The 192165-nt window shown below is 62.9% G+C and carries 165 protein-coding genes; 65 read left to right on the top strand and 100 right to left on the bottom strand.

Features of this window, described 5'->3' with window-relative positions:
• Nucleotides 1-395: hemagglutinin repeat-containing protein (locus ACXJKE_RS21475; RefSeq protein WP_457282617.1), on the bottom strand; the 395-nt coding region annotated here is incomplete at its 3' end.
• Nucleotides 396-501: 106 nt separating this feature from the next.
• On the opposite strand from ACXJKE_RS21475, the gene ACXJKE_RS21470 reads away from it, so the two are divergent.
• Nucleotides 502-1056, top strand: coding sequence for an RNA 2'-phosphotransferase (locus tag ACXJKE_RS21470; protein ID WP_457282616.1), 555 nt, complete (start codon nt 502-504; stop codon nt 1054-1056).
• A 381-nt stretch (nt 1057-1437) separates the two neighbouring features.
• On the opposite strand, the gene ACXJKE_RS21465 is transcribed toward ACXJKE_RS21470, so the two are convergent.
• Both ACXJKE_RS21465 and ACXJKE_RS21460 read right to left on the bottom strand, forming a co-directional pair.
• Nucleotides 1438-8931: a hemagglutinin repeat-containing protein gene (locus tag ACXJKE_RS21465; RefSeq protein ID WP_457282615.1), complete on the bottom strand. Its 7494-nt coding sequence runs from the start codon at nt 8929-8931 to the stop codon at nt 1438-1440.
• Nucleotides 8932-8968: 37 nt separating this feature from the next.
• Complete coding sequence (locus ACXJKE_RS21460; protein ID WP_457282614.1) at nt 8969-10573, bottom strand: ShlB/FhaC/HecB family hemolysin secretion/activation protein; 1605 nt, start codon at nt 10571-10573, stop codon at nt 8969-8971.
• Between the two features lie 572 nt (nt 10574-11145).
• Here ACXJKE_RS21460 and ACXJKE_RS21455 point away from each other — a divergent pair.
• The 3 genes from ACXJKE_RS21455 (at nt 11146) to ACXJKE_RS21445 (ending at nt 14153) form a co-directional block, all read left to right on the top strand.
• Nucleotides 11146-11436 (top strand): co-chaperone GroES, encoded by a 291-nt coding sequence (locus ACXJKE_RS21455; RefSeq protein ID WP_007872916.1) that lies wholly within the window; start codon nt 11146-11148, stop codon nt 11434-11436.
• A gap of 92 nt (nt 11437-11528) precedes the next feature.
• The gene (groL, locus tag ACXJKE_RS21450) at nt 11529-13181 is read left to right on the top strand and encodes a chaperonin GroEL (protein WP_411877453.1); all 1653 of its coding nucleotides are present in this window, start codon (nt 11529-11531) and stop codon (nt 13179-13181) included.
• 291 nt (nt 13182-13472) lie between these two features.
• Nucleotides 13473-14153 (top strand): OmpW/AlkL family protein, encoded by a 681-nt coding sequence (locus ACXJKE_RS21445; RefSeq protein ID WP_457282613.1) that lies wholly within the window; start codon nt 13473-13475, stop codon nt 14151-14153.
• A gap of 18 nt (nt 14154-14171) precedes the next feature.
• Here the strand turns inward: ACXJKE_RS21445 and ACXJKE_RS21440 are convergent, their stop codons facing one another.
• The 12 genes from ACXJKE_RS21440 to tal all read right to left on the bottom strand — a co-directional run bounded on the left by ACXJKE_RS21440 (nt 14172) and on the right by tal (nt 27074).
• Nucleotides 14172-15119 carry an AraC family transcriptional regulator gene (locus ACXJKE_RS21440; RefSeq protein ID WP_457282612.1) on the bottom strand — a complete coding sequence of 316 codons (948 nt, stop codon included), beginning with the start codon at nt 15117-15119 and terminating at the stop codon, nt 14172-14174.
• 11 nt (nt 15120-15130) lie between these two features.
• Nucleotides 15131-16099: a carbohydrate kinase family protein gene (locus ACXJKE_RS21435; protein WP_457282611.1), complete on the bottom strand. Its 969-nt coding sequence runs from the start codon at nt 16097-16099 to the stop codon at nt 15131-15133.
• Between the two features lie 20 nt (nt 16100-16119).
• On the bottom strand, nt 16120-16791 hold the full coding sequence (locus tag ACXJKE_RS21430; RefSeq protein ID WP_457282610.1) for a transaldolase family protein: 672 nt from the start codon (nt 16789-16791) through the stop codon (nt 16120-16122).
• A 16-nt stretch (nt 16792-16807) separates the two neighbouring features.
• Nucleotides 16808-17596 (bottom strand): L-iditol 2-dehydrogenase, encoded by a 789-nt coding sequence (locus ACXJKE_RS21425; RefSeq protein WP_457282609.1) that lies wholly within the window; start codon nt 17594-17596, stop codon nt 16808-16810.
• A complete protein-coding gene (gene dalD, locus ACXJKE_RS21420) occupies nt 17593-18996 on the bottom strand; it encodes a D-arabinitol 4-dehydrogenase (RefSeq protein ID WP_457282623.1) in 1404 nt (467 codons plus the stop codon). Before dalD ends, ACXJKE_RS21425 begins: the two co-directional genes overlap by 4 nt.
• 86 nt (nt 18997-19082) lie before the next feature.
• Nucleotides 19083-20120, bottom strand: coding sequence for an ABC transporter ATP-binding protein (locus tag ACXJKE_RS21415; RefSeq protein ID WP_457282608.1), 1038 nt, complete (start codon nt 20118-20120; stop codon nt 19083-19085).
• 13 nt (nt 20121-20133) lie between these two features.
• Entirely contained in the window at nt 20134-20958 is an 825-nt protein-coding gene (locus ACXJKE_RS21410) for a carbohydrate ABC transporter permease (protein WP_457282607.1), read from the bottom strand.
• A 10-nt stretch (nt 20959-20968) separates the two neighbouring features.
• A complete protein-coding gene (locus tag ACXJKE_RS21405; protein ID WP_457282606.1) occupies nt 20969-21826 on the bottom strand; it encodes a carbohydrate ABC transporter permease in 858 nt (285 codons plus the stop codon).
• An 82-nt stretch (nt 21827-21908) separates the two neighbouring features.
• Nucleotides 21909-23216, bottom strand: a complete 1308-nt coding sequence (locus tag ACXJKE_RS21400) for an ABC transporter substrate-binding protein (protein WP_457282605.1) — start codon at nt 23214-23216, stop codon at nt 21909-21911.
• Nucleotides 23217-23493: 277 nt separating this feature from the next.
• On the bottom strand, nt 23494-24354 hold the full coding sequence (locus ACXJKE_RS21395; RefSeq protein WP_457282604.1) for a DUF3047 domain-containing protein: 861 nt from the start codon (nt 24352-24354) through the stop codon (nt 23494-23496).
• 90 nt (nt 24355-24444) lie between these two features.
• Nucleotides 24445-26106, bottom strand: a complete 1662-nt coding sequence (gene pgi / locus ACXJKE_RS21390; RefSeq protein ID WP_457282603.1) for a glucose-6-phosphate isomerase — start codon at nt 26104-26106, stop codon at nt 24445-24447.
• Between the two features lie 20 nt (nt 26107-26126).
• A complete protein-coding gene (gene tal / locus ACXJKE_RS21385) occupies nt 26127-27074 on the bottom strand; it encodes a transaldolase (protein WP_457282602.1) in 948 nt (315 codons plus the stop codon).
• 141 nt (nt 27075-27215) lie between these two features.
• Here tal and zwf point away from each other — a divergent pair, with 141 nt between their 5' ends.
• Both zwf and ACXJKE_RS21375 read left to right on the top strand, forming a co-directional pair.
• Complete coding sequence (gene zwf, locus ACXJKE_RS21380; protein ID WP_457282601.1) at nt 27216-28688, top strand: glucose-6-phosphate dehydrogenase; 1473 nt, start codon at nt 27216-27218, stop codon at nt 28686-28688.
• A gap of 128 nt (nt 28689-28816) precedes the next feature.
• Complete coding sequence (locus ACXJKE_RS21375; RefSeq protein WP_457282600.1) at nt 28817-29662, top strand: MurR/RpiR family transcriptional regulator; 846 nt, start codon at nt 28817-28819, stop codon at nt 29660-29662.
• A gap of 135 nt (nt 29663-29797) precedes the next feature.
• On the opposite strand, the gene ACXJKE_RS21370 is transcribed toward ACXJKE_RS21375, so the two are convergent.
• The 4 genes from ACXJKE_RS21370 to ACXJKE_RS21355 all read right to left on the bottom strand — a co-directional run bounded on the left by ACXJKE_RS21370 (nt 29798) and on the right by ACXJKE_RS21355 (nt 34765).
• On the bottom strand, nt 29798-31135 hold the full coding sequence (locus ACXJKE_RS21370; RefSeq protein WP_457282599.1) for a M20 aminoacylase family protein: 1338 nt from the start codon (nt 31133-31135) through the stop codon (nt 29798-29800).
• A 33-nt stretch (nt 31136-31168) separates the two neighbouring features.
• Nucleotides 31169-32029, bottom strand: coding sequence for a DUF3047 domain-containing protein (locus tag ACXJKE_RS21365; RefSeq protein ID WP_457282598.1), 861 nt, complete (start codon nt 32027-32029; stop codon nt 31169-31171).
• A gap of 218 nt (nt 32030-32247) precedes the next feature.
• The gene (locus ACXJKE_RS21360) at nt 32248-33348 is read right to left on the bottom strand and encodes a porin (RefSeq protein WP_457282597.1); all 1101 of its coding nucleotides are present in this window, start codon (nt 33346-33348) and stop codon (nt 32248-32250) included.
• A 355-nt stretch (nt 33349-33703) separates the two neighbouring features.
• Nucleotides 33704-34765 (bottom strand): porin, encoded by a 1062-nt coding sequence (locus ACXJKE_RS21355; protein WP_457282596.1) that lies wholly within the window; start codon nt 34763-34765, stop codon nt 33704-33706.
• A gap of 762 nt (nt 34766-35527) precedes the next feature.
• Here ACXJKE_RS21355 and ACXJKE_RS21350 point away from each other — a divergent pair.
• Complete coding sequence (locus ACXJKE_RS21350; RefSeq protein WP_457282595.1) at nt 35528-36817, top strand: porin; 1290 nt, start codon at nt 35528-35530, stop codon at nt 36815-36817.
• Between the two features lie 151 nt (nt 36818-36968).
• Nucleotides 36969-37598, top strand: coding sequence for a 2-polyprenyl-3-methyl-6-methoxy-1,4-benzoquinone monooxygenase (gene coq7 / locus ACXJKE_RS21345; protein ID WP_457282594.1), 630 nt, complete (start codon nt 36969-36971; stop codon nt 37596-37598).
• 96 nt (nt 37599-37694) lie between these two features.
• On the opposite strand, the gene ACXJKE_RS21340 is transcribed toward coq7, so the two are convergent.
• On the bottom strand, nt 37695-38153 hold the full coding sequence (locus tag ACXJKE_RS21340) for an OsmC family protein (RefSeq protein WP_457282593.1): 459 nt from the start codon (nt 38151-38153) through the stop codon (nt 37695-37697).
• A gap of 252 nt (nt 38154-38405) precedes the next feature.
• Between ACXJKE_RS21340 and ilvA the strand changes: the two genes are divergently transcribed.
• Genes ilvA through ACXJKE_RS21320 form a run of 4 tightly spaced genes read left to right on the top strand, consistent with a single transcriptional unit; the run spans nt 38406 to nt 42241 of the window.
• The gene (gene ilvA / locus ACXJKE_RS21335; RefSeq protein WP_457282592.1) at nt 38406-40049 is read left to right on the top strand and encodes a threonine ammonia-lyase, biosynthetic; all 1644 of its coding nucleotides are present in this window, start codon (nt 38406-38408) and stop codon (nt 40047-40049) included.
• A 38-nt stretch (nt 40050-40087) separates the two neighbouring features.
• Nucleotides 40088-40351 carry a cysteine-rich CWC family protein gene (locus ACXJKE_RS21330; RefSeq protein WP_457282591.1) on the top strand — a complete coding sequence of 88 codons (264 nt, stop codon included), beginning with the start codon at nt 40088-40090 and terminating at the stop codon, nt 40349-40351.
• On the top strand, nt 40308-41369 hold the full coding sequence (gene cobT / locus ACXJKE_RS21325; protein ID WP_457282590.1) for a nicotinate-nucleotide--dimethylbenzimidazole phosphoribosyltransferase: 1062 nt from the start codon (nt 40308-40310) through the stop codon (nt 41367-41369). The genes ACXJKE_RS21330 and cobT overlap by 44 nt, the downstream gene beginning before the upstream one ends.
• Nucleotides 41370-41386: 17 nt before the next feature.
• On the top strand, nt 41387-42241 hold the full coding sequence (locus tag ACXJKE_RS21320; RefSeq protein WP_457282589.1) for an adenosylcobinamide-GDP ribazoletransferase: 855 nt from the start codon (nt 41387-41389) through the stop codon (nt 42239-42241).
• On the opposite strand, the gene ACXJKE_RS21315 is transcribed toward ACXJKE_RS21320, so the two are convergent.
• Nucleotides 42236-43129 (bottom strand): LysR family transcriptional regulator, encoded by an 894-nt coding sequence (locus ACXJKE_RS21315; protein ID WP_457282588.1) that lies wholly within the window; start codon nt 43127-43129, stop codon nt 42236-42238. The two genes, ACXJKE_RS21320 and ACXJKE_RS21315, sit on opposite strands and share 6 nt — an antisense overlap.
• 122 nt (nt 43130-43251) lie before the next feature.
• Between ACXJKE_RS21315 and argC the strand changes: the two genes are divergently transcribed.
• From argC to ACXJKE_RS21285, 6 genes are all read left to right on the top strand, one after another.
• Nucleotides 43252-44184, top strand: coding sequence for an N-acetyl-gamma-glutamyl-phosphate reductase (gene argC / locus ACXJKE_RS21310; protein ID WP_457282587.1), 933 nt, complete (start codon nt 43252-43254; stop codon nt 44182-44184).
• Between the two features lie 168 nt (nt 44185-44352).
• Nucleotides 44353-44499 carry a hypothetical protein gene (locus ACXJKE_RS21305; protein ID WP_457282586.1) on the top strand — a complete coding sequence of 49 codons (147 nt, stop codon included), beginning with the start codon at nt 44353-44355 and terminating at the stop codon, nt 44497-44499.
• A gap of 3 nt (nt 44500-44502) precedes the next feature.
• On the top strand, nt 44503-45051 hold the full coding sequence (locus ACXJKE_RS21300; RefSeq protein ID WP_457282585.1) for a histidine phosphatase family protein: 549 nt from the start codon (nt 44503-44505) through the stop codon (nt 45049-45051).
• Between the two features lie 168 nt (nt 45052-45219).
• Nucleotides 45220-46188 (top strand): 5'-nucleotidase, encoded by a 969-nt coding sequence (locus ACXJKE_RS21295; RefSeq protein WP_457282584.1) that lies wholly within the window; start codon nt 45220-45222, stop codon nt 46186-46188.
• 17 nt (nt 46189-46205) lie between these two features.
• Entirely contained in the window at nt 46206-47996 is a 1791-nt protein-coding gene (locus ACXJKE_RS21290; protein ID WP_457282583.1) for an ABC transporter ATP-binding protein/permease, read from the top strand.
• Nucleotides 47997-49604 carry an MFS transporter gene (locus ACXJKE_RS21285; RefSeq protein WP_457282582.1) on the top strand — a complete coding sequence of 536 codons (1608 nt, stop codon included), beginning with the start codon at nt 47997-47999 and terminating at the stop codon, nt 49602-49604. It begins immediately after the preceding gene.
• A 199-nt stretch (nt 49605-49803) separates the two neighbouring features.
• Here ACXJKE_RS21285 and queC read toward each other — a convergent pair whose 3' ends face one another.
• Together queC and ACXJKE_RS21275 are read right to left on the bottom strand one after the other, a co-directional pair.
• Nucleotides 49804-50544, bottom strand: a complete 741-nt coding sequence (gene queC, locus ACXJKE_RS21280) for a 7-cyano-7-deazaguanine synthase QueC (RefSeq protein WP_457282581.1) — start codon at nt 50542-50544, stop codon at nt 49804-49806.
• A 15-nt stretch (nt 50545-50559) separates the two neighbouring features.
• Nucleotides 50560-51738, bottom strand: a complete 1179-nt coding sequence (locus ACXJKE_RS21275; protein ID WP_457282580.1) for a fumarylacetoacetate hydrolase family protein — start codon at nt 51736-51738, stop codon at nt 50560-50562.
• A gap of 233 nt (nt 51739-51971) precedes the next feature.
• On the opposite strand from ACXJKE_RS21275, the gene ACXJKE_RS21270 reads away from it, so the two are divergent.
• The 5 genes from ACXJKE_RS21270 to ACXJKE_RS21250 all read left to right on the top strand — a co-directional run bounded on the left by ACXJKE_RS21270 (nt 51972) and on the right by ACXJKE_RS21250 (nt 56645).
• Nucleotides 51972-52739: a 2-keto-4-pentenoate hydratase gene (locus ACXJKE_RS21270; protein ID WP_457282579.1), complete on the top strand. Its 768-nt coding sequence runs from the start codon at nt 51972-51974 to the stop codon at nt 52737-52739.
• Between the two features lie 109 nt (nt 52740-52848).
• Entirely contained in the window at nt 52849-53655 is an 807-nt protein-coding gene (locus ACXJKE_RS21265) for an isocitrate lyase/PEP mutase family protein (RefSeq protein ID WP_457282578.1), read from the top strand.
• Nucleotides 53656-53826: 171 nt separating this feature from the next.
• A complete protein-coding gene (locus ACXJKE_RS21260; protein ID WP_457282577.1) occupies nt 53827-54279 on the top strand; it encodes a carboxymuconolactone decarboxylase family protein in 453 nt (150 codons plus the stop codon).
• A gap of 12 nt (nt 54280-54291) precedes the next feature.
• On the top strand, nt 54292-55188 hold the full coding sequence (locus ACXJKE_RS21255) for a sigma-70 family RNA polymerase sigma factor (protein WP_457282576.1): 897 nt from the start codon (nt 54292-54294) through the stop codon (nt 55186-55188).
• Nucleotides 55185-56645, top strand: coding sequence for an MFS transporter (locus ACXJKE_RS21250; protein ID WP_457282575.1), 1461 nt, complete (start codon nt 55185-55187; stop codon nt 56643-56645). Before ACXJKE_RS21255 ends, ACXJKE_RS21250 begins: the two co-directional genes overlap by 4 nt.
• A 71-nt stretch (nt 56646-56716) precedes the next feature.
• Here ACXJKE_RS21250 and ACXJKE_RS21245 read toward each other — a convergent pair whose 3' ends face one another.
• Both ACXJKE_RS21245 and ACXJKE_RS21240 read right to left on the bottom strand, forming a co-directional pair.
• Nucleotides 56717-57121, bottom strand: a complete 405-nt coding sequence (locus ACXJKE_RS21245) for a DoxX family protein (protein WP_457282574.1) — start codon at nt 57119-57121, stop codon at nt 56717-56719.
• A 49-nt stretch (nt 57122-57170) separates the two neighbouring features.
• Nucleotides 57171-58121 carry a LysR family transcriptional regulator gene (locus tag ACXJKE_RS21240; protein ID WP_457282573.1) on the bottom strand — a complete coding sequence of 317 codons (951 nt, stop codon included), beginning with the start codon at nt 58119-58121 and terminating at the stop codon, nt 57171-57173.
• Nucleotides 58122-58342: 221 nt separating this feature from the next.
• Here ACXJKE_RS21240 and ACXJKE_RS21235 point away from each other — a divergent pair, with 221 nt between their 5' ends.
• The 11 genes from ACXJKE_RS21235 (at nt 58343) to ACXJKE_RS21185 (ending at nt 71127) form a co-directional block, all read left to right on the top strand.
• Nucleotides 58343-59242 carry an alpha/beta hydrolase gene (locus ACXJKE_RS21235; RefSeq protein ID WP_457282572.1) on the top strand — a complete coding sequence of 300 codons (900 nt, stop codon included), beginning with the start codon at nt 58343-58345 and terminating at the stop codon, nt 59240-59242.
• A gap of 32 nt (nt 59243-59274) precedes the next feature.
• Complete coding sequence (locus tag ACXJKE_RS21230; RefSeq protein WP_457282571.1) at nt 59275-60219, top strand: ABC transporter permease; 945 nt, start codon at nt 59275-59277, stop codon at nt 60217-60219.
• The gene (locus tag ACXJKE_RS21225) at nt 60216-61037 is read left to right on the top strand and encodes an ABC transporter permease (protein ID WP_457282570.1); all 822 of its coding nucleotides are present in this window, start codon (nt 60216-60218) and stop codon (nt 61035-61037) included. Before ACXJKE_RS21230 ends, ACXJKE_RS21225 begins: the two co-directional genes overlap by 4 nt.
• Complete coding sequence (locus tag ACXJKE_RS21220) at nt 61034-62722, top strand: ABC transporter ATP-binding protein (protein WP_457282569.1); 1689 nt, start codon at nt 61034-61036, stop codon at nt 62720-62722. Before ACXJKE_RS21225 ends, ACXJKE_RS21220 begins: the two co-directional genes overlap by 4 nt.
• A gap of 17 nt (nt 62723-62739) precedes the next feature.
• Complete coding sequence (locus ACXJKE_RS21215; protein WP_457282568.1) at nt 62740-64296, top strand: ABC transporter substrate-binding protein; 1557 nt, start codon at nt 62740-62742, stop codon at nt 64294-64296.
• Between the two features lie 115 nt (nt 64297-64411).
• Nucleotides 64412-65542 carry a C45 family autoproteolytic acyltransferase/hydolase gene (locus ACXJKE_RS21210; protein WP_457282567.1) on the top strand — a complete coding sequence of 377 codons (1131 nt, stop codon included), beginning with the start codon at nt 64412-64414 and terminating at the stop codon, nt 65540-65542.
• Nucleotides 65543-65826: 284 nt separating this feature from the next.
• On the top strand, nt 65827-66477 hold the full coding sequence (paoA, locus tag ACXJKE_RS21205) for an aldehyde dehydrogenase iron-sulfur subunit PaoA (RefSeq protein ID WP_457282566.1): 651 nt from the start codon (nt 65827-65829) through the stop codon (nt 66475-66477).
• On the top strand, nt 66474-67430 hold the full coding sequence (locus ACXJKE_RS21200) for an FAD binding domain-containing protein (RefSeq protein WP_457282565.1): 957 nt from the start codon (nt 66474-66476) through the stop codon (nt 67428-67430). The genes paoA and ACXJKE_RS21200 overlap by 4 nt, the downstream gene beginning before the upstream one ends.
• Nucleotides 67427-69637: an aldehyde oxidoreductase molybdenum-binding subunit PaoC gene (gene paoC / locus ACXJKE_RS21195; RefSeq protein WP_457282564.1), complete on the top strand. Its 2211-nt coding sequence runs from the start codon at nt 67427-67429 to the stop codon at nt 69635-69637. The genes ACXJKE_RS21200 and paoC overlap by 4 nt, the downstream gene beginning before the upstream one ends.
• 273 nt (nt 69638-69910) lie before the next feature.
• Nucleotides 69911-70741 carry a hypothetical protein gene (locus ACXJKE_RS21190; RefSeq protein WP_457282563.1) on the top strand — a complete coding sequence of 277 codons (831 nt, stop codon included), beginning with the start codon at nt 69911-69913 and terminating at the stop codon, nt 70739-70741.
• Nucleotides 70741-71127 (top strand): hypothetical protein, encoded by a 387-nt coding sequence (locus tag ACXJKE_RS21185; protein WP_457282562.1) that lies wholly within the window; start codon nt 70741-70743, stop codon nt 71125-71127. Before ACXJKE_RS21190 ends, ACXJKE_RS21185 begins: the two co-directional genes overlap by 1 nt.
• A gap of 33 nt (nt 71128-71160) precedes the next feature.
• Here the strand turns inward: ACXJKE_RS21185 and ACXJKE_RS21180 are convergent, their stop codons facing one another.
• Nucleotides 71161-71625, bottom strand: a complete 465-nt coding sequence (locus ACXJKE_RS21180; protein WP_457282561.1) for an Lrp/AsnC family transcriptional regulator — start codon at nt 71623-71625, stop codon at nt 71161-71163.
• 228 nt (nt 71626-71853) lie between these two features.
• Between ACXJKE_RS21180 and ACXJKE_RS21175 the strand changes: the two genes are divergently transcribed.
• Entirely contained in the window at nt 71854-72894 is a 1041-nt protein-coding gene (locus ACXJKE_RS21175; protein ID WP_457282560.1) for a 1-aminocyclopropane-1-carboxylate deaminase, read from the top strand.
• A 2-nt stretch (nt 72895-72896) separates the two neighbouring features.
• A complete protein-coding gene (locus ACXJKE_RS21170) occupies nt 72897-73142 on the top strand; it encodes a hypothetical protein (protein ID WP_457282559.1) in 246 nt (81 codons plus the stop codon).
• Nucleotides 73143-73381: 239 nt separating this feature from the next.
• On the opposite strand, the gene ACXJKE_RS21165 is transcribed toward ACXJKE_RS21170, so the two are convergent.
• The 3 genes from ACXJKE_RS21165 to ACXJKE_RS21155 form a co-directional block, all read right to left on the bottom strand.
• Nucleotides 73382-74617, bottom strand: a complete 1236-nt coding sequence (locus ACXJKE_RS21165) for an ABC transporter substrate-binding protein (RefSeq protein ID WP_457282558.1) — start codon at nt 74615-74617, stop codon at nt 73382-73384.
• Between the two features lie 59 nt (nt 74618-74676).
• On the bottom strand, nt 74677-76620 hold the full coding sequence (locus tag ACXJKE_RS21160; protein WP_457282557.1) for a hypothetical protein: 1944 nt from the start codon (nt 76618-76620) through the stop codon (nt 74677-74679).
• Between the two features lie 348 nt (nt 76621-76968).
• Nucleotides 76969-77364, bottom strand: a complete 396-nt coding sequence (locus ACXJKE_RS21155) for a YkvA family protein (protein ID WP_457282622.1) — start codon at nt 77362-77364, stop codon at nt 76969-76971.
• Nucleotides 77365-78015: 651 nt separating this feature from the next.
• Here ACXJKE_RS21155 and ACXJKE_RS21150 point away from each other — a divergent pair.
• Together ACXJKE_RS21150 and ACXJKE_RS21145 are read left to right on the top strand one after the other, a co-directional pair.
• Complete coding sequence (locus tag ACXJKE_RS21150; protein WP_457282556.1) at nt 78016-79017, top strand: sigma 54-interacting transcriptional regulator; 1002 nt, start codon at nt 78016-78018, stop codon at nt 79015-79017.
• A gap of 35 nt (nt 79018-79052) precedes the next feature.
• Nucleotides 79053-79592, top strand: coding sequence for an SPOR domain-containing protein (locus tag ACXJKE_RS21145; RefSeq protein WP_457282555.1), 540 nt, complete (start codon nt 79053-79055; stop codon nt 79590-79592).
• Between the two features lie 4 nt (nt 79593-79596).
• On the opposite strand, the gene ACXJKE_RS21140 is transcribed toward ACXJKE_RS21145, so the two are convergent.
• From ACXJKE_RS21140 to tssC, 21 genes are all read right to left on the bottom strand, one after another.
• Nucleotides 79597-79881 (bottom strand): DUF6150 family protein, encoded by a 285-nt coding sequence (locus ACXJKE_RS21140; protein WP_457282554.1) that lies wholly within the window; start codon nt 79879-79881, stop codon nt 79597-79599.
• Between the two features lie 60 nt (nt 79882-79941).
• Entirely contained in the window at nt 79942-80769 is an 828-nt protein-coding gene (locus ACXJKE_RS21135; RefSeq protein WP_457282553.1) for a hypothetical protein, read from the bottom strand.
• A gap of 80 nt (nt 80770-80849) precedes the next feature.
• Complete coding sequence (locus ACXJKE_RS21130; RefSeq protein ID WP_457282552.1) at nt 80850-81983, bottom strand: hypothetical protein; 1134 nt, start codon at nt 81981-81983, stop codon at nt 80850-80852.
• Between the two features lie 65 nt (nt 81984-82048).
• The gene (locus ACXJKE_RS21125; RefSeq protein ID WP_457282551.1) at nt 82049-82432 is read right to left on the bottom strand and encodes a hypothetical protein; all 384 of its coding nucleotides are present in this window, start codon (nt 82430-82432) and stop codon (nt 82049-82051) included.
• A gap of 110 nt (nt 82433-82542) precedes the next feature.
• Nucleotides 82543-83349, bottom strand: a complete 807-nt coding sequence (locus tag ACXJKE_RS21120; RefSeq protein ID WP_457282550.1) for a hypothetical protein — start codon at nt 83347-83349, stop codon at nt 82543-82545.
• 94 nt (nt 83350-83443) lie between these two features.
• The gene (locus ACXJKE_RS21115) at nt 83444-85639 is read right to left on the bottom strand and encodes a GNAT family N-acetyltransferase (protein ID WP_457282549.1); all 2196 of its coding nucleotides are present in this window, start codon (nt 85637-85639) and stop codon (nt 83444-83446) included.
• Nucleotides 85636-86787, bottom strand: coding sequence for a type VI secretion system protein TssA (tssA, locus tag ACXJKE_RS21110; protein WP_457282548.1), 1152 nt, complete (start codon nt 86785-86787; stop codon nt 85636-85638). Before tssA ends, ACXJKE_RS21115 begins: the two co-directional genes overlap by 4 nt.
• Entirely contained in the window at nt 86784-90758 is a 3975-nt protein-coding gene (locus ACXJKE_RS21105) for a type VI secretion system protein (RefSeq protein WP_457282547.1), read from the bottom strand. Before ACXJKE_RS21105 ends, tssA begins: the two co-directional genes overlap by 4 nt.
• Nucleotide 90759: 1 nt before the next feature.
• On the bottom strand, nt 90760-91512 hold the full coding sequence (locus ACXJKE_RS21100; RefSeq protein WP_457282546.1) for a DotU family type IV/VI secretion system protein: 753 nt from the start codon (nt 91510-91512) through the stop codon (nt 90760-90762).
• Nucleotides 91513-91523: 11 nt separating this feature from the next.
• Nucleotides 91524-92996 carry a type VI secretion system baseplate subunit TssK gene (gene tssK / locus ACXJKE_RS21095; protein ID WP_457282545.1) on the bottom strand — a complete coding sequence of 491 codons (1473 nt, stop codon included), beginning with the start codon at nt 92994-92996 and terminating at the stop codon, nt 91524-91526.
• Nucleotides 92997-93007: 11 nt separating this feature from the next.
• On the bottom strand, nt 93008-93478 hold the full coding sequence (locus tag ACXJKE_RS21090) for a hypothetical protein (RefSeq protein ID WP_457282544.1): 471 nt from the start codon (nt 93476-93478) through the stop codon (nt 93008-93010).
• 2 nt (nt 93479-93480) lie between these two features.
• Entirely contained in the window at nt 93481-93879 is a 399-nt protein-coding gene (locus ACXJKE_RS21085; protein WP_457282543.1) for a DUF4150 domain-containing protein, read from the bottom strand.
• Between the two features lie 3 nt (nt 93880-93882).
• Nucleotides 93883-94461 (bottom strand): DUF3540 domain-containing protein, encoded by a 579-nt coding sequence (locus ACXJKE_RS21080; protein ID WP_457282542.1) that lies wholly within the window; start codon nt 94459-94461, stop codon nt 93883-93885.
• Nucleotides 94458-95465: a pentapeptide repeat-containing protein gene (locus ACXJKE_RS21075; protein ID WP_457282541.1), complete on the bottom strand. Its 1008-nt coding sequence runs from the start codon at nt 95463-95465 to the stop codon at nt 94458-94460. The genes ACXJKE_RS21080 and ACXJKE_RS21075 overlap by 4 nt, the downstream gene beginning before the upstream one ends.
• A gap of 83 nt (nt 95466-95548) precedes the next feature.
• Complete coding sequence (locus tag ACXJKE_RS21070) at nt 95549-98170, bottom strand: DUF2169 domain-containing protein (protein WP_457282540.1); 2622 nt, start codon at nt 98168-98170, stop codon at nt 95549-95551.
• Nucleotides 98171-98176: 6 nt separating this feature from the next.
• Entirely contained in the window at nt 98177-100819 is a 2643-nt protein-coding gene (locus ACXJKE_RS21065) for a contractile injection system protein, VgrG/Pvc8 family (RefSeq protein ID WP_457282539.1), read from the bottom strand.
• Nucleotides 100816-102012, bottom strand: a complete 1197-nt coding sequence (tssG, locus tag ACXJKE_RS21060) for a type VI secretion system baseplate subunit TssG (protein ID WP_457282538.1) — start codon at nt 102010-102012, stop codon at nt 100816-100818. The genes ACXJKE_RS21065 and tssG overlap by 4 nt, the downstream gene beginning before the upstream one ends.
• Entirely contained in the window at nt 101976-103787 is a 1812-nt protein-coding gene (gene tssF, locus ACXJKE_RS21055; protein ID WP_457282537.1) for a type VI secretion system baseplate subunit TssF, read from the bottom strand. The genes tssG and tssF overlap by 37 nt, the downstream gene beginning before the upstream one ends.
• A gap of 13 nt (nt 103788-103800) precedes the next feature.
• On the bottom strand, nt 103801-104184 hold the full coding sequence (locus ACXJKE_RS21050; RefSeq protein WP_457282536.1) for a GPW/gp25 family protein: 384 nt from the start codon (nt 104182-104184) through the stop codon (nt 103801-103803).
• Nucleotides 104185-104274: 90 nt separating this feature from the next.
• Nucleotides 104275-104847 carry an Hcp family type VI secretion system effector gene (locus ACXJKE_RS21045; protein WP_348049164.1) on the bottom strand — a complete coding sequence of 191 codons (573 nt, stop codon included), beginning with the start codon at nt 104845-104847 and terminating at the stop codon, nt 104275-104277.
• 43 nt (nt 104848-104890) lie between these two features.
• Entirely contained in the window at nt 104891-107884 is a 2994-nt protein-coding gene (gene tssC / locus ACXJKE_RS21040; RefSeq protein WP_457282535.1) for a type VI secretion system contractile sheath large subunit, read from the bottom strand.
• A 223-nt stretch (nt 107885-108107) separates the two neighbouring features.
• Between tssC and ACXJKE_RS21035 the strand changes: the two genes are divergently transcribed.
• The 3 genes from ACXJKE_RS21035 to nirK all read left to right on the top strand — a co-directional run bounded on the left by ACXJKE_RS21035 (nt 108108) and on the right by nirK (nt 110879).
• Nucleotides 108108-108359, top strand: coding sequence for a hypothetical protein (locus tag ACXJKE_RS21035; RefSeq protein WP_457282534.1), 252 nt, complete (start codon nt 108108-108110; stop codon nt 108357-108359).
• 16 nt (nt 108360-108375) lie between these two features.
• The gene (locus tag ACXJKE_RS21030; protein WP_457282533.1) at nt 108376-109191 is read left to right on the top strand and encodes a sugar phosphate isomerase/epimerase family protein; all 816 of its coding nucleotides are present in this window, start codon (nt 108376-108378) and stop codon (nt 109189-109191) included.
• A gap of 215 nt (nt 109192-109406) precedes the next feature.
• Nucleotides 109407-110879, top strand: coding sequence for a copper-containing nitrite reductase (gene nirK / locus ACXJKE_RS21025; RefSeq protein WP_457282532.1), 1473 nt, complete (start codon nt 109407-109409; stop codon nt 110877-110879).
• Nucleotides 110880-111039: 160 nt separating this feature from the next.
• Here the strand turns inward: nirK and ACXJKE_RS21020 are convergent, their stop codons facing one another.
• From ACXJKE_RS21020 to ACXJKE_RS20975, 10 genes are all read right to left on the bottom strand, one after another.
• A complete protein-coding gene (locus ACXJKE_RS21020) occupies nt 111040-111675 on the bottom strand; it encodes an ANTAR domain-containing response regulator (protein ID WP_457282531.1) in 636 nt (211 codons plus the stop codon).
• 4 nt (nt 111676-111679) lie between these two features.
• Nucleotides 111680-112816 (bottom strand): transporter substrate-binding domain-containing protein, encoded by a 1137-nt coding sequence (locus ACXJKE_RS21015; RefSeq protein ID WP_457282530.1) that lies wholly within the window; start codon nt 112814-112816, stop codon nt 111680-111682.
• Between the two features lie 15 nt (nt 112817-112831).
• A complete protein-coding gene (locus tag ACXJKE_RS21010; RefSeq protein ID WP_457282529.1) occupies nt 112832-113833 on the bottom strand; it encodes an asparaginase in 1002 nt (333 codons plus the stop codon).
• Nucleotides 113834-113835: 2 nt separating this feature from the next.
• A complete protein-coding gene (locus ACXJKE_RS21005) occupies nt 113836-114543 on the bottom strand; it encodes a branched-chain amino acid ABC transporter ATP-binding protein (protein WP_457282528.1) in 708 nt (235 codons plus the stop codon).
• Entirely contained in the window at nt 114540-116267 is a 1728-nt protein-coding gene (locus tag ACXJKE_RS21000) for an ABC transporter permease subunit (RefSeq protein WP_457282621.1), read from the bottom strand. Before ACXJKE_RS21000 ends, ACXJKE_RS21005 begins: the two co-directional genes overlap by 4 nt.
• 79 nt (nt 116268-116346) lie before the next feature.
• On the bottom strand, nt 116347-117180 hold the full coding sequence (locus tag ACXJKE_RS20995; protein WP_457282527.1) for a branched-chain amino acid ABC transporter permease: 834 nt from the start codon (nt 117178-117180) through the stop codon (nt 116347-116349).
• 35 nt (nt 117181-117215) lie between these two features.
• A complete protein-coding gene (locus ACXJKE_RS20990; RefSeq protein WP_457282620.1) occupies nt 117216-118334 on the bottom strand; it encodes a substrate-binding protein in 1119 nt (372 codons plus the stop codon).
• A 94-nt stretch (nt 118335-118428) separates the two neighbouring features.
• Nucleotides 118429-119325, bottom strand: a complete 897-nt coding sequence (locus ACXJKE_RS20985) for a nitrilase family protein (protein WP_457282526.1) — start codon at nt 119323-119325, stop codon at nt 118429-118431.
• Nucleotides 119326-119582: 257 nt separating this feature from the next.
• The gene (locus ACXJKE_RS20980; RefSeq protein ID WP_457282525.1) at nt 119583-120623 is read right to left on the bottom strand and encodes an NADP-dependent oxidoreductase; all 1041 of its coding nucleotides are present in this window, start codon (nt 120621-120623) and stop codon (nt 119583-119585) included.
• Nucleotides 120620-121867 (bottom strand): MFS transporter, encoded by a 1248-nt coding sequence (locus ACXJKE_RS20975; protein WP_457282524.1) that lies wholly within the window; start codon nt 121865-121867, stop codon nt 120620-120622. Before ACXJKE_RS20975 ends, ACXJKE_RS20980 begins: the two co-directional genes overlap by 4 nt.
• Nucleotides 121868-121945: 78 nt before the next feature.
• On the opposite strand from ACXJKE_RS20975, the gene ACXJKE_RS20970 reads away from it, so the two are divergent.
• Nucleotides 121946-122947 (top strand): AraC family transcriptional regulator, encoded by a 1002-nt coding sequence (locus ACXJKE_RS20970; RefSeq protein WP_457282523.1) that lies wholly within the window; start codon nt 121946-121948, stop codon nt 122945-122947.
• Nucleotides 122948-123094: 147 nt separating this feature from the next.
• Here the strand turns inward: ACXJKE_RS20970 and ACXJKE_RS20965 are convergent, their stop codons facing one another.
• Nucleotides 123095-123547, bottom strand: a complete 453-nt coding sequence (locus tag ACXJKE_RS20965) for a cupin domain-containing protein (RefSeq protein WP_457282522.1) — start codon at nt 123545-123547, stop codon at nt 123095-123097.
• 11 nt (nt 123548-123558) lie between these two features.
• A complete protein-coding gene (locus ACXJKE_RS20960) occupies nt 123559-123957 on the bottom strand; it encodes a tautomerase family protein (protein WP_457282521.1) in 399 nt (132 codons plus the stop codon).
• A 106-nt stretch (nt 123958-124063) separates the two neighbouring features.
• Here ACXJKE_RS20960 and ACXJKE_RS20955 point away from each other — a divergent pair, with 106 nt between their 5' ends.
• Nucleotides 124064-124984: a LysR family transcriptional regulator gene (locus ACXJKE_RS20955; RefSeq protein ID WP_457282520.1), complete on the top strand. Its 921-nt coding sequence runs from the start codon at nt 124064-124066 to the stop codon at nt 124982-124984.
• Nucleotides 124985-125034: 50 nt separating this feature from the next.
• On the opposite strand, the gene ACXJKE_RS20950 is transcribed toward ACXJKE_RS20955, so the two are convergent.
• The 5 genes from ACXJKE_RS20950 to ACXJKE_RS20930 are packed head-to-tail and all read right to left on the bottom strand — an operon-like array spanning nt 125035 to nt 130324.
• Nucleotides 125035-126390: a class-II fumarase/aspartase family protein gene (locus ACXJKE_RS20950; protein ID WP_457282519.1), complete on the bottom strand. Its 1356-nt coding sequence runs from the start codon at nt 126388-126390 to the stop codon at nt 125035-125037.
• Nucleotides 126391-126424: 34 nt separating this feature from the next.
• Nucleotides 126425-127258, bottom strand: coding sequence for an HpcH/HpaI aldolase/citrate lyase family protein (locus tag ACXJKE_RS20945; protein WP_457282518.1), 834 nt, complete (start codon nt 127256-127258; stop codon nt 126425-126427).
• Nucleotides 127255-128436, bottom strand: a complete 1182-nt coding sequence (locus tag ACXJKE_RS20940; RefSeq protein WP_457282517.1) for a CaiB/BaiF CoA transferase family protein — start codon at nt 128434-128436, stop codon at nt 127255-127257. The genes ACXJKE_RS20945 and ACXJKE_RS20940 overlap by 4 nt, the downstream gene beginning before the upstream one ends.
• Before the next feature lie 9 nt (nt 128437-128445).
• The gene (locus ACXJKE_RS20935; protein WP_457282516.1) at nt 128446-129294 is read right to left on the bottom strand and encodes an FAS1-like dehydratase domain-containing protein; all 849 of its coding nucleotides are present in this window, start codon (nt 129292-129294) and stop codon (nt 128446-128448) included.
• 34 nt (nt 129295-129328) lie between these two features.
• Nucleotides 129329-130324 (bottom strand): Bug family tripartite tricarboxylate transporter substrate binding protein, encoded by a 996-nt coding sequence (locus tag ACXJKE_RS20930; RefSeq protein WP_457282515.1) that lies wholly within the window; start codon nt 130322-130324, stop codon nt 129329-129331.
• Between the two features lie 86 nt (nt 130325-130410).
• Here ACXJKE_RS20930 and ACXJKE_RS20925 point away from each other — a divergent pair, with 86 nt between their 5' ends.
• Both ACXJKE_RS20925 and ACXJKE_RS20920 read left to right on the top strand, forming a co-directional pair.
• Nucleotides 130411-131313, top strand: a complete 903-nt coding sequence (locus tag ACXJKE_RS20925; RefSeq protein ID WP_457282514.1) for a LysR substrate-binding domain-containing protein — start codon at nt 130411-130413, stop codon at nt 131311-131313.
• 271 nt (nt 131314-131584) lie between these two features.
• Entirely contained in the window at nt 131585-133291 is a 1707-nt protein-coding gene (locus tag ACXJKE_RS20920; protein ID WP_457282513.1) for an acyl-CoA dehydrogenase family protein, read from the top strand.
• A 67-nt stretch (nt 133292-133358) separates the two neighbouring features.
• Here ACXJKE_RS20920 and ACXJKE_RS20915 read toward each other — a convergent pair whose 3' ends face one another.
• The 6 genes from ACXJKE_RS20915 to ACXJKE_RS20890 form a co-directional block, all read right to left on the bottom strand.
• Complete coding sequence (locus ACXJKE_RS20915; RefSeq protein WP_457282512.1) at nt 133359-134069, bottom strand: enoyl-CoA hydratase/isomerase family protein; 711 nt, start codon at nt 134067-134069, stop codon at nt 133359-133361.
• 203 nt (nt 134070-134272) lie between these two features.
• Nucleotides 134273-135724 (bottom strand): NAD-dependent succinate-semialdehyde dehydrogenase, encoded by a 1452-nt coding sequence (locus ACXJKE_RS20910; protein ID WP_457282511.1) that lies wholly within the window; start codon nt 135722-135724, stop codon nt 134273-134275.
• 109 nt (nt 135725-135833) lie between these two features.
• Nucleotides 135834-137672 carry an ABC transporter ATP-binding protein gene (locus tag ACXJKE_RS20905; RefSeq protein WP_457282510.1) on the bottom strand — a complete coding sequence of 613 codons (1839 nt, stop codon included), beginning with the start codon at nt 137670-137672 and terminating at the stop codon, nt 135834-135836.
• Nucleotides 137672-138541 (bottom strand): ABC transporter permease, encoded by an 870-nt coding sequence (locus ACXJKE_RS20900; RefSeq protein WP_457282509.1) that lies wholly within the window; start codon nt 138539-138541, stop codon nt 137672-137674. Before ACXJKE_RS20900 ends, ACXJKE_RS20905 begins: the two co-directional genes overlap by 1 nt.
• A 31-nt stretch (nt 138542-138572) precedes the next feature.
• Nucleotides 138573-139529, bottom strand: a complete 957-nt coding sequence (locus tag ACXJKE_RS20895) for an ABC transporter permease (protein WP_457282508.1) — start codon at nt 139527-139529, stop codon at nt 138573-138575.
• Between the two features lie 100 nt (nt 139530-139629).
• Complete coding sequence (locus ACXJKE_RS20890; RefSeq protein ID WP_457282507.1) at nt 139630-141255, bottom strand: ABC transporter substrate-binding protein; 1626 nt, start codon at nt 141253-141255, stop codon at nt 139630-139632.
• A gap of 566 nt (nt 141256-141821) precedes the next feature.
• Between ACXJKE_RS20890 and ACXJKE_RS20885 the strand changes: the two genes are divergently transcribed.
• From ACXJKE_RS20885 to ACXJKE_RS20860, 6 genes are all read left to right on the top strand, one after another.
• A complete protein-coding gene (locus ACXJKE_RS20885; RefSeq protein ID WP_457282506.1) occupies nt 141822-143294 on the top strand; it encodes an aldehyde dehydrogenase family protein in 1473 nt (490 codons plus the stop codon).
• Between the two features lie 53 nt (nt 143295-143347).
• Nucleotides 143348-144673, top strand: a complete 1326-nt coding sequence (locus ACXJKE_RS20880; protein ID WP_457282619.1) for an NAD(P)/FAD-dependent oxidoreductase — start codon at nt 143348-143350, stop codon at nt 144671-144673.
• 150 nt (nt 144674-144823) lie between these two features.
• Complete coding sequence (locus ACXJKE_RS20875; protein WP_457282505.1) at nt 144824-145489, top strand: haloacid dehalogenase type II; 666 nt, start codon at nt 144824-144826, stop codon at nt 145487-145489.
• Nucleotides 145486-146538 carry a phosphotransferase gene (locus tag ACXJKE_RS20870; protein ID WP_457282504.1) on the top strand — a complete coding sequence of 351 codons (1053 nt, stop codon included), beginning with the start codon at nt 145486-145488 and terminating at the stop codon, nt 146536-146538. The genes ACXJKE_RS20875 and ACXJKE_RS20870 overlap by 4 nt, the downstream gene beginning before the upstream one ends.
• Complete coding sequence (locus ACXJKE_RS20865; RefSeq protein WP_457282503.1) at nt 146535-147887, top strand: aspartate aminotransferase family protein; 1353 nt, start codon at nt 146535-146537, stop codon at nt 147885-147887. Before ACXJKE_RS20870 ends, ACXJKE_RS20865 begins: the two co-directional genes overlap by 4 nt.
• A gap of 44 nt (nt 147888-147931) precedes the next feature.
• Nucleotides 147932-148420 carry an Lrp/AsnC family transcriptional regulator gene (locus tag ACXJKE_RS20860; RefSeq protein WP_457282502.1) on the top strand — a complete coding sequence of 163 codons (489 nt, stop codon included), beginning with the start codon at nt 147932-147934 and terminating at the stop codon, nt 148418-148420.
• 22 nt (nt 148421-148442) lie between these two features.
• On the opposite strand, the gene ACXJKE_RS20855 is transcribed toward ACXJKE_RS20860, so the two are convergent.
• The 5 genes from ACXJKE_RS20855 to ACXJKE_RS20835 form a co-directional block, all read right to left on the bottom strand.
• The gene (locus ACXJKE_RS20855; protein ID WP_457282501.1) at nt 148443-149720 is read right to left on the bottom strand and encodes an NAD(P)/FAD-dependent oxidoreductase; all 1278 of its coding nucleotides are present in this window, start codon (nt 149718-149720) and stop codon (nt 148443-148445) included.
• Nucleotides 149721-149790: 70 nt separating this feature from the next.
• Complete coding sequence (locus ACXJKE_RS20850) at nt 149791-150168, bottom strand: cupin domain-containing protein (protein ID WP_457282500.1); 378 nt, start codon at nt 150166-150168, stop codon at nt 149791-149793.
• The gene (locus ACXJKE_RS20845) at nt 150165-150524 is read right to left on the bottom strand and encodes a cupin domain-containing protein (protein ID WP_457282499.1); all 360 of its coding nucleotides are present in this window, start codon (nt 150522-150524) and stop codon (nt 150165-150167) included. The genes ACXJKE_RS20850 and ACXJKE_RS20845 overlap by 4 nt, the downstream gene beginning before the upstream one ends.
• A 61-nt stretch (nt 150525-150585) precedes the next feature.
• Nucleotides 150586-151254, bottom strand: coding sequence for a haloacid dehalogenase type II (locus ACXJKE_RS20840; protein ID WP_431095011.1), 669 nt, complete (start codon nt 151252-151254; stop codon nt 150586-150588).
• A gap of 68 nt (nt 151255-151322) precedes the next feature.
• The gene (locus ACXJKE_RS20835) at nt 151323-151520 is read right to left on the bottom strand and encodes a hypothetical protein (protein ID WP_457282498.1); all 198 of its coding nucleotides are present in this window, start codon (nt 151518-151520) and stop codon (nt 151323-151325) included.
• On the opposite strand from ACXJKE_RS20835, the gene ACXJKE_RS20830 reads away from it, so the two are divergent.
• The 6 genes from ACXJKE_RS20830 (at nt 151519) to ACXJKE_RS20805 (ending at nt 157267) form a co-directional block, all read left to right on the top strand.
• Entirely contained in the window at nt 151519-152418 is a 900-nt protein-coding gene (locus tag ACXJKE_RS20830; RefSeq protein WP_457282497.1) for a GNAT family N-acetyltransferase, read from the top strand. The two genes, ACXJKE_RS20835 and ACXJKE_RS20830, sit on opposite strands and share 2 nt — an antisense overlap.
• 150 nt (nt 152419-152568) lie before the next feature.
• Entirely contained in the window at nt 152569-153495 is a 927-nt protein-coding gene (locus ACXJKE_RS20825) for a 2-hydroxyacid dehydrogenase (protein ID WP_457282496.1), read from the top strand.
• Between the two features lie 160 nt (nt 153496-153655).
• A complete protein-coding gene (locus tag ACXJKE_RS20820; RefSeq protein ID WP_457282495.1) occupies nt 153656-155053 on the top strand; it encodes an aminotransferase class III-fold pyridoxal phosphate-dependent enzyme in 1398 nt (465 codons plus the stop codon).
• Between the two features lie 43 nt (nt 155054-155096).
• On the top strand, nt 155097-155600 hold the full coding sequence (locus ACXJKE_RS20815) for an Lrp/AsnC family transcriptional regulator (protein ID WP_457282494.1): 504 nt from the start codon (nt 155097-155099) through the stop codon (nt 155598-155600).
• A gap of 123 nt (nt 155601-155723) precedes the next feature.
• Nucleotides 155724-156095 (top strand): helix-turn-helix domain-containing protein, encoded by a 372-nt coding sequence (locus ACXJKE_RS20810; protein ID WP_457282493.1) that lies wholly within the window; start codon nt 155724-155726, stop codon nt 156093-156095.
• Complete coding sequence (locus tag ACXJKE_RS20805) at nt 156089-157267, top strand: M20 aminoacylase family protein (protein ID WP_457282492.1); 1179 nt, start codon at nt 156089-156091, stop codon at nt 157265-157267. Before ACXJKE_RS20810 ends, ACXJKE_RS20805 begins: the two co-directional genes overlap by 7 nt.
• Nucleotides 157268-157335: 68 nt before the next feature.
• Here the strand turns inward: ACXJKE_RS20805 and glmS are convergent, their stop codons facing one another.
• On the bottom strand, nt 157336-159186 hold the full coding sequence (gene glmS, locus ACXJKE_RS20800; RefSeq protein WP_457282491.1) for a glutamine--fructose-6-phosphate transaminase (isomerizing): 1851 nt from the start codon (nt 159184-159186) through the stop codon (nt 157336-157338).
• Nucleotides 159187-159319: 133 nt separating this feature from the next.
• Here glmS and ACXJKE_RS20795 point away from each other — a divergent pair, with 133 nt between their 5' ends.
• On the top strand, nt 159320-159805 hold the full coding sequence (locus tag ACXJKE_RS20795; protein ID WP_457282490.1) for an Lrp/AsnC family transcriptional regulator: 486 nt from the start codon (nt 159320-159322) through the stop codon (nt 159803-159805).
• Between the two features lie 74 nt (nt 159806-159879).
• Here ACXJKE_RS20795 and ACXJKE_RS20790 read toward each other — a convergent pair whose 3' ends face one another.
• The 3 genes from ACXJKE_RS20790 to ACXJKE_RS20780 all read right to left on the bottom strand — a co-directional run bounded on the left by ACXJKE_RS20790 (nt 159880) and on the right by ACXJKE_RS20780 (nt 165412).
• Nucleotides 159880-161331 (bottom strand): DUF3999 domain-containing protein, encoded by a 1452-nt coding sequence (locus tag ACXJKE_RS20790; protein WP_457282489.1) that lies wholly within the window; start codon nt 161329-161331, stop codon nt 159880-159882.
• Nucleotides 161328-164321, bottom strand: a complete 2994-nt coding sequence (locus ACXJKE_RS20785) for a DUF2339 domain-containing protein (protein WP_457282488.1) — start codon at nt 164319-164321, stop codon at nt 161328-161330. The genes ACXJKE_RS20790 and ACXJKE_RS20785 overlap by 4 nt, the downstream gene beginning before the upstream one ends.
• A gap of 218 nt (nt 164322-164539) precedes the next feature.
• Nucleotides 164540-165412, bottom strand: a complete 873-nt coding sequence (locus ACXJKE_RS20780; protein WP_457282487.1) for a LysR family transcriptional regulator — start codon at nt 165410-165412, stop codon at nt 164540-164542.
• A 131-nt stretch (nt 165413-165543) separates the two neighbouring features.
• Here ACXJKE_RS20780 and ACXJKE_RS20775 point away from each other — a divergent pair, with 131 nt between their 5' ends.
• Nucleotides 165544-166506: a DMT family transporter gene (locus ACXJKE_RS20775; RefSeq protein WP_457282486.1), complete on the top strand. Its 963-nt coding sequence runs from the start codon at nt 165544-165546 to the stop codon at nt 166504-166506.
• A 43-nt stretch (nt 166507-166549) separates the two neighbouring features.
• Here the strand turns inward: ACXJKE_RS20775 and ACXJKE_RS20770 are convergent, their stop codons facing one another.
• The 3 genes from ACXJKE_RS20770 to glmU all read right to left on the bottom strand — a co-directional run bounded on the left by ACXJKE_RS20770 (nt 166550) and on the right by glmU (nt 169319).
• On the bottom strand, nt 166550-167143 hold the full coding sequence (locus tag ACXJKE_RS20770; RefSeq protein WP_457282485.1) for a hypothetical protein: 594 nt from the start codon (nt 167141-167143) through the stop codon (nt 166550-166552).
• Between the two features lie 15 nt (nt 167144-167158).
• The gene (locus ACXJKE_RS20765; protein ID WP_457282484.1) at nt 167159-167737 is read right to left on the bottom strand and encodes a hypothetical protein; all 579 of its coding nucleotides are present in this window, start codon (nt 167735-167737) and stop codon (nt 167159-167161) included.
• 118 nt (nt 167738-167855) lie between these two features.
• Nucleotides 167856-169319 (bottom strand): bifunctional UDP-N-acetylglucosamine diphosphorylase/glucosamine-1-phosphate N-acetyltransferase GlmU, encoded by a 1464-nt coding sequence (gene glmU, locus ACXJKE_RS20760; RefSeq protein WP_457282483.1) that lies wholly within the window; start codon nt 169317-169319, stop codon nt 167856-167858.
• Between the two features lie 91 nt (nt 169320-169410).
• Here glmU and ACXJKE_RS20755 point away from each other — a divergent pair, with 91 nt between their 5' ends.
• Entirely contained in the window at nt 169411-170259 is an 849-nt protein-coding gene (locus ACXJKE_RS20755) for a DUF6279 family lipoprotein (protein WP_457282482.1), read from the top strand.
• Nucleotides 170260-170283: 24 nt separating this feature from the next.
• Here the strand turns inward: ACXJKE_RS20755 and ACXJKE_RS20750 are convergent, their stop codons facing one another.
• Both ACXJKE_RS20750 and ACXJKE_RS20745 read right to left on the bottom strand, forming a co-directional pair.
• Complete coding sequence (locus tag ACXJKE_RS20750) at nt 170284-170601, bottom strand: hypothetical protein (RefSeq protein WP_457282481.1); 318 nt, start codon at nt 170599-170601, stop codon at nt 170284-170286.
• A gap of 176 nt (nt 170602-170777) precedes the next feature.
• On the bottom strand, nt 170778-171536 hold the full coding sequence (locus ACXJKE_RS20745) for a Crp/Fnr family transcriptional regulator (protein ID WP_457282480.1): 759 nt from the start codon (nt 171534-171536) through the stop codon (nt 170778-170780).
• 78 nt (nt 171537-171614) lie between these two features.
• Between ACXJKE_RS20745 and ACXJKE_RS20740 the strand changes: the two genes are divergently transcribed.
• On the top strand, nt 171615-172022 hold the full coding sequence (locus ACXJKE_RS20740) for a BLUF domain-containing protein (RefSeq protein ID WP_457282479.1): 408 nt from the start codon (nt 171615-171617) through the stop codon (nt 172020-172022).
• A gap of 12 nt (nt 172023-172034) precedes the next feature.
• Here the strand turns inward: ACXJKE_RS20740 and ACXJKE_RS20735 are convergent, their stop codons facing one another.
• Complete coding sequence (locus tag ACXJKE_RS20735) at nt 172035-173024, bottom strand: MBL fold metallo-hydrolase (RefSeq protein WP_457282478.1); 990 nt, start codon at nt 173022-173024, stop codon at nt 172035-172037.
• A gap of 233 nt (nt 173025-173257) precedes the next feature.
• Nucleotides 173258-173812: a gluconokinase gene (locus ACXJKE_RS20730; protein WP_457282477.1), complete on the bottom strand. Its 555-nt coding sequence runs from the start codon at nt 173810-173812 to the stop codon at nt 173258-173260.
• Between the two features lie 141 nt (nt 173813-173953).
• On the opposite strand from ACXJKE_RS20730, the gene ACXJKE_RS20725 reads away from it, so the two are divergent.
• Nucleotides 173954-174415: a TfoX/Sxy family protein gene (locus ACXJKE_RS20725; RefSeq protein ID WP_457282476.1), complete on the top strand. Its 462-nt coding sequence runs from the start codon at nt 173954-173956 to the stop codon at nt 174413-174415.
• A gap of 68 nt (nt 174416-174483) precedes the next feature.
• Here the strand turns inward: ACXJKE_RS20725 and ACXJKE_RS20720 are convergent, their stop codons facing one another.
• On the bottom strand, nt 174484-175113 hold the full coding sequence (locus ACXJKE_RS20720; protein ID WP_457282475.1) for a DUF2917 domain-containing protein: 630 nt from the start codon (nt 175111-175113) through the stop codon (nt 174484-174486).
• 161 nt (nt 175114-175274) lie between these two features.
• On the opposite strand from ACXJKE_RS20720, the gene ACXJKE_RS20715 reads away from it, so the two are divergent.
• The gene (locus tag ACXJKE_RS20715) at nt 175275-176258 is read left to right on the top strand and encodes a LysR substrate-binding domain-containing protein (protein ID WP_457282474.1); all 984 of its coding nucleotides are present in this window, start codon (nt 175275-175277) and stop codon (nt 176256-176258) included.
• Between the two features lie 238 nt (nt 176259-176496).
• Here ACXJKE_RS20715 and ACXJKE_RS20710 read toward each other — a convergent pair whose 3' ends face one another.
• From ACXJKE_RS20710 to ACXJKE_RS20675, 8 genes are all read right to left on the bottom strand, one after another.
• Nucleotides 176497-177966, bottom strand: coding sequence for an N-acyl-D-amino-acid deacylase family protein (locus ACXJKE_RS20710; RefSeq protein WP_457282473.1), 1470 nt, complete (start codon nt 177964-177966; stop codon nt 176497-176499).
• A complete protein-coding gene (locus tag ACXJKE_RS20705; protein WP_457282472.1) occupies nt 177963-178874 on the bottom strand; it encodes a MurR/RpiR family transcriptional regulator in 912 nt (303 codons plus the stop codon). Before ACXJKE_RS20705 ends, ACXJKE_RS20710 begins: the two co-directional genes overlap by 4 nt.
• The gene (locus ACXJKE_RS20700; RefSeq protein ID WP_457282471.1) at nt 178875-180173 is read right to left on the bottom strand and encodes an amino acid deaminase; all 1299 of its coding nucleotides are present in this window, start codon (nt 180171-180173) and stop codon (nt 178875-178877) included.
• Nucleotides 180170-181147 (bottom strand): ABC transporter ATP-binding protein, encoded by a 978-nt coding sequence (locus tag ACXJKE_RS20695; protein WP_457282618.1) that lies wholly within the window; start codon nt 181145-181147, stop codon nt 180170-180172. Before ACXJKE_RS20695 ends, ACXJKE_RS20700 begins: the two co-directional genes overlap by 4 nt.
• An 8-nt stretch (nt 181148-181155) precedes the next feature.
• Complete coding sequence (locus tag ACXJKE_RS20690; protein ID WP_457282470.1) at nt 181156-182187, bottom strand: ABC transporter ATP-binding protein; 1032 nt, start codon at nt 182185-182187, stop codon at nt 181156-181158.
• Nucleotides 182184-183023, bottom strand: a complete 840-nt coding sequence (locus ACXJKE_RS20685; protein WP_457282469.1) for an ABC transporter permease — start codon at nt 183021-183023, stop codon at nt 182184-182186. The genes ACXJKE_RS20690 and ACXJKE_RS20685 overlap by 4 nt, the downstream gene beginning before the upstream one ends.
• 1 nt (nt 183024) lies before the next feature.
• Nucleotides 183025-183966 carry an ABC transporter permease gene (locus tag ACXJKE_RS20680; protein ID WP_457282468.1) on the bottom strand — a complete coding sequence of 314 codons (942 nt, stop codon included), beginning with the start codon at nt 183964-183966 and terminating at the stop codon, nt 183025-183027.
• 200 nt (nt 183967-184166) lie between these two features.
• Complete coding sequence (locus ACXJKE_RS20675; protein WP_457282467.1) at nt 184167-185723, bottom strand: ABC transporter substrate-binding protein; 1557 nt, start codon at nt 185721-185723, stop codon at nt 184167-184169.
• A gap of 148 nt (nt 185724-185871) precedes the next feature.
• Between ACXJKE_RS20675 and ACXJKE_RS20670 the strand changes: the two genes are divergently transcribed.
• Nucleotides 185872-186261: a RidA family protein gene (locus ACXJKE_RS20670; protein WP_457282466.1), complete on the top strand. Its 390-nt coding sequence runs from the start codon at nt 185872-185874 to the stop codon at nt 186259-186261.
• Nucleotides 186262-186955: 694 nt separating this feature from the next.
• On the opposite strand, the gene ACXJKE_RS20665 is transcribed toward ACXJKE_RS20670, so the two are convergent.
• Together ACXJKE_RS20665 and ACXJKE_RS20660 are read right to left on the bottom strand one after the other, a co-directional pair.
• Nucleotides 186956-188824 (bottom strand): M48 family metallopeptidase, encoded by a 1869-nt coding sequence (locus ACXJKE_RS20665; protein ID WP_457282465.1) that lies wholly within the window; start codon nt 188822-188824, stop codon nt 186956-186958.
• A 102-nt stretch (nt 188825-188926) separates the two neighbouring features.
• Entirely contained in the window at nt 188927-189565 is a 639-nt protein-coding gene (locus tag ACXJKE_RS20660) for a 5-formyltetrahydrofolate cyclo-ligase (protein WP_457282464.1), read from the bottom strand.
• A 9-nt stretch (nt 189566-189574) separates the two neighbouring features.
• On the opposite strand from ACXJKE_RS20660, the gene ACXJKE_RS20655 reads away from it, so the two are divergent.
• Nucleotides 189575-191704: a transglycosylase SLT domain-containing protein gene (locus tag ACXJKE_RS20655; RefSeq protein WP_457282463.1), complete on the top strand. Its 2130-nt coding sequence runs from the start codon at nt 189575-189577 to the stop codon at nt 191702-191704.
• Nucleotides 191705-192165: the final 461 nt, after the last annotated feature.

The raw sequence follows: 192165 nt of genomic DNA, 5'->3' as shown, positions 1-192165 counted from the left end.
GCGCCCTGCAGGGTGGCGTCGCCGCCTGTGGTCAGGCTGACTTTTTCACCGGCCTTGATCTGGCTGTTGGTGTAGCTGGTGTCGTCGCCGTTGGTGCGGCCCTTGCCTTTGCTGGCGCTGACATTGACGAGGAAGCCGTCGGTGCCAAAGCTCACGCCGACGCTGCCCGAGCTGCTGCTGTTGGTGCTGCGTTCGCTGGCCAGGTTTTGCGCGGCCAGAAGCCGGGCTTCGTTTTCGGCGATGAGTTGCACGGCCTTGCCGGCTTCGACGGTGCTGCCCTGTATGGTCAGGTTGCTGGCTTGCCCGCCGCCGGTGGCGGCAATGGTGATGTTGTTGCCGGCCGTGATGTTGTCCTCACCGACAGTCCTGCCTTTGCCAGGGTCGGCAATCTTCAAGCACCAGAGAAGAAATTGCGTTTACTTCCACCTGCCGCATCACTGATAAATCGACTACCTTCGAGCTAAGATTAAAACTAGTTCAATAAACAGCAAGAGTAGTTACATGTCTTCCGCAGCTATCAGTAAATTTCTAAGTTATGTCCTACGGCATAAGCCTGAAGACATTGGATTAGTGCTAGACAGTGAAGGCTGGGCGGAAATAGAGAAGCTACTGGTCTGCTCCAACCAGGCCGGCCAACCTCTCGACTCAATGACTCTGCGAAATATAGTTCGCGAAAGTGACAAGAAGCGATTCACTATTTCTGATGACGGTCTGAAAATTCGCGCGGCACAAGGCCACTCAACCAAAACAGTAACAATTACCCATACAGAAAAAGCGCCGCCGTCGACGTTGTTCCATGGAACTGCGACACGTTTCTTGGAATCGATTCTCAAAGCAGGCTTAGTCCCCGGAGACCGTCATTTTGTACATCTGTCACACGACAACAAAACTGCTGCGTCAGTGGGTATGCGGCACGGTGATATTGTCATATTGAGAATCGCAGCGAGTGAGATGCATGCGCAGGGGCATATATTTTATCAAGCAGACAATGATGTTTGGTTAATTCGGCACGTTCCCGCAGAGTTTCTTTGCCCCATTCCACCACCAACTATCTAATGAAAAAATCTCCTGCAAATATCTCCAGTCGGGAATTTTCGCTTTGAAACCGAATCGAGTAGTGTTTAACTGTTCGCCGTCCTTGAAAGTGCTCTGCCCAGGCTACTGCGGCCTCTGATTCAACGTATTCAACCAACGACCCTATGGGCACGTCACTCGCGCCGTGATGTTCAATGTTTAGGAGATTTACCCCAGGCGATGAGGCTCTGTAAAACGCACAAACACTCTTGAACAAAAGCTCCTTCTGAGCAACGCCGCTTGGGCTGTCATATGAAATCGTAACGGCCAAGTCTCCATCCTTGGCAGACAGCGCAATGTCACTTTCTCCATGCCCCGGCAACCACTCATAAGGGTTGTGGACTTCAACTGGGTGTCCTGCTTTCATTTTTTGCTCCCCGGCATATTGGGTGTTCCTGTACTCGGTAACTGGTTGTTGGCAAGCTGTTGTGCCGCCAACTTGTCAAAGGTAATACCTGCTTGCTCTCCCGGTACCTGCATCCCAGTTTTATTCGAACCATACCATTGCGATTGTGAAATTCCAGCACGATCCAATGCAACGGAGGTTCGAGTATTCAAAATCAACTTAGTTCCATCTGAGGTTGTCACGTAATCCACAGGAACTTGGCTTGGTCGGATCAAGCCTTTACTAAGCGCCGAAGCCAAATCATCTACCGTGTTAATCGGCCCTGCACCTAGAAGGCTGTATTTCTCACGGCCATCCACACTGAATTTCTCATCACTACGAATGGAAGTTTGAGCAAAATTTGCGTCTGTTACCGAGCCCAACTTTGGCCTATCAACCGCGAACCTCCCAGCGCCCACCTTCATCAAATCCACAGCTTTTGACAATCCGGCGATAACACGGCCAACGTTAACGGTTCCCTCATCAGGCGAAGCAAACTGAGGCAGAACAACACGCAATGCTTCGGCCATTTCTTGCGCCATGAGTGATTTCGCCGGTTGCGCGAGCAACATTCGCTGCGCTTGCATGTACTCGTCAGCGGTTACGTTGTTAAATTCCGGGCGGATGTCTCCGTTAGCATCGAAATAGTCACCTAGCACCATTAGGCTAGCCTGATAAAGCTTTTCTTCTGTGGTTCCTAATTTTGCAGCTTCCTCCTTCGCCAGTGCCCTGACTTGGTCTTTGCTAACTAAATGCAACTGCCGATTATTGGCATCCACCGTCGCAGCAGTAACCGCCCCTTGCGCACCACCCACAGCAGCACCCACACCCGCTGCAGTCAGCGTCGCTACGGTTTGCGCCAGCGCCTTGGCGGCGCCATCGCTCAGGCCTGCAGCCACCAGGCCCTGCTGAATGCCGTCTTGCAAGGCGTTCATCAGGTTTGCGGAACTCGCACTGGCTGCTGCTCCTACTGCACCATCAAAGCCGCCGCCCAGAGCCCCCACCGCTGTGTGAAGCGCGATCCGGTAAATGCCGCCCTCATCCCACTTTTTGGCTTCGTCCTCGTTCTTCTGAATCCGCAGTGCTGCCGCCTGGTTGGCCGCAAAGCTCGCAACCGCCTTCGGTGCTTCCCTTGTAAACGCCTGCGTGATCTGCACCTGCGCATTGATCTCGGCCTGCACTTTGGCCGCATCAAAGATGGGTTTAAGGCCGGTCTCCGCATCAGTGCTTCTGACGGCGGTGTTGCCAGCAATGCCGCTTATGCCTGCGCTGCTGGTGCTGCTGGCATCGCCCTTGTCTGAGCCGATGCCTATGCCCAGGCCGTTGATGCCGGCAGTCTTGGCAGTGGCGCCGCCGCCAAAGCTGATGCCGATTGACTCGCCCTTATAGCTGGCGGTGTTCTGGATGTCGCTGATGCTTAGGGTGCCGCCGGTCTTGAAGCTGTTCTTCTGGGCATTGACGGCCTGGGTGTCGCTGGCAATGACGCTGCCCAGCAAGGCAGTGTTACCCGCCACGCTGACCTGGAAGCCTCCGCTGCCGGCCTTGATGCCGCTTTGTTCGGCAACGCTCTGGAAGTTGGAGTTGATGTTGCTGCTGGAAGCGCTGAGGCTGCCGCTGATCTTGCCGACGCCCACGCTCAGTGAGCCGCCCAGGCTTTGCTGGCTGCTGGTGTAGGTGCTGCTGTCCTGCAATGAGGCGATGTTGAGGTTGCCGCCGATGTCGGCCTTGACCTGCTCGGCCCGGATCACGGCGCCCTGCAGGGTGGCGTCGCCGCCTGTGGTCAGGCTGACTTTTTCACCGGCCTTGATCTGGCTGTTGGTGTAGCTGGTGTCGTCGCCGTTGGTGCGGCCCTTGCCTTTGCTGGCGCTGACATTGACGAGGAAGCCGTCGGTGCCAAAGCTCACGCCGACGCTGCCCGAGCTGCTGCTGTTGGTGCTGCGTTCGCTGGCGAGGTTTTGCGCGGCCAGAAGCCGGGCTTCGTTTTCGGCGATGAGTTGCACGGCCTTGCCGGCTTCGACGGTGCTGCCCTGTATGGTCAGGTTGCTGGCTTGCCCGCCGCCGGTGGCGACAATGGTGATGTTGTTGCCAGCGGTGATGTTGCTGCCGCGCGCGGTGTTGCTTTCGCTCAGGGAGTTGCTCTGGCTCTTGCTGCTGCCGATGCTGATGGCCAGGTTGATACCACCCGCCTGCTCGGCCGCGCTGTGTTCTGTTGCTGCACTGGGGTTGTTGCCCGTTGTGTTCTGGCCGGCCTGGATGGCGTTGTAGGCATTGTTGGCAGCAAAGGCCATGTTGGCACCGGCCAGGGCCTGCATGCGGCTGTCCTTGGTCTGGCTGGCCGCTTCGCTCATCTTGTCGATGGTCTGCAGCGCGCTGATGACGGGGGAGGTGATTTCCAGCGTCAGGCCGCTTTGCTTGAATTTCTGCTCGGTCTCGCTGCGGCTGGCTTCGCGGGCTTCCACGATCTCTACCGTTTTGGCGGCAATGGTGATGTCGCCTTTGGGTGCGATGACGTCGCTGCCGACCTGTTTGTAGACGTCATTGGCCACCAGGGTCACATTGCCGCTGACGGCGCCAACGGTGGAGGCGGCTGCGGTGGTGCCGCGGTTTTTCTGGTCGTTGGACTGCTCGCGCACGCCGACGGTGATGCCGAAGCCGTCGCCATCGAGCAAACCCGACTCCTTCTTCTCAAAGAAAGACGTGCTGCTGCTGGTGTTGGTGGCTGCCTCGATGGCGATGTTGCGGCCGGCGGCCAGGGTGGTGCCGGTGTCGCTGATGACGGCGCTGCCTTTGACATTGATGTCTTTGCCTGCCACCACGGTGACCGTTTTGCCGCCCAGGCTGGAGCCGACGGCGTTGTCCTGATCAGTGCTGCGGCGCTCTTTGGTGCTGGAGCTGCTGAATAGGTCGCTCTCGGCGGTGGTCATGCCAAAGCCGAAGCTGTTGGTCTGCCGGCCTGCGCTGAGGTTGACGTTGTTGCCGGCGCTGGCGGTGAGGTCGCCGGTGGCCTGGACGTTGGCGGCGCGGGCGTTGAGGTCGTTGCCGGCGTTCAGGCTCAGGCCGCCTGCGGTCTGGATCTGGCTGCCGACCTCTTTGGTTTGCGCGTCGCGCACAAAGTCGTCGTCGCCGCGGCGCTGGTCGCTGCTGTTGGCGGTGGTGACGGTGGCCAGGTTGATGTTGTTGCCGGCAGCAAGCATGGTGCTGCCGCTGGTGTTGTTGTTGCCGATGACACCGCCGATCAGGCTGAGGTCGCGCCCGGCGCTGGCGACCAACGTACCGGTGGTGAGTTGGCCATTGCCCGTGACATAGAGACCGGCCACCCGATCAATGCCAGTCATGCTGAAGGTGTTGTTGCTGGAGGCGTTGACGGCGGTGGCTGCGCCGTTGGTGCCCAGGCCGCCGGTGCGGTTGCTGGCACTGCTGGTGGTGGTGACGATGTTGATGTCGCGCCCGGCCAGAGCCGTCAGGCTGTTGACGGCATCGATCTGCCCGCCGGTGACATTGATGTCGTTGCGGGCGGCTACGGTGACGGCGTCGCCGGTGATGCGGCCGCTGATGTTCTGCACGTTCTCTGCCGTGAGGCTGACGACGTTGCGACCCGCGATGGTGCCGCTGTTGCTGAGGTCGCCGCTGAGGTTGATGTTGACCTCACGCCCGGCGAGCAGCACGCCCTTGCCGTTCAAATCGCCGGTGCGGGGCACGACGTAGACCACGGGCACCAGGGCCTTGACCTGCACGGTGCCGCCACGGCCGTCGGGCACGGTGACGTCCTGCTCGACCAGCCAGACGATGTCGCTGGTGAGCTGGGCCACCTGCGCGGCCGTCAGCGCGACGCCGGGGCGCAGCTGGAACTGCTGGGCAAAGGTGACGCCGGCGTCCATCAGGGCCTTGTACTGGACTTCTTCGCTGGTGTAGTTGGCCAGGAAGCGCTGGCCGGTGAGCTGGGCTACCTGCTCGTTCACCAGGCGCTGCTCGTAAAAGCCGTCGCCCAGGCGCTTCTGGGTGGTGGCCGGGTCCAGGCCCAGGGCATTGAGCATGTAGTCGCTGCCGAGCCAGTTGCGGTAGTTGGCAAAGCGCGGGTCGGTCTCGACGATGAAGTTGCCCACGGGGTTGGGCGTGACGCGGAACAGGCTGCTGCTGGGCACCGTCAGGCTGTTGCTGCTGGCCGGCAGCGCTGCCGCGCCGCCGGCCACCACGGCCGCCGCCAGCTGGGTGCCGCTGGCCAGGCCCTGGCTGGAAGGCGCCGTCATGCCCTGGCTGCGGTTGACGTCCAGTACAAAGGTCTTGGGCACGTCCTGCACGTAGGCAGAGTCGCGGTAGGCGTCGTAGTTGTAGTCGCAGCCGTCCCAGCCGCCGCAGCCTTCGTTGTAGTTGCTCCACGCAAAGGCGGTGCCGTTGCGCTGGGCGTTGACGGTGATGCTGCGGCCGCGGTTGTCCACGGCCCGGCCGGTGATGTTGAGGGCGCCGCCGGCAACGATCTGCGCCTGGTCGTTCAGGAGCGCATCGCGCGCGTTGAGCGTCATGGCGCCGCCGCTCAGGATGCGGCCGGGCGCGCTGCGGGTGATGGTGGCGCTGGGAACTGACTGGTTGTAGTCACGGAAGGCGTCAAAGGCGACGGCGTTGGCTGTGACTGTCATGCGCATCGCATCAATCTGCGCCTGCAGCGCGATCCATGGGGCAGCGGCGGCGTCCCAGGCGGCGAGGTCTTGCGAGTTGGATTCTGATGATGGGCGGGGACCGGGCGCAGCAGTGCTCGGGCGGGCCATCCCGAAAACCTGCCACACCGGGCTGTTGGCGTCGTAGCCAAAAAACGCCGCAACAGGGGTCGACACCAGCCCGTCGCGGGCGCCCGTCAGCAGGTAGTGGTCAGGAATGTAGGCGCTGGGGCCGAGAAAATACGGCGCGTACTTGGGGTCCGAGTAAGGTGCGCCCTTTAACAGTATGCGGCCCTTGCCGTTGAAGTGGCCGGTGTAAGGCAGTATGCCGTCTTCCGACGCCCAGCGCCCGGGGCCGCCATAGATCCGTTGTACACCCGTTATCCCGTCGCTGTATACGTAGCCGCCATGGGATGCCGCCTGGTAGTCCTCAGCTCCGACCACCCAACCCACATCGTCCTGCGAGTATGTGCCCTGGCCGGTAACGTATTCCTTGCCGTTGGTGCCGGGCGAAAACTGCACCGTGTAGGCAAAGTCAGGGTTGGTGTTGTTGATCTGCGCGGCGGCGATCGTGAGGCCGCCCAGCGATTCGATGGTGCCGCCGGCGTTGTTAACCGCCTGGGCCAGGCCCGTGGCCTGGCGCGATGCGTCCAGGCTGCCGCCGATGTTGAGTGCCGCTGCGCCCGTGCCGCCGCTGAAGATGAGCGCACCGATGCCGTTGTTGATGGTGCCCGCGCCGATGTCGAGCCGGTTGCGCGCGGCGATCACGCCGGCCTTGGTGACGCCGGCAATGGTTTCGGGCGTGTTGTTGAGGGTGGCGGTGGCGATGCTCAGGGTGTCGCCGTAGATGCGGCCGGTGCCGATGTTGGTGATGAGCTGCGCATCGAGCCGGGTGACCTGGCCATCGATGAGGCCGCGGTTGGTCAGGCTGTTGGTGGCCGTGAGCTGCGTGGTGGCGCCGGTGATTTCGCCGGTGGCCGCGTTGTCGATGTCGGTGGCTGACGCGGTCAACGTACTGCCGGCTTGCAGCTTGCCGGCGTTGGTGATGCCGGCCGCGTTGATGGTGAGGTTACCCCCCGCAACCAGCTGGCCACCAGCAGTGTTGTCGAGCACACCGGCGGTGGTGATGGCCAGGTCGGCGCTGCCGGTAGTTTGCACCGTGCCGCCCTGGTTGGCCAGGCTCTGCGCCTGAAGGGTGGTGTTGCCGTTGCTGGCCAGCGTGCCGCCGGTGTTGTTGATCTGGCCCTGCGCGTTGACGCTGCCGGCGGTGGTGCCGGTCTGGGTGATTTGCCCGCCGAGGTTGGACAGGCTGCCTGCCGCCAGGCCCAGCTGGCCGGCCACCACGGTGGCCGCGTCGGTGCGCAGGGTTTGCGCCGTGCTGGTGGCCAAGAGGCCGGTGGCATTGAGGTTGGCGCGGCTGGCGTCGATGTCGCCGGCCGTGGCCGTGAGCGACATGCCCTGGGCGCGCAAGGTGCTGTCGGCCAGGTTGAGCTGGCTGCCTGAGAGAGAGGCGTTGCCGCCGGCCAGGGCCTTGCCTGAGATGGTGACGGCACTGGCCGCGTTGATGGCCAGGTTACCGCTGGCGGCGAGGCTGCCGTCGCTGTTCAGGCCCGCGGCGATCACGGCGCCGGTGGCCGAGGTGACCTGCGCGCCCGCACCGTTGGCCTGCACCGTGGTGTTGCCCTGGGCCCCCAGTGTGGCGCTGCCGATATTGCTCACGCCGGCCTGTGCGGCCACCGCGGCGTTGCCATTGGCATACATCGTGCCGCTATTGGTGGTGACGCCGGTGGTGGCGGACTGCAGGTTGCCACTGGCCAGCAGGCTGCCAGTGTTGGTAAGCCAGCCGTTGGACTGCAGCACCAGGTCGCCGCCTGTTGCGTTTATGGCACCGGCGTTGCGCACACCCAGGCCTGTTTCGGTGCCGATCAGGAAAATCTTGCCGGCATACATGCCGCCGACCTGGGCCACGTCAATCGCATAGGTCGGTGCAGGGCCGGTGCCGGCTATCGGTGTGGCGCTGGTCTGTGTCGCATCAATCTGGTTGGCACCGGTCGTCACGCGGAGTTCTTTGGCCCAGATGCCCGCGTTGAGCTGCACGGCGCGGGCGAGGATACCGGTGTAGTCGGCTGTGCTGGTGTCCAGGCCTGCGCCGTTCACCGTGATGCTGCCGCCCTGCACGCGAAAACCGTCAAGCGCCCCGCTGTTGAGCACCGGGCTGCCGGTGGTGAGGGTGACACGGCTGGCATTGAGAAAGCCGCCGCCATTGACGTTGATACCCGCCGGGTTGGCGATGATGACCTCGGCACGCTGGCCGGCGACTTCGACATAGCCCCGGATCTGGCTGGGGTTCGACGAATTCACTTCATTGAGGATGACGCGTGCTGCGCCTGTGGCCAGCCAGGGGTTGGCCCCGACGAAACCGCCGAGCTGGGTCTGCACATTGCTGCGGCTGTTGTTGAGGATGACGCCGCTTTGCGGCACATCAAACTGGATATACGTGTTGCGGCTGACACCGCCGGCACTGGGTGACTGGATATTGACCTGCGGCAAGCCATTGGCGGTTTGCAGAACGGTGGGGCGCTGGTTGGCCGGGGCTGACGGGTCTGCAACGACCTGTGCCTGCACGGCCGGTTGCAGCCACAGCACAGCACCCAGCACGGCAAGGCGCAGGGGGTGCAGGCAGGCCAGAAGATCCACGGAAGCGGCCACGCCCGACGTTTCACCACCTGCCGCCTTGCCCTGGCTGCTGGCGGTGTCGGCCACCACCATGCGTTGGCCGCGCTTTGAATTGAAGATGATGCGGTGCAGGTTCTTGTTCATGGCGAAAGGTCAGCTGATATGACAGAAAGGGGAAGCGTTAGAACGAAGCGTTGAGGCTCACGCCCACTGTGCTGTTGGCGGTACGAAAGAATTCGGGTTTTTTGACGGGCGCGCCGATAAAGAAGTCGTATTGCAACTTCTTGAAGCTGCCGCGCAAACCGATCACGGCGCCGGTCAGCCGCTTGCCCGCCAGGAATTCACTGCTGGGCCCGGCCACCTCGCCGTGGTCCAGGCCGACGTAAACCTCCTGGCCGCTCTCGCCCAGCGCGGTGCTGAGTTCATTACGCAGCAGCCAGCCACGTTCGGCGCTCAGCGAAGATTCGCCGTCGAAACCGCGCACGGTGTAGCGCCCGCCGATGGCAAAGCGGTCTTGCGGGGTCAGGGGCGTGCGGTCGTGTTGCAGGCGCCATGTGGCGCTGTAACGCATGCCCTGGTCGGCAATCTTGAAGGGAACGGTCAGGTTGGCATCCGCATTGATCACGGCAAAGCGGGATGTCCCTTCACCAAACGCTTCTTCCGGTGCAGGTAGCGAGCCGAAGGCGCCGGTACCGCGCTTGTACGCCACATTGCCTTCGAGCGTAGCCTGGCCTATGAACTCCTTGTGGCCGGCGCCGAGCTCCCAGCCGCCGACGATGCGGCGCTGCACCTCGACTTCGGTGTCGTCAATGAAGTTGTTGGAGCGGCGCTGGAAAGCCTTCAGGCTGATGGAAGTCTTGCGGCTGGCGTCGCGGTAGACGAGGCGCGAGAGCTTGAGTTCGGCGTTGCTGCTGGTGCCGCGGTAAACGTAATCCTGGTTGAGGCCAGCGACGCTCTGAAAGTAGCGGTTATCGCTGACGGTGGCGCCCAGCGTCCAGTAGCCCAGAGGCAGCGAGTAATGCACGGTGCTGCCGCGCGTGCCGCGGCCACCCGGTTCACCGCCGCCCAGGTCGGTATTGAGCGATACATAGAACAGGTCGTTGAGCGTCAGCGCATTGTCGTAAGACAGGGTGATGCCACCCTGGTATTTACCGGTGGCTTTGGATCCGCTGTCATCGGCAAACACCGAGAGGCGAAACGGAAAGGCCTGCTTGTAGCTGATGACCAGGTCGCTCTGGCCCGGCTGGACCTCCGCGCCCTTGGCTTCCTCGATCTGGATGTCGGCTTCGGCCGTGGGCACACGCTTGAAGTTTTCCAAAGCCTGCTCGATGTCGCGCAGGTTCAGGATGTCACCCGGCCTGGCAGGCAGGGCCGTCCAGGCATTGCCACGTGCGTCACTGCCTTCGGAGAACCGGACGGCACGGATACGGCCGGGGATCAGCGTGAGCGCGAGGATGCCTGTTTTGAGGTCTTGCGGCTCGGCGAGCACACGCGTGGTGACGTAGCCGCGGGCAATCACGGCGTTTTGCACGCGCTTGATCACGATGCCGATGCTGCTTGTGCCCAGGCAGCGGCCTGTTGGCGAATCGCTCGCGTCCGGCCCGGCTGCGGCATCAAGCGCCCAGGCGAATTGGGTCGCCAGCGCGGCTGATTCGCCGGCAGCGGTGCGCAGCTTCAGGGTGTGGACCGGAAAGCACGGCGATTCGGCCGTAGGCAGCCTGGCAGCCTCTGCCTCAGGAACCTTGGGCGGCCGCACATCGGGCGTACGTTCCTGCTGCTCTCGCATCAGCCGGTCGCGCTCCTCTGCACGGCGCTGCTCCTGCTCGGCGCTGCTTTGCGGCGCGGGCTGGGCAAAAACGTTACAAACTATGACAGCCGTGGCAAGGCCGACGCACAGTTTGCGCAGGCTGGCTGTTGGTTTTGCAGATTTTGGGGTGCATGCTGGCACCGCCCCGAGTGATACACCCAAGTCATCGTGTGGCTTGGCCAATCACGCTCTCCCTGTTTCCGGTTTGTTGTTCTCGCCAGGTCATACACCTGGGTTAACCCGAAGTTTAAATTTTGCGGAGTGGAAATGTAAGGAATGTTACTTACAAGACCTTGGAAGTGTTGGTTTTTGGGGCGCGATGAGAGGAATCATTGGGGTCCATCTACGCGGACTGCGGTCTTGGCACCCGTTCAGCAAAAAGGCAGTTTTCGGCCCTTCACCTTGAAAACCGTCCGGAATGCCTCTATGATTAGCACTCGATGGTATTGAGTGCTAACAAAGCCCAGTCAATCCACCAAGTTAACAGGCACTCACTTTTACGTGGGTGCTTTTTGATTCCCAAAACCATTGTTCTCAAACAAGGAGCTCTCATGAAACTTCGTCCTTTGCACGACCGCGTGATCGTCAAACGCGTGGAAAACGAAACCAAAACCGCTTCCGGCATCGTCATTCCTGACAGCGCCGCTGAAAAGCCTGATCAGGGCGAAGTGCTGGCCGTTGGCCCAGGCAAGAAGAACGACAAGGGCGAACTGAGCCCCGTGGGCGTGAAAGTTGGCGACCGCGTGCTGTTCGGCAAATACAGCGGCCAGACCGTCAAGGTCGACGGCGACGAACTGCTCGTCATGAAAGAAGAAGACCTGTTTGCAGTGGTCGAGAAGTAATCTCTCTTCTGCTATTTATTTGATAGCTGCTGGCGCACGTCCTACTTGGGCTAGCAGGCGATTTCATCCATAAACTTTAAGGAATCTGCATCATGGCAGCAAAAGACGTAATTTTCGGCGGCGAAGCCCGCGCACGCATGGTCGAGGGTGTGAACATCCTGGCCAACGCCGTCAAGGTAACCCTGGGCCCTAAAGGCCGTAACGTGGTTCTGGAGCGCTCGTTCGGCGCCCCCACGGTGACCAAGGACGGTGTGTCCGTCGCCAAGGAAATCGAACTCAAGGACAAGCTGCAGAACATGGGCGCGCAGATGGTCAAGGAAGTCGCTTCCAAGACTTCTGACAACGCTGGCGACGGCACCACCACCGCCACCGTTCTGGCTCAAGCCATCGTCCGCGAAGGCATGAAATACGTGGCCGCGGGCATGAACCCGATGGACCTGAAGCGCGGTATCGACAAGGCCGTGCTGGCCCTGACCGAAGAGCTGAAGAAGGCTTCCAAGCCCACCACCACCTCCAAGGAAATTGCCCAGGTCGGTTCGATCTCTGCCAACTCCGACGAATCCATCGGCAAGATCATTGCCGACGCGATGGACAAGGTTGGTAAAGAAGGCGTGATCACCGTGGAAGACGGCAAGTCCCTGCAAAACGAGCTCGACGTCGTCGAAGGCATGCAGTTCGACCGCGGCTACCTCTCCCCTTACTTCATCAACAACCCTGAAAAGCAGTCCGCATTGCTGGACAACCCCTTTGTTCTGCTCTACGACAAGAAGATCAGCAACATCCGTGACCTGCTGCCTACCCTGGAGCAAGTCGCCAAGGCCGGCCGTCCACTGCTGATCATTGCTGAAGAAGTCGAGGGCGAAGCCCTGGCAACTCTGGTCGTGAACACCCTGCGCGGCATCCTGAAGGTTGTGGCTGTGAAAGCCCCTGGCTTCGGCGACCGCCGCAAAGCCATGCTGGAAGACATCGCCTGCCTGACCGGCGGCAAGGTCATCGCTGAAGAAGTCGGCATGTCGCTCGAAAAAGTGACGCTGGCTGACCTCGGCCAGGCCAAGCGCATCGAAGTGGGCAAGGAAAACACCATCATCATCGACGGCTCCGGCGCCGCTGCCGACATCGAAGCACGCGTCAAGCAAGTGCGCGTCCAGATCGAAGAAGCGACCAGCGACTACGACCGTGAAAAACTGCAAGAGCGCGTGGCCAAGCTGGCCGGCGGTGTTGCCGTGATCAAGGTTGGCGCTGCCACCGAAGTCGAAATGAAGGAAAAGAAGGCCCGCGTGGAAGACGCACTGCACGCTACCCGCGCTGCCGTGGAAGAAGGCATTGTGGCCGGCGGCGGCGTGGCCCTGCTGCGCGCCAAGCAAGCTGCTGGCAAGATCGCCGGCGACAACCCTGACCAGGACGCCGGTATCAAGCTGGTGCTGCGCGCCATTGAAGCCCCCCTGCGCGAAATCGTTTACAACGCAGGCGGCGAAGCCTCTGTGGTGGTGAACGCGGTTCTGGCCGGCAAGGGCAACTACGGCTTCAATGCAGCCAACGACACCTACGGCGACATGATCGAAATGGGTATCCTGGATCCCACGAAGGTCACCCGCACCGCACTGCAGAACGCAGCCTCCGTCGCATCCCTGATGCTGACGACCGAAGCCATGATTGCCGAAGCTCCGAAGGAAGAATCCGGCGCCGGCGGCGGCATGCCAGGCGGCATGGGTGGAATGGGCGGCATGGGCGACATGGGCATGTAATGCCTGCCTGAGCTTCTCGCTCCAGCAAAAAAAGGGCCGCTTTCGCGGCCCTTTTTTATTGCCCGCTCACTTTGTACGAAAAACGTTTTCACACAGCAAGGCCTTTCGTCTGCGGCGCCACAGTCTCTTCACAAAAACGGCGAGGAAGATGCTGCACGTTGGCGCCTGCCGCTACCATGATTTCTCATGAGCCACCGGATGACTTCCCTCGCCCGTGCGATGGCGCGAAAACCGCCGGCACAAACAATGACGCCATAGCAACCCGAACACATCCTCGCACTGCACTCGCCCATGAATCCCTCCCAGAAACTATTCATAGCGGCCGCCCTGGCGGTTTCTTCCGTATACGGCTTTGCACAACAGGCGGGCACATGGTCCGTGTCGGCCGGCGTCACGCGGATTGCGCCTTCCGTGAACAGCGGCAGCCTTTCGGCGCCGTCCGGAACTGGCGTAATTCAGGACGCGAAAGTCGACGTCAGCAGCAGTTCCAGGTTAACGGCCGCCGTGAACTACATGGTCACCGATCACATCAGCTTGCACCTGCCGGTGGGTTTGGGCTTCAGGCATGACGTCAGCGGCGCAGGTGTGCTCGCTGGCGTTGGCACGGTGGCCGACACCCGGGCCTTGCCCATCACGCTGATCGCGCAATACCGGTTTCTTGATGCCGACGCCCGGTTTCGTCCTTACCTGGGTGCAGGCCTCTCCTACGTGAAGTTCTACAAGGAACGCGGCACAGCCCTGCTGACCGCGTTGACCAACCCAGGCGGCCCCGCCACAAGCGTATCTTTCAAGTCGAAATTTGCCCCCGCGTTGCAACTGGGTGGTATTTTCAACCTCGACAAAAAATGGTTTGTGGAAGCCAGCTATACCAAGACTTTCCTGAAAACCCGCGGCACGCTCAGTACCAACCAGACCATCGATGTGGGCCTTGACCCGGATTGCTTCACCTTGCAACTGGGGTACAAGTTTTAATTTCACGCCACAGGACCATCAGGATAACCGGCCAAAACGGTCGTCTGTCTGCCGCCTGAACTCGGTAGGCGTCATGCCCTTGATCTCCAGGAAACGCCGATTGAAGTTTGCGACATTGTTGAAACCGACCTGATAGCAGATGTCGGTGACGTTGTGGTCGGTCTGCATCAGCAGGTGGCAGGCGCTGTTGATGCGCACACGGTTGACGAAGTCGGTAAAGCTGTTGCCGGTGGAGCGCTGGAAGAAGCGGCTGAAGCGGCTCTCGCTCATGCCGAGCTCGGCTGCCACGACTGACATCGAGATCGGCTCCGCCATGTTGGCGGTAATGCGGTTGACGATGCCGTTGATCTGGTCAACCTGTGCGTCGCCATCGGCGCCCTGCGTGCCTTGCATCTGTACGCTCGACAGCAGCCGGTAGTCCGTCCATTGCGCCAGGTCGGCCATGAACTCAAAAAAGTGGCCGAGGCGGCGCACGCCGCGCGCGGCCTTGATGTTGTCCCAGTGCGTCTGCGCCTGCCGCGACATGCCGAAGAACTCGATACCATGGCGTGCCCGTTCGAGCAGCTGCATCACTTCGCGCAATTCAGGAATCCCGGTTGCCGCGCGCTCGATGGGCTCGTGATGGAACTGGATCACCCGGTCGCGTCCCGCGGCGCCGCCTTCGGGCACGTCAAGCGAAATCCAGTTGTGCGGCAGGCGCGGGCCGCACAACACCAGATGACCGGGCTGAAACGGTCCGATCCAGTCGCCGACAAACGCCTTGCCCGAGGTCTCGGTGATCAGGTGCAGTTCATACTCTTCATGAAAATGCCAGCGTACCAGCGGGCTCGGAAAGCCATGTGCAAGACAGCGCACCAGACCGGTTTCAGGTGACTCGTAACCCAGTGATGGGGAGCGCGCAATATCGCGCTCCAGTTCGGGTTGGCGCTGACGGGGGATCGGGCGTTTGGATGTAGACGTTGTCATGGCAGTCTGGGTCAGGACCGTGAAGCAACGGCCTCATTGTCCTCTCGCACGAGCGCGGCGTGAACGGCCTCCAGCGTGGGCGGATCGGCACCTTCGCGGGTGCAGTTCAGTGCGGCGGCCGTGGCGGCGAAGCGCATCACTGCGCGCCAGGCGTCGCCGCTCAGCTCGCCAAGCTGGGCCGGGTGTTCGACGCCATGCGCAAGCAGCGAGACTGAAAGCCCGGCCGTAAAAGTATCGCCCGCGCCGATGGTGTCGACCACCTCAACACGCGGTGCCGCCACAGTCAACGGCTCGTGCCCCGTGCGCCAAAGCGTGGCACCGCCAGCGCCATGCGTGACGATGACCGCTCGCGCACCGGCGTGCAGGCAATCCGCTGCCAGCGCATCGACAGGCCTGCCGGGCGCCAGCAGTCCGGCATCTTCGTCGCTGAGCTTGACCAGATCGGCCATCGCAAACCAGCTCACGACACGCGCACGGTAGGCTGCCATGTCGGAAATCAGGCTGGGCCGCACGTTGGGATCGAACACAATCACACGGCGCCCGGCATTGGCGGCCATCAGCCCGGTGATGCGCGTGGCAGCAGGTTCCTGCAGGAGCGCGATTGAGCCGAAATGCAGGAAGCGGCATTCCGCCGGCAACTGCGGCAGCGGCTCTGGCGCCCAGGTCGCATCGGCGCTGCCGTGCGTGTAGAAGGCATAGCGGTTGGTCTGTGGTGTGCGCTCAACGAAGGCCAGGGTCGACGGCGCGTGGCTACGCAGGATGAAACGGGTGTCCACGCCGTTGCGTTCGAGAAAACGCATCAAGCGTTCGCCGAACAGGTCGGTCGACAGTTGCGTGAGGAACCCGGTGGGCTGTCCGAGGCGCGCGCAGGCGACAGCCGTGTTGAGCGGCGAGCCGCCCTCGTGGCCCAGGAACGCCAGCGTGCCTGCCTCGCTGGCAGTGAAATCGATCAGGGCTTCGCCCGTGAGTGCAATGCGCATGGTTTCCGGATTGTCCTCTGTCAGGGCAAGGCGCGGGCGTCGGCCAGGAATCCGCGCTCGGCATCCAGCGTGGCGGGATGATCGAGCAATTCTGCAAAGAGACGCGGCGCAATCGTGATGGCGCCCACACCTAATCGAAGCAAGGAAAGATAGGCCTCGCGGGAGCGTATGCTGGCCACCAGAAGTCGGGTGCCGGACGAAGGCCGCTGCGCTACCAGCGCCTGCATCTGCGCGACCAGCGCCAGCCCGTCGACACCAGCATCCTCCAGCCGTCCCAGGTAGGGTGCCGCATAAGCCGCACCCAGTAGGGCGGCAAAGTGCGCCTGCTCGGGTGCGTAGACAGCCGTCCACGTGACCGGCACACCTTGCGCGACAAGCCGGGCGCCGGCATCGAAGCCCTGGCGCGTGGCGGGAATCTTCACGACCAGCTGGCCCTGGTCGAAGTGCCGCAACAGGTCCCGCGCATCTTCGAGCATGCCATCGACTTCGCTCGAATACACCTGCGCCTGCACCTGCCGCGCACCCAGTTCGATACAGCGCGCCAGGAGGCCGGGCACCGCGGCGCGCCAGACGCCCGCTCGCTGCAGCAGCGTGGGGTTGGTGGTTACGCCGTGCACCACCGGATGCGGCAGGCAGGCCTTCAGTTCGGCCAGATCGGCGCTGTCGAGGTACAGGTGGAAATCGTCGTTCATGCTCGCAAACGGAAAATCAGCTCATCACGTTGCCGCCATCGACATTCAGGGTCTGCGCCGTGATGTAACGCGCTTCGTCGCTTGCCAGAAATACCGCCGCTCCCGCGATGTCTGCCGGTACACCCATGCGGCCGAGCGGCACTTCGAGGCCCACGCGCCGCTTCTTTTCTCCCGGTGGCAACCCTTCTGCCCTGGCAAACAGGCTGTCGACATGGTCCCACATCGGCGTATCGACCACACCGGGTGCGATGCCGTTGATGCGAATGCCATGCGGCGCCATGGCCAATGCGGCACTCTGGGTGTAGCTGATGACCGCGGCCTTGGTGGCGCAGTAGTGCGACACCAGCGCTTCGCCGCGCCGCCCGGCCTGCGAGGCCATGTTGATGACCGACGCACCCTGCGTGCCAGCTTCGACCATGTGGCGAAGCACGGCCTGCATGACAAAGAACATGCCTTTCACATTGACGGCAAAGAGCTTGTCGAAAGATGCCTCGTCGCTGTCAAGCAAAGGCGCGAGGTCGAACACGGCCGCGTTGTTGAACAGGGTATGAATGGGGCCAAAAGCGGCCTGTGCCTGCGCCAGCAGGCGCGCAATCGCCTGCGCGTCCGTCACGTCCGCCGCGATGTAGGCCAGGCAGCCGGGATGACGTTTCTGCAGTGCCTGCACGGCTTCAGGCGTCGCCACTGCCCGGTCGACCACGCTGCAGTGCGCGCCCTCGGCGATGCAGGCTTCAGCCACCGCCAGACCGATGCCGCCACCGGCACCCGTCAGAAGCACATGATGGTTCTTCAGACGTTCGTTCATGTTTTTTTTACCCCTGAATTGACAAAACCGGCTACCCGCCCGATCGCTCCGCGCACGGCATCCGTCAGCCGCGTATCGCCTGCGGCACTCCCCCATAGCCCCGCGTCGGAGCACAGCGCGCGCACAGGATCGACAGCGTCGCAGATCGCGCGGGCCACGGCCTCGTCCATACCCTGGTCCTGATAGGCATAGGGCAGCGCTCCCCGGTGCCAGCGCCGCAGGAAAACAAGGAACAGCGCAGGCAGCATTGCGACGCTGTCGATGGGCTGTCCCGCGGCGAGCCGCTCCCGTACCGTGGGCGCGATAAACCCTGGAATCTTCGAGAAACCGTCCGCCGCCACGCGTTGGTTGGTGTCGCGGATCGCAGGGTTGCCAAAGCGCTCGAGCACCACATCGCGGTACGCCGCGAGGTCGATCGGCCCGGGAGTGTCGGGAGAACTCAGGCAGGGAATCACGTCGTCCGTCACATAGTCGTAGGCCATCTTCCGGATTGCCGCGTGGTGTGTTCCTTCGTGGATGAAATCCAGCCCGACCAATGTGCCGGCCCAGGCAATGCAGCTGTGCGTGGCGTTGAGGATGCGGATCTTGGCCTCCTCGTAAGGCTGCACCGATTCGACCAGTTCCACGCCCACACGGCCCCAGTCGGGTCGCCCGGCCGCGAAATTGTCTTCGATCACCCACTGGATGAAACTCTCGCCAGTGATCGCGGCCGCATCATCCCTCCCCGTGGCGGCCTTGACGCGAGCGCGCAGCTCGGGTGGCGGACGCGGCGTGATGCGGTCGACCATCGTGTTGGGACAGCGGGTGTTCCCCGCGACCCACGAAAGCAGCCCGGTATCGCCTGTGAGTTCAATGAATTCGCGCAACCCGGCATAGAAGCGGTCGCCGTTGTGGCGCAGGTTGTCGCAGTTGAGCAGGGTCACCGGGCCGGCCAGCGCCGCCTTGCGCGCGCGCAGGATCGCGCAGACGGCGCCGTAGATGGTCACGCCCTCCCCGCCCGCCTCGCCGCGGCGTGCACGCTCAAGGTCTGCTTCGAGATCATTGAAAGACAAGTCCAGCTTGCCTTTCGTGTCGAGGTAGTAGCCTGCCTCGGTCACGGTGAATGAAACGATGCGGGTGGACGGCGCCGCGCCGCGAGAGATCACCGCAGCCAGCGAGGCTTCCCAGGGAAGCACTTCGCGGATGGCCTCAACCTGTTCATAGCGGTACTCGCCGGCCGGCGATACGGTTTCCAGCGTGTAACGCCCGCCCTGTGCCTGCAAGGCCGCGACGACCTCGGCCATGTCGGGCCGGATGTTGGCGCCCACGATGGACCAACGGGTGTCGCCCGCATCGATAAGCCGCTGAAGATAAACGGCCTGGTGGGCTCGATGAAATGAACCCAGTCCAAGGTGAAGCACCGTGAATTCCGAAGGCGCCGGTGGCGTTTGCACAAGAAGCGCTGTTGCGAGAGTCAAGGGAATGTCCGAAAGGAAGAAGGAAGAAATCAGGCCGGAACCGCACGGCCTTCACGGTTGAACAGATGAAGCACCGAGGAGTCGAGCTCGACCGCCACATCGTCACCCGCATGAAGCGGTGTCCGCTCGTTCTGGCGCGCTATCAACGGTACGCCGCCGACGTCGACGTGAATCAGGGTATCGGCACCGAGTGCCTCGATCAGCTCCACGCGGCCTTGCACACCCAAAGCAGCGGCCTGCTTCGGATGCACGCGCAAGCCTTCCGGCCGGACGCCCAGGAAACCATCGCTCGGCAGGCGCCCGCCGGTGGCCGCCGAGAAGCTCGGAATGGCGCTCGCCGCCACCATGTTCATCGACGGCATACCGATGAACTGCGCGACAAACCGGTTCGCCGGGTGGTCGTAGAGTTCCAGCGGCGTGCCGACCTGCTCGATCAGTCCGTCCCTGAGCACCACTACGCGGTCGGCCAGCGTCATCGCCTCGACCTGGTCGTGCGTGACGTAAATGGTCGTCGCGCCGAGCGCGCGGTGCAGCTTGTGGATTTCGACGCGCGTGTTGCCGCGCAACGCGGCATCCAGGTTGGACAAGGGCTCGTCGAACAGGAACACCTTGGGTGCACGCACGATGGCGCGGCCAATCGCCACCCGCTGCCGCTGTCCGCCCGACAGGTCTTTCGGTGTGCGGCCCAGGTACTGGGTGAGGTTGAGCGTTTTGGCCGCGTACTCGACCTTGGCCTGGATCTCGTCCTTCGGCACGCCCGCAAGCTTGAGCGCAAAGGACATGTTGTCGTACACACTCATGTGCGGGTAGAGCGCGTAGCTCTGGAACACCATCGCCAGGTCACGCTTGCCCGAAGGCGTCCAGGTGATGTCTTTGCCGTCCAGCAGCAAGTTGCCTTTGGTGATGGGCTCAAGCCCCGCGATGAGGCGCAGCAGTGTCGATTTTCCGCAACCCGAAGGGCCGACAAAGACGATGAACTCGCCCTTGTTGATTTCAAGATCAACACCGCGGATGATTTGGGTTTCCCCGAAGCTTTTCTCGATGTTCTTGAGTTCCAGATAAGCCATAAGTCAATTCCTTTCACTTCACCGCACCGAATGTGAGGCCTTGCACCAGCTGTTTCTGGCTGAACCAGCCGAACACGACGATGGGTGCGATCGCCATCAGCGAGGCGGCTGACAATTTGGCCCAGAACAGACCTTCAGGGCTGGAGTACGATGCGATCAATGTCGCCAGCGTGCCGGCCTTGGCCGAACTGAGGTTGAGCGCCCAGAAGGCCTCGTTCCAGCTCAGCACCAGGCACAGCAGGCCGGTCGAAGCGAGACCGCCCACCGACAGCGGCAGCACCACATGGCGGAATTCGGTCCAGAGGCTCGCACCGTCCATGCGTGCGGCTTCCAGGATTTCGTTGGGAATGTCCTTGTAGGCGCTGTAGAGCATCCACACCATGATCGGCAGGTTCGCCAGCGTGAACACGATGGTCAGCGCGGTGAGCGAATCCAGCAGGCCCGCGGTCTGCGCGAGAACATAGATCGGCACCAGCGCACCCACCGCCGGCATCATCTTGGTGGAAAGCATCCACATCAGGATGTCGCGTGTCCTCTTCGTACGGAAGAAGGCCATCGAGTACGCGGCGGGTGCCGCGATCAACAGGCCGATGAGGGTTGAGCCCAGGCTGGTGATGAGCGAGTTGCGCGCATACAGCAAATAGTCACTGCGGCGCTGCACTTCGCTGAAGTTGTCGAGCGTGGGCTCGAAAATAAAGAGCGGCGGCACATGAATCGCCTGCAGCTCGGTCTTGAAGGCCGTGAGAAACAGCCAGCCGAGCGGGAAAAACAGCAGCAGCGCCACGGCCCAGGCACCCACAGTGCGCAGCAGTAGCGGAAGAAAATTACTGGGTTGCATAATCGTTCCTTCAGTCGAGGTTCTTGCCGACGATGCGGATGAGGAACACCGCAACGATGTTGGCCACCACCACCGCAAACAAAGCACCTGCCGATGCCACGCCCACGTCAAAGTTCATCAGCGACTGCTTGAAGATCATGTAGGTTAGATTGGTGCTCTCGTTGCCCGGGCCGCCATTGGTGGTGATGGCGATCTCGGCGAACACGCTGAGCAGAAAGATCATTTCGATCATGATCACCACCGCCATCGGCCGGCCGAGATGCGGAATGATGAGATAGAAGAAGCGCTGAAACGAACTTGCACCGTCCATGCGCGCCGCTTCCATCTGCTCGCGGTCGAGCGACTGCAGCGAGGTAATGAAGATCAGGCAGGCAAAGGGCAGCCACTGCCAGGCCACCATGATGATCACCGACAACAGCGGCACATCGGTGAGCCAGTCGACCGGTTGCGCGCCGAAAAAACGCCAGAGGTCGGCAAGCACGCCGTAAATCGGGTTCATCATCATGTGCTTCCACAGCAGCGCGTTCACTGCGGGCATGACGAAGAACGGCGAGATAAGCAGCACGCGCACAATGCCTCGCCCCGGAAAGGGCTCGTTCACCAGCAGCGCGAGCAGCACACCGAACACCACCGTGATGACGATCACGCTGCCGATGAGCAGCAGCGTGTTCCAGGTCGCAGGCCAGAAGTCCGGATCGGTGATGAAGTACTGGAAATTCTCGATGCCGATGAACGGATGCTCGCCGGGTTGCATGAGGTTGTAGCTCACGAACGAGAAGTACAGGGTCATCACGAGCGGCACGATCATCCAGAGGAAGAGCGTGAGCACTGCGGGCGCCATGAGCGCGCGTGGCAGGAGGCGGTTCATGTTGTGGGTCCCGGGGCATCAGGGCAGAACTGCCGCGGATCCGGCTTTACCGGTCCGCGGGCAGGGCATGCAGCCTGAGGGTTTACTTGTAATACCCGGCCTTCTTCATCTCGCGCTCGGCCGCCGTCTGTGATGTCTTCAGGGCCTGGTCCACCGTGACCTTGCCCGACAGCGCCGCACTCATCTGCTGGCCCACCGCCACGCCGATGGCCTGGAACTCGGGAATCGCCGCGTACTGCACGCCGACGTAGGGCGACTTGGGCAGCGTGCTGTCGCTCAGATTGGCGCTGTCGATGGCTTTCTTCTCGGCGGCAGCGAACTTCGCAACCTTCTGGAACTCGGGGTTTGCGTAGGTCGACTTGCGCGTGCCGGTGGGTACCGTCCCCCAGCCATGTTCTTTGGCGACCAGATTGATGTACTCCCTGGAGGTAGCCCACTTCACGAAGGTCTGGGCAGCGGCGCCCTTGGTCGAGCTGGCCGGAATGGCCAGGTTCCAGGTCCACAGCCAGTTGGCGCCTTTGGGCGTGACGGCAACAGGGGCCTGGGCAAAGGCCACCTTGTCGGCCACCTTCGACTGCTTCGGATCGCTGATGAACGAGGCGGCGATGGTTGCATCCACCCACATGCCGCACTTGCCTTCGTTGAAGAGTGCGAGGTTTTCGTTGAAGCTGTTGGCCGAGGCGCCGGGCGGGCCGTAGGCTTTCATCAGGTCCACGTAGAAGCCGATCGCGTCCTTCCAGGGCTTGGTGTCGATCTGCGGCTTCCACTGCATGTCGAACCACTGGCCGCCGTTGGTGTTGACCAGCGTGGTCAGAAAGGCCATGTTGTCGCCCCAGCCCGGCTTGCCGCGCAGGCACATGCCGTACACCCCGGCTTTCGGATCGTGGATCTTGCCGGCCAGTTCCTTCACCTGTGTCCAGGTGGGCTGCTCAGGCATCTTGAAGCCGACCTTGTCGGCGAGGTCCTTGCGGTACATGAGCATCGAGCTCTCGCCATAGAACGGCGCGGCATAGAGCTTGCCTTCATGCGACAGGCCGGCGCGGATGGCGGGCAACAGGTCGTCGACGTCATAGGCGGCATCGGTGGCAATGGGCTGCAACCAGCCCTTCTTCGACCAGATCGGCGCTTCGTACAGGCCGATGGTCATCACGTCGAACTGCCCGCCCTTGGTGGCGATGTCGGTGGTGACGCGCTGGCGCAGCGTGCCTTCTTCGAGCGTGACCCATTTGAGCTTGATGTCAGGATGGGCCTTCTCGAAAACCGGCGTGAGCTTCTGCATTTCGATCATGTGGCCGTTATTCACCGTCGCCACCACGAGTTCGGTCACGGCATGGGCCATGCCGGCGCCTGAGAGTGCAAGCACCAGGCCTGCCTGGATAAAACGCTTCATAGGGTGTCTCCTTCGTTATGTCAGTCGAAACGGCCGCTTTGCCGTTCACTGCATTTTGAAGAAAGGTCCTTGCGGGTTTGATACCAGATCAGGGAATTTCAATACTTTGTTGCATTGAAGGAGTGGTAATTTCCCTAAATTCCGCATCATTAGATGCAACAAATTGTCAAGACCGACGTGACGCGCTCCTCCAATCCAAGTCGTCAGCCTGGGTCGTTTGCACCAACGGACAGAGAAATCAGATCGGGCGGCATCAACACGCCGACCGGTCGCGGCGCTATTTGCGCGCGACAGCCGATGCCGGCACCAGCTTGAGTGGCCCGTAGAAGGCCTGCAGCTGACCCTCGTTCTTTTCGCCTTCGGTGAAGACGGCGAAGCTCAGCAAGGCACCCGGATCTTCGCCAAAGGCCTTGCGGTAGTCGGCGCGGATGTCACGCTCGTAGCTGCGCCATTCGTTGTAGCCGTGGTCGCCCGAATCGACAATGATCTTGCGGATACGGTCGGTGCGGTCGTTGACGACGACTTCGCCCGGCCGGTTGACGCGCGACCACGAATAAACCAGCGTCGCGAACGGCATTTCTTCGCCGGTCAGCAGCCGGCTCAACTCGGACAGCAGGGAATTTTTCATCGACAGCCGCGAGCGGTCACCTTCGAACGCGAGCACCACCCGCACCGGCACATCCTCGAGTTGCGGCAGCGCGAGGTTGGCACCCGCACCGGCGTACGGCACGTTCCAGGAAAAGCGCACGAGCCCTAGCTGGTCGGGCTCGATGCGGTGGCGATGGCGCAGGATGCTGCCGGACGCCTCGACCTTTGCGAGCACCGCGTCGCGACCTTCATGACGCACATAGCTGTAGCTGGCCGGCTGCTTGCCGGGCACGCGGAAGATTTCCCACTTGAGGTCGTCCGGTTTGAGCTCGCCAGCCTTGGGCGGGGCCGACATCTCGGCCCAGGCGGTACCCGTGACCCCCTCCGCCGGGCCCAGCGTGCCGCCGCGGCTGACCGGCTCATCGACATCAGTGTCCTCGTCAGGAGCTGAGCGTGTCGCGCAGCCGGAGACCAGAGCCAGCGTGAGAAACGCTGCGGCGAACATCGAAAAACGGGGGGAAAGGCGGCGAAGCGGAAGGGAAAAAGACATGATGCGAAGCCATCGAAAAATCGGCGATGTGGCAAGTTGACCACGGAAGCGCGCGCTCCCGCAATGGAAAAACGCACACTTTTGCGGTATTCAGCCGGCAATTTTGCGCAGCAGGCCGGCGGTCGAGCCATCAAGGCCGGATATGTCCCCGCTGCGCAGGCGTGGCTCGATGTCTTTGGCCAGCACCTTGCCGAGCTCGACGCCCCACTGGTCAAAACTGTTGATGCCCCAGATCGCACCGCTGACAAACACACGGTGCTCCTGCAGGGCAATCAGCGCGCCCAGGCTGGCTGGTGTAAGCCGCTCAAGCAACAGGAAAGTACTGGGACGGTTGCCAGGGAAATGCCTGTGGCCGCCCGGAAACATGGGGCCCCCACGCTCACCCACTGCGTGTGGCTCGCTGCCCCCCGAGGGGGCTGCGTCGCCTTGGGGCGGCCCGGCGGCGTCGCTCTTGCCCTGCATGAGGGCCTGCGCCTGGGCCAGGACGTTGGCCAGCAATTTGGCGTGATGCCCCGGCAAGTCATGCGGCGCGTGCGCGGCTGTCTTGACCGCCACAAACTCGACCGGCACCACCGACGTCCCCTGGTGCAGCATCTGGAAGTAAGCGTGCTGGCCGTTGGTGCCCGGTTCGCCCCACAGCACCGGCGACGTTTCAAACGGCAAGGCCTTGCCATCCGCATCCACACGCTTGCCGTTGCTCTCCATCTCGAGCTGCTGCAGGTAGGCCGGCAGGCGGCGCAGGGCGCTGCTGTAGGGCGCGATGCTGCGGCTGGTAAAGCCGTGAAAGTTGCGGTACCAGACATCGAGCAGGCCCAGGCGCACCGGCAGGTTGCGCTCCAGCGGTGCGGTGCGAAAGTGCTCGTCCATGGCGTGCGCGCCGGCCAGCAGCTCGCGAAAGCCGGCTGCGCCAATGGCGATGGCCACCGGCAAGCCGATGGCCGACCACAGCGAATAACGCCCGCCCACCCAGTCCCAGAAACCAAAGGTGGTGCTGATGCCGAATTCGTTGGCTGCCGCGACATTGGTCGTCAGTGCGGCGAAATGCCGGCTGATGTCGCGTCCGCCCTGTGCCTCAAACCAGCGCCGGGCCGAATGCGCATTGGTCATGGTCTCGGTGGTGGTGAAGGTTTTGGACGCGATCAGGAACAGCGTGCTTTGCGGCTTGAGCCCCTTGAGCACGGTAGCCAGCTCGTCCCCATCCACATTGGAGACAAAGTGAACGCGCTTGCCCGTGGCGGCGAATTCGCCGAGCGCCAGCACCGCCATTTGGGGCCCCAGGTCGGAGCCGCCTATGCCGATATTGACAACATCGGTGATGGCGGCATCCGCGCGCACCTGTTCGGCATAAGCGAGCATGGCGTCCAGCGTGGTGTGAACCTGGGTCAACTCGGTTGCTATATTTTTAATAGCTGCCGGCGCAACACCATCCTGGGCTACAGTCGGATTTCGCAGTAAAAAATGCATCACGGCGCGCTTTTCGGTGCCGTTGATCAGTTCCCCGGCGAACATGGCGTTGCGGTGCTGCTCCAGCCCGCACGCGCGCGCAAGGTCAAACAACAAAGCCTGGCTGCCGGTGTCGATCAGGTTTTTGGAAAGGTCCGCAAAAACGTGTGGTGCATCCTGGCTGAAGCTGGTGAAGCGATCCGGATCGGCAGCAAATGCAGCCTTCAGGTCGAAATCTTTGCCGGAAGCGGCATACAGCGCCCGCAGCGCAGGCCATGCGGAAGTCTGGTCGCAACGCAGTCGGTTCATGACGTGTCCTGTGCGGGAGGTTATGCGGCCAGCATCAGCTGCTCAAGTTTCACGGCATCGGCCGCGAAAGCGCGAATGCCTTCGGCCAGCTTCTCGGTGGCCATGGCGTCTTCGTTGAGCGCGTAACGGAATCCGGCTTCGTCAAAGTTCACTGGGGGCAAATCCAGCGCCGCTGCGGCTTTGGCATCGAGTGCGCGCGGCAGCGCGGTATCGCTGGCGGCAAGCTGGGCCAGCAGTTCCGGGCTGATGGTCAGGAGGTCGCAGCCGGCGAGTGCAGTGATCTGGCCCACGTTGCGAAAGCTCGCGCCCATCACCTCGGTGGCAATGCCGAAGTGCTTGTAATGGTTGTAGATCTCGCGCACCGACTTCACGCCGGGATCATTGGCGCCGGCCATGGCGGCTTCGTCCCAGGCGGCGCCGGCAGATTTTTTGTACCAGTCGTAGATACGGCCGACAAACGGCGAGATCAACTGAACCTTGGCCTGGCCGCAGGCGATGGCCTGGCAGAACGAAAACAGCAGCGTGAGGTTGGTGTGGATGCCGCGCTGTTCCAGCTTTTCGGCCGCCTGTATGCCTTCCCAGGTGGCAGCGACCTTGATCAGCACGCGGTCAATGTGAATGCCTTCAGCCTGGTAGAGCTCGATGATGCGCTCGCCGCGCGTATACGTTGCGTTGGCGTCAAAGCTCAGGCGGGCATCAACCTCCGTCGAGACTCGGCCCGGAATGATGGAAAGGATTTCGCAGCCAAAACGCACCAGCAGACGGTCCATGACTTCGTCAAGCGCCCGGCCCTTGAAGCGGCTCACGGTGTCCTTCAACAGCGGCTGGTAATCAGCCTTCTGCACCGCCTTGAGGATCAGCGACGGATTGGTGGTGGCGTCCTGCGGCTTGAACTGCCCCAGTTGCTTGAAGTCACCGGTGTCAGCGACTACGGTGGTGAACTGTTTCAGGGCGTCAAGTTGGGTCATGGCTGGGTGGCTGGTCAAAACGCGGAGTGGTCCGGATGAAACACCGCGCGGTGCCTGGGTGCAGGCATTTCACGGGTTCGATGTCGAGTTACCATTATGCCCATAGAATATGAAACTTTATTACCAAGACAATTTTTTACCATGAGTTTTGACCTCATCCTGTTTGGCGGCACCGGCGACCTGGTGTGGCGCAAGATCATGCCGGCCCTGTTCCAGGCCTTCCGCCACGGCTCGTTGCCGGAGGGCGGGCGCATTGTGGGCGTGGCGCGCGACGATTTGTCGGACGACCAGTACCGCGCGCTGATCAAGTCCCGGTTTGACAATGTCGAGCTGGCCAAGCGGCCGAGCGAAGAGGAGTTCTCGCGCTTCGCGGCGATGTTGGGCTACCTGCGCATGGACTTGTCCAACCCGGCCGACTATGCCGCACTGGCTGCGAAACTGCAGCAGCGGCCCGCCGACGTGGTGGTGATGTACGTGGCCACCGCGCCCAGCCTCTTCACCACGGTCTGCGAGCAGATCGCCGCCGCGGGCCTGAACGGCCCTCAGACGCGCGTGGTGCTCGAAAAGCCGCTGGGCCACGACCTGGCCTCCAACCGCGCCATCAACAAGACGGTACGCAGTGTTTTGAGCGAGCAGCAGATCTTTCGCATCGACCACTACCTGGGCAAGCCCTCGGTGCAAAACCTGTTTGCGCTGCGCTTTGGCAATTCGCTGTTTGAACCGCTGTGGCGCCGCGAAACCATTGCCAACATCCAGATCACCATCGCCGAAGACCTGGGCGTGGAAAAGCGTGGTGCGTTTTACGACAGCACCGGCGCGCTGCGCGACATGGTGCAAAACCATGCGCTGCAGCTGCTGTGTGCCATCGGCATGGAGCCACCCATCAACTCGCACGCCGATGCCATCCGCGACGAGAAACTCAAGGTATTGCGATCGCTGAAAGCCTGGACGCCTGAAACGCTGAGCCAGCATGTGGTGCGCGGCCAGTACGCGGCCGGCAACATCGACGGCGAGGCCGTGCCCGGCTACCGCGACGAAAAAGGCGTACCCCCTGACAGCAGAACCGAAACCTTTGTGGCCCTGCGCACCGAGATCGCCAACTGGCGCTGGGCCGGTGTGCCGTTTTACATCCGCACCGGCAAGCGTCTGGCCGGCCGGGACGCGCACATCGAGGTGAACTTTCGCCCCGCGCCGCACGCGATTTTCAAGTCGGCGCTGGCCGGCTCCAATGTGGCCAACCGGCTGGTGATCAACCTGCAACCCAAGGACGGCCTGGAGCTGCACCTGCTTGCGCAGGGTGCCGACCAGCGCACGGGGGGCCGCGGCACGCCTTCACTGGCGCCGGTGCAGCTGGACCTGGATTTCGACAAACGCTTCGGCTCCGAGCGCGTGGGCGCTTATGAACGGTTGCTGCTGGATGTGATCGACGGGCGCTTGAATCTTTTCGTGCGCAGCGACGAGCAGGAAGAAGCCTGGCGCTGGGTCGAACCCATCATGGACAGCTGGAGCAACCAGGCGAGTGCGCCACGGCCTTATGCCGCCGGCACCTGGGGGCCTAGCGCTGCGAGCGCGATGATTGCCAGAGACGGCTATTGCTGGTCAGAGGAATGTTAGCCCCCACGGTCACTCACTTCGTGTGTTCCCTGCCCCCCGAGGGGGCCGCCCGCCTGCGGCCCGGCAAAGCCGGTTCCGCGGCTCATGCTGGTTGGAGCAAACGCCACGCGCCACTGGAGACATAGCCAATGCTCGACCGAATCAAGGCGTCCCTTCCCTCTCTTGCACCCGCCGAACAGCGCGTGGGCCGGTTGGTGCTGGCCGACCCGCGGGCATTTGCCAATTTGCCGATCACGGAGCTGGCGAGCCGCTCGCATGTGAGCAAGCCGACAGTGGTGCGGTTTTGCCGCAGCATGGGCTATGACGGGCTGTCGGACTTCAAGCTCAAGCTGGCGGGCAGCGTGAGTGAGGGCGTACCTTTCATCCACCGCAGCGTGGACGCGGACGACAAGACCGGCGACGTGATGGTCAAGGTGATCGACAACACGGTAGCGGCGTTTTTGAAATACCGCAACGATGCGAGTTCCGTAGCCGTTGAGCGGGCCGCCGACGCGTTGCTGGCCACGTACAACACCGGCAAGCGGATTGAGTTCTTCGGCGTGGGCAACTCGGGCATCGTGGCGCAGGATGCGCAGCACAAGTTTTTCCGCCTGGGCATCACCAGCATCGCCTACAGCGACGGCCACATGCAGGTGATGAGCGCCTCGCTGCTGGGGCCGGGCGATTGCGTGGTGGTGATTTCCAACTCTGGCCGCACGCGCGATTTGATGGACGCCTGCGACATCGCCCGCAAGAACGGCGCGACCACGATCGTCATCACCGTCACCGGTTCGCCGTTGGCCGCAGCCGGCAACATCCACCTGGCAGCCGATCACCCCGAGGGCTACGACCGCTACAGCCCCATGGTGTCGCGCCTGATGCATCTGATGATCATCGACATCCTGGCAACCTGTGTGGCACTGCGCATCGGCAGCAAGCTGCAACCGTTGCTTAAGGAAATGAAAAACAACCTGCGTAACAAGCGTTATGCCTGAGACGGGCACAGACAGGTGAGGCGCAGACGTGGCCTGCGTCGTTCCGCCTGTGATAGCGGCCCCTTGGAGTATCAAGAAGAATTTGCCCGCAGCCCATAAGGGGTGTGCGCAAGCAGCTATTAAATTAATAGCAAATCAGCGCAGCGGCAGCGAGCGTTCGACAATTCCTGCAAACAGCGCCGAGCCCAGCGGCAGCACGCTGTCATTGAAGTCATAGCAGCTGTTGTGCAAAAAGCGGCTGCCCACGCCGCCCACGGTTCCGCCTTTGCCATCGGGCAACTGCTCGCCCTGGCCCAGGCGCAAGTAGGCACCCGGCTTGACCCTGAGCATGAAGGAAAAGTCTTCGGAGCCCATGCTGGGCTCAAGGTTGCGCACAACGTTCTCTGCACCCACGAGCTGTTCGGCGACGCTGGTGGCCAGCTCGTATTCGACCGGTGAGTTGATGGTGGCCGGGTAGATCCGTTCGTACTTGACGGTGGCCGTGGCGCCAAAGCCCTGTGCCACGGCGGCACACAACTCCTTGAGGCGCCGCTCGACCAGGTCCTGCACTTCCGGTTTGAAGGTGCGTACCGTGCCGACCAGTGTGGCATTGCCAGGCACCACACTCATCGCGCCCAGGTCGCCTGCCTGGACGGCGCAAATGCTGATCACGGCGTTGTCCATGGCCTTGACGTTGCGCGAGACGATGCCTTGCACCGCTGTGATGATGTGAGCGGCCACCAGCACCGGATCGACCGTGAGATAGGCGTGTGCCCCGTGGCCACCCTTGCCGGTAATCTCGATGGTGATGCGGTCGGCCGCGGCCATCATGGGGCCGGGATTGATCCCGATGGTGCCAGGCTGCATCGCGGGCCAGTTGTGCATGGCGTAAATGGCCTGCACGGGAAAACGCTCGAACAAGCCGTCCTTGATCATCGCATCGGCCCCGCCACGGCCTTCTTCCGCGGGCTGGAAAACCAGCACCGCATCGCCGGCAAAATTGCGGGTCTCTGCGAGGTAACGGGCGGCGCCTACCAGCATGGTGGTATGCCCGTCATGCCCGCAACCGTGCATCAACCCGGCCTTGGCGGACTTCCAGCCAAACTCGTTGTGCTCTGTCATGGGAAGCGCGTCCATGTCAGCGCGCAATCCGATCATGGGCTTAAAACCAGGTTGACCGGAAGCCTTGACTGGCTGCTGACCTCTGATGACAGCCACAACACCTGTTTTACCGACACCGGTGTGCACCTCGTCTACGCCACATAACTTGAGCGCATGCACTACCCGGCTGGAGGTGTAAACCTCTTCAAACCCGAGTTCCGGGTGGGCATGCAGGTCGCGCCGGAAGGCGGTCAGTTCGGGGTGGTACTGCGCTATTTGCGCAAAGGCCCGGCCGGAGGCGCGAAGCGGCGAGGGGCGGTCGGGGTTTGCAATATCTCCCGCTGCGGCGGGCTGAATGGATGAAGCACTTGGAAGGTTTGCCGGAGCGCGCATGTCAGTGGAGTCCCGAGTTCAGCAGGTTAAATACTAGTCCTGAAGGGACAGCGGTGCAAATCCAGGGGTTTGTGAAACCTGCAGCAATTCCGGGGCCAGTGCCGGCGTGGCCACGATGCTTGCGGTTTTGTTTTTGAGGCTGACGGGGCCATACCAGGCCTTGGTGATTTGGCGCGTGTTGTCGCTGTCAGTCATGATGGCGACACCGACCAAAGCGCCGGGCGGCTCGCCGAAGGCCTTTTGGTAGTCGGCACGAATGTCGCGCTGGTAGTCGAGCCAGCGATCAAGGCGGCCGGGACCGGATTCGATCACCACTTTGCGGATTCGGTCGGTCCGTGTATTGATGATCACGCTTTCTGGCGCGCTGTGAGAGCCCCAGACATACATGAGCGTCGCGTATGGTAGCGGCTCGCCTGTCAGTGCCAATGCAAGCTCTGAAAGCATGGCGTTCTTGGCCGAAAACTTCGACCTGTCACCTTCAAAGGCCAGGACCACACGCACGGGTGAATCATCGCTGTCGCGTTGCGTCATGTCCGCACCCACAATCATCTTCGGTACCTTCCAGGAAAAGCCCAGGGTTCCAAGTTCTGCAGACTCTACACGCAGGTTCTGCCGCAGCATGCTGGCGGCGCTGTCGGATTCACCAAGAACGGCATTGCGCCCGTCCAGGCGAATGGCACGGTAACGTGTCGACTTCTTGCCCGGGAAAGTGCAGTGCTGCCACTTAACGGTATCTGCATCAGTGCTTGTAGACGATGCAGAAGTCCAGTCGACATTCGTGCTGGCTATAGGGGCGGAAGTCCCGAACCCCGCGCAGCCAGCGGCAAGAAACAGGTAGCCGGCAGCCAGCAAGCGCAACGTGCGAACGAAGAAACGGTGATGTGTCAGTGGCATTGAACGTGGGGGAACAGCAATGAACCTGGTCAGTTGCGTCTTGTCTAAATATCAAGACCTTGGTATCTAACGCGGCAGATGCGAAAAAGTTTCACAAATTCCAACGACTCACAACATCAAGCGGCAGTTCGTACATTTTTTCACGAAAAAAGCCGCCCCGGGTTACCCCGAGACGGCTTTTAGATTCTCATCAAAAACTGGCTTAAGCCAGCTTCAGATTAGAACGTGTGGCGAACACCAGTGGCCAGCAGCGAACGCTTGCTGGTGGTAGCGGCATTCACGCCAGACTCAACCTTGGTGTTGATGTAGCCAGCGTACAGGGTCGTGCGCTTGGACAGATCGTACGTACCGAGCAGGCTGTAGCCCTTACCCTTGTTGGTAGAACCGCCGCCTTCGCTCTTGGCGCGCTCGTAGCCAATGGCCACGGTTGCTGCACCGAAGGGAGCGCTCAGGCCGATTTGGTACTCTTTGTCTTTGAGCGTGTTGTTCTTGGCGGTGTTGTAGCTACCCACCAGCTTGACAACGCCGAAGTCGTAGGTTGCGCCGAGCAGGTTGTACTTGCGCGAGTCAGCAGCAGCGGCGCCAACACCTGCCGCGTTAGCAGCACCGGTTGCACCGGAGAACATGGTGGAACCAACTGATTCTTTTTCACGCTGGTATGCGTAACCGACCAGCAGAGGGCCGTTAGCGTACTTCAGCTGGATGCTGGAGCTGTTGGAAGCAGAAGCGGTAGCCGTCTTGTCTTCGCCAAAACCATAAACCACCGAGCCGCTGAAGCCGCCGAAATCGGGCGAGTCGTAACGCACGGAATTGTTAACACGGTTGCTGTAGTCTTGAATGCCCGTGCCCCACACAGTGCCGGTCTGGGCAAAGGTGTTGGAGTCATAGGTATTGTTGGTAGCGCCGCGGAGCGAGTCATAAGCGCTGTACTGACGGCCCAGGCGAACTTCGCCGAAGGAGCCCTTCAGGCCAACAGTTGCCACGCGACCAAACAGGGTGCTGGCTGCGCCGGCAGCGGAACCACCAGCGTTGTTTGCGGATGCGCCGGTAGAAATGTCAAAACCGCTTTCCAGCGTGAACACTGCAGCCAAACCGCCGCCCAGATCTTCGCTACCACGCAGGCCCCAACGCGAGCTGCTCAAGCCGCTGCCATTGATCTGGCCTTGGCTAACTTTGGTTTCGGTACCAGCGGTAGACACTTTGGTAACGTTTTGGCCGATGTAGGCATCAGCAACGCCGTACAGGGTCACGGAGGATTGGGCATGCGCGACGCCAGCGGTTGCAGCGAGTGCAGCCAGGGCGATAAGAGTCTTTTTCATTGAGAGTTTCTCCAAGGTTAAACATAGGGCTCCGGCACGGGGACCATTTCAGACTTACGCCTTCATGGCACCACCAGAGACCCGGGCCAACCCCCGTTTCGGGAAGTTGGGTCTATTGCACCAGACTGGGCTTCAATTCGCAAAGGAATGCCCGAAAAAACAGTCAAGCCGTTGTGCTCAAGCCACAAATGGACGGTGACCCGTGGAAAAGAAACAACGCCAGCGAAAACCCGGGATTTCTGCTTGCCAGAACCTGGTTTTTTAGCCCGATTTCAGTCGACCCAAAAAAAAAGCCGTTTCACTGAAACGGCTTTTGATAAAACCCAGGCAAGCCCGGGTTTAGATCCAAACTGGATTAGAACGTGTGGCGAACGCCAACACCGTAGGTGCTGGTCTTGCGATCAGTCACACCAGCGCCGGTTTCCTTGCCGCTCTGAACACCAGCGTACAGGTTCGTACGCTTGGAGAGGGCATACAGACCAGCCAGGCTATAGCCGGTACGCTTCAGCTCGGAAGCACCAGCTGGGCGGGTGCTCTTGGAGCGGGCATAACCGCCGGACAGGGTGAACGTGCTGTTGACAGGGAAGTCAAGGCCAATTTGGTACTCGGTCGCTTTGTCCTGTGCCAAACCGGTCACGGGGGTGGTGCCGTTCTTCACAGTACCGTAAGCGCCGAGCAGCTTGACCACGCCGAAGTCATACGAACCATTCAACTGCGTGTACTTGATGGCAGTGCTGGCACCAGTGGCTTTTTCGGTCTGATAGGCCAAAGAAGCACCGATGGGGCCGTTTGCATAAGCAACGTTAAAGCTGGCGATCTTGCCGGCGCTGACAGTCGCGGTTTTGTTTTCGCCGAAGCTGTACATCGCAGCAGCAGAGAAACCAGCCAGGTCTGGGGTCTGGTAATAGATCGAGTTGCCAGGACGGTCCTGGTAGCTGTTGCTGGCCCACACGCTGGTGGAAGGCGCAAACAGGAGCGAGTCGAAGCCAGCGGCGCCGGAACCCTTGACCATGTCGTACGGGGTCCACATTTTGCCGAGCTTCAATTCACCGAAGCCACCAGAAAGGCCAACCCAGGACTGACGACCAAAGATTGCATTGGAGGTCGCGCCGGTATAGGGGTTGGTGTAGTTGTTTGCAGCACCGGTGCTGGGGTCAAAGCCGGCTTCCAGCAGGAAGTTGGCTTTCAGGCCGCCACCGAGGTCCTCAGAACCCTTCAGGCCGAAACGGCTGGTCTGCAGACCACCGCCGCTACCGGAAAAAGGATGGGCAACGTTCACGCCGGACTGGCTGACGCCGTTGTCCTTGACGGTACCAACCCAAGCGTCCACGAGTCCATAAACGGTCACGGTGGACTGGGCAGAAGCCATGCCGGAAACGGCCAGCACGGCCAAAGCAACTAGGCTTTTCTTCATCATTAGAAAATCTCCAAAAGGTGGAAAACAAACACTGCTACGAAACAAACATTTATAAGGGCTCAGTGACTACCCTTAGGCCAATTTAACCAAAGAGTCACAAATCACACAAAGCCTTATCTCTACTATTAGCAACGTTCATACCCGAATTGTTGGCCCCTAACAACGCATTGCATTTGCGCACGCTGGAGGTGCGCGCACGGATGCGCCGGCCGAACGAAGCCGTACGAGGGAAGTTTGCAGGTAGCCGGGGCAGACTGCCCCAAAGCAGGGCACCCGCCCCCAGATGCCCTGCCTTGGTGAAAAACACAGACCCAAGTCGTTTTCTATCTCCAGGAAGCGTTATGGCTAAAAAAAATCGAGCAAGAAGGGGGACAGGCTGGCGTAGTGCGGCATGAACCGTTGTAAACGCGAGTCACTCTGCTGCCGCCAACCCGCCAGTCGCCCCGGATTAGAGGTCAAACCCTAGCCACCGGTTGCGCATGGCTGCGTCGTTCTCCAGCCTCGCTTAAAACGATCTTCAGCATCAGAATTTGAGAGGGGAAACACAATTTCCTGGCAACCTCCCAAGGTTTGCCGCCAGCATCAGCCGGGGCAAGAAAACATCGGGTTTTCCCCTGTCGCAAAAGTGATACCCCCCGTATTGCCTCTCTTTACGGGCCGCCGCATCCCCACTAATCTTTGCTCCATCGAGTCAAGCCGGTGTGTGCATTTACGGCAATGACTGCGAAGGTTTTCCCTCAATTAAAACTCTCTGGAGACTCCATGAAAAAACTGACCCTCGTTGCAACTGCGATCATGGGACTGCTGTCCACTTCCGCCGCCATGGCACAAAGCACCGTAACCGTGTATGGCATTGTTGATGGCGGCGTCAACCATGTCACCGGCCTGCGAAGCGGATCGATCACCCACATTGCCAGCGGCATCATGGAGGGGTCACGCTTCGGCCTGCGCGGCACCGAAGACATCGGCGGCGGCTACAAGGCCATTTTTACGCTTGAGAACCGTTTTGAAGTCGACACGGGAGCCATGTCGAACTCAGCAGCCTCGGGGACTCAAATGCCCGATCGCATGTCTACCGCCGCAGGACTTGGCTTGAGCACGCTCCCTATTCCGGCGGCCTCGACGGCTGCGCTGATCAGTGCCGTGAATGCATCCATCGGAAGCACGATTGGTGTGAACCTGCCGGGTACCGCAGGCAGCCGGCTGTTTGACCGTCAGGCATTCGTGGGCCTGATCACGCCGGTCGGCGCGTTCACATTCGGCCGCCAGTACACCCCTGGCTACCTGGTAGGCGCCACCTTCGACGCGTCCCAGACCCAGTCCAGCCTGGCAGCCGGCCAGATTGCCAGCTTCCCGCCGGCTTTCGACATTCGCCTGAGCAACACGCTGCAATACGGCATTCAGACGGGCGGCATCACCGCCGCGCTGATGTATGGCGCCGGTGAAGCGGCTACCGCAACCGTTGGCAACTCTGCCAGCCGTTTCTTCGGCGGCATGGTCATCTATAAAGGCACCGGATTCTCCGTCGGTTATGGCCACAACCAGCGCAACAACGAGCTCGGCCAAAAGTCGCTGGAAAACAATGTGCTGGGTGCGACGGTTGACGTGGGCCCCGGCACCCTGTACGGCCAGTACGCCACGATCAAGGATGAGAACCCGAGCGGTCTCTCCACCATCGGCGCAACCGTTACCACCGCTAGCGGCAGCGCGCTTGTAGGTGCAGCCTTTCAATCCGCCTACAACAATGCCTTCAGGCAGGACGCCAACCTGGCGCACATCGGTTACCGCATGACCAGCGGCCCACACACATGGGTTGTGGCGTACAACCGCCTTGATGACAAGCGCCCAGCAGATGCCGACACCAGCTCCTACGGCGTGACTTACACCTACGCGCTGTCCAAGCGCACCAACCTGAATGCCGTTCTGACCCGCTTCGACAACAAGGGTTCGGGCCAGGCAGCCCCCGGTGGCAACGGTTTCCTCGGCGGCGTGACGTCTTCTGCAGGCGTTGGCTCCACCAACATCGCCCTGGGTATTCGTCACACGTTCTAAAGATCAAGGTTGCGTCCGGATCCCGATCCGGCCTCCTTTTTCAAAAAAGCCCCCGCATGGGGGCTTTTTTGTGGCCGTTTCCATTCCACCGGACGAGGGATAACATGGAACCATCCCCCTCAAGAAATCGTCCCAAAAGAACCGAAGCACCATGACCACCGCACTCGATACCGCCCTCAATGCCGCCGACGGCGCCCTGCGCACGCTTTTTGCCGCCCCGCGCGCCAGCCGTACCTGTCCCACCGTGCCTGGTGAAAAAACCGAGCTTGCCGCGCAGGACAAGGTGCGTTCAGGCGCGCTGATGCGCGTCAACCATGTGGGTGAGGTCTGTGCGCAGGCCCTGTACGCCGCGCAGGCCCTGGGTACCCGCGACCCGGCCCTGCGAGAGCACTTCCTGCAGGCCAGCCGCGAAGAGGGTGACCATCTCGCCTGGACAAAAACCCGGCTCGACGAACTCGGCGCCCGGCCTTCCCTCCTCAATCCACTCTGGTACGCCGGCGCCTTCGGCCTGGGCCTGGTCGCCAGCCGGCTCGGTGACCGCCTGAGCCTGGGTTTTGTCGTGGAGACGGAGCGCCAGGTTGAGGCCCACCTGGCAAGCCACCTGGAGCGCCTGCCGGCCGGCGACCACGAGTCGCGCGCCATCGTGGCCCAAATGAAAGACGATGAAGCGCTGCATGCACGCGAGGCCGAGCAGGCCGGCGCGCTGCAATTGCCCGAGCCGGTCAAGGCCCTGATGCGCTCTGCGGCACGCGTCATGACGACAACGGCGCACTACATCTGAAAGATTCCGCTGAAGCGCAAGCTGATGCAGGTCCAGCAGCTATAAATTTGATAGCTGCTTGCGCCCGACCACAAAGGGCTTGCGGCCAAAATCATCTCAAGCCTCTATGACCTCAAAGCTGGTCGTGATCTCTGCTGTTTTCGCCAGCATGATGGTGGCCGAGCAGTATTTGTCGTGGCTCATGGCGACCGCACGTTCCACTGCGCTGGTGGCCAGGCCACGCCCTGTGACGACAAAATGCATGTGGATTTTGGTGAATACCTTGGGGTCGACAGGCGCCCTTTCAGCACTCAATTTGACCGAGCAGCCCCGAACATCCTGGCGGCCACGCTTGAGGATCAGCACCACGTCGTAGGCTGTACAGCCACCGGTGCCGGCCAGCAAGGTTTCCATGGGCCGGGGTGCCAGGTTGGCGCCGCCGTTTTCCGGTTTGTCGGCATCGGGCGCGCCGTCCATCACCAGGGTATGGCCGCTGCCGGTCTCAGCCAGAAAGCTCATGCCGGAGCGCGATCCTGTGACCGCCGTCGGGCCCGTCCAACTCACCGTGCATTCCATGAATCTCTCTCCTCATGCATAAAATTTATGATTAAACCGTGAAAAATGTCGAATTTACGCCACAAGATATTGTGCAGCGCAACATCGGCCCGCTATACTGAAATCATCGCATCAAGATCAGTTGTCCGGCAACTCAGGGTCTTTTTGCACCGGTTGTCTCCTCCACCTCCTCTAAGGGTGGATTTACAGGCCCAGACTGCAAAGTCTGGGCCTTTTTTCTTGCCCACTATGATGTCAGGCTGCGAGAAAAACATGCCAACCCACACCAAACAAGCCACACGCCCTGCTCCCAAAGTTGCCAAAGCCACCAAAGCTTCCGGGAAATCTTCCGGCAAAACGTCGAGGCCCGCACTGAAACCAGCCGACTACCTGAAAAAGATCTTGACGGCACGGGTCTATGACGTGGCGGTGGAATCCAATCTGGAGCCCGCGAAAAACCTGAGCCTGCGCCTGAAAAACACCGTGCTGCTCAAACGCGAAGACCAGCAGCCGGTGTTCAGCTTCAAGCTGCGCGGCGCCTACAACAAGATGGCTCACCTGAGCCCCGAGCAGCTCAAAAAAGGCGTGATTTGCGCCTCGGCCGGCAACCATGCCCAAGGCGTCGCACTCAGCGCGCAAAAGCTCGGCACACGCGCCGTGATTGTGATGCCCACCACCACACCGCAGCTCAAGGTCGACGCCGTCAGGGCCTGGGGCGGCAATGTCGTGCTGCATGGAGAAAGCTACTCCGACGCCTACGCCCACGCCGTGGTGCTTGAGAAAAAGCAAGGCCTGACTTTCGTGCATCCGTTTGACGACCCGGACGTCATCGCCGGTCAGGGCACGATCGCCATGGAAATCCTCATGCAGCTGCAAAGCCTCGGCTCCGGCCGGCTCGACGCCGTGTTTGTTGCCATCGGCGGCGGCGGGCTCATCTCCGGCGTGGCCAACTACATCAAGGCGGTGCGGCCCGAGATCAAAGTCATCGGCGTGCAGATGAACGACTCCGACGCGATGCTGCAGTCAGTCAACGCCAGAAAGCGCGTGACCTTGAGCGACGTCGGCCTCTTCGCCGACGGAACGGCCGTCAAGCTGGTGGGCGAAGAAACCTTCCGCATCAGCCGCGAACTGGTCGACGAATTCATCACCGTCGACACCGACGCCGTCTGCGCCGCCATCAAGGATGTGTTCGTCGACACCCGCAGCATCGTCGAGCCATCCGGCGCGATGGCTGTTGCAGCCGTCAAGCAGTACGTTGCCACGCACAAGACCAGAGGCGAAACCTACGCCGCGATTTTGTGCGGCGCCAACATGAACTTCGACCGCCTGCGTTTCGTCGCCGAGCGCGCCGAAGTCGGTGAAGAACGCGAAGCCTTGTTCGCCGTCACGATTCCCGAAGAGCGCGGCAGCTTCCGGCGCTTTTGCGAAGTGATTGGCGAGCTGCCCGGCGGGCCGCGCAGCGTAACGGAATTCAACTACCGCATCAACGACGACGCCAAGGCCCATGTCTTCGTGGGCCTGACCACGTCGGCCAAGGGCGAGAGCAGCAAAATCGCCGCCAATTTCTCGCGCCACGGCTTCAAGACGCTGGACCTCACGCACGACGAGCTCGCCAAAGAGCACATCCGTCACATGGTGGGCGGGCACAGTGCGCTGTCCAAAGACGAGCGCCTGCTGCGCTTCATCTTCCCGGAGCGGCCGGGCGCGCTGATGAAGTTCCTCTCCAGCATGCGGCCGGGCTGGAACATCAGCCTCTTTCACTACCGCAACCAGGGCGCCGACTACGGCCGCATCCTGGTCGGCCTGCAGGTGCCCAAGGCCGACAACAAGGCCTTCAAGGATTTTCTGGACACGCTGGGCTACCCTCACGTCGAGGAAACCGCCAACCCTGTTTACCGGCTGTTCTTGCAGAGCTGACCGCAAAGCTGACCGTAGAGCCGACAAGCCCATCCGCCATGAGCCCACAGGCCGCACCCCCGCCAACACCTGCCCAGGCCGACACCTCGGTGTGCCCCCGCTGCGGCGCCGGCCTGCGCTGCGGCATGGCGGCAGGAGACGCTGAATGCTGGTGCGTGCAACTGCCGCACATCATGCCCGTGCCCTCTGAACGAACTCCCCAACCGGAAGGCAGTGCGCTGTCGTGCTTCTGCCCCGCCTGCCTTAAACAAATCACCGATGAACGCATCCGACTTTCCGCCCCTTCTCCTGCCCGCGATTGAGCCGACTGCCGACCTCACGCTGGAGGCCAGGCTACGGCACAAGATCGACCACAAAACCAAGCCACTGGGCGCGCTCGGCCTGCTCGAAAGTGTGGCGCTGCAGCTGGGCCTGATCCAGCAAAGCGAGAACATCTCGCTGCAAGCTCCCCAAATGGTGGTCTTCGCGGCCGACCACGGCATCGCCGCCGAAGGCGTTTCGGCCTTTCCGCAAGCCGTCACGGTGCAAATGGTCGGCAACATGCTGGCCGGCGGCGCCGCCATCAACGTCTTCGCGCGCCAGCACGGCTTTGCCTTGCACGTGGTGGATGCCGGTGTGGCCGCAGACCTGCCGGTGCACCCGCAGCTGCTGCTGCGAAAGATCGCCCACGGCACCCAAAATAGTTGCAGCGGGCCCGCAATGTCGCAACTGCAAACCCACACCGCGCTCGAGGCGGGCATGGACATCCTGCAATCGCTACCCGGCAATGTGGTGGCGTTTGGCGAAATGGGCATTGCCAACACCTCGCCTGCCGCCCTGCTGCTGGCACGCCTTGCCGGTATCAGCATCGACGACGCCACCGGGCGCGGCACCGGCCTGGACGACCAGCAGCTGCAACGCAAACGCGCCGTGCTGGCGCGCGCGCTGGCCCGTCACGCCGACGCAACGCAGCCCCTGGATGCATTGGCCGCCCTGGGCGGCTTTGAAATCGCCATGATGGCCGGCGCCATGCTCCAGGCCGCCAGCGAGCGCCGCGTGGTACTGGTCGACGGCTTCATCGCAGGGGCGGCAGCACTGGTGGCCCGCTCGCTCGCTCCCGCGGTGCAGGGCTACATGGTGTTTTGCCACCGTTCCGACGAGCACGGCCATCGCCTGCTGTTGGCGCACCTGAAAGCCCAACCGCTGCTGGACCTGGGCCTGCGCCTCGGCGAAGGCACGGGCGCGCTGCTGGCCTGGCCGCTGGTGCAATCGGCGGCCGGCTTTCTCAATGAAATGGCGAGCTTTGACTCTGCCGGTGTGAGCGGGCGGGAAGACGCATAAACCACCATGGGCCTCGCATGACATCCATCACCCTGTTTGTCCGCGAGTTCCTGCTCGCCGTCCAGTTCTTCACGCGCATCCCTATCACAGGGCGGCTGGCCGCCTGGGTGGGCTACAGCCCCGAGTTGTTGCGCGCCAGTGCCGGCCACTTCCCTGGGGTCGGCATTCTGGTGGGCCTGTTTGCCGCCGCCGTGTACGCGCTGTTTCATGCGGTGTTACCCGACACCACGTTCTCGCCGCTGGTGGCCGCGGCGTTTTCCACTGCCGCCACCGCGCTGCTGACGGGCGGCTTCCACGAAGACGGCCTTGCCGATGTAGCCGACGGCCTGGGCGGCAGTCACGACAAAGGCCGTGCGCTCGAAATCATGAAAGACTCGCGCGTGGGTGCCTTTGGCGCCATGGCGCTGGTGCTCGCCCTGCTGAGCAAGGTCGCGCTGCTGGCCATCCTCGGCTCGGTCGAAGGCGCGCCCGCCGGCTGGGGTGACTGGGAGGAAGCCCCCTTTGGCAGCTGGTATGTCTGCGCCGCGCTGTGCACGGGCCACATCATGTCGCGCGGCCTGCCGCTGCTGCTGATTTACCTGCTGCCGCACGTGGGCGACACCGCCCAGTCCAAATCCAAGCCGCTGGCGGACCAGATCTCCCCCGGCAGCCTGCTGGTGGGTTTTTCCTGGTGCCTTGCCGCGCTGGCACTGGCCACCTTCGTGCTCGACGTCATGAACCTCATCGTCGCCTGCAGCTTTTCCGTGCTCGCACTGCTGTGGATGGGCCGCCTCTTCAAACGCCGGCTGCAGGGTTTTACCGGCGACTGCCTGGGCGCCACCCAGCAGGTTTGCGAAATCGCTTTTTACCTGGGCCTGGCCATCAGTCTATGACCATGGCTGCCGCTGTTGCCACAGTACGTCCAGCACATGCTGCGTCGCGCGCTCCACCGGGCCCGCGCGGTGCGCGATGCCCAGCGGCCGCCACAGCGCGGGGCGCAACGGAAGCATGCGGATGCGCGGGTCAAGCGGCGTGGTGGACGATGCCTCGTGCGGCAGCAGCGTGGCGCCGTAACCGGCGGCCACCAAACTCTTGATGGCGTCGTTGTAGTTGAGCTGGATGCGCGCCTTGGGGTGCTCCCCCGCCAGTGCGAACCACTCAGCGGTCAACCGCGACAGGCTGGTGCCCAAATCGTTGAGAATCAGGGGCTGAGCCGCCAACCACTTCGGCGTAACACGCTGGGGTACAGCCCAGGGCGACGGCACGAAGGCCATCACCGGATCCCGCCGCCAGGGCTGCACCTTCACCCCTTGCGCCGTCGCCTGCGGCAGCGCCACCAGGCCCACGTCGAGCGATCCATTCGCCAGGCGCGTCATAGTGTCCTGCGAAGTGAGCACTGCCACCTGCACGTCGATGCCGGGATGATTCCGGCCCAGCACCTCCAGGGCCTGCGGCAGCAAGTGGGCAATCGCGCCCGTGGAGGCTCCCAGCCGCACACGGCCCGCCAACCCCTGCACCTGCCGCTGAACTACATCCATTGCCTCGTCCGCATCGGCCAGTAGGCGCCGCGCCCGTTCAATCAGTGCCTCGCCCACGCCCGAGGGACGCACTTCACCGCGCTTGCGCACCAGCAGAGGGGCGCCACACAGCGCTTCCAGGTCGGCTACGTGCAGGCTCACCGTGGGCGCCGCCAGATGCAGCACGCGCGCGGCTTCGGCGAACGAGCCCAAGTGTGCGATGGTGACCAGCGTGCGCAGCCGGTCCAGGTTGAGTTCGCGCATGACGTTCAGTAAATCTGATGCTGATGGTTATGAAATTCAACTTTTCAAATTCTAAGGTGTCGCTGAAGATTCGTCATTCTTCTTTCTTTGGCTCGAGCCATTCACCCCACCAGGAGCACCGCATGAGCGCACCCCTTGTTTTCATCGATGGCGATCAGGGCACCACCGGCCTGCAGATTCACGAACGCCTGCAAGGCCGCAACGACCTGAGCCTCCTCACGCTGCCCGAGCAGGACCGTAAGGACCCAGCGCGTCGTGCAGAAGCCATTAATGCCTGCAACATCGCGCTGCTGTGCCTGCCCGACGGGCCTGCACGCGAAGCAGCGGCCTCCATCGTGAATCCGGCCGTGCGCGTGATCGATGCCAGCTCCGCGCACCGCACCGATCCGCAGTGGGTCTACGGACTCCCGGAAATGAGCTCGGAGCAGTCCCGGCGCATCGCCAACGCGCGGCGCGTCACCAACCCCGGCTGCTATCCCACGGGCGCCATCGCCCTGCTGCTGCCGCTAGTGAAGGCTGGCCTCGTGCTCGCCGACCATCCGCTGGCGATCCATGCGGTGTCGGGCTACTCCGGCGGCGGCCGCGCGCAGGTGAATGCGCATGAAGGTGCGGATGCATCGCATGCGCCCATGTTCCAGGTGTACGGCCTGGGGCTGGCCCACAAGCACATCCCCGAGATCCAGAAACACGCAGGCCTGATACAGCGGCCCTTCTTCCTGCCGGCTTATGGCTCGTTCCGCCAGGGCATCGTGCTCACGATCCCGTTGCTGTTGCGGCAGTTGCCAGCGGGCGTCACTGCCGATCAGTTGCAAGCCTGCCTGCATCAGCACTACGAAGGCTCCGTACATGTGGAGGTGATGGCGCAAAAGAACGTTCAGGCCACGCAGCACCTGGACCCGCAGGCGCTCAACGGCACCAACCTGCTGCGGCTGGCCGTGTTCGCCAACCCGCAGCACGGGCAAGTGCTTCTGGCCGCCGTGTTCGACAACCTGGGCAAAGGCGCCTCGGGTGCGGCAGTGCAGAACCTTGACCTGATGCTGCAGCACGCCGCTTAGCGGCTTGACGGCACAGCAAGTTCGGCGAGGGGTGTCACAGACAGCCGGTTCTGCAAGCAGTTCCAGAGATCGCCCCACGGTGGCGCAGAGGCTCGCCGCGCCGGCGCCTGTGCCGCTCTAGAATAGACCACGGGGCATGGCGGACCCTTATCGCACGGATCGCACAGCATGCACTCCGCCATTCTCCAGCCACCGCAGCAGCCCCTCTCCATGACCACCGCATCACTTCCGTCCACCGCCACCATGGTCCCCGTGCAGGAGCAGCAGATCATCTGCACCGACCTGCAGGCGCTGCCCGACCAAGGCTGTCAGTAAGCCATGAAGCTCTGGCTGGCCCGCCACGCAACACCGCTGGTTGAAGCCGGCATTTGCTACGGCCGGCAGGACGTAGCGGCCGATGCGGCGGCCACCGTCGAATGCGCGCAAGCGCTAGCCAAGCTGCTTCCCGCCGGCACACGGGTCGCCCACTCCCCTTTGCAGCGATGTGTGCAGCTGGCGCAAGCATTGCGCGAACTGCGCCCCGACCTGGCTTGCACCAGCGACCCGCGGTTGCAGGAGATGGACTTTGGTGCCTGGGAAGGCCGCGCCTGGCAGGACATCACGCCCGCCGAACTGCAAGCCTGGACGGACGGCTTTGCCCAATACGCCGTGGGCGGCAGCGGCGAAAGCACTCACCAGGTCATGGCACGCGTCGCTTCGGCCTTTGACGAGTTGCAAGGCCAGGCCGACACACTGTGGATTACCCACGCGGGCGTCATACGCGCCGTGGAACTGATTGGCCTTGGCGTGCGTCAGATCATGCACGCCAGCGACTGGCCTCTAAAAGCTCCGGCCTACGGCCAATGGTGCACACTGGAGCTGGTATGAACACCCCCGTTGCTTGCTCACTTCGTGTAGCCGCCTCCCCCCTTGCAGGGGGCGATGCCTGCGGCCTGGCAAAGCCAGTTCCGCGGCATCTGCTGGTGTTGCGCCGCGTCTGGGCAATTAGCGCTAAGAAGCCATCTCAACAAACGAACTGAAACGGCAAGGCAAAAAATGGCAGCAACTCTGGATGGTCAGCTCGTGGTGGCGATCTCGTCACGCGCGCTGTTTGACTTTGAAGAAGAAAACCAGGTTTTCGAAACCGGCATGACGGCCGAGCCCGTGCCCGGTGCAAAAAAAGACGCGGCTTACATGAAGCTGCAACTCGAGCGCCTGGATGTTCCGGCCAAGCCCGGCGTAGCATTTTCGCTGGTCAAAAAACTGCTGGCCTTCAACGAGGTACCCGAAAGCGCCGGGGAAGCGGCCAGCCCCACTGCACCCACCCAGCGCGTCGAAGTCGTGATCCTCTCGCGCAACGACCCCGTCTCCGGCATGCGGGTTTTTCGCTCGGCCCAACATTACGGCCTCAAGATAGAACGCGGCACCTTCAACCGCGGCGAGGCGCCCTGGCGCTACCTCAAGCCCCTGCACGCCAATCTTTTCCTGTCCGCCCATCTGAGCGATGTACGTGACGCCCTGCTGGCAGGCGTGCCGGCCGCGCAGGTGTATCCGCATTCGGTGCGCGCCAGCGATGCACACCCCAACGAAGTGCGCATCGCCTTCGACGGTGACGCGGTGCTGTTTTCGGACGAAGCCGAGCGCGTCTTCCAGGCACAGGGCCTGTCAGCCTTCCAGCAGCACGAACGCGACAAGGCCACACAGCCGCTGCTGGCCGGCCCGTTCAAGCCCCTGCTCGAAGCACTGCACCGCCTGCAGCAGGTCGGCACCTCGCACATGCGCATACGCACCGCCCTGGTCACCGCCCGCAGCGCGCCCGCGCATGAACGCGCCATCCGCACGCTGATGGACTGGAACATCGAGGTCGATGAAGCCATGTTCCTGGGGGGTCTCGCCAAAGGCGAATTCCTGCGCGAATTCGAGCCCGACTTTTTCTTCGACGACCAGACCGGTCACGTGCACTCCGCCTCGCAGCATGTGCCCTCGGGCCACGTGGCCAGCGGTGTTTCCAACCAGCTTTCCTGAGCCGCGAAAGGGCTTTCATGAATCCGTCCAGTCTTTTCGCAAAATTTGCCGCATTCAGTCTTTTTGCCAGGCGGATAGCCGCACTGGCCGCCCCTTACTTCCGGTCCGAAGAAAAATGGAAGGCACGCGGCCTTCTCGTGGCCATCGTGCTGCTCAACCTCGGCACGGTTTACATGGCAGTGCAGTTCAACGACTGGTACCGCGTGTTTTATGACGCACTTGAAAAACGCGACCAGATCGTCTTCTGGCAGCAGATGGGCCGATTCAGCTATCTGGCCTTTGGCGCGATCATCATCGCCGTCTACAAGTTCTACCTGACACAGTTGCTGCAAATGCGCTGGCGCGCGTGGATGACACGCGACTACCTGCGCCGCTGGCTGTCGCACCACGCCTTCTACAAGATGGAGCTCGCGCGTTATTCGGCGACAACCGACATCAACGCCAGCCCGGACAACCCGGACCAGCGGATTCAGGAAGACGTGCAGTCTTTCACCACCTCCACGATCACACTGAGCATGGGCCTGCTCAATGCGGTCGTGACGCTGGTCAGTTTTGTCGGCCTTCTCTGGGTTCAGTCGGGTCCGCTGGACTTCACCCTGGGCGGAAGCAGCTATTTCATCCCGGGTTACATGGTCTGGGCCGCGGTGGCCTATTGCCTGGTCGGCAGCGTGCTGGCGCATTACATCGGTCGGCCACTGATCAAACTCAACTTCTTGCAGCAGCGCTACGAAGCCAATTTTCGCCACCACATGGTACGGGCGCGTGAATACAGCGAATCCATTGCGCTGGACCATGGCGAGGCGGTGGAGCGCAGCCAGCTCGATGGTCGTTTCACGACGGTGCTGGCGAACTACCTGAACCTGATACGCGCCAACAAAAAACTCATCTGGTTCCAGAGCTTCTTCGGCCAGGCTGCCTTGATTTTTCCGTTCCTTGTTGCGGCACCTCGCTTCTTCGGCGGAGCAATCCAGCTTGGCCAGCTGATTCAGATTTCCTCGACCTTCGGCAAGGTTCAGGACTCACTCAGCTGGTTTGTGGATAACTACGACAATCTCGCCAGCTGGCGCGCGACAACAGATCGCCTGACAAGCTTCGAAGACAGCATGATTGCGCAGGCAAAAGACAACGTCGGCCTGGTCACCAGTGCGTCCACATCGCTCACGTCGAGCGACCTCAATCTGGCCCTGCCGACCGGAACCGTTCTCCTGACAGGCGTCGAACTGCATGCCGACGCCGGCGATCACATTCTGCTCAGAGGCCCTTCCGGCAGCGGAAAGTCCACCCTTTTTCGCGCTTTGGCAGGCATCTGGCCGTTTGCCACCGGCCGTATCACCCGACCTGAAAACGCCATGTTCATCCCGCAGCGTCCGTATTTCCCGAACGGCTCCTTGCGCGATGCACTGGCTTACCCCGAACTGGCGGCAGGCTACACCGACGACACACTGAAGCAAGCCCTCAATGAAGCCCTGCTGCCCGACCTGGCCGCACGGCTGGACGAAGAAGACGCCTGGAGTCAAAAGCTTTCTGGCGGTGAGCAACAGCGCCTCTCCATCGCTCGGGTATTGCTGAAGAAACCCAAATGGATTTTTGCGGACGAAGCCACCAGCGCGCTCGATGAGGCAGCTGAAAAAACGCTGTATGAACGTTTGCTGGCGCTCGTCAAAACATCGGGAGGCGCGATCATCTCGATCGCCCACCGCCCCAACGTGGCAGCCTTTCACAACAAGACCTGGGCTTTCGAAAAGCTGCCCGAAGGCTCACCCGCGCTGTTCACGCTGAACCAGCGTGCCGCACAGGAAGCGCCCTGAATGCCCGAGGAAGCTTCAAGAACCCCCGAGCCGGTAACGGCTGAATCCCTCTCCGCCTGGGCGCCCATCAAGCGCCCGGTGTTCCGCATGCTGTGGAGCACCTGGCTGGTCGCCAACATCTGCATGTGGATGAACGATGTGGCGGCCGCATGGATGATGACCTCCATGACCACCTCGCCCCTCTGGGTGGCGCTGGTGCAGTCGGCTTCCACACTGCCGGTTTTCTTGCTCGGGCTGCCCAGCGGCGCGCTGGCCGACATCCTGGACAGGCGCCGCTATTTCATCATGACGCAGTTCTGGGTGGCGGTGGTGGCCACGCTGCTGTGCATCGCCGTGATTTCCGATGTCATGACGCCGCCGCTGCTGCTGGCGCTGACCTTTGCCAACGGCGTGGGCCTGGCCATGCGCTGGCCGGTGTTTGCCGCCATCGTGCCCGAGCTGGTTCCCCGCGTGCAGTTGCCCGCCGCGCTGGCGCTCAACGGTGTTTCGATGAACGCGTCGCGCATCGTCGGCCCACTCGTTGCCGGCGCTTTGATTGCCGGCGCCGGCACCGAATACGTGTTCGTACTCAACGCCGTGCTGTCGGTCATTTCGGGCTTTGTCATCATGCGCTGGCGGCGCGACCACGCGCCCAGCCCGCTGGGGCGCGAGCGCCTGGTCAGCGCCATGCGCGTCGGCCTGCAGTTTGTGAGCCAGTCGGCGCGCCTGCGTGCGGTGCTGCTGCGCGTGGCCATTTTCTTTTTTCACTCCACCGCCCTGCTGGCTTTGCTGCCGCTGGTGGCGCGCGGCCTGCACGGCGGTGACGCCGGCACCTTCACGCTGCTGCTGGCCTCCATGGGCACAGGCGCCATCATCGCGGCGCTGAACCTGGCGCGGCTGCGCCAGATGATGCCGCGCGACGTGCTCGTAATGCGATCGACACTCCTGCAGACGGCATCCACCGCCGCCATGGCTTTCGCGCCCAATGTGTATGTGGCCGTTCCGGCCATGCTGCTCAACGGCATGGCCTGGATAACCTGCGCCAATTCGCTCAGCGTGTCGGCCCAGCTGTCATTGCCCGACTGGGTGCGCGCGCGCGGCATGTCGATGTACCAGATGGCCATCATGGGCGCCAGCGCAGCGGGTGCGGCGCTCTGGGGCCACGTGGCAGGCCTCACCAGCGTATCCACCGGCCTGCTGATGGCTGCCGCCAGCGGCTCGATCGTGATGATGGTGGCGCAGTACCTCGTGTCGGACCTCAGCATTGAAGAAGACCTGACGCCGTCGCGCCAGTTCAAGGCGCCAGTGGCCGAAGAGCCACCTGGTGCAGGCCGCGTGGTGGTGAGGATTCACTACCAGATAGACATGGCGCGCGCCGACGATTTTCGCGCGCTGATGCAGGAAAGCCGCCGCAGCCGCCTGCGCCAGGGCGCGCTGGAATGGGAACTGCTGCGCGACGTCAACAAACCCGGCCACTACATCGAGCAGATCATTGACGAGTCATGGACCGAGCACCTGCGCCGCTTTGACCGCGTGACGGCCAGCGACGTGGCGCTGCGCGAACGCAAACTCGGATTTCACCTGGGCGAAGAACCCCCGCTTGTCACCCGCAGCATCGTCGAGAGTTAGGCCCCCACGGTCGCTCACTTCGTGTAGCTCCCTGCCCCCCGAGAGGGCCGCCCGCCTGTGGCCCGGCAAAGCCGGTTCCACGGCTCAAGCTGGCTTGAAGAATTCTCTGGGCACTACCAGTTGGGGGTATTTCACCAGTGGGGGCCGCGGAACCGGCTTTGCCGGGCCGCAGGCGCCGCCCCCTCGAGGGGGGAACAGGCTACATGGAGTGAGCCTGGACGGGGGTGGTTTTATAGCCCGCATAGCCCCGCGCCCGCAATTCGCAGGCCGGGCACGTCCCGCACCCATAGCCCCAGGCATGCCGGTGCACGCGATCGCCGAGGTAGCAGGTGTGGGTGTGTTCCACGATCAGGTTGACCAGCGCTTCGCCGCCGTTGGGCTCGCCGGATTTTTCACCGATGTCATGCGCCAGCCGCCAGGTGTCGGCCTTGTCGATCCACATCAACGGCGCCTCGATCAGGAAGCGTTTGTCCATGCCCAGCGACAACGCCAGCTGCATGGCTTTCATGGTGTCGTCGCGGCAATCGGGGTAGCCCGAAAAGTCGGTTTCGCAAACGCCGGTGACCAGCACCTGCAAATCTCGCCGGTAGGCCAGCGCGGCCGCCAGCGTGAGGAACAGCAGGTTGCGCCCCGGCACAAAAGTGTTGGGCAGGCCCGAGCTTTCCATCTTGAAAGCGACGTCACGTGTCAATGAGGTGTCGCTGACCTGCCCGAGCACCGCGAGATCCAGCAGGTGGTCTTCACCAATCTTGTGGGCCCACTGTGGAAACTGCTGTTTGATTTCGCGCAGCACATTGAGCCGCGCCTCCAGCTCCACCTTGTGGCGCTGACCGTAGTCAAACGCCACCGTCTCGACACGTTCGTATTTCGACAGCGCCTGCGCCAGGCAGGTGGTGGAATCCTGCCCGCCGGAAAACAGCACCAATGCAGAGGTATGCATCCGCCCTCTCCTTCTTTACAGCAGCCTGCGCTTGGCCAGGCTTTTCATCAACGCCGAAATGCCGAAGGTCCACGGCGCGGCCTTGTCGGAGGTGGTGACGCGGTTGACCAGGCTGCCCAGCTGCGGCGTGGCCACCGTCACCACATCACCCACCACGTGGGTAAAGCCCTGGCCGGGGCCATGGCGGTCTTGCGTGGGCGCAAACATGGTGCCCAGGAAGAGCATGAAACCGTCAGGGTACTGGTGGTTGGGGCCAATGGCCTGCGCCACCAGGTCCAGTGGGTCGCGGCTGATTTTCTTCAGCGAGCTACCGCCCTTCATCACAAAGCCCTCAGGTCCCGTCACGGTGATGCTCAGGTCGCTGCTGCGTACATGGTCGATGGTGAAGCGCTCGTCGAGCAGGCGGATGAAGGGGCCAATCGCGCACGAGGCGTTGTTGTCTTTGGCTTTGCCCAGCAGCAATGCGCTGCGGCCTTCGAAGTCGCGCAGGTTCACGTCGTTGCCCAGCGCCGCACCCACCGTCTCGCCACGCGAGTTCACGGCCAGCACAACTTCAGGCTCGGGGTTGTTCCAGTCGCTGCCCGGATGTATGCCCACTTCGGCGCCCGTGCCGACCGCGCTCATCGGCTGGCTCTTGGTAAAGATTTCCGCGTCGGGGCCAATGCCCACTTCCAGGTACTGCGACCACATGCCTTTTGCGATCAATACGTCTTTGAGTTGGGCGGCTTCGGGTGAGCCGGGCTTGATCTTGCCCAGGTTCTCGCCGATCACGGCGATCACCGCCTTGCGCGCCTCGTCAGCCTTGCTGGCGTCGCCGCCCGCCTGTTCTTCAATCACGCGCTCGAGCATCGATTCGACAAACGTCACGCCCGAGGCTTTCAGTGCCTGCAGGTCGCATGGCGCCAGCAGCCAGGGCAGCTTGGTGTCATGTGCATCCTCAGCGGAATTGGCCAGCACTTCGGCCGTGCCCGCCAGTCGCGGCAGCTTCGCCGCAGCGGCCCGCACAACCCTGGCGACACCCGGCAATTCCAGCAGCTGGCTGGCGGTTGGCGCAACGCTGGAAAGGTCGTACACACCGTCGGGTGTGACCAAGGCCAGCACCGGGCCAGTGCCTTCTATCCAGACACGCCCCACCAGCAAGGCATCAGCGGCGTCAACAGGCAGGGTGGAAGCAGGGCTCAGGGAGTTTTTCATGATGTTGGAAGGGAAGAACAGGAAGGGCAGCACACAAAAGCGTATGAAGCTGTCAATAGTACAAGGAAGTACGAGAAGCCCAGGCGCCCCGCTGAGGGTTGAGGAAAAGCGCACGCACACGTCTCGGCCCCAAGCGTGCGCCGCTACACTGAAACGCACCCGCTTGCGGAACACTGCCTTCATGCCACCCGGGAGGCAGCCAAACCTTCACACCCCTGATTTTTAAGCGAAATATGCCTCTACCCCCCGAAAAACTTGCGCAAGCAGCTATCGAATTAATAGCAAGGCGAACCACGGGAAAGGCGGGCCCACGCTTGCCCGACAGCTGCCGTCCTGTCGACCTGGAAGACGGCTGGCAGGTGCAGCAGGAAGTCACCCGCCGGCTGGGCCAGCCGGTGGCCGGCTGGAAGGCTTCACCGCCCAGCCCCGGCAAGCTGGTGGCCGCCCCCATCTACCAGCCCGCCCTCAACCGTGCAGCGATCTGCGCCGTCCCCTTTCCCTTGGGTGCCACCGCCGTAGTGGTTGAACCAGAGCTGGCTTTTGTGCTGGCCAAAGACCTGCCCCCGCGCGCACAGCCCTACACCGAGGCCGAGGTGGATGCAGCCATTGGTTCCGTCCATGCCGCACTGGAAATCTGCGCCAGCCGCTACACCGACCACAGCAGCCTGCCTTTTCCCGAACTGCTGGCCGACGGCATCGTCAACAACGGCCTGTGGCTGGGGCCAGAACTGTGCGGGCCCGATGTGGCGGCATTTGAATTGACCTGGCAAGTCGCCGGGGAGCCCGCGCAAACCGCCGAAGCGACACACCCGAACGGCGACCCACGCACGCCGCTGTACTGGCTGGCCAATTTCCTGCGCGAACGCGGCATCGGCCTGCTGGCGGGCCAGGCGGTGATCACCGGCTCCTATGCCGGTGTACTGACGTTGCCCCTCGGAAAGCGCACGCAGTTTGACTACGCGGGCCTGGCCCGGTTTGAGGTGGAATTTCGCGGCGCGTAACCTGAAGTAAATAGGTCAGAAAAGGGACGGAAATGGCCAGGCGCCTCAGCCCGGCTTGCTAAGCTGTGCGCCTCGATTCTCCAATCCCGCCAACAACGACGGAGCCGCCATGCAAGTCCTTCACCACCAACAATTCGCCCAACTCCACCAGGCGCCCCACGGCGTTTTGCTGCTGCCTAATGCCTGGGACGCTGCCAGTGCCAAAATCTTTGAAGCTTCCGGCGCCAAAGCCGTCGCCACCAGCAGCGCGTCGCTGGCCTGGGCCTGCGGCTATGCCGATGGCGGCGCCTTGCCGCCCGACGAGTTGCTCGATGCCGTCGCCCGCATCACCCGTGTCTTGAGCCTGCCGCTGACCGTCGACATGGAAGACGGCTACAGCGAGAGCCCCGCCGAGGTAGGCCGCCTGGCCGCCGAGCTGGTCGCCGTGGGTGCGGCGGGCATCAACCTCGAAGACGGCAGCGGCGCCCCAGCCCTGCTGGCCGACAAGATCAAGGCCATACGCAGCACACTCAAAGGCGCACCGCTGTTTATCAATGCCCGTACCGATGTTTACCTGCGCAAGCTGAAAGTCGAAGGCACACCGGCGCAGGCCAGCATCGCCCGCCTCAAGCTGTACCAGCAAGCCGGGGCGGACAGCGCCTTTGTACCCGGCCTCACGGCGTTGCCGGAGGTCAAGGAAATCTGCGCGGCTGTCAGCCTGCCGCTGAACCTGATGGCCATGCCCGGGCTGCCGGCGATTTCCGATCTGCAGGCCGCCGGTGTGCGGCGCCTCAGCGTGGGGCCGGCGCCTTTCCAGCTGGCTTACGAACACGCCCGAACCAGTGTCGAAGCCTTGCTGAAACAGGACCTGTCGCCGCTGCTCGGCCCCAAGCTGGACTATTCGGCGATGAACACCTTGTTGAACACGCCACGCTAGAGCGCACAGGCGCTTGCCCGCTATCGCCTGTATTCCTTTGGGGATCAGGCGATTTTTCATTTATTTCATCTTTTTTTGAAGGCAGGCGTCACAACGCGTCACAAACGGCAAAGCTGAATCGTCAATACGGTGTGACACCCAACTTTTCAACTTGTTTTTAAAGGAAACACCATGACTGCCGCTACCGCTACCTCCGCCAACACTGCCCCCGTCCGTATCGATCTCGCGATTCCTGATGTCTACCCCGCCCTGCTCAAGGTCAGTCAAACCATTGGCGCCCAGGGCCTGGACAAAAAACTGCACCACCTGATTCACCTGCGCGCCTCGCAAATCAACGGCTGCGCTTTCTGCGTCAAGATGCACCTGCGGGAAGCCCGTGAAGACGGCGAAACCCAGGACAGGCTGGACCGCCTCGTCGTCTGGGCGCATGTCAACGACTTCAGTGAAGCCGAGAAAGCCGCACTGGCCTGGACGGAAGCCCTGACCACGCTCGACCACAAGACCGACTACGCCAGCCTGCGCGGCCGCCTGCGTCAATCGTTCAGTGACAAAGAGATTGGCGCTCTGACCGCTACCATCGGCATGATCAATCTCTGGAACCGCATCCAGGTCTCGGCACACTAAGGTTTACGCATCATGGCCAGCATCGACCCCACCGCCGTATTTGAAGAAAGGCGCAGGCACCTGTTTGGCCTGGCCTACCGCATCCTCGGTTCGCGGGCCGATGCCGAAGACGCCGTGCAGGACGTCTTCATCAAATGGCTGGCGGCCGACCACGCGAGCATCGCGACACCGGCCGCCTGGCTCACCGCCATCTGCACGCGCCACTGCATCGACATGCTGCGCGACGCGCAGCGCAGCCGGGTCGACTATGTCGGCACCTGGTTGCCTGAACCCATCCATACCCAGACCGAAGACACACCCGAAACACACGCCCTGCTGGCCTCGTCGCTGAGCATGGCTTTCTTGCTGCTGCTCGAACGCCTCACGCCCAAAGAGCGCGCTGCCTACCTGCTGCATGAGATTTTTGAGACCCCCTATGCCGAAGTGGCCGAGATGCTGGACATGGAGGAAGCCGCCTGCCGCAAGCTGGTCTCGCGCGCCAGCACCAGCATCGCCCAGGGCAAGGTACGGCACGTGACGCCGCCCAAGGTGCAGGACGACCTGCTCACCGCTTTCCGCGAAGCCATCACCGCTGGCAGTACAGAATCACTCGCCAGCCTGCTCTCGGACGACATCGCACTGAGCACCGACAGCGGCGGCAAGGTCAGCTCGGTTGAAGGCATCTTCCAGGGCAAGGGCAGCGTGCTCACCCTGCTGACGACGCAGCTGGCCCGCTACTGGGCCCACTACGAATGGGTACCCTGCGAGATCAACGGTGGCCGCGCCATCCAGCTGCGGACGAGCACCGGCGAGATCGCCGCCGCCATCACCTTTGCCTACAACGACGAAGGCAAGGCCAACAACATCTTCATCATGCGCAACCCGGACAAGCTTGACGGGCTGGCCTTCGGACCCGAGGCGCTGGAATGAACAACACCTCAAGCAACACATCAGGCATCGCTCCCACAGGCTGGATCGCCCTGCTGACCGGCGTCAATGCCATCCGCACGCTGGCGCTGGTCGGCGGCGTCGCACTACATGCCATCAACCTCTACATCGGCACCACCATCCTGCCATCCGTCGTACGCGACATTGGCGGGCTGGAGTTCTACGCCTGGAACACCGCCCTCTTCGTGGTGGCTTCCATCATCAGCGCCGCCATGGCGACGCAGGTGCTGGGCAAGCTCGGGCCGCGCTTTGCCTATGTGCTCGGCGCCGCGATCTTTGCCGTGGGCTCGCTCGCCTGTGCGCTGGCGCTTTCCATGCCCGTCATGCTGGCCGGGCGTGTGGTGCAGGGCTTTGGCGGTGGCCTGCTGCTGGCCCTGCCCTACGCCATGATTCGCCTGCTGTATGACGAGGCCTTGTGGTCCCGCGCCATCGGCCTGCTGTCGGGTATGTGGGGCGTGGCCACACTGGTGGGGCCCGCCATAGGGGGCGTGTTTGCCCAGATGGATGCCTGGCGCTGGGCGTTTGGCGCGCTCATTCCGGCGGCGGTTCTGTTCACCGTGCTCGCCGTCTGCGTGATTCCACGGCACAACTCCATCAGCAGCCCGCCGACATCCGTACCGTGGATGCAGTTGCTCCTGCTGGCCGGCGCGGTCTTCGCCGTTTCTGCTGGCAGCGTCAGCACACAAGTCATGTGGAATGCGGCCGGTGTAGGTGCAGCGGTTGCGCTCAGCGCGTTGCTGGTCATCGTCGACAAGCACGCCGCCAACCGCCTGTTGCCGCAGGATGCGTTTCGCCCCGGGGCGCTGGGCGCCCTTTACCTCGCGATGGGGCTGCTGGGCATGACGGTCACCAGCACCGAGATTTTTTCACCCTTGTTCTTTCAGGTCCTGCATGCCCAGACACCGCTGGTATCAGGCTATCTCGCCGCCATCATGTCGGCGGGCTGGACCCTGGGCTCACTCATCAGCTCCAGCGCCACCGGCAGCCGGGCCAGGCTGGCCATCCGCGTTGCACCAGTGCTGGCACTGGCGGGCCTGGTGGGCATGGCTGTGCTGATGCCCGCACCCAGTAATGGCGGCTGGCCCGTGCTGGCGCCAATCTGCGCCGCCATGGTGGCCGTGGGTTTTGCCGTCGGCATCGCCTGGCCGCACCTGAGCACGCGTGTGCTGCAGATTGCGCCGCCCGGCGAAGAAGACCTGGCTGCCTCTTCCATCATGACAGTGGAGCTGTTTGCCACCGCCATGGGTGCGGCCCTGGCCGGCATGGTCGCCAACCTCGGGGGCCTCACCAGCCCCGGTGGTGTACCCGGAACGGCGGGCGCAGCGCAATGGCTGTTCGTCGTGTTCGCCCTGGCACCCGCGCTGTGCCTGCTGACTTCACGGCAAACGGCGAAGCCAGACCCGCCTGCCCTCAGGCAGACAGCCAACAGCGCCGCATAAGGTGTGAGGCGTGAAAAAGCCGGCGCACCCGCAAAGGATGCACCGGCTTTACACCGAGATTGGCGTCTTGCTTACTTCCGCGAACGCAGCGCGTCAACGCTCCATGCACCACCGCCGGCAGCAGCAAAGAACAAAAACACAAAGCAGAACAACACGGCCGACTCGCCACCATTCAGCATGGGCGACAACACAAAGCCCTTGGTCGCATGGCCCATGAAATAGGCAAATGCCAGCAGGCCCGACAGCACAAACGCCACAGGGCGCGTGAACAAGCCCACAAGCAGCAGCGCACCACCAAAGAGCTCAAGAATCCCGGCAAAGCCGATCAGCGACAACACCTGCAGCCCGTCGAAATAAGCCACGTGGGGAAAGCCCAGCAGCTTGGCCGTGCCATGCTGAATAAGCAAATAAGCAGAAACAATGCGCAGGACTGAAAGCGCGCGTGAAGTCAGTTGGTCGTTTTGGGCAAAGGCCATGAGGTTCCCTCCGTTAAAAAGATGTCTGACAGGCCTGTAGCGAAAAAGTTCAGCGCCGCTGCGCAAGTTTCTGCCGGGGCCTGGGGCCACCCGATGCGGAGCTGGCGACGCTCGCCGAACTTTTCTCGGCCAGCAGTTGAACCAGATGCTGCCGGATCACCGCGGTGATGTGCTCGCGCTTGCCCTGCTCCAGCATGCCGATCAGCCGTGTCGGTGGCCGGCCCGGCAGCGGCAGCACACGCAGAAGCGCATCGTTGGCCCAGTCGGCGTTCTTGACATGCGGCACGATGGTGACACCGACGTTCTGTCGCACCAGGTCGATGATGGCCGAGAGCGAGCTGAGCTCCAGAAAGTCCTGCGGCACCAGGCCCAGCTTGCGCAAGGTCTGCTCTATGCGGATGCCGCTTTGCGTGCGCCGGTCAAAGCGCAGGAAGGGTTGCTCACGCAGCAGCTTTTTGAAGTCGCTGCCCGGCGACGCTACCTGGGAACTCGCGACCACCGTCAGCGGCTCGGTGTACAGCGGCGTCCAGCGCATGCCCTTTCGCTCCTGCGGCGAGTCGTCGACGAAGACCGCCGCATCGAGCTCACCGCTCCTGACACTGCGCGCCAGGCCGCTGGACTCCTGCATGACCAGCCGCACATTGAGACGCGGATAGAGCGGCTTCATCCTGACGACGGTGTTTGAGAGCAGCCCCATCGCCGTGACGATGGAGCCCACCGTCACGGTGCCGGCGATCTCTCCCTCGCCGTCCAGGCCTTCGCGCATCTGGTCGTAGTACCCGACAATTTTTTCCGCATGCGCAACCAGCGCGCGGCCTGCGTCCGAAAGCACCACGCCGCGCCCCGAACGCTCGAACAGCACGGTCTTGAGCTCGGTCTCCAGCGCGCGCATCTGCAGCCCGACTGCAGCCTGTGTCAGCGCGACGCGATCGGACGCCGCGGCGAACGAGCCGCCCTGCGCGACAACCAGGAAGGTCTTCAAAAACCGGATCGTGCTCATTCGCGCACCGCCCCAATACAAAAGAATAACTTTAGCATCTCAAAACATAATATAGATATATTTTTCAAACCGGATGGAGAACAATCCGGCTTAACAGGGTTGTGTGACGGACACATGTCTCCCGCCGCAACGGCGCATCTCCCTCGAAACGCGCGGCTTTTTCGGGCTTCTTCCGCAGCAGCCCGGCCGCTTGTCTGGCTTGTTTTTTGGGGCGATGATTTATGTCTGATGCACTCCTGGCGAATACCGGCACGGCTTCACCACTCTCATTTGGTGAGAAACGGGCGGCAGCCATTTACGACCTGGGCCACAGCACGATTTTTGCGTCGCGCACCGACCCGCGCTTTTCCTATTGCACCTATGCCCCTCCGCACCTGGGTGAGTCAAAGCAGCCCATGCAGCTCGTGGTCGTTGTTCACGGCACCGGCCGCGCCTTCACCGAATACCGCGACGCCTTCGCCGCATTCGCCAAGTGGAACGACTGCATCGTGCTGTGCCCGCTGTTTCCGGCCGGCCCGCAGGGCGACGGCAACCGCGACGGCTTCAAGCACCTGCGCGAAGCCGACATCCGCTACGACCAGATCCTGCTCAGCATGGTCGACGAGGTAGCCCTCAAGTTCGGTTGCGACTTTTCAAAGTTCGCGCTCTTTGGCTATTCCGGCGGCGGCCAGTTCGTCAACCGCTTCGGCCTGCTGCACCCCGAGCGCCTCTGGGCGCTTTCCATAGGCGCGCCAGGCTCGGTGACTCTCATCGACAACCAGCAAGACTGGTGGGTCGGCGTGCGCGACTTCGAAAAGCGTTTCGGCAAACCGCTGAACCTTGCGGCCCTCAAAACCCTGCCGGTGCACATGGTGGCCGGCAAGGCTGACATGGAGACCTGGGAGATCACCCACCGCGAAGGCGGCAAGTTCTACATGGCCGGCGCCAACGACGCGGGGCGCACGCGCCCGGAGCGGCTGGAGACCTTGCGCCAGTCCTTTGTGCAGGCCGGCGTCAACGTCACGCTGGACCTGATCGACAACGTTCCCCACGACGGCCTGGCCTGCGTCGACACGGTGCAGGACTTCCTCGCGACCGTGCTGCGCGACGTCCGGAAAAAAGCGGCGGGCCGGGCCCAGTGATGTCACGCCAACCTCAAACCTGAAGACTGACCATGCTGCGTTTTGCGCTGTCCCGTCTTTTCATGGCCATACCGACGCTGCTGATCGTCGCGGTGGCGGTCTTTGTGCTGATCCGGCTCATCCCCGGCGACCCGGCGCAGCTGCTGTTGGGTGACCTCGCCGACCCGGTGCGCCTGGCCGACCTGCGCGCCCAGCTCGGGCTCGACAAGAGTTGGCCGGTGCAGTTCGGCATCTGGGGCCGGCACGTGCTGGGCGGCGACCTGGGCGTTTCCATCAACACCGGCGAACCCGTGTTGCACCTTGTGTTGAGCCGCTTCCTGGTCAGCGCGCAGATTGTGCTGATTGCCGTGCTCTTCGCCACCCTGGTCGCGGTGCCCGCCGGCATGATCGCCGCGTGGAAGCAAAACCGCCTGCCCGACCTGATGCTGGTCGGCACGGCCACCCTGCTGGTATCCATCCCTACCTTCTGGCTGGGCCTGTTGCTTCTGCTCTTCTTCGGCCTGAAGCTCGAATGGCTGCCCGTGGTCGGCTATGTCTCGATCATGAACGACTGGAAGTCGGGCCTGCTGTACCTGCTGATGCCCATCCTCACGCTGTTCCTGCATGAGATCGGCGTGCTGATCCGCATGGCCAGGGCCAGCACGCTGGAAGTGCTGCGGCTGGACTACATCACGCATGCGCGCGCCAAGGGTCTGTCAGAGCGTGCTGTGCTGGTGCACCACGCCTTTCGCAACTCCTTCGGCCCGACCTGGACTTTGATCGGCCTGGTGCTGGGCAACCTGCTGGGCGGCGTGGCGGTTGTTGAAACCGTCTTCACCATCCCCGGGCTGGGTCGCCTGCTGGTGGACGCGATCTTCGCGCGCGACTACCCGGTGATCCAGGGCTGTCTGCTGCTGGTCGCCGTGATCTACGTGGTCACCAACCTGGTCATCGACCTCTGCTATCCGATCTTCGACCCCAGGGTGTTGGCCGAATGAAAAAATTTCTCACCCCTCAGGCCCTGATCGGCCTCTTCATCGTGGGCCTCATCCTCGTGGCGGCCGTACTGGCCTTCTTCTGGACGCCGCACGAGCCGCTCAAGATCAACTTCATGGCACGCCTCAAACCACCCAGCGTCACCTATTGGCTGGGCACCGACGAGTTCGGCCGCGACGAACTCTCGCGCCTCATGGCCGGCGCCTCCAACAGCGTGTGGATCAGCTTCCTCACCGTCCTGTTTTCCATCTCCATCGGCACCGCCATCGGCGTTCTGACGGGTTTTGTGCGCGGCTGGACCGACCGCATCATCATGGCCTTCATCAATGCCCTGCTGGCCTTCCCCGGCCTGCTGCTGGCGCTGGCGCTGCTGGCTGTCTTTGGCGCCAACAAGTACGGCATCATCCTCGCGCTGGGCCTGGCGTACACGCCCTCCGTCACCCGCATCGTGCGCGGCACAGTGATGTCGCTGCGCGAAAAGGAATTCATCGAATCCTCCCGCGTGCTCGGCAATTCAGAGCTGTACACCATGTTCCGCCATGTGCTGCCCAACTGCGTGGCACCGCTCACGGTGCTTGCCACCTCGATGTTCGGCTGGGTCATCCTGGCGGAAAGCTCGCTGTCCTTCCTGGGCCTGGGCGTTCCGCCGCCCGCTCCCACCTGGGGCAATATGCTGGCCGCGGCCCGGCCCTTCATGGCGCAGGCGACTTACCTTTCCATCTTCCCCGGCCTGTGCATCGCGCTCACGCTGCTGGGCATCAACTTCCTGGGCGACGCGGTGCGCGACCTGCTGGATCCGCGCATGAGGGGCATCGAATGAACCACCTTGTGGATGTCTCGAGCCTCAGCCTTTCCATCGGCAAGGGCGGCCGCGAAATCGTGCGCAATGTCTCTTTCACCGTTGCGCCCGGCGAAATCGTCGGCATCGTCGGTGAATCCGGCAGCGGCAAGACCCAGGCGGCGCGCGCCATCATGGGCCTCACGCCGCCGCCACTGGTGCGCAGCGCGGGTCGCATTTTGTTTGAAGGCGAAGACATGGCGGCGGCCGGCGATGCGCGTTTGCGACAGCTGCGCGGCGCGCGCATCGGCATGGTGTTCCAGGAGCCCATGACCTCGCTCAACCCTTCGATGACGATCGGCCGGCAGCTTGACGAAGGCCTGGCGCTGCACCGGCCCGAGCTCTCGCCGGCCGCGCGCCGCGACAAGGCTTTGGCCATGCTCGCGCGCGTCGGCATCACCGACCCGCAGGCCGCGCTCGCCGCATGGCCACATGAATTCTCAGGCGGCATGCGCCAGCGCATGATGCTGGCCTCTGTGATGCTGCTGGAGCCCGCACTGCTGATCGCCGACGAGCCGACCACTGCCCTGGACGCGCTGGTGCAGCGCGATGTGCTCGAGCTGATGGTCGGCCTCACACGCGAACACAATACGGCCGTGCTGCTGATCAGCCACGACCTGCCCATGGTCGCGCGCTATACCCAGCGCATGATCGTCATGCAGCAGGGCGAGGTCGTCGAAGCCGGCGACACCGCCGCCCTGCTGGCTGGCCCCAGGCAGGACTACACACGCAAGCTGCTCGAAGCCATCCCGCGCCGGCAAGCCCCGCGCACGATTGCCGACGACCAACCCGTCATCGAAGTGCGCAACCTCGTGTTCGATTACCCCGGCAAGCGGCGCCTCTTTGCCAAGTCCGCTGCCAAGCGCGTGCTGCACGGCATAGACCTGGTGGTGCGCCCGCGCGAGATCGTCGCGGTGGTGGGCGGCTCCGGTTCGGGAAAAACCACGTTGGGCCGTGCGATTGCGGGCTTGCTCAAGCCGACCGAAGGCGACATCCGTTTTCGCGGGCGTTCGATCGCGCGCAGCGATGCGGGCTGGCTGGACTACCGGCTCAATTGCCAGATGGTTTTCCAGGACCCGTATTCATCACTCAACCCGCGCATGAGCATTGGCCAGCTGGTCGGTGAAGGGCTGCGACTGGTTCCTGGCCTCTCTTCAGCCGAGCGGCAAACGCGCGTAGCGAAGATGCTTGATGAGGTTGGTTTGGAGCCCCGGCATGCGCAACGTTACGCGCACGAACTCTCGGGCGGCCAGCGCCAACGCGTGGCGATTGCCCGCGCGCTGATACGTGAGCCGGCCTTTGTGATTGCCGACGAGCCGGTGTCCGCACTCGACGTGACCGTACGCGCCCAGGTGCTGGCGCTGCTGGCCGAGCTGCAGGAACGCCACGGCTTTGCCTGCCTCTTCATCAGCCACGACCTGGGCGTGGTCGAACAGGTGGCCGACCGTGTGATCGTGATGCAGGCCGGCCAGATCATTGAGCAAGGCAGCCGCGACGAGGTGTTCGACAACCCGCAACATGCCTACACACGCAAGCTGCTCTCCGCGATTCCTGCGCTCACGCCCACCGGCCAGGGCGGCATGCAACTCAAGTGGCGTTTTGACGAACCCGATGCACCGGCGGGCGCCTTGAATCTCATCAACCCGATAACCCCCATTCCAGTCTGATCTTTAAGGAGCTTTTGATGCTTTCCCTTCGATTGAAATTTCTGGCCGCTGCCGTGCTGGCGGCTTGTACCGCCGCCCAGGCCCAGACGGCGCAAATCGTGGTCGCGCAGCCGGCAGACATCCGCTCGACCAATCCCGGTGTCAACCGCGACAACACCACCGACGGCGTGGTGCTCAACATCGTCGAAGGCCTGGTTGCCTATCACGAGAACGGCACCGTCGGCCCGCTGCTGGCGCGCTCCATCGTCACCAGCCCCGACGGCCTGACCTATATCTTCAAGTTGCGCACCAACGTGAAGTTTCACAACGGCGAGTCCATGACTTCGGCCGATGTGCTGTGGAGCTGGAAGCGTTATATGGACCCCAAGACCGACTGGCGCTGCCTCAGCGAATTTGACGGCCGCTCCGGTGTCAAGGTCACCTCGGTCACCGCGCCTGACGCACAAACCGTGGTCATGCAGCTGGACAAACCCTCGGCCGTCTTCCTCGACAACCTGGCCCGCACCGACTGCGGCATGACAGCCATCCTCCACAAAAAATCCGTTAAGGAAGACGGCAGCTGGGACAAACCCATCGGCACCGGCCCCTTCAAGTTTGAAGAGTGGAAGCGCGGCGAGTACGTCACGCTCAGCGCCTTTGCCGACTACCAGTCGCCCCCCGGCACCAAGCCAGACGGTTACCTCGGCCTCAAGAAACCGCTGGTCGAGCAGGTCAAATTTTTAACCGTGCCCGACATGTCGACCTCCAAGGCCGGCCTGCAGTCCGGCGCCATCGATGCCGGCCAGATCACCTCGTCCGACGTGCAGGAGCTCAAGGCGAATAAAAACCTGAGCGTGGTCGCCGCTGTGGATGCGGGCAAAAACACGCTGCTGATGCAGACCAATGACCCGCTTCTTAAAGACGAGCGCATCCGCCAGGCCATCGCGCTGTCGCTCGACATGAACCAGCTCGTCGCGGCCGCGTCCGAAGGCCTGGCCCGCGTCAACAACTCGGCCATCCAGGACAGCTCGGCCTTCTACACCGCAGCGCAGAAAAAAGGCTACCGCCACGACCCGGCCAAGGCCAAACAGCTGCTGAAGGAAGCCGGCTACAAGGGCCAGCCTATCGTGATTCAGGCCAACAAGCGCGCCCATGTGCCGAGCTTCTCGGTGGCGGTGATGAGCCAGGCCATGATGCAGGCCGTCGGCATCAACGCGCAGATCGAAGTGCTCGAATGGGCCACCCAGCTGGACCGCTACAACAGCGGCAACTACCAGATGAGCTCCTTCACCTATTCGTCGCGCCTGGACCCGGCCCTGAGCTATGAGCAGTTCTCGGGCAACAAGGCCAAGCAGCCGCGCAAGGTGTGGGACGACCCGGCCGCGCAAAAGCTGATCGACCAGAGCTTCGCCGAAGCCGACCCGAAGAAACGCCAGGCCTTGTTTGACCAGCTGCACGCGCTGATGATCGCCAAGACGCCGCTGGTCATCCTCTACAACGTGACCGATTCCTGGGCCGTGCGCAAGCGCGTGAATGGCTTCACGGTGTGGGAAGGCAAGCCGCTGCTCTGGAATACGAAGCTGGCCGTCAAGTAAGTCTTTTCAGCTTCCTCTCGGCCGCCTTGCGCACAGGCCCGCGCGCAAGGCATGGACAGGCACGCCTCGCGGCGGTCGTCATCTCTCTTCACGCAACTTCTTACGGCAGCCCAGCATGGCAAACATCGAACAATTCCCCTTTATCTCCGTCTCCGGCAGCCCGCATGAACGCGGCCTGCAGTACGGGCGGCAGGCCGCTGACCGGGTACGCGGCAGCGCGCGCCTGTACGGCCAGACGCTGGTCAACCTGGGCTACAGCGAACAGGCACGCGCGCGCTTGATCGACTTCTTCGCCAAGGAAGTCGGCAACTTCGCACCCCACTACATCGACGAGATGCGCGGCATCGCCGAGGGCGCGGGTGTGGACTTCCAGGACATCGTGATGATCAACGCCCGCACCGAGGTGCTGGCCAAGGCCCGCGCCGACAAGGTCAAGGCCGCCGACCAGGAACCCGGCGACGGCTGCACCGGCGCCCTCATCCTGCCCGAGCGTTCGGCCAACGGCAACCTGCTGCATGGCCAGAACTGGGACTGGCGCGCCGAATGCGTCGAGACCTCCGTCGTGCTGCGCGTGCGCAACGACAACGGCCCCGACTTTTTGACCTTTGTCGAAGCCGGCGGGCTGGCCCGCAGCGGCTTCAACAGCGCGGGCGTGTCCATCACCGCCAACTACCTCGAATCAGACCGCGACTTCAAGCAACTGGGCGTGCCGCTGTCGCTGATACGCCGCAAGGTGCTGGAACAAGAGATTTTCTCGCTGGCCATGAAAGCCGTCGCCGCCACACCCAAGTCCTGCTCCAACAACATCATGCTGGGCATGTCGCAGGGCTTCGGCATCGACTTTGAATGCACCACCAACGAATCGTTTCCGATTTATCCCGGCGCCGACAACCTGATCGTGCACGCCAACCACTGGATGAGTCCGGTAGCGCTCAGCAAGCTGGTGGATCTGGGCATTTCCCAATCACCCGACAGCCACTACCGCGACTGGCGCGTGCGCAAGCTGCTGAACCAGCAAGACAAGCTGGGCCGCCAGGACTTGAAGAACGCCTTCTTCGACGACTTCGGCCTCCCCTACTCCGTCTGCCGCCCGCCCCGCATCGGCAGCCACGACAACCTCTCAGCCACCGTAGCCATGGTCATCATGGAACCCGCAGTGGGTGAAATGGAAGTGGCGCCCTTGCCGGCGTTGAACAAGGTGTTTACCTGCTATAGCTTGACGAAAGAACCCAGGATTTCTGCCTGAGCGCATCGCGCAGCCCCTTTTCCAGGATTGCTGCTGCCAACGGATCGAGGTACTGCGTGGTCGAGTCAAGGCTTTGGCTCGCTTGACAACTTGTCTGAAAAGTAAGGCAAAAGAAATAGGAGGAGGCGCCGGGCCGTGCTTCCTTATCTCGACGCGGCGGCGGCAGTGGCGCCAACTGACTCCCCACCAAGCCTGTTTCCTACAGTGCAATCGGCCCTGCTCCGGGATGCTGGCGGTTTACTTCGCCACTCCCCACTCCATCTTTAAGGACAAAGGCAGAAGCCATGGAAAGCCCCACCGATGCACTCACCATCTCCCGGCGAGGTATCCTGATCGCTAGCGCCGCTTCAGCGGCTGTGACCACTATGCCATCAGACGCCACCGCAGCCCCCTCTTCACCGCTCGCCGCACCCGGCTCCGTCCCTCAGGGGCGCGTGACCATCGAGGTCAACGGCGCGGCCCACACCCTGAACCTGGACACGCGCACCACGCTGCTCGATGCCTTGCGCGAGCACCTGCACCTCACCGGCACAAAAAAGGGCTGCGACCACGGCCAATGCGGCGCCTGCACCGTGCTGCTCGACGGGCAGCGCATCAATTCCTGCCTGACGCTGGCCGTGATGCATGAGGGCAGCAAGGTGACCACCATCGAAGGGCTGGGAACCTTGCAGCGCATGCACCCGTTGCAGACAGCCTTCGTCAAGCATGACGGCTATCAGTGCGGTTACTGCACGCCGGGCCAGATCTGCTCTGCCGTCGGCGCGCTCGATGAACTGCGCCGGGGCGTCCCCAGCCACGTCAGCGCAGACATCACCGCGCGGCCGCTGCTCTCGCCCGACGAGCTTCGGGAGCGCATGAGCGGCAACATCTGCCGCTGTGGTGCCTACTCCAACATCGTTGAAGCCATCACTGAAGTGGCGGGGGGGCAGGCATGAAACCCTTCACGTATGAACGCGCCAGCTCGCCGGCGCAAGCCGCCGCCGCGGTGGCCCGCAACCCGTCAGCCAAGTTCATCGCCGGCGGCACCAACCTGCTTGATTTGATGAAGCTGCAGATCGAAGCGCCGGCGCACCTTGTCGACGTGAACGGCCTGGCGCTGGACAAGATTGAAGCGACGCCCGAGGGCGGCCTGCGTGTGGGCGCGATGATTCGCAATACCGCGCTGGCCTCAGACGAGCGCGTGCGGCGCGACTACGGCGTACTGTCACGGGCCTTGCTCGCCGGCGCCTCGGGCCAGCTGCGCAATAAGGCGACCACCGCCGGCAACCTGCTGCAGCGCACGCGTTGCCCTTACTTCTACGACACCGACCAGCCCTGCAACAAGCGCCAGCCGGGCAGCGGCTGCAGCGCCATCGGGGGCGTGAACCGCCAGCACGGCATCATCGGCACCAGCCAGGCCTGCATCGCCACCCACCCGAGTGATATGGCTGTTGCCATGCGGGTGCTCGACGCATCGGTAGAGACCGTGCGGGCCGACGGGCGTGCGCGCGTCATTCCGATTGCCGACTTTCACCGGCTGCCAGGCGAAACGCCGCACATCGAAACCACGCTGGAGCCCGGTGAGCTGATCACCGCTGTGACGCTGCCGCGCCCGGCCGGCGGCGTGCACATCTACCGCAAGGTGCGTGACCGTGCCTCCTACGCCTTCGCGCTTGTTTCCGTGGCTGCCATCGTGCAGCGTGATGGCTCCGGCAAGGTCGCCCTGGGCGGCGTGGCGCACAAGCCCTGGCGCGTTGAAGCCGCAGAGGCTGCCATGCCGCAAGGTGCGCGGGCTCTTGCGGCCGGCGTGCTGGCCGGTGCAACGCCGACACATGACAACGCCTTCAAATTGCCACTGGTAGAGCGAACCATCGCCGCCGTGCTGGCCCAGGCGAGGAGCGCATCGTGAAATTCGACACCCCTGCCACCACCAACCCCATTGACCAGCTCAAGGTCATCGGCAAGCCCACCGACCGCATAGACGGCCCGCTCAAAACCACCGGCACCGCACCCTACGCCTACGAGCGCCACGACGCCGCACCGGACGCGGCCTCCGGCTACGTCGCAGGCGCCGGCATCGCCAAGGGCCGCATCGCGTCGATGGATTTGCGCGCGGCCCGCACCGCGCCGGGCGTGCTGGCCATCATTACCGCAGAGAACGCCGGCAAGCTCACCAAGGGCAGCTTCAACACCGCCAGGCTGCTGGGCGGGCCGGAGATTGACCACTACCACCAGGCCGTGGCGCTGGTGGTGGCCAACACCTTCGAACAGGCTCGCGCCGCCGCGCAACTGGTACGCATCGTCTATGAGAGCACGCCGGGCAAGTTCAACCTGGCAACAGAAAAAGACGACGCGCCGCTGGCCAAGGCGTCTGATTTTTCGGGAGAACCTGAGACCAAGGTGGGCGATTTCGCGGGCGCCTTTGCCGCGGCGCCTGTGCAGCTGGACGCCACCTACACCACGCCCGACCAGTCCCACGCGATGATGGAGCCGCACGCCACCACCGCCGCGTGGACGGGCGACAAGCTCACGGTATGGACAGCCAACCAGATGATCGACTGGGGCGTGGGCGATCTGGCCAAGACGCTGGGTATCCCCAAAGCCAACGTCAGACTGGTGTCGCCCTTTATCGGCGGGGGTTTCGGCGGCAAGCTTTTCCTGCGTGCCGATGTGTTGCTGGCCGCGCTGGGGGCGCGCGCGGTGCGGCGGCCGGTCAAGGTCGCGCTGCAGCGGCCGCTGATGATGAACAACACCACCCACCGGCCGGCCACCATCCAGCGCATACGCCTGGGGGCGGGGCGCGACGGCAAGCTCACTTCTATCGGTCATGAGGGCTGGTCAGGCGACCTGCCCGGCGGCGGGCCCGAGACCGCGGTGAACCAGACGCGCCTGCTCTACGCCGGCGCCAACCGGATGACCGCCACACGGCTGGCCGTGCTGGACCTGCCCGAGGGCAATGCGATGCGTGCACCGGGCGAGGCGCCCGGCTTGATGGCGCTCGAGATCGCGATGGATGAAATGGCGGAAAAGCTGGGCTTGGACCCGGTGGAGTTCCGCGTCCTCAACGACACGCAGGTAGACCCTGAAAAGCCAGCGCGCGCTTACTCCCAGCGCCAGCTGATTCAATGCCTGAGAACCGGCGCGCAGACCTTCGGCTGGAACCGGCGCGTGGCCAAACCGGGCCAGCTGCGTGAAGGGCGCTGGCTGGTGGGCCTGGGTGTCGCCTCGGCTTTTCGCAACAACCTGACGATGCCGTCTGGTGCGCGCGTGCGGCTGGACAACACCGGCCTCGTCACGGTTGAAACGGACATGACGGATATCGGCACCGGCACCTACACTGTCATTGCGCAGACCGCCGCTGAAGTCATGGGCGTGCCGCTGCAAAAGGTGTTTGTGCGGCTGGGCGACTCCGCCTTTCCCGTGTCGGCCGGCTCCGGCGGGCAATGGGGCGCCAACAGCTCCACGTCGGGCGTGTACGCCGCCTGCATGAAGCTGCGCGAAGCCGTCGCCCAAAAACTGGGAATGACCCAGGGCGACATCACGTTTGCCGACGGCATGGTCAGCGCGGGTGGCCGCTCTGTGCCGCTGGCTGAAGCTGCCGGCGCCCAGGGCCTCGTCGCCGAAGACACCATCGAGTTCGGCGACCTGGGCAAAAAATTCCAGCAGTCGACCTTCGGCGCGCACTTTGTGGAAGTGGGCGTCGACATCTACACCGGCGAAATTCGTGTGCGGCGCATGCTGGCCGTCTGCGCCGCGGGCCGCATCCTCAACCCCAAGAGCGCGCGCAGCCAGGTGATAGGCGCGATGACCATGGGAGTTGGCGCGGCGCTGATGGAAGAACTCGCTGTCGACAAGCGTCACGGGTTTTTCGTGAACCACGACCTGGCGGGCTACGAGGTGCCGGTGCATGCCGACATTCCGCACCAGGATGTGATCTTCCTGGAAGAGACCGACCCAACCTCATCGCCCATGAAAGCCAAGGGCGTGGGTGAACTCGGCATCTGCGGCGTCGGCGCGGCAGTGGCCAATGCGGTCTACAACGCCACCGGCGCGCGGGTGCGCCACTACCCGATCACACTGGACAAAGTGCTGGACAGCCTGCCGGCGCTGGTGTGAGCGCCGGCGCGCCTCATCACGCCGGCGGCGGGTGTGGAAAACACCTTAAAAATGCCTGTTTCAGGCATAAAAAGTGCCTGGAACCTAATCAGGACGGGCGCAAGTAGCTCCTGATTTAATAGCGCCCCTGCTCAACCCTGAACCCCCTTGCGGAGGCCCGCCGGCGAGCGGAACGGCGGCCCGCCGCACCGCTGGAACAAGTCCTACACAGCAGCGTGTTCGCGCGCACTAGGATTGGTTTTACCTGTGAATCCGTTCCGTACTGACGGTGCCATGTCAACCCGCCCTTTTCGCCTCGCCACACGGCTGATCCTGGCGTCAGCCCTGGCTGCTGCCTGCCTGGGAACCGTTGCGCAGGACAAACCCGCAGGCACACTGCCGCAAGTCACCATCGCCGCCAAGGCAAACCGCGACCCCGTCGAAAAGTCCTACCGCAAGATGGTCCGCGGCATGGATCTTTTCGAGAAGCAGCGCGCCGCCATGGCGCCCAATGCGTCGCTTCGCTTCAAACTCTTGCCGCGCAAGCGAGAGACAGAGATGGACCGCATCGAGATGGAGGTCATCGGGACGACGGTGGCGTTTGGTGTGGCGGTGGCGCCGGACCATACCTTTACGCTGGAGCGTGACCCCAAGGCGTTTGACGAAAACGCGCAGGTGATTCCGAACCGGAAGGCGCAGACCATGACGTGGCGCACGGAGATACGCACGCCGGGCCTGCCGCCCAACACGCGTCGGCTGGGTGACTTGCGGCTGGAATGCCAGGTGGGCATGGAGGCGGGGCTGGTGTCGAACACCACCAATGTGATCGGCCGGCTGGCTCGGGTGATTCTGGATACGCCGGCCTATTGCGACAGGAAGGCGCCGCTTTATCTTTTCTTTGCGGACCGGCCTTTGTTCAGCGTGGCCATGATGAACGGCGCGCGGCGGGAGATTCTTTCCATCGACAAGCTGTACGCCGCCGCCAGCGACGACCCCAACCTGAACGGCGACCTGCCGTATTGCGACTGCGAGGTGCTGGTAGACCGCACTTACGTCTTGCCGCTGGGCGACCGAAGCTGGCCGGACGACACGCTGGTGGAGTTTGAGTACATGGACGGGCCGTGATGAAAACCTTGCCCCGTCAAACGCTGCGGCATGCCGGTGCGATGCTGCTTGCCTGCCTGTGGCTGGCCGGTTGCGCGGGCCCGGGGGGATTGTTCGGCTCGCAAGAGGCGCCACCGCCTTTTCGCGACCCGGCCATGACGATGGAAAGCGCGCAGGGCGCCATCGTGGCCGGGCAGTCCACCAAGGCCGACGTGGCGGCAACGCTGGGCGACGCCGCCGCGTCGGTGAAGTTCGACAGCGGATTCGAGGTGTGGGTCTACCGGAAAAAGACTTCGCAACCCACAGCGGCCAACCCGGAGCTGGTGATTCTGTTCACGCCGGCCGGCATCGTCAAAAAGACGCGGATTCGCCCGGCTTACCTGGCGCAGGAAGAGCGCAGGGATTGACGGCTTAAGTTACTCAGGACCAGGTTCGCCACCTCAGACCGGAATGACGGTCGTCTCAAACACTTCCTTGAGGCAYACAAAGGTGCGCACCTGCCGCACGCCGGGCAGGGCCACGAGCTGGGCGGTGTGCATCTCGTTGAACGAGTCGATGCTTTTGATGCGCAGCTTCACAAAATAATCAAACTCACCGGTCACCAGTTGCACCTCGAGGCAGCCCGTCAAACCGGCGGCGGCTTTTTCAAACGCGGCGAATGAGTCGGTGGTGGAGCGGTCGAGCACGACACCGATGATGACCAGGCCGTTGTAGCCCAGCGCACGCGGGTTGACCAGCACCACGGTCTTGCGGATCAGCCCCAGCTCCTTGAGCCTGGCCACCCGCCTGGAGCAGGCCGGTGCGCTGAGGTTGGTTTTTTCGGCCAGCTGCATGTTGGGCAATGAGGCGTCCTGCTGCAGCAGCTTCAGGAGCTTGCGGTCTACCCGGTCGAGTTCTTTTTCCATTGGGGAATTGTACAAATCTTGCATTAAATGGCAATTCAACAAAATAAATTGTGCATTTATCCAATTCAAAGATTTTTAGGTCGCTTTATTCGCTGAAGTATGCAATTCATTCCACAGACCCGGCGATACGATTTGACCCAGGACTGCACCCAACCCTTCACCCACATGCCCTCCTTCTTTGCGGCCATTTCAGTCTACGCACCAGGGCTTCAACCGAGAAAAACTTCCATGCCTACCCCACTTCAATATCCGCTCCAGCTCCAGAAATTTTCAAAACACACGCTGACCTTCGGGCCCAGCCCGATACAGCCGCTCAAGCGCCTGAGCGCCCACCTGGGCGGCAAGGTCGAGCTGTTTGCCAAGCGCGAAGACTGCAACAGCGGCCTGGCGTTCGGCGGCAACAAGACGCGCAAGATGGAATACCTGATCCCCGAGGCGCTAGAGCAGGGCTGCGACACGCTGGTGTCGATCGGCGGCATCCAGTCCAACCAGACGCGCCAGGTCGCGGCGGTGGCGGCGCACCTGGGCATGAAGTGCGTGCTGGTGCAGGAGAACTGGGTCAACTACTCCGACGCGGTGTATGACCGCGTGGGCAATATCGAGATGTCGCGCATCATGGGCGCCGACGTGCGCCTGGACGCGGCCGGTTTTGACATCGGCATCCGCCCGAGCTGGGAGCAGGCGATGGAAGACGTGCGCAAAAAGGGCGGCAAGCCCTTCCCGATTCCGGCGGGCTGTTCAGAGCACCCGTATGGTGGCCTGGGGTTTGTCGGCTTTGCCGAAGAAGTGCGTGCGCAGGAGGCAGAGCTGGGCTTCAAGTTTGACTACATCGTGGTGTGCTCCGTTACCGGCAGCACGCAGGCCGGCATGGTGGTGGGCTTTGCGGCAGACGGCCGTGCCGACCGGGTGATCGGCATCGATGCGTCGGCCAAGCCGGCACAAACCCACGCGCAGATTGTGCGCATCGCACAGAACACCGCCAAGCTGGTGGAGCTGGGCCGCCCCATCACCGAAAAAGACGTTGTGCTCGACACCCGCTACGGCGGCCCCGAATACGGCCTGCCGTCCGAAGGCACGCTGGAGGCGATACGCCTGTGCGCCCGCCAGGAGGGCATGCTGACCGACCCGGTGTACGAAGGCAAGTCGATGCAGGGCATGATCGACATGGTCCGGCGCGGCGAGTTTCCGGCCGGCTCACGCGTGCTGTACGCGCACCTGGGCGGCGTGCCGGCGCTCAATGCCTACAGCTTCCTTTTCCGCAACGGTTGAACATGGAACGGCCTGCAGCACTGACCGTGGCGCTGGCAACCCGGCTGATGGAAGCCTTGTGCGCAGCGCCGCCTGACGCTAAGGCACCCGAGAGCGCCGGCATGCCCCTGCTGCGCGCGGCACTGAATGACCCGGCCATGCACACCGTGGTGCTGGCCATCAGCAAAAACGGACCGGCGGCCAGCCTGGTGCAGGTAATACGGCAGCCGGACACGCTGCATCAATGGGTGGAGCTGGCCTGCATCTGAACGCGACGTCAGCATTTTGCTATCAATTAAATAGCTGCTCGCGCATGACTCTATTGGGTTGCAGGCCTTTTTTACGCATCAAAAGCGGGCTCCAGGGCCTTTTTCCGCGGTCCAGCGCCTGCCTCCACACGCTAAAACCGCTTGAAAAAGGCCATTTTCAAGCATGAAAAGTGGTTGTATCCCAATAGGATCATGCGCAAGCAGCTATGGTTTTAATAGCATTCGTCGGCTAACGACCTCTAGATCCGGTCCTTCCAGCGCTGCATTTCCCATGAAGGCAGGCCCCGGAGGTCGCCGACCTTCGCGCTCTGGAATTCCCCGATGGCGGGTTTGGCACCCATCCGCTCGTAGGCCTGTTTGGCGAGCGGCGCGGTTTGCACGAACACACTTTTCACCTGCGCCCAGCTCAGGGGTTGCGGGATGATTTTTGCGCCTGCAATCATTTTGGACGTGGCGAACAAAGCCAGCGCGTCACCTTCGGTGGACCAGGACCAGCCGCGGCGGAACACGACTTCGTCGCGAACCACCCTGGCGCCATCTGCCGGCGACAGGCCCCAGTAGGACTTGACCAGCTGCGAGACGGCCTCCGGGTCGGCTTCGCTGAGAACGCTCACGGCCTCCTGCTGCGCCAGCAAAAAGGCCAGCACGAGGTTGGGGTGTTTTTCCACGATGTTGTTGTGGACGATGCGAAAGGAACGGTGCAGGTAATAGCCGTCTGGATAGAAAGGCGAATTCTTCACCGAGGGCAGCAGGATGCCGGCGCCCTTGCCGACTGGCCCGTCGTAATGCCCTTCGGTGTAGCCGTAGGAGTTCATCACAGCCACCGTGCCCGTGGCCTGCGCTTTCAGGAAGGCCGGGTACACGGCCAATGTGGCGTCCACGCCGCTGGGCACCTGCGCCGCTTCGGGCAAGGTGGGCAGATGCACCATGCGGATGCCGTGCGCGGCCGGGTCGGGGTTGCCAAGTTCATAGCGCAGGATTTGCGTGAACGCGTTGTACGGGTCAGCGCCCACCAGCGTGCCGACCGTCTTGCCCTTGAGGTCCTGCACGTTGCGGATGGGCGAGTCCTTGCGCGTGCACAGCAAAAAGCGCAGCCGCCCCTCTGCCACCGACACCAGGCTGAAAGGAAGCTTTGCCACGATGGCGCGCAGCGTCGGCGTGTTGCCCCACATGGCCATGTCGAGCTGGCCGGCCGCCAGGGCCTCGACTTGCGGGGCCGCAGCGGGATAGGCACGGTAGTCCACGGTGAGGTCGTAGCCAAATTCCGCCGCGTGTTTTTCGATCAGCTTTTTATTGATCAGGTACTGCGTGACCGGCGAGTTGCCCGCCGCCCACGGAACCCAGCCATAGGACATCGTGAACGGCTTGCCGGCCTGCGCGCGGGCAAGCTGTGCAACGCCCACCGTCGCTGCGCCGGCCAGGCCGGCGCCCTGGCGCAGCCAGTGCCTGCGCGTCAACATTGATCTGCCGGCCATAAAGACCTCTCTTTCACGTGAAGAACAGCCACGCGGACCCGACGGCGCAAACCTGCAGCTCACACGGCCGGCAGGCTCACGCCCTCGTGTTTCGCATGGTGTTCGTGGTCTATTCTTTCCACGAGCTCATACACCTCGCAGGGCTCATCCTTCGGGCCCAGCGGCACTGTGGCCACCAGCCTGAAACGGAAAAACCGCGCGGCCGCAAGCGCCACCGCACGGCTGGCGGCGATGTTCACGCCCAGCGCATTGGCCTGCCGCGCCAGCGCCCGGGCCCGGTCCAGCGGTGCGCCCACTGCGGTGAAGGTCAGGTGATCCCAGGTGCCAAAGTTGCCGACTGTGGCATTGCCGAAATCCAGGCCGAAGCGCGGTGGTTTTACCGGCACGTCCAGGCCTTCGGCCAGCGTCTTCATGGAGTCCACCGCGCGCAGGGCCGCCTCGCAGGCGTAGCCCGCCGGGTTGGACACATTGAGCGGCGTGTTCCACAGTGCGACGGCGGTGCAGCTTTCGTAGCGGTCCATCATGCCCTTGCCCTGCGCCACTTCCACCGCCAGGATCTGCAGGTAGTGGTCGGCATGCGGCGACCAGGTCATGGCCGTGGCGTGCTCCTCGTCCAGCGCGGCGCACAGCACGGCCAGCTCGCGTTGCTCGACGCCGGCCTGCGGCGTCAGGCGGTTGGCAATGAAATGCTGCACCAGTGGCCGCGGCACGTAGCGCGAAAAGCCCTGCAACGCGATGCGTGCCAGCGCCAGCGATTCCTGCAGCCGGCGCACCTCGGCGATGTCGCTGTCCTGGGGAATGTCGCTGTCGAATTCAAATTGCCGGATGTGCCTGGCCGAGCGCACCAGGTTTTTCAGGGGCCTGGCCAGCCGGTTGGCCATCCAGAACAGCATGGGCATCAGCAGCACCAGCCCGGCCACGCCTACCCCCAGCAACATCCAGCGCATACGCCGCACCTGCGCCAGTAGCAGGTTCTGGTCAGACACCAGGGCCACATAGGCCTTGCGGCTGAACACGCCCTCCATGGGCATCACCACTGCGGCAAAACGCTGGCCGTCTGCGCCTTCAACCGAATGAATCGGCGTATCTTTCAGAGAGGCCTGCGTCATCAGCGGCGGCAACGCGGCATACAGGGGGTCATCCAGCGCGGCGAGGCTCACGGGCCGGCCGGACGCCAGCAAACGGCGCAGACGGTCCGCATCGGACCAGCCCCAGACGCGGCCCTGCTCATCAAAGAGGATCAGCTCGGCATGGCTTTCCTGGCTGCGCGCACGCAGAAAATCCGAGAGGCCCGCGACCGTGAACGTTACCGCCGCGACGCCACCCTTCGGCCCGCTGAGCGGCCGTGACAACGCCATGCCGAACTCCGCCGGAAGCTGCAGCATGAAAGGGTCGGTGGCCTGGAAGGTGCCCAGGTTCAACTCGCTCACCCCCTCGTACCAGGGCCGGCTGCGGGGGTCATAGCGGTTGCCCCAGGGACGCCGCTCGCTGGCAATGGCGGTCATCTGCTGGTCGTAAAAAACCCATTCCTCCACCCGCTTTTCGTGTTCGTCGACCCGGATGATCTGCTCCGCATAGCGGGCTTCCGGCAATGATTTGGCCCAGGCCCGGTCGCGCTCGGTGCGCAGCACCATGCTTTGCAGGTAACTGCCGTCCGGGTAACCGAACACCAGCGAGGCGATCTGGGGATAGCGGTTTTGCATCGACATCTGCATGCGCTGCACTGAAATGTCGTTCTCGCCTTCGAGGCCGGCGTGCGGGTCATTGGTGGTGGCTTCCAGCCAGGCGCGGGCCGGCTCCTGAAAGCGCAGCAGCTGCTCCTGCGTGCGGCGGCCCAGTTGCTCCAGCTCGCGCTGCGCGCCGTCCAGCACGATGCGGCTTGCCGCCAGCTCGGCCAGTACCATGAGCGCCACAACAAGCACCGTACCCAGCGCGGCATAGGTCCAGAACAGGTGGGAGCGAATCGACCTGGCGTGAAAAGTCAGCGACTTCAACTTTTTCAAGCGTGTCCCCCTGCTGTGCTTGTTTGATCGCAAGATACGCTGCAGTAATACCTTTGACAAGGCGGTTGCTACTGCCCCGCGAGGGATCTTTTCGTCTTCCACATTTTGTGACGTTTGTCAGGATTTTCAGTGTGACGACTGACAGAGGGAGCGTCATCAGAAATGCAAATTTTTGGGCGCCCGTATGGATACAGATGGTGACATCGGCGCGGCCTGTTTGCGACATGTACCGCTGGAGTACACACCCCGGGCTATAACGGAAGCGCTACATGCGAGCGGCCGCCTTGCCGATTTGCTTTGTATTGCACTGGATCAAGGGACCTGCGATTGAGCGGAACGGTGCGGGAGCTATAACCTCGGCTGGACAAGCCAGATCCACAAAGCCGCGGCGAATCCGATCCAGATCAGCACGATCACGAACGCGGCAATCCGGCTGCCCGGCTTCGCACCCTGCTCCTTCACCCAATCATCAGCCCGGTTGCGGCAATCGGCGAGCACCTCTGGAGGCAGGAGCCTGATGGTCAACCAGATCAGCCCCGGGAGCAGCAAGGCATCGTCCAGATACCCGAGCACCGGGATGAAGTCCGGAATGAGATCAATGGGACTCAGCGCATAGGCCACGACGAAGAGCCCAAGCGCCTTCGCATACCAGGGCGTTGCCGGGTGCTTGCCGGCGAACCAGAGCGTCAATCCATCGCGCTTGATCCGCCTGGCCCAATTGTCGAGTTTGCCGCGCACTGTCATGCGCACAAGCATGCCACAGCGATTGGAATGATCACATCGATTGCAACGATTCCGTCGATTTGCAGACTGTCGTTTACCAGGGCCCGTCGAGGATCCGGGGAAAAGTATTGAGTTTTGCGAGCCGATCCGTGTATGCCCTACCTGTCAGTTCTGACAGGGGGATGAGGGTTGTGATCGGAGCGATTCGAAAGGTCACAGGCTTTGGGAATTTCCAAAAAACCCGATGCTCATTCGCGAGTTTGTAAGGCGTAATAGGTATCGACGATCAGACAAGAGCAGTCATCGCCACACAAGGTTTGTCAGAACTGGTCAGCACTGGAAAACGCCAGCCTTATTGGCGAAAGGCTGTCCGGTTGACCGTGAAAAGAGGCAAAAAATTCCTGGGGGAATCACCGCACCTCGAATGCAATTCACACATTCTGCTTACAGAAGTTTGAAGCTGAAATTCAGTGAATAGTTGCGTCAGCCTTCAGTGCAGTTCAGCAGCCAGGTCAATCACGAATTTTCGGTACTAATTGCTCCTGCAATTGGAGGATGTGAGGGGTTGGCAATTCTCTTATGTTTGCGCTTCCAGGCACTCGGTTTCTTCTTGCTTCCTCGCGAAAGCAGGCAGAAGCCCCTGAAGTAGCCGCAATAAAACGGGGGATGTTGATGAGTGCAAGATTCGGCTTCCAGTTGCTGGGATCTTCGGAATCCCTGGCGAAAGTGCGTACGCAGATCGAGCGTGTCGCCAGAGTTGATGCGGCGGTTCTCGTCGAGGGTGAGACAGGCACCGGAAAGGAAATGGTGGCACGGGCCATTCACTACGGCAGCAAGAGGGCCGACCGCGCTTTTGTTCCGGTCAATTGCGGCGCGCTGGCCGAAACCCTGGTTGAAAGTGAGCTCTTCGGTCACGAGCGTGGGGCTTTCACTGACGCAAAAGTTGCCTCGCTCGGGCTTGTCAGCGAAGCCGGTGGCGGCACACTTTTCCTTGACGAGGTCGACGCGCTCAGCCTCAAGGCCCAAGCCGCACTGCTGCGCTTTCTGCAAGACGGCAGTTACCGCCGCGTCGGCGGGAGTTCGACCAAACAGTCTGACGTTCGTATCGTCGTGGCCAGCAACGCCAACCTCAACGAGCTTGCCGAAGCACGCCGTTTTCGCAAGGACTTGCTGTATCGCATCAACGTGTTATCGGTCTATCTGCCAACGCTTTGCGAGCGTGGCGACGACKGGATCGAACTTGCCAGGATTTTCCTGACGCGGCTCGGCCACCATCACGGAAGGCCCCAGGTTCGCCTGACGCCGGCATCGATCGCATTCATCCAGAGCTACACGTGGCCCGGTAATGTGCGTGAACTCGAAAATGTTGTCCAGCGAGCTTTCTTGCTCAGCGACAGCAACGAAGTCGATATCAGCCAGGCAATGTCACAGCCCCGCGGCGAGCGTTCCGCTGCCGCCGAACCGGAGGTCTTTCGCACAGCCAAGCAGCAGGCCGTCAAGGAGTTCGAGCGGCTGTATGTGAGCCGCTTGCTGATGCAAACCAACGGCAACCTGACTCAGGCGGCACTGATCGCGGGACAGGATCGCAGCGCTTTCGGACGGCTGGTGCGCAAACACAGTCTGAGCCCCAGCCGGGTCCAGGCCACCACCGCAGCCCGCGCCGGTGAAGCCTGAGTCCGAGCGTGCTTGCGAAGTACGGACTTGTCCTGTTGACCCTGGTATTCGGCATGGTGGCCTTCGCCGCCGGGTTGCTCGCGCCTTCCTCATTCAAGGAAGGTGCGGCAAAAATAGTGCAACAAATCGGAGCGAAAATCCCGGGCCGTGCCGATCCCGGCATACCGGCGGCTTCCGCACCCGCCGCGACATCTGGCAGCACACCGGCGGCTGCTGCCGCTTCTGCAGCCGCTGCGGCCCCAGCAAGCGCGCCGGCCGTCGCGGCGTCATCACCCCTGCCTGCGGCCAGCCTGATATTGCCGACAGTGGCCACGGCCTCTCCAAGCTTCGCGCTGCAGGCCGCACAGTTTTCGACGGCGCAGCCCGCCAGCCAGCTGGCTTCGTCAATACAGGCACAAGGTGTCACCAGCACGGTCGTGCTGATGGGCGAGCCCGAGGGCGGTTCATGGTCAGTGGTCACCGTCGGGCGTTTTGGCAGCGCGGACGAGGCACTGTCCCAGCGCAACTACCTCTCGCTCAAGCTCGGGCTGCCACCCAATATGGGCACCATCTCACTGCCGCCCCCACCCAAATAACAACTCAGCGCAGCAAGTGCGCTACCGGGTGCCGCTGCAGTTTGTTGACCCAACCAGCCTGGCCGTAGGTGTCGACATAGCAGACCACGAGCTGTGCCATGCCGAGCGAGCAAAAGTAGACGTACAGGTTCGCATCCTGCTTGGGGGCCATGTACCAAAGCCACGGGCGGGTGGCCAGGCCCCAGCTGCTGACCCGGTGCACGAGCAGGTCGGCCTGGCCGAGGTCACTGACGAGCGCGACACGGATGTTGGCGTCACCCATCGTGGGGGATTCATAGATGCGCGGCATGTATTTCTTTGTGGTCGGGGTTTTCCTGCCGCCGCCGGCGAGCGGTCTGCCGGATCGGGGTCATTTGTTTTTCAGACCGCCGGCGACTTCGGCACGGCACTTCACACAATACTCCATCGCGTGACCCGCACTGACCTCGCTGGTGGCGTGGTGGTGCACATTGGTCAGCGCGCCGTGCTGCTGGACGTCGTTCCAGGCCAGGAACGACGACTCCTTCGCCGCGTACTCGTGCCAGCTGTCCATGCCGGTCATGCTTTTGGCAAGGCCGTCGAGCGTAGCCTGGCGTTGCTGCATGAGCGTGCCGTGTTCCGCAATGCGGGTTGCCTCGGCCGCCTGGTACTTGCTCATGAGCAGGTTCTTGCGCGCATTTTTGGTGTTGGCGCCGAAGGTCGGTGCAGCTGCCGGCACATAAGCCGGTACGGCTGGTACCAGCCCGGCCGTGAACGCGTCGAGGTGTGCCGCCGCATGAGTGTTGCCGCGCTGGTTCAGCTCCTGGTGTGCGGCGATGAGGCTGTGCCCTTCGGCGCAGGAAAGCCCGCGTTTGTCCTCAGCCGGAGTCTGCTGGACATGCCGGTCCATGAGTTTTTGTGCAAGCGGATGGGCCGCGTGGTTGGCCTTCATATAGGCCACGCGGGTCTGGTATTTCGGTACGCCGGCGCCTCCATGCGGGACCGGTGTTTTGGCCCAGGCGGTGTTTTTTCCAGTCACAGACAGCGAAGCATCACCGCCCGTCAGGCGCCCTCCGCCAGGCGCTGTGACCGTCATCGTCGCATGCACGAGGTCTCGCGGCGGAGCAGCGGTGGAAGGCGATGCCGTACGCGTCGTCTTCGGGCCTGACTGCGCTGTGACCGGCTTGGACAGCGCTGGCGTTTGTCGTTTGGATGCCATGGTTTACTCCTTTGAAAGCCTGGGGATGGCCGGTGCCAGAACGCTGAAACAGCATTGACGGCCCGGCGAATGCGCGTATTTCATGACCGATCCACGCGGAACGGCTCTGATACGTATTGAGTGATGTCGCGCGCGCTCCCGCTGGCGGGGGGAGCTTTGGAGGCTTTCCCGCCAATCTGTGAACCGTCATAGCCGCCGCCGGCAACCGCATTTCCGGCTTCCAGCGCGGTACTCCTGCGCGGCGAGCTGGGCTGAGCAGGATCAAGCGTGCGCGTCCCGCCGACGCTGATTGCCAGCGCCTGGAGGTGTCGCCGCACGACGGCTTTTTCTGCCGGTTTGAGCGCACCGTAGACCTGGGCGAGGCGCTCCTTGGCCTGGTTACGATCATCTTCCCAGGTTCCAAGCGCGCGCTTATCCTTGAGTTTTTCTGCTCCCTCTGCCCGGCTGGCCAGCGCGCCGGGAGCCATTGTCAAAACCGTGGCGGCCGCGGCAGTCACCGCCATGGCGGCGGGCGTCATCTCCGTGTCCTGCAACGCGGCCATTGAGGCCGCCCGCAACATATCATGCGCGGCAGCCTGACCGGTGCTGCGGACCCCGGAACCGCTGTGCCCGGCAACGGAACCGCCCGGTCCACTCAAAATAGTACGAGCGGTATCTGTTCTCGCACCGTCACCCGCCTCCATCATTGGTCTTATATTGCTTTCCGGGAAAGTAGCGTGAGAAAAAGCTTTCCAGGAGGCTTCTTCCATGGCCGGCATGGCTGACATGCCCTTGGCATGTTTCACCCTCTTTTGCAACTTGGGAGTCATGTCAGTCACGACGAACGCCTCGTGATAGCCGCTGCTGATCCCGTGGCTCGTCGGGTTGGAAGCGTAACGGAAGGCTCCTTTGGGAAACGCCTTCGATCCGACGACCATATCTACTACCTGGGGCCGAAACCCGTCCTTGGCCTGCATTGGTGTCAGCGTGCGATCTTGCGAGGCCTTATAGGCCATAACATTGCCAAGCCATTGGTCGGTGCCCTGACGCCAGCTCTTTTTAGTGGGCATACCCATGAGCGCCAGGTCGCCAAGCTTGCGGGGTTTTGCCTTGCCGACCCTCTGGATCGCCGCCAGTTTCGCCACCTTTGCAGCCTTTGCCTTTTGGGGGGAAGGCGGGCCCGGCAGATGGGGCAAGGTCTTTCTGGACTTCGTCAGTTTGGTCGGCTTAGGCATCAGGCACTCCCGAGGTCAGGGCAGCGGACCTGACACCGCAGGCCCAGCAGTCGAGCTGCCGGCGATCAAAAAGGCTTGAAGCCCGTGTAATGGCCCTTCTTCCTGAGATCAAACTTCATAAACGACGGGCCCCCAATCTGCTGGCTGCCCGTGATCTTGCCCTGGCTCACTGTCGTGTGATGCACCTGATCGGTGTACTCGTGAAGCACATCGTTCTCGATGAAGGACTTATGAAGCGAATCTTTGGTTGAAACACCCGATGTATTGGCCGGAATTTTGTTGCCTGCTGCCAGCCGCCTCTGCGTCAGCTGCAAGGCATTCATCACCCCGCCGGGCCCTCCCACCGGAGTCATATGCTTGGTCAACGCGTTGACCATTGCCCTGATCTTGTCGCAACCCGTCAGACCCACGAAGCCCAAACCCTCTTTAAGCAATCTTTGTTTTGCCATGTTGCACTCCTTAAAAAATTTAAACCATTCGCTGATGACTGACCGAGACCCAAAGCCCGCTTACACCCATCCTCATGAGGCTCATGACACTTCAGGCGGATACGCTGCCATCAGGATTTTTTTGGCCCCTTACCTTCAGCTTTAGTGCTCATTTTTTTGTACATGTCGGCAAGTGCCGCGCGCCGCTCGGTGACAACGCCCACAAGATGGCTTTCATGCGTCGAATCGATATGACCGGTGTTCTTGAGACGCTTTAGCATGTCGAGCTGTCTGTCCATGCCCCACTCCGCGTCCCGTCTCGGCACCACGCCCTTCTGCGATGGCTTGTCGAAGGGCCGCGGATCATGGAGTGTCGGTTTTCCGAAGAGAGTCGATTCCGTCGTCGTCGCACCGAGCTCGGCTTGGATCGCTGCCGCATAGTGATCCTGCGTTGTTTGCATCCTGCCCGCGAACGGCACCATTCCGTGGTGCGCTTGCAGCAGATATGCGCGAAAGTGCTGGGCAGCTTTGCTACTGCCGGTGGTGAGCTTGCGGCGGTGCTGGGTTTCATTCATCGCCGCTGCAGGCAGCCGCTTGCTCAGTGCCGCCCCACCACCGCTCTTTCTCGAACTGCCCACAGGCTGATGCAGTGAATCTGGAGTCATGTGGTCGACCTCGACCGATGCGCCAGACGGTGTTCTTTTATAGGTTGATTGTTGCGCGTGGGTTCCGAGCACCTGCTTGACACGTTTGACCGGCGGAAACTGGCCGGGCACCGGGCCTAGCTGCTTCTTGGCGGCAAGGTCGGCGGGTTGGCGCCGGGACATCGCAGCCGGTGCTGCGGCGGCCCCGCCGCCAGACGCACTGGCCGCTGCGTTGCGCGCCAACTTCGCGGCGCGGAGCGCCATCGCAGACAGGCTGGACGCTGTTGCAGCCATTTTTCCCGCACCCGCTGCAGCAGGCGGAGCCGCACGCGCGATGGTGAGGCCTGCGCGCCTCGCGGTAGTTGGTGCTGCGCGAGCTAGCAGAAATCTAGACAGCATGAACACTTCCCCCTATGAGAGTTTGACCGGTCACCAGCGGCTCTCCGATGCAATCGCAGATCGCCGCAAGGCGTAATTCGAGTTCGTCATTGGTGCAGGCAAGCGCCCCAGGCAGCGCGAGGTGCATGAACCGGTAACCCACATCGTCGCCACGCGACTCGTGCCCGAGCGTGTCAAACCCGGCTTTCTCAAGCAGCCGGTGCGAGCGCGTGTTGCCCTCGTGTACCGAGGTGAACAGGTGCCGTACCGGTCCGCCGGCGAGGCTTGCCGTCAGCAATCGCACCGCACGCGCACCAAAGCCAGTGCCTTGATGATCGACACCTATCCAGAAATGGATATGCGCCATATCAGCCTCGCGGCGCAAACCGACGGCACCGACAAAACCGAAATTCCGGTGAACCACTGCATATTCGGTCCCCTCGCTGCCGCCTACATGGGCAAGATAGGTTTGCGCCTCCGCTTCACAGGTAATTGGCGGCAATCCGGCCACCACGGCGATGTTCGGGTCCCGGTATTGATGCAGCCATGCCGGGATATGCAGGACATCAAGTGGCTCGAGCGAGAGCTCATCGTCGCGCATCGCGTCGGCTTCATACCAGTTGCTGGCCTGCCAATTGGCCAGCCGGCGCTCCAGCAGCTCATGCATGCCTTGCGCCTCAGGGTGACCGGCATCCAGGCGCAGACATTCCCGTACGACGCGCAATGCGGTGGCGCTGCGCCCGGTTTCCGCCTCCAGTCGCGCACGCAGCAGCAGCTGATCGATGCGAGAAGCCGTCGGCGAATCGCTGTCGGGAGTCGCGGCGAGCACATCACGTGCCAGCGCCCACTGACCCACATGCACCAGCAGGCCTGCAAGGCCAAGCCCCGCATCACAACGCTGACGCGGTGTCATCTGCTGCCATGTGCGTGCCAGGCTGCGATGCAGTGTTTGCAGTGCACCTTCGTCCGCAGCGTCCAGCAGGCGAAGATCAAGGCTGTCGAGGATGGATTGGAGAGCCCAGGGATCATGACCCGAGCAGCGAAGGCGAAAATTGATTTCGTCAACGCTCCCCACAGGGCTGTGGGGAGCCCCGTGCCACCAGCGCTCCGCTGGATGGTCTTCATCTACCGTATCGATCAGACTGCTCCAGCTTGCGGCATCCATGCCGATGGCATCGTCGCGGCAGGCCATATGCTGAATGCATCCCGATGCGCCCCACTCCAGATGCGCAACATGCGCTCCAGCGCTTTCCTGATGCATCCCAAGTGCATGAAAATTGGCGGGGAAGTACAGTTCGCCAGGAGCGAGTTGCTCAGGAAGCGCCATGCAGTTAAGCCTGATCTGCCGCTCATCGGCGACTCCCTGGTCTGCCGCCAGCAGCAAATAGCGCCCGGCAGAAAAATCGGCAAGCGCATCCAGCAAGGACAGTGCGGCGTTTGAAAGTAGAACAGTGGCACTGATCAGGCTGGCGCGGTAATGGCCCAGCAGCGCGGAAGCGGCTGAGGCAAGCTCATCCTCCGCCAAAGCCTGCCATTCAGAAGTCAGCGCGAAACGACCTTCGCCGTCTGGCTGCGCCTGAACCCGCGCCTGCAATAGTTCGCCGTAGTGCACACCGTACAGTTCTGCCGGCAATGCGGAGAACCCGCCTGCCGTCATCGCGACCACCGGGTTGCGTGATCCGAACAAGGCAAAGCGGTTCGCACCGAGCAAAAGCGGGTGGCCGCGCCGAGCCTGCCAGCTTGCCTGGTCAAGCCAGCCGCGCGCGACAAAAGGCTGAAGTGCTGGCTGTTTGAGCAGCGCCAGTGCCGGTTCTTCACCCGCCAGGGGGCACAGCACATACCGGACGGGCCAGCCGAGCATGCCGCAGGCATGCATCTCATCGCGCAAAGTGGTCAACAGCACCGCAGCCAGGGCGCCGTCATCCGGACCCATGTTCAGGATGTAGAGTGGTTGCGACAAGTCCAGGCCACCCAGGCGTTCAAGCCTGCTCCAGTACATAACTACGGCACGCGCCCAGGTGCACCCCAGGCGCGGGCCGGTCAGGGCGGCAGCAATGCCCGAACGCTCCTTAAACAGAAGGGTCGGCAGTTCGCAAAGGTTTTTCCAGACCGAAGCGGCGATATCCATCGCCACTGACGGAGCCGACGGATCAGTCCCCGGGGAAACCGGTACGAGAAGCCCTTGGGGTTCAGATGATGCGATCATGTTTCCTCCCGCGCTGCGGGTGTTTCAAGCCCCACCAATTCGAAGATATTGAGTTGGCCGCCAAGACGGATAAACACCTCCTGGTAGAGCTCGGCCGTGTTGAGCCTTCCCCATTCGATCGCCCGGCGTATCAGGTAGGGCGCCGGGCTGTGCGGATCCATCTTGAGCAGTGTGTCCCCGAGTTGCTCCAGCATGGCGTAGACCTGGCGCCGGTCATCAATGGACCGCGGTACGGCAACGCCGGCCCACGTCTGGTCATCCATGATGGCCGTCTCATCGGATCCCGCGACGGTACCTGGCCCCGGCCCGGATTCGCCGCCTGCGGCCGCCAGCGTTATCCCGCGCCGCTGCAGCTCGGATTCGGCCAATGCGTACAGTTGAGCCAGCAAGCCGGCCAGCGCCGACAGACTCGGTCCGTCCACCGCGAAGTGGCGGTCGATGCTGTCTCTGAGCAGTTGCATCGCACCGAGCGCATCATTCAACTGCTGGTGCAGCGCCTGATACCAGGCCAGGGGCGTCGCGGCCATCGCTGCGGTGATCGTTTCCGTGCTGGCATGCTCCTCCTCATCAGCGCTGTTAGCTGCGGCCGCGGCGGCCGGGGCCAACCGTTCGCGGTGCATGGCAACTTCCCAATCGGCGAGGTTGTAATTGCGATGCATGCCCGTTGAAGTCATGGCGAGCTGCTTGAGCACAAACGGCAAACGGTTGTTGAGCGAACGCAGGATGTTGGCTCGGTGTTCGCCGCCGGAGTCAGCGTCCTGGGGATAGAGATCGTCCCAGTAATCACGCAACAAGCCATCAAGCAGCAAAAGGCTGGGAGCTATCGCGGAAAACCCATGCTGGTTCACTTCGGCCTCAAGCAGCCAGGCAGCGACCTGCAGGTCCTTGGATTTGGAACAAAGGGCCTCGGTGGCGACACGGCTCACTACTGGCCAGTCCGCTCGCTTGAGCTTGTGCTCCCACGGACCCAACGGCAAACTCGCATCGTCCTCGCGTCTGGCGTTCTGGATGGTGTTGTAGACACCATTGCCTTTAACCGAATAACCGGCGGGATTGCCCGCGTCGATCGGGTCGAGCAAGGTCTCGAGCGAACATCCAAGCCGTTCGCCGAAGTAACGCTGTGATCGGGTCATCAATTCAGTGTTCATGGTTTTGCTCGCTTTTGCGTGGAAACATCTTGCCGCTGCGGTGCAGACCTGGGAAAAGGTCCCGGCCAGACCAGGCTGGTACTGGCCTGGGATTTCGGATCGGTGCCAGACAGGGTCAAGCCGAGGTAGAACGTGGCCTGGCCCGTCGTGACTGCCGGGGCTGTTGTGGGTGTCGCCTGGGTCGTGCGCTGTATCGGCACACTGAATTCGAGCAACGCCTTGCCCGGCTTGAGGGGATCAGCCGGTCGTGCCGGCACAGGCTGGTAGCGCTGCAGCATGCGCAGCAACGCCCAGTTCCCGCTTTCAGTGAACGAAGCTGTGCTGCCTTCGACCCGGTAGCCACTTTGCACCGGGTATGCGGCCGGTCGCCAAACAGACAGCTCGGCCCAATTCAGATCAAGCGCGAGCACCTGGCCGTAGCTCCAGTCCACGGTCGGCGGCTTTCCACCCGGATAGCTCGCCACCCGAGAACCTGAGCTCACAACCCAGCTCACGACCTGTTCACTGCCAGGCGACTCCTGGGGTAGCGCACGGAAAGTGATGTCGAGCTTTAGAGGCTGCGGTGCTGCGCCTATACCCAAGCCTGGCCGCAGAAACTGATCGGCTGCATCGAGTTCACTGAGGAACCCGCGTGCCGAAACGACCCAGCCAGGGGTGCTCAGGCCGGACAGCGACTGTTGCAGCGATTCGCGTTGCGCGGCGTAGTCACTGAAAAAGGTCTGCACCTCCGCCAGCGAGGCGTCCGGACTGCTGGTTTCGCCGAACGGGAATCGCCCCTTGAGCCGGCTGTTGAAGCGTTTGGCCAGGGCATCGTAGGCAGTGGTTGCCTGTTCGGTACGACGGTCGACACAGCGCAGGTTCAGTTGCGCAATCAGGTCGCGCCGCCTCTCCGAGAACATGTCGTTCCCGTAGTCGGCTGGCTGGTAGGCCGCCAGCACCTTGCCGCAGTTCGCATAGGTGAGATCGGCAATGGTCTTGAGGAAAAGCGTGTCGAGAGCGCCAACTTGCTTGCCCGGGTCCTTGAACTGCACGTAACTGGTGACCTCATTGATCGTATTACTCCAGTACGGCAAGGTTTGTGCGTTGTCGCGCTGCGCATCATTGACGCCGTCAGTGTTGCGCAACAGATTCACGAAAGGATCAGCGTAGCCAGCGAGTACCTGAGCGCGCGCAACCTGCCGCGCGAGGTAGTCGCGTATCACCGGCGTGGTGCCCAGGTTCACGAGCAGGCCGTCGGCAGGACCGGCCTCGGGGTCATAAAGCCGGCTGCCACTCACAAGGCCTGAAACGCGGCCGAGAGCATCCGACGAAAAGTCCCGCGCGCACTGTGAAACGCGTCCAGCGCTCGCGGTAAAGCCGAACTGGGTATAGAGCCGCAGGTTGCCGATCAGCGGATCCAGTGCGCGCGAAAAATCACCACTCAGCTGCAAAAGCTGCTGGTCTGCCGCCGAGACCGCGTCAAGTCCCTGAGGCACGAACAACTCAGTTGCAGCCGACTGCGCCGAGCGCATCGCGTCATTCATGACCTGCTCAAGCTGCGCCCTCGCAAGCCGGTCGAACAGCGGCTTGCTGGTTGCCGGCGCACCGAGAGGCGGCAGTCCCTGGCCTGCTGCGAATCGCTGGTAATCAGCAGCGTAATTCATGGACCGGCCGAGGTCTGCCAGGCGCCAGCCCGGCGCTGAACTCACGCAGGCGAAGGCCTGCGGGTTCCGGACCTGCATGAAAGTCTGCTGTAGCAGGCTTTCGAGGCCGCGTACCTCTGCCGACAGTGCCGGATTCATGACGAGACTCTGGCCCTGTGCGATGAGCAGAGGCCCGTAGGGCGAAAGCTGCATGCCACGCAGCACCTGCATGGCCGGGTTGTAGCACCTTGCCTCATCAAAACCGCCGTCACCTGCCAACAGGTCTTTCGGATAGCTGTACTGCGTCACGAGGGGCGACAGCAGTTGCCGCAGTTCCTTCGCGTCATCGGCGCAGGGGTTGTTGTTCGGGTCCGATGGTACCCATGATTTGGCGACCCAGATCAGCCATGAGGTGAACCGCCTGGTGTTGTCAACAAGCGGCCCTTTTGCCGGATCAACCCTGGCCAGGAGGCTGGGGCCCATCGAGGCCTCAGCAAGCAAATCGACATGCAGTTGCCGGCTGGAATTCGCCAACTGGCGCGCCCAGTTGCCGCGCGAACGCTCGGGCACATTCACCACGCCGCTGTAAGGCACCTGCTCGAGCGAAGCGGCAACCACGCCGCCGGGCCGCGCCGCAGCAAGGGGCAATCCCGCTCCGTAGACGTAGAGATAAATCAGGTTGAGATCATCCAGCTTGCGGACGGTGGATTCGGCGGGTATAGCAGTCAAGCGTGCGAAACGCTGGAGCTTGTCTTCCAGGTTGTTCACCTCCAGCGCAAGCACCTTCAGGTTGGCGCGGGTTTTGGCATACGCCGAGTTGTTGACTGTGATACCGGCAAGCGTTGGCTCGGACGCTACGACCAGACCAGCGTCGAGCCGCGCGACCCGCGCCTGCAGGCCGCAAGCCAGCGCCGGAAACACCGTGCGTGCCATCACGGTACTGGAGACAGCCTGCACCGCGTTGTTGCTGGCACGCCGATCGACCCAGGACAACGGCATCGTCGCGAACACCAGGTCGATATCGAGGGCCGAGGCCCGGGACAGTGCATCGTCAATCAATGGGCGGCCGGCGCAGCTCTCCTGTGCACCTGCCAGCGCCTGCGACTGGTAGAGCGCGGCGATGCTGCGACCCAGACCATCAACCTGGCGCTGCAGCCGCCAGCCCGATAACACCAGTGCCAACAGCAACAACCCGGCCAGCACGATGCAGGCTTGCTGAAGCCGCAGCAGCCCCGGCTCACGCGACCAGAATGACGCCCGCGTGGCGCGCGCCAGTCCGCATTCCCCCAGCGCCTTTTGCGTCAGGACGTCTTCGGCAAACGAGACATCGGCACGCGGCATGCCTGCTGACGCGCCGGTGTCTTCGGTGCAGCCTGTGAAATAGACACCTCGGCACAGTGCAGGCTGCGTCGTCGCCGTGTCGTGAAAGACCTCGGCCAGGTAATCACGCAAGGGCGCATGCAAACGCTCGAAATGCCTCGGAAACAGAAAAAACGCATCAGCGTCGGCAATCTGCTCCTGCGCCGCAGCGGCCTCTACCTGGATTTCCTTGAGTCGTTCACCGATGTCAACAAATGCCTCGTCAATCCACTGTACCGGGCCGGACTGCAACAGGCCGTCGCGCGCCGACCAGCCGAACATGCTTTCCCTCTGCGAACGCCCCTGCAGACGCCAATACGGAGCAAATCCATCGACCGCGTCGCACTGGCTGACGATCACGTAGACCGGCAAAGCCAGGCTGGTGGCGGCACGCAGGTCGTCGAGCTGTCGCCGGGCATCGAGCGCGAGTTGAAGCACACTCTCACGGCCCATGCCCAGCAAGTTACGGGAGGAAACCACCAATAGCGCCCCGTCAAGTGCACGTTCGGGGCGCAGGTGGACGAGTCCGCGCAGTACGGCTTGCCAATCTGCCGCGTCGGATCCGGTTTGACCGGCAGCGCTGAGCTTGCCTTGCGGGTCTATGAGTTCACCCTGTGCCAGGCTGTGCCAGGCTGTGTGGGGGACGCCGGCGATCGTCGCCGCCTGTGCGTCTGGCCGTTGCCGGACCTGTCGCAACGAAGCGATCAAGCTGCTTTTACCAGCGCCGGCCTGCCCGATCATGATGACCCAGGTTTGCCGGTAGCGCTCCCGTGCGGTTCTGGACAGCACGGTCCGCAGCCCGCGCAACCAGGCCAGGAACGACTGCCAGCGCGTTCGCCAGAAACTTCCCTTCAAAACGGGCTTGATGGCACCGGCCGCAACTATCAATTTGGCCTGGCGCGAGCGCACTATCAACCAAAGCACCAGGATTCCGAGTGCACTGGCGACTGCGGCAAGCACGCCAAACCAGATACTGCTGATGCTGCTCATCTCAGACACCCGCAACCTTGACCAGCGGCTGGATCAGCCATAGCCAGAGCGCCGACGACATCAGCACGAAGCCAAGTGCATAACCCATCGCCAGACGCAACCACGGGCGCAGGGGCGCGACCCGCGCATCGGCAGTCGACTTGACCGTGTGTTCATAGGCTTGCACAAACAGCCTGCCGTCAGACTCTGCCGGTCGGCCGTTGACAAAACGGTACAGTCGCTGGCGCAGTGTGTCCAGGAACAGCTGGCCCTGCGTGCCCCGATGCATTCCCTTGAACCCAAGCTGCAGCGCGAGCAGAAAGCAGGCAGCGAGATCGCGATGCAAATGGGATCGGGACACCACAGCCAGCACCTGCTCCGCCATGTCGAAGAAGCGGCGCCCAGCCTGGCGCGAACCGAACTGCCGGTGCTCAAGCAAAACCTCGAGCCAGGCATCCTGCGCCGGCCACGAGAGTTCAAGGATGAAAATCTCGTCAGCCAGCACCACCATCACATAGCTGGCTGCCGTATAGGCGCGTTGCTGCGCTTCACTCGCGGTAGCCCGCATATCGCGTGCCTGGCCGGCCAGAAGGTCGGCCAGGCGCAGGCTCACACGGCCCGCGAGTTCGGCCGGCTCGGCCGGTGCCGCACCAGAGACCCCCAGGTAGGCTTGCAGCGACCCGCGTTCGCTTTCCTGCCGCACGCGCGCAACCTCCTCATAGAACTGCGCAAAGCAGCTCAGGAGCGGCATTTCGGGCATAGCAGCAGGCTGCATGGCTGCGTCTTTCAGGTCCGCGTGCCTGCAGCGCGCGCACGATAAAGCAGAATCATCGCGGGCGGGGTTCCCGGCGACTTCTTGTCACCGCTAATGACGAGGTTTTGCCCTGGGCCGAACAGCCTGGTATCGCCTTCTTTGAGCTGCAGGACCTGGTTGTCGATCGCGAACAAGGCCGCTCCCGAACGCAGGTTGCGTTTCGCCAACTCCTCAGCGGTCAAGAGGTGCGGCCTCGCGGTCACGCGCAACCGGGCTGCGGCAGGCAGCAACGCCTCGCTCGCGATGCAGGCGTCAAGCAACCAGCGTTCCATTGACGCGCGTCCATCGGCCCCCAGGCCCTGGCCGCCTTGCGGCCTGAGCTCGACAAGCAGTTGTTCACCCGCGTCAGGAGGCAACACATGTGTAAAAGTACCGTCGGCATGGCGTTCAAACGGCTGCAGCTCGAAACTGGTATTGATATAGCTGAGCTTGCGTACCACATAGTCCAGCGCACGCCGGAACTGTGGCGAACAGTCATCGTGCTGATAAGCGTCCAGCACAGGCGGGATGGGATTGGCGCCGAACGATGCCATCGTGCCAAGCAGGAGCGCCAGGCTGTCGTAGACCGCGCGCGGGCTCGACTCGGGGCGCTGCACGATGAGGCTGAACTGCGGCAGCACGGCAGCCAGCCGTCGGGCCATCTCCAGGTGCTTGCGGAAATGGGCGCCCTGCAATTCATCGTCCTCGGGGCCGTCGCTTTCCCGGTTAGCGCCCAATTCGCGCAGCTTGAGCCACAGCGCTTCATTGAGCAGCTGGAGCCGGTGCCGCAAGCCGGTTGCCTTGAGAAAATCGCCGGCCTGCCAGCACAGCATGGGCGGGTGGTAGGGCTTGAATTCGACATGCCTGTTTTCTTCGCGCCGGAACAACTCGAACAAGGGACAGACCTCGTAGCCGGCCGGGGCTGCAACTTCGGCTGACAGCGAGATCGCCGGCCGCAGGCGGTCGACCGGCACCGATCCGGTCAGGGTGTTCTCGTCAAGTGATACCAGGCCGTGCACAACCTCATTGCGCGCCGGTGTCGTATTCCAGTGATTGGAGGCGTTGCCCCGCACAGGCATGATCAGCGACAACCGCACCCCATCCGGCGTGCGCTGCAACTGCGCGGTGACATCAAGTTCGAGCGCTTTTCCGGTGTACGAGCCGGGAAACACAACCGGCGTGCCGTCTGGCATGATGCATTCAAGCCGTTTGATTGCGACGATACCGGCCTTGAGCTTCACCATATCCAGCTGCAGCAGGCTCAACCCCCAGAAATCCGGCGCGACGCACGACAGCCGGTACCTCAACTGCTCCTGCCAGTAAACATCGCTCTGCTGGAAATGCTGGGGTGACAGCAACATCCCTTCGATCCACTGGACACTGTCGGGCAAGGCCGGACCGGCCGCAGCTGAGAACGGCTTCGCTGCGGGCTGGGCGGCTTTAGGCGCTGAAATGGTTTCGGGCATGAGTTCTCCAATCATGAAAGGCAGCTCGTATAGCTGATCTGCGTGCTACGCAGGGTGATCAATGCGCATTTGTAGGCAGTGATGTTGGCGACAGCCTGACCGCCGGCGCTCACATAGCTTGCGTAGCTGTAGACATAGACGGCCTTGCCATAACCAATGGGCAGGGGCTGGTTGGTGACCGTGCTGCCAGGGACAACCTGCACACCAAGCACTGCGATGCCGCTGGCCAGACCGGCTTGCAGCGCGTCGCGATTGGCAAACCAGTCGGGTGAGGTCTTCGGCAAGACGGCCGCCGCGTTCTTGTCGAAGACAAACACCAGGTCGACCTCGGTTCCCATATTCTGATTGGCATCGAGTTCGGCGACGATGTTCAGCGTCTTTAGCGGCGTAGTAGGGCTGTAGCCCAGCGCGTAGCTGATAAAACCGCAGCCGGAAACAGCCAGCAATGCCGCTGTGCCGAGAAAAGCGTTGACGATGCGCATGATCATCCCAGCACCATCACGCATACCTGCGAAGGTGTGATCGACATGCCGATCGCGTTGCCTATCATGCCGTTCTGCCCGACCACACTGGTCAGCCGTGTCGCAAACACACCGCCCATCGCGACCTTGAAGCTACCCATGAGGTATCGGTCCGGCCCAATTTCCATGCCCGAAACCACGCCCAGGTTGACGCCAGGCTCGTCGCCGTTGCTCAACGTGCCCTGCGTCACCAGGTTTTCAGCGAGTCCGCCGCCGACGATCACGCAGGTCTGCGAAGGAATGTGCGAAATCGTGATGACGATATTGGGAAACGGAATGGGCACCGGCCCCACCGGCGTAGGCACCAGACAGACGTCGGGAAACGCGAAATTGATGACGCAGAGGTTCGTGTTGGCGAACATGGTTCATCCCAGGCTGATGCGTTCAGCATCGAGCTTGATGTCTTCTTCGGCCGTGACCAACGCTTGCCGCCCATGGAGCCGCAGCAGCGCCGAGGCCTGCATGATCCCGTGCTCGACACGCGTTACGAGATGGCGTGCCGACTGCACCATGGTCTCACTGACGGACGCCAGGAAATCCCTTGCGTTGACGCTGACGGAGCCGCTGGCCGACGTCAGCTCGACGTCACCAAGACAACGCAGTGCGATTTGACGGGTGCAGGCCAGCTCAAAAGCTGGCTGGGTGATCGCCATAAGCTCCGCACCCGGCACGGAAAGCTCGGCACGGCCTGCGCCCGGCGTGTCCGCGGCCGGCTGCGGACGCAGCAAAATATGGGTCACAAACAAGCCCGAAGCACTTTGCAGCACGGCCACCGTGTCACCTGGCAGGGGTGTGAGCAGGCAGGAAACCGCTTGTAACGCAAGCCGGCCGTCCGCCAGCCGCCACTGCGCTTGTCCGAGTGACCGGCCTATGCTCGCCTCTCCCCAGCCGTGCACGGTTGCGGCGCGCACGGGAAGGTCAAGCTGTTGTGTTGCCTGTTTCATGCTGCTTCCATTTCAAGTGAACGTTTTTCGGCGGCAGCGCGCGCCTCCTGGGTACCCAGGGCGGCGGCTACGTTGGCACCGGTGAAATCGGCACCGGTCCAGACCGCACAGTGAAAACTCGTACGGTCGAGCTTGCAGTACCGGAAATCCAATGCCCGGCCATTCGCATGCGCGAACTGGGCAAACTGCAAGTCCGATCCCGCGAAAACGACACTGTCAAGCCTGCTGTGATCCCAGATCGTTTTCACCAATCCGGCTCCGCGCAGCGAAACTCCGTTGAGTTGGGCTTTTTGCAATACCGCACCCTCGAGTTGGGCGCCGTCAAGATTTACCCGGTCAAACTTCGCTTTTACGAACTGGCAGCGCGTAGCGTCAATGCCGTTCATCAGCGTCGCACTGAAGCGGGCTTCGGCACAATTCGATTCACGGATGCTGGCGCGGCTCAGATCAGCACCTGAAAAATCGGCACCCTGCAAAGTGCAACGCAACAAGCTGGCACCGGCCAGTTTCTGCCCGGCGAAGTTGGCTTTGATAAACAGGCTGGTGCTGGCACGCATGCCAGCGAGCCTGGCTTCCTGCAGTTGTGCTTCGTTCAGGCTTACCTGCTGCAATTCGGCACCCTGCCAGTCGCTGCCGCCCCACTGGCAATCCGCAAATGCGCTGCGCAGCAAGCGCGCCTCAATCCAGAAAGAGCCGCCGATGTCGCACTTCGTCAACATGGATTTCTCAAGGCTCGCACCGTCCCAACGACTTTGGCGGAGGTCACACTGACTGAAGGCCAGCATTGTGCCGGCCGTACCACGCCAATCGCTACCAGCCAGGCGGCTCTGGCAAAATGCGGTGCGGCGCAACCCGGCATCGCAAAAGTCGGCCGCGCCGAGTTCGCAATCAATAAAGGACGCTCCCTCCAGCTGGGCACCGGCCCAATGCGAACCCGCCAGCTGGCAGCCGCTGAAAACCGCACCTGTGAAATCGTGGCCGCTTGCATCAAGTCCGGCCAGCATCTGGCCACGCACCGGACGGCCAAGCCGCACCAAGCGCTGGATCTCGGCCCAATCCTGGGCGGAGGCCTGGCTGTAAATTCTGCTCACGCGAGCCTCCTGCGCGCATCCAGACGTACACCGCGTGTGTCCGCATCAACCAGGCAGACCTCGGTGAGTTCGGCTTCATACAGGCTGGCGTCGCGCAGATCGGCTTTTCCAAAGTCAGCCTTTCGCAACAACGCCTGGTAGAAGTCGGTGCCCACGGCACTCGCACCGGGCAGTTGTGCCTTCATCATGAGCGTGCGCGGCAGGCAGGCACCGTCAAGGCTGGCGGCACTAAGGTCAGCCCGACTCATATCGCACGCCATGATGAAAGCGCCGTCGAGCCGCGCACCCTGCAACTGGCTTTGCGTCCAGCTTCCGCGTTCAGCGCGCAATCCGGACAGGTCGGCGCCACGCCAGTCGCTGTCATTCCCCTGGACCTGGACCAGTCGGGCCTCCCTCCATTTACTGGCCGACAGGTCGGAACCGATCAGTGCACTTCTCTGCCATCTCGAACCCGAAAAATTGGCCCCCTGGGCCTGCAGCTTCCAGGCAACACATTTGTTGAACGAGGCACCGCACCAGCTACTTCCAGCCAGTTTGGCCTGGTTGAAAATTGTTGTATCCAGCGTCGCGCGATCGAAGTTTGCGCCGCAAAGATCTGCATCGTCGAGTTGAGCGGCTGACAGGTCGCAATCGGAGCCGCAAGCTTGTGTCCAGGTCGCCTTGGAAGCACGGGCCGAACAAAGACTCGCCCCGCGAAAACTCGCTTCGCATGCGTGGCTGCTGCAGAGATTGGCCTCATCAAGGTTGGCCTCATCAAGTAGTGCGCCATTGAGCCGCGCCTGCGTCAGTACAGCGCGACTCAGGTTACAGCCGCGCAGGTCGGCACCGCTGAGGTCGGCGTACTCCAGCATGCATCCGCCAAGGTCAAGGCCCGCAAGTATGGCACCGCGCAGATCCGCGCCGGCAAGGTCGCGGCCCGCAAGATTTTCTCCGGCCTTCGCCCAGGCCAGCACCTGCGCCCCCAATAGCGACGCGACAGCGGGCGACAGCGCCTGCGCGGGCGACAGCGGGACGGGAGACGCATGGCGGGCTTTGCTTTTGAGTTGCGCGGCAGCCATAAGGTCGGCATGTTGGGATGGCGTCGCGGCCAGCGCGAGCGGCGCCAGTGCCTCTCGTGTCGCCGTACCATCGGCGCGCTGCAACACCTCCGTCCAGAGCGGCCCGGACTCCGGAGCATTTCCATGCTCCCCAGCGGGAACATCCGTCTGCCCCGTCAGTACCTGTAGCTCTGCTAGCTGGTGAGTAAATGCTGCCTGCTGTGCGGCCGCGTTTTCGCGGGTACTGGCCACCAGCTTTTCGACGCTGTGCATCAGGCTGGTCAAGTCCATGTCGCCGTCGGCCAGGGCCTTCGCCGACGGTGTCTGGAGCAGGGGCGGCCCGGCTTTTGGCGGCTCGTAGCCCGCGGGCGGCTTCATGCCGCTTTGTTGCCAAAATTCACGCGTCACTTCGTCAAGCACGTCCTGGCGTTTTTTCAGTGCCGCTTCGGCTTCGGCGGCAGCCAGCGCGGGATCGACTGGATCGAGCCGCGGCGCGAGTTGCGACTCGTTGAGCGCATGCAACGGTGCAGTCTTGGGGTCCAGGCGCAGCGTGAGCACTTCCGCGTAATGGTTCAAGGTACGCGGCGTTTCGGCCGCGCCTTCGTAAGCCAGCATCAATACCCCAATGTCCAGTGCATCGCTGTCGGTGATCTGCATCTCGCCCCGCCAGGCCGCAACACCGAGTTGCTGTTCGGGCAGGAACCAGACCGTGTCCATGCGCAGCCCGATTTCAGCCAGCGAAGCGGGAGAAGCGTCCTTTTTGAGCGCGAAAGCCTTGACGCGCTGCTCAGGCAGTGCGCCCCGGATGGTCTCAATCTGCGGATGCATCCCCTGTAACAGGTAGGCTTCGCCGCCCGCGAAAGGATTCGCGATGCGCTGGTCGGCGGCAGCCTGGTTATAAAGCCGCCAGTCAAGATCTCGCGGCAAGCCGGGATAATCCTCGCGCAGCCAGCGTTCATCGTAAGTACCGGCATAGCGCTTGCGAGGCACCCAATCGATAGGTATGGGCCCAAGTCCAGCTGGGGGATAGCGACGCCCATGGCAGTCAACGGGCTGAGCGGCGTACTCGACGTTCGGCATAACCCCTTCGTTCGCACCGGCCATTGCGGCGAACCGGTTGCCGTCATGGCCACAGCCAACCGGATTGGCTTCGTAGCCCGGACCACCGAAGGCATGTGCGAAATCAAGCGGCATGTGTACAAATTCCGCAGGCTGCGAGATGCCAAAGAGCGGCAAGACGCCATAGCGCCATTGCCTGTCGCCAAAAACCGCCAGACGCTTGTCGATGGAGCCGACTTGCAGCCGTGCTTCCATATGCTTCACCGGACGATTTCCCGGTGCGCAAGCGCGACCCAGCACCATGGCCTCGGCTCCGGTCTTAGGCATCGCCTCGTCCAGCGCCTGGCCCGCCGGCAATGCGGCCAGTACCCGGGCCCATTGCGGGCCCTCCATGAGAAAGCGCTGCGGCCTGACTTCACCCAGCGGAAAGAATCCCAGCGCCGTCAACACCAGGCGGTTTATGCCGGATTGCCGGTATGTCTTGTAGAGCAGGCCTAGGCTCAAGGGCTTGATGATCTTCATGGCGGCCTAGAGATAGATCTTCAGCTCGGTGATCGTCAGGCTCAGGCCCGTGATCTGCATCGTCGCCTGCAACGCGGTGAGCTGCACCAGGATGCCGGCCCCGGTCATTTCAATCGAGGTTGATGCGCCTTTCATCGAGATCGCCGTGGTGTCGCCCGACAGCGAGATGTCAGTACTCGACCCCAGAACTGAAACACTGTTGCTCTGGCCCGTGAGGCTGACCCGGCTGGACAGGCCGGTCAGGCTGACCTCGTTGTGAGCGCCAACCAGGTTCATCGCAGTACTGGCACCGGTCAGAGAGGTGCTGCTGCTGACGCCAACCAGATTGGTGCCCGTATCGACCAGCGTCATCGAGACATGATCCGAAGCAAGCGTCACCGCAACGTTGCTGCTCGAACCGGTCGCGCTGGTCTGCATGCTCATGCCTACGACCGAGTCACTGTCGCTGAGGCCAACCATGCTGCTGCTGCTGCTCATTCCCTCCATCGAGCCCGACAGCCGCACCCCGGTCGCGCTTGCGCTGACAGCCATGCCGACCGCCGAGGTCGAGATGTGCTGGCCGGTTACGTCGAGATTGACGCTGCTGACCGTGAACGACTCGCTGGTTTGGCTCGCGGTCGTGGTTGTATTGAACACGGCGTTTTGCGAAGTCGTGTTGCTGAGCGTGCCTTCGGTCTTGCTGGTGTTGGTGGCGTCGCCGGTCACCAGCGAGTGGTTGGTGGTCGTGCCGAACTCGGTGCTGCTCCAGCTTTCCGCCCCCTTGTGGGTGCTGTGGGTCGAACCGAAGGAATCCGACTGGCTCAACAGGCCGTTCGCGCCGTCTTCGGAGGTCGAATAGCCATAGCTGGCACCCTGCGAATACGACGATTCGCGGAACTTTCCGCTGTCGTATTGCTGGCTGACGATGGCAACCGCGTTGTCCAGGTCGGCATCGGAGTGCAAGCCGAAACGGATGCTCTTGCCGTCGCCGTAGGCCGTCGAATAGCTGCTGCCAACGTTGGTATTGGCCGTCCAACCTGACGGCATGATGACCTTGGTGCCATTAGCCTGGATGATGCTCTGGATTTCAGGCAGCTCGGATTGATCCTGCGCGCGCGTAATGATGACGGTCGTACCGATCTCCGGCACGGTCTGCATGTGCGCAGCCAATTTGACCCAGACCGGCTCCGCCGGGTCGGCACCGTCCGGTGAAAAGATGTCCTGGCCTGTCGAGAACCGCACATAGACACCCTGCGCCTCAAGCACCGGCGAAATACCCTCGCTGTCGACAATGCGGCTGGTCTCCGGGTCAAAGTTGTCTTTCCGCATATAGCGCCAGCCCACCGGCGCGACACCCTGGCTCCCACCCGAGACGACACTGGCGAGCACACTGCCTTGCTGTGTCTCCTGGATGGAGAACGGCGTGACCAGTCCCTGCGCGTCTGCCGCCTGGAATTTGTTGCTGTAGCTGCCGTCGAGCGTTGCCTCGTGCTGAACCTGCGTTGCGACAAAGCTCCTTCCCTCCAGCTGAGGTCTGACCTGCAACGGCCATTGCCCTGAACGAACTTCCTGCGTCACCGAGAAGCGGTGGCCGCAATGCAGATAGGGGCAATAGCTCGAACCACTGAATTGCCGGCTACCCGTATCCAGGGTGTCCTGCGTTGCATGGGCATAGTGATCGACCTCAACGTCGCTGCAGCCGTACTGGTAGATCTGGTATTGGTTGAATGGCAAGGCGCCAGGCGCCGGCTTGGTCTGTGCATGAAAACTCTGGAACCCGGCCACTGCATCCGACTCCCAGGCCGCCTCCTCACGCGTGAACACCGAGGTCACCGCGCTGCTGGCCAGACTCTGCTGAAAGCGATAGTCGCTGATCATGTCGGGCTGAGCCAAGCCGAGAGTATCTTCCTGGGTGCCGCAGTAGCGTAGCGGCTTGCCACCGGGCAGGGCTTCCGGATAAACAGGCCGGTTGGCGAACACCACTGTGTGGCTGGTGCCGGTGGTCACGTAGAAATAATAAATGTGCGCTTTCGACATGAGCCGCCGCACGAACTCGTAGTCGCTTTCACCGGCCTGCAGCCAGTCCTGCTGCCTCGCGACTGCCAGATTGCCTGAGCCGACCAGCGCCGCGACCGAAAAAACAATGTTGTGCTTGTGCAGGACGCCCGCAATAGCATCACGCACATTCAGCTGGCGATGGATGCAGTAGTTGTTCGTGAGCGTAAGCTTCCAAAGTGCCGGCCGCATGGTCACGCGATAGACGCCTGGCTGTTCCATTGAGAAGGATGCGACGATGCCATTGAACAGGGACAACCGCACGCCTTCGTCCTGGCCGTGTACGGCCTGGTCAAACCACTCGTTGGCTTCTTCGCGCGTCGGCTGCTGCTGGTCATCCAACACCGGGTAGTGAACCCCCACAGTGACCGGTCGCCCGAGCAGGTCATCAAAGGCCAGCTCAAGGCCACTCTCGGGGTCCGAATTTCCGTGCAACTCCAATTCGTACTCAAAATGATCAGAAATGCTTTCCTGCCCTTTAAAGCTGACCAGCCGAAAGCTACCGTCACCCAGGATGACGCCCGTCTCCAGGAACAGCGCGACATGCAGGTAGACGACCGGCGCCGGCGATAGCAGAGCCAGCGCGGTCGTCATGCCAGTGACGCGGTCGTTCATGTCATGGCTCCCGATTCATAAGCAGGGACCAGAAAGCGCGCGACATAAACACCCGAAACGCCAGCGGCGCTATCCGTCGGCCGCGACTTCAACCATGCGTTAAAGCCCAGGCGCATACCGGAGAAGCCGGAGACCTGAGTCGATACCAGCCGCGCCAGCGGCACCTCTTCTGCAAGCACCGAAAGTTCGATCTCGGCATCGTGGCGACGGTCAAGCATCAACCGTAGCAAGCCTTGCAGTTCCTCATACGAGCTGCGCACGGCAGGCGCTTCGCTGCCGATATCGACCTGGCGTTGCAGCCGTTGCCATTGACGCAGCGAACGCTTTGGTTCTATGCCTTTTTTCAGCGGCGGCAACAGCGCCTCCAGTTGGGAATATGAGACAGGGCCTGCGGTCAGCCGGATGCGCGACTGCTGATCCCAAGTGCTGCGACCAAGCAGCATGTCAACACCAAGCCGGTGACCACTGCGGCCCAGGCGGTGCTGATCGTCCGGATCGATTGCGCGCCATGCGCCCACCAGGGGCTGCAACCTGACAGGAAATCCAAGCTGCACCGAGAGCACCTGAACCAGCCCGGCTGCCGACCGCCGGCCGTTCGCCAGCAAGTCCCCGATGCCGAGCCACTGGCGCTGGGGCATCGGGATTTGCCCGGCCTGCTCGGCGTTGTCCACCCCCATCAGCGCGCCAAGGTATTCGGCGAGCTGGCTGCGCTCAGGCCGCTCGTTGTTCAGCCCAGGCTCAAAGCCAGCGCGGGTTTCATAACGCAGCAGATTTAGCCGGTTATTGAAAATGTCGAGAAATGCGCGCGTCGCGGATTTTCCTGCGCGATCCAGCTCGCGCATCCACTCGAGAAAAGGTTCGGGCAAGGGACCGAGTGCACTGCCAACACAGAAGTCCGGGGTGGTGATCGCCAGCATTTGCGGCCGGTCACGCTGATCGCCTTCGGCGTCGATCAGCGCCGGTACCGCAGAGGACCCGGATGCAATGGCCTGCACACGCACTGCGCTCGCCGCGCGCGCGGGAAAGCCCGCATCAAGGTCAGCCTCGAAACGCACGGTCTGGCCTGACCCGCCGGCACGATCATCCGGCTGGCGCAGCCACAGACGGATCATCTGCAGGAAATTGAACTCCCCAAAACGCTGCTCGAGCCGGCGGCTCAAAGAACGATCTGGGCCCCAACCATTGGCGGCCATCTTTTGAGTACTCCTTTCTCGTCAGTGGTTTCCAGGCTTACGCAGACCATGTTGTTGACTGTTGAGTAGAGCGCGAGAAAGTAGCGCAGCACCGATGCGAACAGCAGCATGCTGGTCGACTCAAACTGTTTTCGATTCAGTGTGAGGGTGATATAGAGGCATTGCACATAGCCCCGCACTCCATCGCGTATCGTGTAGCGCATGCCGGGCCGGCATTGAAGCGCCTGAATTCCTTCAATGCTGCGGAAAGCCTGTGTCTGCAGAGGGTCGATGTGGTCGCGCAGCATGCTTTTGAATGCAGCGAGCGCCTGCGGTCCCTCTGCCATCGACAAGTGGCTCATGCCGAGCTGGGACACCAGCGACCAGGGACGTCGCCCTATCAGTGCCGGGGTGATGTGACGCGAAGGCCGGCTTATCACTTCGAGTACCGTGATCGGCCCCGCCCCTTCGAGCTGCAGGGATTGCTTGATCAGCAGCTGTTCTGCCAGCTTGCGATTGGTGCAAAGCGCCCGCCCGCCAACCACTTCTGCCGGCGGCAGTGCCATCTGCTGCCGGACGTCAAGAAAAGATACGTACACCTCGGTACCGGCAATACCGCCAAGCTGGTTTTCCTCGCGCCGCATGACATAAAAATAGTCATCTGTGCCACGCGTCTGCGCATTTCCAAGTTCGAAGTACGGCGCCAGCTTGCGTTGGCTGCCGTCGGCGCTAATGGAAACCAGCTCCTCAATGCTGTAAATCTCGCAGTTTTGGCGGTTCTGCACATCTGCGGTTAGCTGGTATTCGTACTGCGTGTGGTCAAGCGCCAGGGGTTCCATGCGCTGACGATAGAGGTTCACCATCGGCACGCAGTTGAGCTTGAGCGAGCGTGACGAGAGCTGGCGATCCTTATGGGAAGCCACGTCAAACTGGAACAACAAGTCAAAACCATTCTCAAACGGAGCGAGGTCAAACTCGCCGGTTTCGAAAAACATAAATTTTTCCGGAAAGGAAAAATATTCCTGGAGAAGCCGGTGTCCGGGATGCATGTTGCTTCGGACCGGGAGAGCGGCCTCTTCATCACCAAACCCGAGCCAGTGGACGGCGCTCTGGTTTTCGCCTGGCAGTGGCTCACCACCAATCTGTGCGATGTCAACGGCGTGCAGGTGCAGGCCCAGCATCTCCTGCAAATACCAGGCGTCTTTTTGGCTGGTGTCGATATAAAAACGCAACCGGGTTTTCTTGAGCGCCTTCACCGGATCGATACCCAGGCTGCGCACCCGAACACGCAGCACCGACAGGCAACGCTCGTCGCTCAACCCGACCGGAAAATCTCCCGCCTGCAGCATGTCAATCTCGACAATGCCCAGCGGCACCAAAGGCAAGTCGCAGGTTGTCGTAAAGCGGCAGACGCTTTTCCGGCCCCGGCCGTCCTCGGCCGTCACACTGGCCTGCCGCCCGCGCTCCAGAACCGCGCCGGCCGCGTCGTCCGGCTTGACGCGGACCTGAGCAATCAACATGGACGGCACGGGTGCCGCCAGGTGCGGATAAAGGTAACCGAGGAGTACGTTCGGGATCAGCGCCTTGCTGACTTCAGACTCATATTGCACACGGCCGGTCAGGAAAGCAAAGGACTGCAGCAGCATTTCCACGTGAGGATCGTGCGAGCCGGTGCGATCGAGTTTGAGCGCCTGCGCCTCCGTCGGATAGGCCTGCGCAAATGCAGCGGCGTCGTTACGCAGCCCTGCCAGTTCACGCTGGTAGTAGTCCTTGAGTTGAGTTCCGTAGACTTGCATGGCCTGGAAGCGCCTAGCGGCGCGGCAACCCGAAGCTGAAGGTCTCTGTCAGCGGCTGGTCGGCGAGCTTGCCGGTGACGACTACCTGGAAAGGCATGACGGAACTGCGGGTTTCCTCAACAGTTACACGTACGCCCGTCAGCCGGGGTTCGTGACGCATGATCATGTCGCGGATGCTCAGCGAATAACGCTGTATGTCATCTTTTTGGGCGTAACCGGCGCCGGTCAGGGAAGGCAGGCCGACGCGCATGAGTTCCAGACCGGTCGAACCAGCCCAGACGTGCGAGCTAACCAGCCGCTGAATCTGCAGCCGCACGGCATCGCGCAGATTGAAGCTCTGGCCGCTTTGCGCCGGCGCCGCACCTGCAAACTCCAGGCGCTCAAGCAAGAACTGCATGTTTATCCCCTTGGGCCGGCGCGCCGCAACAACGGTACGCCATCTCAAAAACAACGAAAATCCACGGCCCCCGCAGGGCCGCAACGAGGCTCAAGTGAACGCCGTCAAAGGCCTGTTCTGCGCCAGACTCCAGCCGGCAGTGACATTCCCCTTGACCTGCATGTCCGGCGTCTGCACGGCGTAGGTCCAGACGATCTCTGTGAAGTTAAGCTTGAACTGCTCGGTCGGCATGTCGTCAGGATGTGACTGGAATTGAATTTCGCTGATAAGCGCGTCGCGCAGCATGAAGGTAATGATGTTGCCGACCTTGTCGCCCGAGTTGCGCAGGATGTAGATGTACGAGGGCTTGGCCTTGTCGCCCAGCGACTTCGCGCGCAAACAGAAGTCGTAGAGCTTGACCGAAGTCTTGTCAACATATTTGACGCAGGTGAACTCCGTGATCACCGGCCTGCCAGAGGTGCGCGCCGAATTGCTGACGTCCGTCGTCACCTGCTGCTTCATACCCTGGTGCACTGACACCAGTTCGATGCATTGGCCGAGCTTGAGTTCCTCATTGGCGGTCCAGTCGGCGCCGGTCGAAATCAGGCTGCCGCCCGTGGCCCAGTCATTGCTTGTTGTGGGGAACACAGAAGTGTCGCCGGGTTGTAGCAGTATCAGATCCATGGCTTGTCTTTCGTTGGTCTATGTTGGGTGGGAAGTGAATGCATCACTTCGGCAGATTCGCCACAAGGCGGATCGAGGTCGTCAATTCCTCAAGCTGGAAGTGCGGCCTTAGGAAGACCACCGCGTTGTAGGAACCCACAGCGCCCGGCACGTCCTTCACGATCACGTTCGCCTGGCTCAGGGGGAAACTCGCCTTTGCGTCCTGAGAGGCGTTCTCATCGAGCAACACGTAGTTCGATATCCAGGTGTTGAGGTAGGCCTCCACATTGCCGCGCGTCAGGAAGCTGCCTATCTTGGCGCGCATGATGACCTTGATGTAATGGGCGAAGCGCGAGGCTGCGAGCATGTAGGGCAGCAGCGCGGAAATCTGCGCGTTGGCATTGGCGCTGTCGGAAAAATACTTCTTCGGCTGGTTGCTGGTCTGCCCGCCAAAGAATGCAGCTTGCCCCTTGCCCTTGCAATGGCATAGCGAGATGAAGCCCAGATCGTTAAGCTCCTTTTCGCGCCGGTCGGTGATGGACACTTCAGTCGGACAAAACAACTCCTCCGCCCCGGAATCGGTGCGGTAGCTGTAGGTCGGCAGGTCCTCAACCAGTCCACCACCTTCAACCCCGCGTATCGCTGCTGTCCAGTTGTACTTGGAGAACGCGTTGGTCACGCGCTGCGCCAGCATGTAGGCCGCGTTGCCCCACAGGAAGCTGCCGCTGTCGGGTGAACTGCTGGAAGGCCCGACAGTCTCCTCGAAATCCATGCCGTCAACCGGCCAGCTGTTCTTGCCGTAAGGCAGGCGCAGCAGCACATGCGGCATCACCAGTGTCACATAGCGGGAGTCCTCGCTTTCGCGGAATTCCTGCCAGCCGGCCAGCTCAATGCTTTCAAAGATTTTTTCCAGGTCACGGGGCTTGGCGAGGTCGCGAAAGCTGTCGAGTCCGAACAGCGACGCCGAGGCCGCGGTGATGTATGGCGCATGGGCGGAGGCCGCAACTTCCGCGATCTTGCGCAGGAATTCGATATCCTTGGCGCTGCGCCCCACCTCGTAGCCGCCAATCAGAAGACTGTAGGGCAAACCACCGAAGGTGCCGTACTGGTCTTCGTAGATCATTTTGAAGAGTTTGCTTTGGTCCTTGTCGACCGCCTTCTCCATGTCATCCAGCAGCTCGTCCCTGGTGGCGTTGAAGACACTGAGCTTGAGCATCTTGCCGGTTTCGGTGTTTGACACGAAATAGTGCAAGCCGCGCCAGGTCGCTTCGACCTCCTGGAACTTCGGCGCATGCATGATCACGCTCAATTGCCTGCTCAACCAGCTGTCGATGTCGGAGATGTGCGAGTCAATCGCGGTTATCGCGGCGACCGGCGCATAGGTGGAACCCGGAGCATCGAGCCGCGCCAGTACATCGGTCGCAAAGAAACCAATCGGACCGAGGAATTTCTGCCTGTCTTCGTCGGTTTTCAGGCCGGCTGCATCCATGAGAGCGAAGACCGTATCAATGTTCTGCCTGGCTTGCTTTTTTGTCGGAGGCACCGGCTTTGCTTTCGGGTCAGGCGTGTCGGTAGCGCCGCTAAGAACAAGCAGCATATTGTTGGCCACCCTGCGATTGACCGCGTCATGCTTTTGCTCGGCCACTGTGCGCACCTGTGCTGCGTCAGCCGGCATCGCAATCGAATCGCTGTCGTCGGTCTGCTGCATGCCGAGCACAGCCAGAGCAGCCCTTTTCGCGTCGGCATYGATCTGGCCGTCCTTGGGTACGAGAGCTGCCAGTAGCGCTGTGGCGTCCGCAGCGAGCTTGGTCTGCGTCGCGGTCACAGTGGGGTCGGCGCCGAGATTGCTGGCAATCGCATTGCGTTCCAGCTGGATTTTGGAGGACAGGCCGGCATCCCACTGCGTAAGTTGCTGCAGCTGGGCTGACACTGTCTGCAGGTTCTCCGGTGTGTCCGGGGTCGAAAACACCCCCAGCAGCCTGCGCAGCGGCGCCAGGGTTGCATCGGCGTCAACCACCGGCTTGCCGTCCGCGCCCACGCTGTTGACGGTCTCATATCCCCAATCGGTGGCAGCCTTGAGCTTGGGCGTCTGATCGGCCTTGCCCATCACCATGGCCAGGTCGTACAAAGAAGATGTGGCCTTTTTGAGTTCGCCAGGCGCCTTGTCCATGTCTGCTTTGACGACGCTGTTGCGGTAGTCCGGCCCGGCCAGCACCTGAAGTTGTGCGCGCTTGGCCTGGCCGTCCGGTGTTTTGGCGATCAACAGATTCAGTTGGTCGTTGAGCCGGTCGCTCGACTCCGCCCGCGACTGCAGCATGCGGATGTTGCTGCGTACCCGATAGAGCTTGTTGAGGTCAGGAATGGCGCGCACGACGGCGATCGGGTCGAACGCATCCAGCGAACTGAAAGTAATGTCGCCGGACAGATTGGCCGATTCGACGGCTCCGATCTGCATTGCACCGGGTGGTGACGGGATACGCGGAACGCGGCCCAGAGCCACACGCGGCAACTGCGTCTTCATGACGTCGTTGAAGAGGTCCCGGTCAATAGGCACCATCTGCCGTTGCTTATAGGGCGGAAATTCCACGTCGGGATCGCGATCGCCGGCCAGGTCGGCGAACACTCCAACAATGAAGGGGAGCTCCTGCTTTTCGATGGCGCCGCCAGTCTCCACCTCGTAGGTGATCTTCACCCGGGGCGGACGATTACGCTCCAGCCATTTTTGAACACTTTCAGCCATTTTTAGCCTCTCATAGTCAATACCGCACGCACTTGCAGAAACGCTCGCCAAGCCACGAGGGCCGCGGGCGGAATTTCTCCCGCACTGTTTTTGCAAGCGGCATGCCAACCTTAAAAATCTCTTAACGCATTGATTTGCATGACTATTTTTTTCACCTCCGAAGGTGAGGGGGACTAATTTGCACCGCTCTTTTTTTAGTTGAGCGAAGGCATCGCATACCGGAAAAGCGTGCCGGTCGAAGGCCCTCGACATCTGTCCGTGCTTGTGCAACCAGCAGGACAAAAATATCCATGCCTTGGTGCAGATATGTCCCGTCACTTTGAAAACCGTGGAAACTTTCCAAAGAATGGAATGCCACTATTGCGAATAGTTAGTTTCCAAAGAAAATGACTGGTTTTGAGCTGACCAGGACAATAATGAAGTCATCTATTGCGAAGAAACTGCAGAACAGGCGCTTCGAAGACATTGCGGCATGCAGTAGTGCACGGCACGCGCACGCTTAATGACACGCAGCGGCATCTCCACAAAACAAGCTTGCTTGATGAACAAACAACTGGTCGATTTCGCCGTCCTCTGTATCCGCAGAAAGCTTGAGAGTGCCCCGCACTCAGTCGATACGGCCAGGGGAATCCACTCTTTCTGGATCGATTGGGAAGAGCCCGTCCCTCCGGAAGCTACAACACTGGAGGCGCTGGAAAGACTCGAGAGCGACGGAGTGGTAGAACGTGTCGCGCTGGACACCCAGGAACTCTGGATGATGAAGAAGGAGTCTCAGTTGCCCTCATCGACGTGAGCCCGGAGCCAGGAATATGACCCGACCCATTTCACTCGCCGCCTTGACTGTGCTGGAACTGACACCGCCGGAAATGGTGACGTGCGCCTTTGACGCCGGCTTCAGCCATGTCGGCATCCGCCTGCTGCCGGCAACGCCGACCGAGCCGCAGTACGACATTGTGGGAGACACGCAGATGCTGCGCGAAGTCGAACATCGCCTGGCGGACACCGGCATCAAGGTGCTTGATGTCGAAATCTTTCGCATCAAGCCCGGTACCCTGGTCGGCGACTACGAAGCCGCGATTGCCATCGCCGCCCGGCTCGGCGCGAGCGAGTTGCTTGTGGCCGGAAACGATCCCGACGAGGCCCGGCTCACCGATACCTTCGCCGCATTCTGCGACCTCGCCAACAGCTACGGGCTGGCAGCCGTCCTGGAATTCATGCCCTGGACCGACGCGAAGGATTTGACCCAGGCTGCGCGCATCGTTGAGCGCACCGGCCGCAGCAACGCAGGTGTGCTGATCGACCCCTTCCATCTGAGCCGCTCACGCAGTTGCATCAAGGACATTGCCGAGATCCCGCCATCGCGCTTTCGTTTCATGCAGTTTTGTGACGTGCCCGCAGCCATTCCACCGACGATGGACGCGATCCTCGCCGAGGCCCGCTCCGAGCGCCTGTTTCCTGGCGATGGCGAAGTGGACCTCCTCGGTCTCCTGCGCGCCGCGCCGCGCAACATCCCGCTCAGCCTCGAAGTGCCAACGCACACGCTGGCACTCACCGTCGGCGCCACCGATCGCGCACGCCGAGCCCTTGCCGCCACACGGCGCGTGCTGGCGCTACTCGACACATGAGCGAACTCTGTCAACCGGGCTCGTGCCAGGAAAGAAAAGAAACAGGCTGAAGGCGGGCGTTGCCCGACACGGCAACCCGAACGTTCTGAACCATTTTTATTCAGGTCGAACAAGCCATCTATCTGGCAAGGCATTGATCTAAAGCAAGCTTGTCGTGGCACATCACTCGCATAGTCAGAACTGCCGAATCGGCACAAAGACCAAGGAAACGCCACATGAAACGGACCCTCTCCCTCGGCGCCATCGCCGCCGCCATCGGTATCCTCGCCACGGCTTTGTCCGTGCAGGCGCAGCCTGCCGCACACTCGGCGCATACCGCTGCCGCGTCCGGCAACACTTCAACCGCTGCGGCACCCGCCCGGATCAAGCGCTACGAACTGCACACCAACATCGTCGACGGGAAAATGGTGTTCGTCGACGACAAAGGACAGGTGAACCCGACCCTTGCCGCCAACGTGGACGACACAATCGAGATCGTGCTGGAAAGCGGCGAAGGCGCGGAGCATGACCTGGTGATACCCGAACTCAACGTCGCATCGTCCAAGTTCAGCCCCGGCACTGGCAAGACCACTCTGCGGTTCAAGGTTCCGCGCTCTGGTACGTTCACCTATTACTGCTCAATCCCCGGTCACCGGCAGATCGGCATGGAAGGCCGGCTGCAAGTCAGCGGCCCCGCCTCTGCCCAAGTCCCTACGCCCGCTGGCAGCGACTCCGGCCAGGCTGCGCTTGCGCTCTATACCCCAGCCCCCGTGCCGCAGCGCGCAGCCGACCCCTCCGCAGTCAGCGTCGCCGCCAACCCGGCCACGGTGCCGGCTGCCGTAGGGGACCGGGCTCCCAAGACCCTGAAGTACCGCATGGAAACGGTCGAGTTGCCCGGCAAGCTCGACGACGGCACGAGCTTTACCTACTGGACTTTCAACCGCCAGGTGCCCGGTCCGATGCTGCGCGCCCGCGTAGGCGACACCATTGAGCTAACGCTGGCCAATGCCCGTGACAGCAAGATGATCCACTCGATCGACCTGCATGCGGTGACAGGCGGCCATGGCGGCGGCGAACACACGCAGGTTGCTCCGGGCCAGGAAAAGACCATCACCTTCAAGGCGCTCAACCCGGGCTTGTATGTGTACCACTGCGCCACGCCCCTGGTGCCACAGCACATCGCGGCCGGTATGTACGGAATGATCCTGGTCGAGTCCGCAGGCGGCTTGCCTAAGGTGGACCGCGAGTACTACGTGATGCAAGGAGAGATGTACACGGGCCGCCCACATGGCGTCAAGGGGCACCAGGAAGCCGATCTCGAAAAGATGGCCAATGAACTACCCGACTACTACGTCTTCAACGGCGAAGTCGGTGCACTGAGCAAGACCCATAAACTTCAGGCCAAGGTAGGCGAAACCGTGCGCATCTACTTCGGCGTCGGTGGGCCCAACAAAATCTCGTCTTTCCACGTTATCGGTGAGATCTTCGATACCGTGTACAGCGAAGGCTCCTTCACGGGTCTCAAGCACGACGTGCAGACCACGTTGGTGGCGCCCGGCGGCGCGACCATCGTTGAGATCAAGGTCCAGCACCCCGGAAGGTACTTGCTGGTAGACCACGCGTTGTCGCGCGCCGGCAAGGGCGCGGTCGGCGTGCTCGAAGTCACCGGCGAACCAGTGCCCGGTGTCTACAAGGCCGGCGTGTTGTAACCCTGTCCTGGTGAAAAAGGGAAAATTGAGAGCGATAGCCTGCTGACATTCGATGTCATCAGGCTTTGGGCACCGCGGATCCACCAAACATCGCAGTGCGCCTGATCGCCATTAATAAAATACGTCGAACATATCACCTCGGTACGGCGGAAATCGATGTTCAATTTTTGGGGCGAGCTTTTGAAGCAGATGCGCCAATTCCAAGTTTTTCCATGGCGTCATGTGCTTCAATGATCATGCTTGCAACTTCACCAACAGTAATCCTCAGGCTGGTCGCTCGCGATCTCATGTGCTCATACGCCTGAACCTCATTCATCCGTTCGTTGTCAGTTAACGCCCGTATCGCTTTTTCTATTTGTCGGCGAGCCTTAATTGTTCCCTCAAGCTTTTCAATTTTCCCCTGCATTCGTTCCTGAAAACCTTGAGCAGACCTCGCAAGCACCAAGGTACTCAAAATGCCTGCAGATCTGAACGGCCTTGTAAGCACGCCATGCGCATGGGTGTCCAGCAGGAGTTTCAGGGTCGTCGGAGTTTCGTAGTCGGAAAGTGCGACCAGGGCTGCGCCCGATGCGGTTGACGACCAACCGATGTTTCCGTCAAGTTCCTGCGAAACCCGAAAAAAAATGACCTGCGCATCAACAGGAGGTTCAGACGGAAATGGCCAGATCAGCTTGAGGCGGCAGCCGATACGCTGAAGCTGCTCAACCACAATGTCACGGTCCTCGCCCGGCGGGTAGACAACCGCAACCGTGATGCTGCGCAGATCTTCGTAAAGGCGACGAAGGCTTGAGCTCATGGGGTTACCTCAACCAGAATTCAGAGAATCCGAATGTTGAAAGGTAAGGATCAGGCTTAACCACATCAGTACTTTGCCAAACGATGTCAAACTGCCCATCGCGCCTGCAAACGCCAATCCGGGGAGTGAGCGAGCAATGGTTGTTTTCAGCGTCAACGGTCACAGGGCCTTCTGGCGAATCGAACTTGACGGATCTGGCCGCATCAACAAGCTTGCGCCGGTCCATACTCCCGGTCCGCTCCAATGCCCTGGCGAAGAGATGAACCTGGGTATAGGCCATCTCAGACCATGTACTCGTGGGACGGTCTCCAAATCGCTCACGCCATCGATTGACAAAACGCCTGTTGCTTTCATTCTGAAGCGAGGCAAAGTAAGTAGCCGAGGTAATATGCCCTTCGCAGAGTTCCGGGCCAATCAGACGTATCTCCTCTTCGGTCATTGACAAACTTGCAATCGGGTTCTTTGTGGGATCGAATCCGTGCTCCCGATACAGTTGATAGAACATTCGTGCCGATTGCCCCACAAGTGTGGAGAAAACCACAGCCGGTTCAAGCTTGCGAATGTCGCGCAACACCTCTTCCAGCTCTTTCCTTCCTGCATCAATCGGCAGATAAACTTCATCGAGAATCTCACCGCCGTGCTGCTCAACTACATCCCGCATGATGCGGTTCGATTCGCGGGGGTAGATGTAGTCAGCGCCCAGCAGGAAAAAGCTTTTACCCCGCTCCTGCAACAGATAGGCAGCGAGTTGCACGCTGTTCTGGTTGGGAACGGCGCCGGTGTAGATCACATTGGGTGAATACTCGAACCCCTCGTAGAAGGAACAATACCAGAGCAGCGCATTGTTGCGCTCAATGACGGGTAAGACTGCTTTTCGGCTCGAAGATCGCGAACATCCGAAGATGACATTGACTTCGTCCTCGACGAGCAGCTTTGTCGCAAGCCGGCGGTATTCATCTGAATCACCCTTGGGGTCATACGCGGTCGGAACAAGTTGTCGATCAAGCACCCCACCGCCGGCATTGATTTCTTCAATGGCCAGAGTGGTGCCAAAGAAATGCTCTGACTCAGTGACGCCTGTCGCCCCCGAGCGCGAATACAGTATCCCTATTCGCCAGTCTTGAGGAACAGATGTTTCCATGGTCAACTTTTAAGGCTATTTATCAAACAGTTCCTGAATCTCGGCGGTCACCCTGGGGATCTGCAATGCCAACATCAGGAGAATTCTGGCCTTCTGCGGGCTGAGGTCCCCCGCAAATACCGCTCCCGCTTCGCTCAGGCTTTGCCCGCCCCCTACAAATCCGTAAAGAGGCTGCACACCTCCATCAGGTACGCGCGTAGAAATGACGACATGCACACCTGCAGAAATGGCGCTTACGATGGCGTCATACATTCCTATGCTAACGTTTCCCAACCCAAGCGCCTGAATGACAATGCCTTCTGCGCCCGCCGCGACAGCCGCCAATACCAACGCGCCATCTGCGCCGCAATACATCGGGACAATATCGACGCGGGGTAGCTTGTCCCTGATCAAGGGCACAAATTGCCGCCGTTTCGAATTCCCGAAAAAAGCCACTCCGTCACCGTCGACCTGACCGAGTGGTCCCTCGCGACCACTCTTGAACGAATCGACGTCCCAAGTATGCATTTTGCTCACATACCGCGCTGCGTTGATCTGACTGTTAAGCACTACAAGAACGCCTTTTCCCTGCGCGCCGGGGCACAACGCCGTATGTATCCCATCAATCAGGTTTCCGGGTCCGTCGAAATCCTGAGCTGAAGCATGTCGCTGGGCACCTACCAACACCACCGGTTTGGCGTTCGAGAGCGTAAGATCCAGAAACCAGGCGGTCTCTTCCAGGGTGTCCGTACCATGGGAAACGACCACCGCGGCAATATCGTCGCGTGCAAATGCGTCACCGATTGCACGCCTCAACACAATCCAGTTTTGCGGCTCCATGTGGTCTGAAGGAATGTTAAACAGATTCAAAACTTCGATCGATGCCAGCGTCTGGATCGCTGGCACCCTGGCCACCAAATCGGAGCCAGAGAGTGCAGGAACCGGCGCTCCACTGCTGGGGTGTATCTCCATGGCGATTGTTCCGCCGGTGGCAATCAACTGGCACCTTGGCAGCCCCGGTCTTTGAGGACTATTCACCGCTAAACCCTCAAATGATCAAAGATGCTCTTCGCCGCGCCAGGAGTCTTGGTGCGTCCTTCATCCACAAACTCACCCTGTTTCAGCACGAGAAACCGGTCAGCAACCTGGAGTGCGAATGAAACGTTCTGCTCCACGATCAGCATGGTCGTTCCGCGCTTCTCTCGTTCCCACAACAGTGCGGTGGCAACCTTGTCAATGATGGAGGGCTGGAGCCCCTCTGTTATCTCGTCGAGCAAGATCACGGCAGGTCGTGCCATCAGGGCACGCGCAACCAGCAGCATCTTCTGCTCACCTCCCGACAACGTTCCCGCATACTGTTTGAGCCGGCTCTTGAAGACCGGGAAAAGTTGCTCGATCGCCGAGAATCGTTCTTCAAAGTCCACAGCATTGGCCAGCGCCAAGTGCAAATTGTCGCGAATGCTCAGATCGGCAAACAATGCCTGCTCCTGCGGCGCGTATGCGACGCCCATTCGCGAGATTCGATGGACCGGAAGTTTGGTTATGTCCTGCGCATCGAGAACCACTGTTCCCTTTTTCTTCGGCAAATAGCCCAGGATCGTTTTCAGCAGCGTGGTTTTTCCCATGCCGTTTTTTCCAAGCAGGGCCACGGTTTCACCCTTGAATACCTTCATTGAAAGGTTGGGTAAAACGATGGAATTCTTATACCCGCTGGAAATACCGTTCAGCTCAAGCGTCGTGGTGTTCATGAGGCCTCCAGAGCACCGGTTGCCGAGCCCGCATAGATGGTTTTGACGAGATCGGAATTGACCACTTCTTCAAAGCTGCCTTGCATCAGCACGCTGCCCTGGTGAAGAACCACAATGCGGGTTGCGACCTCCTTGACAAAATCGAGGTCATGTTCAACCAGAAGGCAGCACAGCTTGTAGCGACTGGCCAAAGACGCCAGGACCTGACCAATCTGCATGCGCTCCGTGCGCGTCAAGCCGGCCGTGGGCTCGTCCAGCAACACGATGCGCGGCTCCAGTGCAAGAACCATGGCAAGCTCAAGTGCCTGTTGCTCCCCATGCGAAAGATCACGCGTGACCTCGCCAAGCTTTTGATCCAGGCCTGTGGTGCGTACCACGTCCAACGCATAGGAAGGAAGAACCAGGCTGCCCGCCCGGCGAAGCAATGAAGGACGCTCCACCAAAGTCGTCGACATGCGCAGGCACTCGGCGACTGTCAGCGATTCAAAGACGTTGGCATTCTGAAATTTTCGCCCGAGGCCAAAACGCACACACGCTTCCGGTGGATCTCTTCGAATATCCCTGCCGCCGAGTTTCACGACGCCGGAGGTCCTCTCCTCCCCATCGCTGAGGCAGCGCATGAGCGTGGTTTTTCCAGCACCATTGGGTCCGATCAGGCCCAGAAGTTCGCCGGCTTCCGCCACCAGATCAATACCCTGGAGAACCTTCAGACTACCGTAGCTTTTGCTGACCCCTTCCAGCTGAAGCGCAGGAGCAAGGGGCTTGTCGTCACGGGTAGCGGCTGCCCGCGCCACCAACCTGGGCTGCCTAGACTTCCGCTCCGAAATGCCCAACGGGCCAAGCAGGACCGGCACCAGGCCGTTCGGCAAAAGAACAATGACTACGACAAATGCGATACCCAGGATCAGCTGCCATACAAAAGGCATGCTACTGCTCAAGTAGGCCGTCGCCACACTGATCAGAATCGTTCCGATGAGAGGCCCCCATAAAGTGCCCCGCCCGCCAAGCGCCACCCAGATAATCAGCTCGGTACCCAAAACAAAGCCTGAGAGCTCCGGCGCCACCACGCCGCTGAACGAGCCGTAACCGAAGCCGGCAATGCCAGCAATAGCGGCGGTCGCGGTCAACAGAACGATCTTGTGAAGCGAAACATTGATTCCCAGGTATGAGCAACGCGACTCGTTGTCCCGAATAGAAGCCAGGATTCTCCCACCGTCGCTGCGGACAACCACCCAGGCGAGGACGCCAACCACCAACGTGGCGCCACCGGCAATCCAGTACCAGGCATCAATGGACCAGTCAAAGGTCTGGTAACCCGTCAAACCGGAACTGGCCCCTGTCCATGCCCCACCGGACAGCAGCAACTGGGAGGTCACGATCGGAAGAACCAGTGAAATCACCGTGGCAAAAAATGGAGACGCGCCTCTGTAGAAGGACAGCCATCCCACCACAAGTGCAACGATTGCCGGAACAACAATCGCAAGCGCCAAGGCCAGGACCACCGATCCGCCGGAGAACCCGTTGTGAGTGAACACCAGGCCTGCCGCATAGGCGCCTAATCCGAAGAAAGCCGACTGCCCAAAGGTCAGGTAGCCCGTGTAACCCCAAAGAACATCGACGGTGATCGCCACAACGGCGAAGAAATAGGCCTTGATCAGCAGGTTCAACAGATAGGCATCAAAAATCCATGGCCCAAGGGCTACCAGCGCAAGCCCCGTAAGCAAAAGAATGGTCAGGCCCCGGCCTGACGACGGCGCTGAGGATTCTTCGGGTATCGAACGAACCGATGGGTTGGAGATCGTTTTAACCACGGGAAAACCCCTTCGGCCGAATTCTCAGTGTCAATGCAGCCAGCAAGGCAATCGTCAAACCGCCAAGAACCGGGGTTGTATAAGTGCTCACCAAAACCTGGCAGGCGCCAAACACCAGGCAGGTCAACATCAGCCCGCCAATGGAGTATCCGGCCACCATGACGAGCATGAAGGCGCTGACCAGCCAGGTCAGGCCCATGCTGGGGTCAACACTGGAAAGCGGCGTAATCAAGGTTCCTGCAAGAGTCCCCAGGCCAGCACCAATACTGAATGTCACAAACCGGATGAGGTTCGAATTGATGCCCAAACCGCTTGCAAGCTCTTCATTCATGATGACCGCACGTGTCTTCACACCGAATCGGCTCCCGTTAAGCACGGCGATCAGTGCGGCCGCCAGCGCCAGTGCCACGGGGACAAGCAAAAGCCGATAAGCCGAATAATCGACGCCTGCAATTGCCCAGGTACCTTGAAGGGGAGAGTCTGCGAACTTGATGTCTCGCCCGAAGGTCATAACGACCAGCTGGCCAATGATGATTCCCAGACCCCAGGTGGCAAGAATTGCATCCAGTGGCCGCTTGTACAGCGGCCGGACAATCAGAAACTCCACCGACATGCCTACCAGGGCCCCGACGATCATCGAGACCGGCCAACTGAGCCATGAACTCCAGTGGAGTTGTGTCACAACGTAGGCAACATACCCGCCTAGCGTCAGAAGGGCTCCGTGGGCGAAGTTGACGATCTTCAACACCCCGAAAATCATCATCAAACCCGCGGTAACGACAAACAGCATGGCCGCCGTTGTCAGGATATCAAGAACTAAAACCATATATCACCTCGGAATGCCATGCTGTTCTTTCATTCTTACTTAATTGCGGGGCACTGAGGACCTGGATCCACGCTGGGAAATGTTTCCAGGATCCGGATGGACCCGTCGGAGCGCACTTGCCCCAATACCATCGCAAGAGGGGTATGACGACTCTTGTTCATCTGAACCTGCCCACGCGGCCCCTTGTAGCTGACTTCACCGAGCGCCTTGATGACTTTGTCGGAATTCGTTGTACCGGCCTTCTCTACCGCAGCTTTGTACAAATGAAATGCTTCGTACTGAGGAACAGACAATTCGTTCGGCGCCTTGAGTTCTGAACCGAATTTCACCATCATCCGTTTAAGAAAGGCCTTGTTCTCCGGTGTTTCAATTCCGGTGAGATAGGATGCGGAGAGGAACAAGCCATTGGCTATATCGCCCATGGATTTGGCGGTGCTTTCGTCGATCGCGAGGTTGCCATAGGGAAGGTCAATGCCTGCAGCCTTCAACTGCTTGGCCAGTGACACGTTGGGCGCACCACCGGCCGTAGCGCTGATCAGTGCATCCGGTTTAGCACTACGGATCTTCGACACCACCGCCGTCCAGTCACTGCCGTCCATTGGAAGGTACTCCTCACCCACGACACGTCCACCCGTCTGCTTAATGTAGTTTTTGGTGTAGTCGAGCATGCCGCGACCGAAAGAATAGTCACTGCCAACCAGGAAGAAGGTCTTGGCATTCTTGGACTTGGTGAAGTAGTCCACGACAGGAGCCACCTGCTGCTCGGGAACCCATCCATTCACGTACATGTAGTTGTTGCACGATCGCCCTTCATAGAACGAGGTATAGATGTATGGCACCTTGCCCCGCGAAACAATGGGAAGTGCCGCATTGCGGGCAGCGCTGGTCTCCATGGCGATGATTGCGTCAACTTTCTTCTGGAAGATGAGACTGTCAAATGCTTTCTGTGCACCAACGGCCCCGGAGGCATCGTCAACGATTTCCAGCTCCACCTTTCTGCCGAGGATGCCGCCAGCGGCATTGATTTCATCCACCGCGAGCTGGGAAGATTGCACGACAGTCGGTGCAACCACGCTGTTTGCGCCTGAAAGACCCACGGCAAGACCGATCTTGATGGGGTCAGCGGCGTACGCATGCATTGCAAACAACGCCATGGCAAGGGCGCTGCCGGTGCGCTTGATTTGAGAAAGCCTGTTCATAAAAATACTCCTGTTGTTACCAAAGGGACGTGGGGAAAGTTGAGCTTGTTCATGGCCTGGCCAACGGCCAGCCGGTTCCTAGCATGAGGTCGTAAACATCGTTCCGGCGGTCACGCAGAACGTCATTGAAAGCATTGAGATGGCGGGCACGGCGAGACGCTTTCAGATTGATGCTTGCGTAGAGGATTTCCTCTCGCTCGGCACTCGCGGGCCCAGCCAAAGGCCAGCCGTCAGCACCAATAATCAGGCTTTGTCCGATAAATGGCTGAGCCCGTTCGTCCCCAACGCGGTTCGCGCAGACAAGATTCAGGCCATTGCTGTGAGCATTCGCCATCGCAAGGGTGTTAGCCATGGCCATCGTTCCGGCCGGCTGTCCGGGCATGGGAACCCAGTTCGTGGGCATACAAACAATGTCGGCGCCTTGAACAGCCAGCAAGCGGCAGACCTCAGGAAACCATCCGTCGTAACAGATGATCGCGGCAAGACGCCCGATCTCGGTGGGAAAGACTGGCAGACCGAGATTCCCGGACTCAAAGAACAGGTGCTCATCACCCCACAGGTGCAATTTCCGATAAGTTCCGATGTATCCACCAGGACCGATCAGCACCGCCGAGTTGAAAAGCCTTTCTCCGACCCGTTCTGCAATTCCGGCGACAAGATAGATATTGAAGGTGCTGGCGGCACGAACCCATAACTGCGTTGTCTCGCCTCCTGGTATCGGCTCGGCCAGCGAAAACGCCTCCTCCCGGCTCTCAAAAACATAACCGCAATTGGTGAGTTCGGGAAGCACGACAAGGCGGGCGCCCCCCTTCGATGCCTCTTCAATGAAGTGCAACGATCGAGCAATATTCTTCGCTTTTTGTCCGACCAGCGGCTCCATCTGAACACTGGCAACAACCACATCGGGAAAACCCGTCGGAGCACTTGGCTCTCTGAAAACTGACATTGAATCTCCAAAAACAAAAAAGCCCCTGACCGCGCTTACGCGCAATTCAGGGGCTTATATAGCCGTATGTGTTCAGCAATGCTGCTGAGAAAACTCTGCAGATACCGTTATGGGTCTGCCATGTCCGGGACTTTAGAAACGTTCCACGAAATTGTCAATCATATTTTTTGCATACAACTGATTGTCATGAACAAAGTCCGTCGAACACATCGACAGGGCCGCGCCACGCGAGGCAGCGTAAATCTGCCCCTCTGCAGCTATGCCTCCAGGCGTACGACGACTTTGCCGGAGTGCCGGCCCTGCAGCAGGTCTGACAGGGCGGCGGGTGCTTGCAGAAGACCATCCACAACGTGCTCCAACGCCTTGACCTGTCCACTGTTGATCCATTCTTCCATGTCACTGCGGAACACGTCAAAGCGCGCGCCATAGTGGTCAAGAATGATGAACCCCTGCACCCGCACCCTCTTTTGCAAAATGGCGGCCAGGAACTGCGGCAGCTGACTGATGCCGGGAAAACCTGCCGAGTCGTTGTAATGTGCGACAAAGCCGCACACAGGCATACGGGCGCCAAGATTGAGGAGCGGAAGGACTGCCGCCAATACGTCGCCTCCGACGTTTTCAAAGTACACGTCAATGCCCGCCGGGCATGCGGCAGCAAGCTGTTCCCTGAACAATGGCCCGTGCCTGTCGACGCAGGCATCAAAGCCCAGATCGTCGACCGCCTGCCGGCATTTGTCGGTACCGCCGGCGACGCCTACCACGCGGGCGCCCTTGAGTTTCGCGATCTGGCCGACCATGGCGCCCACCGCACCGGTCGCCGCTGCAACCACAACAGTTTCACCAACTTTTGGCTGGCCGATGTCCAGCAATCCGACGTGAGCTGTGAAGCCCGGCATTCCGAGCGCACCAAGCGCCAGAGACGGACGGACCATGTCACCAATGACCTGCAGGTCGTTCCCATTGCTCAGAGCGTAGTCCTGCCAGCCAGCGTTGGCTAGCACGAGATCACCAACGCGATATTTGGGATGCCTGGAGTCGACGATGCTGCTGACTGTGCCGCCCGGCATGGTGCCGCCCAATGGAACGGGTGGTGCGTATCCAGGCCCGATTTCGTCCATCAGGTTGCGCATGTACGGGTCCAGCGAAAGAAAATGCGTTCGCAGGAGTACCTGGCCTTCGCCTGGGCGCGGCACGGGCTCGGTCACGAGCTTGAAGTCAGACGCAACAGGCAGGCCGCGCGGATGCGCCGCCAAGGTGATGCGCCGATTGATGCCAGGGTCTGGTTTTGACTTTGTCATGACTGCCTCCGTGCTTCAGCTACGGCGGGCGCCGGGCCACGCCGCCATGCCAGCAGGCCGCCCAGCGCCACAGCCACCATGGCAAATGCAGGGGCACCGAGCGCTCCAGTCCAGTCAACGATGAGGCCGCCTGCGATGGCGCCCGTGGCGATGGCGATCTGGAACGCTGCCACCAGCAGGCCGCCCGCGGCCTCTGCCTGGTCGGGCGCGGCGCGCACGATCCAGGTCTGGAAGCCGACCGGAAATGCGCCGAATGCGAACCCCCATAGCGTCACCGCCACAGCGGTGACCACGGTGGAGCTGCCGCCAATGAGCAGCGCAGCCGCAAGCAAGGCGATCATCCCGCTGCCTGCGACGATCGCGTACCGCTCACTGCGCCCCGCCAGCCAGCCCCCTACAAAGTTCCCGAAGAAGCCGCCGATGCCGTAACCCAGCAGCACAGCGGAAATCGCCGACACCGACAGCTTCGTCACATCCTCAAGCACGGGCCGGATATAGGTGAAGCCCGCGAAGTGGCCGGATATCACGAGCAGCACAGCCAGCAGCGCAATACGTACCGGTCCCCGCGTAAGCAGATCACGCAGGCCCTTCAAGCTGGCTTTGTCACGCGGCGGCAGTGCTGGCAACGCGACCAGTTGCACCACGAAAGCCAGCAAGCCGACGACGCCCGCCGCAACAAAAGCGCTGCGCCACCCCCAAAGATCACCCATCCAGGCGCCGATGGGCGCCGCGCAGACGGTGGCAATGGACACACCCGTCAACACGAGCGACATCGCGCGCGGGAAAAGCCGTTCCGGCACCAGGCGCATGGCCAGCGCCGCCGCCATCGACCAGAACCCGCCGAGCGCGATGCCAAGCACCACGCGCGCGACCAGCAGTACCGCCAGCGAGGCGGCTGTCGCCGCCAGCAGGTTGGACACGAGCAAAAGGGCTGTGAGCGTGAGCAGCACCCGCTTGCGGTCAAAGCGTGCCGTTAGCAACGGGATGGTCGGCGCGGCCACCGCACCGACCAGCGCGGTAGCCGTGACGGCCTGGCCCGCAGCGCCTGCAGTGACGTGCAGGTCGGCCGCCATGGCGGTCAATAGGCTGGCCGGCAAGAACTCCGCCGTGACCAGGCCAAACACACCGAGAGAGAGTGAAGCCACCGCCGCCCAGAGAGCGGCGGCCTCACCGGGCGGATCGTTTGCGGGGGTCGCGCCAGCGGCCAGCGGATCGAGACAGGCAGAACAGGAAGTAGATGACATGAAATGTGAAGCCTTGTTGAGGACAGGGTTGCCAGCTTAGGCCTAGCATCGACACCTTTCCATGGCGAAAGAGCCGAAATGCTTGACGATTCCTCCAGAACTTTCACGCCCGTCGTTCAGCCTCCTCACGAAGACGGGGGTCTTCCTGCCGCAGGCCCCGACCCCCTCACCAAAGTCCTGCTGGGCCTGCGCCTGGACGGCGTCGAGTACGGCCGCTGCCTGATGCATGCGCCGTGGGCGATTTCCTTTGCCGCGCAAGCTGCCGCACGTTTTCATTTCGTTGCCAGTGGAGATTGCTGGATGCATACGCAGCAGTCCGGGTGGATGGAACTGAAGGCCGGTGACGCAGTGCTGCTGCCCCGCAGCACGGCCCACACCGTGGCCAGCTCACCCGAGGTGCCGCCGGTGGACCTCGCGACTTTCGATCGCGAGGGGGTCGCAGACGACATCTATTTGTTGCGGGACGGAGCTCCCGCAGCGCAGACGCCATCCCACGTCATGTTCTGCGGCACCATGAAGTTCAACCTTGACCCTCTGCACCCATTGTTGGCCATGATGCCGGAGGTGATACGCGCCGGCGACCTGGCCCAACGCGACCCGGGTGTACCCATGCTGCTCGATGCGATGGAGCGTGAAGCCTCGCTCAACCGCATAGGCGCCTGCGGCATCCTGGCCCGCATGGCCGATGTGCTCGCCGCGAGCATCATCCGCGCCTGGGTGGAATGCGCTTGCAGCAACTCGACTGGCTGGATCGCAGCGCTGCGCTCGCCCGGCGTAGGCAAGGTGCTTGCCGCCATCCACGCGACGCCGGAGCAGGACTGGAGCGTGCCGGAGATGGCGAACATCATGGGCGCATCGCGATCACGTTTTGCCCAGGCATTCAAGGATTCGGTGGGCGAGAGTCCGGCGAGATACGTGGCCCGCATTCGCATGTTTCAGGCTCGCAACTGGATCGCGCAGGACGGCATGCGTGTCACCACCGCCGCAGACCGGCTGGGCTTCGACTCCGAGGCCTCGTTCAGCCGGGCGTTCAAGCGTGTCATCGGCCACCCACCCAGCAAGGCCCGCAGTTCCATGTGACCTAGACGTGTTGTGATGCTGTGTCGCTGGAACTGCTCAGTTGGGTTTTGGTCCGCATTTGCAATACGCCCGGCGCACAGAGCAATGAGCGCTGGCAAGGCCCAGGTGAAGCAGGGCATGACTATCGGCAATTCGTGAATCGCCCGGCTAGTCCAGTGTGCGAGGCTGCACGCCGACTGCTGCGCAATATCGGTGGTAGTCTGAGATCCGGTCGGCGGCAGTTATCCGCTGCAGTACGCTGTGGTGCGCTCCGAGGTATTCGACACTGCCCTTGACGACGACGTGCACCAGCAGATCCTCGTCCCCTACAGCTTCCCACCAGTCCACATTGCCGGCAGGCTCGTGAATGTAGTCCCCGACGCCCACCATGCGACCGTCGTTCAGGCGACGCTCGCCAACCAAGGTCAGGGCGTGAACCTCGCCAGTGTGCCGGTGTAAACCCAGCCGTGTACCCGGCTTGAGCCGCATCAACTCAACCCAGCCCGAGCTGTCTGGCAGGAACTGGATCGGAAGTGACCACTTCCCTTCCCCTTCCGGAATCCAGGTGTCAAGTCCGGCCCGGCGCATGGCCGTGGCGACGATAGTGTTTGCTAGTTCCATGGCTCTGCCTCTCACTGGTCTGGATGTTGATGGCGGTATTCCTGGGTGCGCCCGCCATAGCCGTACGCGCTGCCGCGCACGTCTTGCACGTACACGTAGCTCTCCGGGTGCAGGTCTCCAAGGATGCGCCCGAACGCTTCGAACGATTCGGCGACAAACCGGGCCTTTTCGGCCTTGGTGTTGGTTTCGTCCACCACCTTAATGTCGAAGTAGAAGCTGGTCATCTTCAGTTCGGCCAGCGATTTTCCGGCGATAAACCAGTCGCGCGGATCGACATAGTCGATCACCACTGCCGTGAGGTCCCGTCGCTTTCCGAGCAAGCGGCTGGAAAGGTCCAGCAGCGTGTCGGTGACGAGTTGCGAGAGTTCTGGCCTGCGGTTCGCCGAGATCTTGACATTGAGGATAGGCATGGTTGTTTCCTTTTTTGGTTGGTGTGGCCACTTTAGGGCGAGCCAATACAGCCGGAAACCACCATCCCGCATAATCGGTTTTGCTCGAAACGCAAAGGCAACCCCGATGAAACACTTCTTGCCGGACCCTGCGGACCTTCGGTGGCTGGTTCGCTCACTCGACCTCAATTCGTTCTCTGCGGCCGCCCGAGAGTTGGACGTGGCAGTCTCAGTCGTTACCCGGGGAGTCAACCGGCTCGAAAAGGGGTATGGGGTCACTTTGTTGCGCCGGTCCACGCATGGGCTGTCGGCAACCGCCGAAGGCTTTGAGTTGGCGCAGGAAGCCCGTGAACTGCTGGCGCGGATGGAAGACATCTCTGCCGCGGTGTCGAAACAGCGCAATCGGGTGGCCGGCGCGCTGCGACTGGCCTCAAGCCAGGAGATTTGCGAGGAACTGGTTGTGCCGCAGTTGGGCCCGCTGCGCGCGCGATACCCGGAGTTGCGCATCGAGATGGTGGCCGAGGACCGGGTCGTCGATCTCGTTACGGATGGGATCGATGTGGCTCTGCGCACCACGGTGGGCAGTAGCGAAGCTGTGGTCGCCCGTGCGCTTGGCTCCTTCGAACGCCGCCTGTACGCCTCGCCTGAATATTTGCGCCAACATGGAGAACCCGCCAGCCCGGATGAGTTGGGCAGGCATCAGACGGTAACCCATACTGCGCAGGGGCCCGTTGTGACATGGGCGTTCCGCAAGGCCGGACGGTCGGTCGAAGTCACTGTCAGGTCACAGCTCGCAACGAATACCACGGCCTTGGTGCATCACGCCCTGGTGGCCGGGGCCGGCATCGGCATGCTGTCGGTTCCATTGGCTGCGGGGGATGTGGCCACGGGCCTTTTGAAGGAGGTCTTGTCGCCTTACGCTTCCGGTGTTACCCACACGATGTTCGCGGTGTCCCTGCCCAACCTGCGCAACGCGGCGCGCGTACGGGCTGTGATCGACTTCCTTCAGGCCGCCGCCCGCCGGCAGTGGGCCATGACTTGCACCTAGCGGGGACCGGCCTCAGTATTCTTAAGGCTTGAATCCCGGCACTTTCAATACTAGGCGGGTGCCTTGATCGACGCCAGCACACGGTCGACCATCACGCCTGCCTGGCCCAGGTTATTCATCGGATCACAGAACGAAGCCAGTTGCTCGCGCGTGACATGCTGGATGATCTTCGGATGCTCTGCCAACAGATCAATCAACGGACGTTTCTGGTTGAGGGCATCGCGGCAAATATCGTAGACAAGGTCGTGCGCATATTCGCGCCCGATGTAGGGGCCCAAGCCCATCATCACGGCCTCCGACATCACGAGGCCGTGGGTCATGTCGATGTTGCGGCGCATCTGCGCGGCATCGACTTCCAGACCCGCGAGGATGAACTTCGTCTGCTTGAGCGCGCCCGAGATCAGGCAGAAAATCTCGGGCATCGCCACCCATTCGATTTCCCACGGGCCGGTGGAGCGTTCATGGTCGGCGACCATCGCGTCCATCAGCGACGCGGCCAGCTGGCGTACCACGGAGATGTTGGCATGGATGTAGAGGCAGGAGATCGGGTTGCGCTTTTGCGGCATGGTTGACGAGGAGCCGCGCCCTGGCGCGAAAGGCTCAAACACTTCGGCGACCTCGGTCTGCATCAACAGCTTCACATCCATCGCGATCTTTCCGAGCGATCCACCGACGATGCCGAGGAAGGCACCAACTTCAGCGAAGTTGTCGCGCACGGTGTGCCACGAAATCAGTGGCTGCCCGAGGCCGAGTTCCTTCATGAGGTCGGCCTGGGTTTCCATTGCGCCTTTTTCAAGCGAGGACAGCGTGCCCGACGCGCCGCCGAACTCGCCGACCAGCACCCGCGGCTTGAGCTGCGTGAGGCGCTCGCGGTGGCGCTCGATGCCCGCAAGGATGCTGGCCATCTTGTAGCCGAAGGTGATGGGCGTCGCCTGCTGCAGATTGCTGCGGCCGATGATCGGCGTGTCGCGGTGGTCGCGCGCCAGTTTGGCGAGCGAGGCCGAGATGTCCGCGAGGTCGGCCTCGACCAGTGCGAGGCCCTCGCGTATCTGCAGCACGGCGGCCGTGTCGGTGATGTCCTGCGTGGTGGCGCCCCAGTGGCAGTATTCGCCCAGGCCATCCTTGCAATGCGCGTTGATCTGGTTGACCACGGCGATGATCGGGTAGCCGATCTGCTCGGTCTTGGCCTTGAGCTTGACCCAGTCGATCTGGCTGGGCTCGCAGTTCTTCACGATCTCTTTAGCCGCCTCTTTGGGAATGATGCCGAGGGCGCCCTGAACCTTGGCGAGCGCACGCTCGATGTCCAGGTATTTGGCGGTGCGATTCTCGTCCGACCAGACATGCCGCATGGCGGCATCGCTGAACATGTCGCCGAAAATTTTTGAGTCGATGATGGTTGCGGACATAGGTTCTCCGTTGGGTTATGTATCTTGTGAAAAATCAGGGAGTGCGTGCAGCCAGGGCCACGATGCGCTCGGCTTTGAGGACAACCGGGCGATCGACCATCTTCCCGTCGAGCTGGATGGCGCCGCCGCCGGCTGCGCGCGAGGCGCTCAGGATGCGTTGCGCCCAAGCCAGCTCTTCGGCGTCAGGCCGCAGCGCACGATGCACCGCGGCGACCTGCACGGGATGAATGCACATCTTGGCGCCAAAGCCAAGGCAGCGTGCCTGCGCCATGTCGGCGGCAACCCGGTCCGCATCGACGTCGGGCGTGACGCCAGCCACGGGCGAGGGCAAACCCGCGGCGCGTGAGGCAATGGCAAGCTGGATCGCGGCGTGCTGCAACGACGGGCTGTCGGCGGGAATGTCAAGGTCGGCCATGTAGTCGAGCGAACCGAAGGCCAGGCGTGCGATGCCGGGTGCAGTGGCAAGGTCGAAGGCGGCCAGCAGGCCACGCGCTGTTTCGACCAGCGGCAACACGGTGGTACCCGCATCGAGCGAACCAAGAACGTCAGCCACCTGCCGTCTGCTTTCGCATTTCGGAAGCATGACGCAGGCTGCCCGAACCCGCCGCAGGAGCTGCAGATCGTCTGCGTACCAGTCCGTGCTCGCGTCGTTGATACGGATCAACAGCTTGCCGCGAATCTCCTCGTTGGCGGAGGGCATCCACGCCGCGATGGCTTCGCGCGCGGCAGCCTTGTCAGAGGGCGAGACCGCGTCTTCCAGGTCGATGATGACGCGGTCCGCGCCCGAGGCCAGCGCCTTCGCGAATCGCTCGGGCCGGTGGCCCGGCACGAACAGGTAGCTCAGCGGCACGGCGGGCGGCCTACTCATACCGCACCTTCCGCGCGCAACTGGGCAATCTGTTCGACGCCATAGCCAAAGTGGCTCAGGATCGCGTCGGTGTGTTGGCCCAGCGCGGGCACGGCGCCCATGCGCGGGGCGCCATGTTGCCAGGAACCGGGCGGCAGCATGGCGGGCACGGCGCCGGCCGGGGTATCGATTTCACGCCAGCGCGCGCGCGCTTCGAGTTGCGGATGTTTCCACAGCTCACTCATGGTGTTGACTTGCGCGTTAGCCACACCAGCGGTTTCCAGCCGCTCGACGACTTGGGCGGCGGTCAAGGTGCTGAAGGCTTCAACGATGATTGACGAGAGTTCGCCCCGGGCGGCGCTGCGCTGTGCGTTGCCGGCGAAACGCGGGTCGCTGGCAAGCGCGGGCTGCAGCAGCACTTTTTCGCAAAACACCTTCCACTCGCGTTCGTTCTGCAGGCCCATCATCACGGTCTTGCCGTCACCGGCCAGAAACGGGCCGTATGGATAGATGGTCGCGTGGCTGGCACCCGTGCGCTGGGGCGGCGCCGCGCCTTCGAAGGCGTAGTAGAGCGGGTAGCTCATCCACTCCGACAGCGATTCGAGCATCGAGATGTCGATGCGCTGACCCTCACCGGTCTGCCGACGGTGCATGAGCGCGCCCAGGATGTTGGTGTACGCATACATGCCGGCAGCGATGTCGGCGATGGATGGACCGGCCTTGGACGGTGTGTCGGGCGTACCGGTTACCGAGACGAAGCCAGCCTCGCTCTGGATCAGCAGGTCATAGGCTTTTTTGTCGCGGTAAGGACCGTCACCGCCGTACCCCGAGATGTCGCACACGATGATGCCGGGCTTGCGCTTGGCCAACGCTTCGTACGACAGGCCGAGCCGTGCTGCAGCGCCCGGCGCGAGGTTTTGCACCACGACGTCGGCCTCTTCAATGATCAGGCGCATGAGGATTTTCTGCGCCTCCTCGTGCTTGACGTCCAGCGTCAGGCTTTCCTTGGAGCGGTTGGTCCAGACGAAATGCGATGCAAGGCCCCGCACGCGACTGTCGTAGGCCCGTGCGAAATCGCCCACACCGGGGCGTTCAACCTTGATGACCCGCGCACCCATGTCGGCCAGCTGCCGTGTGGCGAAAGGCGCCGCGATGGCGTGTTCGAGCGTGACGACGGTGATTCCCTTGAGTGGCTGCATGGCGTCTCCTCAGCCCAGCGTGGCGATGGCGTCCATCGTGAGCCAGCCTTCATGGTCACGCCCCCACAGCCGCACGCTCTTGCCGTCGGCCGAAGGCTGCCCGTGGATCGAGAACGGGTTGACGTCGAACGTGGGCCGGACCGCCTTGAACTCAAATTTGCGCACCATGGCCTCAGGCATATGCCGACGCAACAGGTCCATGAGCAGCGTGGCGATCAAGGGGCCGTGCACGATGAGGCCGGGGTAACCCTCGACCTCCGTGACGTACTTGCGGTCGTAGTGAATGCGGTGCCCGTTGAACGTGAGGGCCGAGTAGCGGAACAGCAGCACGTCGTCGGCGACGATGCGGCGCACCCACGCGAATTCGGCGGGCGCTGCCAGCGGCGGAGGGGTCACGTCGCCGGGCGTCGGCGCCGCACGGTAGACGATGTTGTGGTGCTCGGTCAACGCCACGCCTGCAGAACCGTTGCGGCGCAGTTCATGGCGCACCTTCACGAAAACCAGGCTGCCGGTGCGGCCGCTCTTTTCCGTCACATCGACGATGGTTGAGGTGCGCGAGAGCGCGTCGCCGACACACAGCGGCTCGTGGAACTCGAAATCGCTGCCGGCCCACATGCGGCGCGGCAGGGGAACGGGCGGCAGGAAGCCGCCTCGCCGCGCATGGCCGTCCGGGCCGATCTCCGATTGCGCGTGGATCGGCAGGAAATACAGCCAGTGCCAGAGGCAGGGCAACGGCGTGCCGGGCGCGGGACGCGAGGTGTCGGCGCGGTCGAGCGTGGCCGACAACGCTGCGTACGGCGTGGCAGTGGCGGTGTCCTCCACTGTTTCGCTGCGGCCTGTCCAGTCTTGCAAGTTCATGCGCGTACCCTCCTTTCAGTGAAACTTGCGCGACTCAGTCGAGCTTGATTTTTGCGGTCGCCACAACGCCCTTCCAGCGCGTGACTTCCTTTTGTACCAGGGTTTTGAGTTGCGCAGGCGTGCTGGTTTCAACCTCGGCCCCCTGGTCTTCAATGAATTTCTGTACGGTTTTTTCGGCCAATACGCGGTTGATCTCCTGGTTCAACCGGTCAACCACCACCTTGGGGGTTTTAGCGGGGGCGAACATGGCGTACCACTGCGACATGCTGACGTTGGGAATTCCCTGCTCGGCCAGCGTCGGAACGTCCGGCAAGACGGGAGATCGCTTGTCACCGGCGATGCCGAGCGCCTTGAGCTTGCCGCCCTTGATTTGCGGGTACGCGGTAAACAAGCTGGGAAACATGTATTGCGTAATGCCGGAGATGGTGCTCATCACGGCGGGCGCTGAGCCTTTGTGGGGAATTCCAATCACGTCCACCCCCGCGGACAGCTTGAACAGCTCGCCTGCGATATGCGGTGCGGTGCCGTTCCCCGCCGTCGCGAAGCTGAAGCTGTCGGGTTTGGCCTTGATGAGCTGCACCAGTTCTTTGGCGGTCTTGGCCGGCACTTCCGGGCTGACGACCAGCACCGTCGGAGATGCCGCCACCATGCCGATGGGTTCAAAATCGGCGACCGGGTCGTAGCGCAGCTTTTGCAAGGCCGGGTTGATGCCGTGGGTAGCGATGTAGCCGAACATCAAGGTGTAGCCGTCCGGCGCGGCGCGGGCCACGAACTCACTGGCAATCGCGCCGTTCGCCCCGGCCCGGTTGTCCACGATGACCGGTTTGCCAAGCCGTGCGCTGAGTCCCTGCGCCAGGACGCGCGCCATCGCGTCATTGGCGCCGCCGGCGGAGGTCGGCACCACGATGGTGATCGCTTTTTCGGGCCAGTTCTTGGGCGTCGCCGGACTGGTCGCCGCCATGGAGAAACCAGCCGCCAGTGGCAGCAAGCTCAGCATCAGCAAAGTCCGGACGTGGTGTTTCGGCAGCATGGTTTGTCTCCTGTGGATGTTCTGGTTGCCGGATCTTCGGCGAATGCAGGGAATCCGTGAAGTGCAACTTTTGTTAGTATTGGTGCATGGCGCGCATCAATTTCGATTTGCAGCAACTCGAAGCCTTCGTGGCGGTGGCCGAGCGCGGGAGCTTTCGCGCAGCAGCCGACCACATCCATCTTTCGCCACCCGCTTTAAGCCGGCGCATCGACAAGCTCGAGACCATCCTGGGTGCGCGGCTTTTCAACCGCACCACACGAGAGGTCGAACTGACGGCCCTCGGGCACGTTTTTCTTGATCGCGCACGCGCCGCGCTGGACGACCTTGAGTCCGCCATGCTCGGCATCACCGACATCGCCGGCAGCCGGACCGGCCGGGTCACGGTGGCCTGCGTGCCTTCCGCGGCCATCCATTTCCTGCCTACGGTCGTGAGCTCGTTCTCGGAACGCTACCCACTGATCCGCGTCCGTGTGATTGACGAAGCCGCCGGCGCGGTGATGGCCAGCGTGGTGTCGGGCGAGTCGGACTTCGGCATCAGCTTCATGGGCAACCAGGTACCCGGCGTGGACTTCGAGCCGATCCATACCGATCCCTTTGTGGTGGCCATGCCGCGCCGCCATGCACTCGCCGGGCGCAAGACGCTGTCCTGGAAGAACCTGGAAACCGAGCGCCTGATCGCGGTATCGCGTACCAGCGGAAACCGGCAATTACTGGACGACGCGCTGGCCAAGGCTGGCATCAACCCCTCATACCGCCTCGAGGTGAGCCACATCGCGACGCTGCTCGGCATGGTCGAAGCGGGGCTCGGGCTTGGGGCCGTACCGCGCCTGGCCTTGCCGAAACAGCATCCGTCGATCATTGGCGTTGCGCTCGTGGCGCCGGCGGTGTCGCGTGTACTGGGCCTCACCACCTTGCGTGGCACGACGCTGCGCGCACCGGCAAAGATGTTCTACGACTACCTGCACACGGCGCTGAAAGAACGTCGCTAAGGGAAATGCCAAAGGTCGGCACCGGTGCAAGCCAGGCACCAATGCGTGGCGGTGTTTTCCCTGTTCGGTCGTGATGAAACTTCGAGCGCCCGAACGATGGGTAGTGGAGCAACCACCGCGACCACCTCTGCCTTCCACCCGGACCAGAGGCAGCCCAGCCCTGACGGACGCGCGCCGAAAGGATCGGCTGCGCCTGTTGCCATTCGCGCGCCGATTTGATTATTATTGATAACTATTCTTGTGGCTCCGTGACAACCAGTAGAAAGGGCGTATGACCTATCAACCCGCTGTGCAAGATTCGCAATTCATTCTTTTCGACGTGCTGGACGCGGGCGGCCAGTTGCGGCCGCTCGAGCGCTTCGCCGATGCCGACGGCGACCTGCAGCGGCAGGTTCTGGAGGAAGCGGCAAAGTTCGTCGCCGAGGTTGTGGCGCCGCTGAATGCGGCGGGTGACAACCCCGGCTGCCGCTTCGATGCGGGCGTGGTCACAACGCCTCCGGGATTCGCATCGGCCTACAAGGCCTTCTGGCGGGCGGGCTGGCCCGCGCTTTCCTGCGCGCCTGAACACGGCGGGCAAGGCCTGCCCTGGGTGCTGGAAGGTGCGCTATACGAATGGCTGAGTGCCGCCAACCATGGCTGGACCATGGCGCCCGGCCTCCTGCATGGAGCTTACGAGTGCCTGGCCTATCACGGCAGCGACGAACTGAAAGCGGCCTACCTGGGGAAACTGGCCTCCGGCGAATGGCTGGCCACAATGTGCCTTACCGAAGCGCATGCCGGCAGCGATCTCGGACTGGTGCGCACCCGCGCAACGCCGAAGCCGGACGGCAGCTACCGTGTTAACGGCAGCAAGCTCTTCATTTCCGGTGGTGATCACGATCTCACCAGCAACATCCTGCATCTCGTCCTCGCGCGCCTGCCGGATGCACCTGCCGGCCCCAAAGGCCTGTCGCTGTTGCTCGCCCCCAAGCTGCTGGCGGACGGCAGCCGCAACCATGTCTACTGCGACCGCATCGAAGAAAAGATGGGCCTGCACGGCAGCCCCACCTGCGCCATGCGCTTCGATGATGCGACAGCCTGGCTGATCGGCCAGCCGGGCGAGGGCCTGAACGCTATGTTCGTGATGATGAATGCGGCGCGTTTGCACGTGGCGCTGCAGGGCATCGGCCTGCTCGACGCCGCATGGCAAAAGGCCGATGCCTATGCGCGCGAGCGCAGGCAGATGCGCGTGCCCGGACCACGCACCAGCACCGAGCCCGCCGACTTCATCATCGGCCACCCGGCGATGCGCCGCCTGCTGGACACCCAGCGGGCCTGGATCGACGGAGGGCGCGTGCTGGCTTACCAGACAGGGCTCGAGCTCGACATCGCCAGGCACCACCCCGACCCCGCCCGTCGTGAAAGGGCACAGCAGTGGTGCAGCCTGCTCACACCCGTGTTGAAAGCTGCCTTCACCGATCAGGCTTTCCACGGCGCCAGCGAATGCCTGCAGGTTTTCGGTGGCCATGGCTACATCCGCGAATGGGGAATCGAGCAGACTGTGCGCGATTCACGCGTGACCATGATCTATGAGGGCACCAACGAGATCCAGGCCATCGACTTGCTGGTCCGCAAGGTGATACCGGACGGCGGCAAGACGTTGCGGCAGATGTTCCAGGTCCTGCAGGAGGGCCTGGACGACGGGCGCGCGAACGAGAAGGCTGTATTGAGCTGTTTCGCCCGCCTGGAGATGACGACCGCAGCATTGATCAAGGCCGCGGGTGCGGCGCCCCAGTTGCCCTATTGGGTCGCTAGCGACTACCTGCGCGCGGTGGCGCTGGCGCTGCTCGGTTGGGCTTGGGTGCGAATCTGCAACACGCCTGACGCGCAGGGCCATGAGCGCTGGCAAGGCCCAGGTGAAGCGTTACGGCGCTGGGTGATGCCAGAGTTCGATATGCGGCTGGGCATCATCGAAGACGAAATCGGACGGCAGGATTGACCCGCTTTTCATGTGAACGGGACGGCACTGAATCGACAGTCAACCCCAGCAAGCCGTGGCATGCCTTCTAGCTTTGAACTCCGCGACTGCCCAAGGCTCGCTGCGCGTCGTTTTCAAGCGCGATGGCCTCGTCGAAATGGCGAAGACCGATGTCGTTGAGGACCCGTTTGAAGCTGGCTGCCACCACCGGCTGAAGCGACGCCAGCCTGGCGCCGATTTGCCGGGAAGCCGATTCGAGTTCCTGGTCGGGGACCACTTTCCAGACAAAACCCCAGGCCATCGCCTGCGCGGGTGAGAACTCCTCGCCCAGGAGCATCAGCGCCCTGGCGCGCGCAACGCCTGCATAGGCAGATAAGGTGGCGGTCAATCCACCCGTCACAAAAACCCCGAGGGAGGCCTCCGGCAGCTTGAAGCGGCTGCTTTCCCCCGCGACCACAATGTCCGCATTCAGCATCCACTCGAAGCCGGCGCCGACAGTCCAGCCATGGACCGAAGCAACCACCGGCTTGGACAGAGACACGAGCGCTCTGGCCACAGCCTGCACCAATACCAGATCGTCTTCCGTGGGTGGACTGCTGACGTCCCTCCCCGCACAGAATGCCCGGCCATTGCCGCGCAAAAGGAGCACCCGGACGGCATCGTCGCGCGAAGCCAGCTCTATAGCAGCAAGAAGTGCACGCGCAAGCTCGTTGTCAATGGCGTTGAGTTTGTCGGGCCGGTTCAGGGACACGGTCATGATGCCGTCCACGGACTCGATCAGCAGCTTGGGAGTTGTCATGGGTGTGATTCTGAACCGGGAAGCCGTCAGCGAACGCATAAATTTCCGGCCCACTGGTTTTTCCCGGAGCCGTACGCATATCACCCCGAGGGAGCGGCGGCTTCGCTGCCTGGCTTGCACTTGTATCTCGACGCCAACACCAAAGGACAACTAGGAGTAGGCCGTCGTGGTGCCGATGACGCCGGCACCGAGGACCAGCACCTTCATGCAAGATTTCCCTGGCAGAGGTACTTGGTGTGCAGGTATTCGTCCAAGCCCCAGTGCGAGCCTTCGCGGCCGTAGCCCGATTCCTTGACGCCGCCGAAGGGCGCGGCCTGCGCCGCAATGGCGCCCTCGTTGATGCCGACCAGGCCGGTCTCGAGTGCGGAGGCCACGCGCCACACGCGCTTGATGTTGTTGGAGAAGAAGTAGCCGGCCAGGCCGAAGGGCGTGTCGTTCGCCTGCGCGATCACCTCGTCTTCAGTGCTGAAGCGGAATATGGGCACCACTGGGCCGAAAGTTTCCTCGCAGGACAGCTCCATGTCGGGCGTCGCGCCGGTCAGCACCGTGGGCGCGTAGTAGTTCGGGCCATTGGCGACTTCCGTGCGCACGCGGCTTCCGCCCACGACCGCCTTCGCGCCTTTGGCCACGGCGTCGTTCACGTGGCGCTCGATCTTGTCGACCGCCCGCCCGTTGATCATTGGGCCGATCTCGGCCTCCGCCCAGCTAGCCGGGCCGACCCGCAAGGCGCCCACGCGGGCCGCCAGCTTGTCGACGAAGCGGTCATGCACGGCCTCGTGCGCGAACACGCGGTTGGGGCTCACGCAGGTCTGGCCGCCGTTGCGAAACTTGGCGGCCATCAGGCCTTCGACAGCGGCGTCCAGGTCGGCATCCTCAAACACGATAAAGGGTGCGTTGCCGCCGAGTTCGAGCGAAAGCTTCTTGACCGTGCCGGCCGACTCGCGCGCCAGTATCTTGCCCACAGCCGTGCTGCCGGTAAAGCTGACCTTGCGCACACGGCCGTCACGCAGCCACTCGCCCACCACCTCCGGCGTGCGTTCGCGCGAGGCGGGCACGATGTTCAGCACGCCAGGGGGAACGCCCGCTTCCTCGGCCAGCTTCACGAGGGCCAGGGACGTGAGGGGCGTGTCTTCTGCGGGCTTGGCCACCACCGTGCAACCTGCCGCCAGCGCGGGGGCGATCTTGCGTGCGATCATCGCCGCGGGAAAATTCCAGGGCGTGACCACGGCGACGACGCCAACGGCTTCCCTCAGCACCAGGTAGCGCTTGCTCGACACCGGCGCGGCGATGATCTCGCCGTGGGCGCGCACGCCCTCTTCGGCGAACCACTCCACATAGCCGGCGCTGTAGGCGATTTCGCCGCGTGACTCCGCGAGCGGCTTGCCCTGCTCGCGCGAAATCAGTTCAGCCAGCGGCTCCACGTCGCGCTCGATCAGCGCCTGCCATTTCTTGAGGATCAAGCAGCGATCACGCGGCGAGCGTGCTTTCCAGGCGGGCAGCGCTTCTGCCGCCGCGTCGGCGGCCAGCCGCGCGTCCGCCGCACCGCCGTCGGCCGCCAGGGTGATCAGGCTGTCGTCGGCGGGATTGCGCACCTCGAATTGGCGGCCGTCCTGGGCTGCCTGCCAGCGGCCTGCGATGTAGTTCAGTGTTTGCATGTCAGTTCAATCTGTTCAGTTCAGTTCAGTTCAACGAAAAAATTCCCGATGGCACCCAAGGACGCCGATCTCGATATGCACGCGGCGCTCTCAAGGTCGGCAGTGCGGATCAGGCCGTGCATTCACGCGGCAGCGCCTGGGTCTGCTGCAGTTGCAGCAATTCGTCGGCGCTGCGGTGGCAGAAGACCTCCACGCCGCCTTCGAGTTCGTGCCGCGGCGGCGTCTTGCTGTCGCACACGCCGGCCACGCGCAGGGGGCAACGGTCCAGGAAGCTGCAGATGCCCGCGCGGTCGACAGGCGCCTGCACCAGCGGCAGGGCCGCGCGCTGCGCCGCTCCGACTTCATCGAGCCATCCCGGGCGCAACTCAGGGACGGAATTGGCCAGCAAATGGAAATACGGATGACGCGGCGCATGCGCGAAAGCCGACCGGGTCAGCGACTCCACCTTTTGGCCGGCGTACAGCACCACGATCTCGTCGCACACCGCGCGCACGGTGTTCATGTCGTGGCTGATGAACATGTACGAGACCCCGAGCTCCTTGCGCAGCTGAGCCAGCAGGTCCAGGATGGCGGCGCCCACGACCGTGTCCAGCGCCGAGGTGACTTCGTCGCACAAGATCAGGTCGGGGTCGGCGGCCAGCGCGCGCGCCAGGTTGACGCGCTGCTTCTGCCCGCCGGAAAGCCCCGCAGGCAGGCGCCGGGCACAGGCCTGCGGCAGTTGCACGAGGTCGAGCAGCTGCGCGATGCGTTTGTTCAGGGCCTCGCCCTTCAAGCCGCGGTACAGCTGCAGCGGCCGCGCGAGGATGTCGGAAATGGTGTGCGCAGGATTGAGCGCCGTATCCGCCATCTGGAACACGATCTGGATGCGGCGCAGCTCCTCGGGCGAGCGCTGCGACACCAGGCGTGGCAGCGGCTTGCCGTCGAACATGATCTGGCCGCGGGCGGGGCCGATCAGGCCAGCGACGGCACGGGCCAGCGTGGTCTTGCCGGAGCCGGACTCGCCGATGACGCCGATCGCCTGGCCGCGGTACAGGGTCAGGCTCACATCGTCGAGCACCGGTGAGGCGGGCCGGCCGTGCTTGTCCAGGGGCCCATAGCCGGCGACCAGATTGCGCACCTGCAGCAGCGGCGTAGCGCCTTCGGCCACCGTCTCGCCGCTGCGCGCCTTGGGATTGGCCGCGGCGATCAGGCTGCGCGTGTAGTCGTCCTTCGGCGTGTTGATGATCTGCGCCGTGGTGCCGATCTCGCGCTCGGCGCCGTCGCGCAGCACCAGGATGCGGCCGGCCATCTGGGCCACCACCGCCAGGTCGTGCGTGACGTAGACCGCCGTGGTCTGACGCTCGCGCACCACGCGGCGGAAGGCGTGCAACACCTCGATCTGGGTGGTGACGTCCAGCGCCGTGGTGGGCTCGTCGAAGATCACCAGGTCCGGGTCGCTCATCAGCGCCATCGCGGCCATCAGGCGCTGCAACTGCCCGCCCGAAACCTGGTGCGGGTAACGCTGGCCGATGCTGTCGGGCTGCGGTAGTGCCAGCTCGCGGAACAGCGTCACGGCTTTTTTCTCGGCCTCGGAGCGCGGCATCAGGGAATGGATGTGGGCGGTTTCGACCACCTGGTCCATGATGGTGCGCGACGGATTGAAGGAAGCGGCCGCGCTCTGCGCGATGTAAGAGACACGGCGGCCGCGCAGGCGGCGCCGTTCTGATTCAGACAGGCCCAGCACATCGGTATCGCCGATACGCACGCTGCCTCCGGAGATGCGGCAGCCGTGCCGCGCATAGCCCATGAGCGCCAGGCCTATGGTGGTCTTGCCCGAGCCGGACTCACCGATCAGCGCCAGCACCTCGCCGGGCTCGATGCTGAAGGAAACGCCTTTGACGATCTCTGTATCGCCGCCGGCGGCTTGCGCCACGACGCGCAAGTCATTCACGAGGACAGTGGCACCCATTAATGTTTCTCCCGGTCAGCGTCGGTATGGCCCGGCAGGTTGTCGATCACCAGGTTGACCGCGATGGTCAGCGCGGCGATCGCGAAGGCTGGGGCGAGCACGGACACGCCACCCAGCGGCAAGGCACCGAGGTTCTCGCGCACCAGGGAGCCCCAGTCAGCCATCGGCGGCTGCACGCCCAGGCCCAGGAAGCTCAGGCTCGCCAGCAAGCGCAGGGCGTAGACAAAGCGCAGGCCCATGTCGGCCAGCAACGGGCCGGTGATGTTGGGCAGGATCTCGCGGCGCATGATGTAGGCCCGGCGTTCGCCGCGGGCACGCGCCACCAGCACGTAGTCCATGGCGTTGATGTTCACGGCCAGCGAACGGATGATGCGGTAGGCGCCCGGCGCGTAGACGACGGCCGTCACCGCAATCAGCAGCGGAACCGAAGAGCCGAAACCGGCGATCACCACCAGCGCGAACATCTTGCTCGGGATGGACACCAGCGTGTCCAGCACGCGGCTGAGCACAGCATCGACCGCGCCACCCGCCACGGCGGCCAGCAGCCCGAGAACCGCGCCCACGCCGCAGGCAATCAGCGTTGCGACAAAGGCCACACCGATGGTGTACGGTGTGCCGACAACGATGCGCGTGAGCATGTCGCGGCCCAGGTAGTCAGTGCCGAGCCAATGCTGCGCGCTCATGTCCTGGAACACGCCGGCGTCGGACATCTCGCCAAGCGCGCTGTCAGGCACGAAGCAGGCGAAGATCCCCACGGCCACCCAGAAGGCCAGTACGGCCAGCCCGAGTTTGCCGGCGCGCGACCAGCCTACGAGCCAGGCGCGGCGCCGGGTAACGGCCGTCGAAGAAGCAAGTGTTGCAATAGTCATAGGAAAATCTCCGCGCGGCGCGCTGCGGTGCTCATTGATGCCTCAATCGGGGATTGGCGACGATGCCGCACACGTCGGCGAGCATCACCAGGACAAGGTAGGCCGAGCAGAAGATCATGGCGCAGGCCTGCACCAGTGGCATGTCCCGCTGCGCGACGGCGTCCACCATGAGCTTGGCGATGCCCGGGTAATTGAAGATCACCTCGACGATGATCACGCCGCCAAGCAGGTAAGAAAGGCTCAGCGCCACTGCGTTGGCGATCGGGCCGATGGCATTCGGCAGCGCGTGGAACAGCACGGTGCGCGCGGCGCTGGCGCCTTTGAGCCGCACCATCTCGATATAGGCCGCGGCCAGTTGGTCGATGACGGCCGCGCGCGTCATGCGCAGCATCTGGGCCACGATCACGCTGCCCAGGCTGAGCACCGGCAACGCGAAAGAGCGCAGCATCTCGCCTGGCGACGAAACGTCGACCGCGTACGACAGCGCTGGCAGCCATTTCAGTTGCACCGCGAACACCAGCACTGCCAGCGTGGCCACCAGGAATTCCGGCACCGACACGACGGCCACTGTCGCCATGCTGGTGAAACGGTCGAAAGCCGAGCCGCGCCGCAAGGCGCACAAAATGCCCAGGCCGAGGGCAAGCGGGACGGAAAACACCGTCGTCACCGCGGCCAGCTGCAGCGAAGCGGGCAGGCGGCTGGCGATGGCCTCACCCACCGGCATGCCGGTGACCACGGACTTGCCCGCGTCGCCCTTGGCCATGCCGCCCAGCCAGTCGAAGTAGCGCAGCACCGGGCTTCGGTCCAGGCCCATCTCGGTGCGCAAGGCCTTCACCGCCTCGGGCGTAGCGTCCTGCCCCAGCTTCTCTTCGGCCGCGTCGCCCGGCAGCACGGAGGTGATGGCGAACACCACCACCGACACCGCCAGCAGTGAGCCGAGCCCGGCGAGTATGCGGCCGCCGACCAGTTTCAGGATAGTGAGATTCATACGAGGCTCTTCCATTCAAGTGCCGGCGCGGAACCGGCTTTGCCGGGCCGCAGAGGGCGCCCCCCTAGGGGGGAGGCGCCGAAGGCGCTTCGGGGGGGAGTCATCCTTCCAGCCACACGTGTTCGGCAAAGCCGTAGCCCATCATCCCACCCAGCGGGTTCACCTGCAGGCCTTTGAGCTTCTTGTTGTGGCCGTCCAGGCTGGAGAGGAACATCGGGATACCGATGCCGCCGTCCTGGTTGATCAGCGTCTGCATGTCGGCGTACATCTGGGTCCGCTTGGCCGTGTCGGTTTCGGCGCGCGCGCCCACCAGCAGCTGGTCAAACTTCTCGCTCTTCCAGCCCGCTTCGTTCCAGGGCGCATCGGACTTGAAGAACAGCGTCAGGGCCAGGTCGGCCGTGGGGCGCGTATTGACGTTGCCGAAATTGATCGGGTGTTTCATCCAGTGCTGCGACCAGTAACCGTCGGCCGGCATATTGCGCACATCCAGGTTCAGGCCGGCTTGCCGCGCCGCATGCTGCAGCACCAGCGCCATCTCCACCGAGCTGGTGGCCGCGGACGAGGCCACCATCGGGATGGCGGCGCTGCCCAGGTTGGCCTTCTTCAGGTGCCACTTGGCCTTGTCGGCGTCGTAGGGGCGCTGCGGCAGGCCCTTGAAGAAGAAGCGGTTGCCCGGCGCGATGGGCTGGTCGTTGGCCACAACGCCGCGGCCCAGCTGGATGGACTTGAGCATCTGTTCGCGGTTGAACAGCAGCTTCATGGCCATCACGAAGTCCGGGTTGGCGCCCGGGCCGCTGTCGCGCCGCATGATCAGGTCGGTATACGAAACGCCCTTGGTCTCGAAGATGGCGGCCTTGCCGCTGGCGTTGACGCGGTCGATCGAGCGCGGGTTGACCGTGCCGATCAGGTCCAGCTCACCCGCCAGCAGCGCGTTGACGCGCGCCGACTCGTCGCTGATGCCCACGTACTCGATCTCGTCCAGGTAGGGGCGGCCGGGCTTCCAGTAGCTCTCGTTGCGCACGCCGATGGAACGCACGCCGGGCTTGAACTCCTTGACCTTGTAGGGGCCCGTGCCGATACCGGCGTTGAAGTCGGTCGTGCCGTCCTTGATGATGTGGAAGTGGTAGGTGCCCAGGATGGCCGGCAGGTCGGCGTTGGGGGCCACCAGGCGGATGGTGACTTCATTGGGGCCGGAGGCCGTCACGTCTTCGATCTGGTCGGCCAGCACCTTGGCTTTGGAGCCGGTGGCCGGGTTCTTGTGGCGCATCATGGAGAACACCACGTCGGCCGGCGCGAGCGGTTTGCCGTCGTGGAAGGTCACGCCCTTGCGCAGCTTGAAGATCCAGGTCTTGGCATCCTTGGTGGTGAACTCCTCGGCCAGCGAGGGCTGGGGCGTGAGGCTGCTGTCCAGCCAGGTCAGCCCGTTGTAGAAAGTGAAGCCGCGGGCGTAGTCGGCCTGGTTGGCCTGCTTGGCCGGGTCCAGCGTGTCGCTCACGGAGGAGACCGCGCCCGCCACCTTGATGCGGCCGCCCTTGCGCGGCGTTGGCGTTTGCGCCTGTGCATTCGCGGCAAGGCCCGCAATGCTGCCGGCCAGGGCCGCCTGCATGCCGCCGGCCGTCAACATGGCCAATACATCGCGCCGGCTCGCGCCGCGCTGCAACGCACCCAGGATGCGTGTGCTCTCTTCGGGGCCGATGAGGCCGTTCAGCTGCTTGTTATCTGCCATGGTTTTCTCCTAGTCATCTCGTGGGTGGGGTAAAGGCATTGGAGCACCTGCCGACCGGGGATATACCTCGATCACGCCGGGGCGCTTGGTTAAAACTGCGGTTTTGCGGATAGCCGGCGGCATGGTGTGCGGCGCGCCCCCGATGGCTTGCTGTCCGGCTCAGGCAGCCCGCCCTTGCGATGCCGCGGCGCGTGCGGGCTACCCGGCGCATGGCAAAACCAGTCAGCGTGCCGCGGCAATCGAAGCCGGTGGACTTGGGACGAGAGCTCATGAAAGCGTCCTCCTGGAGGGGGTGGTGCAAAGCCTGTGCCGGTTCGCCGGCGCCATGCAATGAATGCTATTGAAGCACCGCCGCAGATGCTGCGGTTGTGCGCCGCTTGCGCACCGTTCATGCCGAATGCCCACGCTTAAACGGCAGATCAATTCCGGTCAAGGGCGTACCATGACTTCGATTCTTTTGAGAGGGAAAGCATGGAATATGACGACACAATGCGGGGGTTCCGCAAGGGCAATTTCCCCGCGGTGCAGCGCGGAATCAACCGCGCCGCGGCAAAGGATATGCGCCCATGAACGTCTCCCTTGTTGAGCAGCTCAAAGCCGCCGGCCGGCTGGATCGCCTGTTCATAGACGGCGAGTGGGTCCTGCCCGCAGGGCAAGCCCGGGCTAGCGTCATCAACCCGTCGACCGAGGAGCCCATCGCACAGATCGCCTTGGGAACCTCTGAAGACGTCGCGACGGCTGTGGTCGCCGCCCGCAGCGCCTTTGCCACCTGGTCCACCAGCTCCGCCGAAAGCCGGGCCTTGCTGCTCGGCCGCATCCACACCTTGATCCTCGAACGGGCCGAACTCTTCGCCCAGGCGATCTCGCTGGAGATGGGCGCCGCCATCGGCTTTGCGCGCAGCACACAGGTGCCGGTCGCAGCCGAGCACATCCGCGTGGCCCGTGACAACCTGGCCAGCTATCCCTTCCTCTCCCACCGGGAGGGCGTGACTATCCAGCGCGAGGCCATTGGCGTGTGCGGCCTGATCACGCCCTGGAACTGGCCGCTCTACCAGATCACCGCCAAGGTCGGCCCCGCCCTGGCCGCCGGATGCACCGTGGTCCTCAAACCCAGCGAGCTGTCGCCGCTGAGCGCCTTGCTGTTTGCCGAGGTGGTGCACGACGCCGGCATCCCGCCGGGTGTGTTCAACCTGGTGAGCGGCAATGGGCCCGAGGTCGGCGCCGCGCTGTCGGCGCATCCAGACGTGGACATGATCTCGATCACCGGCTCGACCCGGGCCGGCGTGCTGGTGGCCCAGGCGGCGGCCCCGACGGTCAAACGTGTGGCCCAGGAGCTCGGCGGCAAATCGCCCAACGTGATCCTGCCGGACGCGGACCTGGCTCGCGCCGTACCGGCGGGCGTGGCGGCCGCCTTTCGCAACGTCGGCCAGTCTTGCAGCGCGCCGACCCGCATGATCGTGCCACGCGAGCGCCTGCAGGAGGTTGAGCGGATCGTGCTCGAAGCGGCCTTGAGCTTTGTCGTGGGCGATCCGCTCTCGCCGCAGACCACGCACGGCCCGGTGGCCAACCGCGCGCAGTTCAACCGGGTGCAGGAAATGATTGCCACCGGGATTGCCGAGGGTGCGCGCCTCATTTGCGGCGGCCCCGGCCGGCCTGAGGGCCTGGAACGCGGCTTCTATTGCCGCCCGACCATCTTCTCCGGCGTGAACTCCCAAATGCAGATCGCGCAGGAAGAAATCTTCGGGCCGGTGCTTGTGATCATCGCCTACGACAGCGTGGATGAGGCGGTAGAGATCGCCAACGACACGGTCTACGGCCTGGGCGCGCACGTGCAGGGCCAGGACCTCCCCGCGGCGCGTGCGGTTGCGGCGCGCATCCGCTCGGGGCAGGTGCACATCAACTACCCGGCCTGGAGCCCCCATGCCCCCTTTGGCGGCTACAAGCGCTCGGGCAATGGCCGCGAATACGGCATCGAAGGCCTTGAGGAGTACCTGGAAACCAAGGCAATTCTTGGTTTCGGGCAGGAGCAGCCGGCATGAGCGCGGCCTTGGTGCAAAAAATGCAGACATCCAACAACGACCAGAATCCATCCATGTCCCAGCCCCTGCGCCTCCTCGAGACTTCCAGCACCCCGCCAGCCAGCGCCGATGTCGTCGTGATCGGCGGCGGGATCATCGGTGTCTTTACCGCCTACTACCTGGCCAAGCGCGGCATGTCGGTCGCACTGGTCGAAAAAGGCCACATCGGCGCCGAACAATCGAGCCGCAACTGGGGCTGGTGCCGCCAGCAGAACCGCGATGCGCGCGAGCTGCCCATGGCCACCAAAAGCCTCGAACTCTGGGACCAGTTTGCCGCCGACAGCGGCGAAGACACCGGCTTCACGCGCTGCGGCTTGTTGTACCTCAGCGATGACGAAGCCCAGATTGCAGGCTGGGCCAAGTGGCGCGAATTCGCCACGACCGCCGGCGTGACCACACACATGCTGAGCGGCCGCGAAGCTTCGGAGCGGGGCCAGGCGACCGGCCGCGCGTGGAAGGGCGGCGTCTTCTCACCCAGCGACGGGACGGCCGACCCGGCCAAGGCGGCGCCTGCCGTGGCGGCCGCGCTCATGAAGCTCGGCGGCACCGTCCACCAGAACTGCGCCGCGCGCGGCATCGAGATGGAGGGCGGCCGGCTCAGCGGCGTCGTCACCGAAGCAGGGACCATCAAGACCCGCACCGCGGTTCTCGCGGGCGGTGCGTGGGCGTCTTCGTTCTGCAACCAGCTCGGCGTGCAGTTTCCGCTCGCCACGATACGCCAGTCCATCGTGCGCCTGTCGCCGGTGGCGCAGCAACTGCCGGCAGCGCTGACCAGCCCGCGCGTCGCCATCACCCGGCGCCCCGACGGCCATTACGTGCTGGCCATCAGCGGCCGTGGGCGCGCCGACCCCACGCCGCAGCTGCTGCGCTTCGCGCCGCAGTTCATCCCGATGTTCGCCAAGCGCTGGCGCAACGTGTTTCCCGGCGGCCTGGAAGGCATACGCTGGGGCCACGAAACCCGCGCGCGATGGAAGCTGGACGCCCCCACCCCCATGGAACGGGCGCGCATCCTCAACCCGACTCCCGACCCCGCCGGTGTCCGCGAAATCCACCGCCGTGCCGTCGACCTGTTGCCCGCGCTGCGCGAAGCCCGCATCGCCAACACCTGGGCGGGCTACATCGACAGCACACCCGATGGCGTGCCGGGCATCGGGGAACTGCCGCAGGTTCCCGGCCTCATCCTGGCCGCGGGTTTTTCGGGGCACGGCTTCGGCATTGGCCCCGGCGCCGGCCACCTGATCGCCGACATCGTGTCGGGGGCACAACCGATCTTCGATCCGAAGCCTTTCGACCCCGCCCGGTTCAAGGAATCGATGTGGGGCAAAGTGGCTGATTTCTAAAAGAGCGAAGCACCCGCAATCCGGGGCCAAGCAAAGTTCCGGCAAGCCCCCGGATTGAAACGGATTCCACTTGCACCGCACGTGAATGCGGCATTTCCGAAGGCGGGGAATTCATAGACTTATATCCATCCCAACAGCGTGGATCCTTCTATGACATTCAAACCCAAATTCATCAGCTTCGACTGCTACGGCACGCTCATCAACTTCGAGATGGGCCCGACCGCCAAAGGCCTGTTCAAAGACCGCGTTCCGGCCGGCCGTATGCCGGCCTTCCTGGACAGCTTTCGGACCTATCGCCTCGATGAGGTCCTGGGCGAGTGGAAGCCCCTCTTCGAGGTTGTGGAGAATTCGATCCGCCGTGCATGCAAGGCCCACGGCATCGACTACCAACCGTCGGACGCCGTGGCGCTGTACGACGCCATTCCCATCTGGCAACCGCACCCGAACGTCGTCGAGGTTCTGGAGGCGATTGCGCCGCACGTGCCGCTGGTGATCCTCTCGAACTCGATGATCGATTTGATCCCGGCCAGCGTCGCCCACCTGAAGGCGAAGTTCCACGCGGTCTACACCGCCGAGGAAGCGCGCGCCTACAAACCGCGCTTCCAGGCCTTCGAATACATGTTCGACCAGCTCGGATGCGCGCCCGACCAGATGATGCACGTCTCGTCGAGCTTCCGCTACGACCTGATGACGGCTTCCGACCTGGGTTTCATGGCCAAGGCCTTCATCGACCGCGGGCATGAGCCGACTTCCGACGCCTATGGTGTCAGCCGTTTGACCGACGTCCGCCTGCTTCCCGGCCTGCTCGGCCTATGACCGAACTGAACACCACCGTGCCGGCCCTCGCGCCGGCGGCAGTGGAGGCCCTGGTCCGCCGCGTCTACGGCATCGAGGGTTCTACCCGGCCATTGGCGGGCGAGCGTGACCAGAACTGCCTGGTGGAGACGGCCGACGGCTCTCGCTACGTCCTCAAGATCAGCAATCCGTCCGAGCCTCCCGCCGTCGTCGACTTCCAGATCGCAGCGCTAGACCACATCGCCCGCATGTCACCGGACCAGCCGGTGCCGCGCGTCGTGCGGACACTCCAAGGACACACGCACGACACGGTCGCGCTAGCCGGGGGCGTCCAGACACGCGTGCGCATGCTGAGCTACCTGGACGGCATCCAGATCCGCGAGACCGTGCGCACCGCCGCCCAGCGGCGCGCCATGGGCGCCGGGCTTGCCGGCTTGAACCGCGCGCTGCAAGGCTTCGCGCATCCGGGCGCGGGGCACGACCTGCTGTGGAACGTCGCCACGGCGCATCGGCTGGGCGCACAGCTCGACAGCCTTGTAGAAGGCAAGCAACGCGCGCTGGCCCAGGCCTTCATGACGCGCTTCACGACGCACGTGCTGCCGCGCCTGGCATCGCTGCGGTCCCAGGTGATCCACAACGACTACCACCTCTACAACGTGCTGGTCGCACCCGACGACCAGGCGCGCATCGTCGGCATCATCGACTTCGGCGACATGGTGCAGGCACCGCTCGTCGGTGAGGTGGCGACGGCCGCCGCCTTCCACATGGCCGGCAACGCTGATCCTTTCGAGGGGCCGGCCCAGTTCGTGGCCGCGTATCAAGCGGTGCTGCCGCTGACCGGCGCCGAACAGGAGATCCTTGCCGACCTCCTGGCCACGCGCCACCTCATCACGGCGCTGATTTCGGAATGGCGCGCCGCGCGCTATCCCGAGAACCGCGCCTACATCATGCGGCACAACCCCGCGGCGTGGGAAGGCTTGTCCCAGATGGCCGATCTTTCCCGCGACACCGCACGCGACCGGCTGCTGGCCGGGGTCCACGCATACGTACAAACAGGAGCCACCCAATGAAAAGCACCACCGACCTCAACATGGTCAATGCCTATATCCCCGGCCGCGCCGACGTGGGCCCGGCCACCGCGCAGATGATCGCGCGCCGCGACGCCCTGCTCGGCCCGGCCTACCGCCTCATGTATGAACGGCCGCTGCACATCGTGCGCGGCGAAGGCGCCTGGCTGATCGACCCCGAGGGACGCCGCTACCTCGACGCCTACAACAACGTCACCTCGCTCGGGCATTGCCATCCGGCGGTGACCGAGGCGATCTGCCGGCAGGTGCAGACGCTGGCGACCAACACGCGCTATCTGCACGACACGATTCTCGAACTGGCCGAACGCCTGCTCGCGAGCGTGCCGGGCACCGACCTGGCCCACCTGATGCTGACCTGCACGGGCAGCGAGGCCAACGACCTCGCCTATCGCATCGCGAAGGTTCGCACCGGCGGCACCGGCATGATCGTGACCGACACCGCCTACCACGGCATCACCGACGCGGTGGCCAAGTTCTCGCCCTCGCTGGGCATGAGTGTCAATCTCGGCGAGCATGTGCGCCTGGTTCCGGCGCCGCGCCAGTACCACGCCGGGGGCGCCGACCTGTCCGAACGCTTCACCCGCGACGTCGAGGCGGCCATCGCCGACCTGCGGCGCCACGGCATCCAGCCGGCCGCGCTGATTGTCGATTCGCTGTTCACCAGCGACGGCATCCTTCCCGGACCGCAAGGCTTCCTGAAGGGCGCGGTCGAGGCGATCAAGCGGGCGGGCGGCCTCTTCATTGCCGACGAAGTCCAACCCGGTTTCGGCCGGACCGGCGAACACCTTTGGGGTTTCCAGCGCCATGGCGTAGTGCCCGACATCGTCACCATGGGCAAACCGATGGGCAACGGCCAACCCATCGCGGGATTGCTGGCGACCGCCGACGTGCTGGCCGAATTCGGCAAGAGCTCGCGCTACTTCAACACCTTCGCGGGCAACACCGTTTCCTGCGCGGCGGCACTGGCGGTACTGGACACGATAGAGCGGGACGGTCTGGTGCAGCATGCCGCCAAGGTGGGCAAGATTCTTCACGACGGCATCGCCACACTGGCAGCCCGCCACGAGGCTATCGGTGACGTGCGCGGTGCCGGCCTGTTTGTCGGGGTCGAACTGGTCTCAGACCGGGCGTCGCGCGCGCCGGACCGCGGCCTGACGAGTCAGGTGGTCAACCGGATGCGCGACAAGGGCGTGCTGATCAGCGCCTGCGCGATGGGACACAACGTACTCAAGATCCGCCCGCCCCTGGTGTTGTCGGTGGACCAGGCCGGACTGGTCATCCAGGCGCTCGACGAGTCCCTCACCGAAGCGCGTACGGCCGGCGCGCACTAGCTTCCATCGGCGTCCGGCGCTACCATCCGGCCATGACCCCTGCCATGTCCCTCGACCGCTTCGACCTCAAGATCCTCGCGCACCTCGAGCGCGAGGGTCGCTGCTCGAACGTCGAGCTGGCCGACGCCGTCGGCCTCAGCCAGAGCCCGTGCCTGGTACGGACAAAACGGCTGCAGGAAATCGGCGTGATTCGCGGTTACGGCGCCCACATCGCGCTGGAGAAGCTGGGCAATTGTGTGGTGGTTTTTTCCGAGGTAACGATCAGCAGCCATCGGCCTCCCGACTTCCGAAAGTTCGAACAGGCCGTAGACCGGCACAGCGAAATCGTGGAGTGGTACAACCTCAGCGGCGGTTACGACTACCTGCTGAAAATCGTTGCACCGAATGTCGCCCATTTCCAGGTGCTGATGGAGAGCCTGCTGCAGGAAGATATCGGGATCGGAAAGTTCACGAGCCGGATTGTTTTGCGCCAGTCATCGGGCAAGCGGACGCACCCGCTCCATCTCATCGCGGCGCAGCTGGACCGGGCCTGAAGGCCGCGACCCTCAATGGCCTTCAGGACAGCTTGTCCTTGAGGCGGTAGTAGGCGCCGACCAGCGGCAGGAACCAGGGAGGGCCGAAGTGGCCCGGGATGGCCGGCCAGGTGAAGTCTTTCCAGGGGTTCAGGTCGGTGCGCCCGTCCATGACCTCCGCCATGATGCTTCCCATCAGTGTCGACATCTGGGTGCCGTGGCCGCTGTAACCCATGGAGTAATAGATGCCGTTGCGCTCGCCAGCGCGTGGCAGCCGGTCACGGGTCATGTCGACCATGCCGCCCCAGCAATAGTCGATGCGCGCATCGCGGAGTTCGGGAAACACCTCGTGCAGTGCAGTGCGCAGGATGGCGCCGCTTTTTTCGTCCGAGGCCGGATCGGAGACGGCAAAGCGAGCGCGTCCCCCGAAGAGCAGCCGGTTATCGGGTGTAGTGCGGAAGTAGTTGACCAGGTTCTTGGTATCGACCGCCATCCTGCGTTTTGGCAGCAGCCGGTCCAGCGTCTCTTTCGGTAGGGATTCGGTGACGATCAGGAAGGCGCCGACCGGCACGATCCTGCGCCGGATCCATCCCAGCGGCCCGGTCTGCGAGGTTCCGCTCGCCAGGAAAACCTGCTTGGCATGGAGTCGGCCCGTTGGCGTTTCGACGATGTGGCCGCCGCCAGACGCAGGCCGCAGGGCCGTCATCGGCGAGTGCTCGTGGATTTCGGCGCCGCGCCGCGCCGCCGCTTCCGCCAGGCCGCGCACAAAGCGCCCCACATGCATGCCAGCACCCTTGCGGTAGACCAGCCCACCGTAGTAGCGGTCCGAACCGACTTCACCTGCCAGATCCGCGCGGCTCACCATATGCGTATCGGGATCCACCGTGGCGGCCAGCAACTCCTGGCTGCGCATCAGCTTGTCGTAGTGCTCGGGCTTGGCCGCCAGCTTGATCTTGCCGACGCGCGCGAAGCTGCAGTCGATGTTCTCTTCAACCACCAGGCGTTCGACCAAATCGACCCCGGCATCAAAAGCCCGGTAGAGCCGGTTGGCGACGTCCTTGCCGAGTTTGGCCGACATCATGCCGTAGTCCTGGGCGAAGCCGTTGTTGCACATGCCGCCGTTGCGGCCGGATGCCGCGTTGCCTATCGTGTCCGCTTCCAGCAGCAAGACACGCGCGCCCTTCCTGGCAAGCGCCAGCGCGGCCGAAGCACCGGTCAGGCCGCCACCGATCACCGCCACGTCGCAGCTGCCCTGCACCGGCCCCGGGGTGGCGCCCTTGAAGGGCTCCGATGTGTCCAGCCAATAGGATGTCAGTTTCATATCACCTCCGGGGTCATTGTTGTCTGCTTGAATAAGGACTGGTTCGCGAGCCCGAACATGGCTGACTCACTCATGCCGTGACCCAGACCTTGCGCACGGTTTCAAGCGTGCGCCAGGTGCCGGTGTAGCCGGGCTTCATGATGAAACAATCGCCGGCCCGGTAGGTCACCGGGGCCTGCCCGTCCTCGGTGATCTCCGCCACGCCGGAGAGGATCAGGCAGAACTCCCAGGTGTCGCCCTTGATGGAGCGGTTGACGCCCGGGGTCGATTCGAACACGCCGGCGCGGACCTTGCCGTCCTTGGCGCTGTCGACGTCCCAGCTGCGGCACACGATGTCGCCTTCGATGACACGATCGGCCGGCGGCCGGTATTCGCGCGGCTCGCCCAATTGGTCGAGCTTGAAGGTGACGAGGAGATTGTTGGGCATGGAAGTTTGGGCCGCGCTCATGCGCTGCCGTAGATGATCCAGATCTTGCGCGTGGTCTCGATGCAGCGCCACTTGCCGACGTAGTCCGGCTTCATGACAAAGTTGTCGCCGGCCTGGATGCGGATGGGTTCCTTGCCGTCTTCGATCAGCTCCGACACACCGGAGAGGATGTGGCAGTACTCCCAGACACCGCCCTTGATTGAGCGGATCGTGCCCGGCGTGATTTCCCACACGCCGGTGCGCAGCTTGCCGTCGGCCGTCTGTTCCACGTCCCAGTTCGCGAAGCGTGGATTGCCCTCGAGCAGGCGCTCGGGCAAGGGGCCGCTCTCGCGGCCGGGACCCAGGTTGTCGAGTTTGAAGAAAGTGAGGTTGCTCATGGGTATCGGGTACTTTGCGATTGAATGAAGACGGCAGGCTGAAAGTCAGGCGTGTGCCGGATTACAGGCCGACCAGCGCCGGCAGCCCGTTGATGTCGCGGATTTCCACATGGCTGTAGAACTCGCTCGGCTTGGGCTCGTGGCCGCGGTTGACGAACACCTTGTTCTTGATGCCCATGTCGTGGGCCGACATCAGGTCGTAGCGTGGGCTGGAGGACACGTGCAGGATGTCGTCCGGCGAGCAGCCCAGCTGGTCGAACATGTACTCGAAGGCCTGCAGGCGCGGCTTGTAGGCGCCGGCGTCCTGCGCGGTGTACACCTTGTGGAAGGGCGCTTCGAGCTTGCGGACGTTGGCGTCGATCTGCTCGTTCATGGCGTTGGACAGGATCACCAGCGGGATCTTGTTGCCCACGCGGGTGAGCGAAAACGGCACGTCGGTGTGCGGGCCCCAGGTGGGCACCGCGTCGTAGAACTTCTGGCCGTCCTCGTCGCGGTAAGCGACCCCGTGGCGCTTGCAGGTGCGCGCCCATGCCGACTTGAGCACCTGGTCGTAAGGCTTCCAGTCGCCCATGGCCTCATCCAGCCGCAGGGCGCTGAAGTCCTTGATGAACTGCTGCATGCGCTCGGGCGGAAGCTGGTCTCCCACAATGCCGTAGGCCACCTCGTGCATGCGAAAGTAGATGAGCGTGCCGTAGCAATCGAAGGAGATGTACTTGGGTCGGAAAATCATGGTTGGCCTCGTGGATGGTGGGATGGAGAAGTAATTCAGGCGGTGCGGTGGTTCGGATAGGAGCAATCCTAGGCAGCATCCGCCGCAGTTGTTGCGGTTCTGCGCGGCGCGAACGCAGCATTCCTTCGCAGTACCGCGGCCTCCAGGCGCTTTGTGCCGTTCTTCCAGCGGCCGCGGCCGGCGCCAAGATCGTACAAGCCGCCGGCCCTTGCGCCGAGCATCATCTTCCCCAAACCGCCCTTGACGTTTTTGAAGGAAAGCCCCATGCCCGACCACGTTTCCATTCCACAGGCCGCGCTTGCGGCAGTGGGCCGTCCATTGCCCGACGGCGTAACGCTTCGCCGGCTGAAGGAGGACGACCTGGAGGCGGCGCAGGGGCTGTCACGCGAGTTCGGGTGGCCGCATCGCCTGGAAGACTGGCGCTTCAGCCTGGCGCATGGAGAGGGCGTGGCGGCGCTGCGCGACGGTGAACTGATAGGTACCGCGCTGCATTGGCCCTGGGGCAAACAGCACGCGACGGTAGGCCACGTGATGGTGTCGCCGCGCATGCAGGGCCAGCGTGTGGGCCAGCATCTCATGCATGCGGTGATGTCGGGCCTGCAAGACCGCACGGTGCTGCTGCACGCCACGGCCGAAGGTCGCGGCCTGTATGAACGCATGGGCTTCGAGATCACAGGCGAGGTCCGGCAGCACCAGGGTTCGGCCGCGCCGGCGCAACTGGTGGCCCTTGCGCCCGGCGAGCGGCTGCGCCCGCTGGGCCGCAACGACGCAAAGACACTCGTTGCCCTGGATGCCATTGCCGCCGGCATGCCGCGCGATGCGATGCTGCGCCAGCTGCTGGGCGACGGCGAGACGGTGGTGCTGGCACGCGGCGGTGAAGCCGTGGGTTTTTCCGTCGTGCGGCGCTTCGGGCGCGGCCATGCCATCGGTCCCGTCGTGGCACCCGACCTCACCAGCGCGCAGGCGCTCATCGGCCACTGGTGCAGCCGCTTTGCCGGCAAGTTCCTGCGCATCGATGTCGACGCCGCCAGCGGCCTGCCTGAATGGCTGGAAGCGCAGGGCCTGCCCCGCGTGGACACGGTCACGACCATGGTGCGCAACGGCCCGCTGGCACGAGGCCCGGCGGTCGGCGGCTGGGCGCTGGTTACTCAAGCTATGGGTTGATGGCCCACCCCCGTTCAGGCTCACTTCGTGTAGCCTGCTCCCCCCTCAGGGGGCTCACTCTGCGGCCCGGCGAAGCCGGTTCCGCGCGTGCACTTGCACAGACAGTGGCTATAACGTATCGCGGGCCGTTGCGGCTTCTGGAGAACTGAGATGACTTTCCTTTATAAAGGGCCGGCGCAGCGCGGGGCCGTGTGGGCTGAGCAGTTCGCGCGCAGGATGCCGCAGTTGCCGTTCCAGACCTGGCCCGAGATCGGGGATCCGGCGCAGGTGCGCTTTCTTGCGGCCTGGGAGCCGCCGCCGCGCATCGCCGAAGCCTTACCCAACCTGGAGGTGTTGTTCTCGGTGGGGGCCGGCGTGGACCAGTTTGATTTCGCGTCGCTGCCACCCGGGCTTACCGTGGTCAGGATGGTGGAGCCGGGACTGACGGCCTGCATGTGTGAATACGTCAGCTGGGCCGTGTTGTCGCTGCATCGGGAGATGCCGATGTACCTGCGGCAGCAAAGCCTGGGCCAATGGAAGGAGCACCCTGTGCGGCCCGCCTCCACACGGCGCGTAGGCGTGATGGGCATGGGCATGCTGGGGCGCGCGGCGCTTGTGCAGCTGCGGCTGCTCGGCTTTGACTGCACGGGCTGGAACCGCTCGCGGCGCGACGAGCCGGGCGTGCGCTGCTATAGCGGTGAAGCGGAGCTGGACGAATTCCTGGCCCGCGCCGACATCCTGGTATGCATGCTGCCGCTCACCCCCGAAACACGCGGCATTTTCGGCCAGCGCGTGTTTGACGCGCTGCCGGAAGGCGCCTGCGTGGTCAACGCGGCGCGCGGCGGCCATCTGGTGGAAGCGGACCTGCTCGCCGCGCTGGAAAGCGGGCGGCTCTCGGCCGCGGTTTTGGATGTCTGCGAGCCGGAGCCGCCCGCGCAGGGACACCCGTTCTGGAGCCATCCGCGTATCTGGCTGACACCCCACATCGCGAGCGCCACCCAGGCTGGAACCGCGGGCGAAGCGCTGCTGGACAACCTGCGGCGATATGAGGCCGGCCTGCCGCTCGAAGGCGTGGTGGACCGCTCACGCGGGTACTGAGCCCGCCATCCCGGGGCTGGCCGGGGCCGCGAACTCATACGAATCAAGCAGCCTGACCGCAGAATCTTCTACCGTACGCGCACGAACAACAGCATGGTCGTGCGCGCGCAAGGGGGCAAGCCGCAGCACCCGCTGCGCACCCACGCCTAAGCTTGTACCCATGATGTCCACCAAAACCCTTTCACTCGATTCGCTTGTGGCGCTCGACCGCGCCCACCTGATCCACCCCGTGGCCAACTGGCGCGGCCATGAGCAGCGCGGTGCCACGGTGCTGCGCTCCGGCAAGGGCGCCTGGCTGCGCGACGCCGATGGCCGCGAACTGCTGGATGCTTTTGCAGGCCTCTGGTGCGTCAACATCGGCTACGGCCACGAAAGCGTCGTGGAAGCCGCCGCGCGCCAGATGCGCGAACTGCCCTACGCAACGGGTTATTTCAGCTATGCCAGCGAACCAGCCATCCGCCTGGCCGCCAAGCTCGTGGAGATTTCTCCGCCTGGGCTGAAGCACGTGTACCTGACGCTGGGTGGCTCCGAGGCGATTGATGCGGCCGTGCGCCTCATCGTGCAGTACTACAACGCCACGGGCCGGCCGAGCAAGAAGCACTTCATCGCGCTGCAGCGCGGCTACCACGGCTCTTCTTCCACCGGCGCCGGCCTGACGGCCCTGCCCGCCTTCCACCGTGGCTTCGACCTGCCGCGCCCCGAACAACACTACATCCCCTCGCCCTACCCCTACCGCAGCCCCGTGGGCGGTGATGCGCAAGCGGTGATCGCGGCCTCGGTGGCCGCGCTGCGCGAGAAGGTCAACGCGCTGGGCGCGGAAAACGTCGCGGCCTTCTTCTGCGAACCCATTCAAGGTTCGGGCGGCGTGATTGTGCCGCCCATGGGCTGGCTCAAGGCCATGCACCAGGCTTGCCGCGAGCTGGACATCCTGTTCGTGGCCGACGAGGTGATCACCGGCTTCGGCCGTACCGGCCCGATGTTCGCCTGCGACGCCGAGGGTGTGTCGCCGGACCTGATGACGGTCGCCAAGGGGCTGACCTCTGGCTATGCACCCATGGGTGCGTTGCTAATGTCCGAGCGTGTGTACGCCGGCATTGCCGACGGCACCCCGGCCGGCGCCGTGGTGGGCCACGGCGCCACCTACTCCGCACACCCGGTGAGCGCCGCCGTGGCGCTGGAAGTCATACGGCTTTACGAAGAGGGCGGCATCCTCGCCAACGGCCAGCGCGTCGCGTCTCATTTCGAAGCGGGATTGCGCGCCATGCTGCGCCATCCGCTGGTGGGCGACGCGCGCTCACGCGGGCTGCTCGGCGCGCTGGAACTGGTGAGCGACAAATACACCAAAGCCAGCTTCGACCCCGCACTGCAACTGCCCGACCGCATCGCCAAAGCGGCCTATGAAAATGGCCTCATCTTCCGCGCTTTCGGCGATGGCATCCTGGGCTTCGCGCCCGCCTTGTGCTTCACGCCCTCGGAGTTCGAGCAGATGTTCGAACGGCTGAACCGCACGCTGGATACCGTGCTCGAGCAGCCCGAAGTGCGGCGTGCCCTGGCTTGACCTGATTGACTTGGGCGTGGAACTTGCTTAAATGGAGTTAACAATGAACACCTCCACCGGCAATCCCAAGCTTGACCGCCTCGACCTGCGAATCCTGTGCCACCTGCAAAAAAACGGGCGGGCCTCCAACGTTGAGATCGCCGACGCCGTCGGCCTGTCGCCTAGCCCCTGCCTGGTCCGCGTCAAGCGGCTGGAGCAAGCTGGCTATATCGCCGGTTATGGCGCGCAGATCCGGCTGGAAAAGCTGGGTGACACGCTGCTGGTGTTCACCGAGGTCACGCTGCAGGACCACAAGCGCGAAGACTTCGTCAAGTTCGAGATGAGCATCCGGCCCATCGACGAGATCGTCGAGTGCCATATGGTCAGCGGCGGCTACGATTACCTGCTGAAGTTCGTTACACGCGGCGTGAACCACTACCAGGAAATCGTCGAAGGCTTGCTGGAAGCCAATATCGGCATCGAAAAGTACTTCAGCTATATCGTGATCAAGACGCCTTTCGTCAAGAACTACTATCCGATCGAGCAGCTGATGCAGCCGCACGCCTGAGCGGACTCCGAAGCCGGTTCCGGGCCGCAGCTTTTGCTGCAGCCCGACCCGATTCGACATTTGCTGCTGCGCCGGAGTCCGTTTCCGGTGCCATCTCCGGTGGGGCCGGCCTACGCTTGGAGCATGAACCCTCCTTCCCGCATCCCGGCACCTGCCCGCTCGGCCGCAGCGATCCAGCGTGTGCAGCGGCACATCCACGAGAACCTCAATCAGGCGCTGTCGTTGTCGGAGCTGGCCGATCTCGCCGGGCTCAGCATCTGGCGCTTCGCCACTGTGTTTCGCCAGCAGGTGGGGGTTTCGCCGCATCGCTACATCTGCCGGCTCCGCCTAGCACGCGCCCAAACACTGATCCGGCAGGGGATGCCGGTCGCCAGCGCGGCGAGCGAGGCGGGCTTTTATGACCAGAGCCATCTCTCACGGCATTTCAAGAACGTGTTCGGCATGACACCGGGGCAGTACCTGACGACCGCCGGCCAGGCGCGAACGGCATGCTGAGCCCGACCATAAGGCAGGAAATCGCGGACCTGCTGCCCGAACTGGTGGCGCTGCGGCGCGACCTGCACGCGCACCCGGAGCTTGCGTTCAAGGAACACCGTACGGCTGGCATCGTCGCATCGGCCCTGCGCGACCTGGGGCTGGAGGTGCATGAGGGCATAGGCGGCACCGGTGTTGTCGGTGTGCTGCGCGCCGGCAGCGGACAGCGCAGCGTGGGACTGCGTGCCGACATGGACGCGCTGCCCATTCTTGAGCAAGGCGAACGGCCCTACGTCAGCCGGTTCCCCGGCGTGCACCACGGCTGCGGGCACGACGGGCACACCGCCATGCTGCTGGGCGCGGCACGCCAGCTGGCACGCACCCGCCGCTTCAACGGCACCGTCAACTTCATCTTCCAGCCCGCCGAAGAAGGCCGGGGCGGCGCACGCGTGATGGTCCAGGAAGGGCTCTTCGACCGCTTCCCTTGCGATGCGGTCTACGCCCTGCACAACTGGCCGGAGCTGCCCGCCGGCACCGCCCAGACGCGGCCGGGCGCCATCATGGCGGCGGCGGATCGCTTTGACATCGTGGTACGGGGCCGGGGCGGCCACGCGGCCCAGCCGCATCGCACGCCCGACGCGGTGCTTGCCGCGAGCGAGCTGGTCAGCCAGCTGCACACCATCACGTCGCGCCGCATTCCGCCCACCGAGAATGCGGTGCTCTCGGTCACGCGCATCAGCGGCGGCCAGTCGCACAACGTGCTGCCTTCCGCGGTCGAGCTGACGGGCACGGTGCGCAGCTTCGACGCCGGCGTCCAGGACACCATCGAAGCGGCCATCCGGCAGATCGCGCAGGGCGTGGCTCAGGCCACGGGCACCATGATCGAAGTGGAGTACGTGCGCTACTACTCGGCCACCATCAACACGCCGCAAGAGGCATCGCTGGCCCTGCGCGCCGCAGAAGCCGCGGGCCTGCGGGCTTCAGTGGCGCCCTCGGCGGCGTTCACGTCAGAGGATTTCGCATTCATGCTGAAAGCCAGGCCCGGCGCCTACCTGTGGCTGGGCCAGGGCCCCGGCCCGGGGCGCGAAGACACCCCCTCATTGCACCATCCCAGCTACGACTTCAATGACGAGGTATTGCCATTGGGCGTCAGCTGGTTTGTCCAGGTGGCGAGCCTCGTGCTCGCAGGCTGACTCGGTGTTGAGTTGCGTGCTACTTGACCCAATGTAATGGCAATTAGCGCGCACACGCACTGTGACTGTCATTCGACGGTCACGCTCTTTGCAAGATTGCGAGGCTTGTCCACATCCGTCCCGCGCGCCACAGCCGTGTGATACGCCAGCAGCTGCAGCGGCACCACGTGCAGCAGTGGGCTGAGCGCGCCGTAGTGTTCGGGCATGCGGATGACGTGCAGGCCTTCGCCGCTTTCGATGTGGCTGTCTGCGTCTGCCAGTACATAAAGGACGCCGCCGCGGGCGCGGACTTCCTGCATGTTGCTTTTCAGTTTTTCGAGCAGGGCGTCGTTGGGTGCGACGCAGACGACGGGCATCTCGCTGGTGACTAAAGCCAGGGGGCCGTGTTTGAGTTCGCCTGCGGGATAGGCCTCTGCGTGGATGTAGCTGATTTCCTTGAGCTTGAGGGCGCCTTCAAGTGCGATGGGGTAATGCAGGCCACGGCCCAGGAAGAGCGCGTTCTCCATCTTGGCGAAGTCTTCGGCCCAGCTGATGACTTGCGGCTCCAGCGCCAGCACGGCTTGCAGGGCGGCGGGCAAATGGCGCATGGCCTTCAAGTGGCCGGCTTCTTCTTCGTCGCTGAGCTTGCCTTTGCTTTGGGCCAGGGCCAGCGTGAGCAGGAAGAGACCTGCCAGTTGCGTGGTGAAGGCCTTGGTGGAAGCCACTCCAATTTCCACACCCGCACGGGTGATGTAGGCGAGCTTGCACTCGCGCACCATGGCGGACGTTGACACATTGCAGATGGTGAGGGTTTGCGTCATGCCCAGGCTTTGCGCGTGGCGCAGTGCGGCCAGCGTGTCGGCTGTTTCGCCGCTCTGGGTGATGGTGACGACGAGTGATTTCGGGTTGGGTACCGATGTGCGGTAGCGGTATTCGCTGGCCACTTCGACTTGTGTGGGGATGCCGGCTATCGACTCGAGCCAGTACTTGGCCGCACAGCCGCTGTAGTAGCTGGTGCCGCACGCCAGGATGAGCACCGAGTCGATGTCCTTGAACACGCGGTAAGCCTCGTCGCCGAACAGCTCAGGCACGATGCCTTCCACACCTTCGAGCGTGTCGGCAATGGCGCGCGGCTGCTCAAAAATTTCTTTTTGCATGTAGTGGCGATACGGGCCCAGCTCTGCGGCACCGCTGTGGGCGTGCACGGTTTTGACTTCGCGCTGGACCGCCTTGCCTTCTTTGTTGAGCACCCAGTATTTGCCGAGCTGGATGTCGACCATGTCGCCTTCTTCGAGGTAGACGATCTGGTCCGTCACGCCGGCCAGGGCCATGGCGTCGCTGGCCAGGAAGTTTTCGGTCTTGTCCTTGCCCACGCCCAGGATCAGCGGCGAGCCGGCGCGCGCGCCGACGACGCGGTGCGGCTCGTCCTTGCAGAAGGCCGCAATCGCATACGCGCCGTGCAGTTGCGCGACGGTGGCCTTGAGGGCTTCGAACAAATCGCCGTCGTACAGGCTGTCCATCAAATGCACGATGACTTCGGTGTCGGTCTGGCTGTCGAAGACATAGCCCTTGGCCTTGAGGCCGGTGCGCAGCTCTTCGTAGTTTTCGATGATGCCGTTGTGCACCAACGCGACCTTGCCTGCGCGCGCCGTGGCGCCCGCGCCGCTGCCGTGGCTGAAATGGGGGTGGGCGTTGTGCACTGCGGGCGCGCCGTGGGTGGCCCAGCGGGTGTGCGCAATGCCGGTGCCACCTTCGAGTTTGTCAGCGCTCACCTGCTCCTGCAGTTCGGCCACACGCGAGGTGCTGCGAGCGCGCTTCAGGCCGCCGGCGTACACGGCGACGCCGCAGGAGTCATAACCGCGGTATTCGAGGCGCTGCAAACCCTGCACCAGGATGGGAACGATATTTCGGGTCGAAACGGAAGCAACAATGCCGCACATGAAGGTCTCCTGAAGATCAATGCGGTGATGCTACGTACTTACAGTTTTCCAATGTGATCTATTTTTTCATTTCAATGAAATTAAATTTCATTCATTACAATGAATAGAATTAAATTTCATTTATATTACATTAATGGAACAAATACTCGTTGATGACATCGACGTAAAGCTACTGAACAGCCTGCAAACCGATGCATCGCTGAGCAATCAGGCGCTGGCCGAACGCGTCCATATCTCGCCGCCGACCTGCTTGCGCCGCGTGAAACGCCTGCGCGATGCCGGGCTGGTGGAACGTGAAATCGCGCTGCTCAGCCCCGACAAACTGGCCGCCCTCACCGGCCACGGGCTGACGGCCCTGGTCGAAATCACGCTGGATCGTCAAGGCACCGAGCAGCAGGAGGCGTTTGAGGCGCGGGTGGTGCAGGACGAAGCAGTGCAGCAGTGCTACCGCGTCTCACCGGGGCCGGACTTCATGCTGGTGGTGCATGTGGCCGACATGCCGCGCTACCTGGCGCTGGCGCAACGGCTTTTCACCAGCGACGCGAATGTGCGCAACGTGAAGGCTTTTTTCAGCACCAAACGCGCAAAATTTGAACCAAAAGTGCTTCTGACCCAATAAGAATCAGCGCGAGCAGCTATCAAAACAATAGCACATCAGCGACTCCGTCAGCACCCACCACCCGCCGCAAGACCTTATGGGGCCGGTCCGGGGCCTTGCCGGGTTTGCCTGAGCAGCACCCACGCCATCAGCCCCAGCGCCAGCGCGCCCGCCAGCAAGACGCCCCACAACACCAGGCTGCGTGTGGGCATGCCCTGGCTGGGGGGCTGCGCCGCCACCAGCGGGCCGGCCGCACCGGCACTGCCACCGGTGACGTCTGCTTTGGACACGTCGGCCTGGGCGACAGGCAAGGCGTTTTCCTGTTGCGCCTTATAGCCAGGAATCAGGCTGGCCATGGGCAGAAAAGCGCCTGCTGCGCCCGTTGCGCTGGCCAGGCCCGCAGCCAGGGTGAAAGGGCCCTGCCCGCTGGCCAGAAAGATGAGTTGCGCCGGTTCAAACTGCAGGACGATTTCAGGCGCGGCGGCAAACCCCGGCGTTTTGAGGTCGGCTTCGATCTTCATTTCGCGCACTGATGAGCCCTGCAATTCGACCGGCCCGCTGGTTTGCTCTTTACCTGCGGTTGTCATCCGGTAGACCACGGCGCTGGCCAGCAAAGCCCAGGGCTGGTTGCGGTCATTACGGCCCAGCACGCGGATGGGCACCAGCACATTGCTGCCTTGCGGCGTGATCTTTAAAGCGGCAACAGGCGTGGCAAAGGGCAACGCAAAAGTCAGCTCATGGGGATTCGTCAGCACCGGCGTGGTCATGGTGGCGCCCACACGCTGGCGCAGGGCCGTGCTGCGGGACGTGACCAGCGTGGCGCCGCGCAGGGTGACGGCGGCGTCGCCCCAGGTGATGCGCAGGTACTGGTCTTTCAAATCCGCCATGGAAAGCGCAAGGCTGTTGTCGCCCAGGCTCGCGGCTTTGGCAGAAGCATCGGCGCGGTACAGCACGGTGTCGGCCAGGGGCCGCCAGTTCTTCAGGTCCTTGCTGGCCTGCACATTAAAGCTGACGGGCTGGCCGACCGGCAGGTCGGCGTCCAGCGTCATGCGGGCGGCAGGCGCATTGACGCTGCGTGTGTCGAGCAGCGCGCCCAGCACTTTTTGCGATGAAGCTGCACCCGCGGTGTTTGCGCCGCTGCCCGTGTTGAGCTGCACCACGCGCCGGCCCTGCCGCTCTTCAATGCGCAGCGACAGGCCTTCCAGGCCGGCAGCGCCTGCGGCACCCAGAATGGGGTACGCCGTGAGCTTGACCTGCTGCTCCTGCGTCGCCGTTTCCGCGGCAACATTGGCCAGCGCCATGGGCACCGGCTGACCCGCCGCGTTGAAGAGGCGCAGGTCGCCATAACCGGCACTTTGCAGCCGCACCAGGGCCTCGGCAGGCACCAGCAGCCGCTGCAGCGGCGCGTCGGGCGCCAGCGTGACGGGTATGCGAACGGCATACGATTTGGCGCTGCCGGCATCCGCGGCGTCGGCGGCCTGCACCAGCAGCGGGGTTGCGAGTCCGGCGGACAGCGCCAGCGTTAAAAAGCGTTGGTTGATTTTCATGACTGGGCTTCTTTCAGGTCACCCGCACCCGCGGGCAAGAGATCTTCCGAAGTGGCAGCAACAGCGGCCTTGGGCGGCAGCGGCGCAAAGTAGCCCACCACCAGCATCAGCACACCCACCACGATGAACGCGATGATGCGCTCCGCACCGCCGGCGTTCGACAGGTCAATCAACAGCAGCTTGACGACCACCAGGCCCAGCAGGCCTGCGCCCACCAGCCACAGCGGCCGCTGCACGCGCCGGTGCGCCAGCACCATCAGGCTCAGGGCCAGCAGCGTCCACAAAATGGCGTAACCGGTTTGCACCACGAAGCTGCCGAACAGCGCGTCGGCATCCCAGCGCACGCCGAAGAAATGGTGGGCGATGCGCAGCCACACGGTATTGACGGCGACAAACACCAGCAAGGCCAAAGCCACCAGCGCATTGCGGCCGGTGACCCACCCCGCATTGCCCGGCGGCGGCGCGGCCGTCACCAGCACGCGGCGCCAGAACACCAGGCTGCCCAGCGCAAGCGCGAGCGTCAGGTCGGTCGGGTTGAGCAGCGGGATGTAAGGCAGGGGCGCGGTACGGCCCGAGGAAGTGACGGCGGCAGCGAGAGCCCCCCAGAACACCAGCACCGCCAGCGGCAAGGCTGCATACCAGTAGTAAGCCTGGGCATGCGGATTGAGAGGCCACTTCGCGCCCTGTCGCAGGGCCGCGCTGTTGGCCCGCCCCGCCCAGACCGCCAGCAGCATCAGCACCGCGATGGCGCTGACCAGCAAGACCACGCCGGCCCACGAAGTGCGCCAAAGCTCGGCCTTGCCGATACCCGACCACAGGCAGTCTGCAAGGAGGAAGGTCACCAGCCATGCGCTTGCGGCGTGCAGGAAACCATAGGGCGACTGAGAGGCGCCCGTGGACGTAGCCTGCGCCAGCGCCTGGCGGTCCGTCTGCCGCAGCATCCAGTAATGCAGCACCAGCACCGCCGGCCACACGGCCCACGCCGGCGTAGCAAGCACGCGGTAGCCTTGGCCCGCCTGCGCCACATAACCCAGCGCCAGCACACCCACGGTGATGCGTGCGGGCCAGGTCGCCACCGCCCACTGCTTCTTCAGGCCGAGCACCATCGACAAGGCCGCGCTGGCCACCACCGCCAGCATCATCAGCAGGCCGGTGGTGCGGTCGCTAAAAGCCTGCTGAGGAAAGGCATCAGCCTCCAGCGCGGGCACGCGGCGGTTGATTTCCAGCAACCAGGCCAGGCACCAGAAGAAAAAGCCGTAGAGGTAAACAGGAATGCTGAGCTGCGACTCCACGCCGGCATAGGCCTTGGCCCACGAAGACTCGCTGTGCGGCAGGGGCCGGCGCAGCCACCACGCCAGCTGCAGCGCCGGCAGCGCGATCAACATGGCGCCGATAAAGGCCGGGTTGCCGAAAGGAATGGCCGAGACAGGGTTGCCCAGTGCGCCCGCGTCATCAAGCCCGCCCAAAAACGCCATGGCGGCCACGCCCTGCAGCAGCAAGCCGAAAGCGCGCGGCATCCAGCGCGCCTGCCGCATGCCGACCCAGAACGCGCCCGCACCTTCGAGCGCCCAGACAGCCGAGGTCCACTTTGCATCGAGTGCCAGCGGCACCGCCAGCGTGGCAAAACCCACACCCACGGCAATAAAGCATTCAATCAGCAGGCGGTAGCTGGACAGCGCCCGGCGCACCAGCACCATCGCCGTCACCAGGTACAGCGCGGCAAAGCCCAGCGCCGAAAAGGCCGTGCCCAGTTCCATGGTGCGCACCAGCCCGGCCTGAAGGCCGAAGCCCACCAGCGGTGTGCCGAACACCAGCATGGTGTCGACGGCGTTGCCGAGCTTCGTGGGTGTGTTGCGCGCATAGAGGATGGCGGCAAAAAGATAGATCAGTACAAAGCCGATGAGGAAGGGCTGGGTGCTGGCGTAATGCTCTGGCGTGTACTTGAGAACACCCCAGGCAGTGGCCACGCCGAAGGTAGCGATAAAACCCACCACGTTCAGGATGCGCCATGAGCGCTTCCAGGCAATGAACAGAATGGCCAGGTTCAGCACCGAGTAATAGCTGAAGAGACCCACATGGCTGCCCTGCCCTGTCGACAGCAGAATCGGCACGGCAAAACCACCGGCGAAGGCCGCCACCGCCAGCGCACGCGAGTTCTGCAGCAATGCCAGCGCGCAGCTGAGCGCGCACACCACAATCATCAAACCAAAGGCCGGCAGCGGCTCCAGCAAGCCGTACATGCGGAAGGCCGCAAACACCGTGAGGTACATCACCGCCACGCCGGCGCCCTGCAGAGCGAGTGCAAAGCCGGGCTTTTCCGTGCGCTTGCGAAAACCCACGGCCAGCAGCGCGATCGCCGCGGCAGCGATGGCCGTCAGGCGAAACTCCACCGGGAAGAGCCCGGCCGATGCCGCGTAGCGCGCCAGGAACGACAGGCCGATGAACAAAATGACCAGCCCGACCCGCACGATGGTGTTGCCGCCCAGGAACCAGTTTTTGCCGGCAATCAGGGCCAGCTCGATGGCATTGGGCTGGGCCGGTGTGTATGTCGGCCGGCTGGCGGGGGCGGCCTGACCGCGCGGCAGGCCGTTCGGGGCCAGGTCTTCTTGCAGGGATGCCTCTTCATTGCTGACGGCACTGAGAGCGCTGGCGGCCGCTGGCGCCATGGTTTGCGGCGCAGCAGGTGCACGTGCAGGAAGCTGGGCAACGGGCGAAGGAGCGGCGTTTTCAAACTCCCTGAAACCGCCGTCATCCTCCGTGGCCTGGATGCTGCCGCGCGGCATGGCAGGCGGATGCTGTGCCGATGCGGTCGCCGCCCTCACCTGCGGCGCATGCTTTTTGTGTGCAGCCTCGACTTCGGCTCGCACGGCCCAACGCAAGGAGAGGCCGGCGAACAAACCGAGGAAGCCCCCCAGAAAAACACCGAAATCGCCATAGCCCGGCCAGAACCAGCCCAGCACGGCACCCCAAACAATGCTCCAGATAATCATGACCCCGGCCTCCCTGTTGTTTTCCGTGCTGCGATGTCGCGCGCCAGCCTGCGGAATGGGCTGATGGTACTTGATGGGCCCACTCGTGAGCACCGGCGGCGCGGTGCCGGGCAAGCCGGCAGAAAAGCCCCTATGCAACCCTCATTGATTTAGAAAGAAACCGGCTGAAATCCAATCAGGACAAGCGCAAGCAGCTATCAAATAAGTAGCAAACTGACTCAGTACACCCTGGCCCCTTCACGGGCGGTGTTCCAGAAGGCGCGTGCCAGCGGCGAGAGTTTGGCCACATCCAGGCAGGCCAGGCCGACCGTGCGCGGCTGCGGCGGTGACAGGGGCCGGTACACCACGCCCCTGGGTGCGTCGGGCAGCGCGAGGCGGGCAGCTACCGATACCGCCAAACCCTGTTGCACAAATTGCAGGATGGAAATGATCTGCGTGAAGTGATACAGCACCTTGGGCAGCGCGATGTTTTTCTGCAGGATGGGCACAATGACCGGGCCGCAGCCGGCCTCCGTCAGCACAAAGTCCAGCCCCGTCAGAGCGGTAACCGGCACGGCCTTGTGTTTGGCCAGTGGGTGTTTGGCCGGCAGGATGGCGACAAACTCGTCCTGCACCAGCGGCAGCACCTCAAAGCGCTCGTCGGGCACAACGACAAAACCGAGTTCCACCCGCTTTTGCAGCAGCCAGTCGTCCACCACTTCGTCGCTTTCCTCTTCAATGCGCACCTGCGCGCCCGGATGGCGCTTTTTAAAGGCAGCCAGCAATGGCGGCAGCAGGTTGACGGTGGACGTGGGCCCAAACGAGCCGATGCGCAGCGTGCCGGTTTTCAGCTCACGGGCGTCGCCGAGCTCCTGCGTCATGGTGGCGGCCAGGGCGGTCATTTCGCGGGCGCGCAACAGCAGGCGCTCACCGGCATCCGTCATGGCCACGCCGGAAGCGTCGCGTTGCGCGAGCTTGACGCCGAACTGCGTTTCGAGCGCGCGCAGCGCATGGCTGACGGCCGACTGCGTTGTGCCCAGCCGCATGGCCGCGCGTGAAAAGCTGCGGCATTCATCGAGAGTGATCAGGACTTCAAGTTGGGCGAGTGTCATGGCCGGTTCAAAAAAAGTTAAGGCTGCATGCAGGCGATGATGAGCAAACACTCATTTGATGGTGAGCCAAATTGCAGTTAATCTCATGCATCAATCTAACTGATGCCAGCCTTTTTTCCAACAAAAACCGCATGACCGCTACAGCCACCGCCGCATCCTCCACCGCAGCCCCCTTGCCCGGCATCGCTCCTACGACTCCACCGGCTGGTAAAAGCCTTCTGGGCCTGTACCTGCGCCTGACCTGCGTGCCCTTTCTCTGGGGCGGCACCTTCATTGCCGGGCGCGTCATCTCCGCCCACTTGCCGCCCGCCACGGCAGGTTTCATACGCTTTGTGTTTGCCACGCTGGCCCTGCTGGTGGCACTGCATTTCACAGAAGGCCTGCGCGCACTCGCGACGCTGTCGCGCCGCCAGCTGCTGGGCACGATGGCGCTGGGCGCCACCGGCATCTTTATTTACAACCTGCTGTTCTTCACGGCGCTTTCCGTACTGCCGGCAGGCCGCACCTCACTCATCATTGCCCTGAACCCGGTGGTCACACTGCTGCTGGCCGCCGCATTCCTGGGCGACCGGCTTTCGCCAGTGCGCTGGCTGGGCGTGGCCCTGGCCTTGCTGGGCGTGTGGATCGTCGTCACGCGAGGCGACCTTTCGCAAATCGCGCAGTCGCTCGGCAAGGGGGAGCTGTCGATGTTTGGCGCGGTGTGCGCCTGGGCGGTGTACACCCTGCTGGGCCGCAAGCTGTTGCAGGGCCTGTCACCCGTGCTGGCCACGCTCTGGGCCGCCATCTGGGGCACGCTGTTCCTGGGCCTGCTGGCCCTGCGCGACATCGCCAGCGTACATGCCGAATCATTCACCCCTGAGGTGTGGGCCGGCCTGGCGTTTCTCGGCGTGCTCGGCACCGCGGTGGCTTTTGTCTGGTACTACGAAGGCATACGCCAACTGGGCGCGGCACGCACCGTGGTGTTCAACAACCTGGTGCCGGTGTTTGGCGTGCTGCTCGGTTGGCTGATTCTGGGGGAACCCTTGAGTATCAGTTTGCTGGCCGGTGGAGGGTTGGCGATTTTTGGGGTGTTCCTGGTCAACCGCATCAAATAAGTGGGCCAGGTTTCAGGCCGACCGCCGGCCGGCCTGAAAGTGCTTACTTGCGCAGCGCGGGCGACTCGACCAGCGCCTTGACCAGCTTGGCCAGCGCGTCGTTGGAAGCGCGCACAGCAGCCAGCGAGAAATTGCTCTTGAATTCCGAGAAAGTAGCGCCGCCTTCACCGCTGACCCGTATCGTCTCGACGGGCTTGCCACCGGCATCGACAATGGTGCAAACCAGCTTGACTGTGAACTGTGTGGGCGGCCAGGTGAATGCGCCGTCGGAAGACGAATTGGTGGTGATTTCCGGCGTGATCAGCAATGCAACACCGCCAGCCTGCAGCGCCGCGAAGTCCTTGGTATTTTGAACCTTGGTCACGCTGCTGAAGGCTTCGGACAGCGCCTTATAGAAGCCCGGTTCGATATCGCGGTACGGGAAGTAACGCACCTTGTCACCGCCGCCGCCGGGTGTTGTCACCTCCACCGAACGCAAGGCATCAGGGATGTGGTAACCCACTTTTTTTGCGATGGGCCTGGCGCCGGTGGGCAAGGTGACCGCCGCGAGGTCCGGGTTCATGGTGATGGGGTGTGCGCAGCCAAACAATACAACGCAGGCCAGCGCGGAAAAAACATAGCCAACAAATCGGTTCATGATGGATGTCCCGGCTTAGTTGCGAATGGCTTTGACGAAGTCGGGATCGGTCACCAGCGAGGCGACCAGCGACTGCACCATCAGCGGGTAGTTGTTGGCCGCCAGCGGAATGGCCACGGCGCCGGCGAAGGAGCTTTCCCACTTGCGCTCTATGCGCTTGACCTTGTCAAAGCGTACCTGCCCGTTGGCCGTCACGACGAAGCGCGCCTCTATCTGCCCGGCGTTAGTGCTCATACCGCCCGCGTCGATGTTGTTCTTGAGCAGGGTGCCGCTGATTTCAACGCCCGATTGCGGGTTGTACAGCTTGGCCAGTTCCAGTTCCTGGCGCAGCGCCGCGGCGATGTAGTCGCCATAGTTCTTGCCGACGGGCGAGGTCATGGTATTGGCGCGAAGGCTGAGCGAGGCGCCGCCCTGCAGGTCTGGCGCAACGCTGATGACGCCGGTCTTCACGGCGCGCGCGCCGTCCATTTTCTTGAGCGTCTCGACGTTGTCGATGGACGGCGCATAGTTGGGTGCCGGGCCCGCGCAACCCACCAAAAACGCAGACACGGCAATACCCGTGAACAGGACAACACGCCTGAGCTGTTGAAACATGAAAAACCCCTCGTTGATTTATTGGAATGAACGGCCCTCATTGCGAGTGCCGCTGGGCATATGTTACGTCACGTAACCGCCATTCAAGCCACCCCGGGAATACCCGAAGAAAACGCCTTCAAGGCTGGCGGGGCGCCTTCACCGGCCTCTTCCAGTTAGGCAAACTGACCTGCTTGCCCCGCGCCACACTCAACGAATCCGGTGGCGTGCTTTTGGTGATGGTTGAGCCTCCGCCCACCGTGCCGCCCGCGCCTATGGTCACCGGCGCCACCAGGACGCAGTTGCTGCCGATGTGCACGTCGGCTTCAATCACCGTGCGGTGCTTGTTGGCGCCGTCGTAGTTGGCGGTGATGCTGCCGGCGCCGTAGTTCACGCGTTCGCCCACTGTCGCGTCGCCCAGGTAAGCCAGGTGGTTGGCCTTGGCGCCCTTGGCCAGGGTGGCATTTTTGACTTCCACAAAATTGCCGATGTGCACCTCGGCGCCCAGCTGCGCGCCGGGCCGCAGTCGGGCAAAGGGCCCGATCAGTGCACCCTCGCCAATCTCTACACCCAGCTTCTCGCCGTCGATATGGGTGAAGGGATGGATCACGGCGCCGGCGGCAATGGTGCAGTTGGCAATCACGCAGTTGGCGCCTATGCGCACACCATCGCCCAGCGTGACCTGGCCTTCGAACACGCAGTTCACGTCGACTTCCACATCCTGGCCGCAGCGAAGCGTGCCGCGCACATCGAGCCGTGCGGGATCGGCCAGCCGCACGCCTTGCTCCATCAGCGCCGTGGCCAGGCGGCTTTGGTACACGCGTTCCAGTTCGGCCAGTTGCACCGGGCTGTTCACGCCGGCCACCTGGGCCGCGTCGGTGATCTGCTGCGCCACAACGGCCACGCCGTCCGCCACCGCAAACTTGACGATGTCGGTGAGGTAATACTCGCCTTGGGCATTTTGATTGTCCAGCCGGGAAAGCCAGGCACGCAGCAGGCGCGTGGGGACGGCCATGATGCCGCTGTAAATTTCACGGATCTCGCGCTGGGCAGGTGTCGCATCTTTATGCTCGACGATGGCGCGTACCTGGGCCGAGGCTTCGGTGCCGGCCCGCAAGGGCTCGGAGGCGTGCGCTTGCGCGCGCACGATACGGCCATAACCCGTGGGGTCGGCCATGCTGAGCGTGAGCAGCGCCAGCCGCTGGCCGTCGCACTGCGCCAGCAGGGCCTGCAGGGTGGCGGCCTGGGTCAGCGGCACATCGCCCGACAGCACCAGGGTGACGCCATCGTCTGCCAGCAGGGGAATTGCCTGCTGCACCGCATGGCCCGTGCCGAGCTGTGGCTCCTGCCGCGCAAATTGCAGGCTGACCTTCGAATCCGGGCCCACTTCCTGCTGCGCAAAGCCCCGGCAGGCGGCCTCAACAGCCTCCGCGCCGTGGCCGGTAATGACGACCGCCTTGCGCGCTGACAAAGACGCAGCGCATTCGATGACATGCTGCAGCAAAGCCTTCCCGCCCAATCGGTGCAAAACCTTGGGTAAGCTGCTTTTCATCCGCGTGCCTTTGCCCGCGGCCATGATGACGACATCAACTGGGGTTGCCATGAAGTTTCCTCTGGATTTTCGAAGGACAGGATTTGAAAAGCGTACCTGCCCCGCCGGGGCAGGGCTGGTACGCAGCTTACGGATTATCGGTGTGCTTGCCGCCGCGCTGCTGGGTGCGGCGCTGCCCGGCTGCAACGTGATGATGAAACTGGCCTACAACCAGGCGCCTGAGCTGGTGTATTGGCATCTGGACGGTCATTTTGACTTCACCGACACGCAAAGCGTGCAGGTCAGGGCCGACCTGGACAGGCTGCATGCCTGGCACCGGCAAACCCAGCTGCCGGGCTATATCGACACGCTGCAAAAACTGCAGCACCAGATGCCGCAGGACATGGATACGGCAAAGGCTTGTGCGGTGTATACCGACCTCCGCCGAAAGCTGCTGGTGGTGTCGAACGAGGCTGAGCCCCTCATGACGAAGCTGGCGGGCACGCTCCACGTCAGCCAGATGAAGAAGCTGCAGCAGCGTTTTGAAAAAGGCAATGCCGACTACCGCGAGGACTTTCTGGAGTCATCCAAAACGAGCCGCAAAAAACGCTACAAAGAGGCGGTGAATCGGGCCGAAATGCTTTACGGGCGGCTGGAAGAAAAACAGCTGGACATCATTGGCCGTCGGATCGATGCGTCCCACTTTGACGCCGCCGTGTCCTACCGGGAAAGGCTGCGGCGCCAGCAGGATGCCCTGCAAACCCTGCGCCCGCTGGCTGACGGCCACAGCACACCCGAGAAAACGCAGGCCGCCGTGAACGGACTGTTTGAACGCACGCTGAACTCACCAGACATCGCTTATCGGGACTATTTCGAACGCCTGACCCAGGACATTTGCCAGGGATTTGCAGAACTGCACAACAGCACGACGCCCGCCCAGCGCTTAAAAGCCGTGGAAAACCTTCACCGCTATGAGCGGGATTTCAAAGCCTTGAACAGCCAAAAGTCCTGACCCCCGGAACCGCCCCACGCCGCCCTATTTGCCGGGCGCCTTGGAATGGGACAAGCCTTCCTGCTCAGCTTTTTTCAGCTCTGCCGCCTGCTGGGGTGAATCGGGTTTCGCCGCCTTCGCGTCGGCAGCGACATCGGCATCCTTGAGATAGGACTTGATGTTCTTCTGGTAGTCGCGGGTGGCTTCATAGCTCCCTTCGCCCATCTGACCGGCCGGAGCGTCGCCCGGCTTTGACTGGCGCGGCTGGAACTCGCGTGAGCCGCTGCTTTGCTGTTGCTGGCGGTCGGAAACACGGCGCGGCTGCTGCTGCAGGCGTGCGCCGGGTGCTTGTGCGTGGTTCATGAACGTCTCCTGGGTGGCTGTTGGTGCGCGCCGCCACGGCCTGCCCTTCGCAGGGGGGCAAATCGCGGGCAAGAGAGTCACCTTAAAACCGGATGGACGCCGCGTTTGTCATCCGCCCCATGGCGTTGTTGTCAGCAACCGCCTACACACCTGAACCAAAGCAGAAACAGATGAAATCAGAGTAGAGGGACGTGCGCAGGCGGCGTGTCGTAGTAGTCGGCAATGCGCTCCAGCGCGCGGGTATTGAGCAACCGGAGCTGCCCATTTTCAATCTCATGCAGGCCCAGCTGGCGCAACCGCCTGAGCGTCTTGTTGGTATGCACCAGCGACAGTCCCAGCGCGTCGGCAATATGTTGCTGGTTGATGGGGAACCCTATCCAGCCTTTTTCGGCCATGCCCACGCGTTCCAGCCTGCGGTACAGGTGCATCAACAGCATCGCCACGCGTTCGGTGGCGTTGCGCCGGCCGGCCGTCAGCAGATGGTCATCGACCATACCTTCCTCTCGCGCGCCCATCCACGTGATGTCGTAGCCCAGGCTGGGGTGGTTGCGAAACAGTTCCCACAGACCGTCCCGCGGGAACACACAGAGGCTTACATCCGTCACGGCCTCGATGCCGTGCATGGCGCCGTCCGCGAACTTTTGCTGCAGGCCGATGAAGTCGCCGGGCAACAGGAAATTGAGAATTTGCCGGCGGCCGTCGCTCAGGGTTTTGTAGCGGAAGGCCCATCCCGAATACAGCGTGAAGAGCTTGCCGTTGGGTTTTTGTTCATACAGGATGGTGCCGCCCGCCCGCACTGCAGAGGTGCCGGTGCGAAAGGCTTCGATGAACGCCAGTTCCCCATCGCTGACAGGCATGAAGGCCCCGGTCCTGCGCAGCCCGCAGGCATTGCAGTGAGGCGGACAAATCGATGACGTTGGCGCTGGAATGTTCATAAAAGGAGCATCTTAGGTGCATTTGGCTGTGTCTTTTGACATTGTGAAAAGCCGGACCGCCCGCTACATTCTGCCGCCATGACGCCAAAAAGCCCCACGTTGTATGAAGTTCTTTATGTCAGTACTCTGGCGCCCGAAGCGCCGCTCAGCGTCGTGGCGAACATCGCCGTCAAGGCCCGCCAGGCCAACGCGGAGCAGGACATCACCGGGCTGCTGATTTTTGACGGCATGCGCTTTTGCCAACAACTGGAGGGCGGCCAGAAACAGGTGCTGACGTTGCTGGAACGCATCCGCCAGGACACCCGCCACATCAACATGCAGGTTCTGCACCATGGCGAACTGGCCGCCCGGCGATTCCGGCGCTTCAGCCTGGGCTACTGCCTGGTCGAGGATGAGGACGTGCTGGAGCGCATGGAAACCCTGGACGACCAAGCCGCGCTCGATGCCTTTGTGGGATTGCTTTCCAGGCTGGACCTGGATTCCTGAACGCGCCGGGCTTCAGCCCTGCAGCGCCTGCCACATTTCCTGGTCGCGCTGGGCTGTCCAGATACGCGGGTTCTTGATGCCGCTGGCTTCGTCAAACGCCCGGCTGACGTCAAACGGCAGGCAGTGCTCGTAAATGAACACATGGCCGAAGATCGGGTCCATGCTTTTGCGGGTGTGGTCCATGGCGGCTTTGAGGTCCATGCCGGCGGCGGCGGCTTCCTTGCCCGCCTGGTACAGGGTTTCGACCCAGCGCTTCGTATAGTCCAGCGCCTTGTTGACGTTGGCCGCACCCTTCATGGCCTCGCCGCGGCCGGGCACGATGGCTTCGGCTTTCAGTGCGCGCAGGGCTTCCAGTGTGGCGGGCCATTCCTCCAGCTGGGCGTCGCCGGTGTAGACGCCGGCCTCGTACTCGACCAGGTCGCCTGAGAACAGCACTTTTTCTTCTTCGACCCATGCAATCGTGTCGCCGCGCGTGTGGCCGGGGCCCGGGTGCCACACCTGGACTTTCACCCCGCCCAGGTCCAGCACCAGCTTGCCGGGCACCTCGCCTTTCACCGGATTGCCGCCGTCGATGACCAAAGTCGGCCAGGTCAGGCCGGGCACGCTTTCGGCGTTGCGAAAGAGACGCGGAAAGCGTTCCATCTCGCTTTGCATGTCCTGCGCGCCGCGCTCGACGATGAGCTCGTACGTGCCCCGGCTGGCGATGACTTCCGTGGCGCCTTCCGCAAGGTAGGCGCTGGCGCCCAGCACCCGGACCGCGTGATAGTGAGTCAGCAGCACATATTTGATGGGCTTGTCGCTCACGGTGCGGATGCGGGCGATCAGGTCTTGTGCCATGGCCGGGGTGGCGGTGGCGTCGCTCACCATGATGAATTTGTCGCCAATGATCACGCCGGAATTGGGGTCACCCTCAGCGGTATAAGCCCAGCAATGTGCGCTGAGCTGCTCAAAGGTGATGACCTTGTCGGTGAGATCGGACTGCGAGGCGAAGGCTTTGGACATGCGGTTCCTGTGTTTGGGGCGCTGCGCCGGCGGTTCAGTGAACCCGGCGCCAGTTTTGGGCCATTTTACTTAAACGTAATGCGTTACGGATAGTTAAACCAATACCCTGCCCGGCGAAAACGATTTTCAAGATTGCTACTTATTTGATAGCTGCTCGCGCTTGTCCTGATTGGCCTGCGAGGCAATTTGATGCCAGAAAACGGGGCCTGCAGGCGAGGCCTGGCGGCAGGGCTCTACCCGCGGATTTCCAGCCAGGCGACCGCGCTGTCGGCCAGGGCTTCCAGGGAAGCATTCCCGGCCAGGGTCAACACGCCCGGCTCGGCCGAAGGATCCTGCAGCGCCTCGAACTGGCTGGCGACCAGGCTGGGTGGGTAAAAGTGGCCCGGGCGCGCGGAGACGCGCCGCAGGGATTCGGCCTGGCTGATGGCCAGGTGCACAAACTGCAGCCCGGGCACGGCAGCTCGCAGGCTGTCGCGGTAAGCGGCCTTGAGGGCCGAGCAGGTCAGCACGACACCGGCGGGGTGGCGTGCCAGTTCCACACCCAGCTGGCGCAGCCAGTCAACGCGGTCTTCGTCCGTGAGGGGAATGCCTTGCTGCATCTTCTGGATGTTGCCGGGGGGATGGAAATCATCCCCTTCGATCAGCGGCAACACGAGCTGGTCGGCCATCAGACGCCCGACCGCCGACTTGCCGCAGCCGGCCACCCCCATGACCACCACATGGACCGGCGGCCCGGCGTGGCGCACACCGGGCGCGGAGAAGGAGTGGGTCTGGGAAGCTGGAGCCATGCCCAAATTATCGCGGCCCGCCGCGTCTTTGCGCGTCGCGCCTGCGATATCTGCCAGGCACCGGTTTTTTGAACAAAGCGACAGCCACGGCGCGCTGCGCCCGCCGCAACACAATTGCGCCGGGTTTGGTATGGTTGCGCGATGGCCTCTTCCAGGAATGATTTTGCGACCTACTGCTGCGAGCTTTTGTCAGGCGTCGGGCCCTGTACGGCCAGGCGCATGTTTGGCGGGTTTGGCATCAGCACCTCGGGACTGACGCTGGCCCTGGTGGCCGACCTGGGCGGCGGCGAGAAGCTATGGCTCAAGGCGGATGCGGAGACCCGCAGCCTGTATGAAGCCCATGGCTGTGAGCGGTTCACCTATGAAATGACACGCAATGGCGTCAGTGCGCCGCACAGTCTCAACTACTACGCGGCACCCGAAGAGGCGATGGAGTCGCCCGCCGTGATGCTGGAGTGGGCGCGTGTAGCGCTGGAGTGTGCGTTGAAGGCGCGTGCGGCCAAGGCGACCAAAGCGCCCAAGACAGCGAAGGCGAGGAAAACGCCAAAGGCGCCGGCAACCAGGACCGCCAAAACGGCCAAGCCCCGAACCAGGCGCCCATAAAAAAACCCGCAGCCTTGCGACTGCGGGTTAAACGGTTTTCCCGGAGTAAAACTGTTGGCTATCTGCGCTTAGACCAGGTTGGACATGGCCAGCACGTTGTAGTTGCGCGGCTGGAGCTGATTGTCCCTGTAGGCGTCAAAGTCGTGGCCGGTGACGTGAGGCCGGGCGCGGGCAGTGACGAACACCAGGGCAACGGGGGTCAGCACCGCTTCAACAGCGGCGACAGCACCCATCGCCAGCCCGCGGACCAGGCGGCCGAGGGCGCTGGTGGCCAGGCCGAAGGCGGCACGCAAGTCACCCAAAGGCTGCATCACGCCGGCGCGCCAGCCGGAAGTCTCTTTCATCTCGGGCACTTTGGCGCAGGCCGTTGCCGGCTCCCAGCTGAAATAAGCGGAAGCAGCGTGACCAGCGCTGAAGGACTCCATCACCAGCGACTCACCCGCCCGCAGCGAAAGGCTTTCGCCCCGGCTGAGGAAATGGTCGCCGGCGCGGACCTGGATGTCCTGGCTGGCGGAGTCGAAGGTGGCCCAGACCCGGCCATGCGCAATTCGCAACACCCCGGCCTGCGAGGCACGCAGCGTCAGCGCTCGGCCCGCGCCCAGTTTCCAGAAGCCCGCCAGGCCGGCCACATGGCCGTTGGTGGCATCGGAAGCCTGTTGCAAGAAACGATCTCCTGAGAGGTGAGCTGCGTGGTCCATGGTGTTCTCCTAAAAAGGCACAAAGTGAGTGATGAGGGTTGAATCATCTCGCCACGGGCTTGCACAGTCCAATGAAATCGCGGTAAGCTATTGATTCCATAATCGCATCAATCAATTAGGCCCGAATTGCCCTATTTGGCCTTTTTCACCCCCACACTGTCATGCTCCATTCACAAACACACTTGCGCTCCCGGCCGATTTCCGCCGGCCAGTTAAGGGCTTTTGAGGCCGTCGCCCGCCACCTCAACTTCCGCGCTGCCTCGGAAGAGCTGGCCCTCACCCAGTCGGCCGTGAGCCGCCAGATCCAGGGCCTGGAAGAAGACGTGGGCGTGAGCCTTTTTCACCGCCACACGCGCGCCGTGGAGCTCACCACCGCCGGCGGCATCTTGCTGCGGGCCGTCACGCCGTCGCTGGAGCGCATTGACAACGCCGTGCGGCAGATACGCCAGACCGCCGGGCGCAAGAGCGTGTCGCTCACCACCTTTGCCTCGTTTGCCTCGATGTGGCTGATCCCCCGGCTGGAGGGCTTTCAGCGCGACAACCCCGACATCGACATCCGGATTGATGCGTCGGACGTGGCTGTTGACCTGGACATTTCAGACCTGGACCTGGCCCTGCGTTACGCCCCGGCCAGCCACATGCCACCAGGCGCCATACGCCTTTTCGGCGAGCAGATCACGCCGGTGATCAGCCCCTGGTTGCTTAAAAGCGGGCCGCGCCTGAAGAAACCTGACGACCTGGCGCAGTTCACCTTGATTGAGGCGGGCGACGCCCATCAGACGCACCTGGAATGGCTGACCTGGCGCCGCTGGCTGGAAGAGCACGCCAGCCCCAAGCTGGAAGCCAAGCGCTGGCTGTACTTCAACTACGCCTACCAGATGGTCCAGGCGACGCTGACGGGCCAGGGCGTGGTGCTGGCGCGGCTGCCACTGATTGCCGAAAGCCTGGCCTCGGGCGATCTGGTGGAGCCGCTGCCGCAAATGCGCATGGAGTCTCCGATGAGTTATTGGCTGATCATCGGCCCGCGCAATGTGGCCCGGCCCGAAGTGCTGGCGTTTTGCGACTGGCTCAAAAGCCAGGCCGCGCTGACGCGCGAGGCGATCGGCGATGTGCCCGACCCCGACACCGTGGATTCCCTGGACTAGAAACAGGGGCCCCACGCTCCCCCACTTCGTGTGGGTCGCTGCCCCCCGAGGGGGTCGCCCGCCTGTGGCCCGGCAAAGCCGGTTCCACGGCTCATGCCGGGCTTAAGAGTTCATTGAGTACAGCGAGCGGGGCCCCATGCAAGCAGGGGCCGCGGGTCCGGCTTCGCCGGCCTCAGGCGCCGCCCCCTTGAGGAGGGAACAGGCTACACGCAGTGAGCCTGGACGGGGGTGTTTCTTATTACACATGCCGTTTCAACAAGCGCCCGGCGCGCGCCTGCACCCTGACGCTGGCCGCATCAGCAGCGCCGGCAACGTAGGCCAGTTCGCCGTTCACAAAGACTTTTTCAATGCCTTCCGACAGCGCGATGGGGTTTTCGTACGTTGCCACGTCGCACACTCGGGCTGGGTCCAGCACCACGACATCGGCGTACCAGCCCGGCTGCAACTGGCCGCGCTGGTGCAGGCGGAAGTTGCGCGCCGACAGGCCGGTCATCTTGTGGATCGCAGTCTCCAGCGAAAGCAGCTGCTGCTCGCGCCAGTAGCGCGCCAGCACCCGCGGGAAAGCACCCCACAGGCGCGGGTGCGGATGCTTGTCATGCGGCAGGCCGTCGGATCCGATCATGGAAAGCGGATGCGCAATGACGCGCCGCACATCATCCTCGTGCATCTGGAAATAGCAGGCACCGCCCGGCTGCAGGCGGCGGCAAACTGTTTTCTGGTCGACGCCCCACTCAGCGGCAATCGACGCCAGGGTGCGACCCATCATTTCCGGGTGCGGGGCCGACCAGCTCACCAGCACGTCAATAATGCCGTCGACCAGGTCTTCGCGCAGCACGGTCGAGCCGGCCACATAGGGATAGACATCCATTGCGATGTCCTGGCGCTGCGCCAGCGTGTCGATCAGCGGCAGTGTCTCCTGCGTGCGGCCCCAGTTGGCCGGGCCGGCGCATTTGTGATGCGAGATCACCAGCGGCACACCTGCCTCGAAGGCGCAGCCGGCGGCCTCGTGCATGGCCTCCAGGATGTCGGCCATCTCCGAGCGCATGTGGGTGGCGTAAATGCCGCCGTACCGCGCGACGACGCGCGCCAGCGCTGTCACCTCGGCGGCCGGTGCCGGCATGGCTTCGGCGTAAAAGAGGCCCGACGACAGTCCGATCGCGCCCTGGGCCATGCATTGCTCCAGCAGGGTGCACATGGCGGCCACTTCGTCGGCGGTGGCTGGCCGGTTGAGGTCGTCCACGCAGGCATAGCGCAGCGTGGTGTGGCCGATCAGCGGCGCTACATTGACGGCCGGCTGCGCTTCGGCTACGGCCTGTGCGTAGGCCTCCACCGAAGGGTATTTAAACGAATTTCCGAGCAGGGTGAGGGCGCCCTGCGGCTCCTTCACCACGAAGGGCGCGACCGACAGGCCGCAGTTGCCGGTGACCACCGTGGTGATGCCCTGCGACAGCTTGGGAAACATGCCGGGCGCGTTCAGCACGATAGCGTCGTCGTGGGTGTGCACGTCGACGAAGCCGGGCGCAATCACCAGGCCGCTGCAGTCGTACACCTGGACATCGGACAGAGACAGGCCATCCGGCAGGCCGCGGCGCAAGTCCGGGCCCATGGCCACAATCCGGTCGCCCGCCAGCAGAAGGTCACCTGGTCGTCCAGCCGCGCTGGTGCCGTCCACCAGCAAGCCGTTTTCCAGCAAGGTGGCGCGCGTCATCGTACTTTTCCCATGGTGAGCTTGGCGCCTTCGTCCCAGTCCAGCCGGGGATGGTGGTGCATGTCCACGCCGCGGGTTTCCAGCGTGCGCTGGATGTTGGCCAGCCGGTTCACGGCCTTGTCGCCCAGGCGCTGTGCCACCAGCACGGTGAGGATCTCGATCACCGTCAGGTGCGCCAGGTAAGCCTCGGGGCCCACCGGCATCACCGGGTCGGGCGCCACTTCCACGCCCAGCACGATGTCGGCCAGCGCCGCGAGCTGCGAGCCGGGCTGCGTCAGCGCGATGATGGTGGCGCCCTGCGAGCGTGCCACGTCCACCGCCTCCAGCAGCGAAGGCATGCCGCCGACGTGGGTGATGGCCATCACCACGCCGCGCGGGCCGATGGTGGCGGCCGAGATCAGCTGCAGGTGCGGGTCCAGGTAGCTGTTGGAGGCCACGCCCATGCGGTACAGCCGCGCCTGCAAGTCGGAAGCCATGAAGTTGGAGGTGACGCCGACGCCGTAGCAGTCCACCCGGGCGCCGTCGACGATGGCGTCGGCCGCCGCCTGCACTGCCTCGACATTGAGCTGAGCCTGCACGCTGTTGATCACCGTGGTGGCGCCGCGCGTCACCTTGGCGATGACCTGTCGGGTGTCGTCATCGATGCGCACGCGCCGGTTCAGTGGCGAGCCGCCCACCGCCAGCTCTTGCGCCAGCGCCAGCTTGAACTCGCGCAGTCCAGGGTAGCCCAGGTCGCGGCAGGTGCGCATGATGGTGGGGACCGAGCTGTTGGCGCGCTGGGCCAGGGTCTCGAAGGTTTCGTCCAGCACGCGCTGCGGGTCTTCCAGGATCAGGGCCAGCACGGTGCGCCGCGCGGCGGGCGCGCGGTCCATGATCTCGGCAATTTTTTCAAGAACGCGTGGGGTCATTTAAAAGCAGGTGACGATGGCGTCACACACGTTGTTTTGTTCGTCCACCACCGGCATCCAGCGCCATTTATCAAAGGTGGTGCAGGGGTGGGAGATGCCCAGCGCGACCAGGTCGCCCACGCGCAGGGCCTGGTGTTCCGGGCCGCTGCCGGCCGGGGTCGCGTGGCGGAGGTAGGCGTGCTGGTCGTTCAGGCCGGCGATTTTCCAGTCGGCCGGCGCCGGCGTCATGGCGGTCTCGCCTGCCCGGCACACGCCCAGGGGCACGGGAAGCTCCAGGTCGTAGGAGATGTCGCGCTTGCCCACCGCGAGAATGGCCAGGCCCGGCTCGGGGCAGGATTGCACCGCCGCCCACACCTGCATCGCCGCGTGCAAGCCATGGCCGCAGCCCATGCGCGCGGCGACTGTATTCATGAAGCGGTGGTAGGTGCCATGGTCGTGCGTCACATAGCAGCCCGAACGCAGCAGGCCCTGCACGGGCCGCGAGAGTTTCATCTTCAGGTGTTCGGCCACCAGATCGAAGATGGCGGAGCCGCCGGCCGTGAGGAGGATTTCATCCGTTTCGAACAACTGCTGCTCGTCGCAGGCTTGGGCGATGTCGCGCACACGTTGCATCAGCGCATTGGCGTAGGCCGTGTCAGCGTCCGACTGGCCGGTGGCGCCCAGACCCTCGTAGCATTCGATGCCGACCAGCCGCGTGGCCGTGCCGCTGCGCAGGCGCTTGGCCAATGCGAGCGCCTGCTCGTGGTTGCGGCAGCCGGTGCGGCCGCCGTCCACGCCGATCTCCAGCAGCACGTCGAAAGGCTCAGCGTGTGCATTCACCGCATGCCAGGCTTCAATGAGTTCTGCCTGCGCCAGGGAATCCACCAGAAAAGCCACGCTCAGCCCGGCATTGGCACGCTTGAGGTCGGCTATGCCCTGCAGGTCCACCGACTGGAACACCTGGTTGGCGATCAGGCAGCGCTTCGCACCGGCCGTCACGCCCGCGCGCAGCTGCGTCACGGTGGCGAAGGTCAGGCCCCAGGCGCCGGCATCGAGCTGGCGCCGGAACAGCTGCGGCGACATGGTGGTCTTGCCGTGCGGAGCCAGGCCCACGCCGTGGCTGCCGGCGAAACCCTGCATCCATTGCAGGTTGCCGGCCAGGGCGTCCCGACGGATCACGGCCAGCGGCAACGGCAGGTCGCCGCGCAGCACGTTCCAGCCCTGGGTGCCGACGGCCGAGCGGCGCAGCGGCGGGCTGTGGTGCGGAAAGCCCTTCCAGGAGGCGTCGAGCAGGGGGTCGAGAATGTCTTGCAGTGTCATGGTGTCGTCAATGATTCGATGTCGTCTCGGATGCAGGCTTTGAGGCGGCCGCCGCCCATGTCGCGCGGCTCCGGCCGCGTCTCGGCACAGGCGTCAATGGCATGCGGGCAGCGTGTGCGAAATACGCAGCCCGAAGGCGGGTTGAGCGGGCTGGGCATGTCGCCTTTCAAGGGCACATGCACCATCTTCAATGCCGGGTCGGGCTTGGGCGAAGCGGCCAGCAGGGCCTGGGTATAGGGATGCAGCGGCCGCGCGAACAGCTGCGCCGTCGGCGCCACTTCCATCACCCGGCCCAGGTACAGCACAACCACCCGGTCGCACAGGTATTCCACCACATCCAGGTCATGCGAGATGAACAGCATGGTCAGCTTCAGGCTATCGCGCAGGTCGCACAGCAGGTTGACCACCTGCGCCTGGATGGACACGTCCAGTGCAGAGAGCGGCTCGTCGGCCACGATGAATTCGGGCTGCACCGAGAGGGCCCGCGCCACGCCGATACGCTGGCGCTGGCCGCCGGAAAACTCGTGCGGGTAACGCGCCGCGTGCTCGGGCGGTAGCCCCACCAGCTGCAACAGCTCGGCGATACGCTGCGCAGTCGCCTCCTTGCCTTTGGCCAGGCCGTGCACCTGCAACGCCTCGCCCAGGATGTCGCGTACCCGCATCTTGGGGTTCAGGCTGGCGTACGGGTCCTGGAAGATCATCTGCAGCTTGCTGCGCAGCGCGCGCATGCGGCCGCTCGATGCTGCGCCCAGGTCCTCGCCGCGGTAGCTCACTGTGCCGCCGGTGCTGTCGACCAGGCGCAGCAGGGCGCGGCCAATGGTGCTCTTGCCCGAGCCCGATTCGCCCACAAGACCCAGTGTCTCGCCGGGATGGATCACGAAGGACACATCGTCCACCGCGCGTACCGGCCGCACGGAGGAACCGAAGAATTTCTGCAGGTTGCGCACCTCGATCAGAGGTGTGACGGCAGGCATCTGTGTGCTCATGCGGCCTCCGGCACCAGGATGCAGCGGGCGCTGCCGCCGGCTTCGTCGTTGCGCAACGCCGGCATGGCGTCGCGGCAGGCCGCGATGGCCTTGTCACAGCGCGGCTCGAAGGCGCAGCCCGGTGGCGGCGCCAGCGGGCTGGAGACCTGGCCGCGGATGGCGTAGAGCCGGCGCTTGCCTCCCGCCGCATGCGGGCCCTCGCCGTCCCCTGCCGGCGCCCGCCCGCGCTGCTGCGCCGGCAGGCAGGCCAGCAGGCCCTGCGTGTAAGGATGCTGTGGCCGTGCGAACAGGTCGTTGACGGGCGCGGCCTCCACGATGCGGCCGGCGTACATCACAGCCACGTCGTCGGCATGGTGGGCCACCACGCCCAGGTTGTGGGTGATGAACAGGATGCTCATGCCGGTCTCAGCCTGCAGCCTGCGCATCAGCGCCAGGATCTGAGCCTGGATGGTCACGTCCAACGCGGTGGTGGGCTCGTCGGCGATCAGCAGCGTCGGGTCGCAGGCCATGGCCAGCGCGATCATCACCCGCTGGCGCATGCCGCCGGAGAGTTGGTGCGGGTATTCATGCAGGCGCTGGGCAGCCGCCGGGATCTCCACCAGTTCCAGCATGCGCAGGGCCTGGGCCAGGGCGGCCGCATGGCCCAGGCCCTTGTGCAGGCGGAGCGTCTCGGCCACCTGCTCGCCCACGGTGAAAACCGGGTTCAGGCTGGTCATCGGCTCCTGGAAGATCATCGCCACCTCGTTGCCGCGGATGGCGCGCATGCGCGGCTCGGGCAGCGTCAACAAGTCCAGTGTCTCGCCGGCGCGGTTGACGAACAGGGCCTGGCCGCTGACCTGTGTCGAAGCGGTTCGCGGTAGCAGGCGCATCAGCGTCAGGCTGGTGACCGATTTGCCCGAGCCCGATTCGCCGACGAGGGCCGTGGTCTTGCCGGCACGGATGTTGAAGCTCACGTCGGCGACGGAGCGGATCAGGCCTTCGTCGGTGTCGAAGAAGGTGGAAAGGTGGCGTACTTCAAGACGGTTCACATCGATTTCCGCAGGCGCGGATCCAGCAGGTCGCGGATGCCGTCGCCCAGCAATTGGAGCGACAGCGCGGTAAGGATGATGGCCAGGCCCGGGAACAACACGATCCACAGCGCCTGGTGGGCGTATTGCTGGCTGCCGGCGACCATGGTGCCCCAGGTCGGGATTTCGGGCGGCACACCCACCCCCAGGAAAGACAGCGCGGCTTCCGCCAGGATGGCATAGGCGAAGATGAAGGAAGCCTGCACCAGGATCGGCGACATCAGGTTGGGCAGCACATGGCGCCAGAGGATGCGCACGGTGGAGACCCCGACGGCGCGCGCCGCTTCCACAAAGAGCAGCTCGCGCACCACCAGCGTCGAGGCGCGCACCACCCGCGCCACGCGAGGCGTGTAGACCAGCACCAGGGCCAGCACCACGTTCAGCATCGAGGGGCCGAGGATACCGACCAGGGCGATGGCCAGCAGGATGTCGGGAAACGACATCATCGCGTCCACCACCCGCATGACGGGCGCGTCAAGCCGTCGAAAGAAGCCTGCGACCAGGCCAAACAAGGTGCCGGCCACCACCGAACCCAGCGCCGTCAGCAGCGCGATGGTCAGGGAATATCGGCCGCCGAAGGCGATGCGGGCAAACAGGTCGCGGCCCAGTTCGTCGGTGCCGAACAGGTGGCTGGAAGAGGGTTGCGCCAGGCGCTGGCTCACGGCGGTCTCGTTTGGATCCAGCCCGCTCAGGGGGCCGGCGAAGAGTGATACCAGTACCACCACAACCAGCGCGATGGCCGCGGCCAGCACGATGCGGCGGCGAAACAGCTTGCGCAAAATAAGAGGAAACTGCATGTCAATACTTCACACGAGGGTCAACGACCGTGTAGAGCAGGTCGATGGCGAAATTGATCACCACGTAGATCACAGCCACCACCAGCAGCGCACCCTGGATCACCGGGTAGTCGCGCCGGATCACCGCGCTCACCACCAGGTTGCCCACGCCGGGTAAGCCGAACACCGTCTCGGTGACCACCGCGCCGCCTATCATCAGCGCCACTGTCAGGCCGAGCACGGTAACGATAGGCACCAGCGCATTGCGCAGCGCATGCTTGAGCACCACCACGTTTTCCGAAAGTCCTTTGGCCCGGGCAGTGCGCACGTAGTCCTCGCCCAGCACATCCAGCATGGAGGCGCGGGTGAAGCGGATGATCAGCGCCGAATTGAGCACGCCCAGCACCGTGGCCGGCAGCACCAGGCAGTGGATGCGGGCCGCCAGCGAGGCGCCCGGCTCGCCATAGCCCGAGACCGGAAACCAGCCCAGCGAGACTGCGAAGATCTGCATCAGCACCAGGCCGAACCAGAAGCTGGGGATGCTGGCGCCCAGCATGGCAAAACCGGTGAAGGCCTGGTCGACGGCCCTGCCGCGATACACGGCCGAGACGATGCCGCAGGGCACGCCGATCAGCGCGGCAATGGCAATCGCCATCAGCGAGAGCAGGGTCGTGGGCTCGGCCCGCTCCCACAGCGCCTGGGTCACCGGGCGCTGCAGAAAGATCGATTCACCCAGGTTGCCGCGCGCCAGCTCGCGGACCCACAGGCCGAACTGCACCGGCAGGGGCTTGTCCAGGCCATAGACCTTCTGCACGCGCGCGATGTCCTCGGCCGTAGCCTGGTCGCCCAGCAGCACGGCGATCGGGTCACCCGGGGCGGCGCGCGTGAGAATAAAAACCAGCACTGCCACGATGGCCATGACCACCAGCATGCCGCCCAGCCGGGACAGGAGGTACCGTGTCATGACATTGCTCTATTCATAAAGGGGGAAATCTCTTTATCCATCCAAGGGCGTCCTGTCAGCAGCACTAAACCCGGTCCGAGACGAAACGAAACAAGCCAGTCAAGTCGCGGAACCGGCTTTGCCGGACCGCAGGCGGGCGGCCCCCATACGTGAGGAAAGGGGCAGCGCGCCGCAGGCTCGCAGTGGGGGAGCGTGGGGGCTCAACTCTTCAGGCTGGTATTCCAGAAGAACGGGTAGGTGTAGGGGGTGTAGCCCTGCAGCGCAGGGGCACGCGCCGACAGGCTGGCGAACTTGCCCACCTGGATGTAAGGCACCTCGTCATAGACCACCTGCTGCACCTTGCCCCACAGCGCGCCGCGCTTGGCAGGGTTCGACTCCTGGTTCAGCGCGGTCAACGCCTCGGCCTTGGCGGGCGAGCTCCACCAGCCCGGCGCGCCGTCGCCCAGTTGCGGCGGCGAAAGCATGGGTTCGGGAAACAGGCCCGAATGGGTGATGTAGATGTCCCACAGCTTGGGGTCGGCGCGGCGCTGCAGCAGCGTTGCCCACTCGACCACGTTGAGCTCGGCCTTGAAGCCGGCACGCTTGAGCTGCTCGGCCATGATCAATGCCATGTTGTAGTGAAAGTCATACTGCCGGCTGGTCAGGATGCGCACCGGCTCGCCCTTGTAGCCGGCCTGCTCGGCCTGGCTCTTGGCCTTCTTGGCATCGCGCTCGTTATAGGCTGCGGTACCGGCGGTGGAATAAAAAGGCGTGCCTTTGGGAAAGTGGTTGCCTTCAGCGATGAAAAAGCGCGTGTCGCCAAAGCCCGCCGCCAGCATCTCGCCCTCACCCAGCGCGGTCTGCACCGCCTTGCGTACAGGCTGCCGTGCCAGCGAGCCTTCCTTGGTATTGAACACCAGGTAAGGAAAGCCGAACGAGGGCGTCATGATGGGCACGACCTTGCCGCCGGCTTTTTCCAGCCGCGGCAGCGCCTCAATCGGCAGCAGATCGGCGTAGTGGAACTGGCCGGCCAGCGCACCCTCCACCCGCGTGTTGGCATTGGGCACCGGTACGAAGCGCAGTTCCTCCACCACGGCCACCCGCTTGCCGCCGTAGCCGCTGGCAGCTTCATTGCGCGCGGTGTAGCCATCGAAGCGGGTGAGCAGCACATACTGGTCGGGCTTGCGCTCCTTGAACTTGTAGGGCCCCGTGCCCACGTATTCGCGCAGCGGTTGGGCCAGCGATTCCTTGGCCATGATGGCCGCCATGCCCGAGGCCATCGCCAGCTGCGAGAGCAGCGGCGCATAGGCGTTCTTCAGGCTGATCTCCACACCGTGCGGGCCCTTGGCCGACAGGTCGGCCACCTGCACCGCCACCGACTTGCCACGCGGCGAGACTTCCATCCAGCGTTTCAGGCTGGCCACCACATCGTCGGCATGAAGCTCGCGCCCGCTGTGCAGCATCACGCCCTTGCGCAGTGCGATGCTGTAGAGCTTGCCGTCCGCCGATATCTTGGGCATCGCCTCGGCCAGCATCGGCACCAGGGCCGCCTTGGCGTCGAAGGTGAACAACGGCTCGTAGACGTGCTGCATGATGATGCAGACCAGGTCGGCCGGGGTCGACTGGATGTCCAGCGTCGGCGGCTCAGCCACCATGGCCAGGTTCAGGGCTGACTTCCCCGTCTGCGCGGCGGCCGGACCGAAGCCGGCGCCGGCCGCACCCAGGGCCAACAGGGAAGACAAGGCAGTGCGGCGGTGCATGCGAATTCCACGGATCATGACAACTCCTGATTGAAGTTAAATTTCAAAAGTGAAGATTAATTGATCTGAAGATGATCATTTTCAGGATAAACCCGAGTATTTGCGCATAATCATGAAAATATATTTCAGAATTTGCCACAAAAGAGACTAGAAAAAGGAGTTCTTCATGCCTCTGGAACATTTCGGAAATCCTCCGCTGGCCTCCGACCGCCAGCCCCGCCCGTTCTCACCCGCTGTGCGCGCCGGTGACTTCATCTATGTCTCCGGCCAGGTGCCGGCCAATGAAAACGGCGAGATCGTGACCGGCGGGATAGAGGTGCAGACCCACCAGGTGATGAAGAACCTGCAGGCGGTGCTGGCCCTGGCCGGTTGCACGCTGGACGACGTCTGCAAGAGCACTGTTTGGCTGCAGGACGCGCGCGACTTCGGCAGTTTCAACCGCATCTACATGGGCTATTTCGGTGATAAGAAGCCAGCCCGTTCGACGACCGAGGCGCGGTTGATGGTGGATGCGCGGGTGGAGATTGATGTTGTGGCTTACAAGCCCAAGGGCTAGGCCCGGTTTGCTCCGGCGGGGCGCCCTCCTCTGAATCCTGCTGGCCGGGGGTTGCCCGGCATGCAACTCACTTTTCTTTGCTTCGCCAAAGAAAAGTAAGCAAAAGAAAGGCGACCCTGGTTCCTGCGTCCCTGCGCTTCGCTACGGGCAGCCTGCGGTGCTCGGTCCAGCCGGGGTCAAAAACAACTCGCTTCGCTCAAACAAGTTTTTGCCCTGATCCGTCTGGCCCTGCGCTCCTCGGCGCATCCACAAGGGGGAGGGAGAGGAATACCGAACACCTGAGGAAACAAGGACACGCCATGGCGTGTCCTTGTTGGTTTTGGTATTGGAGTTGGTATTTGTCTTCGGTCCCCGCTCCCGCCAGCCCCTTCTGTCTGCGCCGAGGAGCACAGGTTCAGGCGGATCAGGGATCGCGATTGTCTGAGCGAAGTGCAACGTAGCGAGTTCGAGCGAGACCCCGCCTGAACCGAGCACCGCAGGTTGCCCCGCAGCGAAGCGCAGGGGTCGCAGACAGCAGGGTCGCCTTTTGGTATTCGCATAACTTCGCTTTGCGAAGTGAGCGAATCCCCACTACGTGACCTTTGGTGACTTTCTTTTGGCGAAGCAAAAGAAAGTTACTTGCCGCCGGGCAACCCCCGGCCAGCAAACCTTAGACGAGCGCGCAAGCCGGAGCAAGAACCGGCCCGATGAAAACCTACCCCGCCAGCTGCTTCCGCATCACCTCATGCCGGTGCCGGTAAGTCCCCAGCACCTCTTTGAACTGCTCCCGCTGCGCACTGATGCCGGGCAGTTTTACCTTGGTTGTCTTGGCACCCAACAGGCCTTTTTCAGTCAAGGTAACCGTGAGGACATCGCCGCCAAAACCGTTTTCATAGCCAAGGTTCTGGATGTCATCCCACGAGAGTTCATCGGGCTTGCCGGGCAGCTGCAGGCCGCTGTATGTCACACCGACAGAGAGAGTGCCCTTGAGCTGAAACAGCACAGGAGGAAAGTAGCGCAGCACCAGCGCCTGCTCCATGTCATTGTCCGGCCCATAGCGGTAAGCGAGGGTACGTTCATGGTCAGCGGCAAAACCCTGCTCGTAGGCCGACCACAGTCGTTGCTCAATCTGCGGCGCGGTCTGTATGTCGTCAGCCCAGTTGCGCGATGGTGGATCAGTCACGATGGCGCCGAAGGCGTCGGGCTTGACCAGGTGACGCACGTTTTTCATGCGATCCAGCATGGCCGGATGCGAATCAAACGGATGAGGCACGCTGGCTGTTCCCATGGCCTTCACGAATTTGGTAGAGGCGGCGTAGGGTGCCAGGCCCGAGGCCACAAACTGCGCAATGCCGAGTTGCTGGCCGTGCTGCCGGTCGTGCTCGAACAGTTCACGCTCGATTTCCGACCGGTAGCTCGCGTAGGCGGTAATCTTGATCAGCGATTCCACAATGGCCTGCGGCGAAACCAGCTTCGCGGCGGCGCGGTCGGCCTTGAATTCGCGCTCGCGGCTGTCACGCATCAGCGCGAACTCAAAGATCACCCGGTACAGGTACATCAGGTGATAGACCGCCACCGTCAGGCCGCCGCCACGCATCAGGCCGAGGTAGTGGTCGTACTGCACAAGCTTGGGCCCAAGCCGGGCGCTGCTGGCGGCATCGCCACCGCGAAAATGCGCGAGCTCATGGCCCAGCACGGCATCGGCCTGGGCGCGATCCAGCAGCCGCAGCAGCGGAAGGCTGACAAACAGCGTGCGGCCGGTGAGCGCCTGGCCGGCCACGGTGAGCGGCGCTTCGGTGACAAAAAAATTGGTGTCGATGCCCGCCACGATCTGTTTGGGCGGTGCGGTCTTCAGGCGTGCGGCCAGGGCGCGGGTGTTGGCCCACAGGCCCGGCGCGTCGCCATCGCTGACCAGTTCCCCGTCAATGGTGTTTGCCATGGCGGGGCGCCGCAGCAGTCCGGCAATGGCAAAGAACACCGCGACAGCCACCACAAAGCCGATCAGCGCGATCAGCTTGATGTAATACACGTGAAAGAAGAATGCCGTCACCCAAAAGGACAGCCAGACAAGCATGGTGCCCTGCACCAGCATTTGCGCCGCGCTGGCCAGGCTCAGCAGGCGCCAGCCGGTCACAAAACTCAGGTATTGGGCCTTCCGGTTCCAGAAAGCCACAGCGCCCAGCAGTAGTTCCACCAGCAAGATGGCCACACCGCCGGCAATCGTCCATTTGGCGATGACATGCGCTGCGTAAAACTGCCAGACTTCGGAGAACGGCTCGCAGAACATGTCCCTGTCCTGCACGAGGTCGGCGTTGGCGTCGGCGCATATACGGGAGACCGGGTTGTCACGGTAAAACTTCTTGGTTTGCGCCTTGCTTTCGGCGGACATGCTCGAGTCCTGGTCGACCTGCCGCTCTATCGACTGGATGATGGTGCGGTCGAGTTGCTGCTGTGCATGCCTGGCAAACAACAGGGTTGAACCCGGAACCAGAAACAGCGTCACCAGCGCGAGGGCCAGAACTTTCAGCAGGTCCTTCCTGATCCTGCTGCTGACCGTATTGCTGTCTTCTCCACTGCCTGCCATGCTCCGCTCCCTGTTTTTTTAGTCATTAACCGCTTTGCTCGAGTGGCTAATATACCGGCCCTTCTCACCCGCGAAGCCGGGAGGCTGTCGGGCGCCTGACGGTCACACCGGCCAGACCACGCCCTTGTCGTTCAGGATGGCATCGAGCGGAATGTCGTGCGGCTCGGGCTCCATGTCGGGCAGCCAGCCCTGGGTATAGCCCAGGCCCACTGTGAAGGGCCGTGGCTGCAGCGTGGCCAGCGTGCGGTCGTAAAAGCCCCCGCCATAGCCCAGCCGATAGCCCCCGGGCCCGTAACCTACGCAGGGCACGAACAGCAGGGTGGGAATAATCACCTCTGTATCTTTTGGTTTCGGAATGCCGTAGGCGTCTTCTTCCATGGGGCAGCCCGGGTACCAGGCATGGAAAGTCAATGTCTTGTGCAGCTTGTTGACCACCGGCAGACCGATCTTGCGCGGCGATCGCGCCGCTATGCTTTCAGTAGCTAGTTGCGCACGTTCCACTTGGTCCAGTGCCGGATTTGATGACGAATCCTGGCTCAAAATGGCATCCTCCTGCCAGCGGTACAGCGCAGGCAGCGGATCGAACTCGCCCTTGATGGGCCAATACGCACCAATCACCTCGTGCGTGGAACCTACCAGCCAGATGCGCATCACACGCTGCAGCAGGTCAGCCCGCACCAGGCGGTCAGGCATGTTCAGTCGCGCTTCCACCAGCGCCTTGCGTGTGCTTAATTTGTCCATAATGTCCCGATGCTATACAAATTTCTTAACGGCCCGGTACGTGCGGCCGCCCTGCCTGCCATTTTTTCCGCAATTGCCTCCCTGACGCTGCTCGTCCCTGCAACCGCCCAAACCACCCTTCCCGCAAGCGCCAGTGCAGCTGACAACGTGATTGTGGAGATGAACAAGGCTTTCAAACGCGGCGATAAGGGCCGGCTGGCACAACTGCTGCCCCAGGCCCGGGGCCATGCGCTCGAACCCTGGGCCGCCTACTGGGAGCTCAAAGCCCGCCTGGGCGAAGCCAGCGCACAAGAGATGCAGGACTTTTTCGGACGCTACGCCGGCACCTACCAGGAAGACCGCCTGCGCAATGACTGGCTGCTGCTGCTGGGCCAGCGCCGCGACTGGGCCGGCTTTGCCGCTGAATACCCTAACTACCGTATGAACGACGACAAGGAGGTGCGTTGCTACGCGCTGCTGGTCGAACACCTCAAAAATCCGGCGGCTGATGCGCGCCTGGCCGACGAGGTGAAGAAGAACTGGTACGCGCAACGCGAGGCAGACGACGGTTGCAACTCGGCCGCCGAGCGGCTGGTCGGCACCAAAAACCTCACACCGCAGGACGCGTGGATCAAGGCCCGCCTGGCCACTGAAGCCAACCGGCCCCGGGCAGCGACAGGCGCCGTGCAGATCGTTGCCCCCGATGCCGTTGGCATGGTCAATGAACTGAACGCCAGCCCCATCAGGTTCCTGGCGGGCAAACACCTCGCGCTCAGCAAGGCGCGGCGCGAAATCGTCACGCTGGCGCTGATCAAGATGGCGATCAGCGACACGGACGGAGCGGCATCCCAGATGGAAAACAAATGGGGCATGCAGCTGAACACGGAAGAGCGCAACTGGGTCTGGGGCGTGATCGGCAGGCAGGCCGCCACACGCCTGGGCGCCACGCCGGCCGGTGACGCACTGCAATACTTTGCCAAGGTCACCAAGGACACCGACCTCACCGACGACATGCTGGGCTGGAAAGTCCGGGCCGCATTGCGCGCGGGCACACAGCCCAACTGGACGCTGGTGCTGGCAGCGGTCAACGCCATGAGCGACGACGCGCGCAAGGACCCCACCTGGAGCTACTGGAAAGCGCGTGCGCTGCTGGCCACCGCGCCGCCCGACGTGGCGCCCAAAGGCCCGATCGTCGTCGCGACCACACCCGGCGTGACGCAAACCATCAGCACCGGCATCACCATTGCGCCGCAGCGGGCCGAGGCCCTGGCCTTGCTGCAGTCCTTTGCATCGGCCCGTGGTTTTTACGAGCAGCTCGCGCTGGAAGAGCTGGACCAGAAGATCACGGTGCCGGCCAGGCCAGCGCCGCTGACGGCCGAGGAAAAAGAAACTGCACGGCTGAACCCGGGCTTGAACCGCGCCGCTTATGCCATCGCCATCGGCCTGCGCCCCGAAGGCACGCGCGAATGGAACTACAGCACCAACCTGCACAAGCGCGGCGGCATGGCTGACCGCGACCTGCTGGCAGCCGCCCAGTTCGCCTGCGACCGGCAGATCTGGGACCGCTGCATCAACACCAGTGAGCGCACCAAAGGCGAGATCGATTTCGAGCAACGCTTCCCGATGCCGTTTCGCGAAACGGTGACCAAACGCAGCCAGTCCATCAACCTGGACCCGGCCTATGTGTATGGCCTGATCCGCCAGGAAAGCCGCTTCATCATGGACGCCCGCTCCGGCGTGGGCGCTTCCGGCCTGATGCAGGTCATGCCGGCGACGGCACGCTGGACCGCCAAAAAAATCGGCCTGGAAGGTTTCACGCAAGAGCAGCTCAATGACCGCGACACCAACATCGCGATCGGCACGGCCTACCTCAAGTTCGCACTGGACGACTTCAACGGCTCCATGCCCATGGCCGCAGCCGCCTACAACGCCGGCCCCGGCCGTCCGCGCACCTGGCGCAACGGCCCGGTGCTGGACGCGGCGATCTGGGCCGAAAGCATTCCTTTCAGCGAGACACGCGACTACGTGAAAAAAGTGCTGTCCAACACCACCAACTACGCGGCCATCCTGACGGGGCGGCCGCAGTCGCTGAAAGCCCGGCTTAGCACCGTGGGGCCGAGGGATGCGGCGCAGCCGGAACCTTATAAAGATTTGCCTTGAAGTCCTTTAGGGTTGGGCGCGAACAGCTATTGAATTGATAGCGGTTTTTAGGCTCGTCATTGACGGCGCGCTCTTTGCTGAGGGTCGCTGGCCGGGGGTTGCCCGGCATGCAAGTAACTTTCTTTTGCGTCGCCAAAAGAAAGTCACCAAAGAAAAGGCGACCCTGGTTCCTGCGTCCCCTGCGCTTCGCTCCGGGGCAACCTGTGGTGCTCGGTCCAGCCGGGGTCAAAAACAACTCGCTTCGCTCAAACAAGTTTTTGCCCTGATCCGTCTGAACCTGCGCTCCTCGGCGCATCCACAAGGGCCAATCGGGAGCAGGGACAAATACAAAAAACCAAATCCAATACCAACCAGGACTCGCCATGGCGAGTCCTGGTTTCTTCTGGTATTCCGGGTTTTGTCTTCGGTTGTTTGGTATTCCTGCCTCCACCCCCTTCTGTCTGCGCCGAGGAGCGCAGGTT

Source organism: Polaromonas sp. P5_D5 (assembly GCF_054049435.1).
Note: the sequence above shows the minus strand (reverse complement) of the source record. Positions and strands in the feature narration are given on the sequence as shown.

Bases quoted from the DNA above. Each gene is read 5' to 3' on its own strand.
- paoA (WP_457282566.1), top strand. From the start codon at position 65,827: ATGGAAAGCCCCACCGATGCACTCACCATCTCCCGGCGAGGTATCCTG.
- ACXJKE_RS20840 (WP_431095011.1), bottom strand. From the start codon at position 151,254: ATGATTTTCCGACCCAAGTACATCTCCTTCGATTGCTACGGCACGCTC.
- ACXJKE_RS20890 (WP_457282507.1), bottom strand. From the start codon at position 141,255: ATGGCAGATAACAAGCAGCTGAACGGCCTCATCGGCCCCGAAGAGAGC.
- ACXJKE_RS21125 (WP_457282551.1), bottom strand. From the start codon at position 82,432: ATGGCAAAACAAAGATTGCTTAAAGAGGGTTTGGGCTTCGTGGGTCTG.
- ACXJKE_RS21315 (WP_457282588.1), bottom strand. From the start codon at position 43,129: ATGCGCGAACTCAACCTGGACCGGCTGCGCACGCTGGTCACCATCGCA.
- ACXJKE_RS20710 (WP_457282473.1), bottom strand. From the start codon at position 177,966: ATGACGCGCGCCACCTTGCTGGAAAACGGCTTGCTGGTGGACGGCACC.
- tssF (WP_457282537.1), bottom strand. From the start codon at position 103,787: ATGCAAGTCTACGGAACTCAACTCAAGGACTACTACCAGCGTGAACTG.
- ACXJKE_RS20700 (WP_457282471.1), bottom strand. From the start codon at position 180,173: ATGACACTGCAAGACATTCTCGACCCCCTGCTCGACGCCTCCTGGAAG.
- argC (WP_457282587.1), top strand. From the start codon at position 43,252: ATGAGCGCACCCCTTGTTTTCATCGATGGCGATCAGGGCACCACCGGC.
- ACXJKE_RS20820 (WP_457282495.1), top strand. From the start codon at position 153,656: ATGATGTCCACCAAAACCCTTTCACTCGATTCGCTTGTGGCGCTCGAC.
- ACXJKE_RS21175 (WP_457282560.1), top strand. From the start codon at position 71,854: ATGCCTACCCCACTTCAATATCCGCTCCAGCTCCAGAAATTTTCAAAA.
- ACXJKE_RS20765 (WP_457282484.1), bottom strand. From the start codon at position 167,737: ATGTTTCAACAGCTCAGGCGTGTTGTCCTGTTCACGGGTATTGCCGTG.
- ACXJKE_RS20830 (WP_457282497.1), top strand. From the start codon at position 151,519: ATGCCCGACCACGTTTCCATTCCACAGGCCGCGCTTGCGGCAGTGGGC.
- ACXJKE_RS20735 (WP_457282478.1), bottom strand. From the start codon at position 173,024: ATGTCCAAAGCCTTCGCCTCGCAGTCCGATCTCACCGACAAGGTCATC.
- ACXJKE_RS20680 (WP_457282468.1), bottom strand. From the start codon at position 183,966: ATGACACGGTACCTCCTGTCCCGGCTGGGCGGCATGCTGGTGGTCATG.
- ACXJKE_RS20845 (WP_457282499.1), bottom strand. From the start codon at position 150,524: ATGAGCAACCTCACTTTCTTCAAACTCGACAACCTGGGTCCCGGCCGC.
- ACXJKE_RS21350 (WP_457282595.1), top strand. From the start codon at position 35,528: ATGAAAAAACTGACCCTCGTTGCAACTGCGATCATGGGACTGCTGTCC.
- ACXJKE_RS20950 (WP_457282519.1), bottom strand. From the start codon at position 126,390: ATGTCCGCAACCATCATCGACTCAAAAATTTTCGGCGACATGTTCAGC.
- ACXJKE_RS21020 (WP_457282531.1), bottom strand. From the start codon at position 111,675: ATGAGCTCAAGCCTTCGTCGCCTTTACGAAGATCTGCGCAGCATCACG.
- ACXJKE_RS21405 (WP_457282606.1), bottom strand. From the start codon at position 21,826: ATGAACCGCCTCCTGCCACGCGCGCTCATGGCGCCCGCAGTGCTCACG.
- ACXJKE_RS20775 (WP_457282486.1), top strand. From the start codon at position 165,544: ATGACCGCTACAGCCACCGCCGCATCCTCCACCGCAGCCCCCTTGCCC.
- ACXJKE_RS20990 (WP_457282620.1), bottom strand. From the start codon at position 118,334: ATGGCGTTGTTTGCAATGCATGCGTACGCCGCTGACCCCATCAAGATC.
- ACXJKE_RS21470 (WP_457282616.1), top strand. From the start codon at position 502: ATGTCTTCCGCAGCTATCAGTAAATTTCTAAGTTATGTCCTACGGCAT.
- zwf (WP_457282601.1), top strand. From the start codon at position 27,216: ATGAGTTTTGACCTCATCCTGTTTGGCGGCACCGGCGACCTGGTGTGG.
- ACXJKE_RS21220 (WP_457282569.1), top strand. From the start codon at position 61,034: ATGAACCACCTTGTGGATGTCTCGAGCCTCAGCCTTTCCATCGGCAAG.
- ACXJKE_RS20655 (WP_457282463.1), top strand. From the start codon at position 189,575: ATGCTATACAAATTTCTTAACGGCCCGGTACGTGCGGCCGCCCTGCCT.
- ACXJKE_RS20940 (WP_457282517.1), bottom strand. From the start codon at position 128,436: ATGCAGCCACTCAAGGGAATCACCGTCGTCACGCTCGAACACGCCATC.
- ACXJKE_RS21265 (WP_457282578.1), top strand. From the start codon at position 52,849: ATGCAAGTCCTTCACCACCAACAATTCGCCCAACTCCACCAGGCGCCC.
- ACXJKE_RS21400 (WP_457282605.1), bottom strand. From the start codon at position 23,216: ATGAAGCGTTTTATCCAGGCAGGCCTGGTGCTTGCACTCTCAGGCGCC.
- ACXJKE_RS20855 (WP_457282501.1), bottom strand. From the start codon at position 149,720: ATGAAACTGACATCCTATTGGCTGGACACATCGGAGCCCTTCAAGGGC.
- ACXJKE_RS21245 (WP_457282574.1), bottom strand. From the start codon at position 57,121: ATGGCCTTTGCCCAAAACGACCAACTGACTTCACGCGCGCTTTCAGTC.
- ACXJKE_RS20930 (WP_457282515.1), bottom strand. From the start codon at position 130,324: ATGCTGCCGAAACACCACGTCCGGACTTTGCTGATGCTGAGCTTGCTG.
- ACXJKE_RS21075 (WP_457282541.1), bottom strand. From the start codon at position 95,465: ATGCTGGCCGGACTTGATGCAAGCGGCCACGATTTCACAGGTGCGGTT.
- pgi (WP_457282603.1), bottom strand. From the start codon at position 26,106: ATGAACCGACTGCGTTGCGACCAGACTTCCGCATGGCCTGCGCTGCGG.
- tssG (WP_457282538.1), bottom strand. From the start codon at position 102,012: ATGGCCGCCAATGGTTGGGGCCCAGATCGTTCTTTGAGCCGCCGGCTC.
- coq7 (WP_457282594.1), top strand. From the start codon at position 36,969: ATGACCACCGCACTCGATACCGCCCTCAATGCCGCCGACGGCGCCCTG.
- ACXJKE_RS20995 (WP_457282527.1), bottom strand. From the start codon at position 117,180: ATGGTTTTAGTTCTTGATATCCTGACAACGGCGGCCATGCTGTTTGTC.
- ACXJKE_RS21165 (WP_457282558.1), bottom strand. From the start codon at position 74,617: ATGGCCGGCAGATCAATGTTGACGCGCAGGCACTGGCTGCGCCAGGGC.
- ACXJKE_RS21355 (WP_457282596.1), bottom strand. From the start codon at position 34,765: ATGATGAAGAAAAGCCTAGTTGCTTTGGCCGTGCTGGCCGTTTCCGGC.
- tssK (WP_457282545.1), bottom strand. From the start codon at position 92,996: ATGCCCGAAACCATTTCAGCGCCTAAAGCCGCCCAGCCCGCAGCGAAG.
- ACXJKE_RS20720 (WP_457282475.1), bottom strand. From the start codon at position 175,113: ATGGACCACGCAGCTCACCTCTCAGGAGATCGTTTCTTGCAACAGGCT.
- glmS (WP_457282491.1), bottom strand. From the start codon at position 159,186: ATGTGCGGCATTGTTGCTTCCGTTTCGACCCGAAATATCGTTCCCATC.
- ACXJKE_RS20895 (WP_457282508.1), bottom strand. From the start codon at position 139,529: ATGAATCTCACTATCCTGAAACTGGTCGGCGGCCGCATACTCGCCGGG.
- ACXJKE_RS21100 (WP_457282546.1), bottom strand. From the start codon at position 91,512: ATGCAGCCTGCTGCTATGCCCGAAATGCCGCTCCTGAGCTGCTTTGCG.
- ACXJKE_RS20745 (WP_457282480.1), bottom strand. From the start codon at position 171,536: ATGAACATTCCAGCGCCAACGTCATCGATTTGTCCGCCTCACTGCAAT.
- ACXJKE_RS21085 (WP_457282543.1), bottom strand. From the start codon at position 93,879: ATGTTCGCCAACACGAACCTCTGCGTCATCAATTTCGCGTTTCCCGAC.
- ACXJKE_RS20850 (WP_457282500.1), bottom strand. From the start codon at position 150,168: ATGAGCGCGGCCCAAACTTCCATGCCCAACAATCTCCTCGTCACCTTC.
- ACXJKE_RS20795 (WP_457282490.1), top strand. From the start codon at position 159,320: ATGGAACAAATACTCGTTGATGACATCGACGTAAAGCTACTGAACAGC.
- ACXJKE_RS21455 (WP_007872916.1), top strand. From the start codon at position 11,146: ATGAAACTTCGTCCTTTGCACGACCGCGTGATCGTCAAACGCGTGGAA.
- ACXJKE_RS21375 (WP_457282600.1), top strand. From the start codon at position 28,817: ATGCTCGACCGAATCAAGGCGTCCCTTCCCTCTCTTGCACCCGCCGAA.
- ACXJKE_RS21330 (WP_457282591.1), top strand. From the start codon at position 40,088: ATGAGCCCACAGGCCGCACCCCCGCCAACACCTGCCCAGGCCGACACC.
- ACXJKE_RS21130 (WP_457282552.1), bottom strand. From the start codon at position 81,983: ATGCCTAAGCCGACCAAACTGACGAAGTCCAGAAAGACCTTGCCCCAT.
- ACXJKE_RS21240 (WP_457282573.1), bottom strand. From the start codon at position 58,121: ATGAGCACGATCCGGTTTTTGAAGACCTTCCTGGTTGTCGCGCAGGGC.
- ACXJKE_RS20970 (WP_457282523.1), top strand. From the start codon at position 121,946: ATGCTTGACGATTCCTCCAGAACTTTCACGCCCGTCGTTCAGCCTCCT.
- ACXJKE_RS21070 (WP_457282540.1), bottom strand. From the start codon at position 98,170: ATGAAGATCATCAAGCCCTTGAGCCTAGGCCTGCTCTACAAGACATAC.
- ACXJKE_RS21425 (WP_457282609.1), bottom strand. From the start codon at position 17,596: ATGAACGAACGTCTGAAGAACCATCATGTGCTTCTGACGGGTGCCGGT.
- ACXJKE_RS21430 (WP_457282610.1), bottom strand. From the start codon at position 16,791: ATGAACGACGATTTCCACCTGTACCTCGACAGCGCCGATCTGGCCGAA.
- ACXJKE_RS20835 (WP_457282498.1), bottom strand. From the start codon at position 151,520: ATGGGGCTTTCCTTCAAAAACGTCAAGGGCGGTTTGGGGAAGATGATG.
- ACXJKE_RS21115 (WP_457282549.1), bottom strand. From the start codon at position 85,639: ATGATCGCATCATCTGAACCCCAAGGGCTTCTCGTACCGGTTTCCCCG.
- ACXJKE_RS20880 (WP_457282619.1), top strand. From the start codon at position 143,348: ATGTCCCAGCCCCTGCGCCTCCTCGAGACTTCCAGCACCCCGCCAGCC.
- cobT (WP_457282590.1), top strand. From the start codon at position 40,308: ATGAACGCATCCGACTTTCCGCCCCTTCTCCTGCCCGCGATTGAGCCG.
- ACXJKE_RS20740 (WP_457282479.1), top strand. From the start codon at position 171,615: ATGACGCCAAAAAGCCCCACGTTGTATGAAGTTCTTTATGTCAGTACT.
- ACXJKE_RS21190 (WP_457282563.1), top strand. From the start codon at position 69,911: ATGTCAACCCGCCCTTTTCGCCTCGCCACACGGCTGATCCTGGCGTCA.
- ACXJKE_RS20870 (WP_457282504.1), top strand. From the start codon at position 145,486: ATGACCGAACTGAACACCACCGTGCCGGCCCTCGCGCCGGCGGCAGTG.
- ACXJKE_RS21030 (WP_457282533.1), top strand. From the start codon at position 108,376: ATGACCCGACCCATTTCACTCGCCGCCTTGACTGTGCTGGAACTGACA.
- ACXJKE_RS20910 (WP_457282511.1), bottom strand. From the start codon at position 135,724: ATGCAAACACTGAACTACATCGCAGGCCGCTGGCAGGCAGCCCAGGAC.
- ACXJKE_RS20790 (WP_457282489.1), bottom strand. From the start codon at position 161,331: ATGAAAATCAACCAACGCTTTTTAACGCTGGCGCTGTCCGCCGGACTC.
- ACXJKE_RS21435 (WP_457282611.1), bottom strand. From the start codon at position 16,099: ATGCGCATTGCACTCACGGGCGAAGCCCTGATCGATTTCACTGCCAGC.
- ACXJKE_RS21225 (WP_457282570.1), top strand. From the start codon at position 60,216: ATGAAAAAATTTCTCACCCCTCAGGCCCTGATCGGCCTCTTCATCGTG.
- ACXJKE_RS20955 (WP_457282520.1), top strand. From the start codon at position 124,064: ATGAAACACTTCTTGCCGGACCCTGCGGACCTTCGGTGGCTGGTTCGC.
- ACXJKE_RS21305 (WP_457282586.1), top strand. From the start codon at position 44,353: ATGCACTCCGCCATTCTCCAGCCACCGCAGCAGCCCCTCTCCATGACC.
- ACXJKE_RS20780 (WP_457282487.1), bottom strand. From the start codon at position 165,412: ATGACACTCGCCCAACTTGAAGTCCTGATCACTCTCGATGAATGCCGC.
- ACXJKE_RS20860 (WP_457282502.1), top strand. From the start codon at position 147,932: ATGTCCCTCGACCGCTTCGACCTCAAGATCCTCGCGCACCTCGAGCGC.
- ACXJKE_RS20660 (WP_457282464.1), bottom strand. From the start codon at position 189,565: ATGGACAAATTAAGCACACGCAAGGCGCTGGTGGAAGCGCGACTGAAC.
- ACXJKE_RS20815 (WP_457282494.1), top strand. From the start codon at position 155,097: ATGAACACCTCCACCGGCAATCCCAAGCTTGACCGCCTCGACCTGCGA.
- ACXJKE_RS21360 (WP_457282597.1), bottom strand. From the start codon at position 33,348: ATGAAAAAGACTCTTATCGCCCTGGCTGCACTCGCTGCAACCGCTGGC.
- ACXJKE_RS20965 (WP_457282522.1), bottom strand. From the start codon at position 123,547: ATGGAACTAGCAAACACTATCGTCGCCACGGCCATGCGCCGGGCCGGA.
- ACXJKE_RS21285 (WP_457282582.1), top strand. From the start codon at position 47,997: ATGCCCGAGGAAGCTTCAAGAACCCCCGAGCCGGTAACGGCTGAATCC.
- ACXJKE_RS20905 (WP_457282510.1), bottom strand. From the start codon at position 137,672: ATGGGTGCCACTGTCCTCGTGAATGACTTGCGCGTCGTGGCGCAAGCC.
- ilvA (WP_457282592.1), top strand. From the start codon at position 38,406: ATGCCAACCCACACCAAACAAGCCACACGCCCTGCTCCCAAAGTTGCC.
- ACXJKE_RS21170 (WP_457282559.1), top strand. From the start codon at position 72,897: ATGGAACGGCCTGCAGCACTGACCGTGGCGCTGGCAACCCGGCTGATG.
- ACXJKE_RS20935 (WP_457282516.1), bottom strand. From the start codon at position 129,294: ATGAACTTGCAAGACTGGACAGGCCGCAGCGAAACAGTGGAGGACACC.
- ACXJKE_RS21255 (WP_457282576.1), top strand. From the start codon at position 54,292: ATGGCCAGCATCGACCCCACCGCCGTATTTGAAGAAAGGCGCAGGCAC.
- ACXJKE_RS20985 (WP_457282526.1), bottom strand. From the start codon at position 119,325: ATGTCAGTTTTCAGAGAGCCAAGTGCTCCGACGGGTTTTCCCGATGTG.
- ACXJKE_RS20785 (WP_457282488.1), bottom strand. From the start codon at position 164,321: ATGATTATCTGGAGCATTGTTTGGGGTGCCGTGCTGGGCTGGTTCTGG.
- ACXJKE_RS21340 (WP_457282593.1), bottom strand. From the start codon at position 38,153: ATGGAATGCACGGTGAGTTGGACGGGCCCGACGGCGGTCACAGGATCG.
- ACXJKE_RS21370 (WP_457282599.1), bottom strand. From the start codon at position 31,135: ATGCGCGCTCCGGCAAACCTTCCAAGTGCTTCATCCATTCAGCCCGCC.
- ACXJKE_RS21410 (WP_457282607.1), bottom strand. From the start codon at position 20,958: ATGCAACCCAGTAATTTTCTTCCGCTACTGCTGCGCACTGTGGGTGCC.
- ACXJKE_RS20750 (WP_457282481.1), bottom strand. From the start codon at position 170,601: ATGAACCACGCACAAGCACCCGGCGCACGCCTGCAGCAGCAGCCGCGC.
- ACXJKE_RS20725 (WP_457282476.1), top strand. From the start codon at position 173,954: ATGGCCTCTTCCAGGAATGATTTTGCGACCTACTGCTGCGAGCTTTTG.
- ACXJKE_RS20685 (WP_457282469.1), bottom strand. From the start codon at position 183,023: ATGCAGTTTCCTCTTATTTTGCGCAAGCTGTTTCGCCGCCGCATCGTG.
- ACXJKE_RS21250 (WP_457282575.1), top strand. From the start codon at position 55,185: ATGAACAACACCTCAAGCAACACATCAGGCATCGCTCCCACAGGCTGG.
- tssA (WP_457282548.1), bottom strand. From the start codon at position 86,787: ATGAACACTGAATTGATGACCCGATCACAGCGTTACTTCGGCGAACGG.
- ACXJKE_RS20805 (WP_457282492.1), top strand. From the start codon at position 156,089: ATGCTGAGCCCGACCATAAGGCAGGAAATCGCGGACCTGCTGCCCGAA.
- ACXJKE_RS21135 (WP_457282553.1), bottom strand. From the start codon at position 80,769: ATGGCATCCAAACGACAAACGCCAGCGCTGTCCAAGCCGGTCACAGCG.
- ACXJKE_RS21215 (WP_457282568.1), top strand. From the start codon at position 62,740: ATGCTTTCCCTTCGATTGAAATTTCTGGCCGCTGCCGTGCTGGCGGCT.
- ACXJKE_RS21045 (WP_348049164.1), bottom strand. From the start codon at position 104,847: ATGGATCTGATACTGCTACAACCCGGCGACACTTCTGTGTTCCCCACA.
- ACXJKE_RS21105 (WP_457282547.1), bottom strand. From the start codon at position 90,758: ATGAGCAGCATCAGCAGTATCTGGTTTGGCGTGCTTGCCGCAGTCGCC.
- ACXJKE_RS21320 (WP_457282589.1), top strand. From the start codon at position 41,387: ATGACATCCATCACCCTGTTTGTCCGCGAGTTCCTGCTCGCCGTCCAG.
- ACXJKE_RS21090 (WP_457282544.1), bottom strand. From the start codon at position 93,478: ATGCGCATCGTCAACGCTTTTCTCGGCACAGCGGCATTGCTGGCTGTT.
- ACXJKE_RS21260 (WP_457282577.1), top strand. From the start codon at position 53,827: ATGACTGCCGCTACCGCTACCTCCGCCAACACTGCCCCCGTCCGTATC.
- ACXJKE_RS20875 (WP_457282505.1), top strand. From the start codon at position 144,824: ATGACATTCAAACCCAAATTCATCAGCTTCGACTGCTACGGCACGCTC.
- ACXJKE_RS21080 (WP_457282542.1), bottom strand. From the start codon at position 94,461: ATGAAACAGGCAACACAACAGCTTGACCTTCCCGTGCGCGCCGCAACC.
- ACXJKE_RS20925 (WP_457282514.1), top strand. From the start codon at position 130,411: ATGGCGCGCATCAATTTCGATTTGCAGCAACTCGAAGCCTTCGTGGCG.
- ACXJKE_RS21460 (WP_457282614.1), bottom strand. From the start codon at position 10,573: ATGCGAGAGCAGCAGGAACGTACGCCCGATGTGCGGCCGCCCAAGGTT.
- ACXJKE_RS21035 (WP_457282534.1), top strand. From the start codon at position 108,108: ATGAACAAACAACTGGTCGATTTCGCCGTCCTCTGTATCCGCAGAAAG.
- ACXJKE_RS20960 (WP_457282521.1), bottom strand. From the start codon at position 123,957: ATGCCTATCCTCAATGTCAAGATCTCGGCGAACCGCAGGCCAGAACTC.
- ACXJKE_RS21005 (WP_457282528.1), bottom strand. From the start codon at position 114,543: ATGAACACCACGACGCTTGAGCTGAACGGTATTTCCAGCGGGTATAAG.
- ACXJKE_RS20705 (WP_457282472.1), bottom strand. From the start codon at position 178,874: ATGACCCCACGCGTTCTTGAAAAAATTGCCGAGATCATGGACCGCGCG.
- ACXJKE_RS20945 (WP_457282518.1), bottom strand. From the start codon at position 127,258: ATGAGTAGGCCGCCCGCCGTGCCGCTGAGCTACCTGTTCGTGCCGGGC.
- ACXJKE_RS20915 (WP_457282512.1), bottom strand. From the start codon at position 134,069: ATGACAACTCCCAAGCTGCTGATCGAGTCCGTGGACGGCATCATGACC.
- ACXJKE_RS21465 (WP_457282615.1), bottom strand. From the start codon at position 8,931: ATGAACAAGAACCTGCACCGCATCATCTTCAATTCAAAGCGCGGCCAA.
- nirK (WP_457282532.1), top strand. From the start codon at position 109,407: ATGAAACGGACCCTCTCCCTCGGCGCCATCGCCGCCGCCATCGGTATC.
- ACXJKE_RS21395 (WP_457282604.1), bottom strand. From the start codon at position 24,354: ATGTCTTTTTCCCTTCCGCTTCGCCGCCTTTCCCCCCGTTTTTCGATG.
- ACXJKE_RS21140 (WP_457282554.1), bottom strand. From the start codon at position 79,881: ATGCCGCGCATCTATGAATCCCCCACGATGGGTGACGCCAACATCCGT.
- ACXJKE_RS21270 (WP_457282579.1), top strand. From the start codon at position 51,972: ATGCCTCTACCCCCCGAAAAACTTGCGCAAGCAGCTATCGAATTAATA.
- ACXJKE_RS20810 (WP_457282493.1), top strand. From the start codon at position 155,724: ATGAACCCTCCTTCCCGCATCCCGGCACCTGCCCGCTCGGCCGCAGCG.
- ACXJKE_RS20980 (WP_457282525.1), bottom strand. From the start codon at position 120,623: ATGACAAAGTCAAAACCAGACCCTGGCATCAATCGGCGCATCACCTTG.
- ACXJKE_RS21155 (WP_457282622.1), bottom strand. From the start codon at position 77,364: ATGACAGTGCGCGGCAAACTCGACAATTGGGCCAGGCGGATCAAGCGC.
- ACXJKE_RS20885 (WP_457282506.1), top strand. From the start codon at position 141,822: ATGAACGTCTCCCTTGTTGAGCAGCTCAAAGCCGCCGGCCGGCTGGAT.
- ACXJKE_RS21295 (WP_457282584.1), top strand. From the start codon at position 45,220: ATGGCAGCAACTCTGGATGGTCAGCTCGTGGTGGCGATCTCGTCACGC.
- ACXJKE_RS20920 (WP_457282513.1), top strand. From the start codon at position 131,585: ATGACCTATCAACCCGCTGTGCAAGATTCGCAATTCATTCTTTTCGAC.
- ACXJKE_RS20695 (WP_457282618.1), bottom strand. From the start codon at position 181,147: ATGCCTGCCGTCACACCTCTGATCGAGGTGCGCAACCTGCAGAAATTC.
- queC (WP_457282581.1), bottom strand. From the start codon at position 50,544: ATGCATACCTCTGCATTGGTGCTGTTTTCCGGCGGGCAGGATTCCACC.
- ACXJKE_RS20715 (WP_457282474.1), top strand. From the start codon at position 175,275: ATGCTCCATTCACAAACACACTTGCGCTCCCGGCCGATTTCCGCCGGC.
- ACXJKE_RS21065 (WP_457282539.1), bottom strand. From the start codon at position 100,819: ATGAACGACCGCGTCACTGGCATGACGACCGCGCTGGCTCTGCTATCG.
- ACXJKE_RS20975 (WP_457282524.1), bottom strand. From the start codon at position 121,867: ATGTCATCTACTTCCTGTTCTGCCTGTCTCGATCCGCTGGCCGCTGGC.
- ACXJKE_RS21185 (WP_457282562.1), top strand. From the start codon at position 70,741: ATGAAAACCTTGCCCCGTCAAACGCTGCGGCATGCCGGTGCGATGCTG.
- ACXJKE_RS21230 (WP_457282571.1), top strand. From the start codon at position 59,275: ATGCTGCGTTTTGCGCTGTCCCGTCTTTTCATGGCCATACCGACGCTG.
- ACXJKE_RS21290 (WP_457282583.1), top strand. From the start codon at position 46,206: ATGAATCCGTCCAGTCTTTTCGCAAAATTTGCCGCATTCAGTCTTTTT.
- ACXJKE_RS20730 (WP_457282477.1), bottom strand. From the start codon at position 173,812: ATGGCTCCAGCTTCCCAGACCCACTCCTTCTCCGCGCCCGGTGTGCGC.
- ACXJKE_RS21050 (WP_457282536.1), bottom strand. From the start codon at position 104,184: ATGCAGTTCTTGCTTGAGCGCCTGGAGTTTGCAGGTGCGGCGCCGGCG.
- ACXJKE_RS20675 (WP_457282467.1), bottom strand. From the start codon at position 185,723: ATGATCCGTGGAATTCGCATGCACCGCCGCACTGCCTTGTCTTCCCTG.
- groL (WP_411877453.1), top strand. From the start codon at position 11,529: ATGGCAGCAAAAGACGTAATTTTCGGCGGCGAAGCCCGCGCACGCATG.
- ACXJKE_RS21415 (WP_457282608.1), bottom strand. From the start codon at position 20,120: ATGGCTTATCTGGAACTCAAGAACATCGAGAAAAGCTTCGGGGAAACC.
- ACXJKE_RS21210 (WP_457282567.1), top strand. From the start codon at position 64,412: ATGGCAAACATCGAACAATTCCCCTTTATCTCCGTCTCCGGCAGCCCG.
- ACXJKE_RS20670 (WP_457282466.1), top strand. From the start codon at position 185,872: ATGCCTCTGGAACATTTCGGAAATCCTCCGCTGGCCTCCGACCGCCAG.
- ACXJKE_RS20900 (WP_457282509.1), bottom strand. From the start codon at position 138,541: ATGACTATTGCAACACTTGCTTCTTCGACGGCCGTTACCCGGCGCCGC.
- ACXJKE_RS21440 (WP_457282612.1), bottom strand. From the start codon at position 15,119: ATGACAACGTCTACATCCAAACGCCCGATCCCCCGTCAGCGCCAACCC.
- ACXJKE_RS20665 (WP_457282465.1), bottom strand. From the start codon at position 188,824: ATGGCAGGCAGTGGAGAAGACAGCAATACGGTCAGCAGCAGGATCAGG.
- ACXJKE_RS20825 (WP_457282496.1), top strand. From the start codon at position 152,569: ATGACTTTCCTTTATAAAGGGCCGGCGCAGCGCGGGGCCGTGTGGGCT.
- ACXJKE_RS21275 (WP_457282580.1), bottom strand. From the start codon at position 51,738: ATGAAAAACTCCCTGAGCCCTGCTTCCACCCTGCCTGTTGACGCCGCT.
- ACXJKE_RS21200 (WP_457282565.1), top strand. From the start codon at position 66,474: ATGAAACCCTTCACGTATGAACGCGCCAGCTCGCCGGCGCAAGCCGCC.
- ACXJKE_RS21015 (WP_457282530.1), bottom strand. From the start codon at position 112,816: ATGGAAACATCTGTTCCTCAAGACTGGCGAATAGGGATACTGTATTCG.
- ACXJKE_RS20770 (WP_457282485.1), bottom strand. From the start codon at position 167,143: ATGAACCGATTTGTTGGCTATGTTTTTTCCGCGCTGGCCTGCGTTGTA.
- ACXJKE_RS21365 (WP_457282598.1), bottom strand. From the start codon at position 32,029: ATGCCACTGACACATCACCGTTTCTTCGTTCGCACGTTGCGCTTGCTG.
- glmU (WP_457282483.1), bottom strand. From the start codon at position 169,319: ATGGCAACCCCAGTTGATGTCGTCATCATGGCCGCGGGCAAAGGCACG.
- ACXJKE_RS21235 (WP_457282572.1), top strand. From the start codon at position 58,343: ATGTCTGATGCACTCCTGGCGAATACCGGCACGGCTTCACCACTCTCA.
- ACXJKE_RS21445 (WP_457282613.1), top strand. From the start codon at position 13,473: ATGAATCCCTCCCAGAAACTATTCATAGCGGCCGCCCTGGCGGTTTCT.
- tal (WP_457282602.1), bottom strand. From the start codon at position 27,074: ATGACCCAACTTGACGCCCTGAAACAGTTCACCACCGTAGTCGCTGAC.
- ACXJKE_RS20865 (WP_457282503.1), top strand. From the start codon at position 146,535: ATGAAAAGCACCACCGACCTCAACATGGTCAATGCCTATATCCCCGGC.
- ACXJKE_RS21300 (WP_457282585.1), top strand. From the start codon at position 44,503: ATGAAGCTCTGGCTGGCCCGCCACGCAACACCGCTGGTTGAAGCCGGC.
- ACXJKE_RS21120 (WP_457282550.1), bottom strand. From the start codon at position 83,349: ATGGCTGCAACAGCGTCCAGCCTGTCTGCGATGGCGCTCCGCGCCGCG.